Genomic DNA, 223217 nt, shown 5'->3' on the forward strand with positions numbered 1-223217 from the left:
CCCGGGGATCGGCGAAGTGAGCCTGCGTGCCACCAGCATGGAACTGACCGACCACCCCGGCGTCCGCCTCGTCGTCCAGACCCCCACCGACGAAAGCAGCCGCGAGAACGTCGACCGTCTGCTGCGCCGGGCGACGCACGTGTGACTGATGGACCATCCCTGACACCGACCCGGTGGCGCGGTGCGGGTGGGAACCAGGCGAACGCGAGGTCGCCCTGACATCAACGGCTGACATCAACGGCTGACATCAAGGGCGCCGGACTCCAGCGACTCCGGACGGTTGAGGGCGTCAGCTCGAGTCTCGCACCAGCCAGCCGCTGAAGGCGCGGGAGCGAACCCCTGAAGCCGGGTGTCGCAGGCTCGAATGCGCCGCGCGCAGCAGGAGGGCCGACGTCATGTGCTGCCGCCGCCTCGGGAATCAGTCCGAGATGATCAGTGCCCAACTCCAGGCCGAAGGCGCCACGTTGTCGGGTGTGTTCGCATCACCGGCACGGCACTAGGGTGAGGCTGTGAGCCATCCGTCAGAGGACTTGCCGTCACGGATCACCGAAGAGGACCGCGACACGGCCGTGCGGCGCTTGCAGGACGCGTACGCCGGCGGGGACATCTCGCACGAGGAGATGGACGAAGGCCTCCACCAGGTCCTCACCGCCGAGATGCGCAGCGAGCTCATGTCGGCAGTGGCCTCGCTTCCGGAGGAGAGTGCGGGCAGCACGTCCACGATTGCCGCCGCCGGCGGACGGATCCGGCGGCGCGGCGCATGGCGGGTACCTCGGAGTCTCAAGGTCGAGTCCGCATTCGGAAAGGTGCGCTTGGATCTCTCCCGAGCCGTCATCGAGCATGCGGTGGTCGACATCGAGTTGCGACTCGGCACCGGCGGAGCCAAGATCACGGTCCCTCGAGACGCGATCGTCGACGTCGAGAACCTGCGGACCGGGTGGAAGGACTTGCTCTACAAGCCCCAGCGCCGTCCCCGTCCAGGTGGGCCGAAGATCCGGATCTCCGGTGCCATGGGGTACGGGCGCTTGAGGATCCGCCACGCGCGGCGTTGATGCCCCTGTGCGGCACCAGGACGAGCGCCTGCAGGTGCGGCCGGCCGTCCGAGTTGGAGCAGCTTTCGGGGCAGTGGCGGGCCAGATGGGTCCACTCTCGGTGCCATGTTCAACGCCATCACGCACTCGCAGATATTCGTCCTCGACCAGGACGAGGCCCTCGACTTCTCCGTCGGCAAGCTCGGCCTTGAGGTCACCGCGGACGTCGACATGGGGTTCATGCGCCAGCTGACCGTGAGCGTCCCCGGCCGCCCCGAGCGGCAGATCCTCCTGGAGAAGCCGGGCGTGCCGGCGATGTCGGAGGAGACCGCGGAGCAGGTGCGCGAACCGGTGTCCAAGGGGGCCATGGGCGGTTGGTTCATCCTCACGACGGACGACTGCCGCAGAGCCTACGAGACGCTCCTCGGGAAAGGGGTGGAGTTCACCGAGAAACCCACCGAGCGTCCGTACGGGATCGACTGTGCTCTGCGTGATCCCTTCGGGAATCCTATTCGCTTCACCCAGCTGAAGGTCTGAGGGCTGCCTGGGGGGAGCCGGCAGAAGGGCCGGTCCGGGAGGGTTTTCCTCCCGGACCGGCCCTTCCCTGTGTCCCGGACCGGCCCTTCCCTGTGTCCCGGACCGGCCCTTCCCTGTGTCCCGGACCGGCCCTTCCCTGTGTCCCGGACCGGCCCTTCTCTGTGTCCGGGGCCGTGCCGTCTCGTTGCTGGCGCTGGGTCGGCGGTCGGGCGAGCGTAAGAACGGGGGGCTCTCTCAGTACCTGTATCACCAGGATCTCCCCCGTGATCGGGACGCCTGCCAATCTGTTTCGAGTCGGTTCCGGGACGACGCTGGAGTGCCTTCGCCGCATTTCTTCATTGCGCGCATTCCACCGCACCGGACGCACGTACAAGAAAGGGAACGAGAATTCATGGCGGACGACCGGTTCACCACTCACGCAGAGCTTTTCGATCTGCGGGGGAAATACGCACTCGTCACCGGTGGCACCAGGGGCATCGGGATGATGATCGCGCGCGGCCTTCTGCGGGCGGGTGCCCGCGTAGTCATCAGTTCGCGGGACGCGGACGCGTGCGCGGAGGCAGAGCGTCAACTGTCGGAGTTCGGTGAGGTGCAGGCGATCCCCGCCGACCTTTCCCGGTACGAGGAGTGCCGGCGCCTCGCCGATCTCGTCACGGCCGACTCGGGACGCCTGGACATCCTCGTCAACAACGCGGGGGCGATGTGGCGCGAGCCGCTGGAGACGTTCCCGGTCGAGGCCTGGGACTCGGTGGTCGACCTCAACCTCAAGTCGCCGTTCTGGCTGGTGCAGGCGCTGCTGCCCGCGCTGCGCGCGGCGGGTACCGCCGACGATCCCGCGCGGGTCATCAACATCGGCAGTATCGCGGCGATTCACGTCGCCGCGTCGCCCAACTACTCGTACGCCGGCAGCAAGGCGGGGCTTCACCAGCTCACCCGAGTGCTCGCCCGGGAGCTGGGACCGCAGCACGTCACGGTGAACGCCGTGGCGCCGGGGCCGTTCCCCTCGCAGATGATGGCGTCCACGCTCGAGACCCACGGTGACGCGATCGCGGCGAAGGCCCCGCTGCGCCGGGTCGGCCGCGAGGACGACATGGCGGGTGTCGCCGTGTTCCTCGCCAGCCGGGCCGGGTCCTACCTCACGGGCGCCGTCGTCCCGGTCGACGGCGGTATCGCGACGACCGCGACGGGCACGTGAGCGTTCGTCGGCGCGAGGCTGCGCCGGCGCCTGACGTGCGTCGGCCGGAGCGGGTCCGTCTCCGGTTCGGTGGCGGGGCTGCGGTGCTCCAGCGGGCGGCCCGCCCGCCCTCGGCCGAGCAGGCCGGAAGTCTCAGGTCGGCGCCCGGCCGGTCGGGGTACTGGCAGGGCCTCCCTCCGCCGGCGAGGCCGTCCTACGGTGGAGGGGTGGTCACGATCGATCTGCGTTCCGAGATCAAGGAATTCCTGCGCTCGCGTCGCGCGCGGCTCGCGCCGGAGCGGGCCGGGCTGCCCGCCTACGGTGGCAACCGCCGGGTCGAGGGACTGCGTCGCGAAGAGGTGGCCATGCTGGCGGGGGTCTCGGTCGACTACTACGTGCGTATGGAGCGCGGCAGCCTCACCGGCGCCTCCGACGGGGTGCTCGAGGCCCTGGCCTCCGCCCTGCAGCTCGACGAGGCCGAGCGCGCTCACCTGTTCCATCTTGCGCGGCGCTCCAGGGCGTCCGGTGGCCCGGGCCCACGTCGTCGGCGGGCCGCGGTGACCGTGCGGCCCGCGCTTCAGCGGATGCTCGACGCGATCACCGACGCGCCCGCGTGGATCTGCAACGGCCGTTACGACGTGCTGGCCACGAATCACCTGGCCCGGGCGCTGTACGCACCGGTGTTCGCCGACCCGCGACGGCCGGCGAACACCGCGCGGTTCGTGTATCTGGAGCCCGAGGCGGCGGAGGGGTTCTTCGTCGACTACGACCGGGTCGTCCGCGACGTGGCCGCGAAACTGCGCATGGAGGCCGGCCGCAATCCGCACGACGAGGAACTGATCGCGCTGGTCGGCGAGTTGTCGACGCGCAGTGAGCTCTTCCGGCAGCGGTGGGCCTCTCGGGACGTCCGGTTCCACCGGTCGGGGCGCAAGCGCCTGCACCATCCGGTGGTGGGGCGGCTCGACCTGGACGTCGAGTCGATGGAGATGTCCGCCGAGCCCGGCCTGCTCCTCAACGTCTACACCGCACCCGCGGGCACGGCGACCGCGGAGAGGCTGGCCCTGCTGGCCTCGTGGGCGGCCGACCGGGACGGTCCGGCGCCCGAGAGCCGGGCACTCGGCCGAGATGCCCGGGGCGGACGCGACTCGTAGGAGTACGGCGCTCCGTGATCCGCTTCTGCCCAGGGGCGCCGCGAGGCCACCGGCGACGGGACGGGGTCGGCGTCGTCCTCACCGGCGCGCTGAAAGCCGTCGAGCCCGGACCCGCCATGGCTCTACCCTTCCCGCATGGCACATGGAAGGACCTCGTACGTCTGTCTGCCCTGCCGGGCCTCGTACAAGCAGTTCCACCCGGGGTACCACGAGCGCGGCCGGGTCTGTCCGCGCTGCGCCGGGGCGCTGATCTACGTCGGTTCCGCCTTCGCCGCGCCCAGGAGGCGGGACACCGAGGCCTGGCGTGTGCTCTCCGTGCTGCTGCATGCCGGTGTGCGGTTCCACAAGAGCTGCTGCGGCGGCCCCGGTTACCGTCCGCGCTCGCTCAGGGAGGTGCGCGAGCGGATGGACTACGCCCGGGCCACCGGTGAGCCGTTCGCCCGGGCACTGGTGCGCGGCGCGCTGCCCCGGTAGGCGGCACCCCGACCCGCTGCACCGGTGGGCGGCACCCGACCCGCTGCCCGTCCACGCGCCCGCGCCGGCACCACCGGCCACCGGACCCTCGCCCGCACCACCGGCCACCGGACCCTCGCCCGCGCCCGCACCCGCACCCGCGCCCGCGCCCGCGCCCGCGCCCGCACCACCATCCGCCGGTTCCCACGGCACCACCGTCCGCCGGTCCCCACGGCACCACCGTCCGCCGGTCCCCACGGCACCACCGTCCGCCGGCCCCCTCCCCGGCCGGCACTCCCGTCCCTCTAGACCCGCGCCAGCACCACCGCCCGTGACCGGCTCAGTACCACCCCGGCCAGGGCCACCCCCCAGCACACCAGTACCAGGACGGGGCGCAGTACGGGTCCGTCGCCGGCGTTCGGGGTGACGAGGGTGGCGAGTTGGTCGAGGGCGCGGGTCGGGAGGTAGTCGGCGAAGTGGCGGAGGGCGGAGGGGAAGTCGTCGAGGGGGAACCAGAGGCCGCCGAGCATGGCGAGGGGGAAGAAGACGCCCAGGCTGATGTACTGCGCCGACTCGCCGACGGCGACGAGGCCCACGACCAGCCCGGCCAGGACGAAGACGAGGCCGGCGCCCCAGATGACGGCGAGGGCGGCGATCCAGTCGGCGGCCGGCATGGAGACGTCGTTGGCGAAGGCGCCGAGGGCGAAGACGACCACGGCGGCGGGCAGGGTCGCCAGCCAGGCGGTGAGCGCCTTGGCGGCCAGGTAGGCCGCGCCGGAGAGCGGGGTCAGCAGGACCTGGCGGGCCCAGCCCTCGCCGCGCTCGGTGCCAAGGCGGATGCCCGCGCCGTTGAGTGCGCCGAAGAACGCGCCGGAGACGGACATGGAGAGCATGTAGTCGCGGGCGAAGAGGGGGCTGTCGGAGATCGCGTCCTGGGCGACCATCGTGAACATGACGTAGAAGCCCGCGGAGAACAGGACGGAGAAGGTGAGGAAGTAGGCGCTGCGGATGAGGCAGAGGGTGTCCAGCTTGGCGTAGCGCAGCATGTCAGTCATGTGTTCCGCCTCCCTCGGCCGGGACCGGCCTGTCGGCGCCGGCGCCGACACCACCGCCCCCGCCACCACCGTTGTCACCGCCCCCGCCCCCGCCCCCGTCGTCCTCGGTGAGGAGTTCGCTCAGCGCGTCCTCCAGGGAGGCCGAGGTGAGGGAGACGTTCCGCAGGACGACGTCCTCGCGGGCGCCGGCCTTCGCGTAGAGCGCGGCGAGGGTCGCGTCGCTGTCGGTGGTGGTGAGGGTGCGGGTGGGGCCGTCCTCCTCGACCGCGCGTACGCCGGGCAGGCCGCGCAGCATGCCCTCGGCGAGGGGTTCCTCGGTGCGGAACGATATGCGGCTCTCGGTGAAGGTGGACCGCAGTCGGGCGACCGTGCCGTCGGCGACGATGCCCCCGCCCCGTAACACCACGACGCGATCGGCGAACTGTTCGGCCTCGTGCAGGTAGTGGGTGGTGAACAGGACCGTGGCGCCGTTCTCGACCCGCTCGTTGAGGACCTGCCAGAAGCGGGCGCGGGCCGACACGTCGAGGGCGACGGTGGGTTCGTCGAGGAAGAGCAGGCGGGGCAGTCCGGCGAGGGCGAGGGCGAGTTTGAGGCGTTGGCGCTCCCCTCCGGAGAGCTGGGTGACCTGCCGGGTGCGCAGGTCCTCGAGGCCGGTCTCGGCGAGGACCTGGGCGCTGGTGCGGCGGCCGTACAAGTCGGTCACGAGGGCTACGAGTTCACCGACCCGGGCGCCTCGCATGAGGCCCGTCTCCTGGAGCATCGCGCCGAGCTCGCCGGCCGCGAGCGCCGGTTCGGGGCGGCCGCCGAGTACCTCGACGCTGCCGCTCTCGGGTCTGAGCAGACCGAGCAGGACGTAGGTCAGGGTGGTCTTGCCCGCGCCGTTCGCGCCGAGCAGTGCCACCCGCTCGCCCTGTCGCACCTGAAGGCTCACCCCCGACAGCACGCGCACCCGTGTGCCGCCGCGTCGCCGCACGACGTCCACGTCCCGAATGCGTACCAGGGGCTGGGCATCCGCTGCGATCATCTCGCCTCATTCCGGCCGCTTCTGAGCTGCGTCACCCTAGCATGGGATCTTCACCGCAAACAGCCCTCCTTCCTTTCACCCGCACCTCTTTCTCGCACTCTTTTTGTCATCGCTCCGGAATGACATATGTAACCGGCAACCGATGACATTTCTCCCGGAATTCGAACGTTGACATTCCGGTAATCACGTTCGGATACTTGCCCCCATTGGGCGGGTCGTTCAGCATTCCGCCCGAATCCGTCGACCGATATGAAGTCAGGGGGTGAAATTGACATGAAGATCGAGAGTGTGGTCGTTGTCGAGCACCGTAGTTCCGCGCTTCAGCCGGGGCTCGTCATGGGTGGCGACAGCGGCGCGTTCGGCGTCGTCGTGCCTGGTGCTTCGTCCTGCTGCGCCGGCTGTACGTCCTCGTCCTGCGGTGCCGTAGTGCGTCCCACCGCCTGATCGACGGGGTGCCGGGCCGTTCGCGTGCCCGGCACCTCCAGGAGCGCGGCCGACCTGGCCCACGGAGGAGAGAGATGATTCCCAAGCCCGTCATCATCAATGTGCCGGTCGACGACGTGGACGCCGGAATAGAGTTCTACGAGCATTTCCTCGGGCTGCGCCTCGCCCGATCGCTCTCACCCGAGCAGATATCTTTCCACGCCCCCGTCTCGAGCGACGGAATCCTGCTCACCGTCAATAAGCGGCACTTCGCGGGCGAGGGCGTGACCGTGATGTTCGCGGTCGAGGACCTCGACCGGACGCTCGAGGAATGGAAGGCGGCGGGCGGCACCGTCGTGGCCGGTCCCTATGGCCTTCCGCTGCCCAAGCGGATCCGTGAAGAGTTCCGTGATCAATTCCGCGACAGCCCCTTCTACCGGGGTGAGGCGGGTGACTCCATGGGCCGCGGCGCCAGCCTCCACGACCCCGAGGGGAACCGCCTCGGCATCGTCGAGTTCAGCGAGTGGGCCCATGCGACCTTCGCCCTCGGCGCCTACGCGAAGCCGGTCAGCGCCGAGCAGCTCGCCGATCAGTCCATCGCGCTCTCGCGCCGCGTGCCCGCCACCACCCAGATGTTCGACGACCCGTCGGACGGCTGAGGTCACCGAGGCTCAGGGAGGGCCGCAGCATGCAACAGGAATCCGGGTTCGACGAGTTCAGCGTCGGCATCAACGCCTACCGCGTGATGGCGCCCGAGGCGCGGGCCGTGGGCGTGCGCACCCACCAGCTCCGGTTCGACAACCTCGGGGCCGAGAGCGCGGGCGCCGTGAGCAGCAGGGTCGCCGAGGACTTCCTCACCGCGAGCCGGCTGCGGGCCCCCGACCGGGAGGGCGTGCTGTCCGCCTCGGACTACTTCGGCGACACGATGGTGACCACGCTCGCCCAGCTCGACGACGACCCGGTGCCCGCACACCAGCGGGTCGAGCTGCCCCCCTCGGTGCCCGCGACGATGGAACTCGGCGAGGCCCTGATGCGGCGCCGCAGCGTCCGCGGCTACAGCGGTGACCCCGTCGCCGCGGCGGAGCTGGCGACGGTGCTGCGCCTGGCCGACGGTGTGACGGCGGAGGCCGACATCGAGCTGCTGCGCGGCGGCCGGGAGACGTACCGCTTCCGCACGGCGCCGAGCGGCGGCGGGCTCTTCCCGGTGGCCCTGCACGTGGTGGCGCTCGACGTCGGCGGCCTGGACATGGGCGTGTACCGCTATCAGCCGGTGCGGGACGTGCTGGTACGGGAGGGCGGCCAGGCGGACGTCGACCGTGTGCTCGACGCCTTCACGACCCCCGGCACGGCGATCTCCTTCGACACCGCCGCGGCGCTGGTGGTCATGGTCGCGAGCCCCTGGCGGAGCATGCGCAAGTACGGGCCGCGGGGCCTGCGGTTCGTGCTGCACGAGACGGGGTGCATCACGCAGAACCTGCATCTGGCGGTGACGTCCCTCGGCCTCGGCTCCACGGACTGCGCGAGCTTCGTGGACGACCGGCTCCACGCGGCGCTCGGCATCGACGGGGTGCTGCGGGCGGCCGTGCACGCGGTGGTCCTGGGGAGGCTGGAGTGAGCACGTCCCCGCAGACCGCGGGCCAGGCATCCCCGCACCCCGCCGGGCAGACAGTCCCGGGTCCCGCCGGGCAGACAGTCCCGGGTCCCGCCGGGCAGGCACTCCCTCGTCCCGCCGGGCAGGCACCCCCGCCTCCCGCCGGGCAGGCATCCGGGCAGGCGGCCCCGCACCCCGCCGCGCGGGCGGCCGGCTCTCCGGACCGGGCCCCGGGCCGGACCCCCGACCGGGACCTCCTCGTCTACGTCCACATCCCCTTCTGCCGCTCGAAGTGCCACTTCTGCGACTGGGTCACCGAGATCCCCACCTCCGAGCTGCTGCTCACCGAGACCGACCAGCCGCGCCGCCGCTACGTGGACGCGCTGTGCCACGAGATCACCGAACGCGGCAGCCGCCTGACCGAGGCCGGTTACCGCCCGACGATCCTCTACTGGGGCGGCGGCACGGCCTCCATCCTGTCCCTCGACGAGATCTCCCGCGTCGGCGCGGCCCTGCGCCGGGCGTTCCCCGCCCTGGGCGGCGAGCTGCTGGAGTCGACGATCGAGTGCAGCCCGGAGACCCTGGAGCCGGAGAAGCTCGCGGCCTTCCGCGAGATCGGCTTCCGCCGGCTGAGCAGCGGCGTGCAGTCCTTCGACGACGCACGGCTGCGCACCCTCGGCCGCAGCCATGACGCCCACCAGGCCCGCACGATCGTCCAGCAGGCACGCGAGGCCGGGTTCGAGGACATCAGCATCGACCTGATCTGCGGCTTCCCCGGGCAGCCCAGTGCCGAGACGCGGGAGGCCGTACGGGTCGCCCTCGATCTGCCCCTCACCCATGTCGCGCTCTACCCCTACCGGCCCGCGCACGGCACCGTCATGCGCCGCCAGCTCGGACGCGGCAACCGGCGTCTGGACCGCCAGGAGCAGAAGCGCGGCTACGCGGAGGGCGCCGAGCTGCTGACCGGGGCGGGCTTCGAGGAGTACGCGATGAGTCACTTCGGCACCGGCGGCCTGCGGTGCCACAGTGATCTCGCCTACTTCCAACTGCGGTGCGACTGGGCGGGATTCGGCTCGGGGGCGACGTCCGTGCTCGACGGCCGCTATCTCTCGCACGGCCGCGGCAGGCTCCTCGACTACAACCGCGATCCCCTCGCCTTCGACGAGGACTACGCGCTCGCCTCGGCCGCCATCGCGCCCCGCATGCTCTACCAGTCCCTGACGACGTACGAGGGCGCCCGGCGCGAGTGGTGGGAGCGGCGCACCGGACAGCCCTTCGAGGACGTGACGGGGCAGCGGGCCTGCCGCACCCTCCTGGAGTTCTTCGACTCCGTGAGCGAGGTGACCCGCGACGAGGACGGGCTCCGGCTGCCCCGCCCGGACATCGCCGACGCGTTCATCGAGCTGCAGTACCTCAACTCGCCCCAGCAGGGGCGCACCGACCTGTCCGTCACAGCCGCCACGCTCATGGGCTGACCCGAACGAGAGGAGACGTCCGTGTCCACGCGACGCACCAGCCGCACCGTGCGCATCAAGTCCGTCTATTCCGTGGTACCGCACGACCAGAACACGGTCGAGCTGCGCTCGGGAGTGTGGAGCCCGCAGTCGATCACGCTCGTCGACCACAGCGGCGGGGGCCGTCTCAGCACGCTCGTCACGGGGCTCGACGGCACCAGGGACCGGGCGCAGCTCGCCAAGGAGGCCGGGGTCACCCGTACCGAGCTGGAGGCGCTGATCGACCACCTGGACCAGCTCGCCGTGCTGGAGCACGGCCCCTCCACGGCGCTGGACGCCTTCCTGGACCGCGTGGCGAGCGGGCGGGTCGAGCGGGCCGCCCACCGGCACGTGCGCCTCCTCGGCGGCGGGCCCGCCTCGGCGCAGGTGGCGCGACTGCTCGGGGCGCACGAGGAGTTGACGGTGAGCGGGCCGGACGAGGAGGACCGGCTGGTCGCGCTGCTGGACGACTGCCCGCTGGACCTCCTGGAGGACGGCCTGGCCTTCGAACGGTTCGTGGAGAACTTCGAGGACTGGCGGGGCTGTCTGCTCGTCCATGTCGCCGACGCCGTCCATCCGCTGCGGCTGGCCGTGCTCAACCGGGTGGCCCTGGCGCTGGACACGCCGTGGATCCAGGCGGCCGTCGACGGGCCGCTGCTTCTGGTGGGCCCGACGTTCGTGCCCGACAGCACGTGCTGCTTCACCTGTTTCGAGACCCGTGTGGTGATGAACCTCCGCGAGGGCGCCGCCTACCAGCGCTACAAGCAGGCACTCGCCGCCGCCGGCGCCCGGGCCGACGGACGAGCCGACGACGGTGCCGCCGGGAACGGGCACGCCGCCGGGCCCGTGGCGGACGAGGGCTGCGCCGGGGTCCTCTCCTCGCTCCTCGCCTCGCACGCCGCGCTGGAGGCCGTGAACATGGCGGTCACCGGCACGACCAGCACCGTCGGCAAGGTGCTCGGGATCTACCTCCCGTCGATGGAGATGGTCTACTCCGACGTGCTCAGGCTGCCGGGCTGCCCCTCGTGCGGCACCGTGCCCGAACGGGACGGCACGGAGATCTACTTCGACGTCAGGCGGTGGATCGATGCCTGAGCTGCGCACCGACTCGGGGCTGCGCCTCGTCGAGCCGCCCGACGGCCAGACCGCCCGGCTGCGCCGCCGGATGCACTCCCCGCTCTGCGGGCTCATGCCCCAGCTCGGTTTCCTCTCCCGGCCCCGGTACGCCCCGCGCCTGCTGGTCTCCGGGGGCGACCTCACCGGCGTCCACGTCCTGCGCGACCAGCCCCGCCCCAAGCTGGGCAGCTACCACATCGGCGGATACGGGGTGCGCCCCTACGAGTCGCACATCCGCACCCTGGGCGAGGTGGTGGAACGGTACGCCGGGTACGTCGCGGCCGTCAGCGGCGCGTACCCCGTCCGGTTCGCCACCGAGGCCGAACTGGGCGAACTCACCGACGGGGAACCGTACTTCCCGATCGGTTCCTACCGTCCCTTCACCGAGGAGCAGACGGCGAGTGGGGGCTTCCCCTTCCGCAGCCCGGGACCCGAGGACCGCTTCGGCTGGAGCCGCTTCACCCGCCTGCGCGACGGCCGGCCGACCTGGCTCCCGGCCCAGCTCACCACCGTCGGCTACGTGGTGCGGGACCGGGAGGGCGAACCGTGGGTGCAGCCCGCCGTCACCACCGGCACGGCGGCGCACACCGACCCCGACAAGGCCGCGCTCGGCGCGCTCCAGGAGATGGCGCAGATCGACGCGGCGGTCGGCCACTGGTACGGCGCCACCCGGTCGGTGCGCATCCGGCCCGGCCGGCGCACCGCCGCCCTCCTGCGGCTGGTGGCCCGGCACTGTCATCCCCTGGGCGGGAAGCCGGAGTTCCACCTGCTGCCGAGCGCCGACCTGCCGGGCTTCACCGTCGCCTGCCTGCTGCGCGAACCGGGCGGCCAGGTGCCCGCCGTCGTCGTGGGCCTGGGCATCGACGACCGTCTGGAGTCCGCGATGTACAAGTCGTTCCTGGAGGGCGTGGGCGTGCGCGCGCTCGCCACCTGGACGAGCGTGCAGGAGCGGACGTCCGGGACGGGCCCGGGCGAGGAGGCCATCTTCGACCTGGAGAGCAACGTCGTCCTGGCCGCCTCCCCGGAGGGTGCCCGGGTCGTCGAGGAGCGCTACGGGGACTGCGAGGAGGCCGGCGCCGACGACCTCCCCCCGGACCCCGAGGACCGCGGGGCCGCGCACGCCGTCCGCCGTCTCGTCCGGGCCTTCCACGACACCGGCAAGCGCCTGTACGCCGGGGACCTGACCACCGTGGACGCGGCGGCGCTCGGCTTCGTCGTGGCCCGCTTCTGGAGCCCCGACCTGCTCACCCTGCCGCTGCCGAGCGCACCCACGGCGGCTCATCCCCGGTTCGCGGCCTACGGAGGGTTCCGGCGGCATGTCCCCCATCCCTTCCCCTGAGCCGCTCCACCTCGTCCCCGCAGACACGCGCCCTTTGCTGACGGCGACGGTGGTGGTCCTCGGCCTGGCGTCGATGACCGTCGCCTCCCACCTCCACACACGCTGGTCCGGGCTGCGACGGCTGCCGATGCTGGCCCTGCACACCGGCGTCTGCGCGCTCGCCCTGCTGGGAGGCGGGGCGCTGCTCGGCACCGGGGTGCTGCGGCCGGTCGGCGGCGCCTGGGTGCCCGGGCTCGGCTCCCTCGCCGCCGGCCTGCTCGCGGGGCTGCTGCTCGGCCCGCTCGTGGCGTACGCGGCCACCCGCGCCGACCGGTCGCTGACCCGGTGGTGGGGCAGCAGGGCCGGACACGCGGTGCGCGACGACCGTTCGGTGACACTGCGTTCCGGGCGGGCGCGGCCGGCCGGGGTCGCCGTGTCGGCCTCGACCACCCGGCGCACCGGTCTGATCGAGGCCCGCAACAACTTCGCGCCGACCTCCGCCGACCTCCGCGTCCGGTTGTCCCTGCTGCTCACCGTCGCGGTGGCCGAGGAGCTCGTCTACCGGGGCGTCCTGACGGGGCTCGCGCTGCGCGCGGGCTCGACGGCCGCGGTGGTGGCCGCGCTGCTCGGGGTGCAGCTCGTCTTCGCCGTGTCCCACGTGTTCTTCGGCTGGGGGCAGGTGCTGTCCAAGCTGCCGCTCGCGGGGCTGTGCGCGGGCGCCGTGCTGCTGACCGGGACGGTGCTGCCCGCCGTCCTCGGCCATGCCCTGTTCAACCTGTGGGTCTGGCGCTACCACCGGGCCCGCCCCAGCACCGCCGGACGGGTACGGACCGGCGCCCCGATGTGGGGGGCGGCCCGGTGAGCACGGCATGGCGTGTGGCGACGCTGGCCGCCGTGGTCGTCGTCTACTACTGGTTCGGCAAGACCCTGCTGTTCCGGGGCGCGCGCCGGCTCGCGGCGGCGACGCGGATCGGCCCGTCCCACTGGGGCACCGCTCAGCGGGCCGACGTCTTCGAGCTGGCGGCGGCCGGCGCGAGTCACGTCCTCGTGGTGGCCGCGCTGCTCGCCGTGACGGGCATCGGGCCCGGCATGCTGGTGAGCGGCCTCGCCCGGCCCGACCTCCTCGCGCTGGGTGTCCTGCTGGGCGTGGGGGAACTGGCGCTGGGGTCGCTGCTGTGCCGAGCGCTGATCGAGCTGAGCCTGGCACGCGGGGCGCGGGCACGGACGCGACCGGCCCGGCGGACGGCGGGCGCTGCGGGGGCCGGGGACCGGCGTGCGGCGGACCCGGCGAACCGGCGTGCGGCGGGCGCGGGAGTCCGGGGCGCGCTGCTCGGCGCGCGGATCCGGGGCGTGGTGGGCCGCGGTGACCGGGGCGCGCTGGGACCGGTGGGCGCACCCGCACCGCCCGGGTCCGCCCGCAGGTCCCGCACCGCCGCGGACCCGGCGGACCAGGGGCAGAGCCTGCGCTCCTGGCTCGGACGCTCGCGCGGCGGCTGGATCCGCCACCATCTGACCTCCCTCAAGGTCCTGCCCCTGTGGGCCGCCCTCGGCCTGACCGGCGTGCAGGTCGCCTCCGAGGAGCTCGTGTTCCGCGGGGTCGCCCTGACCTGGCTGCGCGAGGCGGGCCCGCTCGTGGCGCTCACCACCTCCGTCGTCCTGTTCGTCCTCATGCAGGCGTTCTTCATGTCCTCCTGGCAGGGGGCGATGTTCCCCGTGGTGGGCGGGATCGTCATGGGGGTCGTGCACGGCCTGGTGTTCTGGACGACCCCCCTCGTCGTGCCGCTGGTCGTGGCGCATGTCGTGTTCTTCGTCTTCGCCGTCATCTAGTCACCGTCATCTGGTCGCCGTCATCTGGTCGCCGTCATCTAGAGCGAGAAGAGGTCGCTTACGTCATGGAGCACGGTCTGTCGTTCCTCCCCGATGCCGAGCACTCCGCGCTGCCCGCGCAGGAGTACTTCCGCATGGCCCTCGACCTCAGCCGGTACGCCGACCAGGCCGGGCTCAGCCATGTGAAGATCACCGAGCACTATCTGCGCCCGTACGGCGGCTACTGCCCGAGCCCGCTCGCCTTCCTGTCGGCCGTCGCGGCGGTGACGACGCGGGTGCGGCTGATGACCGGCTGCGTGCTGCCGGTCTTCCACCACCCCCTCGCGCTCGCCTCGGAGGCGGCGATGGTGGACGCGCTCAGCGGGGGCCGCCTCGACGTCGGCTTCGCCCGGGCGTATCTGCCCTACGAGTTCGAGGCGTTCGAGGTGCCCATGGACGGCAGCCGGGAGCGGTTCGTGGCGACGGTGGACGCCGTGCGCCGGCTGTGGACGGAGGAGAAGACGGCCGTCGACACCCCGTTCTTCCGGTTCGCCGAGGCGACGGCGCTCCCCCGCCCCGTGCAGGACCCGCACCCCCCGACCTGGATCGCCGCCGTCCGCTCCCGCTCCAGCTTCGCCTGGGCGGGCGAGCAGGGTCACGGGCTCCTGGTGACGCCGGCGCTCACGCCACTGGAGGAGATGGCGGACCACATCGCCGTGTACCGCGAGAGCTTCGAGCTGAGCGGGCACACCACGCACGGGGGGCACCGCACGACGCGGGGCCGCGTGCTGGCGAGCCTCCCGCTGTACGTCGGCGCCGACGACCGCGCGGCGTACGCGGACGCGGACCCGCTGCTCGCCCACTACCTGCGGGTCTGGGCCGAGTCGACGGACGCGTGGACCAGTACGGTCAGCGCCGACTACCGGGGCTACACCGGCATGAGCCGGGCCATCCGCGCGATGACCCCCGAGTCCTTCCGCACCCTCGGGGGCGCCGTGGTGGGCGGTCCCGGCCGGGTGGCCGACCGCGTCCACGCCATCGCGGAGATCCTCGGCGTGGACGGCTTCCTGTGGCAGGTCGACTTCGGCGCGGTGGACGGCGGGCGGGCCCGCGCGAGCGTGGACCTCTTCTGCACCGAGGTACTCCCTCAACTGGCTGTCTCATAACGGCCGTTGCACCGTCACGTCAGGAAGCTGTCACCCGGGCCCGCCGGCTTCCCGCGCGCTCAGATCCAGCCCCGCCGCTCGGCCTCCTCGGCCGCCTCGTGGCGGTTGCGGGCGCCGGTCTTGCCGATGGCCCGCGACAGGTAGTTGCGCACGGTGCCCGGAGACAGCGAGACGGTGGCCGCGATGTCGGCCACCGTCGTGCACTCCCGGGACACCCGCAGGATGTCGCCCTCTCTCAGGGTCAGCGGACATCGCTCGGAGAGCAGCGCCTGCACGGACAGCTCCGGATCGAGGACGCGCTCCCCGCCCACCACCCGCAGCATGACCTCGCGCAGTTCCGCGACGGACACGCTCTTCGTGACGAACCCGCTGGTCCCCGCGGCCACCGCCCGGCGCAGCTGCGCCACGTCCCCCGCCGTGGTCAGGATGACGCTGTGGACGCGCGGGCACCGCCGACGCAGTTCCGCGACCGTCCCGAGGGCGTCCTCGCTCCGCTCCAGGTCCACCAGCACCACGTCCGGATCGAGCCGGACGGCCTGACTCACCGCGTCCTTCCTGGTGTTGGCGGCGCCCAGCAGGCGCAGGCCGGCGGTGTGCTGAAGCAGGTGGACGAAGGCCCGGCGGTCGAGATCGTCGCTTTCGGCCACCAGGACGGTGATCTCTTGCTGGACGGTTCTGAGCACCTCGCCGCTCTCCACCACGCGCCTCCCCCGTTCCCTCCTTCCCAGATTGCCACGATCCCGGACATGCCCATGGGATTCCAGCCACACGGAACACGCCACTCCCGCCCCACCCAACCCAAGTTCGCCCCCGCCACCCTCCGGCCGGAACGTCCGGCGCTCACGAGGACGGGCGCCACACTCCGAACCACTGCTCCGCGCCGAACTCCTCGAACCGTTCCACCTCGGTGAAGCCCAGCGTGGTGGCCAGGCGCAGGGAGCGGCTGTTGGCCGTCTGGGTGCAGAGCACCACCGGCTCGCCGGGGAACGCGTCGGTGAACCGGCCAAGGGCCGCCGCGCACGCCTCCGTGGCGAAGCCGTGTCCCCAGGCCCTCGGTAGGAGCATGTAGCCGAGTTCGGCCTCCTCGCCACCGGGTCGGAGGTGACCCGGGCGGTCCGCCCCGCGCCGGTCCAGGGTGAGCGTGCCGAGCGCCGCTCCCTCGTGTTCGATCACGAAGAGGCCAGGGCGCCGTCCGGGCGCGGCGGGCACCTCGCGTTCGAGTTCGGCACGCGGGCGGGGACCGCCGAGATGGGCGCGCACCTCCGGCGAGGCGAACAGTTCGATGAACAACTCGCGGTCCCCGGGCTCGGCTTCGCGGAGGAGAAGCCGTGCGGTCCGTATCGGAGGAGGCGGCCAGGCCACGGGGCCGAGGGCGGTCATGACCGGCAACCTAGCAAGACCCGCCGGGCGCCCACCGGCCGTTACGGCAGGACGTTCGGTGACCCCGGTGAGGTTCTCCGGGGCGTGAGGTCCTCAGGGCGCGAGGTTCCCCCTATCTCGTACAACCCTTTGGTCTGACCGTTGGTCAACTCTGTCGTACACGTGTTCTACGAGAGGGATTCATGTCATACCGCGTCCTCCAGCGTTCCCGGCGTTCCTCCGTTCTCGGTGCCGCCGCTGTCGTGGCCGCTCTTGCCGGTGGTCTGCTCATCGCCGTGCCCGGTGCCGCGAGTGCCGCGCCCTCCGGGTTCGGCGACGACTTCGACGGTGACGGCTATCACGACCTGGCGACCGCCGCCCCCGGTGCCGTCGCGAGCGGGGAGGGGAAGGCGGGGGCCGTGGTCGTCCACTACGGCTCCTCGAGCGGCATCAAGGCCTCGAACCGCACGATCACCACGCAGAGCTCCTCCGGTGTGCCCGGCACCCCGGAGGCGAACGACCGCTTCGGCACCGAGCTCGCCCACGGCGACCTCAACAACGACGGCTACGGCGACCTCGTCGTCGGCACCCCGCTGGAGGACGTCGACGGCGACACCGACGGCGGCACGGTGACCATCCTGTGGGGCGGCTCCTCCGGACTGTCCGGCGGCACGACGATCAGCGATCCGAACGTCTCGGGCCACGACCGGTTCGGCCAGTCGCTCGCCGTGGGCGACTTCACCGGGGACGGCAGGACCGACCTCGCCGTCGGCTCCACCGGCAAGGACGTGTGGATCTTCAAGGGCGGCTTCACCAAGTCCGGCGGCGCGGCCGGCACGCTGCGCCTCGACACGGAGATCGAGTCCGGCGCGTACCCCGACGGCGCCGTACAGCTCGCCGCCGGTGACTTCGACGGCGACCGGACCGACGACCTCGTCGTGGCCTCCGCCGGGGGCAACTACGTCTACCTGGGCGCCTCCTCCGGGCCCACGCCGCAGACCGAGGTGGGCAACGGCTTCGCGGGCGCGCTCACCGTGGCCGACTTCGATCTCGACGGCCACGACGACCTGGTCGTCGGCAACGACTTCGTCGGCGTGCTGGACGGCACCGCGAAGGGGGGATACGTCACCGTCTTCCCCGGCGGCCCGGCGGGCGTCGACACCACACGCGGCGCCGTCTTCAGCCAGGCCACCGAGGGCGTACCGGGCGCCGACGAGTCCAACGACTCCTTCGGCGGCGCGCTCGCCGCGGGCGACGTGAACGGCGACGACTTCCCGGACCTGGCGGTGGGCGCCAACTTCGAGACCATCGGCGAGGCGGAGCAGGCCGGCAACGTATGGGTGCTGCGCGGCGGGCCCTCCGGACTGACGGCGAACGGTGCCGTCTCCCTCAACCAGGGCACCCCGGACGTCCCCGGCGCCAACGAGTCCTCGGACCTGTTCGGCAGTACCGTCCACCTCGCCGACCACAACGGCGACGACCGCGCCGACCTGTCGGTGGGCGCGCCCGGCGAGAACAGCGACGACGGTTCGGTGTGGGCCCTGCGCGGCTCCGCCTCCGGCATCGCGGCCTCCGGTTCGGTGAGCTTCACCGGGCCCACCGTCGGCATCGGCGACTCCGGCAAGGACCCCGTCTACGGGAAGACCATGTCGGGCTCCTGAGGACACCGGCGGACGGAATTATCTGCAGGCGCGGGATGAGAATTACGCGAAACGCGTGCGCAGGTTTTTTCGTGAGGAAATCGGAGTGGAATCGCTCGATCCGCGCGGAGCGCCCCGACGTGCTAGTGTCGTTCTCAGTTGCAGTTGTGGTTCCCGAATGTCCGAGCCCTTCTCGGCCGGCTCACGCCGCCGGAGGTGCTCGTGTATCACCGGTCATTTCCGGACGGGCTGATCATCACGGCGACACGGAGTCCGCGCAGTGCGGATTTCGACGCACCCCCCGAAGGAGATTGACATGGCTACCGGCACCGTGAAGTGGTTCAACTCGGAAAAGGGCTTCGGCTTCATCGAGCAGGACGGCGGCGGCCCCGACGTGTTCGCCCACTACTCGAACATCGCCGCTCAGGGCTTCCGTGAGCTGCTCGAGGGCCAGAAGGTCAGCTTCGACATCGCGCAGGGCCAGAAGGGCCCGACGGCGGAGAACATCGTTCCCGCCTAAAGTCCGGCGCGTCACACACGTAGCTGGGGCCCGCATCCCTTGGGGTGCGGGCCCCAGCTGCATTTTTTTTCGCGAGATCCGCGAGGTCCGCGGCGGGGTCCGCCGGCCCGCGTTCGCATTTTCGTTCCACCGGTCCCGTATCGCGATTCGCCGCGTCGTCGTCACTGCGGGAATTCCTTGATACGTGCCTGATACATGCCGCATCGAGGAAGGTTCCGCATGAACCGTACGCGCCAGACCGACCATTTCACCCGCACTCGCAGCGGCGGCTCCGCCGGGAAGACCGGCGGCCGCTTCGGCGGCTCGTTCTCCGGCCGCTCCGGCTCCCCCGCCCGTTCCGGCGGCCCGGCCCGCTCCGGCGGTCGCGGCCGTCGCCCGGCGGCCTCCGGGGGCGAATTCGCCCTCCCCGAGACGCTCACGCCGGCGCTGCCCGCCGTGGAGGAGTTCGCCGCCCTCGACATGCCGGATGCGCTGCTGGCCGAGCTCGGCCGGAACGGTCTGACCGTGCCGTTCCCGATCCAGGGCGCGACGCTGCCGAACTCCCTCGCGGGCCGCGACGTCCTCGGCCGGGGGCGCACCGGCTCCGGCAAGACCCTCGCCTTCGGGCTGGCGCTGCTGGCCCGTACGGCCGGACGGCGCGCCGAGCCCCGGCAGCCCCTCGGCCTGGTGCTCGTGCCGACGCGCGAGCTGGCCCAGCAGGTCACCGAGGCGCTCACCCCGTACGCCCGTGCCGTGCGGCTGCGCCTGGCCACGGTGGTGGGCGGGGTCTCGATCGGCGGGCAGATGCGCGCGCTGCGCGGCGGTGCCGAGATCGTCGTCGCGACTCCGGGGCGCCTGAAGGATCTCATCGACCGCGGCGGCTGCGTCCTGGACCAGGTGTCCGTCACCGTCCTCGACGAGGCCGACCAGATGGCCGACATGGGCTTCATGCCGCAGGTCACCGCCCTGCTCGACCAGGTCGACGCGCAGGGGCAGCGGATGCTGTTCTCCGCCACCCTCGACCGCAATGTCGACGCCCTGGTGCGCCGGTACCTGCACGACCCGGTCGTGCACTCCGTGGACCCCTCGGCGGGCGCGGTCACGACGATGGAGCACCACGTGCTGCACGTCCACGGGGCCGACAAGCACGAGGCCACCACCCGCATCGCCGCCCGCGAGGGTCGGGTGATCATGTTCCTGGACACCAAGCACGCCGTCGACCGCCTCACCGCGCACCTCCTCGGCAGCGGGGTACGGGCCGCCGCCCTGCACGGGGGCAAGTCGCAGCCGCAGCGCACCCGCACCCTGGCGCAGTTCAGGACCGGGCACGTCGGCGTCCTGGTGGCGACCAACGTCGCGGCGCGCGGCATCCACGTCGACAGCCTCGACCTCGTCGTCAACGTCGATCCGCCGTCCGACCACAAGGACTACCTCCACCGCGGCGGCAGGACCGCCCGGGCCGGGGAGTCCGGCAGCGTCGTGACACTGGTCACGCCGGACCAGCGCCGTGCCATGACCCGGCTCATGGCGGCGGCCGGCATCGTCCCGACGACCACGGAGGTGCGCTCCGGCGGGGAGGCACTGCACCGCATCACCGGTGCCCAGGCCCCGTCCGGCGTCCCCGTCGTCATCACCGCGCCGGTCGCCGAGCGTCCCCCGCGCGGCGGCGCCCCGCGTGGCCGGCGCCGCCCCGTCCCGGCCGCCCGGCGCGCCCGTGAGCAGCGGCCCGCCACCGGGGCCGCGGCCTCCTAGAGCCTCTCGGGCAGGCCCCGGGGCCTGCCACCGCAACTGTTCCGCACACAGGACCACCGCCACAGGAGGCCGCTTTGACGTCGACCGGGACGCACACCCGCCGGGCGGGCACCGATGCCGCCGCGAGGACGGCCGGGCCCCAGGTGTGGGACGACATGACGGTCGAGGTGGCGCTGTCCCTGATGGCCGCGGCTCGCACGCGTCACCTCGTGATCTGCGACGCGGACGGCAGGCGCACCGGCCGGGTCACCCTGGCCCGGCTCACCGCCGTGCGGAACGGTTCCGGTTACACGGACCAGGTCCGGCTGCGCGACCTCGTCGCGGGTCGCGTCGCCCTCACCGCGCCGCCGGCCGCGCCGGCCGAGGCCGGGCCCGCGCCACGGCATCGCCCGCTCGGCATCCTGTCCGGCTCCCGCTGACCGTCCTGCCGCCGTCCTCCCGCCCGTCTTGCCCACCGGCCGTCCGAACCCGGCGGGCGCGTACCGGCGGGCGACGGCGCCGGCGCGCACGAACGGCCGGTCCGCGCAACGGCGGACCGGCCGAGGGGTCGGTGGGACAGGGGTGCGGTGGTGCGGTGTGTTCGGGGGAGTCGGGCGGGCCGGCGGCCGGCGCGACTCAGTGGTCGGAGTAGCTGAAGTCGCCCACGGTCCAGGCGCTGACGTCCTCGATCGCGACGCGGTACATCCCGCCCGTCTCCGGGATTCCCATCGTGCCCTGGAGGATCCGGGCCATGTGGAAGTGCAGGTGGGTGGGTGGTCCGTCCCGCTTCGTATCGGTGTCGAAGACGGCGGCGAACTCGTTCAGCTGGGCGGATCCCGTCAGCACCTCGGCCACCCGCTGCCGCCACACGGCTTCGGGAGCCAGGCGCCCCGTGAGAACGGCACCGCCGGTGACCACGGTCAGGGACATCCGGCTGCTCTGCCCCGTTTCCACGAGGGCGGCGATGCCAGTGATCAGCTCGTCAGGCTTCGGCATGAGACCGCATTCTATGTACTGGCCCGAGCGAGCGGGTCGGGAGAGGGTCCTCCCGGTCGGAAACGCCGGAAAAGCACGGTCAGGCGTCCGCCTTGCGGTCGGCGCCGGTGCCGCCCCTGCGCAGTTCCTCGTTGATGCGCCGGGCCTCTTCGAGTTGGTCCTCCAGGATGATGATGCGGCAGGCCGCCTCGATCGAGGTGCCCTGGTCGACCATCTCCCGGGCGCGGGCCGCGATGCGCAACTGGTAGCGGGAGTAGCGGCGGTGGCCGCCCTCGGAGCGCAGCGGCGTGATCAGCCGGGCTTCGCCGAGTGCGCGCAGGAAGGCGGGCGTGCTGCCGAGCATCTCGGCCGCCCGTCCCATCGTGTAGGCGGGATAGTCGTCGTCGTCGATTCTGTCGAGCGGATTGTCTGCGGTCATCTGCACCTCTGATCGGATAACGCGTCGAGGGGCCTTGGTGCCGTACGGCACCAAGGCCCCGAGGGATTTGTAACACCATCGACCGGCCTACTGCGAAACCGGCCTTCTGTTTCCGCACGCGCCCCCGAGAGGGGACCCGGCGTGCGGGGATCGCGGATGCGTGACCGTGTGACCACCTTCCGTTCCGGGGCCTGCGGTACCCGGGCCGACCTTTCCCGCCCGGGCGATCCTGATGGCGTTCGCCTCCTTTTCTCCTTCTTCCGATGTCTTTCCTGCCACTGCGGACCTGCGTACCACTGGCGGCCCTGGAGCGACCGCCGGGCCCGGCAGCCAGTGGCGGGACCACGATCGACCTTCGGCCCCGCGACTCCACTGCCGTGCCACATCTCCGTCCGCGTGCGGGCAGTTCGTGTCTGCCGCGCCTTGTGGACTTCCTGGCTACGAGCGAAACAATAACCCTGGCGATCTCGGATGTCTACATCGGCCATGACAGATTTTCGTCCACCCGGGTGAGAGGTTCCCGTCGCCCCGGGCGGTGTGGTCCGCCGGGCCGTACGCGGGATGACCGTGGCGTGGGCCGGAGGCGCGTGGCGTGGGCGGGGATGCCGTGGGGCAGGCCGTCGGCCGCTGTCAGCGGGGCCGCGTACGCTGAACGCCGCAATGTGGGGTGTCGGACGGGGAAGGGCCACAACATGATCATTTTCGGGACCAGGGGTTATCTGTACCAGCTCGCGATACTGACGCTGGTGTGCGGACGGTGCGGCAACCCCTCCGCGCACACGCTGCGCAAGCGCGTCACGAAGTTCACCCTGTTCTTCATCCCGCTCTTCCCCGTCTCGGTGAAGTACGCGACGCAGTGCACCTTCTGCGGCGCCGAGACGAAGATCATCAAGGAGCAGGCCGACCCGCTCCTCGCGCAGGCCGCCGCCGGCCAGGCCCCCGCACAGCAGCCCTACGGTCAGCCGCAGCCGCCCCAGCAGCAGCCGTACCAGCCCTGAGCCCGGCGGGCGGAACAGCCCCCGGGGTACGTGGGCGCGGTACGGGCGGGCGGAACCGCGGGGCCGCGCACCGGGTGGGAGTTAGCATCCGGTCATGACGACCGTAGAGAGTTCCGGATCCGCAGCGTCCCCCCAGTCCTCCGTCCTCGACGTCGAGATCGGCGCCCTCCAGGGCGGTTCCGCCGATCTGGCGCAGTACGCCGGCCGGGCCGTCCTCGTCGTGAACGTCGCCTCCAAGTGCGGGCTGACCCCGCAGTACGAGGGGCTGGAGCGACTGCACGAGCGCTACGCCGAGAAGGGCTTCACGGTGCTGGGCGTGCCCTGCAACCAGTTCATGGGGCAGGAGCCGGACAGCGCGGAGGAGATCGCCGAGTTCTGCTCCGCGACGTACGGGGTGACCTTCCCGATGACCGAGAAGGTCGAGGTGAACGGCGAGGGCCGGCACCCCCTGTACACCCGGCTGACCGGGACCGCGGACGCCGAGGGGCACAGCGGCGACGTGCGCTGGAACTTCGAGAAGTTCCTCGTGGGCAGGGACGGGACCGTCCTGGCCCGGTTCTCCCCGCAGACCGAGCCGGAGTCCCCGGAGGTCGTGGCCGCGGTGGAGGGGGCGCTGGGCTAGGACCCCGGCCGCCGCCCTCCTCGCGGCTCCGCCAGGCGTTCCCTCAGCGCAGTTCCTCGGGGCACGGGGTGCCCCGGGGGAGCTGGTAGGGGGCGCCCAGGCGGTAGACGCCCGGCTTCGGGGCGAGGAGTTCGGTCCACTTGTCGCCGGCCGCGTCCTCCTCCGTCTCCATCAGGCAGCCGTTGACGTTGTCGAACGACTTCGGCTCACCCTCCGTCCGGTGCTTGGAGCGCTCCGTCTCCTGCGGCGGCTTGACGCCCTTGCCGTCGGCGTCGACCAGGCCCAGCCAGGGCGAGTACGGGATGCGGATGAGGACCCGGCCCGCCTTCCTCACCTCGATGGTCAGCTCGCCCTGGTCCGCGCGGTCCACGACGGCCGGGGGATCGGCGAGCGGCATCGGGTCGGTGACGGCGAAGAGCTGCCAGTTGGTGTCGCCCCACACCTGCTTCAGATACGGCATCCCGCGCTGCACGAGCTGCCGCTCCCGCTGCCCGCCGTCGCCGTCCGGCTCGTCCTTGGGCACGACGACGAAGTGGACGGCCCAGCGGCGCAGCCACTCGTGGTAGTTGGCCGAGTTGAGGGTGTCGTCGTAGAAGAGCGGGTTGCGCTCCATGTCTGCCTGGCGGTTCCAGCCACGCGCGAGGTTGACGTACGGCGCCAGCGCGGACGCCTCACGGTGCGAGGCGGCCGGGACGACCTCCACCCGGCCCTTGTCGGCGCCGGCCTTCTGCAGCTCGTTGACCAGCGGCGCCAGCTCGCGCGCCCAGGAGGCCGCGGGCGTGGTGTGCACGACGTCGTCGACCGACTTGAAGCCGATCCACGTCGCGAAGCCCGCGCAGGCCACCACGATCGCGTACCACTTGCGGCTGCGCGGCACCGCGAAGGGCAGCGCGGCCAGCAGCACGGCACCGCCGAACAGCATCGCGAGCCGCGTGATGTTCGAGCCGATCTGCGAGCTGACCACCCAGACCAGCAGGATCGACAGCCCGTACACCGCGGCCGTGATCCGTACCGTCTTCCACTCCTTCGGCACCAGCGCGTAGACCAGCGCCGAGTACACGAACGGCAGGACGACCGAGCCGAAGGACATCGGCTGGGTGCCGGAGAACGGGAACAGCCACGCCGACAGCGCCACGACCACGCTCGGCGCCAGCCCCAGCGCCCAGGCGCCCGGCCGGCGCTTCTGCAGGAACAGCGCGACCGCCACCAGGCCGACGAACAGCCCGGCCACCGGTGAGGCCATCGTCGCGAGCGCGGCCAGCGGGGCGGCGCACAGCGCCTTCGCCCACCGCTTGTAGCGCCAGCGGTACGGCCAGCAGAAGACCACGGCGGTCGCGCCCAGGCCGAACAGCGTGCCGAGGCCGAAGGTCACCCGGCCCGAGGCCGCGTTGCACAGCAGCGCGAAGACGCCCGCGAGCGCGGGCCCCAGCGGGTCGCGGACCGAGCGGCTGCGGATCAGCATCATGGTCAGCAGCCCGGCCGAGAGCGTCCCCGCGATCATCATCGTCGTACGGACGCCGAGCACGGACATCAGGTACGGCGAGACGACGCTGTACGAGACCGGGTGCATGCCGCCGTACCAGGCGAGGTTGTACGCCGAGTCCGGGTGGCGGCCGACGAACTCGGCCCACGCGTCCTGCGCGGCCAGGTCGCCGCCACTGTTCGCGAACGTGAAGAACCAGACGAGGTGCAGCACCCCGGAGAGGACGGTGACGGCGAGCACGGGGCGCTGCCGGAAGACCCGGGCGACGGGGGCGAAGGCGCCGGCGAGGCGCCCGTCGCGGGCACGGCGGGCCGGGCCGTCCAGGTCGTCCCGGCCGTCCCGGCCTTCCGGACCGTCCGCCGGGTCGGCTGGGTGCCCGGCGGCGGGCGTGCCCTGGGCGTCCGGTGCTTCGCCGGTGTGCGCCCCGGCCGTCGTGGACGTCGTGGACGTCGTGGACGTCGCGCCGGGACCGTCCTCGGCCGCCGCCTCGCCCTGCGGTGCGGCGGTGTCGTCCGCCGCGTCCGGTGCCGAGTGGGGGCGGGGGGTGGTGGGGGTGGCCGGACCGTCGGCGGGCAGCACTATTCGCCGGGGCGGCTCGCTCCCCGGACGGGAGTCGTCGGCATGTGTCGGCTCCGCTGCGGCCACGTCAAGGCACTCCCCGTGTCCCGTCTTCCTGTGTTCCGTCGGGCCCCACCGCCCGTCCGCTCCCCCGGTCTCGCGACGCTAGCACGCACGGCCCCCGGCACCCCCACCGGACGGGACCCCCGCCCGCCCCCCGCGGGCCGGCCGCCGAAACTCGGGGACCCGCCGTGCCACCCTCCGTGAACAGGTCTTCCCCGCCCCCGTCCGCACCACACGGCGGTGGCCCGGACCGGGACGGGGAAGGACGGGTGCGAGGGATCAGCCCAGACGCGTCAGCTTCGAGGTGAAGCCGGGCTCCTCCAGGTCCTGCCGCAAGGTGACCGGCACCTTCACCGCGCTGCCCGTGCCGTCACCGACCGTGAGCGAACCGACCTTGGCGCCGGCCTTCGCGGTGTGCGGCAGCTCGTCCGCGGCGAACTTCAGCTTCACGGTGAGGCCCGCCCAGCCGACCGCCTTGACGTCCTTGGTGATCACCACGGGCGTCCGGCCGCCGAGACCGTCGTCCACGGCTCCGACGACGGTGCCCTTCTTCAGGATCGTCGCCGACTCCAGCGAGGCCTGCGCGGCCCGGATCAGCTTGTCGCTCGCGTCGAGGGCCCCGCTGAGGATGGTGTTGTCCTCGCCGCCCGGCCCCTGGCCCACCACCGCGCCGACGATCGTGCGGGTCTGGCCGCCGACCTTCTTGACCGCCGCGAAGACCAGGTTGCCGCCCGCGGCCGTGGTGGTGCCGGTCTTGATGCCGACGACACCGTTGTAGCCGACCAGGCGGTTCCAGTTGCTGTGCTTGTCGCCCTTGTAGTCGGTGTACTCCATCATCGCCGCGATCTGCCGGAAGGAGCTGTCCTTCATCGCGGCCTTGGCGAGCTTGACCTGGTCGACGGCGGTGCTGACGGTCGTCTTCTCCAGGCCCGAGGGGTCGGTGTACGTCGTGTTGGTCATGCCGAGCTGCTTGGCGGTGGTGTTCATCTTGGCGACGAACGCCTTCTCCGAACCGGCGTCCCAGCGGGCCACCAGTCGCGCCACGTTGTTCGCCGAGGCGATGAGAAGGGCCTGCAGGGCCTCCTTCTCCGTGATGGAGTCGCCGGCGTGGACCTTGACCGTCGACTCGCCGTCCGCGGTCGCCTGGTCCTCGGCCGGCTGGTCCACCTTGATCTTCTCGCCCTCGCCGCCCTTGAGCGGGTGGTTCTTGAGGATCAGGTAGGCCGTCATGACCTTGGTGACACTGGCGATCGGCGCGGGCTTCTGCTCGCCGGAGGACCCGTACGAGCCGATGCCGAGGACGTCCAGCGCCGCCTGGCCCCCGGACGGCCAGGGGATGTCCGTGTCGCTGCCCTTGAAGGCGTAGCTCGACTGCGCGGTGAGGTCGAGTGCCGGGTCGGGGAGCGGACGCATGCTCTGTGCGACCGCGAAGACGATCGCGAGGAGCACGACCAGCGGCGTCCAGATCTTGACCCGCCGCACGAGCGTGCGCGCCGGGGTCTCCGGGGGCGGCGGGGTGTTGGTCAGCTCCGCGAGGAGGTCGAGCGGCGGCTTCGGCGGCAGCGGCTGCTGGGTGGTGCGCTCGGGGCCGACCCGCGGGAGCGCGGCGGTCGGGGCGGCGGGCGGCACGGGAGCGGCGGGCGCCTTGGCGTCCTCGGGGCCCTTCGGGCTCTTGTCGCTCTCGGGGCTCTTGGGGGCGGCGGGCTTCGCGGTGTCCGTCCGGACGCCTCGACCGGCCGTGGGCGTCGGGCGCGGCTTACCGGCCTCCGGGTCGTCGAACGACTTGAGCGGGACGAACCGGCTCGTGCGCTCGGCCTCCCGCTCGGCGGCGGAGCCCGCGGTGTCGGAGGGCTTCGGAGCGTCGGACGACGCGGCCGTGCCCGTGCCCGTGCCGGAGCCGGAGTCCTTGGGTCTCCGCAGGGAGGTGGTCCTGGTGTCCTTGCGGGCGGCCTCGTCCGTGGACGTGCCCGCGCCCGTGCCTGTGTCCTTCGCCCCGTCCTTGCCGGTCGCGTCCTTGCCGGAACCGGTGTCCCGGCGCTTCAGCGTGGCGGTGGGCCGGTCCACGGCGGGACGCGGCGCCTTGAAGACGGCGGTGGCCTGGTCGACGGCGGGCTTCGGGTCGTCCTTGGCGTCCTTGTCGTCCTTGTCGCCCTTGGCGTCCTTGCCGCTCTTGCCGCTCTTGCCGCTCTCGTCGGCCTCTGCGGTCGTGGCGGTCCCGTCGGCCCCCGCCGGCTTCGCGGAACCCGCCGCGTCCGGCTTCGACCCGGGCTCCGGCTCGGGCTCCGCCTTCCGCTCGGGCGCGGACGTCGACCCGCCCGACTCGCGCTCGGCCCTCGCGGGGACCGCGTCCGCCGGCTCGGCCGGTCCGTCCTCCGCCGCACCGTCACCGTCGCCACCGGACGCGGGGTCCTCGGCGGCGTCCGCCGTGCCGGCCTCGTCGGACTCATCGGCCTCGTCGGACTCCCGGTCCGCGCTGCGCACCCACGAGGCCACCGCGGCCCTGCGGTCCTCCTCGCCGGTCCCCGCGGGCTTCACGGCCCCCTCGGGGGCCTCGGCGGCCTCCGTGGACTCCGTGCCACCGCCGTCCGCCGCGGAGGGCCGTACGGCCTCCTTGAGCGCGCGGGTCGAGAACACAGCCGTCGCCTGGTCGACGCGCACCCGCTCCCGGGCCACCGTCAGACGGGGATCGGCCGGGGCGGAGGACGCCCCGCTCTCCGACGGCCGGGCCGGGCCCGGAACCGCCGACCCACTCCCCGACGTCGGCTCCTTCGACGACTCGTGCTGCTTCGACCTGTCGGGGGACTCGCCCGCCACCGATGCCTCCTCCGTCGCGCACGGCCATCCGTGCGCCCTGACCCGAAACCGTGAACCGCCGCCCGGACACCGCTGTCCGAACCATGTACCAGTGTCCTGTGTGGGGGCTTGCCCCCTGGTGTAGACGAGAACGACATACCTACCGGTTCCACTACGAACCGGTCACGCACCCTCGACAGACCAATGTGAGAGGGGTCACCCTGTCATTCATCCACGCGGGGAGGCATGGATGGGCAGGAGCCGCAGAACACTTCCGGAGGAGCTTCTGTTGCTCGCACTGGACCCGGCCACGGGTACCACTGCGCAGCCGCAGTCGCTCGACCTGGGTCTGGCCGGGGCACAGCTAGTGGAGCTGGCGCTGGCCGGACGGATAGCCCCAGACGGGGATCGTATCGCCGTGGTGGTACCACGGCCGACAGGAGATCCGACACTGGACTGCGCACTGGAGTTGCTGCGAAGGCGCGGCGCCCCGGTACGCGCGGTCCACTGGATAGGCGGGCCCCGGCTGGGGCTGCGTCAGACGTATCTCTCGCACCTGGAGCGGTGCGGCATGGTGCATGCCGTGGCGGGCCAGATGTGCGGGGTGCTGCCGACGACGCGCTACCAGGCGACGGACAACGCGATCAGCCGGGAGATCAGGGCCCGGCTGGACTCCGCGATCCGCACCGGCGTACCGCCGGACCCGCGGACCGCGGCGCTCGCGGCGCTGGCCCACGCGGTCGGCCTCGGCAAGCACCTGTATCCGGGCAACGAGGGACGCTCGTCCCGTTCCCGGCTGCGGGACCTGATCCGGCACGACCCGATGGGCGGACTCGTGGCGCACGCCGTGATGGACGTCCAGAACGGCGCCGCCGGACAGCCGCGCCGGGGCCAGCCGAACGGGCGGCCGGCGGCCGGCCCCGCCAGGCCGGCGGAGCCCGCACGCGGGGTGCCGATGCAGCCGCACCGCGGTTCCACCATGGCACGCGCGGTGGCGCACTGACACCGAAGACGCCACCGGGCGCGGCACACGGACCACAGGACACCGCAGGGACCCGCCGCACCGACGTCCCCACGACCCGTACGCGGGAACGCGTACGGGCCGTGGGCGTGCCCACCCGGGCGTGTGGGGTCCCGAACTGGCGTGTACGTGCCGCACATCCACCGTTTGCCAGCGGTGAGGAGCACCTTGGTGGCAATCTGCTCAACAGCAGATACGCATAGTCAGCCTTGCAGGCAGCCGGAGGTGCACGTCCCGTGGCGTCCAATGTCAATCCCACCGTCCGGCGGCGCCGGCTGGGCCAGGAGCTGCGCCGGCTCCGCGAGTTGAAGGGCATGACGGCCGAGGAGGTGGCCGAGCGGCTCCTGGTCTCGCAGTCGAAGATCAGCCGTCTGGAGAACGGACGGCGCAGCATCAGCCAGCGCGACGTGCGGGACCTGTGCGGGGTGTACGAGGTGGAGGACGTCCGTATCGTCGACTCGCTGATGCAGATGGCCAAGGACTCCCGCCAGCAGGGCTGGTGGCACTCCTTCGGCGACATCCCGTACAGCGTCTACATCGGTCTGGAGACGGACGCGGCCTCGCTGCGCATCTACGATCCCCAGGTCGTCCCCGGGCTGTTGCAGACCCGCCCGTACGCCGAGGCGCTGATCGCGGGCGCGTTGCCCGAGACCGCCTCGGCGGACATCGACAAACGGGTGCAGGTGCGGATGCGCAGGCAGGAACGAATCTCCGCGCCGGAGAACCCGCTTCGCCTGTGGACCGTGCTGGACGAGGCCGCGCTGCGCCGGGTGGTCGGCAGCCGGCTGGTGATGCGGGAGCAGTTGGAGCACCTGGTCGAGCAGTCCCAACTGCCGCACGTCACCGTGCAGGTGATCCCCTTCGAGATGGGCGCGCACCCCGGCCTCAACGGGCAGTACGCGATCCTGGAGTTCCCGGACACGGCCGATTCCAGCGTCGTCTACATCGAGGGCGTCACCAGCGACCTGTATCTGGAGAAGGCCGCGGACGTGCAGAAGTACAGCGTCATGTACGAGCACTTGAGGGCGCAGGCGCTGAACGTGGAGCAGTCCCGCGAGGTCATCTCGCGCATCGCCAAGGAGTACGCACGGGAGTACTCGGGCTGAGCCCCGCCCCGCCGATCGACCGGGCGAGCCGGTCGGTCGGCCGGGCGAATCGGCGGCCGGGCGAATCGGCGGCCGGGCGAATCGGTCGGCCGGGCGAATCGGTCGGTCGGCGCGAGGAAAGGCCGCACGGTACACCCCGGGCGGTATCGACGGAAGTCCCTCTGGAATATGCCATCCGGTCGAGTGAACGGCCGCACCGCCCGCCGAGCGTGACGAGTAGCGTCGATCACGCCAATGGAGCAGCAATGTTGGCGTGAACCGTGCCGTGGGCCCGCGAGGCGGCCCCGCGGTACGGGAACAGCCCATCACGACCGGCCGAACAGCAGTAGCGGAGCGAACATGGCAATTCAGCAGGGCGCCACCGAGACCTGGACCAAGTCCTCGTACTCCACGGGAAACGGTGCGTGCGTCGAGGTCAAGTCCCCGGTTCCGGCGGCGATGGCCGTACGGGACTCCAAGGTCCCCCAGGGTCCCGCCCTGGCCTTCCCGGCGGGCGTGTGGAACGCCTTCGTGGCGGAGGTGGGCCGGCGCGCCACGGACCTCGGCTGAGCGCACCTCACCGACGTCGCTTCACCCTTTTCAGGTTCCACCGCTGACGCCCTCTCGACTGGCCGCCGTCCCAGCCGAGGGGGCTTCATGCTGCCCGGCCGCCCCGTGCCGGCGGCCCTGTCCCGGCCTCGCCCCGGGGGCTCGCCCCGCACGGCGGTCACGCCCGGGGGTAGCGGGCCAGCCATCCCGGTGTCGCGGCCGTCGGGGTGTGCAGGGAGGCGCCCTGGGTCATCTCCATCGCGAAGTCGTCGGCCAGCACGAGCATCGTCGCCCGTCCCTCCAGTTCCGCCAGCCACGCCGGCGGCAGCGCCGTCTCCCCGTACAGCGCCCCCAGCATCCCGCCCACCAGCGCCCCGGCCGCCCCCGAGGGGCCCCCGTGGCTCACCGCGAGCCGCAGGCCGTGCCGCACGTCCTCCCCCACCAGCGCGCAGTACACCGCCGCCGAGAGCACCCGCTCCGCCGAGCCGCCGTCCACCAGCTCCGCCACCCGCGCCGCCGAGGGCAGCCCCTGCCGCACCGCTCCCAGCGCCCGCTGCAGTGCCTCGGCGACCGGTTCCTGCCCCGGCCGCGGCGACAGCAGGTGCAGCGCCCGCTGCACCCCGTCGTCCACGTCCCCGCCACGTGCCAGCGCGTGCACGACGACGGCGTACGCGCCGGCCGCGAGGTACGCCGTGGGGTGCCCGTGGGTCTGGGTGGCGCACTCCAGGGCGAGTTGCATCACGAGGTGCGGCTCCCAGCCCACCAGCAGTCCGAACGGCGCCGACCTGACCACCGCCTCGGGGCCCACGGCGGCGGGGTTCTTGGGTGCGGCCGGGGTGCCCATCACGGCGTCGCCGAGGCCGAGCAGACAGGCGCGGGTCGGGGCGCGGCGCGCGTACAGCCACTCCTCGCGCGCCAGCCAGCCGTCCTCCGTGCGCCGCTCGTCCGGGCCCCAGTCGTGCTGGGTGGCCGCCCAGCGGCGATAGGCGCGATGCAGGTCGGTCGGCGGGTGCCAGGCGCCGGTGTCCCTGCGGACCTGGGCCCGGATCAGGCCGTCCAGGGTGAACAGGGTGAGCTGGGTGAGGTGCGAGACGGTGCCGCGGCGGCCGTGGTGGACGAGGAGGTCGGCGGGACCCCGCTCGCCGCGCTCCTCGCGGACGCGGTCCGCGGACAGGCCGTCGAGCGGGGTGCCCAGCGCGTCGCCGATCGCCGCGCCCAGCAGCGTTCCGCGCACCCGGCTGCGGAAGTCCTGCTGTTCGGTACGGCCCCAGACGGCACCGGCTGTCGCACCCACCCAGGCCTCCTCACGGCCGCCGTCCGCGCGTGTCCGCATGTCCATGTCCGCATGTTCCGTATGTTCGGCGTGCGGCACTGTAATCGAACGGAGACGCTGCGCTGCGAACCACGGGCCCACATGCGCCACACCCCCACATCCGCGGGGGCGCGGCGCGTCCCGGCCCCTACTGCTCCAGTACCGGCAGCAGTTCCGGCAGGTGGCCGTCCGAGGCGGTGGCCGCGTGCCGGCGCTCCTCGGGGACCTCTCCGTACAGGGTGGTGCGGGGCCTGGCGGGGCGGCCCGCGGCCTCGGCGACGGCGACCAGGTCGCGTACGGACTTGTAGGAGCCGTAGGAGGAGCCCGCCATGCGGGAGATGGTCTCCTCCATCAGGGTGCCGCCGAGGTCGTTGGCGCCGGAGCGGAGCATCTCGGCGGCGCCCTCGGTGCCCAGCTTGACCCAGCTCGTCTGGATGTTCGGGATGTGCGGGTGCAGCAGGAGGCGGGCCATCGCGGTCACCGCCCGGTTGTCGCGGACGGTGGGGCCGGGGCGGGCGATCCCGGCCAGGTAGACGGGGGCGTTGGTGTGGATGAAGGGCAGTGTGACGAACTCCGTGAAGCCGCCGGTGCGTTGCTGGATGCCGGCCAGGGTGCGCAGGTGGCCGAGCCAGTGCCGGGGCTGGTCGACGTGGCCGTACATCATCGTCGAGCTGGACCTGATGCCGAGGGAGTGCGCGGTCTCGATCACCTCGATCCAGGTGGCCGCGGGCAGCTTGCCCTTGGTGAGGATCCAGCGGACCTCGTCGTCGAGGATCTCGGCGGCCGTGCCGGGAACGGAGTCCAGGCCCGCCTCCTTCGCGGCGATGAGCCATTCGCGGATCGAGAGCCCGGTGCGGCTCGCGCCGTTGACGACCTCCATCGGGGAGAAGGCGTGCACGTGCATGCCGGGGACGCGCTCCTTGACGGCCCGCGCGATGTCGAAATAGGCGGTGCCGGGCAGGTCGGGGTGGATGCCGCCCTGCATGCAGACCTCCACCGCGCCCACGTCCCAGGCCTGCTGGGCGCGGTCGGCGACCTGGTCGAGGGAGAGGGTGTAGGCGTCGGCGTCGGTGCGGCGCTGGGCGAAGGCGCAGAACCGGCAGCCGGTGTAGCAGACGTTGGTGAAGTTGATGTTGCGGGTGACGATGTAGGTGACGTCGTCACCGACGGCCGCGCGGCGCACGTCGTCCGCGATGCGGGTGAGGGCGTCGAGGGCCGGGCCGTCCGCGTGGAGCAGGGCGAGGGCCTCCTCGTCGCTCAGCCGGGTCGGGTCGTCGGCGGCCGTGGCGAGGGCGGCCCGCACGTCGGTGTCGAGGCGTTCGGGGGCCATGCCGGGGGCGGCGGCCTCGCGCAGGGCGCCCCAGTCGCCGTACACCTCGTCGAAGTCCTCGCGGCGGTCGGCGGTGCGGCCCTCGGTGTCGATGGTGCGGTGCAGTTCGGTGCGGCCGGTGGCGGTGAAGGCCTCCTCGGGCTCCTGCCAGGGCAGTCCGCGCGGCAGGGCGCCCTCGCGGGCGAGCCCGGTCTCCGGGTCGGCGAGGGCGGCCACGTGCGGGCGCAGCCGGGGGTCGAGCCAGGGTTCGCCCCGGCGCACGAACTCCGGGTAGACGCAGAGGCGTTCCCGCAGGGTGAATCCGGCGCCGGCGGAGCGCTCGCGCAGCAGGTCGATGCGGGGCCAGGGGCGTTCGGGGTTGACGTGGTCGACGGTGAGCGGGGAGACGCCGCCCCAGTCGTCGATGCCGGCCGCGATGAGCCGCTCGTACTCCTCGTCGACGAGGTTGGGCGGGGCCTGGAGGCAGGCGGAGGGGCCCATGATGTGCCGGGCGACGGCGACCGTGGCGACGAGTTCGTCCAGCTCCGCGTCCGGCATGCCGCGCATCGCGGTGTCGGGCTTGGCGCGGAAGTTCTGGATGATCAGTTCCTGGACGCCGTGGTAGGCGCGGGAGACGCGGCGCAGCGCGAACAGCGACTCGGCGCGCTCCTCGTGGGTCTCCCCGATGCCGATGAGCAGTCCGGAGGTGAAGGGCACGGAGGAGCGTCCGGCGTCCTCCAGGACCCGCAGCCGGACGGCGGGCTCCTTGTCGGGGGAGCCGTGGTGGGGGCCGCCGGGTTCGGACCACAGGCGGGTGGCGGTGGTCTCCAGCATCATGCCCATCGAGGGCGCGACCGGCTTGAGCCGCTGGAAGTCGGTCCAGCTCAGGACGCCCGGATTGAGGTGCGGGAGGAGCCCGGTCTCCTCCAGGATGCGCACGGAGATGGCGCGGACGTAGGCGATCGTGTCGTCGTAGCCGTGCGCGTCGAGCCATTCGCGGGCCTCGGGCCAGCGGTCCTCGGGCTTGTCGCCGAGGGTGATCAGGGCTTCCTTGCAGCCGGCGGCGGCACCCTTGCGGGCGATGTCGAGGACCTCGTCCGGCGACATGAACATCCCGTGCCCGGCCCGGCGGAGCTTGCCGGGCACGGTGACGAAGGTGCAGTAGTGGCACTTGTCCCGGCAGAGCCGGGTGAGCGGGATGAAGACGCTCTTGGAGTAGGTGATGACACCGGGCCGGCCGGCGGCCTCGAGCCCCGCGTCGCGCACGCGGCCGGCGGAGGCGACGAGGTCGTCGAGCGCGGCGCCGCGCGCCCGCAGCAGCACGGCGGCCTCGGCGACGTCGAGGGCGACGCCGTCCCGGGCGCGTTTGAGGGCGCGACGCATGGAGTTCTCGGTGGGGTGTCCGGTTCCGGAGGTCGCGGAAGTCGTCATCCTTCGAGCATACGGAGCCGGTGATCAGCGGCTTCGCTCCCGCCCGGCCCGGCGGCCGGGTCCGGCCGGCGCGGGCGCGGCGGGGCGGTTCAGTCGCCGGTGGTGCCGTCCAGGAGCTCCCGCAGGATGTCCAGGTGGCCGTTGTGGCGGGCCGTCTCCTCGGTGAGGTGGAGCAGGATCCAGCGCAGGTCGACGTGGCGGCCGTCGCGGACGGGGCGCTTCGCCCGGTTGCCGAGGGCGTTGCGGGCCACCAGCTCGCGGTACCGGGCGCACTGTGCCGCGTACTCCTCGAGCAGCTGCGGCAGGGGGAAGTCGACGGCGATGCGCATCTCGCGGTCGGGGTCCTCGTCGGTCCACGGGCCCTCGTCCTCCTCGCCGAGGAAGACCACCTGGAACCAGTAGTACTCGACCCAGCGGAGATGGTTGATCACCCCGCTCATCGTCATGAGGGGGGAGCCGGGCAGGGGCGCCTCGCGCGCGTGCTCGGCGGAGACCCCCTCGCACTTGAAGCGGGCGGTGTCCCGCGCGTAGTCGAGGAATCTGGTGAGCTGGGTGCGCTCGTCCCAGGCGGAGGGCGTGTCGTCGATTCGGGTCATCGCGCGAGCATCCTGGAACGCCGCCCCGGTGTCGACCCAATTTGCCCGGCGCGCGGGGCCGGGAACCCGCCGCCGGACCCGCCGCCGGGGGCGTGAAGGTGTGGCGAGGGCGTGCGGGTTGTGTGGTGTGCCGCGTGGCGCCCTGTGATCGCGGTCTCCCACGGCTGACGCATTCGCCAAGGACAAGGCAGACTTGCCCCGTTGACGTGATGTCGGTGCGCAGGGGGGCGGAGGCGGCGATGGACGGTGGACCGCGGGTGCCGGAGCAGGGGCGGGCCCGGGAGACGGCGGCACTGCGCTTCGGTGTGCTCGGCCCGGTGCGGGCCTGGCGCGGTGACGAACCGCTGCCCACCGGCTCGCCCCAGCAGCGCGCCCAGCTCGCCGCGCTGCTGCTGCGCGAGGGCCGCACGGCGACCGCCTCCGAACTGATCGACGCCCTGTGGGGCGAGGAACCGCCCTCCCGCGCCCTGGCCACCGTCCGCACCTACGCCTCCCGGCTGCGCAAGGCCCTCGGCGCCGAGGTGCTGCACAGCGAGTCCGGCGGTTACGCGCTGCGGCTGTCCGAGGGCGACGAGCTGGACCTGCTGCGCGCCCAGGAACTCGTCGCCGACGCCGAGAAGGCGCGGAGTTCCGGGGACCTGGGGCGGGCCCGCGCGCTGCTCGACGAGGCGCTGGCGCTGTGGGACGGCGAGTCCCTCGCGCACGTGCCCGGCCCCTACGCCGAGACCCAGCGCACCCGGCTGGAGGAGTGGCGGCTGCAGCACCTGGAGTCCCGTCTCGACATGGACCTGGAGCAGGGCCGCCACGGCGAGGCCGTCTCCGAGCTCACCGCGCTGACCGCCACGCACCCGCTGCGCGAGCGGCTGCGCGAACTGCTCATGCTGGCGCTGTACCGCAGCGGCCGGCAGGCCGAGGCGCTCGCGGTCTACGCGGACACCCGCCGGCTGCTCACCGAGGAGCTCGGCGTCGAGCCGCGCCCCGGACTGCGCGAGCTCCAGCAGCGCATCCTGCGCGCCGACCCCGCCCTCGCCGAACCCCCCGCGGCCGAGCCGGAACCGGCCGCCGCCCCCGTGCGCCCGGCCCAGCTCCCGGCGACCGTGCCCGACTTCACCGGCCGCTCGGCCTTCGTCACCGAACTGGGCGAGGTGCTCGCCTCGGCCGACGCGAGCGGCCGGGTGATGGCCGTCTCGGCGCTGGCCGGCATCGGCGGCGTCGGCAAGACCACCCTCGCCGTGCACGTGGCGCACCAGGCGCGGGGCGCGTTCCCGGACGGGCAGCTCTACGTCGACCTCCAGGGCGCCGGCCCCCGCGCCGCCGAGCCGGAGACCGTCCTCGGCTCCTTCCTGCGGGCGCTGGGCACCGCCGACTCCGCGATCCCCGACTCCCTCGACGAACGGGCGGCGCTGTACCGCTCGCTGCTCGACGGCCGCCGCGTCCTCGTCCTGCTCGACAACGCCCGCGACGCCGCCCAGATCCGCCCGCTGCTGCCCGGCACCGAGGGCTGCGCGGCGCTGATCACCTCGCGCATCCGCATGGTGGACCTGGCCGGGGCGCACCTGGTCGACCTGGACGTGATGTCGCCGGAGGAGGCCCTGGAGCTGTTCACCCGGATCATCGGCGTGGAGCGGGCGGCCGGGGAGCGGGAGGCCGCGCTCGACGTGGTCGCCGCCTGCGGCTTCCTGCCGCTGGCCATCCGCATCGCCGCCTCCCGGCTGGCCGCCCGCCGCACCTGGACGGTGTCGGTCCTCGCGGCCAAGCTCGCCGACGAGCGCCGCCGGCTGGACGAGTTGCGGGCCGGGGACCTCGCGGTCAAGGCCACCTTCGAACTCGGCTACGGCGCCCTGGAGCCCGCACAGGCCCGCGCCTTCCGGCTGCTCGGCCTCGCCGACGGCCCCGACATCTCGCTCGCGGCGGCGGCCGCCGTCCTGGACCTGCCGGTGGACGGGACGGAGGACCTGCTGGAGTCCCTCGTCGACATGTCCCTGCTGGAATCGGCGGCGCCCGGCCGCTACCGCTACCACGACCTCGTACGGCTCTACGCGCGTGCATGCGCCGAGCGGGACGAGCGCGAGCCGGGCGAGCGGGCGGCGGCGCTGTCCCGGCTGCTCGACTTCTACCTGGCCACGGTCGCGGGCGTGTACGCGATCGAGCGGCCGGGCGACCGGCTCATGGACCACCTGGAGCGGGCCTCGTACCCGGGGCTGTCCTTCTCCGACCGGCACGCCGCCCAGGACTGGCTGTACGCGGAGGCCGTCTGCCTGCTGGCCTGCGTACGGCAGTCCGCCCGCCCGGGCACACTGCGCCGGGCCGTGGACGTGCTGTGGGCGGCGGTGGACCTGGCCGAGTCGGGCGCCAACTCCCGCGAGTACAAGGCGGTCGCGGCGCTGCTGCGGGACGTGGCGCGGGAGATCCAGGACGCCCGCACCCAGGCCCGGGCGCTGACCGCGCTGGCCTTCGTGCACCACATCTCCGGCAGCCGTTTCGACGTGGCGGTGGAGGAGGCCCGGCGGGCCACCGAGCTGGCCGAGGCCGCCGGGGACCCGCTCACCGCCTGCTGGTCCTCGAACATCAGCGGCGTCGTCGCGCTCTACCAGAACCGCCACGACGAGGGCGAGGCGCACTTCACCCGCGCCATCGAGAACTTCCGGGCGCTGGGCGACCGGCCGGGCGAGGCGAGCGCGCTGTGCAACCTCTCCCGCATCCACCTGGCCACCGGCCGCACCGCCGGCGCGGTCACGCTGGCCCGCCGGGGCGCGGCGATGTACGACGACATGGGCCACGCCCTCAAGGGCGCCAACGGCCGCTACGCGCTGGGCCTCGCGCTGACCGCGAGCGGCAAGCTGACCGAGGCCACGGACTGCCTCCAGCAGGCGCTGCTGGTGTTCCGGGACAGCCGGCAGCGGCTGTGGGAGGGCATGACCCTGTTCCGGCTCGCCGAACTCGATCTGACCGCCCGGCGGCCCGCGCAGGCCGCCTCGAACGCGGAGATGGCGCTGACGCTGCTGCGGGGCATCGGCGGGGACTGGCGGCGCGGCAACGTGCTGACGGTGCTGGGGCGGGCGCTGCACGGCATAGGGCAGCATGGCCGGGCACAGGTGTGCTGGCGCGAGGCGCTCGACCTGTTCGAGGCGCTGGGGGCGCCGGAGGCGGACGAGGTGCGGGGCCTGCTGAAACCGGTGTCGGTCGCCTGAACCGGCGGGGTCGGGACGGTCGTCGAGCCGGGTCGGGAGAGCACTCGGGCCGGGGTGGGGGCCGTCGAAGGGGACGTTCATCGTTCGTTTATCGCCGTACGGCATCCTCGACTCGTCGAGCCGCCGCGTCGGGGGGCAGGCGGACCGGCGAAAGGCCGGGCACTCATGGTGAACCGGCCGGGCGGGGCCGTCCGGCAGCCCACGGGGGAGTTGCCGGGCGGACCCCGCCCCCACGCAAGGTTGTTCCGCAACATCCAGGGGAGGAACTCGGAATGAGCGACGAGAACACCACGGACAACGTCCACGCCACCGACGAGCCGGACGGCAACGTGCACGCGACGGGCGAGCCCGTCGCCGCGAAGAACGTCCACGCCACCAGCGAGCCGGCGAAGCTCGGCGACACGGGCGAGGCGTCGACGGACAACGTGCACGCCACGGACGAGCCCGTCTGACCCGACCGGACCTCTCCCGACGGGGGAGAACCGGCCGCGGCGCCGCTTGGGGGAGCGCGCCGCGGCCGGGCACGACCGGGTCCCGCAACGGGGGCGGGGCCCGCACGGGGATCGGCCCCGGCGTCTGGGGAGACGCCGGGGCCGACGTGTGTCCGCGGGGCGGTGCGCCCTGCGGACGGGCGTTCAGCGGGCCTGCGGAGCCCTCGGTTCGGGCGCGCACTCCTCGACCTCGGCGGCGAGGGAACGGTCGGTCGGTCTCACCTTCGCCGTCACCGCGCCGTCGGCCGGCACCTCGACCTTCGTGCGCACGGTGTCGAGTGTCCGGTCCCGGTCGGCCCTGAGGACGACGGTGACCGTGAACGTGGCCTTCCTGGCGTTGGGGTTGGTCACCAGGACCTTGGTGTACGGCCTGCTCCCGTTCGCGCAGTCGAGCAGTTCCACGGTGGCGTCGTCCAGGGACTTCGCCTTCCCGCCGCCGCCGCGGTTGTCGTCGTCATCGTCGTGGTAGCGGTCCCGGTAGCGGTATCCGCCCGAGCCGCCGCCGTACGAGCCGCTGCCGTAACTGTCGTCGTCGCCGCTGTCGTAGTCGTCCTTGGACACGCCGCCGGACGAGGACGACGAGGACGACGAGGAGCTGTCGTGGTCCTGGCTGGAGCTGCTGCAGCCGCCGCCGCTTCCGCCGCTGTGTCCGTGGCCGTGGCCGCCGTGCCGGCTGGAGAAGCCGGTCAGGGCGAGGACGACGAGTGTCGAGACAGCGGTGAGCCTGAGTGTGGTCCCCCGTATACGCATGCCGTCACTTTAGGGCCCTGCCCGGCAGCCCGTCAGGGGCGCCTGCGCCGAGGTGACTTCGGGCCGGACTTCGGGCCGGCGGGCACGTCACGTCGTGCGGGCCGTGCCCGTGCCCTTCTCCGCGTCCAGCGCGTACACGCAGCGGTCCTTGCTGCACGCGTACACCACGCCGTCGCGCACCACCGGGGAGCCGGTGATCTCGCCGCCCGTCGCCAGCTTCCAGCGCAGCCGGCCGTCGTCCGCCTTCAACGTGTAGAGCAGGTGGTCCGTGGAGCCGAAGTGGATGCGGCCCTCCGCGACCACCGGCGCGCCCACGAGGTCGCCGCCCGCCTGGAACCGCCACTTCGGGGTGCCGGTCACCGCGTCCAACGTGTAGAGGCCCTTGCCGCTGCCGACGTGGACATGGCCGTCGGCCACCAGCACCGGTTCGATCGAGGCGCGCGCCTCCGTGGCGATCCGCCAGCGGTCGCGGCCGTCGGTGGCGTCGAGGGCGTAGACCGTGCCGAGGTAGTCGGCGAGGTAGACGCCGCCGCCGGTGACCGCGGGGCCGGGGACGAACACGGGCGGGCACAGGAAGACCGCCGGCGCCTCGAAGTGCCAGCGCACATGGCCGCCGGCCACGTCGACGGCCATCACCCGCGTGCCGGCCGAGACGTACACGCAGCCGTCGGAGCCGTGCGCGAGGCGCACCGGCACTCCCCCGCAGGACGCGGCGTCGCCGACCGGGTACGACCAGCGTTCCTCGCCGGTGCGGGCCTCCAGGGCGCGCAGCCGGGCGTCCTTCCAGACGTACACGGTGCCCTCGTGCACGGCGGGGCCCGCCTCGGGGGCCTCGAAGTCGGTCTGGGCGCCGGTCACTTCCCACAGCTTCTGCCCGGTCGAGGCCTCCCATGCCTGGACGCCACCGCCACGGGTGCCGGTGACGACCGTGCCCCGGTCGGCCTGCAGGGAGTAGACCCAGGCATCGGTGTTGATCCGCCACAGGTCGCCGCCCTCGCGGGCGTCGAGCGCGACCAGGGTCGGCCCGTCGGAGGCGTGGATACGGCCGTCGGCGACCGCCATGGACCAGGCGACGTCGCGCGTCTTGAAGCGGCGGCGGCCGGTGGCGACGTCGAGCGCGTGCACCTCGAAGGAGGTGACGTAGACGAGGTCGCCCGCCACGGAGGGGGTGCCCCACACGTCGTTGGACATGCGGAAGCGCCAGGGCCGCCAGCCGGCGGGCGCGGCCTCCGGCGGGGCGGGCGGGGCGGCCGTCGGGGCCGGGTCGGCGCCGTTGACGCCGGGGCGCGGCCTGGACCAGCTCGCGGTCAGCGCCGACTCGGGCGGCAGCGGCTTTATGGCCGTGGCCCGCATGTCCGCGACGCGTGGCCCGGGACCGATGGGCACCGGGGCGCCGGCGAGCCGGACCGGACCGGTGTCGGGCGCGCCGCCCGGCCCCGGGGCGGTGGCCGGCACGGGCAGCGGGTCGTGGGAGGGCGGGGGCGGCACCACCGGGGCGACCGGTCCGCCGCGGGGGGCGGGCGGGGCCGGGGGCCGCACGGTGGTCCGTCCGCCGCGCCGGGTCTCTATCAGGCCGACGGCCGATTCCGGCAGCCAGGCCGATGCGGTGCCGCTGTCGTCGGAGCCGGCGCCGAAGAGGTGGGGGGCGAGCTGGGCCTGGAGGTCGGCCGGGTTGGGGCGGGCGGTGGGCTCCATCCGCATGCAGGACTCGATGAGGGGACGCAGCTCCTCCGGGAGCCCGGACAGGTCCGGGCCCTCGCGCAGCAGCATGAAGACCGTCTCGACCGGGTTGGCGCCGTGGAAGGGCGGGTGGCCGGTGGCGGCGAAGACCAGCATCGAGCCGAGCGAGAAGACGTCGCTCGCGCCGGTGACGCTGCGTGAGTCCTTGGCCTGCTCGGGCGACATGTACGCGGGGGTGCCGACGGCGACGTTCGTCATCGTCAAACGTGTGTTCGAAACACCGGAGGCGATGCCGAAGTCGATGACTCGCGGCCCGTCCTCGACCACCAGCACGTTCGAGGGCTTCAGGTCGCGGTGCACCAGCCCCGCGCCGTGGATCGACTGGAGCGCCTCGGCGACACCGGCGGCCAGCCAGCGCACGGCCTGGGCCGGCAGCGGCCCGCAGTCGTTCACTATCTCCTCGAGCGAGGGCGCCGGGACGTAGGCGGTGGCCAGCCAGGGCACCGCCGCGCGCGGGTCCGCGTCGACCACGGCGGCCGTGTAGAAGCCGGAGACCGCGCGGGCGGCCTCCACCTCACGCGTGAAGCGCACACGGAAGAGCTGGTCCTCGGCCAGCTCCGTGCGCACCGTCTTGATCGCCACGCGGCGCCCTGACGCCGAGCGCGCGAGATAGACCAGCCCCATGCCGCCCGCGCCCAGCCGTCCGAGTACCTCGAACGGACCGATACGCCGCGGATCGTGCTGCGTCAGCTGATCCACCACTTGCCTGCCACCTCCCCGTACGGCCCGCGTCACCCTCGTCCAGTACGCGACCCCGTGCAGCGTCTCACCACCGCACCGCCATGGCGGCACGCACCCCGATTCTTCCTGTCCGGAGCCCCTGAGGCGAACCCACGGGCGGAACGGGGTGTTGTCGGACAAAAAGGCCGGGTGCCGCTTCGCCCGCGCCTCGAGTCAACGTCGGGGGCCGTTCCGCCGTTCCTGGACAGGGCTCCCGGCACTCCTTCGAAGGGCTCCCGGCGGCCGTCAGCGCTCCAGGAGGGCGAAGGACGCGCCCTGGTTGTCGGTGGCCACCGCCACCGTGCCGTACGAGGTCGTGAAGGGGTTCACCTGGGTGCGGCCGCCCAGGCGGTGCACGGTGGCGAGCGCCTTCGCCACGTCAGCGACCCCGAAGTGGACGAGGAAGTGCGGCGGCATCTCGGGCGGGAACACCTCGTCGACCGCCGCACGGCCGAAGTCCGGTGCGGCGCCGGGCCCGAACAGGGCGTCGTGGAAGAGGTGCGCGTAGAAGTCGTTCGCGGCGCCGGTGTCCCGGGTGTACAGCTCGGCCCAGGTGAAGGTGCCCGGCTCGTGCCGGCGCGCGAACCCGGCGTGCGTACCGGCCTGCCAGAGCCCGAAGACCGCCCCCTCGGGGTCGGCGGCGAGCGCCATGACGCCGAGCGGGCGGCCGGTTCCGGAACCGGGGCCGACGGGGCTCGGCCCGGTGATCACCTGCCCGCCGGAGCCGCGGATGCGGCCGAGGAGGGCGCCGAGGTCGGGGGCGGCGAAGTACACGGTCCAGACGGTCGGCATCCGCCCGTCGCCCTTGGGCGCGAGCGCGGCCACGGAGGCGCCCTTGCGGCTGGCCCACAGCACGCCCTCGCGGGCGGGCTCGAAACTCCAGCCGAAGAGTTCGCCGTAGAAGCGCCGGCCGGCCTCCACGTCGGAGAGCTGCACCTCGATCCAGCAGGGCACGCCCTCGGCGAACGCGGGGGCCTCGGTGGGGGGCGGGGTGGCGGTGGCGGGTGCGGGGCGGGCGGCCTCGGACGGGGCGGGCGCGGGCGGGGCGGCCTCGCGTGCGCCCGTGTCCGGCGCGGCCGGGGCGGGCGCGGCGGGCCCCGGCTCCTCCGCGCCCGGAGGGCCCGGCGTGCCCGGCTCACCCCGCGTGCCCGGCTCACCCGGCGTGCCGGGCGGGCGCGCGCCGGTTCCGGGGGCGTGCGGGCCGTGCGCGTCCTCGCCGGGTTCCCCCGTGCCCGGCGCACCGGCACCGGTGTCGTCCTCGGAGGTGGGGGGCGGGTTTTCGGCCATGCCGTCAACCTAACCGCGCGGGCCGCGCACCGCGCGCGGGGCTGCTCCGCACCCTCTCCGCACCCTCTTCCCGGACGCCCCGGAAGCGCCGGGGAAGGGGCCCACAGGAGCCGCACTCCCCATTTGCAGTCGGCCGAATAGCGCTCCCCTCCCCCCTCGGTAAGCTGACGACATGACAGGACAAGTGCGTACCGTCGACGGCCGCGTGGCCGGTCGGCGCGGGCAGGCGACGCGGCAGAAACTGCTCGACTGCCTCGGTGAGATGCTCAGTTCCTCGCCCTACCGGGACGTCAAGGTCATCGACGTCGCGCGGAAGGCGGGCACGTCACCCGCGACCTTCTACCAGTACTTTCCGGACGTCGAGGGAGCCGTCCTGGAGATCGCCGAGCGCATGGCCGGCGAGAGCGCCGTGCTCGGCGAACTGGTGGAGGGGCGCTCCTGGACCGGCCGTTCCGGCTGGTCGACGGCCCAGGAGTTCGTCGATGGCTTCCTCGACTTCTGGCGCAAAAACGACGCCATCCTCCGCGTGGTCGAACTCGGTGCCGCGGAAGGGGATAAACGTTTCCACAAGATCAGAACGAAGACCCTCAACTCGCTGCACGGCTCGCTCTCGGAAGCGATCGCCGAACTCCAGTCCAAGGGCCGCGTCGACAAGGACGTCAGCCCGGCGGCGATGGCCGGCTCGATCGTGACGATGCTCGCCGCCGTCGCCTCGCACCAGAAGGGCCCCCAGTCCTGGGGCGTCAAGGCGGCCGAACTCAAGCCCAATCTGGCCCTGCTGGTGTACCTGGGCATCACCGGCAGGAAGCCGACGAAGTAGCCGGCGCGACCGTCCGGACGTCCGAGTCCTGTCAAGCGGACGCCCGGACGGCCGCCGGCCCGTGGTGACCCCGCCGGGGCCACCACCCCACCGCTCAGGGCGCCACGACGACCTTGGCGCTGTCGTTCGCCGGCCTCGGGTCGTGCCGGTCGACCGACGGGTCCCTCTCCTTCACCGCCACCCTGCCCTCTCCGGCCCGGTCCAGGTCCAGCGTGAAGTCGAAGGTGCGGCTCCTGCCCGGCGGCAGATTGCCCACGTCGCACATGTAGTCGGCGCCGTCCCGCCGGCAGTGGGGGTCGAAGGCGTCCTCGTCGATCTCGTCCATGGGCTGCTCGGTGACCACCGCTCCGGGCGGCGGGGTGAACACCAGCCACCGGCTGTGGCCCGGATCGCCGGGTCCGTCGTCGTGCACCGTCAGATGGACCACCCGCCCCTTGCCGACCCTCGTCCGCACCTCCTCGACCCGGAAGTCGGAGGTCGTGTCCAGGAGCACCGTCGTCGCGACCGAACCCGCCGCGAACGTCCCCCCGCCCTTCCTGGAGGTGCTCACGACCTCCAGCGGGGGTCCCTCGCCCTTCTCGCCGCCCTCCGGCACCGTGGCGTACTTGTCCGGCCCGATGTCGAGGGGCCAGACCGCGCGGGTGAACGAGCCGTCCATCCTGGTCCTCGAGGCGCGCAGCCGGAGTTCGGGGCCGAGCGTCACCGTCTCGCCGGGTTCGATCCGCACGTCGGGGAGCTCGCAGACGGCCACCTGGCCCTTGTACGGCTCCGGGTAGCGGCAGTTGGAGTACGCGCGCCGCAGTTCCAGCTCGCCCCCGCTCAGTTGCACCCCGAGTCCGCGCACGGGGAGCTGGCCGGTGTTGCGGACGACGAGGTCGGAGGTGATCTCCGCGCCGGGTGCGACCTTCTCGTAGGGCCCGGCCTTCCGCAGTCGCACCGCCGGTCCGCCGACGACGACCCTGCTGCGGGCGGTGTGCTTCTCGCCGTCCTCGGTGGTGAAGGTGAAGCGGACGACGCCGCCCTCCCCCGGCTCGCTGCCCTTGGCGGCGACGGGGTAGACACGGTCGAGCGCCGACCAGCTGTCGTACTCGCCCTCCACCTCGCACACCACCCGGCGGTCGGTCCCGGAACAGCGCGGGCCGCTGTGGCTCATCCCGACGATCTTCAGCCGCACGGCGCCGCCGGCGTCGCTCGCGTCCACGGTGAGCCGGTGGTCGTACCTGCCGTGGGGGCTCGGGGTCGTGGCGTCCCTGGCCCGCACGTGGAAGGGCGTCGTCCGGGCGTCCGAGGCCGCCTTGACCCCGTACGGCCGCAGATAGAACAGGTCCGGGACGCTCACGTAGGAGCGGGTCTCGGACTTTCCCGTGTCGCAGGCACTCGCCCCGGCCGCCAGGAGCAGTGATCCGCCCAGCGCCGCTCCCACCCCGCGCCACGGGCGCGCCGCCGTCCTCGTCACCACATCGTCCTCGCTGCCGCCACGTCGTCCTCTTGCTCGCCGCGCCCGTCGCCGGGCGGTTCCGCGCTTCCGGTCCAGTGATACTCGACGCATGGACCATGACCTCGAGTCGTTGCTGAGATCGTTGCGGGTGTGGGACCCGGAGGTCACCGAACTGAGGCGCTTCGACCCGGCGGACGCGCCCGGCGAACCCCTCGCCCTGTTCACCGACTGGTTCGCCGAGGCGGTGTCGGCGGGTCAGGCGGAGCCGCACACGGTCTCGTTGGCCACGGTGGACGCGGAGGGCCTGCCGGACGTCCGCACCGTGATGCTGCACGGCGCGGACGCGGCCGGCTGGTCCTTCGCCACGCACGACACCAGCCGCAAGGGCCGCCAGCTCGCCGTCCGCCCGGCCGCGGCCCTCGGCTTCTACTGGCCCGTGCTGGGCCGTCAGGTCCGGTTGCGCGGCCCGGTGACGCGGGCCTCGGCCGCCGAGGGCGCCGCCGATCTGCACGCCCGCTCGACGGGGGCCCTGGCGGCCGCGCTGGTGGGCCGGCAGAGCGAGGTGCTGGGCTCGGCGGAGGAGCTGGCAAAGCGGTCGGAGGCGGCCTGGGAGCGGGCCGCCGCGGAGCCGGAGGCTCCCGCCCCCACCTGGACGCTGTACCGGCTTGACCCGGTGGAGGCCGAGTTCTTCCAGGGCGACCCGCGCCGTCGCCACGTCCGCCTGCGCTACCGGCGCGAGCCGGACACCTGGGTGCGCGAGCTGCTGTGGCCGTGAACCGGGGCGCGGGCGCTCAGCCGAGGGCGGGTTCCGGGTCGGTGGCGAGACGGGCGTGCAGGTGGGCGTCGCGGAAGGCGTCCTGCCGCCCTTCGGCGAACATGGCGCCCCGCAGCGTCCCCTCGTAGCGGAAGCCGCACCGTTCGGCGATCCGGCAGGACGCCTCGTGCCGCAGTGCGTGGTCCAGCTCCAGCCGGTGCAGCTCGAGTTCGGAGAACGCCCACCTCGAGGTGAGCGCGAGCGCCCGGGTGGCGACCCCGCGGCCCCGCGCCCCGGGCAGTACCCAGTAGCCCAACGAGGCACGGCTCATGACGGGGTCCATGGCGTTGAGGCCGATGTGCCCCAGCACCGCGCCCCCGTCCGCCTCGGTGACGCAGTACGCGACGCTGGTCCCCCGGGCCACGCTCTCCGCCCGGGCCGCCATCGACTCCCGGGCGCTGTCGATGTCGTGGACCGTGCGCAGAGGGGTGTTCCAGCGCCGGAACACCGGATCGGTGTGCCCGTGCAGCCATGCCTCGACGTCCACGTCGGAGTCCGGGTCCCAGGGCCGCAGGCGCAGACCGTGCCCGTACAGGTCGGGAACCGACGGGGCGGGGTGGGCGGGAGCGGACGGGGCGGGGTGGGCGGGAGCGGACGGGGCGGGGTGGGCGGGAGCGGACGGGGCCGGGTGGGCGGGGGGTTTCGGTGGATGTGCGTCGACAGGGGGCATCCGTCCATTGAAACCCGTACGGAACGGGGCTTCACCTTCGGAGCGGGGCCCCGGGCCCGCCCGTTCACCACCCCTCCCCACACGTGATCATTTCGCAACCGATTCAGGTCTTGACCGATACCCATCAAGCCGGGGCGTCGTTACGCTCGCGCTCATGGCCGACTCGACTGCTTCCTCCGCCTCTTCCGGGCCGCGCGCCGTGCCGAGCCAGGAGGACCGTCCCGTCTACGTGATCGGCGGCGGCCCGGGCGGTCTCGCCGCGGCGCAGGCGCTGCGCGCCAAGGGCGTACGGGCCGTGGTGCTGGAGCGCTCCGACCAGGTCGGTTCCTCCTGGCGGGGCCACTACGAGCGGCTCCGGCTGCACACCACCCGGGGCCTGTCCTCCCTGCCGGGGCTTGCGATGCCGCGCTCCTTCGGCCGCTGGGTGAGCCGCGAGAACGTGGTGCGCTACCTGGAGAAGTACGCGGAGCACCACGAGCTGGAGATCGTCACCGGGGTCGAGGTCTCCCGGGTGGAGCGCGCGCCCGACGGCGAGGGCTGGCTGCTGCGCGCCTCCGGCGGCCGGGAGCTGACCGGGCGTGCGGTGGTTCTCGCGACCGGCTTCAACCACACGCCGTACGTGCCGCAGTGGCCCGGACGCGAGGACTGGAGCGGCGAGTTCCTGCACGCCGGGAGCTACCGCTCGCCCGCGCCGTTCGCGGGGCGGGACGTCCTCGTCGTCGGGGCCGGGAACACCGGGGCGGAGATCGCGGTGGACCTGGTCGAGGGGGGCGCGCGGCGGGTGCGGCTGGCGGTGCGCACCGTGCCGCACATCGTGCGCCGCTCCACCGCCGGGTGGGCCGCCCAGTACAGCGCGGTCCTGGTGCGCCGGCTGCCGGTGCGGCTGGTGGACCGGCTGGCCCGGACGATGTGCCGGATCAGCGTGCCCGACCTGACCGCGCAGGGGCTGCCGCGCCCCGAAACGGGCCTGTACAGCAGGGTCCGGGAAGGGGCGATCCCGGTGCAGGACGCCGGGATCGTCGAGGCGGTGCGCACGGGCCGGGTCGAGGTCGTCGCCGCGGTCGAGGGCTTCGAGGGCGACGCGGTCCTGCTCACCGACGGCAGCCGCGTCGAGCCGGAGGCGGTCATCGCGGCCACGGGGTACGCACGGGGCCTGGAACCGCTGGTGGGCCACCTCGACGTGCTGGACGCCCGGGGGCGCCCGGTGACGAGCGGCGGCCGCACCCCCGAGAACGCCCCCGGCCTGTACTTCACCGGCTTCACCAACCCGATCAGCGGCATGCTCCGCGAGATGGCCCGTGACGCGGAGCGCATCGCCCGCGCGGTGGCCCGGGGGGTCCGGGCGGGGGCCTGAGCGCGCCGCGTCAGCAGAGGGCCTCCGCGATCCGGCCATCGGTGGTCGATGCCGGGAACACCGCGTCCGCTTCGCCGCCTCCCGCGAACGACCGCTCCGATCCCAGAACTCGCCGGACGCCCTCCGGCGCAGTCATGCCGAATCCCGACGGCTCTCCCGTCTCTCCCGTGCGTCCGGCTTCGGCCCAGTCGACCGGGACGGCGGAGTGCAGTCCTCCAGCCTCACCGGCGAGCGGGCACGAATGCTTTCGATCAGGGTCGAAAAGATGGCTGAGCCATGGCATCGAGGACACAGTGGCGACTGCGACCGTGCAACCCCGCCACAGGTCGAGCAGTGCACCACCGGCGTGACCGCCGACAGCAATCATGGAGGCTCCATGACGAACACCGCGCATTCGCAACGCGGTTGGACGATCAAGCTCGGATTGGCTCTCGCTTCGTCGCTGGCACTTCTTACTTCAGCAGCGCTCTCGGCGCAGGCGTCGCCCAATCCGGAGCTGCCCTTCGCCCACCAGGCGGACGAGGCCGGGCTGACGCACCAGCAGGCGCTGACCATGCAGAAAAGCGTCGACTCCTACCTCAAGCAGGTGGGAGGATCCCAAGTCGCCGTCAACGAGATCCGACTGGACGACCGAGGCAGCAGTCTCCTGCTGCCGCTTCCCGGAGAGAAGAAGGTCCGGGATCTTGAAGCATCTCCGTCGACGATCCAGGATTCGGGGTGCTCGTACACGTATTTCTGCGTCTACTCGGGAATCAATTGGTCGGGTGCCCTGTGGCGCTGGTCGGACTGCAACAACCACCTCATGCCTACTCGCGGCACCGGTTCCTGGATCAACTACCAGACGACAGGAACGCGAGTGAAATTCCTGGACGCCTATGGTGTTCGCTGGATGGACGCCGGCGCACCGAGCGCGGACGATGTCGCCGACTTCTCCTGGGTGTTGTCGACCAAACCCTGCTGACGTACCGGCCGGCCCGACGCCGCGTGCTTCAGTCGTGACGGCCCCGGGCCCCTGTACGCACTGTCCGCGCGGCCCTCAGCCCGCGGACGCCCTTGTGCGTGCCGTCGCTCTTCTCGCCTGTCGGCGCGGATTGTCGCTGGGCGGACAGGGCCCGTCACGGACGCCGCGAGGGGCCGGAGGGGGAAGTGCGTCCCCTCCGGCCCCTCGCCACCGTGCTCGAGTGGGTCACTTCCCTGCGGCGTCGGTGCAGTAGAGGTCCTTGTGCGGCAGGCGGCCGGTGGTCAGGAAGGTGACGGTGGTCTTGTCGGCGCAGGAGGAACCGGCGTCGTAGACGTAGTGGCCGCCGTTGTCGACGCCGACGAACGCGGAGCCGCGTCCCAGGGCCTTGTGCAGTCCGAGTCCGCCCTCCCAGGGGGTGGCGTTGTCCCGGCGGTTCTGCAGGATCAGGGTGTCGCGGGCGCCGCCCTTGGTGATCTTGACGGTCGGCTCGGCCGGCTTGTCCCAGAAGGCGCACGTCCAGATGTTGGCGGGCATGCCCGCGGTGAGCGGCCACTTGGCGCGCTCAGCGGCGGTGCGGGCGGCGTAGCCGTCGACGTCCTTGGGCCACTGGGCGTCGCCGCAGGTGAGGGCGAGGAACATGGTGGCCTGGTTGTCCGCGGGGACGCCCGGGGTCGTCGGCGTGTCGGCGAACACCTGCTTGAGGACCTCGGCGTCGGCGGCGGTGGTGCTGCCCTCGGCCAGGTCCTGGGCGGCCTTCCAGAACTGGGTGAGCACGGGAAGCGTGTCGTTGTGCAGCAGCAGGGAGTAGGTCACCGACCGCAGCATCGCCCCGTCCAGCGACACGGGGGCGCCGGGGATCGCCGCGGGCTCGCGGTCGAGCCGGTCGGCCAGCGCGAGGTAGGTGCGGGTCACCTCCGCCACGCTCCCGCCGAGGCCGAGGGTGCCGTTCTGGGCGGCGGCGACGCGGGCGGCGTCGGGGAACCGGTCGGCCATGCCCTTGCCCCAGGTGTCCGCGACCAGGTCGGCCCACACCTTGGTGGGGTCGACGTTGCCCTCCAGGATCATCCGGTCGGTCCGCTTCTGGAACAGGGAGCGGTAGACGGCGCCGAGGTAGGTGCCGTAGGACTGACCCCAGTAGGAGACCTTCTTCTCCCCGAGCGCCTGGCGGATGCGGTCGATGTCACGCGCGGTGTTGGCGGTGGTGTAGTACCGCAGGTTCCTGCCCGCCGTGTCGGCGCACTTCTTGGCGTTGGCCTTCGCCAGGGCGACGTTCTTCGTGATCGAGCCGTCCGCCGCGGGGAAGGGGAAGAGCCCGGCCACGCTGGGGTCGTTGAGACCGCAGCTCTGCGGGGTGCTGTGGTCGACGCCGCGCGGGTCGAAGCCGATGAGGTCGTAGCGCTCCCGCACGGACTTCGGCAGGGTGGGCGCCATCGTCCCGGGCATGTCCAGGCCGCCGAGGGCCGGTCCGCCGGGGTTGAGCACCAGCACCCCGCGCCGCTTCCCGGGCTTGGCGGTGGACAGCCGGGAGACCGCGACCTCGATCTTCGTGCCGCCCGGACGCGTGTAGTCCAGCGGGACCTTCAGCGTGCCGCAGGTCAGGTGGGGGTCGCGGGTCTGTCCCTCGGCCAGGGGCGGGCACGTGCCCCAGGTGATCCGCGCGGCCCCCGCGGACCGACCGGCGTCCTTGCCGACGCTCTTGGCGACGGTCCCGGACACCTCCACGCCCTGCGCCGAGCCGCCGCAGGCGGTCAGCGCGCCCCCCACCACCGTGGAGGCCAGCAGAACCGCGGCGAACCGGCGTCCCCGGGGCGGGACGGGTGTCGCCGCACTGCGCTTCGTGGTCATGGTGTCGTCCTCACTGCTCGGCCGGCCGGCCGGCCCGCTCAGCCAGGCCGTCGTGTTGATGACCTGAGTCAACAAGAACCCACCCCCTGTACGCGTCACCCCGCGGAGCGCACCTCTGGGTAGCTCTCGTGGGGGACACGGCCCGAGCCCGGGGGACGACAAGTGACCCGAACGACTCATCGGGGCCCCAACCGGCCACGCCAGGACGGTGGTTCGGGCTTCGCGCGCGGGGTCACGCCGGCGCCGCCACTCCCCCGCGCGAGGTGCGGCGGATGGTCAGGGACATCAGGGCAGCCGTCGCGCACAGCGCGCCCGCCGCGTACCAGACCACGTCGTAGGAGCCGGTCGCGTCCCGCACCACGCCGCCCGCGTACGCCACCGCCGCCGCGCCCACCTGGTGGGAGGCGAGGACCCAGCCGAAGACGATCGCGCTGTCCTCCCCGAACCACTCCCGGCACAGCGCCAGCGTCGGCGGCACCGTGGCGACCCAGTCCAGGCCGTAGAAGACGATGAAGAACACCATCGGCGGGTGCACCGACGGGCCGAGCAGCACCGGCAGGAACATCAGGGACACGCCCCGCAGCGCGTAGTAGACCGCCAGCAGGCGGCGCGGCTCGAAGCGGTCGGTGAACCAGCCCGAGGCGATCGTGCCGAGCACGTCGAAGACCCCGACGACCGCGAGCAGCGAGGCCGCCGCCGTGATCGGCATGCCGTGGTCGTGCGCGGCGGGCACGAAGTGGGTCTGGACCAGGCCGTTGGTCGTGGCGCCGCAGATCGCGAAGGTCCCGGCCAGCAGCCAGAACGGCCCGGAGCGGACGGCGGAGGCGAGCACCGTCACCGTGCGACGGGCGGCGCCCCGCACGGGTTCCGGCTTCGGCACGAACTCGGTTGCTCCGTACGGCGCCTGGCCGACGTCGGCCGGGTGGTCGCGCAGCAGCAGCCAGACGAAGGGGACCACCGCGAGGGCGGCGAGGGCGACCGTCACGGCGGCCGGCCGCCAGTCGTGCCTCTCGACGATCCAGGACAACAGCGGCAGGAACACGAGCTGCCCGGAGGCGGACGCGGCGGTCAGGATGCCGGTGACCAGCCCGCGCCGGGCGGTGAACCAGCGGTTGGTGACGGTCGCCGCGAAGGCCAGGGCCATCGAGCCGCTGCCGAGCCCGACCAGCAGGCCCCAGCAGAGGAGCAGTTGCCAGGCGGCGGTCATCCACACGGTTGTGCCCGAGCCGAGGGCGATGACCACGAGCGCCCCCGCGACGACCCGCCGGATGCCGAAGCGGTCCATGAGGGCGGCGGCGAAGGGCGCGGTGAGCCCGTAGAGCGCGAGGTTGAGGGAGACGGCGGCCCCGATCGTGCCCCGGGACCAGTGGAACTCCTCGTGCAGCGGGTCGATGAGGAGGCCCGGCAGCGAGCGGAAGGCGGCGGCGCCGACGATGGTGACGAAGGTGACGGCGGCCACGAACCAGGCACGGTGCACGCGTGCGCGCCGCACCGGGGGCGGCGTCTTGCCGGGGGCGGGCCCGGGGCGGGCGGTGGACGTGGTGGCGGCTTCGGCGGCGGCCCCGCCGGCCTTGTCGGCTGTCTGACTCACGACACAGAGCCTCCGTGAGACGGCCGGAGCGAACGAGTGGCCCGAAAGACAGCATTCGCTAGGATCGGGCCATGACCCTCGAAGGCCCGTCCCCGCGCCCCCACCGTGTCGCCGTCCTCGCCCTCGACGGGCTGCTCCCCTTCGAACTGGGCATCCCGCAGCGCATCTTCCGGCGCGCCCGGGATAGCGAGGGCCGCCCCCTGTACGAGGTGCTGACCTGCGCGGTCCGGGAGCCGGGCCCGGTGGCCACCGACGCCGACTACGCCGTGGTCGTCCCGCACGGCCCCGAGGCGCTGGCCACCGCCGACACCGTGATCGTGCCGTCCTCCTACGCACTCGGCCCGGTGTACGAGGAGGGCAGGCTGACCCCCGAACTGGCCGCCGCCCTGGCCCACATCCGGCCCGGCACCCGGCTCGTCGCCATCTGCACCGGCGGCTACGTGCTGGCCGCCGCCGGCTACCTCGACGGCCGGCCGGCGACCACGCACTGGGCCTCGGCCGAGAACTTCCAGCGCCTCTTCCCCCGGGTCCGCGTCGACGCCGACGTGCTGTTCGTGGACGACGGCGACGTGCTCACCTCGGCCGGGGTCGCGGCCGGCATCGACCTGTGCCTGCACCTGCTGCGGCGCGACCACGGCACGGCCGTCGCCAACGACGTGGCACGGCACACGGTCGTACCGCCCTACCGGGACGGCGGGCAGGCGCAGTACATCGAGCGGCCGCTCCCCCAGCCGCAGCGGGCGGGCACGGCGGCGGCGCGGGAATGGGCGCTGGCCCGGCTGCACGAGCCGATCCAGTTGCGGGACATGGCCGAGCGGGAGTCGATGTCCGTACGGACCTTCACGCGGCGGTTCCGCGAGGAGGTCGGGGTGAGCCCGGGACAGTGGCTGACGCGGCAGCGGGTGGAGCGGGCGCGGTATCTCCTGGAATCCAGCGATCTGTCCATCGACCAGGTCGCCCGGGACGCGGGCTTCGGCACGGCCCAGTCGATGCGCCAGCACCTGCAGGCGGTGCTGGGGGTGACGCCGACGGCGTACCGCCGGACGTTCAGGGCGGGGGGAGCGGAGGGGGCGGCCGAGGCGCGCGGGACGGTCGGGACGGACATGGCGGACGAGGTGGGCGAGGCGGGCGACCCGGTCCAGGCGGGCCCCGGCAAGACGGAGGCCGCGGCCTAGGGCCTCTCGTTTGGATCAGGCCGGCTGGGGGGCGCGGTACGTCCTCGGCCGACCCGAGCGGGGTCCGGTGCGTGCGGCTGCAAGGCGGAGGAGGGCGCCAGGGCGGAGCCCTGGCAACCGACGACAACGCCGCAGAGGCGCGTGCCGGACCCCGCGACGCCGGGATGATCCAAACGAGAGGCCCTAGACCTCGCCCTGGGCCCGTGCGGCATCCCGCATGTTTGTCCACAGGGTGTGGACAAGTTCGGCGCAGCGGCTGGCGGCGCGCCACCGCCCGCCCCGGGCACGGGACCGCGCGCCGCCATCCGGCTCCGGCGTGCCCGCCCGCTCCTCGCCGGATCCCTCGCCCGCGAGGACTCCCGCGCCCCGTCGGAGCCCGACCGCCGAACGCGACCCGCACTCGCCGAGGCCCTCCGTCACCGGCACCCTCGCCGTCCCCTCACCGCGAATCGCTCACCACAAGCGTGATCAAACGGACACCGTACGTCAACACCCGTTCGGCGATTGGTCCGTTATGCCCTTTTTCCTCTTTCGCGCACGGGGGCACACCCCGGCGCACGCCCCGCACGCCCGCATCCGGGAAGGGCGCCCGTGCGACCGCACGCCCGGGCGCGCGTCCCCGCCGGGCCCCGGGGCACCCGCCGTACGACGGTCCCGGACCCGTGAGGCCCGGGCCCGACGGTCCTAGACCGCCTCGAAGGCGAAGTCCCCGTGGGCCGCGGCCGTCCTCGTACCGACGCGGGGTTCGGGGCTCCCCGCCGCGCCGCGGTCCATCTCGCACCAGATGCGCTTGCCGGAGCCCTCGCGGGTCCAGCCCCAGCGGTCGGCGAGGCCGTCGACGAGGGCGAGGCCGCGGCCGCCGGTGGCGTCGCCGTCGGCGCATCTCGGCGCCGGCGCCCGGTCGCAGGAGTCGGCCACCTCCAGCCGTACCGTCCCGGCGGGGCCGCCGGCGGCGTCCTCGCACACGCCCGTCAGCAGCAGCCGCAGCACGGCCGGACACCCGGTGTGCACCACGGCGTTGGTGACGAGTTCGGAGACGAGCAGCACCAGCGTCTCGGCCACGGGCTCGTCGGCGCTTATGCCCGACCCCGCGAGCCGCGAGCGGGCCCACTTCCGGGCCCGCCCCACCTCAGCGGGGTCGGGCCGGATCTCCAGCTGCACTTGAAGCACCTGCACCGCTCACACCATCCGAACCGGCGGACACATCGCCTCGCGCCCCACGGGCGCCACGGTCGTGGTCATCCTCTGCACGCACTGAACCGGGATCACGGAACGTGATTCCCTTGCAGGGCAGCATGGTTGACGTACAGTCACCTCAACAAGCGCTTCGGGCATATTCCAGCGCGAAGGAGTACGCGTACGGCATACTGTGCGACGCCTGCTCCGGTGAGTCGAACAAGCAGTGGCGACGGTCCGCCCTGCCCTGCGAGCGGCGCACATCGCGGCGCACGGCGCCCTTCGCGGCGCCGCACCACCCGGGCCCGGCCTCTGCACCACTCGCATCCACCACAAGGTACCGGAGACATCCGGCGGCGACGGTCCGTGACGAGTCGGCGGCGGGACGCGGCCCCGCCCTGACTCTCCGTCACCGACCGTCGATCACTCGGGGCGCTCGCTCCGGGACGCCGCCCGCGGGGCGCTCACTCCGGGACGGTGAAGTAGCGGGCGAAGGCCGCCACGACCTCCTGTTCGGCGATCCGGCCGTCCGCGTCGGCGTCCAGGGCCCCCGCGGACGCCGCGGCGACGTCCTCCGGGACGCCGAGCACCCGCAGCGCCCGTGCGGTCTCCTCGACCGTGACCGCTCCGTCCCCGTCGCCGTCCACCACGGCGAAGGCCGCGTGGAGGAAGGGGCGGGCGATCTCCGCGAACCGGTCGGGGTTGTCCCGCAGCCGCTTGACCGCGCCGCCGACGAACTCCTCCCGCGTGATGCGCTGGTCGCCGTCCCGGTCGGCCATCGCGGCCATGCCCTGCCAGAAGGCCTCTGCCCCCACGTAGAGGGCCTGGCCCTTGTCGCAGCGGGCCGTGGTACCGAACTCGGCGAGCAGCGCCTTGGCCGCCGCGCTGAAGTCCTCGCGGTCGATCCGGCCGTTGCCGTCCTGGTCGAAGCCGGCGAACCGGGCCGCGATCCTGCGTTCGTACTCGGTGCTGACCATGTGTCCTCGCGCCGCCTCACATGACGTCGGGTTCTCCCGCCCGGAGCGTACGACGCCGGAGCGCCGCGCGGAGCGGGAGAACCGCTCTTGTGCCAGGACCGGGGGGTTTCCGCGACAGGTCTGGGGAAAACCCGCACACACGTGTGACATACACCCCGGGGCGCGTCGCGCGGGTGTCACGCCGGCCCTCGGCCCGCCTCCGGCCCGTCTCCGGCCCGTCTGCGGGCCCGTCTGCGGGCTCGCCTCCGGCCCGTCTTCGGCCGCCTCAGGCCGAGAGCGGGTCGGCGTCGTCCATGAGCGCGACCGTGACGTCCGGGTAGACGTCGAACAGACGGCGCACGCCGAGCGCGGCGAGCACCCGGTTGACGTGCGAGCCCTCCTCGGTGCCGTGCGCGGGCAGGATCAGCCGCAGCCGCCCCCGGCAGGAGCGGATCAGACGGCGCGCGGCGATGAGGACGCCGACGCCGCTGGAATCGCAGAAGAACACCCCGGAGAGGTCGAGGACGAGCCGGTGTCGGCCCTCCGCCACCACGTCGTGCACGCGCCCGCGCAGCGTCGGCGCGGTCACCAGATCCAGTTCCCCCGACACACGGAGCACGGCCCAATCACCGTGCCCGGTCTCCGTCACCGTGAGCGCCACCGCCAACGCCTCTCACTCGCCCGCCCGTCCACTGACCGCCGGAACCACCGCCCCGGCCCGAACCCCCAACCGGAACTCGTCCCTACGCTTTTCGTCGGCGCGCCTTCCCCACCGCACCACCATGAAACACCTGTTCTCTTCCCATTGCCTGTGGTATATGAGCCATTCCAAACAAGTTCGGTCGACTCCAGTCGCTTTCGCGCAATGTTGATCTCGCCTTGTCACGCTGTGTCGTGCGGGGTCCCGCCCTGTCCCGGAGGCCCGGATGATCTCCTCTACCATCCGCGGCCGGGCGGGGCGCGCATTGTCACAAAGGGGCGTACGCCCCCGAGCATGCCGACTACATTCGAGAAGGCCCTGGGCACAGGCTGGGACGGGGAACGCGGGCAGCGCCGGGAGGGGAGGCACCGGATGGTGAGGAAGGACGCACCGCCCCGCTGGGACCGGCGGATGCAGCAGCGGCTGGCCCACGGCGAGGCCGCGGCGCTCGGCGAGCTCTACGACCGGTACGCCACCCTCGTGCACGGGCTGGCCCACCGCGTCCTCGGCGAGGACAGCGCCGCCGACGCCCTCACCCGCGAGGTGTTCGTCCACCTCTGGGAACACCCGGACACCTACGACCCCGAACAGGGCCCCCTGCGCTCCTGGGTCGCGGAGGTCACCCACCGGCTCGCGGTACGGCGGCTGCGGGCGGCCGGCGGCCACGGACGGGCGGCGACCGGCATCGACGCCGGCACCGGCACCGGGGAGCCGGACGCGGAACCCGACCCGGAGCGGGAGCTGGAGCGCACCGTGCGGCGCGCGTCCGTCGCCGCCCGCGCCGACTACATCGCCACCTCCCTGCCGGCCCCGCTGAAGGCGGCCCTGGAGCGGGCCTACTTCCAGCGCCGGGACTACCGCCAGACCGCCGCAGACCTCGGCATCACCGAGGACGAGGCACGCCGCCGGCTGCGGCTCGGCCTGCAACTGCTCGCCACGGCCCACGACACCGTCCCGGAACCGGGGGGTCCGGTGTGAACGACGGCCCCGGGAACCCCGAGGAGTCGCGGAAGCACGGCGGGCAGGACCGCGCGCCGCGCGTCCCGCCGCCGCGCGCCTCCGCGGAGGACGGCGGCCGGACGCCGCCGCCCGCCCCGCGCCCGCCCGCCGGGCCCGCGCTGGAGCACCGGGTGCTGATGTCGCTGCTCGGCGCCTGGGCGCTGGCCGCCTGCTCCGCCGAGGAGACGGCGGCCGTGGAGGAGCACCTCGGCGAGTGCGGCCCCTGCGCCGAGGAGGCGCTGCGGCTGCGCGACGCCGTCGGACTGCTGCACCCGCCCGAGAGCCTCGACCTCGACCCCGGGCTGCGCACCCGCGTCCTGGACACCTGCCTCGAACGCCGCAGCCCGCGCATCCCGGTGCCCTCCTGGGTGGCGCCGTACGACGCGGAGACGGCCCGTCTGGACGCCCTGCTGCAGGACTTCGGCGACGCGGAGTGGCACGCGCCGGTGCGGCTGCGCTGGTTCGACGGACGGGAACCGGCCGCCCGCCGTACGACGGTCGCCGGCGTCCTGACCCACCTGTGGTGCGTGGACGGGCTGGTGGCCTCCGCGCTCGGCCTGGACGACCCGCTCGCTGAGGCGGGCGCCGACAAGGACGCGCAGGACTCCCCCGGTGTCGTCGAGGGCTCCCCCACCGCGCGCACCGAGGCGTACTGGCGTGCCGCGCGGGTGCCGCCCACCCGGGCGGTCCGCGGGCCCTGGCGGGAGCAGAGCCACGCCGTCGTCCGGACGGCCGCGTTCGCGGGCGGCAGCGGCGGGGAGCCGGCCGTGTCGTACGGCGAGCACACGCTGCCCCTCCGCGACGCCCTCCTGGACCGGGCCTTCGAGTGCTGGGTGCACGCGGACGACATCGCGGAGGCGGTCGACTACCCCTACGAGCCGCCCGCGCCGCGCCATCTGCACGGGATGATCGACCTCGCGGCGCGGACGCTGCCGCAGTCGCTCGCCGCGCGGCGCCGGGCGGGCCTGGCCGAACCCGCGCTCCGGGGACGGCACCTGGTGGCGGCGGGCGCGCCGGGCCGGAGCCTGCGGCTGGAGATCGAGGGGACGGGCGGCGGCGAGTGGCTGATCCCCCTCGACTCGCCCGGGGCCGCGGCCTCGCCGGAGCACGAGGTGGCCCACCTCGCCCTGGACGGCGTCGAGTTCTGCCGGCTGGCCGCGGGCCACGTCCCCCCGGCCGAGGCGGCCGCCGGGCACTCGGGCGACCGGACGGCGGTCCGGGAGGTCCTGCTGGCCACGGCGTCCCTGAGCCGTCTGTGACCGCGCGCCGCGCGGAGGCCGAACCGCGCGGGAAGCCGAACCGCGCGGGAAGGGTCCCGGCGGACCGGCCGCCGGGGCCACCGTCGAAAGCCGTACCGCGCGGGAAGCGGCCTACGCGAAGATGACCGTGCGGTGGCCGTTGAGCAGGATGCGGCGTTCCGCGTGCCACTTGACCGCGCGGGCCAGCGCCTGGCACTCCACGTCCCGGCCCACCGCGACCAGCTGGTCCGGCGTCACGTCGTGGCCCACCCGCTCGACCTCCTGCTCGATGATCGGCCCCTCGTCGAGGTCCGCGGTGACGTAGTGCGCCGTCGCCCCGATCAGCTTCACGCCCCGGGCGTGCGCCTGGTGGTACGGCTTCGCGCCCTTGAAGCTCGGCAGGAACGAGTGGTGGATGTTGATGATCCGCCCGTTCAGCTTCTTGCACAGGTCGTCGGAGAGCACCTGCATGTAGCGGGCGAGCACGACCAGCTCGACCTCCGCCTCCCGCACGATCCCGAGCAGTCGCGCCTCCGCGTCCGCCTTCGTCTCCCGTGTCACCGGCACGTGGTGGAAGGGGATCCCGTACGAGGCCACGAGCTCGGCGAAGTCGGTGTGGTTGGAGACGACGGCCGCGATCTCGACCGGGAGCGCCCCGGTCCGCGCCCGGAACAGCAGATCGTTCAGGCAGTGCCCGAACCTGCTGACCATCAGGACGACGCGCATCTTCTCGTCGGCCCGATGGATCTGCCAGTCCATGTGGAAGGAGTCCCCGATGGCCGCGAAGCTCGCCCGCAGCTTCTCCGACGTCACCGACGGCTCCGCCGAGAAGTGGACCCGCATGAAGAACAGTCCCGTGTCCTGGTCCCCGAACTGCTGGCTGTCCACGATGTTGCAGCCGGTCATGAACAGGTAGCTGGACACCGCGTGCACGATGCCCTGCTTGTCCGGGCAGGAGAGGGTGAGGACGTACTGCTCACCGGTCTCGGCGGCGCCGTCCCGTGGGGGCTGCTCAGTCATGCAGCACAGGGTCCCACACCGCCCACGAGGGCGGACGGGCCGTCCCACAGTCCGGAACCGGCTGAGGGATCCGGCCGGGGGGATCGGCCGGAAGAGTCAGCCGGGGGGATCGGCCCGAGGAGTCAGCCGGGGGAATCGGCCTGAGCGGTACCGCTCAGGCCGAGCGCGTGAGGATGCGCAGCACCTCCAGGGAGCGCGGCGGCGCGTCCGGGTCCTCCTCGTCGGCCGTCACCAGCCGGACGTGGGCCTCCCGGGCGGCCCGGACCGCGTCCGGCCAGGACGGGTGTTCGAGGTACGTGGCGACCGGCGCGTCGGGGCCGACCTGGTGCATGATCCGCAGCACCCGGAGCACCGCGGTGTCCACCAGCGCCGCCTCCTGGGCGTCGCGGAAGATCGTGCCGACGTACTTCTCGGCCGACCAGTTGTCCAGCCAGGTGTCCTCCACCAGCCGGTACACGGCGTCGGTCACGTCTCCGTACCCTTCGGTACCCGCGAGCCAGACGTCCCGCTGGAACACCGGGTCGGAAAGCATGTGCAGCGCGGAACGCACGTTGCTGCGCCAGCGCCACCACGGCATGTCGTTGAGGGGCATGGCGCCCATGGTGGACGAGCGACGCCCGCGACGGGAAGGGTTCTCCGGAGCTTGCACGGTCATCGATCGTACGTTCCACCCGCCGGGGTGATCGTCGTACCCCCCACGTCCCGCCCTCCCGCACCCGCCCGGAGCGGGACGGACCGCCTGCTCGGAGCCGACGGAGCCGACGGAGCCGTCAGAGCTGGGTGGGCTGGCGCTGGGTGAGCCCGTACTTGCCCGCGATGGCGTTCCACAGCGCCGCCGCCTTCTTCTTCTGCTCGGTGGCCGTACCGCTGGCGGCATTGCCCGCGGCGGTCTGGCCGGTGTTCCGGGCGTGGCCCTTCTTGCAGACCTTGCGGCTCTTGGCCTGGTCGGCCCAGGCCGCGTAGTGGTTGTCGGCGGAGGCGGAGGCCTGCCAGGCGGCGGTGAGCGAGGACGTCAGCGAGGCGTGGTCGGGCAACTTGTCCACGGAGAGCCCGGACAGCTTCGTCACCAGGCCGTTGCGCTGCTTCGCCGCGTCCCGCAGGTCGGTGGCCGCCTGGTCGAGGTTCTTGCACGACCGCACGTTCGCCACGGCGCCGATCACGCTCTGCCGGCTGCTGCCGCTCTGGGCGAGCAGCTTGTCCAGGGCCTCGGCCTGCGCCTTCGCCGGGTCGACGGTGGGCTCGGAGGAGCCGGAGGTGGCGGGACCGGTCGCCGACACGGTCTTGCTGTCGTCCTTCTCGGCACCGCCGCCCCCGCCGCCGAGCAGCGCGCCGGCGCCGATCCCGAGGACGACGATGCCGACGCCGACGGCGGCGATCAGCGGCACCCGGGACCCGGAACGGCCGCCGCGGCCGCGGCCACCGCCCTCGTCGCCGCCACGCCGGGCGCCCGCGCGGCCGCCGCCCGGGGGCGGCACGGAGACGGCCTCACCGATCTGCGGGAGGTGCTGGGTGGCGGGCGCGGGGGCGCCCTCGGTGCGGAACAGGTTGTCGAACTCGGCCGGCGGGGCGGGCTGCGCGGGAGCCCCGCCCGGGACCGGCGGAAGGTACTGGGTGGCCTGGGCGTCCGGGCCCGCGGCGGGCGGCATCGGCCCCGCGCCGGAACCCACCGGCGGGATGTACTGGGTGGCGCCCTCGTCCGCGACCGGCGGAATGTACTGGGTGGCCCCCTCGTCCATGACGGGGGGTATGTACTGCGTCGCCCCCTCGTCCGCGGGCGGGAGCGGCGCGGAGGGGAACGCTCCCGGGGAACCCGGGGCGCCCGAGCCGTAGGAGCCCTGCGGGGCGGCCGGGGGCAGCGGGGCGGAGTAGCCGCCCGCGGTGCCCTGGTGGGCGTGGCCGCCGTGCCCGCCCTGCGCGGGTGCGCCCCCCGGGGCCTCCTGTGCGCTCTCCGGGGGGAGTTGTGCGCCGCCCCACCGCGGGCCGGGGTCCTCGCCCCAGCCGGGGGCCGGGGGCGGTGCGGGGGCGGCCTGCTGCTCGGGGCCCCAGGGCCCGCCCCAGGACTGGCCGGCCGCGGGGGCCGGCGGCTCGCCCTGACTGCCCGGCAGCAGGGGGGCACCACCGTCGGAGGGCAGCACGATGCCTTCCCGCGCGGGTCGTGCCGAGGGCTCCCCGCCCTGTCCACTCTGCGTCACCGGGACTCCTCCGACTGGGCGACCACGTAAACCAGCGGCTCACGCTACCGGTTCTCAGCGAGGCCATGCCATGCGGAGTCCCCCCGCCGGTCCCACGGGCCCCGTGCGCACCGTGCCGAGGGCTTTCGCCCCGGGACCCCGGCGGCCTCCGCGCGGCCCCCGGCCGGTGCGGGCCGCCCACCCGGTCGCCGTCCCGCCCCGGCGGCGGGCCGGGACGGCGGAACCCGCGTGACCAGCCACGACGAACCCCCGCCCGCCGGTGGGTCCACTCCCCGCGCCCTCCCGGCCGCCCCCTCCCCGCGCCTCGCCAACTCCCCTCCCCCCACAGGCCCGAGGCCGGTGGCGGGCGGGGAGCAGGAAGCGACCAACCTCACGCCGCGCGCAGCTCCAGCCGGGCTCCGAACTCCCGCACCACCGCCTCCTCCCCGAACGGCTCGAGCCGCTGCTGGAAGTCCTCCAGGTACTCCGCACCCCGGTTCGACCGCAGTCCCCCGAGCAGCTCCACCGCCTTCATCCCGGTGTGCACGGCCTGTTCGACCTCCCGTTTCTGCACCTGCGCGGTCGCCAGCAGCACGAAGCCGATCGCCCGCCGCCGCACCCGCCCCTCCGGATGCCCCGCCAGCGCCTCGCGCGCGCACCGCTCCGCCGCCTCGGCCTGCCCCAGGTCCCGGTGGCAGTGCGCCAACTCGTCAGCGAGATACGCCTCGTCGAAGTGCGCAATCCACACCGGGTCGTCCCCGGAGCCGCCGTCGGAGCCGGAAGCGGAACCGGCCTCCTCCATCGCGGCCACGGCCCGCCCCGCCGCGGTCTGCGCCGCCCGCGCGTCCCCCATCAGCGCGTGCCCCCGCGCCTCGGCCGCGCAGAACATGGACTGCGCCCGCGGCGTCACCTGCCCCCGCGCACCCTCCTGCGCCGCCCGCGCCAACTGGGCGATCTCCCGCGGGTTCCCGAGCTGCGCCGCGAGGTGGCTCATGGACGCGGCCAGCACGTACCCCCCGTAGCCGCGGTCCCCGGCGGCCTGCGCGAGCCGCAGCGCCTGGATGTAGTACCGCTGCGCCAGACCCGGTTGCCCGGTGTCCACCGCCATGTACCCGGCGAGTTCGGTCAGTCGGGCCACCGCCGCGAACAACTCCCGTCCCACGGGCTCCCGGTAGGAGCCGGCGAGCAGGCCGGAGACGACGCTGTTGAGGTAGTGCACGACGACCGGACGCACATGCCCGCTGCCGTAGGTGTGGTCGAGGTCGACCAGCGCCTGCGTCATCGCCCGCACCGCCGCCACGTCCGAGGCACCGACCCGCGGCCCGCCGGTACGCCCCACCTGGGCGTCCGGTGCCGAGATCAGCCAGTCCCGGCTGGGCTCGACCAGCGCGGAGGCGGCGACGGAGGACCCGGACAGGAAGTCCCGCCGGCCCACGTCGCTGCGCCACAGCTCGCAGACCTGCTCGATGGCGCCGAGCACCGTCGGCGAGAACCGCAGCCCCACGCCGGAGGCCAGGTTCTTGCCGTTGGCCATGCCGATCTCGTCGATCGTGACCGTACGGCCCAGCTTGCGTCCGAGGGCCTCGGCGATGATCGCCGGGGCACGTCCGCGCGGCTGCTGTCCCCGCAGCCAACGGGCCACCGACGTCTTGTCGTAGCGCAGGTCGAGCCCGTGTTCCGCCCCGCACATGTTGACCCGGCGGGCCAGACCGGCGTTGGAACAGCCCGCTTCCTGGATGAGCGCCTGGAGCCGTTCGTTCGGCTGCCTGGCGACGAGAGGCCTTGCGGCCATGGCGAAACCCCCTGTGTCTGGCGGTTTGCGGTGCCTGCCCACGCACCGGTTGACGAGCCTTCGGCAGCCGGCGCCTTCCGTCGGGCACCGCAAGGATCCGGCCTCGAAGATCAATGCCCCGTCCGTCGGCACTACATGCCGACAATGCGGGACATGCCAGGATTGCCGGGTTCTGGCGACGGTCCGGGCCGCCGCCCCTCCCCACCCGGCCTGTGTCTGCCTGTGAGGGCTACCCGTTCGACGGTGTCCTTCCTCGTACGCGCCCCCGTACATGCATCCGTGCGCCCCGCCGCCGGAGGGGGTGCCCCTCCCCCGCGCACGGGTGGGCGTAACCCCCGGTGACGGCGGGAGTTGTGCTCACCGTGGAAGAGACCATCGCGGGCGCCGACACCGCGCCCATCAAAGCTGCCCAGATCCCGCAGCAGCGCGGCGAAACGCTGCGGGAGGCCGCCGTGCGCTACGCCGAGGAACGCCACTGGGACGTGGTCCCCGGCACCTGGCTCGACGTCGTCGACGGGGTGCAGCGCTGCTCCTGCGAGGACCCCGCGTGCCCGGAACCGGGCGCGCATCCGGCGCGCGAGGACTGGGCGGCGCAGGCCACGGGCAGCGCGACCGTCGCGCGCCGACTGTGGTCCCGGCAGCCGACGGCCTCGATCCTGCTGCCCACCGGCCGCACCTTCGACGCGGTCGAAGTCCCCGAGTCCGCCGGGTTCCTGGCGCTCGCGCGCATGGAACGCATGGAACTGACGCTCGGACCGGTCACCTTGTCCCCCGACCGCCGGATGCGGTTCTTCGTGCTGCCGGGCGGCGCGGCCAAACTCCCCGAGCTGGTACGGAAGCTGGGCTGGTCACCCGCGGCGCTGGACCTGACCGGGCTCGGCGAGGGCGCCTACGTGGCCGCGCCGCCCTCGCGGCTGGGCTCCCGCGGGGCGGTGCAGTGGGCCTGCCGGCCGACCGCGGTGAACCGGTGGCTGCCGGACGCGGAGGAGATGGTCCCCTCCCTGGCGTACGCGTGCGGAAGGGACCGGTAGCGGCGGGGACGGAAGGCGCCGGGGGCCGGTGGGCGGGGACCGACAGCGGTCCCGAGCTGGGCGGGGACCGACAGCGGTCCCGAGCTGGGCGGGGACCGACAGCGGTCCCGAGCTGGGCGGGGACCGACAGCGGTAGGGGGCAACGATCCGGACACGGGACGAACGCCGCCCCATGTCCCCGGCCCAGCCCGGCCCCTAGGGTGTCGGTATGAGCGAGGGAGAGCGAGAAGGCGAGGCAGGACGCCCGGCGGTGCGCGTCCACGGGCTGTGGAAGCGGTTCGGGGAGCAGATCGCGGTGAGCGGGATCGACCTCGTCCTGCCCGCGGGCAGGTTCGTCGGGCTCGTCGGCCCCAACGGCGCCGGCAAGACCACCACGCTCTCCATGATCACCGGGCTGCTCCGCCCGGATCAGGGCACCGTCGAGATCGCCGGACACGACGTCTGGCGGGACCCGGCGGCCGTCAAGGCCCGCATCGGCGTGCTCCCCGAGGGGCTGCGGCTCTTCGAGCGGCTGTCCGGGCGCGAACTCCTCTCCTACACCGGCCGGTTGCGCGGGGTCCCGGGCGCCGAGGTCGACAAGCGGGCCACCCAGCTCCTCGACGTCCTCGACCTCGCGGGCGCCCAGCACAAGCTCGTCGTCGACTACTCGACCGGCATGCGCAAGAAGATCGGCCTCGCCGCCGCCCTCCTCCACAACCCCGAGGTCCTCTTCCTCGACGAACCCTTCGAGGGCGTCGACCCGGTCTCCGCGCAGACAATCCGCGGCGTCCTGGAGCGCTACACCGCCTCCGGCGCCACCGTCGTCTTCTCCTCCCACGTCATGGAACTCGTCGAGTCCCTGTGCGACTGGGTCGCGGTGATGGCGGCCGGACGGATCCGTGCCGACGGCCCGCTCGCCGAGGTGCGCGGCGAGGCGCCCTCGCTGCAGGAGGCCTTCCTCCAGCTCGTCGGCGCCGGCGGCCGGTCCGCCGGGACCGACCTGGACTGGCTCGGCGGGGGCGGCCGATGACCACCGTCCCCACCACCGACGCCCCCGCCGCGCCCGCCGGACCCGGGGGCCCCGGCACGGTACGGCTCACCCCCCTCGTCGTCCGGCTCAAGCTGTCCCTGCTGCGCAACGGGCTGCGGCAGTCCGCGGGCCGACGGGCCGTGTACCTCACCTCCCTCGTCCTCGTCTCGCTCTTCGCGGTGCTCCAGCTCCTCGGGCTGATCGCGCTGCGCGGCAACGCGCACGCCGACTCCGTCACCGTGCTGCTGCTCGCCCTCATGGGCCTCGGGTGGGCGGTGATGCCGCTGTTCTTCCCCGGCGGCGACGAGACCCTCGACCCGACCCGGCTGGTGATGCTGCCGCTGCGGCCCCGCCCGCTGGTCCGCGCCCTGCTGGCGGCCTCGCTCGTGGGCATCGGCCCGCTGTTCACGCTGTGCCTGCTGGTGGGCTCGGTGATCTCCGTGGCGCACGGGGCGGCGGCGTTCGCCGTCGGCGTCCTCGCGGTCGTCCTCGGGCTGCTGGTGTGCGTGGCCCTCGCCCGCGCGGTGGCCGCCGCCAACACCCGGCTGCTGACCAGCCGCAAGGGCCGCGACCTCGCGGTGCTCAGCGGCCTCGTGATCGCGGTGGGCGCGCAGTTCGTCAACTTCGGGGCGCAGCGGCTCGGCGCGGCGGGCGGCCTCGACCCGCTCGACCCGGTGGCCGCCGTCCTGCGCTGGGTGCCGCCCGCCGCCGCGATCGGCGCGGTGGACGCGGTGAGCGAGGGCTCCTACGGCCGCGCGGCGGCCCAGCTCCTGCTGTCGGCGGCGGCGCTCGCGGGGCTGCTGGCGCTGTGGACGCGGACGCTGACCCGGCTGATGACCGCCCCCGACGCCTCCACACTGAACGCCGCCGAACCGGCCGCCCGCGAGAAGGCCGGGCGCGCGGGCGGCCCCGCCCGGCTGCTGCCCGCCGGGCGCATCGGCACGGTCGTGGAGCGCAGCCTGCGCTATGTGTGGCGGGACCCCAAGACGAAGTCGGCCTGGGCCACCTCCCTGGCCATCGGCGTGATCGTGCCCGTCTTCAACGCGCTCCAGGGCACCGGCTCGGTCTACTTCGCCTGCTTCGCCTCCGGGATGCTCGGCATCCAGATGTACAACCAGTTCGGGCAGGACACCTCCGCGTTCTGGACGGTGGCCATGACGATCTCCTCGCCCCGCGACGCCCTCGCCGAACTGCGCGGCCGGGCCCTGGCCCTGCTGCTGATCACCCTCCCGTACGCCACCCTCGTCACCGTCCTGACCACGGCCCTGCTGGACGCCTGGGCGAAGCTGCCCGAGGTGCTGGGGCTGTCGTTCGCGCTGCTCGGGGCGATGCTGGCGACGGGGGCGTGGTCCTCCGCGCGGTTCCCGTACTCGATCCCGCAGGAGGGCTACAAGAACGTGGTGCCCGCGCAGGTCGGCGTCGCCTGGATCTCGATCTTCGGCGGCATGATCGCCGCGGCACTGCTGTCCGCGCCGGCCATCGCGGCCGCGATCTGGCTGAACGTGTCGGCCGGCGGCGAGGACCGGGCCTGGCTCCTGCTCCCCGCGGGCGCCGCCTACGGCACCGCCCTGACCGTCCTCGGCCTGCGCCTGGCGGCCCCGCGCACGGCCGCCCGGCTCCCGGAGATCCTCCTGGCCGTCAGCAAGGGCTGACCGGCCGCCGCCCTTCGCGCACTCTCGGGCCGCCCCGCAGGGCGCACACCGGTGGCACGGCCGCTTCGCATGAGACCCCTCGTGCAACGATTGCCTCCCACATTGCGGGAACCCGCTGTGTGCTGAGTCACGTTCACGTTGAATGATTGCGAGCAACGAACCAACGCGCCCGCGAACGCGGGCGCGGCCGGCAGGGGGTCCAGGTGAGTGCTTCCCGGCATAGTGGGACCACCGACGAGCTGGGGCCCGACGAGCCCGAGCCCACCGGTCACGGCGGTGGCCCCCGCCCTCCCGATCACGAAGGCCCGGACGACGCGTCCGAACCCGCGGGCCCGGACGGCTCCGACCTGCTCGCCGCCCTCCTGGACGGCATGGACGCCGCCCTGTGCGCCTTCGACGCGGACGGCGTCGTCACCCACTGGAACCGCGAGGCCGAACGCATCCTCGGCTGGACGGCGGCCGAGGCCGTCGGCCGGCAGGGCTTCGCCGGCTGGGCCGCCCGCAGCGCCGACGCCGAGGAGGTCGAACGGCGCCTGATGTCCGCGATGCGCGCGCCCGGCCGCCAGGTGCACGAGTTCGCGCTGGTCACCAAGGACGGCGGCCGGGTCCTCGTCCGCACCCAGTCCGCCGCCGTGCGCGGCCCGGACGGCACCCCCGCCGGGGTGTACTGCGCCTTCAGCGAGGTGCACACGCAGATCGACCTGGAGCGGTCCATCGCGCTGAGCGAGGCCCTGCTGGAGGACGCCGGCTGGGGCGTGGTCCTCGTCGACGCCGACCTGCGGCCCGCCGTCGTCAACACGCACGCCGCCCGGTTGCTGGGCGTGGGCCGTACCTCGGTGCTCGGCCGGCCGCTCGGCGAACTGCTCGCGCAGGGCGTGGAGGAACTGGAGAGCGCGCTCGCGCACGTGCTCGGCGAGGGCGCGCCGCCCGCGCCCGCCGAGATGTGGGTGAGCGTACGGACCCCCGAGGGCGAGCAGCGGCGCTGCTGGCGCAACGGCTTCCTGCGGCTGGCCTCGCCGCTCGCCGAGGAGCCGGTGCCGCTCGGCGTGGGCTGGCTCTTCCAGGACGTCACCGAGGCGCGGCAGCGCGAGCAGGAGGCCTCCCAGACCCGGTTCCGGGCCAATCAGTCGCACCGCGCGGCACGGACCGCCGCGGAGTGCGAGGACCCGTGGGAGGCGGCCACCGTCCACCTGGACTTCGCCCTCGCCGGCTTCGCCGACCACGCGCTGATCGACCGCGTCTCCGGCCCCCCGGCGGCCGACGACCCCGAGGTGCCCGTACGGCTGGTCCGGGCCGCCTCGACCCCCTCGGGCACCCCGGGGCCCAGCGTCCTCGCGGGCGCGGCCGGGCTGCCGATGCACTACGGGGAGACGCACCCGGCGGTGCAGTGCGCCGAGCGCAACGGCTCGGTGCGGGCGAGCGCCGGGCGGGCCGACACGGAACGGGCCCGCGAATGGGCCCGCTCCCGGCAGTGGCCCCCGGACACCGTGCACGCGCTGTGCGCGGTGCTGCGCAACCGGGGGCGCACCCTCGGCGTGGTGACGTTCCTGCGCTCCGGCGCCCGCGCCCCCTTCGAGCGCCCCGACGCCCTCTACGCGGAGGACGTGGCGGCCCGCATCGCGCTCTGCGTCGACCTGGCCACGGCGACCACCCGCACACCGGACTGACCGGCCGGCCGGAGGACGGAAGGGGGAACGGGCCGGAGGACGGGCCGCCCTGGCGGGCCTACCGCGCCTCCGCCCGGACGACCGAGATGTCCTCGTATCCCGGCACCTCGTGCGGGCTCCGCGAGGCCGGTCCCACATAGCGGGCCGAGGGCCGGACCAGACGTCCGGTGCGCTTCTGCTCCAGGATGTGCGCCGACCAGCCCGCCGTGCGGGCACAGGTGAACATCGACGTGAACATGTGCGCCGGGACCTCCGCGAAGTCCAGCATGATCGCGGCCCAGAACTCCACGTTCGTGGCGAGCACCCGGTCCGGGCGGCGGTTGTGCAGCTCCTCCAGGGCCGCCTTCTCCAGCGCCTCGGCGACCTCGAACCGGGGCGCCCCCAGCTCCCGCGCCGTCCGCCGCAGCACCCGGGCACGCGGGTCCTCCGCCCGGTACACCCGGTGCCCGAAGCCCATCAGCCGCTCGCCGCGGTCGAGGGCGCGCTTGACGTACCCGACCGCGTCGCCCGTCCGCTCGATCTCCTCGATCATGCCGAGCACCCGCGAGGGCGCCCCGCCGTGCAGCGGACCCGACATGGCCCCGACCGCGCCGGACAGCGCGGCGGCCACGTCCGCGCCGGTGGAGGCGATGACGCGGGCGGTGAACGTGGAGGCGTTCATGCCGTGCTCGGCGGCCGAGCTCCAGTAGGCGTCGACGGCGGCCACGTGCTTGGGGTCCGGCTCACCGCGCCAGCGGATCATGAACCGCTCGGTGACCGAGTGCGCCTTGTCGATCTCCCGCTGCGGCACCATCGGCAGGCCCTGGCCGCGCGCGGACTGGGCCACGTACGACAGCGCCATCACGGCGGCGCGGGCCAGGTCGGCGCGCGCCTGCTCGGCGTCGATGTCGAGCAGCGGCCGCAGCCCCCACACCGGCGCCAGCATGGCCAGCGCGGACTGCACGTCCACCCGGATGTCACCGGAGTGCACGGGGATCGGGAACGGCTCGGCGGGCGGCAGACCGGGGTTGAAGGCGCCGTCGACGAGCAGTCCCCAGACGTTGCCGAAGGACACCTGGCCGACCAGTTCCTCGATGTCGACACCGCGGTACCGGAGCGCCCCGCCCTCCTTGTCCGGCTCGGCGATCTCCGTCTCGAACGCGACGACTCCTTCGAGCCCGGGTACGAAGTCGGACATGAGGCGGCTCCTCGGTCTGTGCGGACAGGAAGGCAGCACGATAGTCCCAGAGTGCCACCTTTGGGGAGTAGTCGCGGCACTGCGTGCCAAGGAGCGGAGGGAACCCGCCACACCCCGCCGCCGACGGCCGCCATGCGGCAGGATGACCGCGTGAGCGAGCACATCCCGGACGAACCCGCCGGCGAACCCCTGGTCGAACGCGCCGCCGCCCGGGCGGAACGGGCGGCCGGGAGCGGCGAGCCGGCCGTCGTCCCCACCGATCCCGCCGCGATGCGGGCCCACTACCGCGCCGAGGGCCTCGACGAGGAGGAACTCGCCGCCCATCCCATGGACCAGTTCGACCGCTGGTTCGGGGAGGCGGCCCGTGCCGCCGTGCGGGGCCTGCTCTACGAGCCCAACGCCATGGTCGTCTCCACCGCCGACACCGAGGGCCGCCCCAGCTCCCGCACGGTCCTGATGAAGGGCTACGACACCCGCGGCTTCGTCTTCTACACCAACTACGACTCCCGCAAGGGCCGGGAGCTGGCCGCGAACCCGCACGTCTCGCTGCTCTTCCCCTGGCACCCGGTGGCCCGCCAGGTGCTCGTCACCGGCACCGCCCGGCGCACCGGCCGCGAGGAGACCGCCGCCTACTTCCGCACCCGCCCGCACGGCTCCCGCCTGGGTGCCTGGGCGAGCGCCCAGTCCACGGTGATCCCCTCCCGCGAGGTCCTGGAGACGGCGTACGAGGACCTCGGCGCCCGCTACCCGGAGGGCGAGCAGGTCCCCGTGCCGCCCCACTGGGGCGGCTTCCGCGTCACCCCGCACACGGTCGAGTTCTGGCAGGGGCGCGCCAACCGCCTCCACGACCGCCTGCGGTACACGGCCGCACCGGACGGCACCTGGCGGGTCGATCGCCTGAGCCCCTGAGGGCACGCAGACGGCCCGCGGGCTCAGGTCCTCGTCCGAAGACGAGGAGCCGGCCGGACGTACCGGCGAGCCCACGGGCCGGGTGACTGCGTTGGATTGGCCGGTCGCGCGTGACGCACACGCGCTGGTCCGGCGCCGAACCGAGTACGACGGCGGGCTACTGGCCCGCAGCCACCTCACGCGTCCGGTATGCATACATCTGCCGAACCACCTCCCTTCAGTGTGCTCATCACACTAGGAACTGTCCGACACGCCTTCAACCCTTTTTTTCCGGCGCCCTCAGTCCCGGTAGAAGATCCGGTCCGCGTACTCCTCGAAGACGCGGTCGTTCCATTCGAGGCCGCCGTCGATGTTGCCGGAGCGGAGCATGGGTGGGGTGTGGCCGCGGGTGGCGAGGGTGACGGCGGCGGTGGCGATCACGGCCTGCATCAGGGCGCTGGTGACGACCGTGGAGGCGGGGGCGAAGGGGGCGTCGATCCCGTCCTGGGTCAGCACGGTGTCGCCGAGCGGGATGCGGGAGTCGAGGACGACGTCGCAGTGGTCCTTGAGGAAGGTGCCGGAGGAGTGGCGGGGAGTCGTCTTCTCCGCGTAGGCCACCGAGGTCACGCCGATGACCTTGACGCCGCGCGCGCGGGCGTGGGTCGCCATCTCGACCGGAAGGGCGTTGCGGCCGGAGAGGGAGATGATCACCAGCAGGTCGCCGGCGCGCAGGGGGCCGACGTCGAGGACGGCCGCGGCGAGGCCGTCGACGCGTTCCAGTGCGGAGCCCAGTGTCGCGGGCCGCACGTCGACACCCGTGAGCCCCGGGACGGTGAGCAGGTTCATCAGGGCGAGTCCGCCGGCGCGGTAGACGACGTCCTGGGCGGCCAGCGCGGAGTGTCCGGCGCCGAAGGCGAAGAGGCGGCCGCCGGCGGCGACGGTGTCGGCGATCAGTTCGCCGGCGGCGGTGATCCACTCGGACTCCTCGTCCCGCACCTGTCGCAGCAGCGCGATCGCGGCGTCGAGGAACCGCTCGCCCGGCGCCTTCGCGCCCCCCGTCCCCTGGCTCATCGGCGACGCCCCTCACCTTCGTGACGCTTAGTTGCGCGGCCGGTGCCCGCGGGAGTCCGGCCATGTCGCGGATCACGGTGCGGTCCGGACCAGGGCCGTGTCAATACGGGGTGCGCGAGGGGTCCGCGATGACCGTTCTTCCGGCGCGGCACGGTTGTCGGTGCGATGCGTCAGAATTGAGTCCAGGGCCAGCGCACACGCCGTGAGGCCGCCAGCCTCCGGCAGATCTCAATCGAGGGGCACGTATGTCCGGACTGATCGACACCACGGAGATGTATCTCCGCACCATCCTCGAGCTCGAGGAAGAAGGCGTCGTGCCGATGCGCGCCCGTATCGCCGAACGGCTCGACCAGAGCGGGCCGACGGTCAGCCAGACGGTGGCGCGGATGGAGCGCGACGGACTGGTGTCCGTGGCGCCCGACCGGCACCTGGAGTTCACCGACGAGGGCCGGCGCCTGGCCACGCGGGTCATGCGCAAGCACCGGCTCGCGGAGTGCCTGCTCGTCGACGTGATCGGGCTGGAGTGGGAGCAGGTGCACGCGGAGGCCTGCCGCTGGGAGCACGTGATGAGCGAGGCGGTGGAGCGGCGCGTGCTGGAGCTGCTGCGGCACCCGACCGAATCGCCCTACGGCAATCCGATCCCGGGTCTTGAGGAGCTGGGCGAGAAGGACGGCACGGTTCCGTTCCTGGACGAGGGCATGGTCTCGCTGGCCGACCTGGACCCTGGTCTGGAGGGCAAGACCGTGGTCGTGCGGCGCATCGGGGAGCCGATCCAGACGGACGCGCAGCTCATGTACACGCTGCGCCGGGCGGGTGTGCAGCCGGGCTCGGTGGTCAGCGTGACGGAGTCCGCCGGGGGCGTCCTGGTGGGCAGCAGCGGGGAGGCGGCCGAGCTGGAGTCGGAGGTCGCCTCGCACGTCTTCGTGGCCAAGCGCTGACGCGGGTCGTCCCCGGGGCGGTGTCCGGGCGCGTGGGCGGCCCGGGCGGGTCGCGCTCACGCGCCGGGTGACCGATTGCCCGCCCCGCGCACTTTCTGTGTGCCGAATGGCAGCGCGAACCCCGTTCCCGTGCCACGCTGTCGGGTGAGGCATATGACCTGAGGAGCTCTGGGGCCGGCTCGGACGACGGGGCCGTGCGGCCGGGGAAGGGAGCGGGACGATGTGCCGGGTATCCCGCGGGCACGGAGAGGGCCCCGGCGCTCTGTGGCGCCGGGGCCTGTCCTCCCCTGTGCTGACCCGGAGCCCCGAGCTCCCAGGGTCATCCCCCTCGGACCGTTTTTCCCCGAGCGGTCCGCCCGCTGAAGATCTCCCCCCGGTGGCGGCGGCCAATCCCCGACCGGTGTCACTCGAAGGAGGGGTGTTGACGAGCGAAAGCCCATTTTCGAATGCGCTTTCGATAGCGTGAGCACCTGCGGAGAACGAACCAGCAGGACCGAGCAGCAGGACGAACCAGCACGGCGGCAACAGCACGAGGAGCGTCCGGACCGGCCACGCGGAGCGTGGGTCGGCCCGGGGGGGAGCCAGGGGGTGCCAGAACGATGGTGCGGCGCATCGACGTGACGGGGAGCGGCGGCGTACGCCTCGCGGCCTGGGAGTTCGGCGACCCGCCCAAGGACGAGGATCCGGCCGGTGCGCACCGGCCCGGTGTGCTCTTACTGCACGGCCTCATGGGGCGCGCCTCGCACTGGACGGCCACCGCGCGCTGGCTCGCCGAGCGGTACCGCCCCGTGGCCCTGGACCAGCGCGGTCACGGGCAGAGCGAGAAGCCGCCGGCGGCCGCCCACACCCGTGAGGCCTACGTCGAGGACGCGGCGGCCGCGCTGGAGCAGCTCGGGCTCGCCCCGGTCGTGGTGATCGGTCACGCGATGGGTGCCCTCACCGCCTGGCAGCTCGCCGCCGCCCGCCCCGACCTGGTGCGCGGTCTGGTGATCTGCGACATGCGGGCCTCGGCGCTGGGCGCCGCCTCGCAGCGGGAGTGGGAGGACTGGTTCCGCACCTGGCCGCTGCCGTTCGCCACGCTCGCCGACGTCCGCAAGTGGTTCGGCGAGGACGACCCGTGGGTGGAGCGTCCCAGTCCGGCACGCGGCGAGTTCTACGCCGAGGTGATGCACGAGTCGCCGGACGGCTGGCGTCCCGTCTTCACGCCCGCGCAGATGCTGAGGTCGCGCGAGACGTGGGTGTACGACGCGCACTGGGAGGAGCTGGCGCAGGTGCGCTGCCCGGCACTCGTGGTCCGGGGCCTGGACGGCCAGCTGGGGCGGGCGGAGTCGCAGGAGATGGTCCGGGTCCTGCCGCGCGGCCGGTACGCGGAGGTCGCCGACGCCGGTCATCTCGTGCACTACGACCAGCCGGAGGCCTGGCGCGCGGCGGTCGAGCCGTTCCTGGAGGAGGTCCTGACGGGGGCCGACGCCTGAGGGGCGCGCCGGGGCGGCGCCCGTCAGCCCAGCACGCCCTCGATCACCCCCGCCCACTGCTCGACGACCCGTTCCCGCCGGGCGGTGTCGTCCGTCAGGAGGCGGGCGAGGCCGAGGCCGCGGGCCATGTCGAGGAGGCCCTGGACGGTTTCGCGGACGCCGGGGCGGGACTCGTCGACGCCGAGGAGTTCGACGGCGACACGGTGGGTCTCGCGGCCCACCCGGGCCTCCAGTTCGGTGACGCGGCCGCGCAGCTGCTCCTCGGCGGAGGCGGCCATCCACAGGTGCAGGGCGGCCCGGAAGAGGGGGCCGGTGCAGCCCTCGACGAGGGCGGCGACGACCGCGCGCCGGTCGCCGGCGGCGCCCTCGGGGAAGAGGGCGCGCAGGGCCTGGCAGCGTTCCTCGGCGACGTACTCGACGGCGGCGGTGAACAGGTCCTCGCGGGTCGGGAAGTGGTGCTGGGCGGCGCCCCGGGAGACGCCGGCGCGTTCGGCGACGGCGCTGACGGTGGAGCCGGCCCAGCCGCGTTCGGCGAGGCAGGCGACGGCGGCGGCCAGCAGCCGCTGCCGGGTGGCCCGGCTGCGGTCCTGCTTGGGGGCGCGGTCCGGCGCGGTCACCATGCCGCGCGCGTCCCGGCGGTGCCCGTCGCCCCTGCCTCGGGGCGTCCCGTCCCGTTCATGCGAGTTCCGTCCACACGGGGTCCCGTCGTTCGAGGAAGGCGGTCATCCCCTCGCGTGCCTGCGGGGAGGAGAACAGCCGTGCGGTGAGTGCGGTCAGGGCCTCGGCGTCCCGGTCGAAGGCCTTCCGTACGCGGGCGGTGAGGAGCCGCTTGGTCTCCGCGAGCCCTTGCGGGGAGGCGCGGCGCAGTCCGTCGAGGACGGGGGCGAGGACGGTGTCGACGTCCTCGCCGGCGAGGGTGAGCAGTCCGGTGCGGACGGCCTCGGCGGCGTCGAAGCGGTCCCCGGTGAGGCAGTGCAGGGCGAGGGCGCGGGGGTCGGCGCGGGGCAGCAGGGGCAGGGAGACGACGGCGGGGGCGACGCCGACGCGGACCTCGGTGAAGGCGAAGTCGGCGGTGGTGGCGGCGGCCGCGATGTCGCAGGCGCCGAGGAGTCCGAGGCCGCCGGCGCGGACGTGTCCGGTGACCCGGGCGATCACGGGCCGGGGCAGTTCGACGATGCGGCGCAGCAGGGCGGTGAGCGCCTCGGGCGGCGGTGGCTCGCGCAGGTCGGCGCCCGCGCTGAAGGTGGTGCCGGTGTGGGTGAGGACGACGGCCCGTACGCCGGGGTCGGCGCCGCACTCCGCGAGCGCGGTGTCGAGGGCGGCGACGAGGCCGGCGGACAGGGCGTTGCGGTTGGCCGGGGAGTCGAGGGTGAGGGTGGTGATGCCCCGGTCCCGGGAGCGGGTCACGGGCACGGCGGTGGTCACGGGTGCTCCCTGAGTTCGCGGCGGAGGATCTTCCCGGAGGCGGCGCGCGGCACCCGGTCGACGAAGGTGACACGGCGGACGCGTTTGTAGGGGGCGACGCGTTCGGCGACGTGCAGCATGACCTCCGTCTCGGTGAGTTGCTCCGCGCCGGGCTGCCGGACGACGTGGGCGTGCGGGATCTCGTTGCCCTCGGCGTCGGGGGTGCCGGTGACGGCGGCGTCGGCGATGCCGGGGTGGATGAGCAGCAGGGCCTCCAGTTCGGCGGGGGCGACCTGGAAGCCCTTGTACTTGATGAGTTCCTTGACCCGGTCGACGACGTACAGCCAGCCCTCGGGGTCCACGTGGCCGACGTCGCCGGTGTGCAGCCAACCCTGGGCGTCGACGAGGGCGGCGGTGTCCTCGGGGCGGCCGAGGTAGCCCTTCATCACCTGGGGTCCGCGGATGAGGATCTCGCCGCGCTCGCCGGGGCCGAGGTCCTTGCCGGGGTCGTCGAGGGAGACGATCCGCATCTCGGTGCTGGGGATGAGCTTGCCGACGGTGCCGGGGGGCGGGTCGGTGGCGTCGAGGGGGACGAGGTGGGTGCCCGGGGAGAGTTCCGTCATGCCGTAGGCCTGGCCGACCGGGGGCAGGCCGAGCCGCCGGGAGCAGGCGGCGGCGGTGACGGCGTCCAGCGGGGCGGCGGCGCTGATGACGTGCCGGAGGGAGGAGAGGTCGTACTGGGCGACCGCCGGGTGCTTGGCGAGCGCGAGGACGATCGGCGGGGCCACGTAGAGGCTGGTGATGCGGTGCTTCTCGATCGCGGCGAGGAAGGTGTCGAGCGTGAAGCGGGGCAGGACGACGACGGTGGCGCCCCGCCGCAGCGGGGCGTTCATCAGCGCGGTCAGACCGTAGATGTGAAAAAAGGGCAGAACGGCCAGGATGCGTTCGCCGGGGCCGGTCGGCACCAGGGGTTCGAGCTGCACGAGGTTGGTGGCGATCGACCGGTGGGTGAGCATCACGCCCTTGGGGGTGCCGGTGGTGCCGGAGGAGTACGGCAGCGCGGCGAGGTCCTCGGCGGGGTCGAGGTCGACCACGGGTTCGGGCGCGGTGCCGGCCAGCATGTCGATGAGCGAACGGTGGCCGGGCGCGCTGTCGCAGACGAAGATCTCCCGTACGCCGCCCGCGCGTTCGGCGGCGGCGCGGGCGGTGTCGAGCAGGGGGGAGACGGTGACGATCCAGCGGGCGCCGGAGTCGCGCAGTTGTGTGGCGAACTCCTCGGCGGTGGCGAGCGGGTGCACGGTGGTGACGGCGGCGCCGGCCCGGGTGGCGGCGTAGAACGCGGTGGGGAAGGCGACGGTGTTGGGGCTGTGCAGGGCGAGGACGTCGCCCTTGCGGACCCCGGCCTCGGCGAGGGCGGCGGCGAGCCGCCGGTGGAAGCGGTCGACCTGCTCGTAGCTGAGGGTGGTGCCGTCGAGGCCGTCGATCAGTGCGGGCGCCTCGCCGAACTCCGCGGCCCGGCCCAGGACGGCCTCGTGGATGGGGAGTTCGAGGGCGGGTACGTCTGCGTACTGGCTGCGGTACACGGTTCCTCCTCGTGCCGTCGCCGGTCCTCAGTAGGACTTCGGCAGGCCCAGTGTCCGGTGGGAGACGTAGTTGAGGATCATTTCCCGGCTGACCGGCGCGATCCGGGCGACACGGGCCGCGTTGACGAGGGAGGCGAGCCCGAACTCGCTGGTGAGGCCGTTGCCGCCGAGGGTGTGCACGGCCTGGTCGACGGCCTTCACGCAGGCCTCGGCGGCGGCGTACTTGGCCATGTTGGCGGCCTCCCCGGCGCCGGCGTCGTCCCCGGCGTCGTACAGATGGGCGGCCTTGCGCGTCATCAGCCCGGCGAGTTCGAGTTCGATGTGGGCCACGGCGAGGGGGTGCGCGATGGCCTGGTGGGCGCCGATCGGCTGCTGCCACACGGAGCGTTCGCGGGCGTAGGCGACGGCGCGGTCGAGGGCGTAGCGGCCCATGCCGATCGCGAAGGCGGCGGTCATGATGCGCTCGGGGTTGAGTCCGGCGAAGAGCTGCAGCAGGCCCGCGTCCTCGTCGCCGACGAGGGCGTCGGCGGGCAGCCGGACCTCGTCGAGGGTCAGCTCGAACTGCTTCTCGGGGGCGCTGAGTTCCATGTCGATGCGGCGGCGGGTGAAGCCCTCCGCCTCGCGCGGGACGAGGAACAGGCAGGGCTTGAGGCGGCCGGTGCGGGCGTCGGCGGTGCGGCCGACGATGAGGGTGGCGTCGGCGAGGTCGACGCCGGAGACGAAGACCTTGCGGCCGGTGAGTATCCAGTCGGTGCCCTCGCGGCGGGCGGTGGTGGTGAGGCGGTGGGAGTTGGAGCCGGCGTCGGGCTCGGTGATGCCGAAGGCCATGACGCGGCTGCCGTCGGCGAGGCCGGGCAGCCAGTCCCGCTTCTGCTCCTCGGTGCCGAAGCGGGCGATCACGGTGCCGCAGATCGCCGGGGAGACGATCAGCATGAGCAGGGGGCAGCCGGCGGTGCCGAGTTCCTCCAGGACGAGGGAGAGTTCGGTGATCCCGGCCCCTCCGCCGCCGTACGCCTCCGGCAGGTTGACCCCGAGGTAGCCGAGGCCGGCGGCCTCCTTCCACAGTGCGGTGGGGTGGGCGCCCTCGGCGACGGTGCGGGTGAAGTACTCCCGCCCGTAGCGTCGGCCGAGCGCGCCGACGGCGGCGCGCAGGGCCTTGTGGTCGTCGGTCTCGATGACGGGAGGCATGTGGCTCCTCGGGGGATGCGGGTGCGAGTGTGCGTCGGGTGCGGGACCTCGGGGTGCGTGCGGGCGGCGCGAGAGGGGGTGGGGGACCTTGTCGCTCGGCGGCCGCGGGTCGTTCGTGGTTGCTCGCGCAGTGCCCCGCACCCCTGGTAGCCCGATTCAGGGGCGCGGGGAACTGCGCGAACGGCCCCCACGGACCCGGGGCCGCCAAGGGGCCGTGCGCTACTCCTCCTTGACCACCGCCAGCAGGGAGCCCGGCGCGACCTGGTCGCCGGGGGCGGCGGGCAGGGCGGTCAGCGTGCCCGCGGCCGGGGCGGTGATCCTGTGTTCCATCTTCATCGCCTCCAGCCACAGCAGCGGCTGCCCCGCCACCACCCGCGCCCCCTCGCGCACGCCCTCCGCGAGCCGGGCCACCGTGCCGGGCATCGGGGCGAGCAGGGAGCCGGGGACGCGCTCGACGGCGGCCTCGGGGAACCGGGACACGGGGTGCAGGAGCGTGTTGCCGACGTAGACGCCGTCCTCCCCGTACCGGGCGACGGGGTAGGTGCGCCGGACCCCGTCCACCTCCAGAACCACCTCGTGCGCGGCGATCCGGAGGACCCGCACCTCGCCGGCCCCGCCGGTCGCGCCGCTCTCCACGGCCACCCCGTCGCGGCGGTACCAGTAGCGGACCTCGTGCTCCTCGCCCGCCGTGCGGTACCGCTTGACCTGGGGGTGCGAGGGCACGTTGCGCCAGGCGCCGCCGAACCGGGAGCGGCCGGCGCCCTCGGCGAGGGCGGCGGCCAGCGGTGCCCACGGGTCCGGGGCGGGGACGGTGAGGGCGGCGGCGTGCCGCTCGTAGAACCCGGTGTCCATGCGGGCCTCGGCGAACTCCTCGTGCCGCAGCGAGCGGACGAGGACCTCGCGGTTGGTCACCGGCCCGTGGACCTCCGCCCGTTCCAGCGCGCCCGCGAGCCGGCGCACCGCCTCCGCGCGGGTCTCGCCGTGGGCGACGACCTTGGCGAGCAGGGCGTCGTAGTGCACGCCGATCTCGTCCCCGTCGGCGTATCCGGTGTCCAGCCGGACGCCGTCCGGGACGGCGAGCCGGTGCAGGGTACCGGTGGCGGGCGCCCAGTCCCGTGCGGGGTCCTCGGCGTAGAGGCGGGCCTCGACGGCGTGGCCGCGGGGGCGGGGCGGGAACCTGTCGAGCGCCCGGCCCTCGGCGATCCGCAGTTGCAGGGCGACGAGGTCGAGGCCGAACACCGCCTCGGTGACGGGGTGTTCGACCTGGAGTCGGGTGTTCATCTCCAGGAAGTGCGCGCGTCCGTCGGCGACGAGGAACTCGACGGTCCCGGCGCCGGTGTAGCCGACGGCGCGGGCGGCCCGTTCGGCCAGCGCGTACAGCTCCTCGGTGAGGTCCTCGGTCAGTCCGGGTGCCGGGGCCTCCTCGACGACCTTCTGGTGGCGGCGCTGCAGCGAGCAGTCGCGGGTGCCCAGCGTCCAGACGGTGCCGTGGGTGTCGGCGAGGATCTGCACCTCGACGTGCCGGCCGCTCGCCAGATAGGGCTCGACGAAGACCTCGTCCTCGCCGAAGGCGGCGCGCGCCTCCGCGCGTGCGGCGGCCTTCTCGGCCTCGAGGTCGGCGAGCCGGCGGACGATCCGCATGCCGCGCCCGCCGCCGCCCGCGGCGGCCTTGACCAGCACCGGCAGGTCCGCCTCGATGACCTCGGTGAGCGGGTCGATCCCCATGAGCCGCTTGGCGCGCGTCTTGGAGGCCATCGCCTCGATCGCCTCCGGGGGCGGCCCGACCCAGGTCAGCCCCGCCTCGCCCACGGCCCGCGCGAAGTCCGCGTTCTCGGAGAGGAAGCCGTAGCCGGGGTGGACGGCCCCGGCCCCGGCGGCGCGGGCGGCCGCGAGGAGCAGGTCGCCGCGCAGATAGGTGTCGGCGGGTGCCGCGCCCGGGAGCCGTACCGCGGTGTCGGCCGTGCGGACGTGGAGGGCGTCCTCGTCGGCGTCGGAGTACACGGCGACGGTGCGGATGCCGAGCGCGTGGCAGGTGCGGAGGATCCGGCAGGCGATCTCGCCCCGGTTGGCCACGAGCAGCGAAGTGATCACTGGTCCCTCCCCTTCACATCCGGAAGACGCCGAAGCCGCCCCGCGCGCCCTCGAAGGGGGCGGTGCGGATCGCGGACAGGCACAGGCCGAGGACGGTGCGGGTGTCCCGCGGGTCGATGACGCCGTCGTCGTAGAGGCGCCCCGAGAGGAACAGGGGCAGCGACTCGGACTCGATCTGCTGCTCCACCATCGCGCGCAGCCCGGCGTCGGCCTCGTCGTCGTAGGGGCGGCCCTTGGCGGCGGCGGACTGGCGGGCGACGAGGGAGAGGACGCCGGCGAGCTGCTGGGGTCCCATGACGGCGGACTTGGCGCTGGGCCAGGCGAACAGGAAGCGGGGGTCGAAGGCGCGCCCGCACATGCCGTAGTGGCCGGCGCCGTAGGAGGCGCCCATGAGGACGGAGAGGTGCGGGACCTTCGAGTTGGCGACGGCGTTGATCATCATGGCGCCGTGCTTGATGATGCCGCCCTGCTCGTACTCGGCGCCGACCATGTAGCCGGTGGTGTTGTGCAGGAACAGCAGCGGGATGTCGCGCTGGTTGGCGAGCTGGATGAACTGGGCGGCCTTCTGCGACTCGGCGCTGAACAGCACACCCCGGGCGTTGGCGAGGATGCCGACGGGGCAGCCGTGCAGGGCGGCCCAGCCGGTGACCAGGCTGGGCCCGTACAGCGGTTTGAACTCGTCGAAGTCGGAGCCGTCGACGAGGCGGGCGATGACCTCGCGCGGGTCGAAGGGCGTCCTGAGGTCCTCGGGGACGATCCCGAGGAGCTCCTCCTCGTCGTGTTTCGGCGGTTCGGCGGGGCCCGGATCGCCGTACGCCTTGCGGTGGTCGAGGCGGGCGATCACCCGCCGGGCCTGGCGCAGGGCGTCCGGCTCGTCGAGGGCGAAGTGGTCCGCGAGGCCCGAGACCCGCGCGTGCATGTCGGCGCCGCCGAGGGACTCGTCGTCGCTCTCCTCGCCGGTGGCCATCTTGACCAGGGGCGGGCCGCCGAGGAAGACCTTGGCGCGGTCCTTGACCATGATCACGTGGTCGGACATGCCGGGGATGTACGCGCCCCCGGCGGTCGAGTTGCCGAAGACGACGGCGATCGTGGGGATTCCGGCGGCGGAGAGCCGGGTCAGGTCGCGGAAGACGGCCCCGCCCGGGATGAAGATCTCCTTCTGCGAGGGGAGGTCGGCGCCGCCGGACTCCACGAGGCTGACGCAGGGCAGCCGGTTGGCGAGCGCGATGTCGTTGGCGCGCAGGGCCTTCCTCAGCGACCAGGGGTTGCTGGCGCCGCCGCGCACGGTGGGGTCGTTGGCGGTGATCAGGCACTCCACGCCCTCCACCACCCCGATCCCGGTGACGAGGGAGGCGCCGACGGTGTACTCGCTGCCCCACGCGGCGAGCGGGGACAGTTCGAGGAACGGGGTGTCGGGGTCCAGGAGCAGTTCGATGCGCTCCCGGGCGAGCAGCTTGCCGCGCGCGCGATGCCGCTCGACGTACTTCTCGCCGCCGCCCGCGAGCGCCTTGGCGTGCTCGGCCTCCAGCGCGGCGAGCTTCTCCCGCATGGCGGCGCGGTTCTCGGCGTACTCGGGGGCGCCGGTGTCCAGGGACGAGGCGAGGACGGTCATGGGGCGGCCTCCGGGTTCTCGGTGGTCGGCGGCGCTGAGGTGGTCGTCGGTGCTTCGGTGGTCGTCGGTGCTTGGGCGCGCGGCGGCGGCGCGGGCGGGGCGTCGGCCGGGAGGGCTTCCGCGGTGTGGGCCGGCGGAGCGTCCGGGCTGCCGGTGAGCAGGGCTTCCGGGATGTCCAGGTGGCGGGAGCGCAGCCATTCGCCGAGTGCCTTGGCCTGGGGGTCGAAGCGGGCCCGGGCGGCGACGCCCTCGCCGAGGATTCCGGCGACGACGAAGTTCAGCGCGCGCAGGTTGGGCAGGACGTGCCGGGTGACGGCGAGGTCCGCGGTCTCGGGGAGCAGTCGCCGCAGCCGGTCGACGGTCAGCGTGTGCGCGAGCCAGCGCCAGGCCTCCTCGGTGGGCGCCCAGACGCCGATGTTGGCATCGCCGCCCTTGTCTCCGCTGCGGGCCCCGGCGACCAGGCCGAGCGGCGCCCGCCGCACCGGGCCGGGCGGCAGGGGCTCGGGCAGCCCGGGCGTGGGCACCACCTCCAGCGGGCGGCTGCCGGGCGGCGGGGGCACGGTCAGGCGGCGGCCGTCGGGCAGGACGGCGAGGTGGGGCACGGTGTCCCGGTCGGCGTAGGCGGCCTCGAAGACGCCGTAGGGGGTGGCCCTGCCGGGGGGCGCGAGGACGTGGAAGCCGGGGTAGCTGGCGAGGGCGAGTTCGACGGCGGCGCCGCTGAACGCCCGGCCGACGGTGTCGGCGTCCGGGTCGCGGACGACGAGCCGGAGCAGCGCGCTCGCGGTCTCCTCCGTGCCGGCGTCGGGCCGGTCGGTGCGGACGAGGTCCCAGCGCACCTCGCGGGGCCGGGTGCCGGCGGCGAAGGCGTCCTCCATCTGCTCCCTGACCAGGGCGGCCTTCTCGGCCACGTCGAGCCCGGTGAGGACGAGGACGACCTCGTTGCGGAAGCCGCCGAGGCGGTTGAGGCCGACCTTGAGGGTGGGCGGTGGCGGCTCCCCGCGCACTCCCTCGACACGGACCCGGTCGGGCCCCTCCTGGCTGAGGCGCGCGGTGTCGAGGCGGGCGGTGACGTCGGGGCCGGGGTAGCGGGCGCCCGCCGTCTCGTAGAGGAGCTGCGCGGTGACGGTGCCGAGGTCGACGACGCCGCCGGTGCCCTCGTGCTTGGTGAGGACGGCGCTGCCGTCGGCGTGGAGTTCGGCGAGCGGGAAGCCGGGGTGGCGCAGCCGGGCGCGCGGGTGGGCGGTGAAGAAGGCGTAGTTGCCGCCGGTGGCCTGGGCGCCGCACTCCAGGACGTGGCCCGCGACGACCGCGCCCGCGAGGGCGTCGTAGTCGTCCGGCGCCCAGCCGAAGTGGGCGAGGGCGGGCCCGGTGACGAGGGCGGCGTCGGTGACCCGCCCGGTGACGACGACGTCGGCGCCCTCGCGCAGGCAGGCCGCGATGCCGTGCCCGCCGAGGTAGGCGTGGGCGGCGAGGGTGCCGGGGTGGGCGGCGGTGAGGTCCTCGCCCTCGACGTGGGCGACGCGGACGGGGATGCCGAGCCGTCCGGCGAGCGCGCGGACGGCCTCGGCGAGCCCGGCGGGGTTGAGTCCCCCGGCGTTGCTGACGATCCTCACGCCCCGCTCGTGCGCGAGGCCGAGGCATTCCTCCAGTTGGCGCAGGAAGGTGCGGGCGTACCCGGCGGTGGGGTCCTTCAGCCGGTCGCGGCCCAGGATCAGCATGGTCAGTTCGGCGAGGTAGTCGCCGGTGAGGACGTCGAGGGGACCGTCGATGAGCATCTCGCGCAGGGCGGAGAAGCGGTCGCCGTAGAAGCCGGAGGCGTTGCCTATGCGCAGCGGGGCGGGCGGCGGGGTGCCGGGCGCCGGGGCCCTCGCCGGGCCGGTGGCACGGGCGGTGCTCGGGTCCGTTCCCCGGGCGCCGGTCACGGGCGGGCTCCCCCGGGGCGGCCGCTCCCGGGGGCGCGTCCGGCGCCCGGTGGGCCCGCGAAGGCCTGGGCGATGTCCAGCCACCGGTCGGCCTCCGGCCCCTCGGCCCGGACCGCGAGGTCGGCGCGGTGGGCGCGCTGGGTGACCAGGAGGCAGAAGTCGAGCGCCGGGCCGGTGACCCGCTGGGCGGCGTCCTCGGGCCCGTACGCCCAGAGCGTGCCGTCCGGCGCGGTCACCTCGACGCGGAACTCCTCGGCCGGCGGGGCGAGCTGGTGCGTCAGGAAGGCGAAGTCGCGGGCCCGCACGCCGATCCGCACGATGTGCCGCAGCCGGAGGGCGGGGGTGCGGGTGACACCCAGCGCGTCGGCGACGTCCTGGCCGTGGGCCCAGGTCTCCATGAGCCGTCCGGTGGCCATGGAGGCGGTCGACATGGGCGGCCCGTACCAGGGGAAGCGGGCGCCGGGGGGCGCGGCGCACAGCGCCTTCCGCAGGGCCGCGCGCCCCTCGCGCCAGTCGGCGAGCAGCACGTCCGGCGGGTGTGCGGCGCCCTCCTCCGCGCCCCGGTCCACGAAGGTGCCGGGCGCGGCGACCGCCTGCTCGACGAGGGCGCCGAAGCCGTCCGGATCGGTGACGGCGACGAGCGCGGAGCGGTCGGTCCAGGCCAGGTGCGCGATCTGGTGGGCGATGCTCCAGCCGGGCGCGGGGGTGGGCCGGCGCCACCGCTCCGCCGGGAGGTCGGCGACGAGCCGGTCCAGCTCCTCGCTCTCCTCGTACAGGTCGTCCAGCACGGGCGTCGGATCGGACACGGGGCGCTCCCCTTCCGGCACGGACACGGCACGAGCTCGGCGGTGCGCCGCCGGCCCGGGGGCGCGGCGGTGTGCGAGGGAGCATGGCAGCGGCCCGGAAAACAAGCAAGCGTGCTTGCATGCTTTCCGGCCGGTTGTTTCCCGGGCCCCGCGCCGGCACGCGGGCACCCCGGCCGTTCCGCCGCACGGACCGGTGCGGGCGCCGCGCGGGCGGTGCCGACCCCGTGCGGCCGGTACGGGGGCCGTGCGGAGGGCTCAGGCGTTGACGCCGGACTCCGGGGTCACCCGCCGGTCCCGGCGGCCCCGCCGCTCGCCCCGGCCGACCTGGGTGCGGACCGCGCCCATGCTCGCCGCGATGACGAGGGCGATGGCCAGCACCTCGGGGAGCCTGAGGGACTGGTGCAGGATCAGGAAGCCCGCGAGGGCGGCGAGGGCGGGTTCCAGGCTCATCAGGATCGCGAACGTCGAGGCGGGCAGCCGGCGCAGCGCGAGCAGTTCCAGGGTGTACGGCAGCACGGAGGACAGGCACGCCACCGCCGCCCCCAGCCCCAGCGTCGTCGGCACCAGCAGCTTGGAACCGGACTCGGCGATCCCCAGCGGCGTGATCAGCACCGCCGCGACGACCAGCGCCAGCGCCAGCCCGTCGGCCTGCGGGAAACGGCGCCCGGTACGCGCGCTGAAGACGATGTACGCCGCCCACATCGCGCCGGCGCCGAGCGCGAAGGCGACCCCGGCGGGGTCGAGACCCTCGAAGCCCCCGCCGCCGAGGAGGAAGACGCCCGCGAGGGCGAGCGCGGCCCAGACGAGGTTGACCGCCCGGCGCGAGGCGAGGACGGACAGGGCGAGCGGGCCGAGCACCTCCAGGGTGACGGCGGGGCCGAGCGGGATACGGGAGACGGCCTGGTAGAACATGCCGTTCATCGCGCCCATGGCGAGGCCGAACGCCAGGACCGTGCCCCAGTCGGCGCGCGAGTGGCCCCGCAGCCGGGGGCGGCAGACGACGATCATCAGCACCGCGGCCATCGCCAGCCGCAGCGTGACCACGCCGAGCGCGCCGGCACGTGGCATCAGGTTGACCGCGAGGGCGGCCCCGAACTGCACGGAGATCCCGCCGGCGAGCACCAGTCCGACGGGGCCCAGGGAGCCCCGTCGGCCCGGGGCCGCCGCGGGGCCGGCATCGGCCGCCGTCCCGGAGGCGGCGGGCGGGGTGGCGGCGCTGGGGGTGGTCACGGGGCCTTCCAGGGACGTCGGAACGGAACCGGGGCGGGGCTGCGGGCGCAGCGACGGCTCGGAAGCGCATGCGTCGCCATAGTGCACCCTGATGGACTTCGCAGTCCAGGAGAATGCACTACGTCAGCACCGTACGCCTCCGCACCCCTGACCATGCGACCGCGGCCCCGCTCCGGTCAACTCGTTACTCGCCTCTTCACGCGTCTCCCGCCGTGCTCGCCCGGCGGGTCCGGGGCGGGCTCGGGGCGGGACGGCGGGCCGGGAAGTCCAGGTCCGGGTGGGCGATGCCCAGCACCGACAGCCGCGCGGCCACCTCCGCCGGGCTCCTGCCCGTCCGGCTCGCGACGCCGAGCACCTCCCCGGTGTCCCGGACGTGCCCGTCGTAGCGGCTCGGCAGGGCCCGCAGCACCTCGATGTCGTCCACCTCGATCCCGGCCGGGACCCTGACCCGGTGGCCCAGCCGCCGCAGCCGGTCCCCGACCTCCTCGGGGGTGCGGCCGGTGACCCGCGCGGCCCGCAGCACGTGCTCCAGCGACGGGGACGCCCCCCACGGCAGCCAGGGTCCGCGGCCGTCCAGGTTCTCGCCGAGCAGGACGACGTCCTCGTCCTCGAAGCCCTCGGCGTCGGGCAGCGGCTGCCGTTCCCGGCCCAGTTCCGTGCTGCGCTCGTTGATCTCCTCCGGGCTGCGGCCGAGTGCCCTCGCCGCGAGGAGGACGTGCCCGAGGCCCGCTCCCCAGCCCTGCCAGGGCGCGCGTCCGTCGGCGTCCCGGCTGACGATCACCTCGTCGCCGGGCTCCGGCCGGACGTCCGGCTCCCAGCCGAGGGCGAGCAGCCGGTCCGCGACCTCGTGGACGCCGATGCCCAGGACGTCGGCGGCGTGCCGGACGTGTCCCGCCGCGACCCCTGTGGGCGGCAGGGGCTCGCCGCCCGGCCGGGCGTCCTCGCTGATCATCGCGAGGTCGCCGCGGTGCACCGTCTCCGGCAGCCCCCCGGGCACCTCGCGGAAGCCCAGCTCGCCCAGTCGGCGCGCGACCGCGGCGGGGGCGATCCCGAGGGCGTCGGCCCGCCGCACCACGTACGGGACGCGGAAGGCGTGGTCCGAGGACGGCCACGCCTCGTCGCTCTCGATCAGACGGGCGTCCCGCTCGTCGACGCGCTCGGGGAGCGGGCCCGGCGGGAGGTCGACATCGGTGTAGCCGAGGGCCCGGTAGCGCTCGGCCGCCTCACGCAGGCCGATGCCCTCGTCGGCCGCGGCCCGCACGAGCCGGCCGAGGCGGACGGTGTCGGCCGGCACCCGCAGGCCGTACTCCACGTCGTCACGGATCAGCCGCACGTCCTCGTCGGTGAGGCAGCGGTCGGGGACCGCGGGGACGTGGGTGTAGCCCAGTTCCCGCAGCCGGGCGGCGACCGAGGCGGCGGACACGCCCCGGTCGTGCGCCCCGGACAGCACGTGGCCCACCGGCACGGGCCGCGTGCGCGCCAGGTCGAAGGGCTTCCCGGCGACCCGCCCACGCCACAGGAGACCGGTGTCGCCCTCGCGGACCTCGGCGGGGAGGTACTCGTGGGGGACGGCGAAGCCGAGCGCGCGCAGGTGGTCCGCGAGTTCGGCGGGTGCCCGCCCGGTGCGGGCCGCGACCTCGACGAGGTGGGGGAACCACTCGGGGTCCTCGTCGGCGAGCCGCTCGCCGTCGCCGCGGACGAGGGCCTCCGCCGTCTCGCGGGTCACGGCGGCGGGCAGCGGGCCCGCGGGCAGCCGGTGGTGTCCGAAGAGGCGCAGCCGGTCCGCGAGGTCCTGGGGGGAGCGGTCCAGTGCGTGGGCGGCGCGCAGGAGGTGGGTGAGCGGCACGGGCCGGGCGGGGTCGAGCGCGGGGCGGCGCCCGTCCTGGTCCTCGGTGAGCAGGACCAGGTCCTCGGCCGTGAGTTCCATGACGGCGGGGTCGACCAGGTAGCCGAAGGCCAGGAGGCGCTCGCGCACCGCGACCACCTCCGCCAGGCGCTGTCCCAGGTCCTCCCCCTTCGAACCGAAGGGCGCGATCGCCAGCAGGTGGGACAGGGGCACGGGCACGTCGTCGGGGATGAGCCGGTCCTTGGAGCGGGTCATGTCCAGGTCGCCGTACTCCACGGTCTCCGGGAGGCTCTCGGGCGCGGGTGCGGGCTGCCCGAGCTCGGCGAGCCGGACCGCGACCTCGGCGGGTGACTTCTTCAGGCCTTCGGCGACCCACAGCACATGGCCCCGCACGTACGGGGCGTCCTCGGGACCGAGCCAGTGCCGGACGGTGTCACTGCGCCGGAGCAGGCTGACGTCGTCCCTGGTCAGCGTGGCGGTTCGGGCGGCGGAGGGGACCTGGTACCCGAGTTCCGCGAGGCGGGAGCGGACCTCGGCGGGTTCCGTGCGGCACACCTCCGCCGCGCGCACGAGGTGCCCCAGGGGCACGGGGGCGGCCGGGTCGAGCCAGGGGGCCTCGGCGTCCACCCCGACGCTGGTGAGGCGCCGGTCGTGGTCGGTGGCGGGGGGCTGGGCGTCGTGCGGCATGTCGGCCTCTCGGGGAAGGGCGCGGGTACGGCTCGTGGGCGCGGGGCGGGTGCCGGAGGGACGGGTGCGGGGGCGGGGCGGGTGCCGGAGGGACGGGTGCGGGGGCGGGGCGGGTCACTCCGCCACGGTGATGTAGCGCTCCTCGGGGTCACGGCGGCGCGGCTTCTTCTGCGGGGAGAGGTCCACCCGCACACCCGCCGGTTCCAGCGACTCCCAGAGGCGCAGCAGCATGGCGTCCGGGAGGAAGTTGTCCCGCAGGTCCAGGTAGCGCAGATGGGTCAACGGCTGTCCGCCGAGCAGGGCCTCGGCGCCCGTCTCGTCCAGGACGCCCATCGACAGCCGCAGGGACTCCAACTGGGCCACCACGGGCGCGTGGGCCACGGCGGCGGCGATCTCGTTCTGCAGTTCACTGTTCTGCAGCCCCAGATGCCGCAGCGCGGGCAGCCGCCCGCCGGACAGCAGCGGCTGGAGGTCCGCCACGCTCACGTCGCCCTCGTACCACTGGCTCCCGAGCCACAACTCCAGGCACTCCAGCGAGGGCAGGTCGCCGGCCAGTACGTCGCGCAGGACCGAGGAGGGCAGCCCGCCGGTCTCGAAGCGCAGGGTCCGCAGCCCCTCGTGACCGGCCGCCGGGAACACCAGTCCCTGGGCGCCCCGCACGCCGAGTTCGCGCAGCCGGGGGTGGGCCGCGAGGAACGGGGTGAGGTCGACGTGCTCGATCCAGGAGATCTCACTCTCCTCGGCGACGACGTCACCGAGGAACACCGCCTCCAGGGAGGTCAGCCGGGGGGCGGCCTCGACCAGCGGGGTGATCGCGCCGTCCTCCGTGTCGTCGATCCCGTACCAGGGGTATCCGAAGACGAGCGCGCGCACCGACTCCGGCGGCACGGTGGCGAGGAAGCGGTCCCAGTACTCCTCGTCGGTCTCCCCGTCGTCGAAGCTGAGGCGCCACGCGACGGAGCCCGGGTCCTCCGGCAGCGGCCGGGCGTCGTCGAGCCCGGGGAAGGTGTGGACGGGCAGTCCGTGGAACGTGCTGAGGTGGTCCACCGAGATCGGGTGGCACGGCACATCGGCGAGGAACTCCATTGCGGTCCTTGCGTGTTGGGGTGTCGGTATCGGATGCGCATGTCTAGCAGTGCCCACCGACATCGGTCCCGCCGCGCCGGACGACGCACGCCCCGGCGCACGACTCGGCGCACCGCCGGCCCGGTCGGCCGCGCGGCCCGGGGCTCGGGCGGAGGCGTACCGTTCCTCCTGGTGGCTCGCCGTGCGCCGCCACCGGTGACCGCGCCCGCCCCTACCCCCTTCGAGGTCCCGTGCGACGACTCCTTGCCCGGCTCTGGCGACTGCTGCGTCCCGTGCAGAGCCGCGTCATGTGGCTCCTGAACGCCAAGTTCGTGGTCGGCGTGACCGGTGTCGTGCGCGACGAGGAGGGGCGGGTGCTGATGCTGCGGCACCGCATGTGGTCGCCGTCCCGCCCCTGGGGCATGCCGAGCGGATTCGCCCGCAGGGGCGAGGACTTCCGTGCGACCGTGGTGCGCGAGGTGAAGGAGGAGACCGGCCTCGACGTGGCGGCGGGCCGCCTGGTGATGCTGAACAGCGGCCTGCGCCACCGTCTCGAAGTGGCCTACGAGGCCCGGCTCCTGGGCGGCGAGCTGCGGCTCGACCCCACGGAGATCCTGGAGGCCCGCTGGTGCCCGCCGGACGAACTGCCCGAGCGGGTCCAGCCGGTGTGCCACGCGCTGGCGCGGGGCGCGACGACCCCCTGAGCGGCGGAGGGCTTCTGAGCGGCGGTGGGTGCGAGAACGGCGGCGGGCGCGGGCGCACCCGGGGCCTCGCTCACTCGCCGTCCGGAGCGTCCTCCACGGTGTCCTCCACGGCCTTCTCCACGGCGTCCTTCCCGGCAGCCTTCCCGGCGTCCTGCCCGGCGCCCCTCCCGGCATCGTCCAGCGCGGCCGCCAGCACCTCCGCCAGATGCCGTCCCCGCACTCCCGCGAGCTGTTCGAGCTGCGTCCGGCACGAGAAGCCGTCCGCCAGGATCACCGTCCCCGGGGCCGCCTCCCGGACCGCCGGGAGCAGTTGCTCCTCGGCGCAGGCGGCGGAGACCTCGTAGTGGCCCTCCTCGAAGCCGAAGTTGCCCGCGAGGCCGCAGCAGCCGCCGCTCAGTTCGCCGGTGAGCCCGGCGGCTTCGCGCAGCCGGCGCTCGGCCGCGTCGCCGAGGACCGCGTGCTGGTGGCAGTGGGTCTGGCCGGTGACCGGGCGGTCCACGGCGGGTGGCGTCCAGTGCGGGGCGTACTCCTCCAGGGTCTCGGCGAAGGTGCGCACCCGGGCGGCCAGGAGCGCCGCCCGGGGGTCCTCGTGCAGCAGTTCCGGCAGGTCGGTGCGGAGTGCGGCCGCGCAGCTCGGCTCCAGCACGAGGACCGGCGCGGACGTCTCCAGCACCGGCGCCATCAGGTCCAGGGTGCGGCGCAGTACCGTCCGGGCCCGGTCGAGCTGCCCGGTGGACACGTAGGTCAGGCCGCAGCAGACCCGGGCGCGGCGGGCGGTGAGGAGTGCGGCGGCCGACCGTGACCTGCCGTCCCCGACGCGCCGCGCGGGCAGCCTCAGCGTGGGCGGCGGCAGCACCCGCAGACCCGCCGCCTCCAGCACCCGTACGGCCGCCCGGCCCACCGAGGGCGACAGGTGCTCGGTGAAGGTGTCCGGCCACAGCACCACCGTCGGCCCGCCACCGGCACCGCCTCCCGGTCCGGCCGTTCCCCGCGCGCGTATGCGGCGCTTCCACCAGCGGGTGAACGGCTCCCGGGCCACCCGGGGCAGCTCCCGTTCCCGTGCGATCCCGCCGAGCCGCTCGGCCAGCCGTGCCAGGGGGCCGACCGCCGCCAGCGCGTTGAGCGGCCCCGCCGTCCGGGTGCGTGCCACCCAGCGCAGCCACACCGGCAGCCACCCCATCGCGTAGTGCGCGGCGGGGCGGCGGCGCCCCTCGTAGTGGTGGTGCAGGAACTCCGCCTTGTACGTGGCCATGTCGACGCCGACGGGGCAGTCGCTGCGGCAGCCCTTGCAGGACAGGCACAGGTCGAGTGCCTCGCGGACCTCGGGGGAGCGCCAGCCCTCGGTGACCACCTCGCCCGCCAGCATCTCGTGCAGCAGCCGGGCCCGGCCGCGCGTGGAGTGCTCCTCCTCCCCCGTGGCCCGGAAGGAGGGGCACATGACGCCCGTACCGGCCTCGGTGGTGCGGCACTTGGCGACGCCGACGCACCGGCGCACCGCCGCCGAGAAGTCCCCGCCGTCCGCCGGGTAGCCGAAGGCGACGTCCACCGGGCGGCGCGGCAGCACCGCGAACCGCAGGTTCTCGTCGAGCCGGTGGGGGCGGACCAGCATGCCGGGGTTGAGCAGGTCGTCCGGGTCCCAGACGGCCTTGGCGCGGGCGAACAGCTCCACCAGTTCCGGTCCGTACATGGCGGGCAGCAGCTCGGCGCGGGCCTGTCCGTCGCCGTGCTCCCCCGACAGCGAGCCGCCGTGCGCCACGACGAGTGCGGCCAGTTCCTCGGAGAAGCGCCGGAAGCGCGCGATGCCGTCCGGTGTGAGCAGGTCGAAGTCGATGCGGACGTGGATGCAGCCGTCGCCGAAGTGCCCGTAGGGCGTGCCGCGCAGGCCGTGGGCGGTGAGCAGCCGCCGGAAGTCCTTCAGGTACTCCCCCAGCCGCGCGGGCGGCACCGCGCAGTCCTCCCAGCCGGGCCAGGCCTCTCCCCCGCCGTCGGGCATCCGGGTGGCCGTGCCGGAGGCGTCCTCGCGGATCCGCCACAGCGTGCGCTGCCCCGCCGGGTCGGTGACGACGACGGCGTCGGTGACGTCGGCGGCGCGCACGAGGGCCCGCGCCCGCGCGTCCGCCTCCGCCGTGCTGTCGCCTCCGGTCTCCACGAACAGCCAGGCGCCGCCCCGGGGGAGCCCCGCCGTGCCGGGCACGAGGTCGGCGGCCATGCCCTCCACGGTGAGCGGCCCGTACGGCAGCAGCCCGGCCGCCGCGTGGGCGGCCGCGCTCTCGTCGGCGTACCCGAGCACGGCCAGCGCCCGCGCCCGGGGCGCCTCGACCAGCCGTACCACCGCCTCGGTGAGCACCCCGAGGGTGCCTTCCGAGCCGCACAGCGAGCGGGCCACGTCGGCGCCCTTCTCGGGCAGCAGCGCGTCGAGCGCGTATCCGGAGATGCGGCGCGGCAGCTCGGGGAAGCCGGTGCGCAGCCGCGCCGACTCGCCCTCCACCAGGGCCCGCAGGCCCTCCGGCGCGCCCCGCCAGTCCCGGCCCGCCGTCAGCCGCGCGCCGCGCGCGGTGAGGACGGACAGCTCTCCCACGTTGTCGGCGGTGGTGCCCCAGGCGACCGAGTGGGAGCCGCAGGAGTTGTTCCCGATCATGCCGCCGAGGGTGCAGCGGCCGTGCGTGGAGGGGTCGGGGCCGAAGCGCAGGCCGTGCGGGGCGGCGGCCTCCTGGAGCCGGTCGAGGACCAGTCCGGGCTGGACGACGGCCGTGCGGGCGGCCGGGTCCAGGTCGAGGAGGCGGTTCATGTGGCGGGTGAAGTCCAGGACGACGCCGGTGCCGGTGGCCTGCCCGGCGATGGACGTGCCCCCGCCGCGCGGCACGACCGGCACCCCCAGTTCCCGGCACACCGCCAGCGCCGCCGCCACGTCCTCGGCGTCGCGCGGGGCGACGACGCCGAGGGGGACGCGCCGGTAGTTGGACGCGTCCATGGTGTGCAGCGCGCGTGCGGTCGTGCCGAAGGCGACCTCGCCGCGCACCGCCCCGCGCAGCGCCTCCCGCACGGCCTCGGAGGGCGGCCCCGCCGCCCCGGACTCCCCGTGATCCCTCATGCCCCCACCATGCCATCAACCACTGACAGTGACGCCTCCATCACTTTCCGGGCTCACCGTCGGGCGGGCTCACCGGTAGTGGGCGGTGTGGTCCCGGACGAACTCGGCGAAGGTGCGGGGCGGGCGGCCGGTCAGGTCCAGCACGGCGGTGCTCACCCGGTCGTCGCGGCCGATGCGGATGTTGGCGTCCACGGCGGCGAGGGAGGCCGCGAACGTGTCGGGCAGACCGGCCGCCCGGTAGATGTCCGCCACGTCCTCCGGCTCCACGGGCACGACCCGGACCGTGCGGCCGGTGTGCCGGGTGAGGGTTGCGGCCGCGTCCCGGTAGCTCAGGGCCGCCGGCCCGGTGAGCAGGTGGTCGCTGCGCTCCTCGCCGTGTCCGTGGGCGTCCTCCTCGGGCGCGGTCAGGACCGCGGCGGCGGCCGCCGCGATGTCCCGCGCGTCGATCCAGCCGACCCGGCCGTCCCCCGAGGCGGTGCGGATGTCGCCGTGCCGCAGGATGCGTTCCCCCATCGGGTGCGGGGCGAGGAAGTTCTGCATGAACCCGGAGGCGCGCAGCACCACCCCGCCGGGCCTGGCCCGTATCCGCTCGGCCAGTTCCAGGGCGCCCTCGGAGCCGGGGAAGACGAGGGCCGAGGCGAGCAGCACCACCCGGCGCACGCCGGTCCGGTCGGCCTCGGCCAGGAACGGTTCGACCAGCGGCAGCGGGTCCAGGGCGTTCACGGGCGGCACCAGGTAGACCCGGTCGGCGCCGTGCAGCGCGGCCGCGTGGGTGGCCGGGTCGGCCCAGTCGAAGCGGACGGCCTCCGGGTCCCCGGCGGCCGGGGTGCGGCTCGCCACCCGGACCGGCTCGCCGCGCTCCCGCAGGAGGGCGGTGAGCGCGCCGCCGGTCTTGCCGGTGCCTCCGGTGATCAGTACGGCGTTCATCGGGCGTCCTCCGTGCGCAGCGCGCCGAGCAGTGCGGGCAGGGTGCCGGCCGCCGAGGCGGCGGCCAGCGGGCTCCAGTAGTCCCGGTAGTGCGTGATCAGGCCCTCGTGGGTGGTGACCACGGTGATGTAGTCGAGCCGGTAGGGCTCGCCGGTGGCGACCGTGCGGCCGGTGGCGGTGAACTCCACGACGACGGTGTCCGGGTCGTCCGTGCGGAGCACGGTGACGGCCGGGATCTCCCGCACGTCCACGAGGTCCGGGTAGCCGGCCAGGTACTTCCGGACGGCCTCGCGCCCCTGAAGCCGGCGCGGCGAGTCGCCCGCGGCGAAGGGGAAGTCGGCGGTGCCGTCCTCGGCCCACAGGTCGGCGAGGGCGTCCATGTCCTTCGCCCGCAGCAGGTCGAGCAGCCGGCGGAAGGTCTCTTCGGGTGTGCGTGAGGGCACGTGGGTCTCCAGCGTTCGGTGGTCCCGGTGGTCCCGGTGGTCCACGGGGTCGTTCCGTGTTCGGCGGAACGGGGTCGACCACCTCAGCGTGGGCGACCGGCGCCGCCCGGGGAACGTCGTGCTCTGCCCCGGACCAGCGGTCCGTGGCAGAGCGGGAGGCCGCTGTGCGAGGGTGACGGCATGAGCGGTCCGAACAGCCCGAACGGCCCGAACAGCCCGAGCGGCCCCAGTGGCCCCGGCGGCCTGAGCGGCCCGGGCGGAGGCACCCGGGTGAGCAGGAGAGAACTCGCCGACTTCCTGCGCCGACGGCGCGAGGCCCTGCACCCGGACCGGATGCCGGCCGGCGCCGTCCACCCGCACGGCCGGCACGCCCGGCGCACTCCCGGGCTGCGCCGGGAGGAGGTGGCCGCCCTCGCGGGGATGTCCACCAGCTACTACGAGCGGCTGGAGCAGGCCCGCGCCCCGCGCCCCTCGCCGCAGGTGCTGACCGCGCTGGGCACGGCGCTGCGGCTCACCGCCGCCGAGCGCGAGCACCTGGCGCGGCTGGCCGGGCAGATCCCGCCCCGCACGGACGAGGAGGCGGTGCGCCCGCCCGTGCCCGAGGCCGCCCTCCGGCTGCTGCACCGGCTCGGTCCGCTGCCCGCCTACCTGGTCGACGAACGCGAGAACATCCTCGCCTGGAACACCGCCGCGACCGCGCTGATCACCGACTTCGGACGGCTCCCCGTCCCCGAGCGCAACGTCGTGCGCCTCGCCGTACGGCTGGGCGGCACCCTCTGCTCGGCCGCCGAGGGCGCCGAGGGCGACTTCGCCCGGCAGTCCGCCGCCCATCTGCGGGCTGCCAGTGCCAGGCTGCCGGGCGACCGCGCGCTGGGGGAACTCGTCAACGAGTACGCCGCGCACGACGCGGACTTCCTCACCGGCTGGCGCAGCCACGCGGTGGACCCCGTGCCGGCCCTGCGCAAGCGCCTGCGCCACCCGGAGCTGGGCGAGCTGGACCTGGAGGTCCAGACCCTGCTGGTGCCGGGCACCGAGCTGCGCCTCGTGCTGTACAGCGCCGAGCCGGGCAGCGCGAGCGCGGCCGCGCTGGACCGGCTGTGCGCGGCCGCCGCCCCGGCGCCGTGAGCGCGCCCCGTACCGCTGCCCACCACCCCTGCGCCGTGAGCGCACCCCCTACCGCCGCCCGCGCCCTCGTACGTCACGAGCGCACCCCCCACCGCCGCCCGCCACCCCGACACCACGAGCGCACCCCCGCCGCCGCCCGCGCCCCCGTACGCCACGACGCCACGAGAGCGCGCCTCGCGCACCACGTGACCGCGCCCCCCGGAGCCCGCCTGCGCCCCCCGCATGCGGGCCCGGACCCCGCGCGGAACCCCCGCCTCCGCACACCCGTACGAAGCCCTCGGCGCACGCCCGGGTGAATCCCCGGGGCGCCCGTCTCACCCGACGGAACACGTTTCGCCCCCGTTTCCCCGACGGGCTAACCTCCCCCCGTGGCCGATATCGAGATTCCCGCAGACATCAAGCCCACCGACGGACGCTTCGGCGCCGGTCCCTCCAAGGTGCGGGTCGAGGCGCTCGACGCCCTCGCCGCCACCGGCACCTCCCTGCTCGGCACCTCCCACCGCCAGGCCCCGGTCAAGAACCTGGTCGGCCAGGTCCGTGAGGGCGTCCGCGAGCTGTTCTCCCTGCCCGAGGGCTACGAGGTGATCCTGGGCAACGGCGGCTCCACGGCCTTCTGGGACATCGCGACCCACGGCCTGATCGAGAACAAGTCGCAGCACCTCAACTTCGGCGAGTTCAGCTCCAAGTTCGCCAAGGCGGCCAAGCTCGCCCCCTGGCTCGCCGAGCCCACCGTGATCGCCTCCGACCCGGGCACCCACCCGGAGCCGAAGGCGGAGGAGGGCGTGGACGTGTACGCGTTCACGCACAACGAGACCTCCACCGGTGTCGCGATGCCGATCAAGCGGGTCGCGGGCGCGGACGAGGGCGCGCTGGTCCTGGTGGACGCCACGAGCGGCGCCGGCGGCCTCCCGGTGGACGTGTCCGAGACGGACGTCTACTACTTCGCCCCGCAGAAGTCCTTCGCCTCCGACGGCGGCCTGTGGATCGGTGTGTTCTCCCCCGCCGCGCTGGAGCGCGCGGCGCGTGTCCACGCCTCGGGCCGCCACGTCCCGGAGTTCTTCTCGCTGCCCACGGCGATCGACAACTCGCTGAAGAACCAGACGTACAACACCCCCGCGCTGGCCACGCTGTTCCTGCTCAACCAGCAGCTCGAGTGGATCAACGGCCAGGGCGGCCTGGACTGGGCCACGGCCCGCACGAAGGACTCCTCGAGCCGCCTCTACGGCTGGGCCGAGGACGCCAAGTACGCGACCCCGTTCGTCACCGACCCGGCCAAGCGCTCGCAGGTCATCGGCACGATCGACTTCGATGAGGACATCGACGCGGCGGCCGTCGCCAAGGCCCTGCGCGCCAACGGCATCGTCGACACCGAGCCCTACCGCAAGCTGGGCCGCAACCAGCTCCGCGTCGCGATGTTCCCGGCGATCGACCCGACGGACGTCGAGGCGCTCACGAAGTGCGTCGACTACGTGATCGAGAAGCTCTAGTCACCTCCGGGGCCCGCACGGGCCCGCGCGAGGACGACATCGAAGGGCGCCCGGTACCCACCGGGCGCCCTTCGCCGTACGCGGGCCGCGCACCCCGCGTGCGCCGTGCGGCCACCACCCCCGGCGGGTTCCGGCGTCGACGGGTCAGGCGTCCCGCCCGGTAGAGGAAGGGCTCCGCCTCGCGGGCCGGGGCAGGACCGCCAGCGCGGTGTCGGCGACGGTCCGCACCGTCTCCGGGGCAAGTCCCGCCTTGCCCACCGCCTCGATGCCGCGCACCACCGTCAGCAGCAGCGCGGCCAGCCGCTCCGGGTCCGCTCCGGGGTCGATGTCGCCGTGGCGCTGGGCGGCGGCGATCTCGGTGCGCAGCAGGGCCAGCAGGGCGGACATGGTCGTGGCGGCCCGTGCGGCGACCGCCGGGTCCTGCTCGGCCAGCTCCGCCGTGCCCTTGGCCATCAGGCACCCGCGGCGCTCGGTGTCGGCGGCGGTGTTCTCCGCCATCAGCCGGACGTACGCCGCGATCCGGTCCAGGGCCTCCGCGTCCGGGCCGCCCGCCAGGAACCGTTCGGCCACCTCGACGACGGTGGCGCACCAGTCGCCGAAGACCCGCTGGAAGAGCGCGCCCTTGTCGCCGAAGGCTCCGTAGAGGCTGCCCTTGCCCAGGCCGGTGGCCCGCGCGATGTCGTCCATCCGCGTGCCCGCGTAGCCGGAGGCCCAGAACTGCTCCCGGGCCCGCTCCAGGACTTCGCGTTCGTCGAACGAGCGTGGTCTCGCCATGTCGCCAGGATACCCATTCTTGACTCGACCGTCCAGAACGGCCTAGGTTGTGGACGATCCATTCCACAACCGAAGGGGTTCGCCATGCCTGGCGTACTGCAGGACAAGGTCGCCGTGATCACCGGAGGGACCAGCGGGATCGGGCTCGCCGTCGCCCACCGCTTCGCCCAGGAGGGCGCCCGCGTCTTCGTGACCGGCCGGGACACCGACCGCCTCGAGGTCGCGGTCAAGGAGATCGGCCCCGCCGCCACCGGCGTACGGGCCGACGTCGCGGACCTCGCCGACCTGGACGCGCTCTACGCGCGGGTCCGCGAGGAGGCCGGCCGGGTCGACGTCCTGGTGGCCAACGCGGGAGTCGGCGTGCCCGCCTCGCTCGGCGACCACACCGAGGCGGACGTCGACCTGATGCTCTCCGTCAACGTCAAGGGCACCCTGTTCACGGTCCAGAAGGCGCTCCCGTTGCTGACCGAGAACGCCTCCGTCCTCGTCGTCGGCTCCAGCAACAGCGCGCGGCCCAACGGGGACCTGGAGATCTACAGCGCGTCCAAGGCGGCGCTGACCAACCTCGTGCACAGCTGGGCCCGGCAGTCACGCGAGCGCCGCTTCCGCGTCAACCTCCTCAGCCCCGGCCCCACCCGCACCCCCGCCCTCCTGGGCGCCGTCGGCCCCGAGGCCGCCGACGGCTTCGCCGAGGCCACGGTCCCCCTCGGCCGCCTCGCCGACCCCGCCGAGATCGCCGACGCCGCCCTCTTCCTCGCCTCCGACGCCTCCTCCTTCGTCACCGGCGCCGAACTCTTCGCGGACGGCGGCTACACGCGGGCCTGACTCGGAAAGATGCCTCGATCGGCGGGGTATCGCTCACATTGCGGATGGTGGCTTGCGGCCACGTCGCGGCTTTTTCTCCTCCTGGCGGCGGCAGCGATCTCGTTCTGCCTGGGGTGCTTCGACGTATTCGCATGACCTTCGGGTCGCCGGCCGGGGCAGCCCCTCGGCCGGACCCCGCTCAGTGAGCTTCTTCAGCGGTGCGGCTCCAGGGTGAGGACGGCCTTGGCGATTGACGTCATGCGGGTGGGGCTGCAGCGGGACCTGCGGAAGATCCGGACTTCAGGCAGGCCACTCCGCGCTCGACCGGCGCTCGTGCGGTGCTTTGTCGTCAACGCTCAGCAATACACTTGCACTTCCGTGACCACATTGCCGCCGTCCAGGGTCCGCTCGCTCCATGCCGTGACCACGTCCCACGTCCAGTCCTGATACCACACCCTGAAGCTGTTGCCATGGGCCTTGGCATAGTTGTAGACGCCGTTGACAGGGTTCACTCCACATTGGTCCGCATTCCAGACCTGTCCGGAGATCGAGTATATGCAGGCCCGTCCGTAATCACATTTGTAGTTCCAGTACTGGGGATGGACGTCGGCAGCTGAAGCAGTGCCGGAGCCGCCGATGAGCGTGCCGGTACCGAGGGCGAGGGCCACAGCAATACGGGTCACGTGCTTCTTGAGCAACTGCATCCAGAAGCCTCCTTGTTCGGGGCCCACTGTGACGTCAGTCCGAGCAGACGCCCGTGAGAACCTGCTACGTGGTCGACCGATGCCACGCGCTGTGGTCGACCTCTTCGCGTCGTACCGTAGCGCCGCCCGTGAACACCAGCCATCCTTTCGAACACCATCGAAACGAGCAGTCGGACCCTCACCCGTCGTGGCTGCGAGGGCGTTGAGCCGGCATCGCCCTACTGGAGCAAAAAGGCCTTGACGGCCAGGACGCAGCAAAGCCCGTCTTCGCGGGCCGGTGGGGCCGGGTACGCCCACCCGGCGGCCGCCACGACGCACGCACCCGAACGCCGAGCACGACGCACTTTCCCGGGAACGCCGAGGGGGACTCGACCGTCAGGAAGCCGGCCCCCTGCCCAGGATTGGAGGGGGCTTCTTCTGTCGCCAGTGCTCAGCAATACACGTCTACTTGCGTGACCATGTTTCCGCCGTCCAGGCTGCGCTCAGTCCAAGCCGAGACGAAATCCCAAGTGTTGTTCTGGTACCACACCCTGAAGGTGTTGCCGTGGGCCTTGGCATAGTTGAAGCGGCCGTAGATCGGGTTGTTTCCACAGTGTTCCATGTTCCAGACCTGCCCCAAAGTGTCGTACACGCAGGCCCGCCCGTCATCGCACTTGTAGCTCAAGTACGCGGCTGAAGCACTGCTGGAGCTGCCGATGAGAATTCCAGTGCCAAGGGCGAGAACCAGAGCTGTCCGAGTCACATGCTTTTTGAGAAACTGCATTCAGAAGTCCCCCTGTCCGGGGCCCCACTGCGACGCCAGTTCGAGCAGACACCCGTGGGAACCTGCCACTCGGTCGACCGATGCCGCCTGCTGTGGTCGACCCCTTTGCGTCGTACCGTAGGTGCCGGCCGCAGATACCAGCCATCCTTTCGAACACCGTCGAAACGTGTTCTTCGTTGTGTCACGAGGCATGCCTGCGCGACTGCCGACATGATGTCTGCTTTCCCAGGTCACGCACTGCTCTCCGGTGGTGCCGAGATTCGACGCGGACCGTGTACGTGCGAGCGGGATCCACTGAGCTCCTTCGAGCGGGCTACCGATCGGGGACGGTCGGTGAAGCATCAGCCGCAGTCCTCTGCGGGAACTCACCCCTACCGAGAAGATCGTCAACCGGGCTCTGGCCGCGGCACGGGCACCGGTTGAGCGCGGAGCGGCCCGCCTGAAGTCCTGGCGGATCTTCCGCAGGTCCCGCTGCAGCACCACCCGCATGACGTCAATCGCCAAAGCCGTCCTCACCCTGGAGCGCCAACGCTGAAGAGGCTCAGTGCTCCCGCAGGTGGGCGGTCAGGCGGGTGAGCAGGGGGACGGCCTCGCGCAGGAGTTGCCGCTCCTCGGGGGTGAGTGCTTCGCCGAGGGCGGCGCCCATGCGGTCGGAGCGCTGGGCGCGCGCGGCGTGCAGCCGGGTGCGGCCGGCCTCGGTGAGGTGGACCAGGAGCTTGCGCCGGTCGGTGGGGTGGGGCTCGGTACGGACGAGGCCCTCGGCGCGCAGGTCCTTGACGGTCTTGGCGGACGACTGGTGGGTGACCCCCCGGCGCTGCGCCAGCTCGGCCGTGGTCTGCGGACCGGTGCGTGCGAGGTGGCCCAGGACGGCGGCCTCGCCGAAGGGCATGGTGTCCGCGACCCGTACGGTGCGGACCAGCTCTCCGATGGCCTGCCGCAGGTCCTCCGCCAGGGTGTCCTCGTCCATGGGCCGCATCCTAGGCATGTCGTGCGGGGGTGTGGTGTGCGAGGGGTCGCGGGTGATGCGGTGCCGGCCCCCCCCCCCCCGCGACCCGGGGTTCACGGCGCATTGCCCCGGGGTTCACGGGGTCTCGTCCGCCGGGGTGCCGGGCCCGGACGCGAGGCGTTCCCGCCACAGGTCGCGGGTGTCGGGCAGGGGATCGGCCGTGGTGGGGTTGATCGCCGCTCCGATGCCTTCCACCGCCGTGACCAGTGTCCGGCCGGGGGTGAGGGGGGTGTCGGCCGCGGACGTCCGGCCGGGGGCGCCGGTGAGGAGGACGTCCCCGGGTTCCAGGGTGAGGAAGGTGCTGCAGTAGGCGAGCAGTTCGGCCGGGCCGAACAGCAGCTCGCTGGTGCGGCCGCGCTGCCGTTCCTCGCCGTCGACGGTGAAGGTGACGGCGAGGTCCCGGGCGTCGTCGAGTTCCTCGGGGGTGACGAGGACGGGGCCCAGCGGGGTCGAGCGGTCGAAGACCTTGCCCTGGAGCGCCTCGGTGGTGCGGTGCTGCCAGTCCCGCAAGGACATGTCGTTGGCCACCGTGTACCCGGCGATGCCCTCCCGCGCCTCGCGCACGTCGGCCCGGCGCAGGCGCCGCCCGACGACGACCGCCAGTTCCGCCTCCCCGTCGATGTGGTCGCTGACCCGCGGCAGGGCGATCACGTCGCGGGGACCGGTGAGCGTGGAGGCGAACTTGGCGAAGAGGGTCGGGAAGGTGGGCGCGGGGCGCTTCAGCTCCTCCAGGTGGCCGCGGTGGTTGAGCCCGGCGCACAGGATGTGCGCCGGGGACGGGGAGACGCGGGCGTAGTGGGCGCTGCCCGCGTCGACCTCCCCGGTCTCCTTCAGCCGCCCGCGCCGCAGGTAGGCCTCGACGGCGTGCTCGGCGTCGAGGAGGACGGCGCGGTCCCCCTCGATGCGTGCGGCGGTGAGGGTTCCGTCTATGCGGAGGGTCGCGAAGCGCATGACCGTTCCTCCAGGTGTCCGGGTCTCACAGCTCGATGGTGGTGCCGGGGGCCGGCCGCTCGAGGGCGAGGCCGGTCAGGCCCTGCTCGCCGAGGAGGTTGGCGGCGGACTGCTGCCCGAGGTCGCTGAGCATGAGTTCGTGGATCTGGACGATCCGCTCGGGCTTGACGGCCCGGACGAAGTCGGCGGCCTCGCCGAGCTTGGTCCAGGGGCCGCTCGTCGGCAGCAGGAGCGTGCGCACGGGCGCGTCGGGGACGAAGTAGGCGTCGCCCGGGTGGTAGAGGACGCCCTCGTCGACGAGGTAGCCGACGTTGTCGGGACGCGGGATGTCCTCGTGGATCGGCGCGTGGCGGTGGCCGTGGACGGACACGGTGAAGGAGCCGACGGTGAAGGTGTCGCCCGCGGTGACGGCCCGCACGCGGCCGCCGTGGCTGCCGAAGGCACCCACGACGTCGGCCGGCGCGTGGACGAGGAGTTCGGGCCGTGCCGCGAGGGCGGCGGCCACCAGCTTCTCGTCGAAGTGGTCGAAGTGCCCGTGGGTGATCAGCACGGCATCGGCCCGGTCCACGGCCTCGGCCGCTTCGGGGGTGAACGTGCCGGGGTCGACGACCAGGCGGGTGCCGTCCTTCTCCAGGGCGACGCAGGCGTGGGCGTACTTGGTGAAGTGCACAGGAGTTCCTTCCTCGCGCTCGTCAGTGCATGACTGAACTGTACAGTAAAACTGTACAACCAGCCTGTACATTGCCTCCGGCTGCGGGGAGGGACGACCCGAAGCCCCTCGTCAGCGGGGGCGCGAGGCCGTGACGCCGGCGAGGATCAGGTCGACGCCGGCGAGGAACTGCGCGCGGTCCTCGTGCGCGCGCATCTGGTCGGCGATGTCGTGGAGGAACGGATACTCCTCCGGGTCGAGGTCCCGCCACGCCCGGGAGGCGGTGTCGAGGAACGCGGCACGCACCTCCTCCGTGTCCGGCGGCGCGCCGCCGGGGACGTCGTCCGCGGCCTGGGCGTTCTGGCTGGTGGCGCCGAGGACGTAGTGGACCAGCGTCGACGTCGTGGTGAACCAGTCACCCCGCGGCACACCCAGGTCGCGCAGCGGCCGGCCCATGCTCTCGAAGATCCGCGGCGTCACCGCCCCCCAGGGCTCGCGGGTGAGCTGCGCGGCGAGCCGGCTCGCGAGCCAGGGGTGCTCGGTGGCCGCGTCGTACAGGCCGAGCGCCACCACCCGGATCCGGTCCTCCGGGCGCTCCCGGGGCCCCCTGGATCCGCCGACCTCCCCGGCCCTCCCGGGCTCTCCGGCCTTCCCGGCCTTCCCGGACCCTCCGGTCTCCCCCGCCTCCTCAGCCCCTCCCGACTCCCCCGCGCCTCCGCCCGACGCCACCGGCCAAGGCAGGGCGTCGGCGATCACCGTCTCGGTGGCCGCCTGCCCCAACTCGTTCATGTTGCCCACGTGGTGGTAGATCGCCCCGGCCCCGGTGGACAGGCGTTCGGTCAGCGCCCGCACGGTCAGGGCGCCCTCCCCGCCCGCGTCGAGCAGCTCGATCGCCGTCTCGACGATGCGCTCGCGGGAGAGCACCTGCCTGCGCCTCTGTGACTGGCGTGTCCGCATGACCATGTCCGCCATTCTGCCACGCTTGGAACAACGCTCCATCTTGGAGTACCGTTCCAATATTGGAGCGTCGCTCCAAGCTATGGCCCCGGCCTGCCCGGGCACGAGGGGCCGGCCGAACAGAGCCCCGGAACGACAAGGGGTTCGGACTCGAAGAGGTGCGACATGTACGACGTGGTGATCGTGGGGGCCGGCCCGGTGGGCCTGTTCCTCGCCGCCGAGCTCGCGCTGGCCGACTGCTCCGTCCTTGTGCTGGAACGGGACCCGGAGCCGTCCTCGCCGTGGAAGACGCTTCCGCTGGGGCTGCGGGGCCTCAACTCCGGGTCGGTGGAGACGTTCCACCGCCGGGGCCTGCTGCCCGCGCTGCTGAACGCCTCGGGCGTGGACCCGGCGCGGGTCGGGCCGGACCCCGAGGCGCCCGGCTCCCCCGCCCCCCGCGCCCTGAGCCACTTCGCGGGCATACCCCTCGACGCGGCCGACGTCGACCCCTCCGCCCTCGAGTTCCGGCTGGCCGGCCCGGCCATGGAACCCTTCATGACCAGCCTCGACGCGGTGTGTTCGGTCCTGGAGGAGCGGGCGGCCGGGCTCGGCGTGCGGATCGAGCGCGGCGCCGGCCTCGAGGCCCTCACCCAGGACGGCGAGGGCGTCGTGGCCCGAGCGGGAGGCGCCGACCACCGGGGGCGCTGGCTGGTCGGCTGCGACGGCGGACGCAGCACGGTGCGCCCGCTGGCGGGCTTCGACTTCACCGGCACCCCGCCGCTGTTCACCGGCTATGTCGCCCAGGTCGCCCTCGAGGACCCCGGCACACTGGGCTTCGGCTTCCGCCAGACGCCGACCGGCATGTATCTGCGCACCCCCTTCGAGGGCCACGTCGGCATGATGGACTTCGACGGCGGCGCCTTCGACCGCTCGCTGCCGCTGACCCGCGAGCACCTCCAGACGGTCCTGCGCCGTGTCTCGGGCACCGAGGTGACACTGACCGAGGTGCACCGCGCCTCCAGCTTCACCGACCGGGCCATGCAGGCCACGACCTACCGCCGGGGCCGCGTCCTGCTCGCCGGCGACGCCGCCCACATCCACTCCCCGCTCGGCGGCCAGGGACTCAACCTCGGCATCGGCGACGCCGTGAACCTGGGCTGGAAGCTGGCCGCCACCGTCCGCGGCACGGCACCGGAGGGACTGCTCGACACCTACGCCGCCGAACGCCACCCCGTCGGCGCCGCGGTCCTCGACTGGTCGCGCGCCCAGGTGGCCGCGATGAGCCCCGGGCCCAACGCTCCCGCCCTGCGGGGCCTGTTGACGGACCTGCTCGGCACCCGCGAGGGGGCCACGCACGTGTTCCGCCACACCTCGGGGCTGTCCCACCGCTACGACCTGGGCGGCGAGCACCCCCTCGTCGGCCGCACCGCCCCGGACTTCCGCCTCACCGACGGCACCCGCCTCGGCGATCTGCTGCACGGCGGGCAGGGGATCGCCCTCGACTTCACCCCCGGCCGGCCTCTGCACGACGCGGCCGCGCCCTTCAAGGGCCCGGTCCACTACGTGCCCGGCGCGGTGGAGGACACCCTCGGGCTCGGCGCGCTGCTCGTGCGGCCCGACGGTGTCGTCGCCTGGGCGGACGGCGACAGCCCGGACCCCGCGGCCTTCCGGCGTTCCGCCACCCGCTGGTTCGGCCGACCCGCCGCCTCCGCCTGAATCCGGGCCCGACTCCCCCCGACAGCCCCGACGCTCCCCCGACACCACCCAGGAGACCGGCGATGCCCGGCACGCACCCCGCTCAGGCCGAACGGAACACGCACCCCACCCGGGCCGACCGGAACAAGGACGTGGTCCGCCGCTTCTACGAGGCCGTCCTCCGCGAACCCGGCGGCCCGGACTTCGCGACCATCCGCGAGCTGACCGACGAACAGGAGGTGGAACTCAACTGGGGGCACCCCGACAGCGGCGTCCACCGGGGCGCCGCCATCGGCCCGGCACGACACCGGATGCACCTGCTCACCGGCATGGACCCGAGCGCCCTGGTCGTGGAGGAACTCCTCGCGGAGGGCCCGACCCGTGTGGTGGTCGTGGCCACGAACAGCGGCACCGACGTCCACGGCGTCCCGTGGACCATGACCGTCCTGGAACTGGTCGACGTCGTGGACGGCAGGATCACCAGGAAGCGCTCGTTCTACCAGGACACCGCGCTGCTGCGGGACATCGCCCTGGAACGCGAGGCGGCGCTCGGACGCGAGGCGGCGCTCGCGGACGGCAGCGGGCCCGCCGCCCCCGCTCCCCCGGCGCCGTGAAGGGGCGCCCGGCTCCCGGGCGCCCCTCATCGGCCCTTCCTACGAACCCGTGCAGCTCACGGTCGGCGCCGTCGCGCCGCCCGGGGCCCCGCCGAAGCCGAAGCTCGCCGAACCGCCCGCCGCCACCGTGCCGTTGTGCGCGGCGTTCGCCGCGGTGACCTTGGCGCCGGACTGTGTGAACGACGCGTTCCACATGTTGGAGATCTTCTGTGAGCCCGGCCAGGTCCACGTGACCTGCCAGGACTTCCACGCCGTGGTGCCGGTGTTCTTCACCGTCACCTCGGCGTTGAAGCCACCGCCCCAGTCGTTGGTCACGGTGTACGTGGCGGCGCAGGACGTGGCGGGGTCGCCGCCCCCGTCGTCACCGCCGTCGTCGCCGTCTCCCGTGGACGGGAAGCCCGGCGCCTTCACGCTCGCCAGGTAGCCGTCCTTCACGGTGTCGACGGTGCTCCAGTCGTCCTTGAGGATGCCGCCGGTGTCACCGGAGTTGGGGTTCCACGACCAGAACGTCCACTGGAAGCTGTCGCCGCCGTAGGCCGCCGTCGGGCGCAGGTAGTCCACGAGGGCGGCGAGCCACTTCTGGTCCGTCGTCGACTGGAGCGTGGTGCCGAACTCGCCCACCCAGACGGGGGCGATGTTCTGCTTGAAGAGGTAGCCCCAGTACTTGTCCCAGATGCCCGGCATGTTGTCCGGGAAGGACGCGTCCTCGAACCAGCTCTGCTGGGCGACGCTCGTGGCGTAGTCGTGGGCCGAGTACACGAGCCGGTTGGGCACGTCGAGCCGTACGGGGTACTGGCCGGCGCCCATCAGGTTGCCGCCCCACCAGCCGGAGACGCCGTTCACGGTCTGCACGCCCTCGACGAAGACGAGCAGGTCCGGGTTGACGGACAGCACCGCGTTGCCGGCGCGTTCGGCGGCCAGCCGCCAGTCGGTGGCCTGGTCGCCGCAGCCCCAGCAGGCGGGATCGTGCGGCTCGTTGTGCAGGTCGATGCCGATGACGGTGTCCTGGCCCGCGTACCGCGAGGCGATCGACTTCAGGTCGGCGATCCACGTCGACTCGGGGACGGAGGAGGTGTACCAGAGCGCCGACTGGCCCGCCGAGTCCGGGCGGTGCCGGTCGAGGATGACCTTCAGACCGTCCTGCCCCGCGTACGCCACGATCTTGTCCAGCACCTGGAGGGAGTTCAGGCCCCGCAGGTCGGTGTTCTTGCCCTCGAAGTCGATGCTGAGGGGCGTGGCGCCGCTCTTGAAGATGTCGTCGCTGTAGGGGATGCGGAGGGTGTTGTAACCCAGCGACTTCATCTGGTCGATCATGCTCTTGTAGTCGCGGGACCACAGGCCGTGGACGACGAGGTTGGTGGTCTCGAAGCCGAACCAGTTGATCCCGGCGATCCGGACGGGGCTGCCCGAGGCGTCCAGGATCTGCCGCCCGCTGGTGTGCCAGTAGCCCGCTCCGGCGGCGGCCGCCGTGGGGGCGGCGGCCGTGTCCTCGGCCGCGTGCGCCGCGGTCGTCGCCGTCAGACCGAGGGCCATCGGCAACAGGAGCACCGTCGCGGCGGTGCGGAGCGCTCTTCGCAAGCTGCGGAACATCTCGCTGCTTCCTCTCGGGGAGGCACGGGGCCCGGAACGTGTGGGAGCGCTCCCACACCCCTGCGTCCCTCATGGAAACCAGGAACGCCTCCCCCGTCAAGACACCCGGCACACCCGCCTCGCGGGCGGCGGCCCGTCACCGCCGTCCGCGCAGCCTCCGCAGCCCGAGGAAGCCGGCCGCCAGGACGATCAGGGCACCGGCGCCGACCTTCAGATTCTGTCCGCTCACCGGTCCGTCCTCGTCCCCCGAAGCCCGCCCGCCGCCCCCGCCGGAGGACGAGGAGGACGAGGAGGAGCCCTTCCCCGGCGCGTCCTGCGCCGTGACCGGGCTGTCGGAGCCCTCCGAGCCGAACATCAGTTTCGTGCCGTCGGCGCTGTACGTGACGGACTCGCCCTGGCCCTGGAGCGGCACGTTCAGCCTGCCGACCCGCTTGATCCTTCCGCCCTTCCAGTCGTAGAGGACGCCGCCGAAGTACCCGCGGACGGCGAGCTGCCTGCCGTCCGGGGAGAGGGCGGCGTCGGTGGCCCACAGGTCCACGTCCGCGACCGGCTCGAAGACGTTGCTGCCCCCGGTGGACAACCGGGCCGGGCCCTCGTACAGATGGCCGCCGTCCTCCTTCTTGTCGATGATGTAGACGCGCCCGCTCTTCGGGTCCACCACCATCGACTCGGCGTTCCGCGCCCCGTCGGAGTACTTCACGACGTACTGCGTGGCCCGCACAGTCCGGTCGACGAGCTTCTTCGGCTCGGGCAGCGCGTAGATCCACACGTACGGCCAGGAGCCGTCGAGGTTGTCCCCGATGTCACCGACGTAGATCCGGCCGTCCGGCCCGATCGAGATCGCCTCGACGTCGCGCGGGGTGCCGATGCCGCTGAGCGTGATCCGGGCGAGGGTCTTCCCCGTCGCGCTGTCGACGGCGTAGAGGTACGGCCCGTCGTCGCTGTCGTTGTGCGTCCAGTAGACGCCCTTGTGCAGGTGCGAGGCGGCCAGCCCGCTGGACTCGGTGATGCGCGGGTCCTTGATGCGGAAGCTCGCGTCGCCGTCCCCGGCGGGCGAGGCGGAGGCGGCGGGCGCGGCGAGGGCACCCGCGAGCAGGGCCCCGGCGAGGAGGGCGAACGGTCGGCGCATACCGCCAAGCCTGCCATCCCGCCCGGCACTTCACGCCGGGTGGTCGCCCCGGCCCTCACCGCCCGCACCGGCGGCACGTCCCCGGCCCCCGCCGAGGAGAGCCGCGGGTGGCCGGTCTCACATGGTCCGCCGGACCACCCGGCGTTCCCCGCGACGGCCCCCGTCGGCCAAAATGAGCGCATGCTCAGGTTCATGCCCGTCGGCGACTCCATGACCATCGGCAGCGCGGGCGAGCACACCTGGCGCTATCGGCTGTGGCAGCACCTGCGGGACACCTTCGAGGGCCCCTGCGCGCTGGTCGGACCGCGCGAGGCGCTGTACGACAAGACGCGGGACGCGCCCGTCTCCCACGCGTACGCCGAGCCCGCCTTCCCCCGCGCCCACCTGGCCGGCTGGGGCGAGGGCTGGCAGCACCTGGCCCCGCTGATAGGCGAGGCGGTCCGCGAGAGCGAAGCCGACGTGCTCCTCGTCTCCCTCGGCCTGATCGACCTCGGCTTCTACACCAACGCCGAGCAGACCGCCGAGAACGCGGTCCGCTTCGTGACCCGGGCGCGGGAGGCCCGGCCGGGGGTGCGGATGGTGCTGCTCCCGGTGATACCCAACGTCCGCGCCGAGAACGACGCCGCCTTCGCCGCGGAGGTCGCGCGTTTCAACGAGCTGCTCGCGAAGACCGTCGCCGACCTCGACGAGCCCGCCTCACCGCTGCTCCTCGCCTCCGTCCCCGAGTCCTACGACCTCGCCCTCGACACCTACGACGGCACCCACCCCAACGCCTCCGGCGAGCACAAACTGGCGGCGGCCTTCGCGGAGGCGATGCACCAGGCCTGGGGCTGGGGCGGCGAGTACACCGCCGGGGCCTGAGCGCGGGCGGCGCTCGCACATTCGCGGGGCATATGCGCTCCCCCCGTGCCCCCGGTGCCGTGCGTATCGTTGGACCGCGCGGCCGTGTCCGTCCGGGGACGGCCGGGGAGGAGCGCCACGATGACCGTCCTGAAAGACAGGATCATGATGGCCGAGAGCGACAACACCACGCGCCTGGACGAACTGTTCGGGCGCCTGGCGCGTATGCCCGTCCCCGAGGAGTTCAGGGTCGAGATCGTCGGGGGCAACGTCCACATGACACCGCAGCGGGACACGCACTGGCACATCATCCGGCGGATCGTCCGGGCCGTTGAGGACAGGTTCGGCATGGACGTCAAGGTCTTCTCCGACGTCCGTATCGACTTTCCCGGCCACGGGAACGGCTTCTGTCCCGACGTGGCCAAACTGAGTGAGGACGCGCGGAAGGACGAGACCGGACACTGGCGGCACGAGGACGTCGAGTTCGTCGCCGAAGTCATCTCCCAGGGCACGGCGGCGAACGACTACGGACCGAAGAAGACCGCGTACGCGGTCGCCGGGGTCCCCGTCTATCTCATCGCCGACCCCTATCAGGGCAAGTGCCACCTCTACACCGACCCGAAGGACGGCGAGTACCTCACGGAGACCACGGTCCGCTTCGGTCGCGTCCTCGATCTCACCGGCACACCCCTCGGTCTCACTCTCGAGACAGACGGCTTCCCCCGCGACTGACCCCTCCGCCCTCCGTCCCTCCGTGGACGCCTCCCCCTTGCTTGGAGCGCACTCCAGCACGTTGGCTTGTCCCATGGAGTACACGCAGCTCGGACGCACGGGACTCAAGGTCGCTCGGCTGGTCCTCGGGACCATGAACTTCGGTCCGCAGACCGGTGAGGCCGAGAGTCACGCGATCATGGACGCGGCGCTGGACGCCGGTATCAACCTCTTCGACACCGCCAACGTCTACGGCTGGGGCGCCAACAAGGGCCAGACGGAGACGATCATCGGCAACTGGTTCGCCAAGGGCGGCGGCCGGCGCGAGAAGACCGTCCTCGCCACCAAGGTCTACGGCGACATGACGCTCGACGACCGCCCGGTCTGGCCCAATCACGACAAGCTCTCCGCGGTGAGCATCCGGCGGGCCGTGGAGGCCTCGCTGAAGCGGCTGCAGACGGACCACATCGACCTCTACCAGTTCCACCACCTCGACCGGGACACCCCGTTCGACGAGATCTGGCAGGCGCTGGACGTCCTGGTGCAGCAGGGCAAGGTCCTCTACGTCGGGTCGAGCAACTTCGCCGGTTACAAGATCGCCCAGGCCAACGAGACCGCCGCCCGCCGCGGGTCCTACGGTCTGGTCAGCGAGCAGTGCCTGTACAACCTCGCCGAGCGGCGGGCCGAGATGGAGGTCATCCCGGCCGCGCGGGACTACGGGCTCGGTGTCATCCCCTGGTCGCCGCTGCACGGCGGGCTGCTGGGCGGGGTGCTGAAGAAGCAGGCGGAGGGCGGGCGCCGGGCGAGCGGCCGGGCCGCCGAGACCCTCGCCGACCCCGCCGGGCGGGCGCAGATCCAGGCCTACGAGGACCTGCTCGACAAGCACGGTCTCGCCCCGGGCGAGGTCGCGCTGGCCTGGCTGCTGACCCGGCCGGGGGTGACGGGCCCGATCGTCGGACCGCGCACGGCCGAGCAGCTCGAGTCCGCGCTGCGGGCGGTGGAGCTGGAGCTGAGCGAGGAGCTGCTGGCCTCGCTGGACGAGATCTTCCCGGGCCCGGGGCCCTCGCCGGAGGCCTTCGCCTGGTGAGGCGTCCCCCGCGGGGGACGTGCCCCGGGGGCCCGCGCCCTACTGGTTCAGGGCGGCCGCCAGGGCCACGACGAGGAACATCACCACGAGTACGACGGCCATGATGCGGTTGCGGGTCTTCGGGTCCACGTGGTCGAGGGTATCGGGGGGCGGACGGCGGAGCTGTTCCGCCCCCGCTCCCGCCTCGTTCCCGACTCCTTGCTCCCCGCTCCCCGCTCCCGCCCGTGTCCCCGCTCCCGGGGTCAGCGCGAGAGCTCCCAGTGGGCCACCGTCTCGTAGCGGGGGCGTTCACCGGCGACACCCGAGGCGGGAAGCCGGCTGCGCACCAGGCTGAGGGCGCGCACCTCCCAGGCGCGCCCCTCGAAGCTGCCCAGCGCCTCCGCGTACGGGCGCAGATCGGTGGCCCGCCGACCGCTCCGCGCCAGCGTGAGATGCGGCCGGTAGCTCCGCGCCGCGTCCCCGGGGGCACCGGGCACCCCCGCCCTGCGGCCCGCCGCCTCCGCCCGCCCGGCCAGCAGCCGCAGCGCGGCCACGTCGCCGGAGGCGCCCGCCCACAGGGCCCGGTCGCCGAAGCGGCCGCCGCCGTGCAGGGCGAGCGGGAAGGGCGCGGCGCGGCCGGCCGCGCGGGCCAGCCGGGCCGAGAGGCCGGGCAGCGTCTCCTCCTCGACCTCCCCGTAGAACGCGAGCGTGAAGTGCCACCCGGACCGCTCGGTCCAGCGCAGTGCCTCCGCGCCCGGCAGGCTCCGCAGGTCCGTCGCCCGCGCCGCCAGTTCCTCGACCGCCTCCTGTGGCGGCAGCACCGCCGCGAACAGTCTCATGCCGACGCCGCCTCTCCTCGGGACCGCCTTCCGGGGCGGACCGCTCAGACCGCCGCGCCCCTCGGGCACAGCCGTACCCGGGGCCCGCCCTGCCAGGTCAGGCGTACCCGCTGGTTGCCGACCCGGAGCAGCAGCAGGGCGACCGTGGCCGCCGCGGCCAGCGAGACGGCCCCGCCGGCCGCGAAGCCGACGCGTGCGCCGTAGGCGTCGGTGACCCAGCCGACCAGGGGCGCGCCCACCGGCGTGCCGCCCATGAAGACCATCATGAACAGGGCCATGACCCGGCCGCGCATCTCGGGGTCGGTGGCCATCTGCACGGAGGTGTTGGCGGTGACGTTGACCGTCATGCCGAAGATGCCGATCGGCACCATGAACAGGGCGAAGAGCCACAGTTGCGGGGCGACGGAGGCGAGGACCTCCAGGACGCCGAAGCCGAGGGCGGCCGCGATCAGCACCCGCAGGCGGGCCGTGCCGCGCCGGGCCGCGAGCAGCGCGCCGACCAGCGAGCCGACCGCCATCAGCGTGTTGAAGAGGCTGTACTCGCCGGCGCCCGCGTGGAAGACGTCGTCGGCGTAGGCGGAGAGCCACACCGGGAAGTTGAAGCCGAAGGTGCCGATGAAGCCGACCAGCACGATGGGCCAGACCAGCTCGGGCCGTACGGCGACGTAGCGCAGCCCCTCGCGGAGCTGGCCCTTGCCGCGCGGCGCGCGCCGGATCTCGTGCAGCTCGCGGGAGCGCATGAGGAGCAGGCCGGCGATCGGCGCGAGGAAGGAGACGCCGTTGAGCAGGAACGCCCAGCCGGTGCCGACCCCGGTGATCAGCACGCCGGCGACGGCCGGGCCGACCAGCCGGGCGGACTGGAAGTTGGCGGAGTTGAGGCTGATGGCGTTCTGGAGCTGGTGCGGGCCGACCATCTCGGGCACGAAGGTCTGCCGGGCCGGGTTGTCCATCACCGTGGCGAGTCCGACGGCGAAGGCGGCCAGGTACACGTGCCACACCTGGACGTGCCCGGAGAGGGTGAGCACGGCGAGGGCCAGTCCGGCGAGGCCCATCGCGGACTGGGTGAGCAGCAGGGTGGGCCGCTTGGGCAGCCGGTCGACGAGGACGCCGCCGTACAGGCCGAAGAGCAGCATCGGCAGGAACTGCAGGGCGGAGGTCACGCCGACGGCGGTGGAGGAGCCGGTGAGGCTGAGCACCAGCCAGTCCTGGGCGATGCGCTGCATCCAGGTGCCGGTGTTGGAGACGACCTGGCCCAGGAAGAACAGGCGGTAGTTGCGGATGCGCAGCGAGCTGAACATGGACGCCTTGCGGGGCGCGGCGGCGTTGTGCGAGGGGGGCGGGGTGGTGTCGTGGGCGGCTGGTGCGGGGGCGGAGTCTGCTCCGGGTCCCGAACTCAAATGGGCTCGCCTCCTCGGGCGCGGCGACGGTTACTGGGGGCACGGGGGTGGGGCGCGGATCGGGGACGGTGCGGGGGGCGGGGGCCGGTCGCCGCTCGGGGAGGCTCACAGATGGGCGAGCTTCTCCAGGACGGGGGCGGCCGCGCGGAGTCTCGCCCATTCCTCCTCGTCGAGGCCCTCGATCAGGTGGGCGAGGAAGGCGTTCCGCTTGCGCCGGCTCTCCTCGAGCATGACGGTGGCCCGTTCGGTCTGCCTGACGACCTTCTGGCGGCGGTCCTCGGGGTGCGGCTCCAGGCTGACCAGCCCCTTCGTCTCCAGCAGGGCGACGATGCGGGTCATCGACGGCGGCTGCACGTGCTCCTTGCGGGCCAGTTCGCCGGGGGTGGCCGAACCGCACAGTGCGAGGGTGCCGAGCACCGACATCTCGGTGGGGCTCAGCGACTCGTCGACCCGCTGGTGCTTGAGTCGGCGCGAGAGGCGCATCACGGAAGAGCGCAGGGCGCTCACGGCGGCGGCGTCGTCGCCCTGGGTGAGGTCAGGCATGCTCGTTAGCGTAACTCATTACTTTCGCTAAAGACCACCCTCGCGCACCCCCGGCGGGGTGACTCCGGCCACTGTCGGCCCGAGGGCGCGCACGCACACCCTCCCCGCGCCAAAACAACAGAACGAGACGAATCACCCGTACGAGTGACATGGGAGCAAAAAACCTTCCACCACCCCCACGGATCCGGCCACCCTCGTGGCCATGGGGACCAGCGTGCTCAGCCTGCGCATCGACGGGGAACTGCTCGATCGGCTCCGGCGCCGGGCGGCCAAAAGAGGAATGAGCGTCCAGGACTACGTGGTCCGGACGCTCGTTCGCGACGACTTCGACGAGCGGTTCCAGGCCGCTGTCGAGAGGACGGAGGAGTTCTACGGGGAGGAGGGGGACCCCGGCGTGGCCGGGCCCCGCGAGACGGCGGGCGAGCCGCCGGGCGATCAGGTCAGACCCAGCGCCGGCATCAGGTAGTAGAAGCCGAAGACCGCCGCGACCACGTACAGCGCCACCGGCACCTCACGGCCCCGGCCCGCGGCCAGGCGCAGCACCACGAAGGTGAGGAAGCCCATGCCGATGCCGTTGGTGATGGAGTACGTGAACGGCATCATCAGCATCGTCACGAAGGCCGGAATGGCGATCGTGTAGTCCGCCCAGTCGATGTCCCGGATCGAGTGGGACAGGATCAGGAAGCCCACCGCGACCAGCGCGGGGGTGGCCGCCTGGGACGGCACCATCGTGGCGACCGGGGTGAGGAAGAGCGCGGCCGCGAAGAGCAGGCCGGTGACGACGTTGGCGAAGCCGGTGCGCGCGCCCTCGCCGACGCCCGCCGTGGACTCCACGAAGCAGGTGGTGGCCGAGGAGGAGCTGGCGCCGCCCGCGGCGACCGCGATGCCGTCCACGAAGAGGACCTTGTTGATGCCGGGCATCTGGCCCTCGGCGTCGGTCAGTTTGGCCTCGTCGCCGATGCCCATGATCGTGCCCATCGCGTCGAAGAAGCACGACAGCAGCACGGTGAAGACGAACAGGACGCCGGTCAGCACGCCGACCTTGTCGAAGCCGCCGAACAGGCTGACCTTGCCGAGCAGCCCGAAGTCGGGGGTGGCCACCGGGTTGCCGGGCCACTTCGGGGTGGTCAGGCCCCAGGAGGGGATCGTGGCGGTGGCGTTGACGATCAGCGCGAGCACGGTCATCGCGACGATCGAGATCAGGATCGCGCCGGGCACCTTGCGCACGATCAGCGCGAGGGTGAGCAGCGCCCCGAGGACGAAGATCAGCACCGGCCAGCCGTTGAGGTGACCGTCCGCCCCGAGCTGGAGCGGCACGGTGGTGTGGGCCGCGTCCGGGATGCGGCTGACGAAGCCGGAGTCGACCAGGCCGATGATCATGATGAACAGGCCGATGCCGATCGAGATGCCCTTGCGCAGCCCGAGCGGCACGGCGTTCATCACGCGTTCCCGCAGCCCCGTGGCGACCAGCAGCATCACCACGAAACCGGCCAGCACCACCATGCCCATCGCGTCCGGCCAGGACATGCGGGGGGCGAGCTGGAGGGCGACGACGGTGTTGACGCCGAGGCCGGCCGCCAGCGCGATCGGGACGTTGCCGATGACGCCCATGAGCAGCGTGGTGAACGCGGCGGTGACGGCGGTGGCGGTGACGAGCTGCCCGTAGTCGAGCTGGTGCCCGTACATGTCCTTCGCGCCGCTCAGGATGATCGGGTTCAGCACGATGATGTAGGCCATCGCGAAGAAGGTGGCGACGCCGCCGCGGATCTCGCGGGGCAGCGTGCTGCCGCGCTCGGAGATCCGGAAGTAGCGGTCGAGGGCGCCGCCGGCGGGGGGCTGCCCGGGGGCGGGGACCTTGGCGGGAGCCGAGGTGGACATGCGGACCTCAGGGGATGCGGGTTCGGGGAGGGGGAGCGTGCGGTTCGCGCCGGACTGCGCCGCCCCGGGTTCCCCGGGAACGGTGTACGTCACCCCGGGCGGAGCCGCCCCGGGGGAAGCCCCGGGAGTCTCTTTGGAGGTTCGTACGAGCAGATACAGCCAAGCGTCAACAGTTTCAGTATGAACATATGAAGGGTAAAAGGCTATCTCCGCGCGTAGACCGTGCCCCGGCTCCCGCCTCCGCTCCGGGCCGATCCCCGCCCTCCCGGCCTCGTAAGCTGTGCGCATGGCGAAGTGGACTCCCCAGCACGAGGCGCCCGAGCCCCTGGAGGGGCCCGTGGTCGCCACCATCACCGGCGGCACGATCCTCTGGTTCGTCCTCTTCCTGGTGCAGCTCCCGTTCTACGGCTGGTTCGACGACCACGGGCACACCTGGTGGGTGTGGACGTGCCTGGCCGGGGGCGGTCTCGGGCTGATCGGCGTCTGGTACGTGCGCCGGCGGGACGCAGCGATCAAGCGCGACGCGGCCCGCAGGGCGGAAGCCGCCCCCACGGAGGCCGGCGCCGACACGGACTGAGCCCGCGGTACCGGGCGGGGCGGCCCCGTCTGCAACCACCGCACGAGAGCGCCCGCCCCCGCACTCCTTCCCAGGTCGGATTTGTCACCCGGTGCGGAGGTGAACACACCGGCCCGCACGTACCGTCGAAGACATGACCGACATCGAGGCGGGCGCCGAACTCGACCCCGGGCACCCCGTACCGCCGCCCGGAGACGCCCGGGGGCTGACGGCCGCCGAGGTCGCGGAACGCCTCGCGCGCGGTGCGGTCAACGACGTCCCGGTGCGCAGCAGCCGGACCCTCGGCGAGATCGTCCGCGCCAACGTCCTCACCCGGTTCAACGCGATCATCGGTCTGCTCTGGCTGATCATGCTGTTCGTCGCGCCCGTGCAGGACAGCCTGTTCGGCTATGTGATCCTCGCCAACACCGGCATCGGGATCGTCCAGGAGTGGCGGGCCAAGAAGACCCTGGACTCGCTCGCGGTGATCGGCGAGGCCCGCCCGGTGGTGCGCCGCGAGGGACGGACCACCGAGGTCGCCACCTCGGAGATCGTGCTGGACGACGTGCTGGAGATCGGCCCCGGCGACAAGGTCGTGGTCGACGGCGTCTGCGTGGAGACCGACGGTCTGGAGATCGACGAGTCGCTGCTGACCGGCGAGGCCGACCCCGTCGTCAAAAGGCCCGGCGACCCGGTGATGTCGGGCAGCTTCGTCGTCGCGGGCGGCGGCGCGTTCCGCGCCACCCGGGTCGGCCGGGAGGCGTACGCCGCCCAGCTCGCCGAGGAGGCCTCCCGGTTCACGCTGGTCCACTCCGAGCTGCGCAGCGGCATCTCGACGATCCTCAAGTACGTGACCTGGATGATGGTGCCGACCGCGCTCGGCCTGGTCGTCAGCCAGCTCGTGGTCAAGGAGCACGGCTTCAAGGACTCCGTCGCCCGCACGGTCGGCGGGATCGTGCCGATGGTCCCCGAGGGCCTGGTGCTGCTCACCTCCGTCGCCTTCGCGATCGGCGTGATCCGGCTCGGCCGCAAGCAGGTCCTCGTGCAGGAGCTGCCCGCGATCGAGGGGCTGGCCCGCGTGGACACCGTCTGCCTGGACAAGACCGGCACCCTCACCGAGGGCGGCATGGACGTCACCGAGCTGCGGCCGCTGCAGGGCGCCGACGAGACGTACCTGCGCACGGTGCTGGGCGCGCTCGGCGCCTCCGACCCGCGCCCCAACGCCTCGCTCCAGGCGATCATCGACGCCTACCCGGACAGCGCCGGATGGCGCGGCACCGCCGCCCTGCCCTTCTCCTCCGCCCGCAAGTACAGCGGCGCCGGCTTCGAGGAGCCGGACGGTGCCACCGGCACCTGGCTCCTCGGCGCCCCCGACGTGCTGCTCGGTCCCGACGACCCGGCCCTCGCCGAGACCGTCCGGCTCAACGAGCAGGGGCTGCGGGTACTGCTGCTGGCCCGCACCGACCGCGCGCTCGACGACCCGGAGGTGGCGGCGGGCGTGCGGCCGGCCGCGCTGGTCGTACTGGAGCAGCGGCTGCGCCCGGACGCCGCCGACACCCTGCGCTACTTCGCCCGGCAGGACGTGCACGCCAAGGTGATCTCCGGCGACAACGCGGTCTCGGTGGGCGCGGTGGCCGGAAAGCTCGGCATCACCGGGGAGGCGCTGGACGCCCGCGAGCTGCCCGAGGACCGGGCGGAGATGGCGAAGGCGCTCGACGGCGCCACCGTCTTCGGGCGGGTCACCCCCCGGCAGAAGCGGGACATGGTCGGCGCCCTGCAGTCCGAGGGGCACACCGTCGCCATGACGGGCGACGGCGTCAACGACGTGCTGGCGCTCAAGGACGCCGACATCGGCGTCTCGATGGGCTCGGGCTCGGAGGCCACCCGGGCGGTCGCGCAGATCGTGCTGCTCGACAACAGCTTCGCGACCCTGCCCTCGGTGGTCGCCGAGGGCCGCCGGGTCATCGGCAACATCACCCGCGTCGCCACGCTGTTCCTGGTCAAGACCGTCTACTCGGTGCTGCTCGCGGTGCTCGTGGTGTGCGCGCGGGTGGAGTACCCCTTCCTGCCCCGGCACCTGACGCTGCTGTCCACCCTCACGATCGGCGTGCCGGCGTTCTTCCTGGCGCTGGCCCCCAACACGGAACGGGCCCGGCCGCACTTCGTGCGGCGCGTGATGCGGTACGCGGTCCCGGGCGGGGTGGTGGCAGCGCTCGCCACCTTCGCCACGTATCTGCTCGCCCGGGAGCACTACAGCGGGGCCGGCGCCCTGGAGGCGGAGACCAGCGCGGCCACGCTCACGCTGTTCCTGGTCTCGCTCTGGGTGCTCGCGATCATCGCCCGCCCCTACACCTGGTGGCGCGTGCTGCTGGTGGCCACGATGGGGGCGGCGTTCCTGGTGGTGCTGGCGGTGCCGTGGCTGCAGGACTTCTTCGCGCTGCGACTGGTCGGCCTGGAGATGCCGTGGACGGCGGTCGGCATCGCGGTCCTCGCCTCGGCCGTGCTGGAGCTGGGCTGGCGGCGGGTGGACCGCGCGGGGCCCCCGCGCGGTCCCGGGGAGGGAACGCACGGGGGCCCCGTGTCACGGCTGCCCGCCGGCGTGCGTCAGTCGCTCATGGCACGTGCGGCTGCCGCACGCGCCGTCACTTCACGTCGACGAAGTCGCCCGAGGAGCTGACCGCGGGGGTCGTCGAGGTGCCGGCGAAGCTGTAGCGGAAGGTGCCGTCGGCGGAGGCCTTGACGGTGGTCTTCAGGGCGCCCTTGCTGCCGGACTTGATGGTCTTCAGGGTGCTGTAGGAGCTGCTGCCCTTCTTCTTGAACTGGAGCTTCACGGACTGGACCGTGTAGCCCGCGTACGTCCCGGTGTCCCAGTTGGCACGGCTCAGGGTGCCGGTGACCGTGATGGTCTTGCCCTTCTTCACCGGCTCCGGCGAGGCGTTGACGGTGAGCTTGGAGTAGCGCTGGAGGTTCGGGGCGGCGAAGCCGTCCTTCACCGCGACGCCGATCTTGCTCTCGTCCAGGTTCTCGTCGAAGGGGTCCTGGCCGTTGTACGCGACGGCGAAGGCGGCCGCCTTCCACTTGCCGGCGTCCTCGTTGAGCAGGTCCTCGGCCGGGGCGATGACGATCGTCTGGCTGCACTTGGCGACCGTGGCCGAGGAGACCTTGCAGACCGCCGGCTCGTCGCCGGAGAGGTCGTAGTCGGAGTCGGCGTAGCTGGTGCCGCGGTACAGGTCGACACCGGCGAAGAAGTCCTCGGCGGTGACGTCGACGTTCGTGCCGTGGGTGAGGGTGAACGTGACCGGCACGCTGACCTTCTTGGAGGTGCCGGCGACGATCGCCTTGCCCTTGTTGACGACCACGCTGGAGAAGGTGGCGTTCAGGGCGTACGGGTTGCCGGAGGTACCCGTACGCACGGAGACCTTGCCCTGCCCGGCCTTGAGGACCTTCGCGGCGGCCGCGTGGTCGGGCGTGGCCGGGTGGCCGTCGGCGTGCGCGGCCGGAACGGCGAAGGCGGAGAGAGCCAGGGCGCCGGAGACGGCGGCCACGGTGGCACGTATGCGCATGCTGTTTCCCCAAGTGGAGAAAGGGGGCCCCACGGTGGCGTCACATGGGGGCCCGGAGTTGACGTGAGCCTGTTGACTCGCTGATCAGATTCACCAGCGGGTCGAACGGTTGCACGCCGGGTGAAGATTTTGCGCACGCATTGCAAAGATCGCCGTGAGACGCCCACTCCCAGGGGCGTTCCCGCCCGGCCCGCTCAGTCGAACCAGCGGTCGCGGGCCAGCTCTTCCGTACGGGAGGGGTCCTCGAGGAGCGCGGCCACCTCGAAGCGCCGGGGCCACTGCCCCGCCGCCCAGGCCAGCCCCGCCGCGACGCCCTCCAGCGTCGCCGCGTGCACCACCCCGTCCCGCGTCCGGCGCCAGTCGAGGGCGAGGCCGTCCACGACGAGTTCCTCGTGCTCGACGTACGTCCCGGGCGTCCCCACGCCCAGCAGCACCCGCACGGAGGCGGGCACCTCGTGCTCCGTGCCCTCGGACCCGACCTCGCCCGTCACGGACTCGCTCAGGCGCCGCACCTGGAACAGCTCCGCCAGCTCGGCGGCCAGGGCCGGCCGCACCGGCAGCAGCGGCACCCCGGCGGTGAAGGGCAGCAGGTCGGGCGAGTCGACGACCACGGCCTCGGCCGCGTCGACCACGACCACCTCGCCGTCCACCACCGCCCGCAGCTCGTCCGGCAGCGTCACCCGCTCGGGGTCCAGCTCGGCCAGCGCCCCGTACAGCCCGTGGAGCTGCCCGGCGGTGACCGGGCGGTCCGGGTCGGCGAGGCGGTCCAGCAGCTCGGCGGCGCCGCCCGGCTCGTCCAGCAGCGCGGCCACGGAGGTGCGCACGCCCAGTGCCCGCAGCACCTGCTCGTCCTCGAAGCCGCTCGCGTCGGCCTCGTCGTACAGGCCGTGCAGCAGCGGGTCGCCGCCGGCCGCGCGCAGCCCGGCGGGGCGGCGGCCGGCGAGCACCGGGTGCCCGCGCAGCCACCACGCGGTGTACGGCCGGACGAGTTCGTGGGTGCCGTCGGGGAGCAGGACCCGCACGGGCTGGGTGAGCGCGTCCCGCAGCGGCGGCCGGGCGAGCAGGGCGAGCGCCTCGGGCCAGTGGTCGTCCTCGACGAGGTCGAGGTCGCGCACGGCGACGATCTCGGTGGCGACCGGCGGCACGGGTCCCTCGGGCAGCCGGTCGAGGACGTCCTCGCACCACACGTCGACGGCGTCGAGCAGCCCCGCGTCGTCGGGTTCGGCGAAGTCGCCCTCGCGCGGTTCGAGTTCGTCGGGGTCGAGGACGACGTCGGTGGCGCGCACGAGCTGGAAGCCGGCCAGCACCCCGCAGGCGGCGAGCGGGCGTTCGCCCCAGCGCTCCGCCAGCTCGGCGTCCACCAGGGCGAGTTCGTCCTCGCGCATGACGGCGGCGAAGTCGCTGCCGGGCAGCACGAGTTCACCGGCGGGCGCGAGTTCGCCCTCCTCGTCGGGCAGGGCGAGCGCGCCGAGCCAGGGCTCCTCGCCCGGCTCCAGACCCGCGTCGCGGACGAGGGCGAGGACGGTGTCGGCGAGTTCCTCGGCGTCGAGCGCGTCCTCGTCCCAGCCGGGGGCCTCCTCGTCCAGGGAGGCGGCGACGGCGGCCCGCACCTGGGGGGTGGTGAGCACGGCGCGCGGGGTGGCGGGGAGCGCCCCGAGCTTCTCCAGGAGCGGGTGGGCGGCCTCGGGGTGCGCGACCTTGAGGCCGAGCCGGGCCAGGGACTCCGGGTCGACCGCCGGGCCGTCCGCGGTGGGCAGCAGCACCTGGCGGGGGCCGATCACCGTGCGGCCGTCGGCGAGCGGGACGGGCAGCCCGGTCAGCCGGTCGGGATCGACGCCGGCCAGGCTGTCGTAGAGCCGCCGCCACCAGCCGGGGTCCTTCTCCAGACCGGCGAGCCGGTCCACGGCCTCGGTCAACGGCACCCGCGCCACGCCGAGCGTGCGCAGTTCCACCCGTCGCTCCAGACCGGCGGGCAGCAGCCCGGTCAGCACCTCGGCGAGCACGCGCACGGTGTCCGCGCCGGCGCCCTCGACGACCTCGGCCTCGCGCGGCCGCAGCGCCTCGGGCAGCGTGTCGCTCTCCTCCTCGGACGCGCCGGACGCGTCGGTCCGGGGCGGATGGGCGGGCGGCAGGAAGGCGGTGCGGGGCAGCCGGTCGAGGATCGCCCGGCGCAGCGCTCCGTCCAGTTCGCCCTTGCCGAGTGGGCCGGGGACCAGGCCGAGGACGCCCTCGCCCACCGGCCGCCAGCCGGCGAGGAGTTCGGTGTAGGCCTCGGCGGCGCGCTCCACGAGGAAGTCGGTGAGCGGTCCCGGCGCGGCGTGCCGGCGGGTGCTGTCCAGCGGGAGGGAGGCGATGAGCAGCGCGGGCACGCCGAGCGGCTCCTCGCTGGGGGTGGGGGCGTGCACGACGGGGCTGGTGCGGGGCCGGGCGGGGCCGCCCCCGGCGTCGACGGGCACGGCCCAGGTGACCGACCAGTGCGGCCGCAGCCGTTCCTCGACGGGCCGGTCGGCGAGCAGGGCGGGGTCCAGGGGGCCGTGGGCGGTGGCGGTGCGCCACCGGGTGACGCCGGGCCCGCTGCCCTCCGCGCCGGGCCGGGAGTCCTCGATGAGGGTGTGGGCGCCCTCGCCCCCTTCGGTGGTCCGCCGCAGGGTCCGGGGCGCGGTTTCGCCGACCTCGACCACGACCTCCTCCAGGCCGGGCAGGGCGAGCAGCAGCGCGTCGTCCACGGCGTCGAGCAGCCGCTCGGCGAGGCCCTCGGCGGCGGGGTCGCGCAGCGGGAGGACGACGACGGTGTCGTACGGCTCGGGGGCGCGGCCCTCCGCGGCGAACGGCAGCCGCAGCAGCGGGACGTGGCCGTCCCGGCGGCGGATCTCGTCGCCGAGCCCCGGGCTGTGCCGGGCGGTGTCGCCGGCGAGGTCACGGGCCTCGGCGAGGGACCAGCGCACCCCGCCGTGCCGCCCGAGGACGGCCGGCTCGTCGCTGACGGCGAGCACGGCGGCGAAGCCGACACCGAAGCGGCCGACGGCGCCGGGGGCCCCGTCCCGCTTGGCGGAGGCGCGCAGGGTGGCGAGGGACTCGACGCCGGCGGCGTCCAGGGGGGCACCGGTGTTGGCGGCGGCGAGGACGCCGTCGCGCAGGGTGAGGCGGAGCCGGCCGGGGACGCCGGCGCGGGCGGCGGCGTCGGCGGCGTTCTGCGCGAGTTCGACGACGAGGCGGTCGCGGTAGCCGCCGAGGACGAGGTCCTCCTCGGCGTTGGCGTCCTCGCGGAACCGGGCGGGGCTGGTGGCCCACGCGTCCAGCACGCCGCGCCGCAGGCGGGCGGTGCCGAACGGGTCCGCGCCCTCCGGCGCCGGCCGCACGAAGTTGCTCACGCTTCATCTCCCTCTCGAGCGGTGCGGCCCGACGCTACCGGACCGGGGGCCGGGGTGCCCGGCCCCCCGGGGGGGGCCTCGCGGCCCGGGGAGGGGCGAACCCGGGCGAGGCCCGCTGGGGCCCGTGTTCGGATCGTTCCGGCGCCGCGGGGCGGCCGAGGACGCACCCGCCTCCCGGTCGGCCCGGTCCGAGCGACAGGCCGTAGTCCTTCTAGGAGTGGCCGAGTTCCGCGTCCGGGGGGGCCGTGTCCGGCACCGAGCCCGCGTGGGCGCCCGCGCGCAGCGGGAACGGGTCGAGCAGCGTCTCGTCGACGACGGGGGCGGCCGGCACCGGGGCCTTCGGCATGACCGCCGCCTCGGAGTGCCCGCCGCAGCCGTAGGCGAGGGAGACGACCCGCCCGTCCGCCGGGGAGAACTCGTTGGCGCACACGCCGAACGCCTGCCCGAGGGAGCCGCCGATCGGGGCGAGGAAGCCGCAGCTCGCGCACGAGGCCGGCGCGGCCTGTGCCATCGGGGTCTTGGCCCCGTAGGCCTCCTCCCAGCGGTCGGCCGCGATGTGCAGCCCGTACCGGGAGAGCACCCGGGCCCGCCGCAGCCCGAGTTCCTCGGCGATCGCGGCGACGGAGCCCCGCAGCGGCGCGGAGGGCAGGTGCGCCGGGGTGCCCGCGGTGACCTCGGCGTCCTCCGCCTCGACGAGTTCGGCCATGCCCGCGGAGACGGCGGAGTTCGGGGCCGGCTCGTCCTCGCCGGTGTACCCGGGCTCGAGGCGGAGGTCGTCGGCGTCGGTGGGGAGCAGGTCGCCGGGGCCCATGTCGCCGGGACGCAGCCGTTCGCTCCACGGCACCCACTCGGGGGCGAGCACCGCGTCGGGGCCGGGCAGCAGGACCGCCTCGTCGACGGTGACGACCTTGGCGCGGGAGGCGCGGGCGACGGTCACCGCCCAGCGCCAGCCCCGGTAGCCGAGCTCCTGGCACTCGAAGTGGTGGGTGACCACGCGGTCGCCCTCGGAGACGGTTCCGGTGTGCGCGCCGACGATGCCGGGGGCGGCGACCTCCTCGGCTGCGGCGCGGGCGAGGTCGACGGCCTCGGCGCACAGACGGTCGGGGGTGCGGCTTCGCGTGCTCGCTGCGCTCACAGGTATCGCTTCTCTCCTACGCCGTCTCACGGGTGCGCCGGCCATGGCGGGGGTGCGGACGGAGCGGACCGAAGGGCCGCGTCGACGTCCGCGCCCGATCGCGCTCGGGCGCACCTTCAGTCATCCATTCTGCGGGATGGCGAGGAGGCGCGCGGCCGAGAACAACCGCCGGGGCGCGCAAGGCACGCTACCTGTTCTCGGCCGCTGGGCCCACACCGGCGCCTCCGGCGAGGGCCGAAGGCCCCTTGCGTTCCGGGCCGGGGCGGTGACCGGACGCCGCGCCGCGGCGGGTGCGTCGCGCGTGCCCGCGCCCCCTCACGGGCACGGGGAACCGTACGAAAGCGGGGCGAAGCGCCGCGCCGGGGCCTCGCGCGTGAGAGGGAGGGACCGGGGCGGCCGGGGCCGGGAAGGGCGACGGCGGACCCGCCGCACGCCACTCTCACCGATACGGCCGGTAACCGCACTACCTCCGCCCATCCCGGGGCACTATGACGGGGTGGCAGCCGCGAGGCCGTCCCGGGGCACTCCCGCACAGGGCCCGTCCCCGGCCGGCGAGGACCGATGCGGCGGGCCGGGTCGCGTGCGCGGCTCCGCCCGCAGGATCGGCCGCGCCCTCCACTTCCCCGTGACCGGCACCTACCGCGGCATCCGCCGCGTCACCCACGCCCAGGGCGCCGGCGAGTCCGGTCTCGCCAAGCTGATCGAACTGCACGCGGTGAACGGCGCCGGCGACGTCATGGTCACCGTCGCCCTCGCCTCCACCGTGTTCTTCTCCGTCCCCACCGACGAGGCCCGCGGCCGCGTCGCCCTCTACCTCGCGATCACGATGGCCCCCTTCACGGTCCTCGCCCCCGTGATCGGCCCCCTCCTGGACCGCCTTCCGCACGGCCGCCGGGCCGCGATGGCGGCGGCCATGCTCGCCCGGGCGCTGCTCGCCCTGCTGCTGTCCGGCGCGGTCGCCACCGGCAGCCTGGAGCTGTACCCGGCGGCCCTCGGCGTGCTCGTCGCCTCCAAGGCCTACGGCGTGGTCCGCAGCGCGGTCGTGCCCCGGCTGCTGCCGCCCGCGTTCTCGCTGGTCAAGGCCAATTCGCGGGTGACCCTCGGCGGGCTCCTGGCCACCGGTGCGGCCGCGCCCCTCGGCGCCGGGCTGCAGGCGCTGGGGCCCCGCTATCCCCTCTACGGGGCCTTCCTGATCTTCGTCGGCGGCACGTTCCTGTCCTTCTCGCTGCCCCGCAAGGTCGACTCGGCGAAGGGGGAGCGCCCCGCCCTGCTCGCCTCGGGCAACCACCGGCACCACGGACACCACGGACCCCACGGACACCAGGAGGCGCTCGGGACGGAGCCGACGCTCGCCGACGCGCCCGGCAGTTGCGCCGGCCCGTGCCCCGGGGCGGACACCGGGTCCACGGCCGCCCCGGCCGGGAAGGCCGCCCGGCGGCGTCCCGGGCTGCGCTCGGTCGGCAGCACCGTGATCCACGCGCTCACCGCCAACGCGTCCCTGCGCTGCCTGTCCGGCTTCCTGATCTTCTTCCTGGCGTTCCTGCTCCGCGAGCACCCGCTGGCCGGATCGAGCGCGGCCGTCTCCCTCGGCATCGTCGGTGTCGCGGCCGGCACCGGGAACGCGCTGGGCACCATGGTCGGGGCCTGGCTCAAGTCACGGGCGCCCGAGGTCATCATCGTCACCGTGGTGGCCGCCGTGCTCGCCGTCGCCATCACGGCCGCCGTCTTCTTCGGCGCGGTCCTCGTCGCCTGCCTGGCCGCGTCCGCCGGCTGCGCGCAGGCGCTGGGCAAGCTGTCGCTGGACGCGCTGATCCAGCGGGACGTGCCGGAGGAGGTGCGGACCTCCGCGTTCGCGCGCTCCGAGACCTCCCTGCAGATGGGGTGGGTGCTGGGCGGCGCCATCGGCATCGTGCTGCCGCTCAGCGGCGTGCTCGGCATGTCGGTGGGCGCGGCGATCGTCGCGACCGGCCTGCTGGCGACCATCCACCCGCTGTGGACGGCGGCACGCCGTGGACCCCACGTGGGACCCGCTTCGCGCGTGCCAGATAGCCTTCGGCCATGACCTCGATGCAATCCGCTGTGCGACGCCGCCGCGCCGTCGCCGCCGCCGGCGCCGTTTCCGCCGGACTGCTCCTGCTGTCCGCCTGCGACAAGCCCACGCCGAGGGCGACCATCACCGTCGGCGACGACTCGGTCAGCTCGGAGGCCTCCTGCTTCAACGAGGACGACAAGACCCTGTCGACGTCCGAGCGCGAGTCCTGCATCAAGGACACGGACATCGAGTCGATCAAGGTGGACCCGGACGAGACGGTCCGCTTCGGTGTCGACCCGGAGATCGCCGACAGGGGCTGGACCATCCTGATGAACGGCCGGCCCCTGACCGAGTCCAGCACCAAGACCTACCGGACGATCCCCGGCAGCGTGTTCTTCAACGCCCAGTACGGCGCCAGCGGCAACTCGACGAAGGTGTCGGTCCAGGAGGGCGAGGACGCCAAGGTCACCGGCCTGTGGAACTTCACGCTCAAGAAGGACTCCTGACCACGTCCCCCTCCGGCACCGCGCCGCCGCGCGTCCTGGTCGCCACCGCCGTCCCCGTCGAGCGGGACGCGGTGGCGCGGGCCTTCGACGGCACCCCGAGCCGGGTGCCGCTCCCCGCGGCGACCCTTGCCCGGCTTCTGCCCCACCCGGGCGGAGCGGAGTACGACCTGCTCGCCGCCGGCGTGGGCCCCGGCCTCGCCGCCGCCTCCACCGCCGGCGCGCTGACCGCCGCCGCCCTGCGCGGCACCCCGTACGACCTGGTCGTCTCGGCCGGCATCGGCGGCGGCTTCCTGCCCGACGCGCCCCCGGCCTCCCTCGTCCTCGCCGAGGAGATCACCGCCGCCGACCTCGGCGCCGAGACCGACGGGGCGGGCGGTCCCGGGGCGGACGGCACGCCCGGCTTCCTGCCCGTCACCGACCTCGGCTTCGGCACCGTCACCCATCTGCCGCCCGCCGCCCTGGTACGCCGGGCCGCCGAGGCGACCGGCGCCCGCACCGGCACCGTCCTGACCGTCTCCACCGTCACCGGCACCGCCCGCCGGGCCGCCGAGCTGCGCGCCCGGCACCCGAGGGCGCTCGCCGAGGCGATGGAGGGGTTCGGGGTCGCCGAGGCGGCCGCCGCGCACCGTACGCCCGTCCTGGAGATCCGCGCCGTCTCCAACCCGGTGGGCCCCCGCGACCGCGCCGCCTGGCGGATCGGCGACGCCCTCGCCGCGCTCACCGTGGCCTTCGGGAAGCTGGCGCCCGTCCTGGAGAGTTGGAACCCGCATGACGACCGCACCGACCGCGACTGAGCCCCTGTCCACCCCGGGCACCCTGCAGATCGCGTACTCCCCCTGCCCGAACGACACCTTCGTCTTCGACGCCCTCGCCCACGGCCGCGTCCCCGGCGCCCCCGCGCTCGACGTCACCTTCGCCGACATCGACCTCACCAACGGCATGGCCGAGCGCGGCGAGTTCGACGTGCTGAAGGTGTCCTACGCCGTGCTGCCCTACGTCCTCGACGAGTACGCCCTGCTGCCCTGCGGCGGCGCGCTCGGCCGGGGCTGCGGCCCGCTGGTCCTCACCCGGGAGCCGGAGGCGGACCTCGCCGGGCGCACGGTCGCCGTGCCGAGCGAGCGGTCCACCGCCTACCTGCTGTTCCGGCTGTGGGCGGCGGACACCGTGCCCGGGGGCGTCGGCGAGATCGTCGTGATGCCCTTCCACGAGATCATGCCCGCCGTGCGCGACGGGCGGGTCGACGCGGGGCTCGTCATCCACGAGGCCCGGTTCACCTACCAGAACTACGGGCTGCACAAGCTCGCCGACATGGGCGAGCACTGGGAGCGCACCACCGGGCTGCCGATCCCGCTCGGCGCGATCATCGCCAAGCGTTCGCTGGGCGCGGAGACCCTGCACCGGCTGGCCGATTCCGTGCGCACGTCCGTGCGGGCCGCGTGGGAGGACCCCGAGGTCTCCCGGCCCTACGTGCTGGAGCACGCCCAGGAGATGGACCCGGCCGTCGCCGACCAGCACATCGGGCTGTACGTGAACGAGTTCACCGCGGACCTCGGCGAGGACGGCTACGCGGCGATCCGTGGCCTGCTGGACCGCGCGGCGGCCGAGGGACTGCTCCCGCCCCTCGGCCCGGACGCGCTCGCCTTCCCCTGAGCCGTCCTCTCCGTCTCCCCCGTCTCCCCCGTCTCCCGGACGCCCTAGACGTCCAACTGGTCGGCGACGGCGCGCAGCAGGCCGGCGATCTTCTTGCCGGAGACCTTGTCGGGGTAGCGGCCCTTCTCGAGCATCGGGGTGAGGTTCTCGAGGAGGGTCGTCAGGTCCTGCACGATGGAGGCCAGTTCGTCCGGCTTCTTGCGCTGGGCCGCCGCGACGGACGGTGCGGGCTCCAGCAGGACGACGGAGAGTGCCTGGTCGCCGCGCTGTCCGGCGACCACGCCGAACTCCACCCGCTGGCCGGGCTTGAGGGCGTCGACTCCGGCGGGGAGGACCGAGGAGTGCACGAAGACGTCACCGCCGTCGTCGCGGGAGAGAAAACCGAAGCCCTTCTCCCCGTTGAACCACTTGACCTTGCCGGTAGGCATGCCTGTCCTCGTCCTCGTACTCGTCGGAAACCGCTTCGAAAGTGCCCGCGATAGCACTGGGGCGGGTCCTGTGACCCGCCGGTACCCAGGCTAGTGGTCCGTGAGCCGGAGACAAGACGTCACCGGACGTGTTCCCCTCGCGCTGGAACTACCCTGGTCGGGTGCGTGACAAAACCCAAACGAATTCCGACGGAGCCGGTGAGCGGCTGATCCGGGCCGGGGCGATCGTGTTCTTCCTCGGGGCGGTGGCCACGATGGTCACGGTGGCTCCGCTGCTGCTCGGCACGGAGGTGCTGCCCTCGTACATGTACGGCCTGAGCATGCTGATGGGTGTCGGTTTCCTGCTGGCCGCGGCGGGGGTGCTGCGGTCGGTGACGGAGGGGCGGCGTCGGGCGCGGGCGGCGGTCGAGGCGCTGCAGGAGCGGTAGCCCTCCGGGCGGGGCGGGTTCTCCGGGTGCGGGGGCCCGTTCTCCGGGTGCGGGTACGTCGTGGCCGGTCGCGCAGTTCCCCGCGCCCCTGAACAGGCCGAGGCCGACCGGGAGCTACGGACGCGAGCCCGACGTTCAGCGCGCGTTCTCCAGGCGCGGGGCCCGTATCCGGGTGCGGGTACGTCGTGGCCGGTCGCGCAGTTCCCCGCGCCCCTGAGTAGGCCGGGGCCGGCCGGGGGCCGCGGACGCGAGCCCGACGTTCAGGGCGGGTTCTCCGGGTGCGGGGGCCCGTTCTCCGGGTGCGGGTGCGTCGTGGCCGGTCGCGCGGTTCCCCGCGCCCCTGAGCAGGCCGAGGCCGACCGAGGGCTACGGACGCGAGCCCGGCGTTCAGCGCGCGTTCTCCAGGTGCAGGGCCCGTTCTCCGGGTGCGGGTACGTCGTGGCCGGTCGCGCGGTTCCCCGCGCCCCTGAGCAGGCCGGGGCCGACCGAGGGCTACGGACGCGAGCCCGACGTTCAGCGCGCGTTCGCCGGGCGACCGCAGCTGACGGGCGCCGCGGTCGCCGGACTGTCACTCAGCGGGGCCTGAGCCCGTCGACGACGATGTCCAGCATCCGGTGCAGCTGGGGGCGCTGCTCGGGTGCGCCGGCCACGGAGAGCAGACCGGCGAGGATGCCGCCCACCTCGACCGGGTCGAGGTCGTCGCGCAGTTCTCCTGCCGCGGCACCGGCCTCGAGCACCATCGCCAGGACCTGCTGGACCTCGTCGCACACCGGCCCGGTGCCGAAGCGGCCGGAAGCGCTCATGGCGACCAGGGCCTCGCAGATGCCGCGCCGTTCACCGGCCCAGTCGGCGAATCGGAGCATCCACGCGTGAAGGGCCCGCGCGGGCGGCTCGGTGGCCAGCAGGGTGCGCGCGTCTTCACGCAGGGGACGTATCTGGTCCCGGTAGACCTCTTCGACCAGATCCTCCCGGGTGGGGAAGTGCCGGTACAGGGTGGCGTTCCCCACTCCCGCGCGTCTGGCGATCGCGTCCAGCGAGACGGCGCGTCCGGACCTGAAGGCTTCGGCGGCCGTGGCGATCAACTGCTCGCGGTTGCGTTGCGCGTCGGCGCGCAGAGTGCTGCGTGGAGGTGTCATGACCCTCGCGATCGTAGGAGGCGGATGCGGCTCGGACCGAATCGGGGAACTCCCCGTTTCAGTGTACGGTGGAGACAACCGGGGAGGTCCCCGGTTACACACACCTCGTAGGAGAACACCGATGGCACTCACTCTCGACACCTACCGGCTGCTGGGCCGTTCCGGGCTCCGGGTCTCACCGCTGGCGCTGGGCGCGGCGACCTTCGGAACCGAGTGGGGCTGGGGCGCCGAGCGCGACGAGGCGCGCAAGCTCTTCGACCGCTACACCGAGCTCGGCGGCAACTTCTTCGACACCGCCAGCACCTACACCAACGGCAGCTCGGAGCGGCTGCTCGGCGAGTTCGCCCGCGGCGACCGCGACAAGCTGGTGCTGGCGACGAAGTACTCGACGCTGCGCCGGCCCGGTGACCCGAACTCCGGGGGCACCCACCGCAAGAGCATGCTGGCGTCGGTGGAAGGCAGTCTGCGGCAGCTGAACACCGACCACATAGATCTGCTCTACCTGAACATCTGGGACTTCAGGACGCCGGTGGAGGAGATCCTGCGGGGCCTGGACGACCTGGTGAGGCTGGGCAAGGTGCTGTACGTGGCGATCTCCAGCGCCCCGGCCTGGCAGGTGTCGCGCATGCAGGCGATCGCCGACCTGCGCGGCTGGTCGCCGCTGATCGCGGTGGAGACCGAGTACAGCCTGATCGAGCGCACCGCGGAGCGCGACCTGATCCCGATGGCAGGCGAGATGGGACTCGGCGTGGTCCCCTTCTCCCCGTTGGGCGGCGGGGTGCTCACCGGCAAGTACCGCCGGGAGGACCGGGACCGGGCGGGCTCCGTGGCCGGCGAGACCGCCAACGACCGGAAGAGCCTGAACGTCGCCCTGGGGTGGGTCACCGACCGCAACCTCGCGATCGCCGACGTGGTGAAGGAGGTGGCCTCGGAGCTGGGCCGCACGCCCGCCCAGGTCGCACTGGCCTGGGCCCTGAACGCCCCCGGCGTGACGGCGCCCATCATCGGCGCCCGCACCCCCGCGCAGCTGGAGGACAACCTGGGTGCCCTGGAGGTCGACCTCACTCCCTCCCAACTGGCCCGTCTCGACGAGGTCAGCGCCATCGAGCTCGGCAACCCGCACGCCACGCTCGCCAGCGATCACATCCGCACGGTCACCTCGGGCGACATGAGGATCGAGATCCGCGGATGACCCGGTTCCTGAACAGCGGCATCCGGATCGATCGATGCGTCTTCGAGGGAATGGAGCCACCTCGGTATGGCTGAGTACCGTGACAAACACGTGGTGATCACGGGCGGCAGCAGCGGCATGGGACTCGGGCTGGCGGAGCTGCTGGTGCGAGGCGGAGCCCGCGTGCTGGTCACCGGCCGTTCCCGGGCCAAGCTCGACGCGGCACGCGAGCGGCTCGGTGAGAATGCCGTGGCCGTCCGGGCGGATGCGTCCTCGCTGTCCGACCTGGATGTGCTCGTCGACCGTGTGCGAGGCGAGTTCGGCTCGATCGAGGCCCTGTTCGTCAACGCCGGTATCTCACCGCTCACACCCCTCGAGTCGACGACCGAGGACGTGTATGACGAGCTGTTCGCGATCAACGTCAAGGGCGCCTTCTTCACTGTGCAGAAGCTCGCTCCGCTGCTGAGCGCGAACGCCGGTGTCGTCCTCACCACCTCGATCGCGAACGTCATCGGCATGGTGGACACCAGCGTCTACGCGGCCGGCAAGGCAGCGCTGCGCTCGATGGCCCGCACCTTCTCCGGGGAGCTGCTTCCGCGGGGGATCCGTGTCAATGCGATCAGCCCGGGTCCCATCGACTCGGGGATCCTGGAAACGATGAACCTGTCCGAAGAGGCCGCTGACCGGTTCAGGGCGGAGCGGACCGCGAGCAACCCCATGAAGCGGTACGGGACCGTCGAGGAGTTCGCCGCGGCGGCCGCGTTCCTCGCCTTCGATGCGACGTACACCACCGGCATCGAGCTGTCCGTGGACGGGGGTGAGACCCAGCTGTGAGCCAGGGCTGCCTCGCCGTGGAGCGAGGTCAGGCCGCCGGGTCCGACGCCTCGGTGTGGTCGCGCAGCCAGGCCGGGAACGCGGTCAGGTCGGGGAGGACGACGTCGGCGCCGGCCGTGCGGAGTTCCTCGGCCGTGCAGGGGCCGGTGGCGACCGCGACGGAGAGGGCGCGGGCGGCGCGGGCGCCGCGTATGTCGCCGAGGTGGTCGCCCACGTACACGCCGGCGCCGTGCGCGAGCAGCGCCTCGGCCTTCCGCTCGGCCCACAGTCCGCCGATCAGCTCGTCGGGCTCGATGCCGAGGTGCTCCAGGTGCAGCCGGGCGCTGGGCTCGTACTTGGCGGTGACGACGAGCGTGCGTCCGCCGGCGGCGCGCACGGCCGCGATCGCCTCCCTGGCGCCGGGCAGCGCGCGCGTCGGCGTGATGGCGTACGCCGGGTACATGTCCCGGTAGAGCGCGGCGGCGGCGTCGATCCGCTCCGCCGGGAACCAGTTCGCCAGCTCCTCCTCCAGCGGCGGCCCGAGCCGCGAGACCACGAGGTCGGCGTCGATGGGCGTCCCCGTGCGGGCGGACAGCTCCAGGTAGCAGGCGTGGATGCCCGGCCGGGAGTCGATCAGCGTCATGTCCAGGTCGAAACCGACGGTCGGTGCGGAGGAGGTCATGCCGCCATCCTCGCAGACGCTTTTCGGCCACCCTTTTCTGAGTACCGCACCCGCCCCGGATGAGTACCCGCACCCGTGCCCCGCGCCCGCCCCGGGCGGTTTCCTGAGGCCATGACGCCCACCGGCTTCGGCCCCGCCCCCGTTCCGTACCTCCCCGCGCAGCACCCGGGCACCGACCGCGGCGGGCACGACGCGTACGCGTGGATCGTCCCGGTCGTCGTGTCCGCGCTGCTGGCGCTGCTCGTGCCGCCCGCGCTGCTGTTCGGCGCGCTGTCCCCGATGGCCACCGACGCGTGCGGCCCGGACCACTGTTCGGCAGGGCTCACCCGGTCGCTGGCGACCGTCGAGGCGTTGCTCCGTTACGGCGGGCTCGTCACCGTCCCCGCCTATGTCGCCTCCTGGGTGCTGCCCTGGCGGCGGAGCTGGACGCCGGTTCGGGTCGTCCTGGGGGCGGCGGCCCTGCTGCCGCCGGTGGCCGTGCTGGGGCTCGTCCTCACCCTCCCGGCGGGCTGAACGAGCTGAACGACCGCTCCCGGCCCGCCCCGCCCCCCGTTCAGTCCTCCGCGAGTTCCGCGACACCCGTCACCCGGTGCAGGGCGTAGGTGCGGACCTCCTCGGCCGTGTGGTCGTAGGCCGTGACGAAGCCGCCCTCCACCTTGACCGGGGCGATGACGCGCTGGCTGGCGGTGCCCTCGGCGTTGACGTAGCCGATCCACAGGGATTCGCCGGTGAGGACGGCCGCCTGCATCGTGGCGAGGGTCTCCGCGGCGGAGGTGCGGGGCAGCGCGCCGGGAGGCCCTTCGGCGGAGCCGGAGGGGTCCGCCGCGTCGGTGCGGCGGGCTGCCGTGGAGGCGCGGTCGCCGGCGCGGATCGCGCGGACCGCCGCCGCGAGCAGGGTGGCGTCGGGCACGGGCGGGCCCTCCGGCACCGGCGCGGGCGGGGTGCGCGGGGGTGTGCGGTGGGCGTCGGCGCGGGTGATGAGCACATCGCCCTCGGCGGACTCGGCGGCGGGCGCGTAGCCCATCGCGCGCAGCCCCTCCAAGAGGGCCGCCGGGTCGGCCCCGGAGGCGAGCACGGTCGGGGCGAGCGCGCGCAGCCGCAGTCCCGCCGAGCGCTTGTCGGCGAGGATCTCGCGCAGCAGCGCGTCGTCGTCGCAGCGCACGTACGCCGAGGCCGCGCCCACCCGCAGGTGGCCGTGGCGGCGGGCCACGTCGTCGATGAGGTAGGCGAGCGGCTGCGGTACGGGGGTGCGGGAGTGCTGGGCGAGGAAGGCGTGCAGGTCGGAGGCGGTGCGGCCGGCGTCGAGCGCGCGGCGCACGGAGGCGGGGGTGAAGCGGTAGACGGTGGCGCCGCCCTTGGACTCGACGTCGGCGAGGACGCCGAGCACCTCGGCGAGCGGGCGATGCAGCGGCCCGGGGGCGACGGCGGTCAGGTCCGCCTGGAGCAGCACGTGGTCGAGGGGTTCGGGCAGCAGCGGGGCGAGCAGCCGGGCGGGGTCGGCGGGCGGCTCCCCGGGGGCGGGCGGCAGCAGGGCGCGGCCGTGGGCGGAGAGCGCGCCCCGGCCGGTGACGCCGAGCTGTTCGGCCTCGGTGAGCGTCCACCGGGCGAGGCGGGCGCGGAGGTCCTCGGCGCCGGCGCGGTCGCCGCGCGAGGGGCGTTCCCAGGCGAGGCGGGCGAGCAGCGAGTCGGGCTCGGGGGCGGCGCCCTCCGGGAGCCCGGCCAGCAGGGCCAGCACGCGCAGGCGCACCTCGGGGGCGGTGGAGCGGTCCAGGCCGGGGCCGAGCGCGGCGAGCGTCCGGTCCTTGGTGTCGCGCCCGCCGACCAGTCCGGCGGTGCGGGTCGCCGACAGCCAGGCTGTGGCCAGGAGGGTCCAGCGTTCGGCGGCGGGCAGCCGCAGCCACTCGTCGGAGGCGGGGGTGGGCGCGTACCGTTCCTCGGCCTCGCCGTCGGAGGCGAGCAGCCCGGCCGCGTAGGCGAGTTCGAGCCAGAAGGCGGCGACGGGTTCGGACACGTCGAGGGTGACGGCGGTCCGCTTGAGGTCGCGCACGCTGAGGCCGCCCGCGCGCAGCACGGCGGGGCCGCCGCCGTCCCAGGCCTTGAGGAGTTCCTCGACGGTGGCCAGGGCGGTGTACGCCTGCCCGGCGGCCGTGGCGTCCACCACCTGGGGGCGGTGGGTGGCGGCCGCGACGGGTGCGGGCGGCAGCGGCCGGGGCTCCCGGTGGGCGCGGCCGGCCCGCAGGTGGAGGGCGACCTCGCGGGGCAGGACGACGGTGCCGGGCGCGGTGGGCAGCAGCAGGCCCCGGTCGAGCAGGGCGCGCAGCCGGGGCGCGGGGTCGGCGGTGACCTGGCCGTAGGGGGGTCCCCACAGGAGTCGGGAGAGGACGTCGAGGGAGTCGGCGGGGACCTCGTCGAGCAGGGCGGACATGCGGGCGCGGTCGGTGAACAGGGCGGTGAGCGCGGCGATCGCGGAGACCGTGTCGGCGGTCGTGGGCAGTCCGGCGCCGGTGAGGATCTCCTGCATCCGGGCCGAGGACATCCCGGCGGCGGCCTCGGCGACGGTGGGCCCGAGGCCGGTGGGCGAGGGGTGCTGCGGGGAGGGGGCGAGGAGTTCGCGGGCGGTGCGGACGAGGCGGAGGCGGTCCTCGGGGCCCCAGAGGAGGGCCTGTTCGCGGAGGGTGGTGACGGCGGCGGGCAGGGCGCGCGCGACGGCGGGGTCGCGGTCGCCGCCCTCGCCCTCGCCCGCCATCAGCGTGAGGAGGGCCTCGTACGGCGCCGGGTCGGGGGCGACGGCCAGGGCCTGCGCGGTCTGGAGGGCGAACCGGTCCAGTCGTTCCAGGGCGCGTACGACGCTGGCCCGGGTGGCCGCGCGGGTGGCGAGCTGGGTGAGGTCGGCGGGGACGGGGGTGACCAGGTCGGGGCGGGTGCGCAGGAGGGCGGAGAGGGTGTCGTCGGGGCGGCTCCGGAGATCCTCGGCGAGGGAGCGGGGCGGTGCGGGGGCGGTCCCCGGCTCCGCCGGGTGGTCCTCGGTGCTCATCCGGCCAACGGTAGCGGGTGGGGGCGGAAGCGAGGGAGTGCTCGCCCCGCCGCCCCCGTCCCGGCCGGGACCGGTGTGCGGCTCACCACGGCCCCGAGGGGGCCCGATGCTGCACACTGGAGGATTGGCCGGTGCGGGAGTGGCGTGGGATGGAGATGTACAGGTGAACGGACCCCTGATCGTGCAGTCGGACAAGACACTGCTGCTGGAGGTCGATCACGAGCGGGCGGACGACTGCCGCCGGGTGATCGCCCCCTTCGCCGAGCTGGAGCGCGCGCCGGAGCACATCCACACCTACCGGGTCACCCCGCTCGGCCTGTGGAACGCGCGGGCCGCCGGGCACGACGCCGAGCAGGTCGTCGACGCGCTGGTCGAGTTCAGCCGCTACCCCGTGCCGCACGCCCTGCTCGTGGACATCGCCGAGACGATGGACCGCTACGGCCGGCTGACCCTCAGCAAGCACCCCGCGCACGGCCTGGTCCTGACCAGCACCGACCGGCCGGTCCTCGAGGAGGTGCTGAAGTCGAAGCGGATCGCGCCCCTGGTGGGCGCGCGCATCGACGCGGACACCGTGGCCGTGCACCCCTCCGAGCGCGGCCAGATCAAGCAGACGCTGCTCAAGCTGGGCTGGCCCGCCGAGGACCTCGCCGGGTACGTGGACGGCGAGGCGCACCCCATCGACCTGGTGGAGGACGGCTGGGCGCTGCGCCCGTACCAGAAGCAGGCGGTGGAGAACTTCTGGCACGGCGGCAGCGGGGTCGTCGTGCTGCCCTGCGGCGCCGGGAAGACACTGGTGGGCGCCGGGTCGATGGCGCAGGCGAAGTCGACGACGCTGATCCTGGTCACCAACACCGTCTCCGCGCGGCAGTGGAAGCACGAGCTGGTGAAGCGGACCTCGCTGACCGAGGACGAGATCGGCGAGTACAGCGGGACGCGCAAGGAGATCCGGCCCGTCACCATCGCCACCTACCAGGTGCTGACGACGAAGCGGAAGGGCGTCTACCCGCACCTCGAGCTGTTCGACTCCCGGGACTGGGGCCTGATCCTCTACGACGAGGTCCACCTCCTCCCGGCCCCGGTCTTCAAGTTCACCGCCGACCTCCAGGCCCGGCGCCGGCTCGGCCTGACCGCGACGCTGGTCCGGGAGGACGGCCGCGAGTCGGACGTGTTCTCGCTCATCGGCCCCAAGCGGTTCGACGCGCCCTGGAAGGAGATCGAGGCGCAGGGCTACATCGCCCCCGCCGACTGCGTGGAGGTGCGGGTCAACCTGACCGACGCCGAGCGGCTCGCCTACGCCACCGCCGAGGCGGAGGAGAAGTACCGCTTCTGCGCCACCACCGCGACCAAGCGGAAGGTGACCGAGGCGATCGTGCGCCGCTTCGCCGGCCAGCAGATCCTCGTCATCGGCCAGTACATCGACCAGCTCGACGAGTTGGGCGAGCACCTGGACGCGCCCGTCATCAAGGGCGAGACGACCAACGCCCAGCGCGAGAAGCTCTTCGACGCCTTCCGCACGGGCGAGATCAGCGTGCTCGTGGTCTCCAAGGTGGCGAACTTCTCCATCGACCTGCCGGAGGCCACCGTCGCCGTCCAGGTCTCGGGCACCTTCGGCTCCCGCCAGGAGGAGGCCCAGCGACTCGGCCGGGTGCTGCGCCCGAAGGCCGACGGTCACCAGGCGCACTTCTACTCCGTCGTCGCCCGCGACACCCTCGACCAGGACTTCGCCGCCCACCGCCAGCGGTTCCTGGCCGAGCAGGGCTACGCCTACCGCATCGTCGACGCCGACGAGTTGCTCACGGAGGAGGGGCGCTGAGGGGGGCGGTACTGTCGTGGGGCGAGGGTTTCGGCACCTGCCCCCGGAGGGGTTCGTGGGGATTGAGAGCGATCAGGTCGTCTACGAGTATCTGAGCCGGGTCGCGGACCTGGCGCAGCGGCAGTTGCCCTCGGCGGACCGGATGCGGCTGGTGGCCGGGCTGCGGGACGAGATCGACCGGCGGCGCGGCCGGACCGCCGTGGACAGTCCGGCCGCCGTCCGCCGCATCATCGACCGGCTGGGCAGCCCGGACGAGGTCGTGGCGGCGGCGGGCGGCACACCGGGGTCGGCGGCCGAGCCGCCCGCCTCGGTGCCCCTGCAGCGGGCGGAGGAGACGGCACCTCAGCCGCCCCCGGCCGGGAAGCGGCCGCGGCGGGTGCTGCCGCGGCCCCGGCCCGGCAAGGACGCGGGCGGCTCCGCGCAGTCGCCGTCCCCGGCGCCCGCCGTCGACCCGAGCGCGCCCTCGCCGCCGCACCTGGCGGGCACGCACGAGCTGGGCGACACGCGGGGGACGCCGCCGGACTGGTGGCGCAAGGAGGTCAGCGCCTTCGACCTGGGCGACAGCGTGCCGGGCTTCGTGGGCGGGGTGGAGATCCCGGAGCTGCTGAGCGCCCCCGGGGCCGCCGGGGGGCCCTCGAAACCGGCGGCGCCCCCGGCGACGGAGGCGGCTCCCGCCGCGCCCGAGGCCGTCGCGGCGCCCGCCGGAAAGGGCGCGCGGCGCCGGATGCCGCTGCCGCGGGTCTCCGCCCGGCAGAACCCGCTGCTGCTGTTCGCCGCCGTGGCGCTCGTCGTCGGCGCGGTGCTGGGGAGCTGGATCGCGCTGGGGCTCGGCTGGGTCATCGCCTACGCCTCACGGCGGCTGACGCCGGCGGAGGTGAAGTGGGCGGTCATGGTGCTGCCGGGCGCGGCCCTCGCGGGCGGCGCGGTGTGGTTGTGGGGGCGGTCGGAGGGCCGCTGGGGCGAGCCGATCGCCACGGGCCACATGGGCGACGCCGTAGCGGAGACCTGGCCGTGGGTCGTCCGGGGCGCGGCGGTCGCCTCGGCGCTGTACCTGGCTTGGCGGTCGCAGCGGCGACGGTGAGAAGCGGCGCGGGGCGCCGGGGGCGGTGAGGGAGGAGCCGGTGCCGCGCGGCGCGAGGCGCCGGGGCCGTGAGAAACGAGTCGGTGCCGGGGGCCCGTGAGGGCGGAAGCGGTGCCGGGCCCGTGAGGGCGGAAGCGGTGCCGGGCGCGCGGGACGCCGGGCGGTGAAAGACGAGTCGGTGCCGCGCGGCGCGGGGCGCCGGGGCCGTGAGGGACGAGTCGATGCCGGGGGCCCGTGAGGACGGGAGCGGTGCCGGGCCCGTGAGGGCGGAAGCGGTGCCGGGCCCGTGAGGGCGGAAGCGGTGCCGGGCGCGCGGGACGCCGGGGCGGTGAAAGACGAGCCGGTGCCGCGCGGCGCGGGGCGCCGGGGCCGTGAGGGACGAGTCGATGCCGGGGGCCCGTGAGGGCGGAGGCGGTGCCCAGGGCGCGGTGGGGGGCCGTGCCGGTCAGCGCCGGCGCACGCCCGCCTCCTCCGCGTACTCGCCGAGGATCACCACGTCGAGGGCCGCCCCGGCGAAGGCCGTGACCGCCCGCACCGCGTCACCGAACCGGTGCCTCGAGGCCGTACCGTTCCGCAGGGTCGTCGTTCCCGCCGGGGGCGTCCGCCGCCCGGGGGCCGGAGAGAAGGATGCTGCGCTCATGTATCCAGGGTGCGGCGCCACGCCCCCAGAAGCGTCGGTCTGCGGTCGTATCCCGCCCCTCCCCCTCGCACCAGCGGAACGCCTTCCGCCTACGCCTGTGGGTGTACGGGCCCCCTAGGGCCCCTGAGGGACCGACCCCGACCCGCGACCACCCGCCGCATTAATCATTCGCCCCTCCTCACCCCCGTCACCTACAATCCCCTCTCTTGCCCGCCTCCCTCCGCGGAGCGCCGTCGTCCGGACGGAAACCGGACGGCAGACCGCGATGCCCGGGCGCCGTGCGCGCCGGGGGCACCGCCTCACCCGTACGCGACAGCCGGCCGAGCGCACCCCGGGCCGGCCCACCGTCATGCCCCGGAGGCAAACCGCCCGTGTCCAGCCCTTCCGGCCCTTCCGGCCCTTCCGTACCGCCGGCCGCGCCCGGCACCCCCGGCACCCCCGGCACCCCCGGCTCCGACCCGCTCACCCGCGAGCGCGCCCACCTCGCCGCCTCCCGCTCCGCCCTGCGCGCGATGCGCGAGGACGTCCAGGCACTGGACATCAAGGACGTCACCGCGAACTGGGTCAACGCCGCCGCCCTCACCCACCAGATCGAGGAGCGCATCAAGGCGCTCGCCGACCTCAGCGACACCCCCCTGTTCTTCGGCCGCCTCGACTACCTGCACTCCCCCGGCGCCGAGCAGGCCGAGGAGGCGGAGGGGGAGCGCCCGCAGCCGGAGGCTGCTTATCAGACACTGCACATCGGCCGGCGGCACGTCCACGACACGGACGGCGACCCGATGGTGATCGACTGGCGAGCCCCCGTGTCCCAGCCGTTCTACCGCGCCTCGAAGCAGGACCCGCAGGACATCGCCCTGCGCCGCCGCTTCGGTTACACCGGCGGCGACCTCACCGCCTACGAGGACGAGCACCTGTCCGACCCGGCCGAGGCGGCCGGCACCAGCAGGCTGCTCCAGCAGGAGATCGAGCGCCCGCGCGTCGGCCCGATGCGCGACATCGTCGCGACGATCCAGCCCGAGCAGGACGAGATCGTCCGCTCCGGCCTGGCCGCCAGTCTGTGCGTGCAGGGCGGTCCCGGCACCGGAAAGACCGCCGTCGGCCTGCACCGCGTCGCCTTCCTCCTCTACGCCCACCGCGACCGCCTGGCCCGCACCGGCACCCTCGTCATCGGCCCGAACCGCTCCTTCCTGCGGTACATCGAGCAGGTGCTCCCCGCGCTGGGCGAGCTGGAGGTGCGGCAGGCGACGGTCGACGACCTGGTCGCCCACGTCGAGGTGCGCGGCGCCGACGGCGCCGCCGCGGCCGTGGTCAAGGGCGACGCCCGGATGGCGGAGGTGCTGCGCCGGGCCGTGTACTCCCACGTGAGGATGCCCACCGAGCCGGTGGTCGTGGTGCGCGGCTCTCGCCGCTGGCGCGTCCCGGCGTACGAACTGGAGGAGCTGGTCCGGGAGTTGCTGGACCGGGACATCCGCTACGGCGCGGCCGCCGAGGCGCTTCCGCAGCGCATCGCGCACGCCGTGCTGGTGCAGATGGAGCGTTCCGGGGAGGCCCCGGACGACCGGGTGCAGGACTCGGTGGCCCGCAACGCGGCGGTGAAGGCGGCGGTGAAGACGCTGTGGCCGCCGGTCGACCCGGCCAAGCTCGTCCTGCGGCTGCTCTCCGACCCGGACTTCCTCGCCGCGCACGCCGAGGGCCTCCTCGACGAGGCGGAGCAGAAGGAGATCCTCTGGTCCCGTCCGGCGCGGTCGGTGAAGTCGGCCAAGTGGTCGGCGGCGGACGCGGTGCTGATCGACGAGGCGACGGACCTGGTCCGGCGCACGCACTCGCTCGGCCATGTCGTCCTCGACGAGGCGCAGGACCTCTCCCCGATGCAGTACCGGGCGGTGGGCCGCCGCTGCACGACCGGTTCGGCCACGGTCCTCGGCGACCTGGCCCAGGGCACCACCCCCTGGGCGACGAGGAGCTGGCAGGAGGCCCTGACCCACCTCGGCAAGCCGGAGGCGCTGGTCGAGGAGCTGACGGCGGGCTTCCGCGTCCCCACCGACGTCATCGGCTACGCCTCCCGTCTCCTCCCGCACATCGCGCCGGGCCTGACGCCGGTCGCCTCGGTGCGGGAGAACCCGGGCACCTTCGAGATCCGGCGGGCGACGGGCGACGCGGACGTGCTCGCGGCCTGCCGGGACGCGCTGGCCCACGAGGGCTCGACGGGCCTGATCGCCGCCGACACCCGCGTCCCGGCCCTCACCGAGGCCCTGGACGCGGCGGGATTGCCGTACCTCTCCCCCGGCGAGGAGACCACCCCCGACGTCCGCCTCACCCTGGTCCCGGCCTCGCTGGCCAAGGGCCTGGAGTACGACTACGTGGTCCTGGACGAGCCCACGGCGATCGTCGACGCCGAGCCCGACGACCGCACGGGCCTGCGCCGCCTCTACGTCTGCCTGACCCGTGCGGTCTCGGGCCTGACGATCACCCACGCGACGGAGCTGCCGCCGCAGCTGGGGTAAACGCGCGGACGGGCCGGACGTGCCGGACGGGCCGGGCGGGAGCGGGGCTCAGGGGCTCAGTCCTCCTCCCGCTCCCCGGCGCCGGGCCCCCGCGCCGCCCGGCTGCGCAGCCGTTCCAGCACGGCCCCGCCGAGGAGCACGAGTCCGACGCAGACGGCCTTGCCCGCCCCGTAACCGGCCCCGGCGTCGTCCTCCGCGCCGGAGGACCAGACGTACAGCCACAGCAGCCAGCCGACACCGACGAGGACGAGCACGCCGGCTCCCAGCGGCCCGATCCCCCACCACCACGGCTCCTGCGGATGCCAGTCGTCCCCACCGTGCTTGCCGTCCCGGCCGTGCTCGTCGTCCCGACCGTGCTTGCCGTCCCGACCGTGCTCGTCGTCCCGACCGTGCTCCTCGTGCCGCTCGTGTGTGTCCTGCTCGGCCTCGGCCATCGCCGCCCTCCCGGAGCGTCCGCCGGGTGTCCGGAGGGGCACCCGCTGGATCAACAGGACGTGCGCCCCGCGCCCTACGGTTCCTGGGGGCGGGGTGTCTCCCGCTCGTCCACGGCGGTCCGCCAGCGTCGTACCGCCTCCGCCGAGACCGGGCCGGTCCAGCCCTCGGGGCGGGCGGCGCCGCCGATGTGGAAGGCGTCGATTCCGGCGGCACGCAGGGCGGGGACGTGGGCGAGGGTGAGGCCGCCGCCGGCCATGAGGCGCTGGGTGTAGCCGGGCTCGCCGTGCCGGGCGGCCTCGGCGCACAGGGTCGGCAGGCCGTGGGCGACGCCGGAGGCCGAGCCGGCGCTGAGGTAGGTGTCGAGGCCGGGCAGGTCGGCGAGGAGCTTGCGCAGCCCGGCGCGGTCGGCGGCGCGGTCGATCGCGCGGTGGAAGGTCCAGCGGCAGCCGGCCAGTTCGGCCGTGAGCAGGTCGAGGACGGCGAGGTCGGGGCCGCCGTCGCGGTCGAGGAAGCCGAGGACGAACTCGTCGGCGCCCGCCTCCCGCAGGGACCGCGTGGCGGCCACGAGCGGTGCCGGGTCGCCGGCGGTGAAGCCGTCCGCGAGGCGCAGCATCACGCGCAGCGGGAGGTCGACGGCGGCGCGGACGGCGGCGAAGGTCGCGACCGGCGGGGTGAGTCCGTCCGCGGCCATGTCGGCGACCAGTTCGAGGCGGTCGGCGCCTCCGGCCCGGGCGGCGACCGCGTCCTCGGCGTCGAGTGCGATCACCTCCAGGACTGCACGCTTGCTCATGAACCCTCGATTCCCGAAGACGGTGGCCACAGGCCCGCAGACCGCAAGATCTACCGGCTTCACCCCTGACAGGTCTAGTCCAATTACAGCCTATAGTCCTCCCGGTGTCCCCCGGCGCCCCCGCCGCACCGCCGTTGTGGCACAGCTCACGGGAACCCCGCGGGAGGTGCGGAGAGGCCACGGGTGTGAGGTGCCACGAGATGCGAGACGACCCGAGTGACCCCGGTGATCCGGGCGGCCCGCCCTGCCCGGCCGACCCGGACGGACGACGATGCGGGCCCGCGGCGGCGACGGCCCGGCGCACGACGACATGAGTGAGGACCTGCGGGCACGCCTGCGCGCGGGCGACCGGGACGCCTTCGCCGAGCTCTACGAGCAGCACGCCCGCGCCGTCCACCTGCACGCCCACCGGCTGACCGGGGACTGGTCGGCGGCGGAGGAGGTGATGGCGGACACCTTCCTCGACGCCTGGCGCCACCGCGCCCGGCTGGAACCCGAGGGGGGCGCGGTCCTGCCCTGGCTGCTGGGCATGGCCACCAACAAGGCCCGCAACGCCCGCCGCGGCACCGGCCGCCGGCTCGCCTTCCTCTCCCGCCGCCCCGCCCCCGAACCCGTGCCGGACTTCGCCGAGGAGACCGCCGGACGGCTCGACGACGCCCGCACCCTCGACGCCGTGCGCGAGGTGTACGGACGGCTGCGGCGCGCGGAGCGGGAGGTGCTGGCCCTGTGCGTGTGGTCCGGCCTGGACTACGCGGAGGCCGCGCAGGCGCTGGGGGTGCCGGTCGGCACCGTGCGCTCCCGGCTGTCCCGCGCCCGCGCCCGGCTGCGCCGCCTCGTGGAGGAGCGGCTCGTGGAGGAGCGGCTCGCGGACGAGTCGGAGGGCCGGGCGGAAGGCCGTGGGGAACCCTCCCCGGGCCGCGGAGAGGTACGGCGTGGGGACGCGTTCGCGGCCCTGACACTCACCGACTTTCAGGAGGGCACATCCCGATGAACGCCTCAGGCCACGGGCCCGGGCGGGCCGGCGGTGACGACACGGCACGCGCGTCACGCGAACTGCGTGAGACCCGCGCCGAACTGGCCCGGCTGCTGCCGGCCCCACCGGAGCGGGAGTTGTCTCCTGACCGTCACCTCCACCACAAGGAACGGTTGATGCGACTCATCGACGACGACCGGGCCGCCCGGTCCGCCGGCGGCACCGCCGCCGGCGCCGGAAAGGCCCCCGCGGCCCGCCGCCCGCTTCTCGCGCGCCCCGCGCTGTGGCTGCCCGCCACCGCCCTGGCGCTGGCCGGGGCTCTGACCTTCACCCGGGTCACGGACGACGCCACCGGCACCCGCGCGGACACCGCCGCCTCCTCCGCCACCGGCTCCAAGGGGTCCACCGGTTCCGCCACGGTGCTGCTGGACCGGATCGCCACCGTGGCCGCCCGCACCGACGCCGCCCCGGTCCGTGCCGACCAGTTCACCTACGTCAAGAGCCTGACCGCCGGGGCCGCGGGGCAGGAGGACGGCTCCTTCGTCCCGGGCGCACTGCACGAGCGCGAGATGTGGCTCTCGCAGCGGCCGGGCCCGGTCGAGCAGACCGGGCTGATCCACGAGGACGGCGGGTACGCCCCGCTGCGCGAGCTGCTGCCCTCCGGCTCCCCCGGCATGTACCCGGGCATCGACCGGCCCACCTACTCCTGGCTGGCCTCCCTGCCCACCGACCCGGCGGCCCTGCTGAAGAAGCTGTACGAGCTGACCCCGCCGCTGGAGGGCCAGGAGGCGGACCAGGCCGTCTTCGACCGGATCGGCCAGCTCCTGCGCGAGACGGTCATGCCGGCCGGGAACACCGCCGCCTTCTACAGGGCCGCCGCCCGCATCCCCGGCGTCACGCGGATCGAGGACGTCAAGGACCCGGCGGGCCGGCACGGTGTCGCCGTCGCCCGCGTGGACAAGCGCGCCTCCACGGCCACCCAGTGGATCTTCGACCGGAAGACGCTCGCCTTCCTCGGTGACCGCAGCTACCTCACGAAGGACGTGACGGAGGGGAAGAAGGGCACGGTCATGTCGGAGACGGCGGTGCTGCGCCGGGCCGTCGTGGACGGATACCGGGAGCGGCCCTCGGGTTCCTGACCTGCCGAGGTGGTTATGGAGACGTGATCCGGCCACCCATCCGATCGGGGCCCCAACTGACGCTCAAGTGCGCGAAGTTGGGGCCTCTTCCGCGTGACGTCCCCTCCCCCTGTCCCCCGTGCGAGCTACAGGAGAGTGTCCACTGCACGGTGACGATTCCCCGACATCGAATCCCTAGTGTTCAGTTCACCGCGGAACGCCGGGCCGCGGGCCGGAGAAGGAACCGGAGTCGGAACCGGCAGAGGGAGCCCACGTCATGAAAGCCCTGAAGATCATCCTGCAGATAGTCGTCGTGTTCGCGGTCTACGCGGTCTGCGGCGGCGTCATCAACGGGGTGAAGGACAACCCCTGGCTGTCGCTCCTGGCCGGCGCCTTCACCGTCGCGGCGATGGTGTTCGTCTACCGGTGGATCGTGGGACGCACCGAGAACCGCGAGGTCACCGAACTCCAGTCGAAGGGCGCGACGAACGCCACGTTCTGGGGCCTGGTCTTCGGCTCGCTGATGTTCCTCTGCGTCATCAGCAACATCTACTTCCTCGGTGACTACAAGGTCGACGGCATCGACTCGGTGTCCGGAGCCATCGGCCTGATCGGCTTCATGGCCGGCGCCGCCTGCACGGAGGAACTCGTCTTCCGCGGCCTGCTGTTCCGCCTCGTGGAACGGGGCCTGGGCACCTACGTCGCCCTGGTACTGTCCGGTCTCGTGTTCGGCGGCATGCACCTCCTCAACGACGACGCCACCCTCGCCGGTGCCGCGGCCATCTCCATCGAGGCCGGCGCCATGCTCGCCGCCGGGTACGCCGCCACCCGCAACCTGTGGCTGCCGATGGGCGTGCACTTCGCCTGGAACTTCATGGAGTCCGGCATCTTCAGCACCCAGGTCTCCGGCAACGGCGACACCCACGGCCTGCTGAAGTCCAGCCTCTCGGGCAAGGAGATCATCACCGGCGGCGAGTTCGGCCCCGAGGCGAGCATCTACGCGGTGGTCTTCGGCACGCTGCTGACGGTCATCTTCCTGATCGTGGCCCACCGCCGCGGCCACATCGTCCCGCTGCGCCGCGCCGAGCGCGTCGACACCCTCGCCGCCCTGGCCCGGTGATGGGACAGCAGCGATCCGCCGGTTCGCCGGAGTACGGGAGGGACGGAGCCGGACACCGCGAGAGCGGTGCCGGGCACCGGCCGACCGGGCTCCGGCTCCGGCCGTTGGTGAAGCGGGACCGCCTGGACGGCATCCGACACCGTCTGGGCAGGATCCGGAAGAAGCTGGGCGCCGTCTGGTACCGGCTGGACGTCGTCGTCCGGGACCTCCCCTTCGGACTGGCCCTCCTGATCGGTTCCTTCCTCCCGGCGCTCCGCAGCAACGGAACGGTCATCGGGGGTGTCCCCGACCGCCCGCACGACGCGCTGGCCGTCGTGGTGATCCTCCTCGAGACCCTGCCCCTGGCGGTGCGCCGGCGGTGGCCGGCCCTCTCCCTGGCCCTGGTGTCCGCCGGGTTCGCCACCGACCAGCTCCTCGGCTACCACACCTTCGCGGCCTCCGCGCTGGGCGTCGTGCTGCTGAGTACCGGCTCGCACCTGGAACGGTTCCGCCGGAGCGTCGTGGTCGGCCTCACCGTGGCGTACGTGGCGCTGGCGGTGGCCCTCAGCCACCTCGGCACGGGCGAGACCCCCACGGAGTTCGTGACCTTCTTCATGGCGCTGGGCCTGGCCTGGGGCGCCGGTGGCTGGCTGCGCACCACCCGCCGGGCGGAGGCCGAGCGCCGCATGCGGGTCGCGGTGGAGACGCGCACCGCAGAACGCACCCGGATAGCGCGTGAGCTGCACGACGTCGTGACCCACCACGTGACGGCGATGGTGGTGCAGGCGGAGGCCGCCCGCTATCTGACCGCCGCCCCGGAACGGCTGGAGCAGTCCCTGAGCGCGGTCTCCGACACCGGGCGCCGGGCGATCACCGATCTGCGGCACCTTCTGGACCTGCTCAACCCCGATCACGGCACGGGCAACGGCGGCGATGCCCCGGCCGAGCCGAGGACACCCGCCGTCGGCCGCGTCCTGACCCTCGTGGAGCAGACCCGCCGGGCGGGCCAGCCGGTGGAGTTCACCGAGGAGGGCACCCCGCCGGAGACCACCGGCAGCCCCGATCTCGTGGCCTACCGGGTGGTGCAGGAAGCGCTGACCAACGCCCTCAAGTACGCTCACGGCAGCCGCACTTGGGTCACCGTGCGGCACGGCGAGAGGGAGATCAGCGTGGAGGTCAGTACGGACGGCACCGGCTCGCGGGCTGCCGCCGTCGGCGGCAGCGGGCGAGGGCTGGTCGGCCTGCGCGAGCGGGTCGACATGCTGGGCGGGGACTTCAGCGCGGGCGCCGCCGAGGGCGGCGGCTTCGTCGTCCGGGCGCGCATCCCGGCCGGGAGCCGCTCGTGAACACACCTCCGCCGTCGGGGACCGCGCCGACCCGGGTGCTCGTCTGCGACGACCAGGCACTGATCCGCATGGGCCTGGTCACCATCATCGACGCCCAGCCCGACATGGAGGTGGTGGGCGAGTGCGGCGACGGGCGGACCGGCGTCGACCTCGCCCGCAAACTCGACCCTGACGTCGTGGTCATGGACATCCGCATGCCCGTCCTGGACGGCCTGGAGGCCACCCGCCTGCTGGCGGGGGCCGGGGTCGCCCACCCCGTCAAGGTCCTCGTGGTCACCACGTTCAACCTGGACGAGTACGTCTACGAGGCGCTGCGCGCCGGGGCGAGCGGCTTCCTCCTCAAGGACGCCCCGCCCGACCGCCTGCTGCACGGCATCCGCACGGTCGCGATGGGCGCGGCGCTCCTCGACCCCGACGTCACCCGCCAGCTCGTCGGCCGGTACGCGACCCGGATCCGGCCCACCGACGGCGCCCCCGAGGACATCCCGCTCACCCCCCGCGAGCTGGAGGTGCTGCGGCTGATCGCGGACGGCCTGTCCAACAGCGAGATCGCCGCCACCCTCGTCATCAGTCAGGAGACGGTGAAGACGTTCGTCTCCCGCATCCTCACCAAGCTGAACCTGCGCGACCGTGTCCAGGCGGTCGTCTACGCCTTCCGTCACGGCCTGGCGAGCTGAGCCCGGGCGGGCCGGGCGCGGCGGGGGCAGGGGGTCAGCCGGTGCCCGCCGCCCTGAGCGAGGCGCGCAGGTGCCCTCCGTTCTCCGCCAGCAGGCGCGCGGCCCGCGCGGCGCCGACACCGGCGAGGAGCATCAGGATCGCGTTCTTGACCTCGCCGTCGCTCGCCCTCAGGGCGGCCTCGATCTCCTCGTCCGGCGCGTCCGTGGCGAGGGAGACGATGCGGTGGGAGCGGGCGCGCAGCTTCTCGTTGGAGGCGCGCACGTCGACCATCAGGTTCCCGTAGGTCTTGCCGAGCCGGATCATCGTGATCGTCGACAGCATGTTGAGGACCAGCTTCTGCGCCGTGCCCGCCTTCAGGCGCGTGGAGCCGGTGAGGAGTTCGGGGCCGACGACGACCTCGATGCCGTGCTCCGCCGCGGCGGCGAGCGCGCTGCCCGCGTTGCAGGCCAGCCCGATCGTCAACGCCCCCCGCGCGCGGGCGTGTTCGACGGCGCCGATGGCGTACGGGGTGCGGCCGGAGGCGGAGATGCCGACCACCGTGTCCTCGGGGGTGAGGTCCAGCGCCCGCAGGTCGTCCTCGGCGAGCGCCCGGGAGTCCTCGGCGCCCTCCACGGAGGTGACGACGGCGCCGGGGCCGCCCGCGATCAGGCCCACCACCCGCGAGGGCTCGGTGTTGAAGGTGGGCGGGCACTCGGAGGCGTCGAGCACGCCGAGCCGCCCTGCGGTGCCGGCGCCCGCGTAGAGGAGCCGGCCGCCCCGGGCCATGCGGGCGGCGACGGCGTCGATCGCGGCGGCGATCTCGGGCAGCCGGGCGGCGACGGCGGCCGGGACGGTGGCGTCCTCGCCGTTCATCAGGGTGGCGATCTCCAGCGTGGAGAGCTGGTCGATGCCGGCCAGCTCCGGGCGGAACGCCTCTGTCGTCAGGGTCTCCAACTGGGCGCGCAGCGCGCGGGGGGCGTCTTCGGACGCGGGAGAGGTCATGGTGGTGCGGCTCTTTCCGGGGAGGGTGCGGGACCGGGCCGGGCGTGCGGGACCTTTGTGCGGAGCCTGCGGGCGGGGCGCCGGGTCAGCGGGAGGTGCCGCCGCGGGGCGCGTGTCGGTGTGCGAGCGCCTCGTAGGAGGCGGCGAGGGCGGGCGCCGCCGTCTCGTACGTGCGCTGGGCGACCCCTATGAACAGGCAGTCCACGACGAGGAGCTGGCTCGTGCGCGAGGACATCGCGGCCGGCCGCAGCTCGCTCTCCCGGGCGGTGGACGTGGTCAGTATGTGATCGGCGTACTGCGCGACCGGGCCGCCCGGCCGGCCGGTGATCGCGATCGTGGTGGCACCGCGCTCGAAGGCGACCCGCAGCGGCTCGATCACGTCCCCGGTGGAACCCGAATGGGTGATCGCGACCGCCACGTCCTTCGCCCGCAGCAGCACCGCGTTGGTGACGGCGAGGTGGGGGTCGCTGTGGGCCTGCGCCATGAGCCCTATGCGCAGCAGCTTCTGGGTGAGGTCCTGGGCGACGAGCCCGGAGGCGCCCACCCCGTACACGTCGATCCGGCGGGCCGCCGCGAGCGCGGCGACGGCCGCGCCGAGCTGGGCGGTGTCCAGTCCTGCGGCGGTGTCGGCGAGGGTCTGCCGCTCGTCGTGGGCGAGTTTGGCGACGACGTCGGCGAGCGGGTCGTCCACCGCGATGTCGGCGGTGACGGCGGGGGCCCGGCCGGACTCCTGGTGGGCGGCGAGCCCGGCGAGCGCGAGCCGCAGGTCACGGTAGCCGGGGTAGCCGAGCAGCCGGGCGGTGCGCACGACGGTGGCCTCGCTGGTGCCGGTGCGGGCGGCGAGGCCGGTGACGGTGAGCGCGGCGCAGCCGGCCGGGTCGGCGGCGACGGTCTCGGCGACGCGCTGCATCGAACGGGTCATCGACGGCGCGAGCGTGCGCACCTTGGCCGCGAGCGCGGCGGGGGCGGGCGGCGCGGGCGCGGCGGCCGGAGGGGCGGGCGCGGTCGGTGCGGCGGGCCTCGCGAAAGTTTCCTTCACCTCATACCTCACACGCTGAAAGATATTTTCGATGCGGTGGCGCGGTCAAGAGTGCGCACAATGGGTGCATGAATCCCACAGGCCCGTCCCCCTCCATCGGCCCGTTGGAGCAGGTGCTCCACACGGCCCGCGCGCGCGTGCTCGCCGACCTGGTCGCGGGGGACGTCGCCCAGGCCGACGTCGTCTCGCTCGTCGAGGACTCCGTCACCCAGCGCCGCTGGTGGGTGGAGCAGTGGCCCGACGGGTCCAGTTTCGTGGCGGGCCTGGTCGCGCAGGACGTGCAGGACGCGCTGCTGGAGAAGTACGGCCGCTGGCCGCTGTGCCCGGTCTGCCCCACCGGCGACCCGCACGCGCTGGAGGTGGAGCCGGAGTTGGGCCCCGACCCGCACTGGGTGTGCCACAAGGCGGGCGTGAAGGTCGCGTCGGTGGGCTCGCTCGCGGCGGTGACGGGCGGGAAGCGCCGCTCGTGACGATCTACGTCGACCCGCCCACCTGGCCCGGCCACGGCCGTCTGTGGTCGCACCTGGTCAGCGACGTCTCCTACGAGGAACTGCACGCGTTCGCCGAGGCGATGGGCGTCCCCCGGCGCGCCTTCGAGCGCGACCACTACGACCTCCCCTCCCACCGGTACGCGGACGCGGTGGGCGCGGGCGCGGTGCAGGTGAGCAGCCGGGAGGTGGTGCGGCTGCTGACGCTCGCGGGGCTGCGGCGGCGCAAGGGCGCCGTCCCGCACGCCCGGCCGCACCCGGCGCACCCGACGCCTCACCCGAGCAGTTCGTAGAGGCGCAGCACGCCCTCGGCCGGGACGCGGGTGAAGCCCGCGCGGGTCAGTACCGCCTGGGAGGCGGTGTTGGCGGGGGCCGTCTTCGCGAAGACCGTCCGCACGTCCTCGCGGGCGGCCGCCCAGGAGGCCAGCGCGCGCAGCGCCTCCGTGGCGTAGCCGTGGCCGCGGGCGGAGGGGGCCAGGTCGTAGCCGACTTCGACGCGTCCCTCCTCGTCCGGCGGCCCGTGGAAGCCCATCGCCCCCACCGCGCGGCCGTCCTCCCTGCGGACCAGCGCGAACATCCCCCATTCCGGCCGGTGCGTCCCCGCCTCGTACGTCTGCCGCAGCATCCCGGCGGCGGTCCGGGTGCCGGCCTCCTCCGCGCCCTCCCCCTCGTACGGTCCGTCCCCGACCCAGGCGAAGCCGCCGGGGCCGCCCACGGCCAGGTCGGCGGCGGCCGCCGGAGTGATGCCCTGGAGGGTGAGGCGGGCGGCGGGGATCACCAGGTTGTTGCGCCATTCCCACTCGGTGACCGGGGCGCGTCCGGGCAGGTCGCCCCGGCCGGTCGCCCAGCGCAGGGTGGGCCAGGGGGCGTGACCGGGGCGCACGTGCGGGAAGATCCGCTCCAGTACGCCCCGGCAGAGCGCTTCCGGCGGCTCGTAGGGCAGGCCGAGGCCGGTGGCGATGTCGTGGGTGTGCAGCAGGACTTCGGTGACGCCCATCGCGGCGAAGCCCTCGCGGTTCGCGCTGCCGTACGGGAACCCGTGGTAGGCGCGCGCCTCGCGGGGCGCGGTGGCGATCGCGGCGGAGAGCAGGGCGCCGGTGGTGCGCAGCACGTCCAGTACGGCGGCGTTGTCGGCCTCGTCGAGGAGGACGGTGTCGAAGGGGACCCGCCGGCGCGCCCCGGTCGCGAGCCGCCCCGCGTAGGCGATCAGCGTGTCGGCGACGTGCTGCGCAGTGTACCGGCAACTCCAGTCCAGCGCGCCGGCCTTGGTCCCCGCCCAGTCCCGTCCGGTGCCCGCCTCCAGCACGGACACCGCGTGCGCGAGTGCCTCGGTCACCTGTTCCCCACCCATGGTCTGCATAGGGCCGAGGGTAGGACGCGGGCAGGAGCGGTACGACCGGTTTGTTCGACCGGGTCGACGAGGCCGACCGCTTCGCCCGTTCCGCGAGTCTCGCCTGTTTCACCTGTCTCGACCAGGAGTTGCGGGATGGGCCGGCACGACCAGCTCGATCCGGTGGTTTTTCCCCATTTTTCAGGTCCATGCGGTGGCGTTCGGGGATCCTGCCGAGGTACCTCCCGACACCACCGCAAGGAGACCACCAGTGCGCCGATCGCCCCGGAAAGCCCTCACCGCCCTCATCGCCGCAGCCGGCCTCGCCCTCCCCCTTCTCACCTCCACACCCGCCTCGGCCTCCACCACCGCATCCACCACCGCCACCACCACGAGCCGCTTCGCGAACTACCGCTACGGTGCCTGCCTGCGCGAGAGCGACGAGACCCACCTCAAGGCCGACCGCTGCACCACCGGACGCGGCAGCCTCCGGTGGCAGTGGAACGGCCGCCTCAACACCGGCACCACTCTCAAGAACAGCTTCTGGGGGCGCTGTCTCGACAGCAACGACCGGGGCGACGTCTACCCCCTGCGCTGCAACGGCGGCTCGTACCAGAAGTGGCGCACCGTCCAGCCCGCCGCCCGCAGCGCCGTCATGCTCCAGAGCGTCGGCACGGGCCGCTGCCTCTACCAGCAGGACGACGGCTACTACCGCACCGCCCGGTGCGACCGAGGCGCCCAGAACCAGCGCTTCACCATCGGCTGACACCCGGGAACGGGCCGACCCGGCGAGGACGACTCCTAGGACGTCAACAGGTCGAGTTCCGCGCGGAGGTTGCGGCGGGCCAGGTCCTCCCATGCCTCGCTGCCGTGCGGCGTGCTGAACAGGCGTGGCAGCGCGAGGAGTTGCCGCAGGATGTCGGCGCGCCCGGCACGGAAGGCCTCGTCCGGCACGAAGGCGTACTCCTCGCGCACCCGGGCCGCGTACTCCGTGTACGCCTCGGGCGGGGCGGCGAGGATCGCGAGGTCCGCGTCGCACAGGACGGCGCCGTCGCGGTCGTCCGGCCCGGGCGCGTGCGTCACGGTGAGCCGGACAAGGCGGGCCACCTCGGCGGTACGGGCCTCGGGAACACCGGCCTCCGTGAGCGCCCGGACCGCCAGCCGCGCCGACCGCTCCTCGTTCTCCGAGCGCTCGGGCAGATAGACGGCGTCGTGGAACCATGCGGCGAGACGGACGGCGGCCAGGTCCCCGGCGTGCGCGCGGAGGGCGTCGACGTGGTCGAGCACGGCGGCGAGGTGGGCGGTGGTGTGATACCGCCGCCGGGGCTCCGACCAGCGGCGCAGCAGATCCTCGGCGTACGGGTCCGGGTCCGGGCCCGGGGCCCCCTCACGGGCGGCGAGCAGGGCCTCGCGCCAGCGAGCGCGGAGGGCGGCGGGATCGGGGGCGGGAGCGGGGTGAGCCATACGGCCCATTGTTCCGCCCGCCCGGCACGCGCAATAGGACGGGATCAGACCTCTATGCCTCCTAGCGTGGTCCCAGACGCCGCACCGGACACCCGGAAGTCCCCGGGAACCGGCGCACCCGAACGCCCGGAAGGACCCGACCGTCATGAGCGACACCATGAACCCCACCGAGCAGAGCCTCACCGGCGAGCGCGCCGACCTCCTGGAGTCCCTGCGCAAGGCCCGGCACTTCCTCACCTTCACCGTCCGCGACCTCGACGACGAGCAGGCGGGCCGCCGCACCACCGAGAGCGAGCTGTGCCCGGGCGGCCTGATCAAGCACGTCACGTCCGTCGAGCGGAGCTGGGCGGAGTTCATCGTCAAGGGCACCTCGGCGATGCCGGACTTCACCACGTTCACCGAGGAGGACTTCGCCCGCCGGGCCGACGACTTCCGCATGCTGCCCGGCGACACCCTCGACGGCGTCCTCGCCGAGTACACGAAGGTCGCCGAGCGCACCGACGAGCTGGTCGCCTCCCTGCCCGACCTGGACGTCTCGCACCCGCTCCCCAAGGCCCCCTGGTTCGAGGCGAACGCGAGCTGGTCCGCCCGCCGCACCCTGCTGCACATCATCGCCGAGACCGCCCAGCACGCCGGCCACGCCGACATCCTCCGCGAACACATCGACGGCGCGAAGTCCATGGGCTGACCCCCCGACCCCCGGAGCACACCCGCCGCCGGTCACGGCAGGCGGGCCTCCGCCTTGTGGTCCTATCTCTCCGCGTCACCCCGTGGCACGACCCACCGAACCGACTGCCCGGTCACGGCGGCGATGGTGTCGAAGTCGGCGTCGTAGTGAAGAACGGTCGCGCCGTACCGCTCGGCGGTGGCAGCGATCAACAGGTCCGGCACCGAGGCCGAGCGGTGATGACCCTTCTTCGCGAGAAGCGCCTGTACCTCGATGGCGCGCGAGCCGATCTCGTCCGTCATAGGCAGCCACTCGAAGCCCTGCCGGACCGAGCGGCCCAGCGCGTGGCTCTCCCCGTTCCGCGTGCTGTACAGGATTTCCAGGTCGATCACGGCACAGGTGGCGACCAAGCCCCTCTCGACAAGAGGGGAGAGGACCTCCCGGACGACAGGATGCCGGGCCCTGGCCCAGGCGCTCTTGTCCACCAGATACCGCTCTACCGGCCCCATGCGCGCGCCATCACATCCGGGTCGGCCAAGTCGTCGAATGCGCCACTGTCGAGCAGCTCCATGAAACGCCGCCGCTTCGCCGCCGCCACGAACTCCCCCAGGGCCCCATTGATGGTGGCCCGCTTGGTCTTCGTGCCCAGTATTTCGGCCGCCTCGGCAACGAGTGCATCATCCAGGTCGATCATGGTACGCGTCATCGTTGCCTCCATGCATATCAATCGTCCCTTCAAGTATGCCTCACTGCCCGCATCGGATGCACAACAATGGGAATGACGGTGACACCGGTCACGGCAGGCGGGCCTCCTGGTTGATGCAGCGGACCCGTTCGCGCAGCACGGCGTCGGGCGGCGCCTGCCGCAGCCCGTCCGACGGGCACTCCCACTCCCGCCCGCCGCCCAGCGGACGCAGGCGCACCCGGGCGCCCACGTGCCCGCACACCTCGCCCATCCGACCGTCCCGCACGTCCACCGCGTAACTCCCCACCGGCGGCCGCTCCCCGCGCAGCACCGCCGTCAGCCGCTCGGCCGTCCGCACGTTGCAGCGCCCCAGCGCGACCAGGGCGAAGGGCTCGCCACTCGCCCCCGTCACCGGGTCCACCCCCAGCGAGGGCAGCACGACCCCCGCCTCCGCCAGCGCCTCCCGCAACGACTCCACGACCTCTTCCGTCGACCGCACCGTGCGTGCCACCTTCCTTACACAGAGTTTGCAATACGCCACCCAGCGTGTATGCCCGCGGTTTAACCTGGCCAGACGTTCCGCCCCAACAAGAGGGAACGTGGGACGAAAAGGGCAGGGGGAGATTCGTGCCGGGACCGAAGGACTTGGACCCGTCCTCGTCACCCCGCGCGCTGCTCGGCGCGGAGTTGCGCCACGCGCGGGAGAAGGCGGGCCTGAGCCAGGAGGAGTTGGGCGGCCGTCTCTTCGTCAGCGGCTCGTACATCGGCCAGTTGGAGGCCGGCACTCGCCGCATGCAACCGGAGTACGCCCGGATGCTGGACGAGGTCCTGGGCGTCGACTTCTTCCTCCGCAACTGCCGCGCGGCGGCGAAGTCGGAGTACCCGGAACACTTCGCGGAGGCGGCGGAGGCGGAGGCACGGGCGACGGCGATCAGGGAGTACGCGCCGCTGCTCATCCCGGGGTTGCTGCAAACCCCCGGGTACGCCCGGGCGGTATTCCGCGCGTACCGGCCGACGGCACCGGAGGAGGAGATCGACAAGTTGGTGGCGGCGCGGATCGAGCGCGCTCAGCTTCTCCACGGTCCAACAGAACTGCTGTTGTGGGCGGTCATCGACGAAGCGGCGCTGCGCCGGGTGACGGGCGGACCGGTGATCATGGCGGAGGCCCTACGCCACATCGTCGGGATCACCGAGGCCCACCAGGCGATCGTGCAGGTGCTGCCTTTCTCCGCAGGAGCGCACGCGGCCATGGAGGGCGCCATGAAGTTGATGGACTTCGAGGCCGCTCCCCCACTGGTCTTCTTCGAGGGCGTCGGTACGGGGCGCCTGGAGGACGCCCCGAGCGTCGTACGCCTTCAACGCCTCACCTACGAGCACCTCGTGGCCTCCGCGTTATCGCCTCAGAACTCCTTGGCCTTGCTGACGGAGATGGCACAGGATTACGCACATGAGGAGCATCCATGAGTACGAGATGACCGGCGCCGTCTGGCAGAAGTCGAGCTACAGCGGCGGCAGTGGGGGCAACTGCCTGGAGGTCGCCCGCTGGCGGAAGTCCACGCACAGCGGCGGCAGCGGCGGCGACTGCCTGGAGGTCGCCGACGGGCACCCCGCCGTCGTCCCCGTACGCGACTCCAAGAACCCCCACGGCCCGAAGCTCGTGTTCCGGGCCTCGGCCTGGACCCCGTTCGTCGAAGACCTCAAGCGGCGCTGAGCCTCCACCCCGCCGCACCCCGCCCGGGGCTCAAGTACCGAGCCGCGAGCCCTCTTTGCAGTGAAGGGGAGGTGGGTTCCACCCACCCACCCTCCCCGCCGTCAACGCCAAGTGACCGGTTTGCCACGCACCGTCATGAGCCTCTAGGTTGCCCGCAGACGTAACGACCCCCGTCAGGTGCTGCGAACACCTGCGGGGGTCTCACCTACGAGATCGCCCAATCCGAAAGGAACTCGATCCCATGGCTACCGCCAACTGTAGTGACGACCACCGCTTCCCGCACAGCACCCCGCACCCGATGGCGAACCGGGGTTACGGCAAACGCTCCGCGCCGGGACAACTCCCGCGCTCGCGGGACGACTTCACACACCTGCCACGCCGCGAGGCCTCCGTCGCCGCCTACCTCGACCGGCTCGGCGAGAACGCCGACATGTCCGTGAAGACGCTGGCCAAGGTGCTGCCGTACGGCCAGTGCGCGCTCCGTACCGCGCTCAACACCCTGCAACGCGCCGGGCACCTGCGCCGCGGCCGGGAGCAGATCACGGCCACGGACGGCGGCCGACGCTGGATCACCCGATCGTGGTTCTCGCGCACCGCGCGGGACGACGACTGGTGGGCCCGCTTCGTACGCGGCGACGTGCCGGACGCGTACCCGCGACCGCAACCGGACACGGAACCCGAGCAGGCACAGGTACCCGCGCCCGAACAGGGACCGGCACCGGCACGGACGGGAGCTGGGCCCCGCCCGCATCCCACCCACTACCGCGCCCTTCTCCTCCTCGCCTCCCTCGGCCGCACCGCCCCCGCGCTCACGCTCTCGCAGGCGGAGTGCGCGAACCTGGCGCCGCTGCTGGACGACTGGTTCGCGAGGGGGGCCACCGAGGAGGGCGTCACGCATGCCCTGACGGGGGGACTGCCCAGCCCGGTGCACCACCCGGCGGCCCTGGTCCGCTCCCGCCTGCTCGCCAAGCTGCCGCCGGACCCGGTGCGCGAGGAGCCGCGTACACCGCGCCGCCTGTTGGAATGCGCGGAGTGCGGCGTCCCCGGCCGCCCCGAGGCGCTGCCCGGGGGAGTGTGCCGCGCGTGTCGGGACACTCCTCCTCCCCCGCGCCCGCGCGCGCCCCTTCCCGCCCCCTCGGTTCATGCCCGCGCCGCCGCCATCCGGGCCAAAATGCCTCAACGACGACAGGAACGGACACCCGCATGACGGCACCCGCGATCCGACGGCACCATCCCGGGGCACGATGGAGGGAAGGAGGCGAGACCATGACCCGCAGCACCGCCGCGCACCCGCAGATGTCCGTCGAGGACTTCGAGGAACTCGCCAAGGCCGCTCCGGAGGGGGTACGGCTCGAATTCATCAACGGCCGGGTCCACGCCAAGGACGGCCTCAGCGTCGAGGACTTCGAAGAACTGGAACGCCGGGCGCCGGAGACCGTCCGACTCGAATACGCACACGGGAAACTAGAGGTCAAGCCGATGCCGGACGGCAACCACCGCTCCATCCTCATGTGGTTGCTGCGCCAGTGCATGCAGCACCGGCCCGACCTGGACCTCGTTCCCGAGTCCGGCATCAAGGCGGAGGCCTACCGCAAGGGGCGGGCACGGGCGGACGCCACTCTGACGCCGGTGGATCATTTCGTCGGGCACGGAGAGTGGTCGGCGACGGACGGTGTCCTGATGGCCGTCGAGATCACCTCCCACGACCGCGACACCGACCGGCGCGACCGCGTCGACAAGCCTGTCGGCTACGCGGAGGCCGAGATCCCCGTCTACCTCCTCATCGACCGCGACCACCACACCGTCGTCGTGCACAGCGAACCGAAGGACGGCCGCTACCGGCAGACGCCCTCCTACCCCTGGGGAGCAACCGTCGAGCTTCCGCCCCCGGTGGGCATCACGCTGGAAACGGAGCAGCTCAAGAAATACGCCGACTGACTTCTGTCGGCAGCGACGACAATGCCCCCATGACGAACCCCGCAGCCTGGCCCCTCGCCGTCCCCCTCGAAGGGCCGCGGCTGGTGCTGGAGCCCTTGCGGGTGGCGCACGCGGAGGAGGCGGTGGCCTTCCTCGGGGACGCGCGGCTGCACACGTACATCGGCGGGGAGCCGCCGAGCCGGGGTGAGGTGGAGGAGCGGTACCGGCGGCAGAGTGCCGGGCACTCGCCCGACGGTTCGCAGGGCTGGCTGAACTGGATGGTGCGGGCCCGCGCCGGCGGACTGCTGGTCGGCACGGTGCAGGCGACCCTGACGAGGCCGCGCCCCGGCCTGCTCGAGGCGGAACTCGCCTGGGTGGTCGGCCACGACTTCCAGGGGCACGGCTACGCCAAGGAGAGCGCCGAGGTCATGGCCCACTGGCTGCGGGACCAGGGCGTCTCCGCCTTCGCCGCCCACATCCACCCCCACCACCACGCCTCCGCCGCCGTCGCGAAGACCCTCGGCCTCCACCCCACCGGCACCCTCCACGAGGGCGAGCAGCTGTGGACCGACGCCGTCCCGCCCGCCCCCGTCACCGGGGAAACTCCTCCGTCGGGAGCGTCGTGAGGAACGGCGCGGGCAGGGTGAGGGAGCCGCCGAACGGTACGCGGTCGGTGCGCTTGTAGGCGCCGCTCTCCGGCTCGGTGAACAGCGTGACCGACGGGCCCTGTGCGTCGTAGCGGTCGATCAGCAGGTATGCGGGGACGGGCGCGTGCGCGTAGGCCCACAGCTTCTTCATGCGGTCGTCACGGGCGTTGCCCTTGGAGGCGATCTCGACGACCAGCAGGGCGTCGGCGGCGTCCACAGGCAGCGCGTCCTCCCCCGCGTCGGCGGCCCGCTGGGCGAGTTCGGCCCGCTGGAAGACGACGAGGTCGGGAACGTACACCTTGTCGAACGGCGCGATGTGCACACCGAGCGTCTGGAACAGGCCGTACCCCGTGGGCAGGCAGCCGTACAGCCGTTGCGAGACGATGTCGGCGATGAGGTTGTGCCCACTGGCCGGGGGTGGAACCACGATGATCCGTCCCTCGTCGATCTCGGCCCGCCATCCGTCGGGCACGTCCAAGTGCTGCCAGGCCCGCAGCAGACGGCCCCACTGGGAGCCGCTCCCCCACATCTCGGCGGTCATCGGGGACCTCCCGTCTCCGACCTCACAGAACTGAACGTACGGGCACATCCTCGTCGCCGTGCCCGTGTCCCTCAGCGTCCCACGATCGAGTGAGCGCCGCAGCGACCCTCGTCCCCGCCGTGCTGTCAGCGGTGTGTGCGACCCTGGCGGACATGAACCACGCACAGCTCACCGCGCTCGGCCGCGCCCTGCGCGTGCTCGGGGAGCACGGGGAGGCGCTGAGCGCCGACACCCCGGACGCCAAGCTGCACGAGGCGAAGGACGACCTGAAGCGGGCGCTGGACCTGCTGGAGGACAGCCTCGGCGGGGACCGGCCCACCACGCGGTGCGCCGAGCACCCGACCGGCCCCGTCGACAAGGACGCGCCCGATCTGTGCCTGCTGTGCGAGACGCGGCGCCGGGCCGCCCGGCGTACGGAGTACGACGGCGGCGGGCCGCGCCGGGCGGCCACCGACGCCGGGGAGCGCGTCCCCTCCCGGTACGGCACGCGGGAGGAGCGTCCGCAGCCGCAGCAGCGCTGGCTGCCCGAGGCGTGGAACGGCCAGGAGTGGCAGCTCTGCGGCACCCCGCGCCGGGACCGGCGGGAGGCGGAGCTGTACCTGACGGCGCAGCGCCGCGGGCCCCGCCCGGCGATGGCGTACCGGCTGGTGCACGAGTTCACCGACTACGAGGTGCTGCGGGTGTGGGGCCACCCGGTGCGGGTGGACATCGAGCCGATGAGCGGGGGCCTGTGACCGGTCCCGGACCGGCCGCCCGCCCCCGTCGTCCCGGACCGGTCGCCGTCGCCCGCCCCCGTCGTCCCGGCCCCCGCAGCATCGCTCACCGCATCGCTCGCCGAGTCGCCCGCCGTCAGAGCAGCTTCTTCGCCGAGGCCGCGTCGTAGGGGGCCAGTTCCCCGAAGCGGCCCTCCAGCACCTTCCGCGCCCACTCGGGGTCCTGGAGCAGCGCGCGGCCGACGGCGACGAGGTCGAACTCCTCGCGCTCCATGCGGTCGAGGAGTTCGTCGATGTTCCGCACGGGCGCGCCCTCGCCGCTGAAGGAGCGGTTGAAGTCGCCGTCGAGGCCGACCGAGCCGACGGTGAGGGCCGGGCGGCCGGTGAGCTTCTTCGACCAGCCTGCGAGGTTGAGGTCCGAGCCCTCGAACTCGGGCAGCCAGTAGCGCCGGGTGGAGGCGTGGAAGGCGTCCACCCCGGCCTCGGCGAGCGGCGTGAGGATCGCCTCCAGCTCCTGGGGGGTCTCGGCGAGCCGCGCGTCGTACCTGTCGCCCTTCCACTGCGAGAAGCGGAAGATCACCGGGAACTCGGGCGAGACCCGTGCCCGTACCGCCTCGACGATCTCCACCGCGAACCTCGCGCGGGCCACCGCGTCGCCGCCGTAGGCGTCGGTGCGGCGGTTGGTGCCCGCCCACAGGAACTGGTCGATGAGGTAGCCGTGCGCGCCGTGCAGCTCGACACCGTCGAAGCCGATGCGCTCCGCGGCGGCGGCCGCCTCGGCGAAGGCGCCGATGACGTCGTCCAGGTCCTGCCGGGTCATCGCCCGGCCGGTGGCCTCCTCCTCGCCGACGCGCAGACCGGAGGGGCCGACGGCGGGGGCCTCGGGGAAGGGCGGCCGGCCCTGCTCGCGGACCATGCCGACGTGCCAGAGCTGCGGCACGATCGTGCCGCCCGCCGCGTGCACCGCCTCGGCGACCTTCGCCCAGCCCGCGAGCTGCTCCTCGCCGTGGAACCGGGGGACGCGGTCGCTGAGTCCGGCCGAGGCGTGGCCGACGTAGGTGCCCTCGGTCACGATCAGCCCGACGCCCGCGGCGGCCCGGCGCGCGTAGTACGAGAGCACGTCCTCGCCGGGGACGCCGCCCGGGGAGAACATGCGGGTCATCGGCGCCATCGCGATGCGGTTGGGGACGGTCAGGCCGTTCAGCGCGACGGGCCGGGAGAGGATGCTCGCGGCACGGGAGGCGGGGGCGTCCGCACCGGTGGGGAGGTCGGCGGGGGCGGTCATACGGGCTCCAGGGGGGCGTGGGAACAACCGGTCAGTATGTGCACGCGCATGCAACGCGTCCCCCAGATCAATGCCCTGTACAGCGATCGCATTCCCGTCCGCCCCGGGAATGTGACCCCCGCCTCCCGAAGGCTGTGAGCGGTGACTCCCCGCGTGCCGGGCACGCCGAAGGGCGGCACCCCCCGTACGGGGAGTGCCGCCCTCTGTCGCACTCGTGCGTCGGCGTGCGCCGGCGCGTCACGGACTCGCGTCCGATCCTCGGTGGGCCCGGCGGGAGGCCGGGCCCGGGGAGGATCAGAAGTCCATGTCACCGCCCGGCATGCCGCCCGGAGCGCCCGCCGGGGCGGCCTTCTCCGGCTTGTCGGCGATGACGGCCTCGGTGGTCAGGAACAGCGCGGCGATGGAGGCGGCGTTCTGCAGCGCGGAACGGGTCACCTTCGCCGGGTCGATGATGCCTTCCTTGACCAGGTCGACGTACTCGCCGGTCGCGGCGTTCAGGCCGTGGCCCGGGGTCAGGTTGCGCACCTTCTCCACCACGACGCCGCCCTCGAGGCCGGCGTTGACGGCGATCTGCTTCAGCGGGGCCTCGAGCGCCAGCTTGACGGCGGCGGCACCGGTGGCCTCGTCGCCCTCGAGCTCCAGCTTCTCGAACACCTGGGAGGCCTGGAGCAGGGCCACGCCACCACCGGCGACGATGCCCTCCTCGACGGCCGCCTTCGCGTTGCGAACGGCGTCCTCGATGCGGTGCTTGCGCTCCTTGAGCTCCACCTCGGTGGCGGCACCGGCCTTGATGACCGCGACACCGCCGGCGAGCTTCGCCAGGCGCTCCTGCAGCTTCTCGCGGTCGTAGTCGGAGTCGCTGTTCTCGATCTCGGCACGGATCTGGTTGACCCGGCCGGCGACCTGGTCGGCGGAGCCGGCGCCGTCGACGATGGTGGTCTCGTCCTTGGTGATGACGACCTTGCGGGCGCGGCCCAGGAGCTCCAGACCGGCGTTCTCCAGCTTGAGGCCGACCTCCTCGGAGATGACCTCGCCGCCCGTGAGGATGGCGATGTCGCCGAGCATGGCCTTGCGGCGGTCACCGAAGCCCGGGGCCTTGACGGCGACGGACTTGAAGGTGCCGCGGATCTTGTTGACGACCAGGGTCGACAGGGCCTCGCCCTCGACGTCCTCGGCGATGATCAGCAGCGGCTTGCCCGACTGCATGACCTTCTCCAGGAGCGGGAGCAGGTCCTTGACCGCGGAGATCTTGGAGTTGGCGATGAGGATGTAGGGGTCCTCGAGCGAGGCCTCCATACGCTCCATGTCGGTCGCGAAGTACGCCGAGATGTAGCCCTTGTCGAAGCGCATGCCCTCGGTGAGCTCGAGCTCGAGCCCGAAGGTCTGCGACTCCTCGACGGTGATGACGCCTTCCTTGCCGACCTTGTCCATCGCCTCGGCGATGAGCTCGCCGATCTGGGTGTCGGCGGCGGAGATGGAGGCCGTGGAGGCGATCTGCTCCTTGGTCTCGACCTCCTTGGCCTGGTCGAGCAGGGCGGCGGAGACGGCCTCGACGGCCTTCTCGATACCGCGCTTCAGCGCCATCGGGTTCGCGCCGGCCGCCACGTTGCGCAGGCCCTCGCGGACCAGCGCCTGGGCGAGGACGGTCGCGGTGGTCGTACCGTCACCGGCGACGTCGTCCGTCTTCTTGGCGACTTCCTTGACCAGCTCGGCGCCGATCTTCTCGTACGGGTCCTCGAGCTCGATCTCCTTGGCGATGGAGACACCGTCGTTGGTGATCGTGGGGGCGCCCCACTTCTTCTCGAGGACGACGTTGCGGCCCTTGGGGCCGAGCGTCACCTTCACGGCGTCCGCGAGCTGGTTCATGCCGCGCTCGAGGCCGCGCCGCGCCTCCTCGTCGAACGCGATGATCTTGGCCATGTGAAGTGGTCCTCCCGGACTGGGGTGGATTGCTCCGGACCGCGCCCGCGCCCGCGACGGACGGCACCGGCTGGTGGTTCCTTGCCCCACCTCGCCAGGGCCTCACCGACCCGGTCCTTCGTTGTCACTCTCACCTTGTGAGTGCTAACGCCAATGATTAGCACTCACCCCCCGAGAGTGCAAGCGCCATCCCGCCGAACCCGGACAGACCGAAGGGCCCGCGGGCACCCGACGGTGCCCACGAGCCCTTCGTTCACGTCGAACTTTCAGTCGGCGCGCGCGTCAGCCGGCAACGCGGACCATGTCCGCCTGCGGCCCCTTCTGACCCTGCGAGATCTCGAACTCGACCCGCTGGCCCTCTTCCAGAGTGCGGTAACCGTCCATCTGGATCGCGCTGTAGTGGACGAACACATCCGCACCACCGTCGACCGCGATGAAGCCGTACCCCTTCTCCGCGTTGAACCACTTGACGGTGCCCTGAGCCATGCCTAACTCCCCTATTACTGGCCCTTGCACGGATCCGCACTTCGCGAATCCGGGTCAGACCTCACCCCCCAACGGTTGGGGGCGTGCGCCGGAACGCGTCGACCGCGGCTGAATGTATCTGTCCAACTGCCGTCTGCAACAGGTCAATCGGACGAGAAATCTGGGCACGACCGGTCGGGAATGTACGGAGAATTCGCTCGAATTCAGGGCAAGTCGGGCCGCACAAAAGGCGCATTAGTCACAAAAGCCCTGCGCACTTTGGCTACTTCTTGTCGGAAGCGCGGCATGATCGCCTTCGCCCGGTCTCAGAAATCCGGGGCGCGTTCCCCAACTGTACCGCGTTCAACCCTGCAGAATTGCCCCCTCCGCTTCTCTCACGGAGGGGGCAATTCGATATACGCGCGGTGATCGGCATTACCGAAGGTAAGCGGAAGCCGTCCGGTGCCGGACTCAGCCGCCGGCGACCGCGGGAATGATCGAGACGCCGGCACCCTCGGGCGTCGCCGTGTCGAGCCCCTGCTCGAAGCGGACGTCGTCGTCGTTGACGTACACGTTGACGAAGCGGCGCAGCTTGCCCTGGTCGTCCAGGACCCGGGCGGCGATCCCGGTGTGGTTCTTCTCCAGGTCCGCGATGACCTCGCCGAGGGTCGTGCCCTCGGCGCTGACCTCGGCCTTGCCGCCGGTGTAGGTGCGCAGGATGGTGGGGATGCGAACGGTGACGCTCATGGGGGTGATGACCTCCGGTCGGGTGCGAGGTGCTCAGGTGCTCGGTAGGGGCGCGTGCGCGGGAGAAGCGGGGGCGGGAGGTGCCGGGGCCGGGCGGGGCCGCCCGGGACCGGCTGCCCGAGCCGCCTCCCGGAAGGAGGCCGGGCTACGCGAGCCCCGCCTCCCGGAAGGAGTCCAGGGACGGCCGGATCGTCGCGGTCAGCCCGGTGCCCGCCACCGCGTCCAGCGTCTTGAGGCCGTCACCGGTGTTCAGGACGACGGTCGTCAGCGAGGGGTCGAGCACCCCGGCCTCGATGAGCTTGCGGGTGACGCCCACCGTCACCCCGCCCGCGGTCTCCGCGAAGATGCCCTCGGTCCGGGCGAGCAGCTTGATCGCGTCGACGATCTGCTCGTCGTTCACGTCCTCCACGACGCCGCCCGTGCGGCGCGCGATGTCCAGGACGTAGGGGCCGTCGGCCGGGTTGCCGATCGCGAGGGACTTGGCGATCGTGTCCGGCTTCTGCGGCCGCACGACGTCGTGGCCCGCCTTGAACGCGGTCGACACCGGCGAGCAGCCCTCGGCCTGGGCACCGAAGATCTTGTACGGCTTGTCCTCCACCAGACCCAGTTCGATCAGCTCCCGCAGCCCCTTGTCGATCTTCGTGAGCTGGGAGCCGGAGGCGATCGGCACCACGAGCTGGTCGGGCAGTCGCCAGCCGAGCTGCTCGCAGATCTCGTACGCCAGCGTCTTGGAGCCCTCGGCGTAGTACGGCCGCAGGTTGACGTTGACGAAGCCCCAGCCCTCGCCCGCCGGGTCGCCGATCAGCTCGGAGCAGAAACGGTTCACGTCGTCGTAGTTGCCCTCGATGCCGACGAGTTCGCCGCCGTAGACGGCCGCCATGACGACCTTGCCCTGCTCCAGGTCGTGCGGGATGAACACGCAGGAGCGGAAGCCGGCCCGGGCGGCGGCGGCACCCACCGCGCCGGCCAGGTTGCCGGTGGAGGAGCAGGACAGGGTCGTGAAGCCGAAGGCGCGGGCGGCCTCGATGGCCTGGGCGACGACGCGGTCCTTGAAGGAGTGCGTCGGGTTGCCGGAGTCGTCCTTCACGTACAGCCCGCCGGTGACGCCGAGTTCACGGGCGAGGTTGTCGGCCTTGACGAGCTTGGTCCAGCCGGGATTGATGTTCGGCTTGGTCGCCACGTCCGCCGGGACGGGCAGCAGCGGGGCGTACCGCCAGATGTTCGCGGGGCCGGACTCGATGCTCCGGCGCAGTTCCTCGGTGTCGTGGCCCGAGAAGTCGTAGGCGATCTCGAGCGGCCCGAAACACTCCTCGCAGGCGAATACCGGACCGAGCGGCACCCGGTGGCCGCATTCGCGACAGCTCAGCGCGGTGGCGGGGCCGAGATCGACGGAACCCGCGGCAGAGGGGGTGGAGTCGGTGGTGTCTGCGACAGTCTGCACAGCCATGTGAGGCGAGGCCCTTTCTCCTCATCTTCCTCACGACGCATCTCGCCGTGAGACGGATTTGGCACCTTCCCTAGCCGGGAGCCTCGCGGAGTGATCGACGATGACCAGCGATCTACGAGTGCCGGCTGGAGGGTTGCCGGGGCTTCATCGGGCCGTTTCCCTCTGCCCCTCTGGATGAGCGGTATTCGGTTGTGACGCCCGTGACCCCCGGCATGCGACGGTCACCTGCGTTGTTCAAGACTGTAACCGAAGGCCAGGACACTTGAGAGAGTCGTCCGTACCGCGAGATGGATCACAAAGGAGCCGCCGACCGTGCTGAGGGAAGTCGAGCATTGGCTGAAGGCACGCTCGTGGTCCCTGTCGGATCGCCCGTTGCAGCAGGTCATGGCCGCCAAGCGGGCCACCGGTCAGTCGGTCAGCGTGGTGCTCCCGGCGTTGAACGAGGAGGCGACCGTCGGCGCCATCGTCACGGCCATCCGCCGGGACCTCGTCCGGCGGGTGCCGCTCGTCGACGAGATCGTGGTCGTCGACTCCGGTTCCACCGACCGCACCGCCGAGGTGGCGGCGGCGGCGGGCGCCCGGGTCGAGCACCGCGACGCGATACTGCCGCGCATCCCGGCGCTGCCCGGCAAGGGCGAGGTGCTGTGGCGCTCGCTGATGGTCACGCGGGGCGACCTGGTGTGCTTCGTCGACGCCGACCTGCGCGAGTTCTCCTCCGACTTCGTCACCGGCATCGTCGGCCCGCTCCTCACCGACCCCGAGGTGCACCTGGTCAAGGCGATGTACGACCGCCCGCTGGCCGGCGCCGCCGGGCAGGGCGGCCGGGTCACCGAGCTGATGGCCCGGCCGCTGCTCAACATGCACTGGCCGCTGCTGGCCGGCTTCGTCCAGCCGCTCGGCGGCGAGTACGCGGCCCGCCGCTCCCTGCTCGAACGGCTCCCCTTCCCGGTCGGCTACGGCGTCGAGCTCGGCATGCTGGTGGACGCGCTGCACACCGTCGGCCTGGACGCGCTCGCCCAGGTCGACGTCGGCGTGCGCCACCACCGCCACCAGGACGGCCAGGCGCTGGGCCGCATGGCCGCCGCGATCTACCGCACCGCCCAGCTCCGCCTGGCCCGGGGCCACCTCCTGCGCCCCGCCCTCACCCAGTTCGAGCGCGGCCCGCAGGGCTTCGAGCCGCACACCCACCCGGTGGACACGGAGGAACGCCCCCCGATGACCGAGATCGCGGAGTACACGGCCCGCAGGGTGGCGTGACCGCGGCCCGCGCAGTCGTGGCCGTCGCGCGCCACGGTGAACGCCACGCGGGTGCCGCCGTCCTCCTCCTCCTGGGCGCAGACCCTCTCGCCCGGCGCCCAGGAGGATGCCTCGCGGCCGCCGGTGCCCCGGAGCCGTACGACGTGGTCGGCTCCGGCCTTCCTGGCCACACGTCGTGTGACGAAATCGATGCGGAGTGGTGTCCGGGCACGTTTGAGGGTTCGGGGGCCGGGCTAGGTTGAGGCGTATGGCTTCAAGGTTCGGTGCTGCTCAGGTGCTGCTCGCCTCCAATCGGGGGCCCGTCTCGTACACCGCGGGGGAGGACGGCGCGCTGCACGCCAAACGCGGCGGTGGCGGAATGGTCTCCGGACTCTCGGCCATCGGGCCGGACGCGGGCGCGCTGTGGGTCTGCTCGGCGCTGAACGAGGGCGACCGCGAGGCGGTGCGGCGCGGGGTCGGCGAGGACGGCGTACGGATGCTGGACGTGCCGGCCGAGGTGCACTCGGACGCGTACAACGGGATCGCCAACTCCGTACTCTGGTTCGTGCACCACATGCTGTACCAGACCCCGCTCGAACCCGTCTTCGACCAGGAGTTCCGGCGGCAGTGGGCCTCCTACGAGACCTACAACCGGGCCTTCGCCGAGGCGCTCGCCGAGGAGGCGGCCGAGGGCGCGGCCGTGATGGTCCAGGACTACCACCTGACCCTGGTCCCGGGGATGCTCCGGGAACTCCGCCCCGACCTGCGCATCGCGCACTTCTCGCACACCCCCTGGGCGCCGGTCGACTACTTCCGGATGCTGCCCGACGACATCGCCGAGAAGGTGCTGCGCGGCATGCTCGGCGCCGACCGGCTCGGCTTCCTCACCCACCGCTGGGCGGACGCCTTCACCGCGTGCGCCGAGGCGCTGGTCGGCGGGCTCGGCGAGACCCGGATCGGGGTGCACGGGCTCGGCGCGGACGCCGACTTCCTGCGCGCGCGCTCCCACGAGGACGACGTCGCCGAGCGGATGGCGGTGCTGCGCGAGGAGATCGGCCCGGACCGGAAGACGATCGTCCGGGTCGACCGGACGGAACTGTCGAAGAACATCGTGCGCGGACTCCTCGCCTACGAGGAACTGCTCGCCTCACGCCCGGAATGGCGGGAGCGGGTGGTGCACGTGGCCTTCGCCTACCCCTCCCGGCAGGACCTCGCCGTCTACCGGGAGTACACCGACGAGGTGCGGCGGGTGGCCGAGGCGATCAACGCCCGGTTCGGCACGGACGGCTGGACGCCGGTGCTGATGCACGTCGAGGACGACTTCGCCCGCTCCCTCGCGGCCTACCGGCTGGCCGACGTGGCGCTCGTCAATCCCGTGCGTGACGGGATGAACCTGGTCGCCAAGGAGGTGCCGCTCGTCTCCGACGAAGGGTGCGCGCTGGTGCTCTCGCGGGAGGCGGGGGCCTACGAGGAGCTGGGCGAGGACGCGATCGTGGTCAACCCCTACGACGTGGTCGGCACGGCCGAGGCACTGCACGAGGCCCTGTCCCTGCCGCCGGACGAGCGCGCCGAACGCGCGAAGCGCCTCGCCGCCGCCGGCACGGCCCTCCCCCCGTCCCGCTGGTTCCTGGACCAGCTCGACGCCCTGCGGGGCTGAGCACCGGTCCCCGCGCCCCTGAAGGGCGCGGGGACCCGCGCACCGGGCCCGCGGACCACCCGCACCCCTACCCCAGCCGCGCCGCCATCGCCCGCAGCAACCGGACGACGCCCGCCGGACCGTCGACCACGAGGTCCGCCCGCTTCGCCAGCTCCGCGACCTCCTCGCTGCCACTGCACACCAGCAGTCCCGGCACCCCCTGCGCCCGCAGACCCTCCACCGCCGCGAACGCGGGCAGGTCCCCCAGGTCGTCGCCGGCGTACAGCACCGCCCCGGCGTCCACCTCCCGCACGTACTCCGACAGCGCGACCCCCTTGTCCATCCCCGGCGGTCGCAGCTCCAGGACCATGCGCCCCGGTTCGACGATCAGTCCGTGCCGTGCCGCGAGCTCGGCCAGCGGGGCGCGCAGCGCCTCGAACGCGGCCTGCGGGTCGGCCGCCCGGCGGGTGTGGACCGCGACGGCCCGGCCGCCCTTCTCCTCCACCCAGGTCCCCCGCCACGCCCCGACGGCGTCCAGCACCCCCGGCAGCTCCGCCCGCACGGCGGCGATCCCCGGGGGCGGGGCGGGCGCGGTGACCGTCCCGGTCACCGCCTCCCACCGCTCGGCGCCGTAGTGCCCGAGCACCACGAGGTGTTCGAGCCCGGCGACCCCCGCGAATCCTCCGTGGGCGACGGCGACCCCCGCCGGGCGCCCGGTGACGACGGCCACCGAGGCCACCTTCGGCGCGAGGGCGGCGAGGGCGGGCACCGCGTCGGGGTGGGGCCTGGCCTGTTCGGGGTCGGCGACGATCGGTGCGAGCGTCCCGTCGAAGTCGAAGGCGAGGACGGCCCGCCCGGGGCCGGCGAGGATCGCCTCCAGCCCTTCGCGTCCGGCCGCGGTGGTGGGAGTCGGGACGGGGAGGGCGTCACCGTTGCGGTGCGAGGCGTCCCCGGGGTCCGTGAAGTCCGTGTGGCTGCCCATGAGGTCGACCCTATCCGCGCGACCCCGTCCTCACGCCTGCCCGGCGCCCCGCCGCTCGGCGTGGCCTACCGTTCGGCGCGGCGGGCCTCGCGCACACGGCGGAGCCGGTTGACGGTCACCGGGTCGTGGGCGAGGGCACGGGGATCGTCGAGCAGGGCGTTGAGCAGTTGGTAGTAGCGGACGGGCGCGAGCCCGAGCCGCTCCCGTATCTCGCGCTCCTTCGCGCCGGGTCCGGCGGAGCCGCGCCGCTCCAGGGCGAGCACGGCCCGCTCCCGCGTCCCCAGCCCGCGCGGCTCCGGGGGCGGTGAGGGCTGCGTGGGCTCGGCCGACTCGGCGGGCTCCGCCTCCACTGGCTGCCCGGTCCGCGCCGTCCGCTCGGTCTCCTCCATGCGTTCCACAGTAAGACCCGGCACTGACATCGGGACCCGGCACCGGCCTCACCACCACGCGCCGGCTGCCGCACGGCGCGCCCTGCCCGGCCGTGCCCCACCCGGCCGTGTCCTACCCGGCCGTGTCCTCCCGCGTCGCCGCCCGCTGGAGCTGCCCCAGCACCGCCACCGGGCTGCCCTGCCCGGACACCGCCGTCCCGATCCGCTTCTTGAGGTCCGCGCTCACCGACGCCCAGGAGGTCTTGCTCACCGGGTACAGCTCGGCGCCCGGGAGCTGCTCCAGGAAGGGCGCGAGGTCGGCGTCCTTCGGGGAGGACGCCATGTCCGCCGAGGCGGAGGCCGTCACCGGCAGCAGGTCGTACTCGCGGGAGAACGCCAGCACGTTCTTCTCGCTGTAGACGAAGTCGAGGAAGTCCCCGATCTGCTCGCGGTGGCCGTTCTGACGGAAGGCCATCATCCAGTCGGCGACGCCCAGCGACGCCCGGCCCCCGTCGCCGCTTCCGCTCCCGTCGCCGTTCCCGGGCATCGGCACCATGCCGAAGTCCAGGCCCTTGGCGCGGGCCGTCTTCATCAGCGTGGGATGTCCGTCGAGCATGCCGACCTCGCCGCGCGCGAACGCGGCGAACGCGTCCGCGCGGTTCAGCCGGGCCGGCGGGACGGGCCCGGTGAGGCCCTTGCCGACCAGTTCGTCCCTGAGCCAGCCGAACGTGGCGATGTTCTCCACCGAGTCCAGGTCGTAGTTGCCGATGCTGTCGGTGTAGCCGCCCCCGCCGCTGAGCAGCCACTGCAGGGTCTCGGCCTGCGCCTCCTCGGGGCCCAGCGGCAGCGCGTACGGCGTCTTCACTCCGGCGTCCTTCAACGCGCGGGCGTCGGCGGCCAGTTGCTTCCACGTCGTGGGCGGCCGGCTGATCCCGGCCTCGGCGAAGAGCTTCTTGTTGTAGAAGAGCAGCCGGGTGGAGGCGGCGAAGGGCATCCCGTATTGCACCCGGTTCACCTCGCCCGCCCGGCTCAGTTCCGGCACGAAGTCGGCCTGGACGGGGATGGAGAGCAGGTCGGAGGCACGGTAGAGGTCGCCGGCGGCCGCGTGGTCGGCGTACGCGCCGATCTGCGCGAGGTCGGGGGCCTCGCCCCGGTCGACCATCTGCCGCACCTCGCGGTCGACGTCGTTCCACGAGTAGACGCTGACGTCGACCCGCACGCCGGGGTGTTCGCCCTCGTAGGCGGTGACCAGCCGGTTCCAGTACTTCTTGGAGGAGTTGGCCGCGGAGTCCCCGTAGTCGGCCGCCACCAGCTTGAGAGTGACGTCCCCGGAACCGCCCGGTCCCCCACAGCCCGCGAGGGCCGCCGTCATTCCGAGTGCGGTGACCGCCGCGCCCAGTACCCTCGTCCTCCGCGCCCCGCGCCGCCGCACCGACCCACTCCTGTTTCCGCTGGTTGCGTGTGGTCACCGTCTCGTATGACGAAACGGCTCGGCCATAAGGTCTACACCACTCTAGTGGACTAGACCTCTCCGGGTCGGAGCGTCACACTGTTCCACGTGAAACACGTCATCGCCCTTGATGTGGGCGGCACCGGGATGAAGGCCGCCCTGGTAGGGGCGGAAGGCGAGTTGCTCCACCGGGCACGCCGGCCCACCGGCCGCGAACGGGGCCCCGAGGCGGTGACGGCGGCGGTCCTCGACTTCGCCGCCGAGCTGCGCGCCCACGGCCTCTCCGCGTTCGGCGAACCGGCCCTGGCGGCCGGTGTCGCCGTCCCCGGCATCGTCGACGACGCCCGGGGCGTGGCCGCCTACTCGGCCAACCTCGGCTGGCGCGACGTACCCCTGCGCGCCCTGCTGAGCGAGCGGCTCGGCGGTGTCCCCGTCGCCCTCGGCCACGATGTGCGCACCGGCGGCCTCGCCGAGGGCCGCATCGGGGCGGGCCGGGGCGCCGACCGCTTCCTCTTCGTGCCGCTGGGCACCGGCATCGCGGGCGCCATCGGCATCGACGGCCGGGTCGAGGCGGGCGCGCACGGCTTCGCGGGCGAGATCGGCCATGTCGTCGTACGGCCCGGCGGCGTCGACTGCCCGTGCGGGCAGCGCGGTTGCCTGGAGCGGTACGCCTCCGCCTCCGCCGTCGGCCATGCCTGGGCCGCCGCCCTCGGGGACCCGGAGGCGGACGCGGCGGACTGCGCCCGGGCCGTGGCCGCCGGGGACACGCGCGCGCGTGAGGTGTGGCAGGCGGCCGTCGACGCGCTCGCCGACGGCCTCGTCACCGCCCTCACCCTGCTCGATCCGCGCACCCTGATCATCGGCGGCGGGCTCGCCGAGGCCGGGCCCACGCTGTTCGACCCGCTGCACGAGGCGCTGCGCGCCCGGGTCACCTTCCAGAAGCTGCCGGAGGTCGTCCCCGCCGGTCTCGGCGACAACGCCGGATGTCTCGGCGCGGGACTGCTCGCCTGGGACCTGCACGCCGCCGCCGTCCGGCCCCCGGCGGACCCACCGAGCCCCGCGCTCACCGCTTCCGGCATGTCCGCCGCTTCCGCCGCTCCCCCCGTCCGCGACACCACTGACTCCTCGGAGGTAACCACCTGATGGCCCCTAGCAAGGTTCTCGCCGGTGCCCGGACGGTGCTGCCCACCGGGATCGTGGACGACGGCCGCGTGCTCGTCGAGGGCACGCGCATCACCGCCACCGGCGACGCCACCCGCCCGCCGCACAGCCCGACCGGGCCCGCCGGAGCCGGCGCGCCCACCGTCGACCTCACCGGGCACTGGCTGGTCCCCGGCTTCGTCGACCTGCACAACCACGGCGGCGGCGGCGCCTCCTTCACCTCCGGCTCGGCCGAGGACGTCCTGACGGGCATCCGCACCCACCGGGAGCACGGCACCACCACGCTCCTCGCCTCCACCGTCACCGAGGAGACGGACGAACTCGTCCAGCGCGCCGGGCTGCTGTCCGAACTGGCCGAACAGGGCGACCTGGCCGGCATCCACTTCGAAGGCCCCTTCATCTCCCCCTGCCGCAAGGGCGCCCACTCCGCCGCCCTGCTGCGTGACCCCGACCCGGCCGAGGTCCGCAAGCTGGTCGACGCGGCCCGCGGGCAGGCCCGCATGGTCACCCTCGCCACCGAACTCCCCGGCGGCCTGGACTCCGTACGGCTGCTCGCCGAGCAGGGCGTGATCGCCGCGGTCGGGCACACGGACGCCACCTACGAGCAGACCCTCGCCGCCATCGACGCGGGCGCCACCGTGGCCACCCACCTCTTCAACGCGATGCCCACCCTGGGACACCGGGCCCCCGGACCCGTCACCGCGCTCCTGGAGGACGAGCGGGTGACCGTCGAGCTGATCAACGACGGCACCCACCTCCACCCCGCCGCGCTGCGACTCGCCTTCCACCACGCGGGCGCCTCCCGGGTCGCGTTCATCACCGACGCCATGGACGCGGCCGGCTTCGGCGACGGCCGCTATCTGCTCGGCCCACTGGAGGTCGAGGTCAGCGAGGGCGTGGCCCGGCTGGTGGAGGGCGGCTCGATCGCCGGGTCCACGCTCACCCTGGACCGGGCGTTCCAGCGGGCGGTCACGGTCGACGGGCTCCCGGTCGAGGACGTCGTCGCGGCCCTCTCGGCCAATCCCGCCCGCCTGCTCGGCCTGTCCGACCAGGTGGGCTCGCTGGCCCCCGGCACCTATGCCGACCTGGTCGTTCTCGACGAGGACTTCGCGCTGAAGGGCGTGATGCGCCGGGGCGAGTGGGTGATCGATCCCCAACTGGGCTGATTGGTCCCGGTGCTGACGGGCCCTCGGGCCTCGGTGGTGGCCCCGGGGGGCTGGGCCCACCACCGACTCGTTTGGCATGATCGAGCACCGACAACCAGCACCGGTGCGCGCACCGCGGAGACGGCACGCGCGCCGTACGCACACGTACGCGTCACCGCACGATCCGAGGGAGGCCGGTCCGGGTGATCCTCACGGTCACACTGAACACCGCTCTCGACCTCACCTACCGCGTTCCCGCGCTGCGCCCGCACGCCTCGCACCGCGTGGGCGAGGTGACCGAGCGGCCCGGCGGCAAGGGGCTGAACGTGGCCCGGGTGCTCGCCGCGCTCGGCCACCGGGCGACCGTCACCGGCTTCGCGGGCGGCCGCACCGGCGACGCCCTGCGGGAGGCGCTGGACGGGGACCCCGACGTGGTGGACGCGCTGACACCCGTGGCCGGCGCGACCCGCCGGACCATCGCCGTGGTGGACGCCGCCACCGGCGACACCACCCAGCTCAACGAGCCGGGTCCGCTGATCTCCCCCGCCGAGTGGTCCGCCTTCCAGCGCGGGTACGAGGAACTGCTCGGCTCGGCCGCCGCGGTCGCCCTGTGCGGGAGCCTGCCGCCGGGCGTGCCGGTGGGCGCGTACGCGGGCCTGATCCGCACCGCGCGGGCGCACCGGGTGCCGGTGCTCCTCGACACAAGCGGCGAGCCGCTGCGCCGAGGGGTCGCGGCCCGCCCCGACATCGTCAAGCCGAACGCGGAGGAACTGGCCGAGCTCACCGGCTCGCACGAGCCCGGGCAGGCCACCCGGGACGCCCGGCGCCGTGGCGCGCACACCGTGGTCGCCTCACTGGGCGCGAAGGGGCTGCTCGCGGTGAACGCCGAGGGGCGCTGGCGGGCGGTGCCGCCGCGCGGGCTGCGCGGCAATCCGACGGGCGCGGGCGACTCGGCGGTGGCGGGCCTGCTGTCGGCCCTGGTGGAGCGGCTGCCGTGGCCGGAGCGGCTGGCACGTGCCACCGCCCTGTCGGCGGCGACGGTCCTGGCACCGGCGGCGGGCGAGTTCGACCGGGAGGTCTACGAGGACCTGCTCACCCGGGTCACGGTCACCCCGGAGACGACGGCGGCGTGAGCCTTCAGGCCACGTGAGCCCGCCCGCCTCCGCGCGGCGAAGGACGCCGGGCCCGGTCCACTGCCGGCCCTCGCCCTCCGGGCCGCCGCTTCCGGACCGTTGCTCCCGTTTACTTCCAGCCCTCCAGGAGCCAGAGCTGGTCCAGGTTGGCATCGCAGGAATTGCCCTGCTCGCAGGAGATCCTGATGGTGTTCGTGCCCTTGTTGAGCTGGATGTTCGCCCAGGTCGACGTCCAGCCCTTCTCGTAGTCGCCCTCGGGCGCCTTCGCGAAGTTCGACATGTTGATCGGCCGGGACTGCGCCTCACCGTTGAGCGTGAGCGTGGCGTTGGCGTCCTTGCCGGGCACGCCGTAGCCGACGTACAGCGTGTACTTGCCGGACTTGGCGATGCCGTTGACCGTCCAGGTCACGGCCGCGCCCTCGTGGTTGAAGTTCGTGACGTAGGACCCGCCGTCGGCCTTCGCGCCCTTGACGTCGGACGCCGTGGTGGCGCCGCCGTCCAGCTTCAGCGTCTTGGCGTCCGTGGTGGGCAGCTTCCCGGAGTCCCCGGAGCCGTCCTCGCCCGACTTGCTGGGCGTGGGGCTGGAGCTCGCCGTCGGCGTGGTGTCTCCGCCCGCGCTGTCCTTCTTGTCGTCGTCGCCGCCGAGCATCGCGATGCCGATGCCGATCACCACGGCCGCGACCACCGCTATCGCGCCGATCAGCAGGCCTTTGGTGTTCGGGCCCCGGCCGCGCCCGCCGCCGTTGCCGCCCGCCTGCTCGCGCCGCCCGGGCGGCTGCCCGCCGGGGACCGTCTCGGGGGCCGCGTAGTGCGGGTTCGGCTGTCCGGGAGGCCCGTAGGTGCCGTACGCCTGCTGCTGCGGGACCTGGCCGTACGCCGCGGTCTGCCCCGGCGCCCCCGCCGACCCGTACTGACCGGTCTGCTGGGGCTGCTGCGCACCGCCGTACTGCCGCTGACCGACCGCCCGCACCCTGTTGACCGAATTCGGGTAGCCGTAACCACCGCTCGGCGGCTGGGCTCCGTTGGCCTGGCCGTCGGCGTAGAGGTAGCCGAACGGGTCGTCGTCCTCGGGCGTGCTCGCGCCGTTGTTGCCGGGCGTCATCCCTTGGTGCTCCTAGCGGGTGGGGGTGCGGATGCGTGCTGGGCTGAACTGCGAGCGTACCCGCTCCCGGCGGGCCGTATGGGTGTCTTCCTGCTCACCCCGGCCGTGAACTGCGGCTATCCCGCGCGCCTGTGCTGTTTGGGACGGGATCGTTTCTCGACGTACATCCGTTCGTCAGCGGATTTCAACACCTCGTCCGCCGTCATGCCGCAGTGCGCCCAGCCGATGCCGAAGCTGGCGCCGACCCGCACCACCCTGCTGTCGACCCGGATCGGCTGGATGATCTCGTTCCGCAGCCGCACGGCGAGGTCCTGGGCGTCGGCCCGGCCGAGGCCGTCCGCCAGCACCACGAACTCGTCACCGCCGAGCCGCGCGACGGTGTCGCCGTCCCGCACTCCCCGGGTGAGCCGGCCGGCCACCTCGACGAGGACCGCGTCACCGGCGTTGTGCCCGAACCGGTCGTTGATCGTCTTGAAGCCGTCGAGGTCGCAGAACAGGACCGCGAGTCCCTTGGTTCCGTCGTCGGTCCCGTCGGCCGGGGCGACGGTGTGCACATGGTGGTCGAAGCCGTCGTACGGTCCCCGGGCCGCGAGGCTGCCGAAGCCGTGCCCGCCGGTGTCGTACACCGCGGGGTGACCGCCCGGAGGCGTGTCGGTGAGGCCCGGCCCGCCGAAGCCGCCGAACGCCGTGTGCTCGCCGTATTCGCCGAACCCGCCGTACTGCCCGTGGGCCGCGTCCGCCGACTCCGCCGCCTCGGCGGCCACGGCGTGCGGACGCTGGCAGAGACGGGAGGAGAGCCGGGACCGCAGCTCGGCGGAGTTGGGCAGGCCGGTGAGCGAGTCGTGGGAGGCCCGGTGCGCGAGCTGCAGCTCGCGCCGCTTGCGCTCCTCTATGTCCTCGACGTGCGTGAGCAGGAAGCGGGGCCCGTCGGCGGCGTCCGCGACCACGGAGTTGCGCAGCGACACCCAGACGTACGTGCCGTCCCGGCGGCCCAGGCGCAGCTCGGCGCGGCCGCCCTCGGCGGAGGTGCGCAGCAGGGTGCTGATGTCCTCGGGGTGGACCAGGTCGGAGAAGGAGTAGCGGCGCATGGAGGCGGCGGGCCGGCCGAGCAGCCTGCACAGCGCGTCGTTGCAGCGCAGGATGCGCCCGTGCTGGTCGCCGCCCATCTCGGCGATGGCCATGCCGGAGGGGGCGTACTCGAAGGCCTGCCGGAAGGACTCCTCGCTGGCGCGCAGCGCCTGCTGGTCCCGTTCCAGCCGCACCAGCGCGCGCTGCATGTTGGCGCGCAGCCGGGCGTTGCTGATCGCGGTGGCCGCCTGGAAGGCGTACATCTGGAGCGCCTCGCGGCCCCAGGCGCCGGGCCGGCGGCCGTTGCGCGGCCGGTCCACGGAGATCACGCCGATCAGCTCACCGGAGGAGCCGCTCCCGCCCGGCCCGTACAGGGGGGCGAAGAGGCGGTCGGCGGGGTGCCACTCGTCCTCGAAGCGGGGTTCGGGGCCGTCTGCCCGCCACTTGGGCACGTCGTCGTCCTCGAGGAGCCAGCCCTCGGCGGCGGATATGAAACGCAGGTCGCCCCAGGCCTCGCCCATGTTCAGCCGACGGTTCCAGGCGGCCCGGGAGCCGACCCGCCCCGCCAGGATCGACTCGACGGTGGGGTCCCCGGCCAGGGCCGCGACCACGAGGTCGCCGTCGGGGCGCACGAGGTTGACGGCGGCCAGCTCGTACCCGAGGCCGTTGACCACGCCGTCGGCGACCGTCTGCAGCGTGTCCGCCAGGCTGCGGGCGGTGTGTATGTCCGCCATGACCTCGTGGAGCTTCCGCAGAGTCGCAAGACGGACGTACGGTTCCGAGTCGGTCTCCATGCGCCCTCCCCTCGAGATCTCGCGGTAACTCCGTAACCCCAGGGTTGTCTTCGGCGTACGCCCTGCATCCTCACCGCTACTGAATCACAGCGCGCTGCTCACTCGGCACACAGGGTCAACAAATTACGCATCTTGTGACTCAAGTCACAGCAAGAGATGAGCATTTGAGAGGGGTTTCTGCGTTTTCCCGAACGGCCACCCGCGCTTTCCCCTGCTTTCCCGTGATTTCGCCGTGCTTTGACGAAACACAGGGAACACAATGCACCGCCTCGCGAAACCCCGCGAACGCCTGCGAGCATACGACGCCGGGAGCGGGCGCGCGGGCGGTTGCCGATCATCGCGGCGGGGGCACGCGGAACGATCCGTGGGGCGCCTTCCTCGGCACCCCGCAGGACCGGCGACCGATGGCGGCCTCGGCGCTCCTGGTGACCGGCGACCGATGGCGGCCTCGGCGGTTGGACCCGCCGGGGACCGGTCCCGGCCGTCGCCGGTCCGCCGGTCACCGGTTCGCCGGGCGCCGGTCCCGGTCGTCGCCGATCCGCCGGTCCGCCGGTCCGCCGGGCACCGGTTCGCCGGGCACCGATCCCGGCCGTCGCCGGTCCACCGGTCACCGGTCCGCCGGGCACCGGTCCGGGCCGTCGCCGGTCCGCCGGTCCGCCGGTCACCGGTTCGCCGGGCACCGATCCCGGCCGTCGCCGGTCCGCCGGGCGCCGGTCCGCCGGCACCGTTCGGACTGCGGCCCCGGTCCTAGGACCCGTCTGGGCCCCTGGCCCGATGCGCCCTCGCGAACACGGCAACTACCGTCGTGACCGTGCTCGAAACCACGCAGATCCCCACGCAGCCCCTCCCCTCCACCCGGCCTTCCGGCACCGGCCTCCCCGCCGGCGGGCATGCTGAAGGGGTGAGCGATGACGAGTTCCGTGCCGCCATGTCCCGCCTCGCCGCGGGCGTGGTCCTGGTGACCGCGCACGAACCGGCGCTGGACGCCGAGGGACCGCGCGGCGAGGACGTGGGCATGACGGCCACCGCCTTCCTGTCGGTCTCCCTCGACCCGCCGCTGGTCCTGATCAGCCTGCGCGAGGGCTCCCGCATGGACGACCTGCTCGCCGAACAACCGCTGTGGGCGGTCTCCGTGCTCTCCGAGAACCAGCGGCACATCGCCGGGCGGTTCGCGATGAAGGGCCGCATCAGCGACCGGCTGCTGTTCGAGGACATCGACTACGCGCGCGGGACGGTCTCCGGGGCGCCGCTGGTGGGCGGGGCGCTGGCGACCGTGGAGTGCCGCACCGAGCAGCGGGTGCCCTCCGGCGACCACACCCTCGTCATCGGCCGCGTCCTGAGCGCCACCGCGCCCGAATCGGGCGCCGGGCCCCTGACCTATTTCCGGGGCCGCTACCGGCCCCTCGGGTGACGACCGCCCGCCCCCGGGCCCGCCGGCTCCGGCGAAAGGGGACGGCGAGAGGGCACGGCGAAAAGGCCGGGGATTGGTACGGACATGACCGCCCCCGGAGCACGGTCGAGAACGGCGGTCTCTCGCCCCGCACCGGCCGGCGTTGCATTCGCATCCGTTCGCACTCGACGGAATGACGGGCGCTGCGCGCGAATTCACTGCCAGCCGCGGCCGGAACGCCCCCGCTTGGTCTCGGAACGCTGCTTCTTCTCCCGCAACCGTCTTTCGTTGATTCCCCGCGGAATGCGCGTGGGCCGCCGCGGCTTGGGCGGCGGCGCGGTCGCCTCGGCGAGCAGCGCCGCCAGCCGCACGGCCGCCGCCTCGCGATTGCGCCATTGCGAACGGTGCTCGGAGGCGCGCACGCTGAGCACCCCGTCGACCAGTCGCCCGCCCAGCCGCTCCAGTGCGCGCCGCTTCCACACCTCGGGAAGCGCCTCGGTCGCGGCCAGGTCGAACCGCACCTCGACCTGGGTGTCGGTGGTGTTCACGTGCTGCCCACCGGGCCCCGAGGAGCGCGAGAACCGCCACACGAGCTCGGCCTCGGGCAGCGAGACGGAACCACGGACGACATAGGGACCGGACATGCCCTCCATGTTCCCGGTCGGTACCGGCCCACGTCACCAGGTTTTCGCCACTCCCGGCCGGGGAGCACTCCCGGAGGGCATGGCAAGGTAAAAAAGGTAAAGGCCCCGGAACCATCCGGGGCCCGCAGGGCGTTCAAGGGGTTAGCTGTCGCTTCGCCCCTCGAAGCGCCCACACGTACGCACGCGAACGAACCAAGGGAAGGGACTCCCAACAATGGCTGTAAGCCTGTCCAAGGGTGGCAACGTCTCGCTCACCAAGGAGGCTCCGGGCCTGACCGCCGTCACCGTGGGCCTCGGCTGGGACGTCCGCACCACCACGGGCACGGACTTCGACCTGGACGCCTCCGCCATCGCGGTCAACACCCAGGGCAAGGTCTACTCCGACCAGCACTTCGTCTTCTTCAACAACAAGCAGACGCCGGACCAGAGCATCGTCCACACCGGTGACAACCGCACCGGCGAGGGCGCGGGCGACGACGAGTCGATCAACGTCAACCTGGCCGCCCTCCCGGCGGACATCGACAAGATCGTCTTCCCGGTCTCCATCTACGACGCCGAGTCCCGTTCGCAGAACTTCGGGCAGGTCCGCAACGCGTACATCCGCATCATCAACCAGGCCGGCGGCGCCGAGATCGCCCGCTACGACCTGTCGGAGGACGCGGCCACGGAGACGGCCATGGTCTTCGGCGAGCTGTACCGCAACGGCGCGGAGTGGAAGTTCCGCGCGGTCGGCCAGGGCTACGCCTCGGGTCTGACGGGCATCGCCCAGGACTTCGGCGTCAACGTCTGAGTCCCGCCGCAGTCCGGGGCCCCCGACACCGGGGGTTCCGGACCCGGCCGGCGGCGGCCCGCCCCGGCCGCCGTGACACCATCAGCCCCGTGCTCGACATCGGCTACGCCCTCTCCAACCGCTTCCCCGATCCCCCGCAGACGGACTACCGCCGTGCCGACGTCCACGCCCTGCGGCACGATCTGTTCTGCGGCGACGTCTACCTCGCCGACACCCGCGCGGACCGGGAAGTATCCACAGCCTGGGGATGGGTGCCCGTGCTCGACTTCGCCTGGGCCCTGTGCGACATCGTCGAGCAGCTCGACCGCGACCCCCTCGGCAGCCGCTCCGCCCGTCGGCAGCAGGCCGAGATCGACTTCACCGAGTCCACCGACCGCATGCTCTTCGAGCGCCGCTTCGGCTGGGTGGACGTCGAGGCCGACTGGATGCCCGGCGACGAGGACCCCCTCACCTTCTCCTTCACCGAACTGCGCCGCGAGGCCCGGGACTTCCTGCACGACCTGCTCGCCGACCTGACGGACATGCACGAGTCGCTCCGGGACAACCCGGCGATCTGGACGCTGGAGGCCCGCTTCCCCCGCATCGGCTGACGGCCCGTCGGCACTCCCCAGCCATCGGGCCCGCGGACCGACGGCCCCCTGGCCCCCGGTGTTCAGTCCCTCGGTCCCCCTAGCCCCTCGGCCCCCGCTCAGTCCCCCCTGAGGCCTCTCGTCCGGATCATCCCTGCGTCGCGGGGTCCGGCACACGCCTCTGCGGCGTTGTCGTCGGTTGCCAGGGCTCCGCCCTGGCGTCCTCCTCCGCCTTGCGGCCGCACGCACCGGACGCCGCTCGGGTCGGTGCGAAGACGTACCGCGCCTCCCAGCCGGCCTGATCCGAACGAAAGACCCTAGTCGTCAGCCCCCGCCACCTTCACCCCCAGTTCCGCCGCGAGCACCGGCGCCAGTTCCATGAGCTGGGCCGGGCTGATGACCGCCCCCGACAGCCGCTCCACCCCCCGGGCGATGCCCAGCTCGGCCGCCCGGCGCAGGTCGACGTCCTTCATCCGGGCCGCGCCGAAATCCGCCTCCTTCAGCACGCAGTCCACGAACTCGACCCGCTCCAGCCGCGCCCCCGCGAAGTCCGGCTCGACCAGGACACAGCCCTCGAAGACGACGTCCCGGAGCCGGGCGCCCCGCAGATTGAGGTAGTCGATCTTGCCGCCGCGCACCAGGACACGCTCCAGCACCGCCCCGTGCATGCGCGTCCCGCCCAGCCGCGCGTCCACGAGTTCCACGTCCCTCAGGGTGGCGTCGGCCAGGTTCGTCCCGACCCCGCGTATCCCGCTCAGCCGGCTGTCGTACACCCGGGCGTGCGCCAGCCGCGTCTCGTCCAGCGCGCAGCCCGTCAGCGCGCAGTCCATGAAGCGGGAGCCCGTGCCGTCCTGCGCCGCCAGGTCGGTGCCCGGGAACTCCAGCCCGTCGTAGTCCCCCTCCGGCTCCAGCGGCCCGTCCCCGTAGGGCTCGAGCGGGGGCAGCCGCACCCCGGGCCGACGCGCCGCCACGACCACACGCGCCCGCTTCGCCTGTCCCCTCACCTCTCCCCGCCTCCCCTCATTCCGCATGTCCCCGCACCTCCGCCGCCGTCCGTACCGCGCCCACGTCACCCACGTCGATCACGTCCCTCATGCTGCCCCACCCCACTGACAACGCCCTGGCGCGCGGCGCGCGCTCCCCACCACCGGAGATGCGACATGTCCGCATTCGTGATGTTCTGAACCCCATGAGCGCCACCCGAATGGGCGAAGCGACGGAGGCAGACCCTCGCCGCTGGTGGGTCTTGGTGATCATCGCCCTGGCCCAACTGATGGTGGTCCTGGACGCGACGATCGTGAACATCGCCCTGCCCTCCGCGCAGCACGCCCTGCACATGTCCGACGCGAACCGGCAGTGGGTGATCACCGCCTACACCCTGGCCTTCGGCGGTCTGCTGCTGCTCGGCGGGCGGATCGCCGACCTCGCCGGCCGCAAGCGCACCTTCCTCATCGGGCTGATCGGCTTCGCCCTCGCCTCCGGGCTCGGCGGCGCCGCGAACGGCTCCGGCATGCTGTTCGGCGCCCGTGCCCTGCAGGGCGTCTTCGCCGCCGTTCTCGCCCCCTCCGCGCTGAGCCTGCTCACCACCACGTTCACCGACCCCAGGGAACGCGGGAAGGCCTTCGGCATCTACGGCGCCCTGGCCGGCAGCGGCGCGGCGATCGGGTTCATCGTGGGCGGGCTGCTGACCGAGTACCTGAGCTGGCGCTGGTGCCTGTACGTCAACATCCCGATCGCCGCCGTCGCCGTCCTCGGCGGAATCGCCCTGCTCCACGACCGACCAGAACGCGGCGACGCCCGCCTCGACGTGCCCGGCGTCCTGCTGGGCTGCGGCGGCCTCGTCGCCCTCGTCTACGGCTTCAGCGAGGCGCAGCCCCGCGGCTGGACCGACCCCTTCGTGCTCGCCCTGTTCGCGGTGGCCGTCGTGCTGCTCGCCGTGTTCGTGTGGTGGCAGGCCAGGGCCCCCGATCCGTTGCTGCCGCTGCACATCATCCGCGAGCGCAACCGGGCGGGTTGCTTCCTGACCATGGCCCTGGCGGTCATCGGCATGTTCGGCATGTTCCTGTTCATGACCTACTACCTCCAGGTCATCCTCGGTTACTCGCCGGTCCGCGCCGGACTCGCCTTCCTGCCGCTCACCGTCGCGATCATCGTCGGCGCCACCCAGATCTCCGCCCGGCTCCTGAACCACGTGCCGCCTCGCGTCCTGATGGTGCCGGGCATGCTCCTCTCCGCGGCCGCCATGGTGATCCTCACCCGGATGACCGTGAACTCCGGGTACACCGGCGAGATCCTCCCCCCGCTGCTGATGATGGGCCTCGGCATGGGGCTGACGTTCATGCCGGTCTTCGCCACCGCCACCGCCGGGGTCGCCCCCCGCGACGCGGGCGTGACCTCGGCGACCGTCAACACCTCGCAGCAGGTCGGCGGCTCCATCGGCACGGCCCTGCTGAACACGATCGCGACGAGCAGCGCGACCGCGTTCGTCGCCGCGCACCTGACCGATCCCTCCCGCCGGAACCTGGTGATCCGCGAGGGCATCGTGCACGGCTACACGGTCGCCCTGTGGTGGGCGGCGGCCGTGTTCCTGCTGGCCGCCGTGGTCGCCGGGACCATGGTCACCGCCCGGGCACCCAAGCACGGCACACCCGCGCAGACCCCGGTCCCCGAGTCGGTTCGCTGACGAGCCGGCCCGCGAAGGAATCGGCCCGCCGTCGACTCGGCCCGCTGCCGACTCGGTCCGCTGCCGCGAGTCAATTCGTTGTCGCCGTCGAGTCAGTCCTCCGGCCCGGTGCCCGTCCCGCCGAGCGCCGCCAGGGCGCCGTCCGTCAGCCGGTACGTCGTCCACTCGTCCTGCGGGCGGGCGCCCAGGGACTCGTAGAACCCGATCGAGGGGGCGTTCCAGTTCAGCACCGCCCACTCCAGGCGCTCGTAGCCGCGCGCCACGCAGATCCTGGCCAGCTCGGTCAGCAGCGCCCGGCCGTGACCGCCGCCGCGCGCGTGCGGGCGCACGTACAGGTCCTCCAGGTAGATGCCGTGGACTCCGCGCCAGGTGGAGAAGTTCAGGAACCACAGCGCGAACCCGACCGGCTCCCCGTCCGCCTCGGCGACATGCGCGAAGACCGCCGGGCGCTCCCCGAAGAGCGCCTCGCGCAACTGCTCCTCCGTCGCCCGTGCCTGCTCGGGCTCCTTCTCGTAAGCGGCCAGCTCACGGATCATCGCGTGCAGCACGGGGACGTCGTCGGGGGTCGCGGTGCGGATCATGCGGGCAGTGTCACACACGGCGCAGGGGCGGGACGCTGCGGGATCACGGCGCCCCTGTCACCCTGAACGCATGGCTGAGCGCGCGACGACGGCCACGCGCGCGTGGCGCGCGGGCCGGCTGTGGGACCACGTACGAAGCGCCCCCGGCACGTACCTCTGGCTGCTCGCCCTCCTGGGGACCACCCTCGCGCTCCACCGCATGTCCCCCGAGTTCGCACACAAGTTCTTGCTGCACCGGTCCACCAACATCCACGAACTGTCCGAGCACCCCGTACGGGTCCTGGTCTCCAGCGCCCTGTGGACGGACGACGGCCACTGGCTCCCCTATGCCGCCCTCTACGCCCTCTTCCACGCCCGCGCCGAGCACTGGCTCGGCACCGCCCGCTGGCTCACCGTCTGCGCCGCCGCCCACGTACTGGCCACCCTCGCCAGCGAGGGCGCCCTCCGCTGGGCCATACACCTCGGCCGGGCGCCGCACTCCGCCGTCGACACCCTCGACACGGGCGTGAGCTACGCCCTCGCCGGAGTCATGGGCATCCTCACCTACCGCGTCCCACGCCCCTGGCGCCACGCCTACGCCGCCGTCCTGCTCACCGCCCTCACCGTCCCCCTCCTCACCCACCACACGGTCACCGACCTGGGCCACCTCCTCGCCCTCCTGACCGGCCTCGCCTGCCACCCCCTGATCCGCACCCGACCGCATACGCACACAAAAAAGACCCGGATCGACTGACCCGGGCCTGCCCCGTACCGCTGTTTCCTGGAGCCCCCTGTCGGATTCGAACCGACGACCTACGCATTACAAGTTGTCCGATCTTGGTCCGGGGGCGTCCGGCAGCATCCGCCAATCGCGCTCCCTGCCTGTTCAGGTGGGTTGGCGAACCTCAGTGGACGACTGCGGACGGACGTGGAACCGAAGACCGTTGAGACCAGGACTGAGACCACCGCCGTATGAGTCGGCAGATACAAAGACCGCGCACGTGCCATGCCGCCGGCAGGACCAACTCCAGCTCAGGCTCTGTCCGCGCACAGTTGCCCCACGTGCAGGTTCGAGGCACATCATAAGTTGCCGCATGCACTGATCAATCCGAGCTTCAGGCGATAGCATCACCTCTCAACCTGTGCAGCGCGAGGGGGGCTTCGTGACGACAAGACGCGTCAGGACCGTTTACTTCTACGAAGTGGTACGCGCAAAGGACGACTACAACCCACGCATGGACGACGTGCCCTGGCAACGGGCACTGGAAGAGATGTCCGCTAAGCCGTACGAAGAGCGAAGGTTCGTCACACCCGACGGGGATCGCTACATTGGGGAAGCGGTCTTTTTCTCGGACGCGATGCATCTACTCGTGGGGCGGATCGGGTCCGGTGAGATGCAAACCGTAGATCTAAACGATGGCCACATCGAAGATCTGCGACTAGACGGAAACCGCGGATTCGTCGACATCACGACAATCTGCTTCCTGGAACACCGCAACATCATCGGGGTGATGGGAAGCAGTCAGGCTTCTCCGCGCGCCACAGCCATTCAACGATGGATGAACGCCTGCGGATTAGCCGCAGAAGAGATCGCCCTTTGGCCGGTAATCAGCCAGGACGTCTGGACAAAACTGCAAAATGCCAAGGCAGTACATAATTTCGAGTTCACCTTTCGCCCCAACCCGGCCTTCATGCCACCGGATAGCTCGTCTATTTTTGGATTCAAGCAGGCCGGCGACCGCTATCCAGATCACCGCATCACCTGGAAGGTCGAAGTACCCAAGCGGGGGCAAGCCACCTCCCGCGCCCGAGGGCATAGACGTCTCCAGGAAGACGCCATGCATTTCATGTCCGAACTGGGCTACCTAATTGGCCCCAGCGGCATCGAGCGCGCGAGGGCCTTAGTCAGTCTCCCCACCGAGGATGGCCATATCAAGGAAGAGCCGCTTGACTTCCTCAAGCACCATGTGACCGCAAAGAAGCGTGTTGAGGTGAGAAGCAGCGAAGACGCGCGCCCGAGGTACACAGCAGCAGTCGAAGCAATCATGGAAGCCGCCCAAGAGCACATGAACGATCTTCGAGGCGCTGTCAGTGGCTAGGTCTACAGTGACAAGCCTCAGTCCAGGGGGGTAGTCACATGGCATCTTTGGGTGTTCTGGCACGGCGCCTACGCAACCTGTGGGGGGAACGGCCCGGGGTCGACTGGCTCGCGACCGTAGCGTTACTTTTCACCCACCTTGCGTATTGCCACTTCACTAACAGCGATGCCCTCTTTGCGTCACTCAGCACTGACCGCAGGAAGGACTTCTATACAACAGCCGCATCCGCGTCCGCCCTAATTGGCGGGTTTGGCACAGCTGCAATCAGTCAATATGCCACGGCGAGCGGCAGGAGGATGCTTGAGATTCGCCGTCGATTTGGCACCAGCCTGCGAAGTAATTGGAGCAGCATCCTCTCTTCCATGTTGGTAGTCACCGCGATCTGTTTGCTCGCCTTGATCGCTGACACCGGCAAAAAGCCTGGCCTCACAGGCTGGTTAGTCGAGGGAGCATTCCTGTTGGGTGCACTGCGCGCCATCCGCCTGCTTTGGCTTTTCGGTATGCTTATCGACGTAGCAGATCAGGATGTGACAGAGCCGCGTCGGTCCCCAGCTGTCGCGATCCCCCGCACCAGGCGTTCGAATGAAGGGAATCGAAGAAATTCGCCGGACTAATATTGAGGTGCTTGCACATCCACTTCCCGGAGCAGCCGCTTCCCTTCCATTTCACCGACTGGCGCGCGCCCCAACCACAAGCTGGCAAGCGGCGAGCAGCCCGGTCGAAATTGGAGCGCGGGCTTAGATCGTGTCCTACGTGGTGAGGCGGACAAGTCGCTTGTAGCAGCAGAGGGCGGCGGCGAGGCCGAGAAAGGCCAGGTAGTTGCGGGGATCGCGTTCGTAGCGGGGGCTGAGCCGGCGGTAGCCGGACAGCCACGACATGGTGCGCTCGATCACCCAGCGGCGTCGCCCTAATCGCTCGCTGGACTCGATGCCCTTGCGGGCGATGCGCACGCCGATGCGCTTCCCGCGGAGCCATCTGCGCAGATCGGCGTGGTCGTAGGCTTTGTCCGCATGTAGACGCTGGGGCTTGAAGTAGCGGCCGCGGTGGGGGTCGTGTCTCGTTTGGTGACCCTCCACCATCGGCTTCAGCCCTTCGCTGTCGTGGGTGTTGCCGGCCGAGACGCCGACGAGAAGGGGCAGTCCGTTCGCGTCCGACAGGACGTGCATCTTGGAACCCGGCTTGCCCCGGTCCACGGGGCTCGGACCTGTGTGTTCGCCCCTTTTTTAGCCCTCACGTGGGCGGTGTCGAGGACGACGCGGGTGACGTCGAGGAGGCCGGCGTCGTCGAGCCGGTGCAGCACGGCCTCGTGTAGCCGGCCCCAGACACCGGCTCTCGACCAGATGAGGAACCGCCGGTGGGCGGTCGACTTCGATATCCCGAAGCACGGCGGCAGGGCCCGCCAGGCGCAGCCGGACACCAGCACGTAGATGATCGCCGCGAACAACGTCTCATCAGGGATGTCCTGCGTTCCGCCGCCCTGCGGCCGCACCTTCGACGGCGGGATCAGCGGCCTCGCGATCTCCCATAACCCGTCCGGAACAATCCAACTCCACGTACCCCGCCCCATGAACGGGCCAACGAGCCACCGCCACGTAGGACACGGTCTAAGGTAACAGTCAGCTGCGGATCAGATACGGTTTCACTGAACCGCCACTGCGGCTACTGGCTCACAGCACTTGGGAGAACGATGGGAACGTCCACAATTCATGAAGCGTTCAAAGGAAGGTACGAGGATCAATACTGTCTCCTGTTCGTCCGTGGAATCAGTGATGATTCACTCTTTGTCCGCCTTGGCATCGATTCGGTGAAGAGCTCTTTTTGGACCCTCAATGAAGCGCTGCAGCACTATGCCTCTGAGCCGGGCAACAAGGCCTTACGTGTCCTGCATGCGGGCGAGTGGACGGTACTTTTGGAGCTCTACCCCAGCGGTGACCTCTTTGCGCCGGAAGTCGTCTCCGCTTTGTCTGAGGCGGGTGAGGTGGTCGGCGCATGGCATCTTCTCGACAGCACCACAAAAGTGGTGCATGCGGAAGATGGGAGGGTACTGGGGTACTTCGACGACTGGCTTTCCCTTGTCAAAGGTGCGGCACCTGAACGACTGGTTCGTGCGTTGGGGCATGCAGGTGTTCTCGAAGAGGATTTGGACGACGAAGAAACGGACGAAGAACTCTCTGTACCGGTGGCGGTGCTTCTGGCTATTGAAGAAGAATTCGGGTTGCGTGTTTCCCGTGATTCCTTGGACCGTTCATCAGTGACGGTCGAGCTGCCCTGAAGGACACGACAACTCGACCGTCACCGAGGTCAACTCACGACGTTGAGCCAAAAAGGATCACCATCAGCGAGTCGAGCCGCCTTCACGAAATTCCCGTACCCCCCGCCGGCATCCGAGTTCAGGCTACTCGGTATGTGGCCGCGAACGCAGGCTTCCGTTCCCGAGTGAGCGCCGATCGGGATGATGGTGGCCCAGTCGGCGGGCAAGTAGCCCGAACTTCCAGTGTTCACCGCTGTCGTCTGGGCGCAGTTGCGACCGTCGTCGACGCCGTTGAGGGCAGCACTCTCATACGTGCCTGCGAAAGGGAACTCGTCGCAGCTGTCGTCCGGGATGCCGGGATCCGGGACGAACTTCGATGCACCGCATATGGCCGTGCGGTTCTTCCGTTGCTCGGTGCTTTTTTGTAGGCGGTGCAGGGGCTGCCCGGAACCGGGAAGTCCCCAGTGTCGGGCCAAGTTGATCTGAGCCCAGGAAATCATGTCAGCCGATGACCCGTAGAGCAGGCGTGACATGTCGAAAGTCGGCGTGTGCCCCGGGATGATGCAGCCCGCCGAGTTAGTTATGGCTATGCTGTCGTCGCAGCGTATGTCTACTCCTCCCCAGTTGGCAGACGTCAGGATGGTGGAGTTCGGCTGCGATACGCTCAGGGAGTAGCTCTGGTCCAGATAGTCGTAGACGGTAGTGGGTACATCCGACAGGCTGTAGGTGCTTTTCAAAGTCTGTCCGACTGTGATAGGGGTTCCCATCGGCCAGGGCTCGACAGTGGGTGAAGAGCACGTTCCGGCACACTGGGTGGTCCAGTTCACTCGCAGCCCCTGCGCGAGGTTTGTGGCCTCCAGTAGGGCAACTTGATCAGTTTCTGTCCACGTCAGGCTCGTGACTGAAAGGTCAATCTCCTGGGCCACCGCAAACACTGCGGTGCCGACAATCTTGCCATCGTCCCACAGCGTGTAATCAAGGGCAGGGGCGATGAGGCACTGACTCGTTCGGTTCGCATACCACTTACCGTCTTCTCGACCCTTGCAGGCATTGGTCGGGATGCCGGCAGTAATGGTGGAGCGCGCGGTGTCTGTTTTCTCAGGTGACATCGAGAAGCAGCCAAAAGCCCCTTTTTTTTCGTTCTCGCGGAGCTTCATAACATCATTTTTGATGTCGTCGCACGACGCGGAATCGACGACACTCGGTACACCTCTGAGCGGCGTCAACTCGGCATCCTCATGCCTTTGCGTCGAGGTGCCTGAAGTTGGATTGGGTAGGCTCGGCGCCGCGAAAGAAGTGTTTGTTGTGCTGAATAGTAAGGCGAGCGAGAGCAGGGCGGCGTACGCTAACTTACGCATATGGTTCCTCTCGGGGTTACCTGTCCAATCGATGCCTGAGCGCGAGGCGGATGCGGGCCTCTTCGGCATGTGTGCTCAACCTGTGCATGATGCAAACGCCGAGGGTGAAAACGTTATGGCGAGTCACGTTGACCACTCGCCAGTCATCACTTTCGTCCTGTATCGCGGCCCTACTGGCCTTAGTGAGCGTTTGGTTCGCTGGTGTCCGTTTGGTTCGGGGTTAGGTGTCGCGCCAGTTGGTGGTGCTTTCCTGGGTGACTCGGCGGCTCATGAGGTCGATGGCGGCGATGCGGATCATGGCGGCTGATCGGTGTGGGTGGGTTTCGTAGTCGCGGGCCAGGCGGCGGTGGTGCATGAGCCAGCCGAGGGTTCGTTCGATGACCCAGCGGCGCGGTTGGACGGTGAAGGTGTGGCTGCCGGGGGTGCGGTGGACGACTTCGAGGTCGATGCCGCGGGTGGCGGCGTGTTCGACGGCGGCGTTCTTGTATCCGGAGTCGGCCCAGGCTTTGGTGACGCGGGGGTGGCGGGCGGCGATCTGGTCCAGGAGGTGGGTGTCGGCGGTGGAGTCGTGGACGGCCGCGGAGGTAACCAGGACAGTGAGGAGTAGGCCGAGGGTGTCGGTGACGATGTGTCGTTTGCGGCCGGCGATCTTCTTGGCGGCGTCGTAGCCCTGGTCGGCGAGGTGGACGTTGGCGGAGGTCTTGACCGACTGCGAGTCGAGTACGCAGGCGCTGGGGTGGGCGTCGCGCCCCTCGCGTTCTCGGACGAGCCGGCGGAGGAGGCCGGTGAGCTGGTCGAAGATGCCGTCGGTCTCCCATTTGGCGAAGTATCCGTAGACGGTCTGGTGAGGTGGGAAGTCGTGCGGGAGGTAGCGCCAGGGGATGCCGGTGCGGTCGACGTAGAGGATCGCGTCCATGAGGTCGCGCAGGTCGTGGGTGGGGCGGCGGATGCCGGCTCGGGCGTCCCGCCAGGCTTGGAGGGTGGGGCGGATGAGTTCCCATCGCGCGTCGGACAGGTCGCTGGGGTAGCGGCGCCTGGGCTGCATACTGCCGGAGTACGGGACCGTGGCAAGCGTAGGGAGAGTGCGCGGGTCGCCGATGGAAGCATCGGGGCAAGCCGGGGCACTGCTAAATGAGGCGGTGCATTACTGGGCGAAAACATGCGCCGTTCAGACTCCCCAACTGGGCCATTGAGGGCTTATCCCCGTATACGGGGTCGTCGTACAGCAACCACGCCGGGGCGCAATCTGCCAAGAACTACCGCGAAAGCGAACCATACGCTCACTTAGCCTTGGTTTCGTCCGTTGCCCAACAACTCCGGGAGACACTGTGGCGGGTTTGTCTGTTCTTCCTCCGGCCATCGCGCGCGCCTACGTCCGGCACGTTCCCGGTTCCGTAGGCAAGTCGCGCGTCGTCGGCGCCTACCTCAACGATGCCTTGCGAGAGGCGCCTCGGCGTCGACGGTGCCGTACTCGCTTCGGGGCGCGCTTCAACGTCGATACGCAGGACCTCATCCAGCGGTACATCTACATGTTCGGCGTGTGGGAGCCGAATCTCACGGGGTGGCTGAGCAGTCGTCTCAAGCCCGGGGACGTGTTCGTAGACGTGGGGGCGAACGTTGGGTACTACTCCGTGCTCGGGGCGCGGCTGGTCGGACCGAGCGGCGGGGTTGTCGCGGTTGAGGCGTCACCGCCCTTTGCGGAGCTGCTGCGGGAGAACCTGCGGCTGAACGGCGCGGGGAACGTACGCGTGGTCAATCAGGCCGTGTCTGACCGCGAGGAGACGGTCAGTCTCGTGCTTGCCAGTTCCGCCAACATGGGGGCGAACAGCATCGTCCCGTACGAGGGCCCGATTGAGGCCCGGTACGAGGTGCCCGCCTCTCCGTTGCATCAGTTGCTGTCCGACGACGAGGTTCAGCGTGCCCGCGTCATCAAGATCGACGTGGAAGGCGCGGAGGGGAAGGCCGTGCGGGGTCTCGCTCCCCTGCTGGGCCGGCTCCGGCCCGATGCTGAGATCACCGTGGAAGTCACGCCGTCCCGGATGGCAGAGCTGGGGGACTCGGCCGCTGAGTTGCTGGGCACCTTCGCATCCGCCGGCTTCCACCCGTATCGTCTCGCGAACGACTACTCGCCGGCCTCCTACCCGGCCGCGATACACGCGCCGCTGTCCCCGCTGCCGCGCCTGGAGGGCGACGTGACCGGGGAATCAGATCTCGTCTTCTCCCGGGTGGATGCCGACCGCCTGCCCTGAGATCATGTCCGCGGTCGCGGACACAGGGGGAGCCGGGGTGGACCTTGTCGGTCAGGTCGTCACAATCGCAGCCGTCGTGATCGGTGCGTTGACGACGCACCTCACGAACCACCTGTTGGAGCGGCAGCGCGTCCGGCACGTTCTGCTCACCCGTTGGGACGAACGGAAGCTGGAGACGTACGCGCAGTACGTCGACGCCGTGCGTACGTGCATCTACAGCGCCGTGGCGCTGTACGAAGCGCGTACCGGTCTGGCCCGGCCGATCCGCCCGAACGATCGCCTCACGGAGGACTTAACGGATGCGGAGGCCGCGCGGAGCAGGGCTTTCGAGCGGGTGATGCTCCTCGCCCACGAGGACGTGATTGAGGCCGCGCACGAGGTGAACACCGCGACGAAGGCTGTGGACTGGCGAGCACGCGGGACAACGGACGGGCCGCTGTCGGAGTGGCGAGACCTCAACCGTGAGGCGTTCCGTGCCATCAACGCGTTCCACGAGGCCGCGCGCGCAGACCTGGGTGTGCTGGGCACGTTCCAGAGCGCGGACCATTCGGCCCGCGCTCTGATTCTTCCGGAGAGCCGGCGGGAGAGTCAGCCGCCGGCCGCCGGGGAGTAGGACCAGTTCGTGGCCGCCAACGCCGCGGCTCGCGCTTGGATCACCGTCATACGGGCCTCCCGCTCGGCCGGCGCGGTATGTGCGGCGTCACTCGTGACCTGGCCGGGCCACTTCCGGTAGAAGAGGCCGGTTTCCGCGTGGAACCACCCTGTGCTCACGGCGCTGAGCGCGAGGAGCAATCCGGTGTCCTCGCTCGCAGGGAGAGCCATCCAGCCGCCGAGCGCCAAGAGCAGGTCCCTGCGCACAGCCAAGGTCGCGGGATGCACAGGGGCGCGGAAGTCGTGCGTCTGCCAGTACTCGAGGACGCTGCCCCGAGCCAGTTCCCCCTCGGGCGGGTCCCCCTCGAATCCCACCGTGCTGCCGTCCGGAAGCAGGTCGAGCACGCGGGACGTGGCCCAACCGATGTCCGGTCGCCGCTGGAGAGTGTCAATGTCTCGGGCGAGCGTGCCGGGCGGGAGCTGATCGTCGGCGTCCAGCACCTTTACGATCTCGCCGCGCGCGCGGGCCAGGCCAAGCATGCGCGCCATCGCGGCTCGCCCCGAACGGCCCTGCCCGAACGACACCCGGGCATCGTCCGGCACGTGCGGCTCGACGTCTGTGCTCTCGCCGTCCTCCTGCACGATCCACTCCCATGCCCACCCGGGCGGAAGTTCCTGTGCGAGCAGGGACTTGTACGCGTCCGGGAGGTAGTGCGCGCCGGGAGCGTGCACCGCCGTAAGGACAGAGATCGTCTGTGTGGGAGCCACCGTCACCACTTCCGCAGAGGGGTCACAAAGGTCAGTTCGGTCCGGTCGCCGGGGAGGATGACCCGCGAGTACTCCACGACTCGGCCGTCTGTCGCTCTCGACGTCTTACGGAGAACGAGGACGGAGACACCCGGAGAGACTGCCAGTTCCTCGGCTTCTTCGACCGTAGGCGGCCGGGCAGTGACCTGCTCCTCGATGGAGCCGAGTTCAATACCAACGGTGTAGAGCTGGTTCTGTGTACCGCCCGGCCACGGCTCCTTGTCGGCGTCCAGGAGCTCCGGGTTCGCCGCGACCATGTCGTGTACGAGGTACGAGGAGACGAGCGAGAAGGGTGCGTCTTCATCCCGCTGCCGCGTCCGGTAACGCCGTTCGAGCAGCCGCGTCCCTACCTCGACCCCGAAGACGCCGGCTAGTTCGTCGTCCGCCGCGATCTCGGCGTACTCCGCATGAAAGACGAGGTCGGAGAGGGTGAGACCGGTGTCGTGCTCCGTCGATCCCGTCTCGGCACGCTCCTCCAGAGGGTTGCGAGCGCGGTCCTTCTCCCACTGGTGTCGTTCGTTCGACCGCAGGTTGCGGGTCCGCTCCTTGCGCACGAAGGTGCCGCGGCCGTGGACGCGCTCAACAAGCCCTTCGGCCTGAAGCACGCTCATCGCCTGCCGCATCGTCGGCACGCTCACCCGGTACTTCTCCGCGAGCGCGGTTTCCGCGGGCAGCCGTTCCCCAGGGGCCGGCCGCCCGCTTCGGATCTCTTCGCGCAGTTCATCCGCGATCTTCTCGTACCGCTTCGCCATGCGATCTCTCCTCGCTTCGTAGCCCCCACAGCCTAAGTCCTCATGAGGTCTTGACGACTGACTGCGACACAGGCCATAGTCGTGGCCAACTCCTAAAGAGGACTTCTCCTCAATAGGAGTTGAGGTCTTGCTATTCCTGTGTCCTTGCGGCGCGAGAAAGCGAGCGAACGGCAGAGAGCGGGGACGCTGCAACTCCGCTAAAGGCCAGGTGGAACAGGGCTTCGGCCCGTACTGGCGAGGTGGCCCGGTGACCGCGAGCAACGGCCGGAGGGTGGGGACGTGGTCCCCCTTGCAGTGCTTTTTCGTGCCCCTTCGACCGACGGGAGATCCGATGCACCAACGACAACTTCGGGCGTCGCCGTGATGGACCAACCGGCGGCGCCTGTGCAGCACTTCGGTCCGCCTCTGGCTTCGCAGCGTTGACGCTGCGGCCGGCTGCCTCTCCCACCCGTCCGGCTCGCGCTTTGAGCGTGGGGCCGTACGGGTGGGAGCGCGGGGAGCCGGAAGCACCGCTCCACAACAGGAGCGGTCCCCGGGATGCACCCCGGGGACCGCGTACAGGCACCTGTATAGGAGGCACCTGTGGTCACCAGTCTGACAGACGCGGAGCGGGCGGAACTCGCCCGTAAGGCGGCTGAGGCGAACAAGCGCAGCGAGGACAACGCCCGGGCTCGGGGTGGTCGTTGATGGCCAGCGCTGAGCACGAGCGGACCAAGCCGCCGCTCCCCGTTCGTCCGCCCCGACCCCATCCGCACGCGGCCTGAACGGCCGCCGCTTTCACCGCCCCGATGGTCGCAGGCCGGGTTCGACTCCCGGCCGGGGCACCACCCCCGCCGCACACGCGGCAGGGCCCACCCACAACGGCGAGCACCCCCGGAGCGGCTACTCCGGGGGTGCGGTTCGGGCCGTTGCCACCTGCAAGGGAGAACACGACCCAATGGAACACATCGTTACTGTTCGGGACGCTGTTACCGCGTTCGCCGACTACTTGGAGCCGACGAACGCGGAGCTGGACGCGATCGAGCAGGAGATGCCCGTCATCCTGGCGGACGTCGACCTTCTTGACGCGCACATCGCCACCCTGGACCGCGCCCCGAGCGAGTTGGACGAGCGCCGTATCCGCCGGGCCCGGCGTCGGGCGTTGGCCGCGCGGGTCACGCTGGTCAACCGCGCGGCCGGTGCGAGCGTGTCCGGGGGTGCCGCGTGAGCACGACCAAGCTGACCAAGGTGCAGACCGGCGTGCTCGCGGCGGCTTTCGTGCCGATGCTGGCCACCGGCGTGGTCGGTGGGATCGGCACCTACAGCAACATCGGCCACGCCTACGGCGCCGGTACCGCTCTGGGGGCGCTTGCCGCCGGCGAGGGTGCGACGGCCGTCCTCGCGCTGGTCCTGCTCGGTCTGACCATGCTGGGCCAGTCCTCGCCGCGGATCGTGCGGGCGGGGCTGTGGGCGCTGCCGGCGGGGGCCGCCGTCATGGGCGCGATGGCTGCGCCCGACCTCGGCCGCACGGTCATCTACGCCCTGACTCCTATGGGCATGTCCGTCTCGGCCGAGGGCATGGCGTTCCTGGCCCGGCGGATCGTGGTGCACACCGACGGCCGCGACGCCGAGAACGAGCGGCGCACCGCCGACCTGGTGCAGGCGCTCGCCTACCACCGGGCCCGCGCCGCCCACCACCCCAGCGACCGGGTCAAGAAGTGGTCCGAACGCAAGTCGTGGCGGCTGGCCCGCAGGGTCGGGATCGGTGATGTGGCGCTCGGATCGAGGCTGCTGGACGTCCAGCGCGATCGGATTACCGACGGCGCGGACGCCGCTCTCGCGTCGATGTTCGTCGGCGTGAGCGCCGTGCCCGCCCTCGATCCGACGCCGGACGCGAATGCGGAGGAATCTACCGACACCATGAGGAAACGGTCTATGGCTGACCTGCCCGGATCGACCCCGGCGCCGGTGGTCACTCTCGCCCGGTTGACCGTGCCGGAACCGGTCGCGGTCGACGCGGGCAAGTCGATTCCCCCCAACAAGCCGCTGCCCGCCATCCCCGCCCCGACTTCCGCCCCGATCGAGACGCCGAAGCGGCGGAGCGTGCCGGCGGAATCGACCCGGCCGCGAGGGACGACCGGCCGTGTCCCCGACGCGGCGAAGTCGCCCCGTCCCAAACGCACCTACGCGCAGTTGCTGAGCGAGGCACGCACCGCTATGGAGGGTCTGCCGGATGGGAAGGTGACTGCCGAGGGCATCCGCCGTGCCGTCCGCACCTCGCCGGCGAACGCCCGCAAGCTGCGTGACGCCCTGCGCGCCGAGCGGGCGGGAGCGAGCGCATGAGCCCCATCACCCTCGCCGCCGCCGCGCTGCCCGCCGTCGCGTGGGTCGTGCACATCATGTGGATGGTGCGCCGCCTGCACACCGCGCGCCGTGACCCGCTTACCGGGCTGTGGACGCGGGAGGGCTTCACCCGCCGGGCCCGCCGTCTGCTGCGCGACAAGCGAGCGGTCGTGGTGCTGGCGGACGTCGACCGGTTCAAGCAGGTCAACGACACCCACGGCCACGCCGCTGGTGACGCCCTGCTCGCCGCCGTCGCCGGCCACCTCGCCCACAGCGTCGGCCGTGACGGGGTGGTCGGCCGACTGGGCGGGGATGAGTTCGCCGCTGTCCTGGTCGACCGCGACCACACGGCACCGGAACGTCTCGCCACCCTGGCCCGCGTCCTCGCCCGTCCGGTCGACGGGGCCCCCGAAGTGCACACCACCGTGTCACTGGGTTGGGTGCGCCGATCCGATCACCCCGGCGAAGACCTGTCCGCCCTGCTCGGGCGGGCCGATGAGGCGATGTACGCGGCCAAGCGCACCCCGCGCGGGCTGCGCCGGGCGCGGATCGGCCGTCTCCTCGCCTCTGTTGCCGGGCGCCGGTCCGGCCGGCGAGGTGCGGCATGAACACAGCGCCGGTGAAGTCGTTCAGCTTCGGCGGGGGTGTGCAGTCCACGGCCGCCCTGGTCCTCGCTGCGCGGGGTGAGCTGGACTACCGCACGTTCCTGATGGCGAACGTCGGGGACGACTCCGAACACCCCGGCACCCTGCGCTATCTGCGTCAGTACGCCATCCCCTACGCCGACAAGCACGGCATAGAGCTGGTCGTGCTGGACCGGGTGATGAAGCGGTCGGGGGAGGTCCGCACCCTGTTTCAGGACCTCACCCGGGAAGGCTCGCGGTCGCTGAAGATCCCGGTGCGGATGTCGAACGGGGCCCCTGGCACCCGCTCGTGCACGGCCCAGTTCAAGATCAAGGTCATCGCCGACGAACTCAAACGGCGCGGTGCCACCAAGGACGCCCCGGCCACCGTCGGCATCGGGATCAGCCTGGACGAGATCCAGCGTGCCAACAACCGGCGGTGCGAGCCTCACGAGCGGATCGAATACCCGCTGCTGGAACGCGGTATCCGCCGTATCGACTGCGCTCGCATCATCCGCAGCGCGGGCCTGCCGGTGCCGCCGAAGTCGTCGTGCTGGTTTTGCCCGTTCCACCGCCCGGAGACGTGGCACGACATGCGCCGCGACGAGCCGGAGCTGTTCGAGAAGGCGTGCCAGCTCGAAGAACTCCTCAACCGGCGCCGCGACGAACTCGGCAAAGACCACGTCTGGCTCACCCGGTTCAACCGGCCCCTGCGGGCCGCGATCCCCGACGGAGTCGACACCCTCCCCTTCGACGAATGGGACTCCGGGTGTGACTCCGGCTGGTGCATGACCTGACACACACATTCATCTGCGGGCCCGGCCGCTCACCTCTCACAGCGCCGGCCGGGCCCGCCCGTACCTCCCCTGTTCAGGAAGGAACCCTCAGTGAAGCACCCCGACGACGACGAACTGTTCAACCGACTCGAAGCCGAGATGGCCGGCACCCGGGCCGACGTGGTCGACCTCGACAAGGCCCGTGCCGCCCGCGAAACCGACCCCGCCGATGTCGAGTCGGAGGACCCGACCGTGCCCGTCATGGTCGACCGCCCCGCCCCGGCCGTGACCGGTCCGGGCTACCTCGGTCGGCTGGCCGGCGCCAAGCGGCGGGACGTGGTCCCGCTGTGGCTGCGCTCGGTCGCCGAACTCAAGACCGCTTCCGCGTGGGTGGCCCGGCACTACGCCCACGCCACCGGCTACCACGCGCTGCGCACCCCGGTCTACGCCGCCCGCCTCGCCCTGCAGGCCCCCACCGGTCTGGCCCGCTTCGTCGGCGGCACGATGCGGTGGATGGCCGACCGCGAGGGCGAGCCCGTCCGCCTCGCCGCGGTGCGCCGCGAGGACGCCGCCGAATACCTCAAGCTCTCCCGCCAACGCGACGGCCGCGTCAGGCTGCGCACCCTGGTGGCCGTGCTCGGCATGTTCGTCGGCCTCGCTCTCGCGCTCGCCCTGTACGTGCTCGCCCCCGGCTGGCTGCAAGCCGTCTCGGTCAGCGCCCTGGTCCTCGCGCTCGGGGCCCACGGCCGCAAGGCGGACGCACCCGTCATCCACCGCGCGGTGGAGCTGCCCAAGGCCAGCAAGCTCACCAGCGACATCGTGCTGCGCGCGCTGGGAGCGATCGGCATTCCGGCGATCAATCAGGCGCAGTCCAAGGGCCGGGACGGGTTCGAGTTCACCGCCCCCATCACCCGCGACGGCCCCGGCTGGCGCGCGGAGGGAAACCTCCCCTTCGGCGTGACCGTCACCGACGTCATCGAGAAGCGCGAACGCCTCGCCTCCGGCCTGCGCCGCCCGCTGGGCTGCGTGTGGCCGGAAGCGGAGTCCGAGGAACACCCCGGACACCTGGTGCTGTGGGTCGGTGACCAGACCCTGAAGGCGGCGCCCAAGCCCGCATGGCCGCTGCTGAAGTCCGGCACGGTCGACCTGTTCAAGCCCGTCGCCTACGGCACCGACCAGCGCGGACGCTGGGTCGCGGTCACGCTCATGTTCATCGCCGGCATCATCGGCGCCATCCCCCGCATGGGCAAGACGTTCCTCCTGCGTCTGCTGCTGCTCATCGCCGCCCTCGACCCGCGCGCGGAGCTGCACACCTACGACATGAAGGGCACCGGCGACCTCGACCCGGTCGGCGAGGCCGTCTCCCACCGCCACGGCGTCGGCGAGGAAGACGAAACCCTTCAGTACGCGCTGGCCGACTTCCGCGCGCTGCGCGAGGAGCTGCGCCGCCGCACGAAGGTGATCCGCTCCCTGCCCCGGGACATCTGCCCCGAGTCCAAGGTGACCAGCCAGCTTGCCGACAAGCGCTCCCTCGGTCTGCACCCGATCGTTGTCGGGGTGGACGAGTGCCAGGTGATGTTCGAACACCCCGAGTACGGCAAGGAGTTCGAGGAGATCGCCACCGACCTGGTCAAGCGCGGCCCCGCCACCGGGATCGTGCTGCTGCTCGCCACCCAGCGCCCGGACGCCAAGTCGCTGCCCACCGGCATCAGCGCCAACGCCAGCACACGGTTCTGCCTCAAGGTCATGGGCCAGACCGAGAACGACATGGTCCTCGGCACGAGCAGCTACAAGCGCGGGGTACGGGCCACGATGTTCGCGTGGGGCGACAAGGGCCTGCACTACTTCGTGGGCGAAGGCTCCGACGCCCGCATCGTCTCCAGCACGTTCCTTGACGCGCCCCTCGCCGAACGCGTCGCCGCCCGCGCCCGCAAGGTGCGGGACAAGGCGGGGATGCTGTCCGGCTACGCGCTGGGGGAGGCACCGGAGGCGGTCACCGGCCCCACCTACGACCTGCTCGCCGACGTCGCCGCCGTCGTCCCCGAGGGCGAGGAGCGAGTGTGGAACGAGCGGATCGCCGCCCGCCTCGCCGAACTGCGCCCCGAGGTCTACGGCGGCTGGAAGGGCGAGAACGTCACCAGCGCCCTCAAGCCGCACGGCATCCGCACCCGCGATGTCGCCGGCACCACCGAGGACGGCACCCGCACCACCCGACGCGGCATCGTCCGCGCCGACCTCCTCAAGACGATCGCGGAGCGTAACGAAAAGCCGGGCGCCGCGTAGGGCCGAACCGGTGCTACCGGTAGCACCCACACCTGCTACCGGTAGCACCCCCGCTAGCACCCCAAACCCGCACCCATCTGCGATCTAGTGCATAGCACCCCACCAGCGAAAACCCCAGGAAACCCGCCCGGAGGGCCCCCGATGACCCCCGTCCTCACTGCTATCGCCTGCCTGATAGTCGTCACGCTCGGTTACAGCGGACTGTGTGTGGCCTCGCCGTTCGGCAACTGCCGCCGCTGCCGTGGCATGGGCCACCAGCTCACCACCGACCGCAAGGGCCGCATGAAGCGCGGCAAGGACTGCCGCCGCTGCCACGCCACCGGCAAGCGCATCCGTACCGGCCGCTGGCTCTACAACCGCTGGGCGCGCATCTACCGCGCCGGCACCGACACCCCGGGAGCGTCCCGATGATCCTGAACATCTCCGCCGTGCTGCTGTTCGGCGCCGCCTCCGCCCTCGCCGTCCGCACCCGCTCCGCCGGCGGCGGCGCCGCCCTCGTGCTGTTCCTATTCGGGTTCTTCACCGCCGGAACCGGCGCCTACGAGCCCATCCACAACCTCGTACAGGCATCCGCCGACGCCCTGACCGCCCTCGGCAACTGAAAGAGAGACCCGACCGTGAACGACCCGACACTGCCCGCCCTCACCCACCACACACCGGCCCAGACCTACGCGCCCGCCCCGGCCGCCGTCGAACTGGCCGCCGAACGCGCCCCCGTGGTGTGGGTGCCCGACGCCTACGGACGCATGGTCCCCATGCCCAAGCACCTCGCCCCCGCCCCCGTCGTCCGCCCCGAGCCGCGCGACCTCACCCCGCTGCCCCTGCTCGACCCCGTCGCACAGCGCTTCGTCGGCGCCGGAATCGGCGGCGGCGCCCTGGCCGCCGGCACCGGCTACGGCGTGGGCGAGATCGTCAACGCCGCCGCCGGCATCGGCTCCGGGGCACTGATGTGGGCCGCGCTCGCCGTCCTCGCCTGGCGCCTCCCCGTCCGAGGGATCACCGGCGGACGCGGCAGCACCGTCAACATCCGCAAGGCCGTCATCAAGCGCAGCACCTTCAACGGCTGACCGGGGACAGGACATGAACCGCCCCTCTGCCCTCGCCGGTGCCGTGGCCCTCGCGGTCAGTGCCGCGTTGCTCGCCGGATGCGCACCGCCCGACGGGCCGCCCGGAGTCGTCATCGACAAGACGAACCCCTGGTCGCCGGCGACCAAGACCCGCCGCTACTTCCTCACCGTGACCACCGCCGACGGCCGCCGTACGCATTTCCGGGTCTCGCTCGGCGACTACCGCCACTGCGTACGCGGCGCCCACTACCCCACCTGCACGAAAGGCTGAACGTGTTCGAGATCCGCATCATCTGTGAGCCGGACGACACCGACCGCGTCACCGCCGGACTCAGCGGCGCGTTCGCCGCCGGCGCCGTCCGCCAGTACCCGGCCCGCGACAACGACCGCGTCCGCCTCTACATGACGGCCGACCACCGCCCCGAACCGGGACCGTGGCCCACCCCGGAAAACGCGTACGCGCACGCCCCCAGCATGGTCCGCGAAATCGGATGGACCGCGCAGACGGCCGCCGACAAGCCGTTCGGCACAGAGCTGGGCCGTGAGTTCTGGCTCCGCAAAGCCGCGCTGCTCGACCGCATCGCCCTGAGCGACGAACACGACGGCTCCCCCGGCGACGCATCCGAGGTGGCCACCGAAGCGGCCCGCCGCCTCATCGCGCACGACCAGAACGGCCCCGGTAACTACCACGGCGCCCCGTACTGGCCCGAACACCCGGCCACGACCGCCGACCCCCGCGGCTACGTCCGCCAGGAATACGCCCACTGGGCTGCGAACCACTAACCACGCCACGGGCGGCCCCCACCTCTCGCCAAAGAACGAGGGGCCGCCCGTGCCAACCAGTCCACAACAGACCTGTTGGAGGCACCCAGCATGACCCAACCCTCCCCCATCCAGCGAGCACCCGGCCGTCCCCCGCTGGCCGTCGCGCTCGCACTGGCCGCCGTCGGCGTGCCAGTGCTGCCCCTACGCGAGGGCAAGGTGCCCTTCGGTAACTGCCGCCGGTGCGCGGACAACGCGTGCGGCGGCCGGCCGAACATGAAAACCCCCGGCCCCTGCCAGTGCCCCGGTGTCTGCCATGCGTGGGCCGCCGCCACCACCGACCCGCACGTCATCACCTCGCCCAAGTGGGCGGCGGCATGGCGGCACGCGGTGTGCGTCGGCTACCACCCCGGCGGCGCCGGGCTGACCGTCGTCGACCTGGACGACGCGGCGGCCGTCGACTGGGCCCGCCAGACTCTGCCCGCTACGCGGACGGTAGAGACGACGCGCGGTGAGCACTGGATCTACCGGGGCGCCATGCCCTCCCGCAACGCCGTCCGGCCCGGTGTCGACATCAAGTCGACCATGTCCTACGCCCGCTACCTCGGCCCCGGCACCGGCCCCCTGACCGCCCTCCCGGAGACCGTGCGCGCACTGGCCGTGAAGACGCCGGCGCCCGCCCGTCCGGCACCGGCCGTCGCCCTGCCCGCGAGCATCGGCGGCGCGTGCCCGCACCGCACGCCCGCCTACCTAGAACGCGGCATCCTCATGGCCGAGCAGCAGATCACGGAAGCATCCGGCGCTGTGCACGCGACGGTGTACCGGACGTTCCTGGCGGTGCTGTCGCGGCATGGCCGGTGCGGCTGCCTCACCGACGCCCACGTCACCCGGTTGTTCACCGCCGCGCAGGCCAAGGGCGAGAGGGCCCGGCACTGCGCGGATGCGTGGACCAACGCCCGCACCACGTTGGGACTGTGACCATGTCCGACGACGACAAGACCCCGGCACGCGAGATCATCACCGACTACGCGCAATCGCACTTCCGGTACTTCCGCACCGCCGACGGCACCGTCTACGCACAGCGCAACGGCCACCCCGTGGCCCGCCCGATCCGCTCTCAGGGCACCACCGGAAGTCACCGCCAGGAACTCATGGTCGGACTGTTCCGCGACGGCGTCGGCGTCTTCAACGGCACCGCCATGAAGGAAGCACTCGACCTGATCGAAGCACTCGCGCTGACCGAGGACGTCCAGCCCGTACACATCCGCGTCGCCCCCGGATTCGACGGGGCCACGTGGCTGGACCTCGGACGGGCCGACGGGCAGTCGGTGCGCATCCACCCCGCCGGGTGGGACATCCGGACCCCGGACCCGCGGGAAGTGTGCTGGCGACGTACCCAGCTCACCGGGGAACTCCCGTTGCCGGTGAAGGACACGAACGGCAAGGGCATCGATCTGTTGATGCGGCTGTGCAACTTCGCCACCGCCGAAACCGAGTGCCTGGCCATCGCCTGGCTCGTCGGCTGCCTCGCCCCGAACGTGCCCGTCCCCGCTCCCTTCCTCACGGGCCCGCAGGGCGCGGGAAAGTCGACGGGCGGGCGGATGCTGGTGCGGATCATCGAGGGCATGACCGGCGACCTGCGCCGCGCGCCGAAGGACGAGGAGAACCTCATCACCGCCGTGGCCGCCGGATGGGTGACCGCGCTCGACAACCTCTCCCACATGACCCCGGAACTCTCCGACGCGATGTGCTGCATCGTGACGGGGGCGGAGAACGTCAAGCGGGCGTTGTTCACCGACGGGGACGTCTTCCGCATCGGCTACCGCCGCCCCCTGCTGCTGACCGGTATCGACGTCGGTGTCATCCGGCCCGACCTCGCGGAACGACTCCTGCCCCTGCGGCTGGAGCGGCCCCGGGTGCGGCGCACGGAGGCGGAACTGTGGTCCGACTTCGCCGAGGTCCTGCCCGTCATCCTCGGCTCGCTCCTGGACCTCACCGTTCAGGTGCGAGCAGCGAACGCGGACATCCCCACGGATCTGCGGATGGCGGACTTCGCGCACCTGTGCGCGCAGCTCGACGCCGCCACCGGGCTCGGGGCGCTGGCCGCCTACCGGGCCAGCCTGGATGACCTCAATGACGACGTCATCGAGGGCGACCTGTTGGCACAGACGGTCCTCAAGCACGCGGCCGGCGCCATCGCGCCGGGGGCCGAGCAGCGGATGACGTCCGCCGAATGGCTGCACGCCCTCACGGGCCTCTACAGCGGCGAGGAATGCCGCCCTCTGCCCAAAGGGTGGCCGACGACCGGGAAGGTGCTCTCGGACCGTCTCAAGCGGCTACAGCCCACCCTCGCGGCCCGGGGTGTCCTCATCGACTGGGGACGCACGAAAACGTCCCGCTACATCGAGATCACCCGGCCCGCCGCGTCGGCGGCGTCGGAGCAGGAAGCGGCGTTCTGACCGCCCGGCACCCCGGACCGCCGGGGACAAGCAAGAGGAGCACCCGGCGACGCGTGCTCCTCTTGCTGTTCGGCGGCACCGCCGCCCTGCAACAGACGCGCCGCGAAGCGGCCCCTTCTTCACGCTCCAAGCCGCGCACCACAACAGGCACCACCCCCCTTCGTCCTAAGTAGGAAGATCCTGCGTCACCTGCGTCACCCACGTCCCGTAAACCGGCGCTGACCTGCCGGAAGACGGGTGACGCAGACCCCCGAATCCTGCGTCACCTCGCGTCACCCGCGTCACCCGGTGACGGACGCCCGCGTCACCGATGACACACCCCCGTTCCGCTGCGTCACCGCGAAACCGCAGGTCAACGCAGCGAATGACGCAGATGACGCGGGTGACGCAGAAATCCACACCTCGGACAGGCGCAAGCCCTGGGAACGCCAAGCCTTTAGGAGACACCCGGATGAGCACCGTGATTGCGGCTCACGTCGACCGTCTGCTCTACACCCCCGAGGAAGCCGCCGAAATTCTCAGCTTCGGCCGCTCCACCGTCTACGAACTCATGGCCGCCGGCCAGTTGAAGTTCGTCAAGCGAGGGCGCTCTCGCCGCATCAAGCGGAGCCACCTCGAAGAGTTCGTCAACACCCTCGAACCACAGTCCAACTGATCGCGCAGCGCGAAAGGGACCCCGGGCCGCCCGCCCGGGGTCCCTTCGCGTGTTCGGAGGAGTACATGAGCCCCCGCAAGCCCAACATGGAATCGTCCGTCTACTTCGGCGCTGACGGATGGTGGCACGGCCGCGTCACGATGGGCGTCAAGAACGACGGAAGTCCCGACCGGCGTCATCGCCGCGGTAAGACCGAGGCGGAAGTGCGCCGCAAGGTGCGCGCGCTGGAAGCGCTGCGCGACAAGGGGCGCGCCCCGAAAGCCGGCCGCAAGCCCACCGTGGCGCAGTGGATGGAGACGTACCTGACCGAGATCGCGAGTCTCAAGCTGAAACCGCGATCGCTGGACGACTACTGGTCCAAGACGCGCAACGACATCATCCCCGGGGTTGGACAGCACCGGCTCGACAAGCTCGCCCCGGAGCATCTGGAACGGATGTACCGCGCGATGCTGGACGAGGGACACGCCCCGTCGCACGTCCTCAAAGTGCACCGCATCCTGTCCCGCGCGCTCAAGATTGCCCACCGCCGCCGGATTATCAGCGAGAACGTGGCCACGCTGGTGGACCCGCCGACCGTGGACGAGACGGAAGCGAACCCCTTCACCACCGAGGAAGCCAAAGCCTTCCTCGAAGCAGCGGCCAAGCGGCCCACTTTCATGCGGTGGTGCGTCGGCGTCGGCATGGGATTCCGGCAGGGCGAAACGCTCGGGCTGCGGTGGGCGTACGTCGACCTCGACAACGAGCTGTTCCACCCGCAATGGCAGCTCCAGCGGCTCACCTGGCGCCACGGCTGCACGGACCCGCACGGCTGCGGGGCCCGGCTGCACCGCTTCGAGCCGTGCCCGCCGGACTGCGCGACGCACAAGGGCTACACGCGCGGGTGCCCGAAGCCGTGCCCGAAGGGCTGCACCCGCCACGCGAGCACGTGCCCGGAGCGCAAAGGCGGCGGGCTGGTCTTCACCCGGCCCAAAACCAAGAAGAGCAGGAATCCGGTACCGATCCCGCCCCCGTTCCTCCCCTACCTGCTCGCGCACAAGGAGCGGCAGGACGCCATGCGCGCGGCGGCCGGCGAGGACTGGCAGGAGTCCGGGGCCGTATTCACCCGGCCCGACGGCCGGCCGATCGACCCCCGTCACGACTGGCAGGAATTCAAAGAGCTGCTGGCCGAAGCGGGCATTGATGACCGCCGCCTGTACGACGGCAGCCGTCACACCGCCGGGACGATCCTCAATGAGCTGGGCGTCGACATGCCCACCATCATGGAGATCCTCCGGCACACCCAGATCAGCCAGACACGGCGCTACGTCAAGGGCCGCTCCCACCTCTCCAAGGACGCCATGCAGCGCATGGGAGACGCCTTCATGCCACGCCAGGAACCCCCCACTGAGACCACAACTGAGACCGGGGACCGCCGAGCCGAGCGCGCGCGGCGCCGCCGTCGCGTCCGCTGAACACGAAACCCCAGCTCAGAGCACGTCTGAGCTGGGGTTTCAGTGGAGCCCCCTGTCGGATTCGAACCGACGACCTACGCATTACAAGTGCGTTGCTCTGGCCGGACTGAGCTAAGGAGGCGTGCGCGTCCCGGCGCGCGGGCGTGCGTGTGCAGTGTACCCATCGGGCGTACGGGGGCCGCCGGGTATTGCCGCGAAGTTCACAGGCCCGGAACTACTGACAGATCAGGTGAACTCCAGGTAGCGTCCTGTGCCAGTTCACTCGTGTGGACCACACCACAACGGAATCAGCCGTAGTGGCGCACCACCTTCCACAACGGATCGTCCGGCACGTTCCTGCCGGTAGAAGGGGGCCCATTCACCATGGCCACTGTTCAGTTCGACAAGGCGACCCGTGTCTACCCGGGTTCGACCAAGCCCGCCGTCGACGCGCTCGACATCGACATCGAGGACGGCGAGTTCCTCGTCCTGGTCGGTCCGTCCGGTTGCGGCAAGTCCACCTCGCTCCGCATGCTCGCGGGCCTGGAGGACGTCAACGGAGGCACCATCCGCATCGGTGACCGCGACGTCACCCACCTTCCGCCGAAGGACCGGGACATCGCCATGGTGTTCCAGAACTACGCGCTGTACCCGCACATGACCGTCGCCGACAACATGGGCTTCGCGCTCAAGATCGCCGGCGTCAACAAGGCGGAGATCCGGCAGAAGGTCGAGGAGGCCGCCAAGATCCTCGACCTGACGGACTACCTGGACCGCAAGCCGAAGGCCCTCTCCGGTGGTCAGCGCCAGCGTGTCGCGATGGGCCGCGCCATCGTGCGTGAGCCGCAGGTCTTCCTCATGGACGAGCCGCTGTCCAACCTGGACGCCAAGCTCCGTGTCTCCACCCGTACGCAGATCGCCTCGCTGCAGCGCCGTCTCGGCATCACCACCGTCTACGTCACCCACGACCAGGTCGAGGCCATGACGATGGGCGACCGTGTGGCCGTGCTCAAGGACGGTCTGCTCCAGCAGGTCGACTCGCCGCGCAACATGTACGACCGGCCGGCCAACCTCTTCGTCGCGGGCTTCATCGGCTCCCCGGCGATGAACCTGGTCGAGGTCCCGATCACCGACGGCGGCGTCAAGTTCGGCAACAGCGTCGTCCCGGTCAACCGTGACGCCCTGAAGGCCGCCGCCGACCGGGGCGACCGCACGGTCACCGTCGGCGTCCGCCCCGAGCACTTCGACATCGTCGAGCAGAACGGCGCCGCCGCCACCGCGCTGTCCAAGGAGTCCAAGGACGCGCCCGCCGGTCTGGCCGTCTCCGTCAACGTCGTGGAGGAGCTCGGCGCCGACGGTTACGTCTACGGCGCCGCCGAGGTCGGCGGCGAGACGAAGGACCTCGTGGTCCGCGTCAACGGCCGCCAGGTGCCGGACAAGGGTGCCCAGCTGCACGTCGTGCCGCGGCCGGGCGAGACCCACGTGTTCTCCACCTCGACGGGCGAGCGCCTGTCGGACTGATCCGGGCGCCCGCACCGCCGTGAAACCGGCGGCCGCGAGGATTCACCCGAGATGACGAAAGAGGGCCCCGCAACGTGTTGCGGGGCCCTCTTCGTTGCCCTCGAAAGCCCCGGAAAGACCCCGGCAGACCGGACGTTTCGAGCGGTGTGCGTCAACCTCGTACCCCGAATCCGGGGGTTCGACATCCCCCGAACCGGTGACGGAATGTCCCCTTGTCATCACCGCACGCTACGCTCACTCGCGTGAAGCACTCCACTACCTCGCGGACACGGCGCGGTCCGGGCCCCGCCCGCCGGATCGGCCGTTCCCTCGCCCTCGTCCTGCCCGTCGTCATGGTGCTCTCCGGAACACTCGCGGTCACCCGGGTCAACTGGTCCGGCAGTTCCGCCGACTCGGTGCTGGCCGCGTCCGACGCCGAGGTGTCGGGCCCCGCCGGTCACGCCAAGACCCGCGCGCCACAGGACGTGCTGCGGGACAAGCTCCTGCTCGAGATGCAGGAGAAGGACCCGGCCGTCGCGCTGACCCACCTCCAGCAGGCGGTCGACGAGCGCCCCTCACTGGCCAGGCACTGCGCGTCCATCGCCCGCTCCCTCGGCCGCGCGGCGGTGCGCGTCTACGGCCCCACCCGGGCCCAGTCCTACGCCCGCCCGGTCTGCGACACGGCGTTCGCCACAGGCGTGGCGGCCTTCGCGGGCTGACCCCCGGGCATGGGCTGACCTCCGGGCACGGGCTGAGCGACGCGCTCGACCACAGCGCGCTCAACCACGGTGCGCTCAACCGCAGCGCGCTCAACCAGAGTGGGCTCGCCCGAGACGCGCGGCCTCGTGCGCCCATGACGGCAACGGCCCCGCACCCGTGAGGGACGCGGGGCCGTCGGGCGCGAGCACAGGGAAGGGCCCCGCCTAACCTAGGGGCATGACCGATCCGACCACCGCCTCCCGTCCCCGCCAAGCCGTCATCCTGGCCGGCGGCCAGGGCAGTCGGCTGCGCCCGTACACCGACGACCGTCCCAAGCCGATGGTCGAGATCCCCGGCACGGGCACGCCGATCATCGGCCACCAGCTCACCTGGCTCGCCGAGGCGGGGGTGAGCGATGTCGTCGTCTCCTGCGGACATCTCGCCGAGGTCCTCCAGGAGTGGCTGGACTCCGCCGACCTTCCCGTCGCGGTCACCACCGTCGTCGAGACGGAGCCGCTCGGCCGCGGTGGCGGCCTGAAGTACGCCGCCGCGCACCTTCCCCGGCCCGACCGCCCCTGGTACGCCACCAACGGCGACATCTGGACCCGTTTCCCGCTGCGCGACATGGCGGACTTCCACACCGAGCGGGACGCCGCGGCGACCCTCGCGCTGGCCCGCCCCCGCATCCCCTGGGGCGCCGTACAGACGGACGGCTTCGGCCACATCACGGACTTCATCGAGGCCCCGCCGTCCCCGTTCGAGGTCAACGCGGGCGTCTATGTCTTCTCCCCCGGGTTCGCCGACCTGCTGCCCGAGCGGGGCGACCACGAGCGCACCACCTTCCCCCGGCTGGCCCGGGAACGGCGTCTGGCCGGTTTTCCGCTGCCGCAGGGTGCGTACTGGCGTGCCATCGACACGGCGAAGGACCTGCGGGAGGCGGCGAAGGAGCTGGCGGGTCTCGCTCGCTGAGCCCGCCCACGATCAGGTCTCCTCCCTGCCGCCGCGCCGCCACGCCTCAGCCCCGCCCCTCACTCCCACGGGCACAGCCACGAGCACGGGCGCGCGAGCTCACGCGGGCGAAGGTCCACACGACGGGCGGGGCCCCGCGCGAAGTCCGCGCGAGGCCCCGCCCGTGTCATGGCCGACGGAGGGCGTACGGGCCCTACCCCAGCAGCCCGCCCACCAGCCGGCCCGAGCCGCCGGACCCGTTGGAACCGCCGGACCCGGATCCGCCGGTACTGCCGGCGCCGCCACTCGTGGTGCTCTCGGCCCCACCCGCACCGCCCGCGGTGGACGGCCCGGCGCTGGTGCTCGGCGCCTGCTGGGCCGGTGCCTGGTTCCGTGGCGGCGCCTGGCCGGCCGTGCCCTGGGTCTGGCTGGGCCGGCCGCCGTTCACGGTGCCGGCGGTCCGGCTCGCGTCCGACGCCGTGGCGGAGTGCGAGGGCGAGGAGGTGGCGCCCTGGGTCGGCGCCCCGGCGGAGGCCGAAGGGTCGGCCTTCCGCTGCCGCTTGCCCGGCGTCTCCGGCAGCGGGGAGCCGGGCTGCTCGTTGTGCGGTGCCTCGCCGGGCCCCGGCACGACGACCCGGTCGGCGTCCCGCACCGCACCACCGAGCAGCGAGCCGATGAGCAGCGTCAGACCGGTGACGACGGCGGTGATCAGTGCGCCCCGGCGCAGCACGTACCGGCGCAGGTCCCAGATGTCGGAGCGCGGGCCGAGCCGGCGCCAGGCCCCGGCGGCGAGCCGCCCGTCGATCGAGTAGACGGGCGCCCCGGCGATGACCAGCGGGGACCAGGCGGCGAGGTAGATGATGTCGGGCGCGTCGTAGACCGGGACGGTCTTCCAGCTCACGGTGACGATGAGGGCCGCCGAGAGACCGACGCCGACGACCGCGGCGACCCGCTGCCACAGCCCCAGCACGGTCAGGACGCCCACGAGCACCTGCAGGAACGCGATGACGAGCCCGGCGCCCACCGGGTGCGCCAGCGCGAACTGCCGCAGCGGTTCGGCCGCTTCCCAGGGGTGCAGGGAGTTGAGCCACTTGACCATGGAGCCGCGCTCGCCGCCGTCGAAGTAGACGGGGTCGCACAGCTTGCCCATGCCGGCGTAGATGGAGATGAAGCCGAGGAAGACGCGCAGCGGCAGCAGCACCACGCCGAGGTTCATCCGGCGGCCGGGGTAGTAGGCGTGGCGCACGTCGGCCCCCGAGGGGCCGGTGCGGTCGGCCGCCTCGTCCTCGGCGTCCTCGGCGGTTCCGTCGCCGTAGCCGTCGTGGTCCTCGTGCTCGTCGTAACCGCCGTAGCCGCCGTGACCGTCGGTGCGGGACGCGTCGTGTCCGGAGGCACCGTACGAGCCGTCCTCGTACGCGTCCTCCTCGTACGCGCTGCCCACGCGCCGCATCTGCGGCAGCAGGCGGGTCCCGGCGGCGGAGTCGGGGGTGCGCTGGCCGCCGACGACGGGGGTGCGCACCGTGGCGCCCGCGTCCTCGTGCCCGCCGTCCCCGTCCCCGGAGAAGGCGTCGACGCGGGGGATGACCTGGGTGGCCCCGGCGTCGCCCGCCGGTTCCTCGCCGTGGCGCACGCCCCCTGCCCGCACGGCCTGGAGCAGCCGGTGGGCACCGGTGTCGTCGGGGGCCGACCGGCCGCTCCAGACGACGGGGCGACGCCGGGCCTCTCCGGGCCGGCCCGCCGGGCGCGCGGCGCCCTGCATGGCGCTCACGTGCCGTGCGACGGCGGCCGAACGGGCGCGCCGGGTCGAGGCGCCCAGTTCCACGCGGAAGCTCGCGTGGTTGACGACGACCTGCGCCGGATCGCTCGGCACCTTCACCATGCTCAGCGCGGGAGTGTCGTCCGGGGCCGGCGTACCGAAGCCCGACGCTCGGTCACCCGAGGGTGTGCGGGGTGTTCTGGTGTCCACACTCATCTAACCGAGTGACGTGTCGTTAGGACACTGCTTTGACCCCGCCGATGTGTCCGGACCGCGTCAAGGTGGGCCGCCCCGCCCGCTTCGACCGGATCAGGTGACCGGTCGTGCGGGCGTTCGAGGCGTTCAGGCCCGGCGGCGCGCCGTCTCGTAGAGCACGACCCCCGCCGCGACACCGGCGTTGAGGGACTCGGCGCCACCCGGCATCGGAATGCGGACGCGCACGTCGCAGGTCTCGCCGACCAGCCGCGACAGGCCCTTGCCCTCGCTGCCGACGACGATGACGACCGGCCCGTCCAGCGCCTTCAGGTCGCCGACGGCGGCCTCCCCGTCGGCGGCGAGCCCCACGACCGTGATCCCGGCCTTCTTGTAGGCCTCGAGGGCGCGCGTCAGGTTGGTGGCGCGCGCGACCGGCGTACGGGCGGCCGTACCGGCGGACGTCTTCCACGCACCCGCCGTCATACCCGCCGCGCGCCGCTCGGGCACGACCACGCCGTGCCCGCCGAAGGCGGAGACCGAGCGGACCACGGCACCGAGGTTGCGCGGGTCGGTGACCCCGTCGAGCGCCACGATCAGCGGGTCCTCACCCGCGTCGTGGGCGGCCGAGACCAGGTCCTCGGGGTGCGCATATTCGTAGGGCGGCACCTGGAGCACGAGGCCCTGGTGGTTGAGCCCGTTCGTCATCCGGTCGAGTTCGGGACGGGGCGCCTCCATGAGGTTGATCCCGCCGCGCTCGGCCGCGAGCTGGAGCGCCTCGCGCACCCGCTCGTCGTTGTCGATGAACTGCTGCACGTACAGCGTGTTCGCGGGCACGCCCTCGCGCAGCGCCTCGACGACCGGGTTGCGGCCGACGACCAGCTCGGAGGTGGACCGGCCGCCGCGGCCCCGGGGCGCGGGACGGCGCGTGGCCTGCTTCGCCCGGGAGGTGGCGAGGCGGTTCTTCTTGTGCCCCTTGCGCATCTCGGCGGGCGGGGTCGGGCCCTTGCCCTCCAGGCTCTTGCGTCGCTGGCCGCCACTGCCGACCTGCGCGCCCTTCTTGCCGGACATGCGGCGGTTGTTGGCTGCCATGACCTGCCTGTCTTTCCTGAGCGGGGTGCGATGAACTTCGTACGTCTGTGCAGTGTGCCGCCCGAAGGCCCGGAGGGCACAATCGATCTTGCGGGGACCGGAGCGGGCGTGCGCGGAGCGCGCCCCCGCGCGGGAGCGCTGCCCGCCCCGGTGACGCGCGCCTAGCGCGGGCCGATGCTCCAGCGCGGCCCCTGCGGGCTGTCCTCGATGATCAGCCCGGACTGGCCGAGCTGGTCCCGGATGGCGTCCGCGGTGGTCCAGTCCTTGCGGGCGCGGGCGGCCTCCCGCTGGTCGAGGACCATGCGGACGAGGGTGTCGACCACGCCGTGCAGGTCCTCGCCCCCGTCGTTCGCGGCGGCCCACTGCTCGTCCAGCGGGTCGAGACCGAGCACGCCGAGCATGGCCCGCACCTCGGCGAGCCGGGCGACGGCGGCCTCCTTGTCGTCGGCGGCCAGCGCGCTGTTGCCCTGCCGGACCGTGGTGTGCACGACGGCGAGCGCCTGCGGGACGCCCAGGTCGTCGTCCATCGCCTCGGCGAACGCCGGCGGCACCTCGGCGGACGGCTCGACGACGCCCCCCGCCAGCTCCACCACGCGCTGCACGAAGCCCTCGATCCGCGCGAACGCCGACTCGGCCTCGCGCAGCGACTCCTCGCTGTACTCGATCATCGAGCGGTAGTGCGGGGTGCCGAGGTAGTAGCGCAGGACGATCGGACGCCAGCGCTTGACCATCTCGGAGACGAGCACCGAGTTGCCGAGCGACTTGGACATCTTCTCGCCGCTCATCGTCACCCAGGCGTTGTGCAGCCAGTACCGCGCGAACTCGTCGCCATAGGCCTTGGCCTGCGCGATCTCGTTCTCGTGGTGCGGGAAGATCAGGTCGAGCCCGCCGCCGTGGATGTCGAACGCGGAACCGAGGTACTTGTGCGCCATCGCCGAGCACTCCAGGTGCCAGCCGGGGCGCCCGGGGCCCCACGGCGTCTCCCAGGTCGGCTCGCCGGGCTTGGCCGCCTTCCACAGCGCGAAGTCGCGCGGGTCGCGCTTGCCGGTCTCCCCGCCGCTCGAGGGCTGCTGGAGGTTGTCCAGCTCCTGGTTGGACAGCTCCAGGTAGCCGGGGAAGGAGCGGACGTCGAAGTAGACGTTGCCGTCGGCCTCGTAGGCGTGCCCACGCTCGATGAGCGTGCGCATCATCTCGACCATCTCGGTGATGTGGCCGGTCGCGCGCGGCTCGTAGGTGGGCGGCAGGCAGCCGAGGGCGGTGTAGCCCTCGTTGAAGGCGCGCTCGTTCTCGTAGCCGATGGCCCACCAGGGGCGGCCCTGGTCGGCGGACTTGGTGATGATCTTGTCGTCGATGTCCGTGACGTTGCGGACGAACGTCACGTCGTACCCGCGGTACGCGAACCACCGGCGCAGGATGTCGAAGTTGAGCCCGGAGCGGATGTGCCCGATGTGCGGGGCCGCCTGCACGGTGGCACCGCACAGGTAGATCGAGACACAACCCGGTGTGAGCGGGACGAAGTCACGGATCTGCCGGGCGCTGGTGTCGTACAGACGAATGGTCACCCCACCAGGGTAGTGGGCCGTGGGGAGTGCCCCGCGACCGTTCTGCCCAAGCTGTGCGTTTTCGTGACCGGGCGGCGTGGATCCCGCGTGACCGGCGGAATCGATCCCGACCGCGGGGCGCGCCCCGGGGACACGCTCGCGCGCACGCCGTGGGCGCCCCCGCCCCCTCCGGCGCTCCCCGCCCCACCCTCGCTCCCCGCCGACGCCCCGCGTGCCGGCGCTCCCCGCCGACGCCGCGCGCCGCCGCCCCGCGCTCACGGCACGCGCGCCACCAACGCCGTCGCCACCGCCATCAGCCCCTCGCCCCGGCCGGGGAAGCCGAGGCCGTCCGTCGTCGCGCCGGAGACGCTGACCGGCGCCCCCACCACCTCGCCCAGCACCCGCTGGGCCTCCTCGCGCCGCTTGCCCACCTTCGGCCGGTCCCCGACGACCTGCACCGCCACGTTGCCGATCACGAAGCCCGCGGCCCGCACGATCCGTGCCGCCTCGGCCAGCAGCGTCACCCCGGACGCCCCGGCCCACTCGGGCCGCCCCGTGCCGAAGTGCTGCCCGAGGTCACCGAGCCCCGCCGCCGAGAACAGCGCGTTGCACGCGGCGTGCGCGACGACGTCCGCGTCGGAGTGGCCGGCGAGCCCGGGCCCGGCCCCCTCCCACTTCAGACCGGCGCACCACAGCTCGCGCCCGTCCTCGAAGGCGTGGATGTCGGTGCCGATGCCGACCTGGGGCAGCACGAACTCAGAACCCATCGTTGAGCCTCCTGCGGGCCAGGACCGCCTCGGCGAGGACGAGGTCCAGGGGCCGTGTCACCTTGAACGCCTCCTCGTGCCCGGGCACGGTCACGACCGTGAGTCCGAGCCGCTCGACCATGCTCGCGTCGTCGGTGACCTCGCCGGTCACCGTCTCGTGCGCGCGCACCAGCGTGGCGCGGTCGAAGCCCTGCGGCGTCTGGACCGCGCGCAGCCGGGAGCGCTCGGGCGTGGCGACGACGGGCTCGGGCTCCCCCGGTCCGCCCGCAGGCGCCACCTCCTTGACGGTGTCGGCGAGCGGCAGCGCCGGTACGACGGCGGGGGCGCCGTCCCGCACGGCCTCGATGACGGCGTCGACCGTGTCCACGGGCACCAGCGGCCGGGCCGCGTCGTGCACCAGGACGATGTCGTGGCCGGGCGGCAGCGCGTCCAGACCCCGGCGCACCGACTCCTGCCTGCTCTCCCCGCCGGGGACGACGAGGAAATCGGTGCGCTCGGGCAGGGCGTGCGCGTCGAGCAGCGCCTTGACCTCGGCGGCACCGTCGGGCGGGGCGACCACGACGACGAGCTGGACGGCGCGGGAGGCGGCCATCGCCCGTACGGCGTGGATCAGCATGGGCGTGCCGCTCAGCGCGCGAAGCGCCTTGGGGGCGCCCGGGCCGAGGCGTACACCCCGGCCGGCGGCCGGGATCACCGCTGCCACCCGGGGAGCGGGACGGCCGGCGCCCGGTGTCCGCGAGGCCGGATCGGCCGTGCGCGCGGCGGGGTCGGAGGCGTGCGAGGAGGCGCCCGAGGACGAGGCGCGCGATTCGTCGGACATCGGTTCCTGTCAGGTTTGTGTGCTCCGCAGGGGTGGGTATGGCCCTGGGGGTACCCCCTGCTCGAGCAGAGCCGCGGGCTGGGGGAGTGCCGGGTGCGCGCCTCGACCGGACCCTTCCGTGACATTCGGTCGAGCGGGCTGCCCGCCCGGCACGCTCAGTATCGGGGGGAAGCCGCCCCTCCCGAAGCACCGGGGTCCGGGACCGCCCCCGACGGCGTACGACAGCCGCCCCGCGCCACACCCACCGCACGCCTGTCGGCGAAGCGCTGCCCTTCGGCGACCTGCGGGGAACGCGTTCTCGCCGCGCAGCGAATCCGTGTGGCGGGGCCCGCATGGGCACGCGGCGGGTGGGTACGCACAGGGCAGCGGGGCACTCGGGCGGAGTCCGGGTACGAACATGCCGCAGCGCCCGGCGACAGCTGTTGCGTCATCGGGCACCGCGGCATTCACATGTACGGTCCGCCGGGCCGTTCGTCCCGCCTGGCCGGCGGCACGGATGTGCGTTGTTGCGTCAGGACGCGGGCGGCGTCGGGACGCGAGGACCGTGCGTCAGGACGCGAGGACCTCGTCGAGCAGGGCCTCGGCCTTGTCCTCGTTGGTGTTCTCCGCGAGGGCGAGCTCACTGACCAGGATCTGCCGGGCCTTGGCGAGCATGCGCTTCTCACCTGCGGAGAGTCCGCGCTCACGCTCGCGGCGCCACAGGTCGCGCACCACTTCGGCGACCTTGATGACGTCGCCGGACGCGAGCTTCTCCAGATTTGCCTTGTAACGACGCGACCAGTTCGTGGGCTCCTCGGCGTACGGCGCGCGCAGCACCTCGAAGACCCGGTCCAGCCCGTCCTGACCGACCACATCACGCACGCCGACGAACTCCGCATTGTCCGCTGGCACACGCACCGTCAGGTCGCCCTGGGCGACCTTGAGCACCAAGTAGGTCTTGTCCACGCCTTTGATCTGGCGAGTTTCGATAGCCTCGATCAGCGCGGCCCCGTGATGGGGATAGACCACGGTGTCGCCAACCTTGAACGTCATGTGACAGGTACCCCTTCCGTGGCTATCCAGGGTAACACGGAAACGACGTCTTCTGAATGGCGTTTTCGCAGGTCAGGGCATATCTCGGGGCTTGACAAGCGCAACAGGAACGTGCTGCGGGGGCCGAACGGAACGAGGTATTCGCAGGTCGGAGCGGCTGTGCGGGCAGGGCGAAACAGACCCGTCACACCCCTCGGAACCCGGCACGCCGGAGCGAAACATCCATATATGTCCGTCTCCAGGTGATCGACATTCGCTACTCCGTTCGGTGATGTGCGCCCGGATACGACACGAATCCGGAATTGATCAAGAGAGGCCGAACGGGTGATCACGCGCCGATCAACTGGCACTCGACTGCCACTCGAGGAGTACGCGGGAGTACGTCGGCGAGTACATCGGTGAGTACGGGCCGAAGGGCGACAGGAGTCGCCGGGCCCGTGTTACGGAATTGGCGCGGCGCATAGCGGCGGTTAAGTGTGACGGATGTGGTTCTCGGGATTTCCGAATGCGCGCCGGGACCGGAACGACCGCACCCGCGAGGGCTCCCCCGGCCCCCTGGGAGACTCCCCGAGGACTCCCCCGGCGCGTCGCCGGTCCGCCGGACGGGGTGGACGGAGGGGGCCCGGGAACGGGCGGCGGACGCGCAGGGGCGGGTCGGGTGCGGCGCCTCGGGAAGCGCTCGGTAACCTAAGGCCCGCTGACAGATGCTTAGGGCGGCTTTACAAGGCAGCCGTCCTGTTCCGCCCACGTTCAAGGAGTTGCCGCCGCCGTGAGCAGCAGCCTTCGACGCGGCGCCCTCGCCGCCGCCGCCATCGCGTTCTCGATCGCCTCGCTCGCCGCGTGCGGTGCCGGCAACAACGCCCAGACGCTGGAGGTCAAGCCGGACAACGCGGCGATCAGCGTCGGTCCCATCAAGGTGCAGAACGCGCTGGTCATCACCCAGCCCGACCCCAAGGACAGCGGGCCGGCCGTGATCTCCGCGACCGTGTTCAACGGGAGCAAGGACCCCCAGACGCTGGACTCCGTCACGCTGGACGGCGGCGCCTCCGCCACCCTCTCGCCCGCCAAGGGCAAGGGCAAGGTCACCGTTCCCGCGCACGGATCGCTCATCCTCGGTGGCGAGGGGAACGCCGCGGCGGTCCTGAGCGGCGGCCGCGAGGCCGTACGGGACGGCGACGTGCAGAAGGTGACCTTCACGTTCAGCGAGACCGGGGACGTGAGCCTCGACGCCTTCGTCGTGCCGGCCGAGAGCTACTTCAGCGGATGGGGACCGAGCAGCGTCCCCGCCGCGCCGGGCGCCACGGCATCCTCCTCGGCCTCGGCCGAGGGTGCGGCCGGGACCACGTCGAAGACGCCGAAGACCCCGAAGACCCCTGCGAACTCGTCCTCGGCGTCCTCCTCCGCCTCGTCCTCCTCGAGCGCCTCGGCCCAGTAGCCCTCGGCCCGGACCCGGCCAGGGATTCACCCCGAACAACGCGGTTCCCCGCGCCCCTCTCAGGGACGCGGGGAACTCGTGCGTCGGGCGCCGGGCGCCGGGCACACGGACCCGCGGCGGCGGGACGACGGCTGCCGGACCGACGAGGTGCGGCCTACGGCTCGAACTTGTAGCCGAGACCCCGGACGGTCACCAGGTACCGCGGGGCGCCCGGGTCCGGCTCGATCTTGGCGCGCAGGCGCTTCACGTGGACGTCGAGCGTCTTGGTGTCGCCCACATAGTCCGCTCCCCACACCCGGTCGATGAGCTGCATCCGCGTGAGCACGCGCCCCGCGTTGCGCAGCAGCATCTCCAGCAGGTCGAACTCCTTGAGCGGCAGGTCGACCTTGGCACCGGAGACCGTGACCACGTGCCGGTCGACGTCCATGCGCACCGGCCCGGCCTCCAGCGCCACCGGAGCGGCCTCCTCCGGCTCACCCCGGCGCCGCAGCACCGCGCGGATGCGCGCGACCAGTTCGCGCGAGGAGAACGGCTTGGTGACGTAGTCGTCGGCGCCTATCTCCAGGCCGACCACCTTGTCGATCTCGCTGTCCTTGGCGGTCACCATGATCACGGGGACGTTGGAGCGCCCGCGCAGCTGACGGCAGACCTCGGTGCCGGGCAGCCCCGGCAGCATCAGGTCGAGCAGCACGAGGTCGGCGCCGTTGCGCTCGAACTCGTCCAGGCCGTCGGGCCCGGTGGCCGCGACGGCGACCTCGAAGCCCTCCTTGCGGAGCATGTAGGACAGGGCGTCGGAGAAGGACTCCTCGTCCTCGACGACGAGCACTCGGGTCACGGAAGGACCTCCGGGGCGATGAGCGGTGCGTACGGGGGTGGTGCGGGGGACCGCCGGGCCTCTCCGTCGAGGCCGCGAAGGTCGTCGGGACGATCGTGGGGGGCGGCGTCGCCGCCGGTGCCCTCGTGGGCGGCCGGGAGCGGCGGGCCCGCCCGGTCGGGGATGCGGGAGCGCCCCGGCGTGCGGTCGAGGCTCGCGCCCGCCCGCGGGAGCCTCAGGGTGAAGGTGGAGCCCTGTCCCTCGGAGCTCCACACCGTGACCTCCCCGCCGTGCGAGGCGGCCACGTGCTTGACGATCGCGAGGCCCAGGCCGGTTCCCCCGGTGGCCCGGGAGCGGGCCGGGTCGACGCGGTAGAAGCGCTCGAACACGCGCTCCTTGTCCTTCTCGGAGATGCCGATGCCCTGGTCGGTGACGGCGATCTCGATGAGGTCGCCGCCGGCCGCCTGCACCCGGCGCGCGGCGATCCCGACGCGCGTGCGGGAGGGCGAGTAGTTGACGGCGTTCTCGACGAGGTTGCCGAGGGCCGCGGCGAGCTGGCCGCGGTGCCCCCAGACGCGCAGGTCGGCGGCGCCCCCGGCGGCCATGGTGATCTGCTTCGTCCCGGCGGCGTGCCGGCAGCGGTCCATCGCCTCGGCGACGAGTTCGTCCACGCGGACCGGCTCGGCGTC

General features: G+C 72.8%; 208 protein-coding genes, 2 tRNA genes, 2 pseudogenes and 1 riboswitch (2 of these 213 only partly in view). Of the genes and pseudogenes, 110 read left to right on the forward strand and 102 right to left on the reverse strand.

Annotated features, from left to right (window positions below):
* The 6 genes from OHB09_RS13805 to OHB09_RS13830 all read left to right on the forward strand — a co-directional run.
* A protein-coding gene (locus OHB09_RS13805) for a helix-turn-helix transcriptional regulator (RefSeq protein ID WP_328922044.1) crosses the window boundary here: on the forward strand, window positions 1-145 show its 3' end. It extends 695 nt beyond the left edge of the window; 145 of the gene's 840 nt are visible here — the last part of the coding sequence; the start codon falls outside the window, past its left edge; the stop codon is at window positions 143-145.
* Window positions 146-509: 364 nt separating this feature from the next.
* Window positions 510-1052: a DUF1707 SHOCT-like domain-containing protein gene (locus tag OHB09_RS13810; protein ID WP_040897039.1), complete on the forward strand. Its 543-nt coding sequence runs from the start codon at window positions 510-512 to the stop codon at window positions 1050-1052.
* Window positions 1053-1157: 105 nt separating this feature from the next.
* Window positions 1158-1568 carry a VOC family protein gene (locus tag OHB09_RS13815; protein WP_328922045.1) on the forward strand — a complete coding sequence of 137 codons (411 nt, stop codon included), beginning with the start codon at window positions 1158-1160 and terminating at the stop codon, window positions 1566-1568.
* A gap of 391 nt (window positions 1569-1959) precedes the next feature.
* A complete protein-coding gene (locus OHB09_RS13820) occupies window positions 1960-2763 on the forward strand; it encodes an SDR family oxidoreductase (protein ID WP_328922046.1) in 804 nt (267 codons plus the stop codon).
* A 206-nt stretch (window positions 2764-2969) separates the two neighbouring features.
* Complete coding sequence (locus tag OHB09_RS13825; RefSeq protein ID WP_234527931.1) at window positions 2970-3893, forward strand: helix-turn-helix transcriptional regulator; 924 nt, start codon at window positions 2970-2972, stop codon at window positions 3891-3893.
* Between the two features lie 135 nt (window positions 3894-4028).
* Window positions 4029-4367, forward strand: coding sequence for a deoxyxylulose-5-phosphate synthase (locus OHB09_RS13830; protein ID WP_328922047.1), 339 nt, complete (start codon window positions 4029-4031; stop codon window positions 4365-4367).
* A gap of 284 nt (window positions 4368-4651) precedes the next feature.
* On the opposite strand, the gene OHB09_RS13835 is transcribed toward OHB09_RS13830, so the two are convergent.
* Together OHB09_RS13835 and OHB09_RS13840 are read right to left on the reverse strand one after the other, a co-directional pair.
* The gene (locus OHB09_RS13835) at window positions 4652-5401 is read right to left on the reverse strand and encodes an ABC transporter permease (RefSeq protein WP_093595311.1); all 750 of its coding nucleotides are present in this window, start codon (window positions 5399-5401) and stop codon (window positions 4652-4654) included.
* Window positions 5394-6425: an ABC transporter ATP-binding protein gene (locus OHB09_RS13840; RefSeq protein WP_328922048.1), complete on the reverse strand. Its 1032-nt coding sequence runs from the start codon at window positions 6423-6425 to the stop codon at window positions 5394-5396. Before OHB09_RS13840 ends, OHB09_RS13835 begins: the two co-directional genes overlap by 8 nt.
* A gap of 518 nt (window positions 6426-6943) precedes the next feature.
* On the opposite strand from OHB09_RS13840, the gene OHB09_RS13845 reads away from it, so the two are divergent.
* The 8 genes from OHB09_RS13845 (at window position 6944) to OHB09_RS13880 (ending at window position 15338) form a co-directional block, all read left to right on the forward strand.
* Window positions 6944-7507 (forward strand): VOC family protein, encoded by a 564-nt coding sequence (locus tag OHB09_RS13845; RefSeq protein WP_328922049.1) that lies wholly within the window; start codon window positions 6944-6946, stop codon window positions 7505-7507.
* 29 nt (window positions 7508-7536) lie between these two features.
* Window positions 7537-8463 (forward strand): SagB/ThcOx family dehydrogenase, encoded by a 927-nt coding sequence (locus OHB09_RS13850; protein ID WP_006143937.1) that lies wholly within the window; start codon window positions 7537-7539, stop codon window positions 8461-8463.
* Window positions 8460-9914 (forward strand): coproporphyrinogen-III oxidase family protein, encoded by a 1455-nt coding sequence (locus OHB09_RS13855; protein ID WP_328922050.1) that lies wholly within the window; start codon window positions 8460-8462, stop codon window positions 9912-9914. The genes OHB09_RS13850 and OHB09_RS13855 overlap by 4 nt, the downstream gene beginning before the upstream one ends.
* A gap of 21 nt (window positions 9915-9935) precedes the next feature.
* On the forward strand, window positions 9936-11027 hold the full coding sequence (locus tag OHB09_RS13860) for a TOMM precursor leader peptide-binding protein (protein ID WP_093595320.1): 1092 nt from the start codon (window positions 9936-9938) through the stop codon (window positions 11025-11027).
* A complete protein-coding gene (locus tag OHB09_RS13865; RefSeq protein WP_319119192.1) occupies window positions 11020-12387 on the forward strand; it encodes a YcaO-like family protein in 1368 nt (455 codons plus the stop codon). The genes OHB09_RS13860 and OHB09_RS13865 overlap by 8 nt, the downstream gene beginning before the upstream one ends.
* Complete coding sequence (locus OHB09_RS13870) at window positions 12365-13228, forward strand: CPBP family intramembrane glutamic endopeptidase (RefSeq protein ID WP_191854760.1); 864 nt, start codon at window positions 12365-12367, stop codon at window positions 13226-13228. The genes OHB09_RS13865 and OHB09_RS13870 overlap by 23 nt, the downstream gene beginning before the upstream one ends.
* Window positions 13225-14193 carry a CPBP family glutamic-type intramembrane protease gene (locus OHB09_RS13875; protein WP_328922051.1) on the forward strand — a complete coding sequence of 323 codons (969 nt, stop codon included), beginning with the start codon at window positions 13225-13227 and terminating at the stop codon, window positions 14191-14193. The genes OHB09_RS13870 and OHB09_RS13875 overlap by 4 nt, the downstream gene beginning before the upstream one ends.
* Before the next feature lie 65 nt (window positions 14194-14258).
* Window positions 14259-15338, forward strand: coding sequence for an LLM class flavin-dependent oxidoreductase (locus OHB09_RS13880; RefSeq protein ID WP_006143943.1), 1080 nt, complete (start codon window positions 14259-14261; stop codon window positions 15336-15338).
* Between the two features lie 59 nt (window positions 15339-15397).
* Here the strand turns inward: OHB09_RS13880 and OHB09_RS13885 are convergent, their stop codons facing one another.
* Together OHB09_RS13885 and OHB09_RS13890 are read right to left on the reverse strand one after the other, a co-directional pair.
* Entirely contained in the window at window positions 15398-16039 is a 642-nt protein-coding gene (locus OHB09_RS13885) for a response regulator transcription factor (protein WP_319351284.1), read from the reverse strand.
* A gap of 139 nt (window positions 16040-16178) precedes the next feature.
* Window positions 16179-16718, reverse strand: a complete 540-nt coding sequence (locus OHB09_RS13890; protein ID WP_191854763.1) for a GNAT family N-acetyltransferase — start codon at window positions 16716-16718, stop codon at window positions 16179-16181.
* Window positions 16719-16900: 182 nt separating this feature from the next.
* On the opposite strand from OHB09_RS13890, the gene OHB09_RS13895 reads away from it, so the two are divergent.
* The 4 genes from OHB09_RS13895 (at window position 16901) to OHB09_RS13910 (ending at window position 21007) form a co-directional block, all read left to right on the forward strand.
* Window positions 16901-18358 (forward strand): FG-GAP-like repeat-containing protein, encoded by a 1458-nt coding sequence (locus OHB09_RS13895; RefSeq protein ID WP_191891580.1) that lies wholly within the window; start codon window positions 16901-16903, stop codon window positions 18356-18358.
* Window positions 18359-18653: 295 nt separating this feature from the next.
* The gene (locus OHB09_RS13900) at window positions 18654-18857 is read left to right on the forward strand and encodes a cold-shock protein (protein WP_006143946.1); all 204 of its coding nucleotides are present in this window, start codon (window positions 18654-18656) and stop codon (window positions 18855-18857) included.
* Window positions 18858-19076: 219 nt separating this feature from the next.
* Entirely contained in the window at window positions 19077-20588 is a 1512-nt protein-coding gene (locus OHB09_RS13905; RefSeq protein ID WP_191854764.1) for a DEAD/DEAH box helicase, read from the forward strand.
* Window positions 20589-20662: 74 nt separating this feature from the next.
* Window positions 20663-21007: a CBS domain-containing protein gene (locus OHB09_RS13910; RefSeq protein ID WP_191854765.1), complete on the forward strand. Its 345-nt coding sequence runs from the start codon at window positions 20663-20665 to the stop codon at window positions 21005-21007.
* Between the two features lie 196 nt (window positions 21008-21203).
* On the opposite strand, the gene OHB09_RS13915 is transcribed toward OHB09_RS13910, so the two are convergent.
* Window positions 21204-21563 (reverse strand): hypothetical protein, encoded by a 360-nt coding sequence (locus tag OHB09_RS13915; RefSeq protein WP_006143949.1) that lies wholly within the window; start codon window positions 21561-21563, stop codon window positions 21204-21206.
* 79 nt (window positions 21564-21642) lie between these two features.
* The gene (locus OHB09_RS13920) at window positions 21643-21981 is read right to left on the reverse strand and encodes a MerR family transcriptional regulator (protein ID WP_006143950.1); all 339 of its coding nucleotides are present in this window, start codon (window positions 21979-21981) and stop codon (window positions 21643-21645) included.
* Window positions 21982-22673: 692 nt separating this feature from the next.
* On the opposite strand from OHB09_RS13920, the gene OHB09_RS13925 reads away from it, so the two are divergent.
* Window positions 22674-22979 carry a zinc-ribbon domain-containing protein gene (locus OHB09_RS13925; protein ID WP_006143951.1) on the forward strand — a complete coding sequence of 102 codons (306 nt, stop codon included), beginning with the start codon at window positions 22674-22676 and terminating at the stop codon, window positions 22977-22979.
* A gap of 94 nt (window positions 22980-23073) precedes the next feature.
* The gene (locus OHB09_RS13930; protein ID WP_328918831.1) at window positions 23074-23601 is read left to right on the forward strand and encodes a glutathione peroxidase; all 528 of its coding nucleotides are present in this window, start codon (window positions 23074-23076) and stop codon (window positions 23599-23601) included.
* Window positions 23602-23644: 43 nt separating this feature from the next.
* Here the strand turns inward: OHB09_RS13930 and OHB09_RS13935 are convergent, their stop codons facing one another.
* A complete protein-coding gene (locus tag OHB09_RS13935) occupies window positions 23645-25729 on the reverse strand; it encodes an MFS transporter (protein ID WP_328922052.1) in 2085 nt (694 codons plus the stop codon).
* 255 nt (window positions 25730-25984) lie between these two features.
* Entirely contained in the window at window positions 25985-28519 is a 2535-nt protein-coding gene (locus OHB09_RS13940; protein ID WP_328922053.1) for a D-alanyl-D-alanine carboxypeptidase, read from the reverse strand.
* 229 nt (window positions 28520-28748) lie between these two features.
* Here OHB09_RS13940 and OHB09_RS13945 point away from each other — a divergent pair, with 229 nt between their 5' ends.
* The 3 genes from OHB09_RS13945 to OHB09_RS13955 all read left to right on the forward strand — a co-directional run bounded on the left by OHB09_RS13945 (window position 28749) and on the right by OHB09_RS13955 (window position 31174).
* Window positions 28749-29501: a GOLPH3/VPS74 family protein gene (locus OHB09_RS13945; protein WP_040897048.1), complete on the forward strand. Its 753-nt coding sequence runs from the start codon at window positions 28749-28751 to the stop codon at window positions 29499-29501.
* Between the two features lie 254 nt (window positions 29502-29755).
* Window positions 29756-30625, forward strand: a complete 870-nt coding sequence (locus OHB09_RS13950; protein WP_006143956.1) for a helix-turn-helix domain-containing protein — start codon at window positions 29756-29758, stop codon at window positions 30623-30625.
* 339 nt (window positions 30626-30964) lie between these two features.
* Window positions 30965-31174 carry a DUF397 domain-containing protein gene (locus OHB09_RS13955; RefSeq protein WP_006143957.1) on the forward strand — a complete coding sequence of 70 codons (210 nt, stop codon included), beginning with the start codon at window positions 30965-30967 and terminating at the stop codon, window positions 31172-31174.
* A 157-nt stretch (window positions 31175-31331) separates the two neighbouring features.
* Here OHB09_RS13955 and OHB09_RS13960 read toward each other — a convergent pair whose 3' ends face one another.
* From OHB09_RS13960 to OHB09_RS13970, 3 genes are all read right to left on the reverse strand, one after another.
* The gene (locus tag OHB09_RS13960) at window positions 31332-32492 is read right to left on the reverse strand and encodes an ADP-ribosylglycohydrolase family protein (RefSeq protein WP_406308010.1); all 1161 of its coding nucleotides are present in this window, start codon (window positions 32490-32492) and stop codon (window positions 31332-31334) included.
* Between the two features lie 121 nt (window positions 32493-32613).
* Window positions 32614-35205, reverse strand: coding sequence for a bifunctional FO biosynthesis protein CofGH (locus OHB09_RS13965; RefSeq protein ID WP_006143959.1), 2592 nt, complete (start codon window positions 35203-35205; stop codon window positions 32614-32616).
* An 89-nt stretch (window positions 35206-35294) separates the two neighbouring features.
* Entirely contained in the window at window positions 35295-35801 is a 507-nt protein-coding gene (locus OHB09_RS13970; RefSeq protein ID WP_093595350.1) for a DinB family protein, read from the reverse strand.
* 239 nt (window positions 35802-36040) lie between these two features.
* On the opposite strand from OHB09_RS13970, the gene OHB09_RS13975 reads away from it, so the two are divergent.
* Both OHB09_RS13975 and OHB09_RS13980 read left to right on the forward strand, forming a co-directional pair.
* Window positions 36041-38992 (forward strand): AfsR/SARP family transcriptional regulator, encoded by a 2952-nt coding sequence (locus tag OHB09_RS13975; protein ID WP_093595353.1) that lies wholly within the window; start codon window positions 36041-36043, stop codon window positions 38990-38992.
* A 272-nt stretch (window positions 38993-39264) separates the two neighbouring features.
* Window positions 39265-39444, forward strand: a complete 180-nt coding sequence (locus OHB09_RS13980) for a hypothetical protein (RefSeq protein WP_006143963.1) — start codon at window positions 39265-39267, stop codon at window positions 39442-39444.
* Window positions 39445-39627: 183 nt separating this feature from the next.
* Here the strand turns inward: OHB09_RS13980 and OHB09_RS13985 are convergent, their stop codons facing one another.
* From OHB09_RS13985 to OHB09_RS13995, 3 genes are all read right to left on the reverse strand, one after another.
* A complete protein-coding gene (locus tag OHB09_RS13985; protein ID WP_328922054.1) occupies window positions 39628-40233 on the reverse strand; it encodes a hypothetical protein in 606 nt (201 codons plus the stop codon).
* Between the two features lie 87 nt (window positions 40234-40320).
* The gene (locus tag OHB09_RS13990; protein WP_006143965.1) at window positions 40321-42675 is read right to left on the reverse strand and encodes an outer membrane protein assembly factor BamB family protein; all 2355 of its coding nucleotides are present in this window, start codon (window positions 42673-42675) and stop codon (window positions 40321-40323) included.
* 264 nt (window positions 42676-42939) lie between these two features.
* Window positions 42940-43980 carry a VOC family protein gene (locus OHB09_RS13995; protein ID WP_328922055.1) on the reverse strand — a complete coding sequence of 347 codons (1041 nt, stop codon included), beginning with the start codon at window positions 43978-43980 and terminating at the stop codon, window positions 42940-42942.
* A gap of 184 nt (window positions 43981-44164) precedes the next feature.
* Here OHB09_RS13995 and OHB09_RS14000 point away from each other — a divergent pair, with 184 nt between their 5' ends.
* On the forward strand, window positions 44165-44800 hold the full coding sequence (locus OHB09_RS14000) for a TetR family transcriptional regulator (RefSeq protein WP_167792920.1): 636 nt from the start codon (window positions 44165-44167) through the stop codon (window positions 44798-44800).
* Window positions 44801-44894: 94 nt separating this feature from the next.
* On the opposite strand, the gene OHB09_RS14005 is transcribed toward OHB09_RS14000, so the two are convergent.
* Window positions 44895-46256 carry a COG1361 family protein gene (locus OHB09_RS14005; protein WP_234526580.1) on the reverse strand — a complete coding sequence of 454 codons (1362 nt, stop codon included), beginning with the start codon at window positions 46254-46256 and terminating at the stop codon, window positions 44895-44897.
* A gap of 91 nt (window positions 46257-46347) precedes the next feature.
* Here OHB09_RS14005 and OHB09_RS14010 point away from each other — a divergent pair, with 91 nt between their 5' ends.
* Window positions 46348-47013, forward strand: a complete 666-nt coding sequence (locus OHB09_RS14010) for a pyridoxine/pyridoxamine 5'-phosphate oxidase (protein WP_328922056.1) — start codon at window positions 46348-46350, stop codon at window positions 47011-47013.
* Between the two features lie 16 nt (window positions 47014-47029).
* Here the strand turns inward: OHB09_RS14010 and OHB09_RS14015 are convergent, their stop codons facing one another.
* Window positions 47030-47722 carry a GNAT family N-acetyltransferase gene (locus tag OHB09_RS14015; protein WP_252307090.1) on the reverse strand — a complete coding sequence of 231 codons (693 nt, stop codon included), beginning with the start codon at window positions 47720-47722 and terminating at the stop codon, window positions 47030-47032.
* Window positions 47723-47876: 154 nt separating this feature from the next.
* Here OHB09_RS14015 and OHB09_RS14020 point away from each other — a divergent pair, with 154 nt between their 5' ends.
* Entirely contained in the window at window positions 47877-49076 is a 1200-nt protein-coding gene (locus tag OHB09_RS14020; protein WP_191854771.1) for a flavin-containing monooxygenase, read from the forward strand.
* A 10-nt stretch (window positions 49077-49086) separates the two neighbouring features.
* Here the strand turns inward: OHB09_RS14020 and OHB09_RS14025 are convergent, their stop codons facing one another.
* Window positions 49087-49443 carry a hypothetical protein gene (locus OHB09_RS14025; protein ID WP_328922057.1) on the reverse strand — a complete coding sequence of 119 codons (357 nt, stop codon included), beginning with the start codon at window positions 49441-49443 and terminating at the stop codon, window positions 49087-49089.
* A 9-nt stretch (window positions 49444-49452) separates the two neighbouring features.
* Between OHB09_RS14025 and OHB09_RS14030 the strand changes: the two genes are divergently transcribed.
* On the forward strand, window positions 49453-50037 hold the full coding sequence (locus OHB09_RS14030) for a peptidase inhibitor family I36 protein (protein ID WP_093595365.1): 585 nt from the start codon (window positions 49453-49455) through the stop codon (window positions 50035-50037).
* Window positions 50038-50262: 225 nt separating this feature from the next.
* Here OHB09_RS14030 and OHB09_RS14035 read toward each other — a convergent pair whose 3' ends face one another.
* Both OHB09_RS14035 and OHB09_RS14040 read right to left on the reverse strand, forming a co-directional pair.
* Window positions 50263-51957 carry an alpha/beta hydrolase gene (locus tag OHB09_RS14035; protein ID WP_328922058.1) on the reverse strand — a complete coding sequence of 565 codons (1695 nt, stop codon included), beginning with the start codon at window positions 51955-51957 and terminating at the stop codon, window positions 50263-50265.
* Window positions 51958-52114: 157 nt separating this feature from the next.
* Window positions 52115-53473 (reverse strand): MFS transporter, encoded by a 1359-nt coding sequence (locus OHB09_RS14040; protein ID WP_381190043.1) that lies wholly within the window; start codon window positions 53471-53473, stop codon window positions 52115-52117.
* A gap of 71 nt (window positions 53474-53544) precedes the next feature.
* Between OHB09_RS14040 and OHB09_RS14045 the strand changes: the two genes are divergently transcribed.
* Window positions 53545-54648 carry a GlxA family transcriptional regulator gene (locus OHB09_RS14045; RefSeq protein WP_328922059.1) on the forward strand — a complete coding sequence of 368 codons (1104 nt, stop codon included), beginning with the start codon at window positions 53545-53547 and terminating at the stop codon, window positions 54646-54648.
* Window positions 54649-55332: 684 nt separating this feature from the next.
* Here OHB09_RS14045 and OHB09_RS14050 read toward each other — a convergent pair.
* The 3 genes from OHB09_RS14050 to OHB09_RS14060 all read right to left on the reverse strand — a co-directional run bounded on the left by OHB09_RS14050 (window position 55333) and on the right by OHB09_RS14060 (window position 57441).
* Window positions 55333-55824 (reverse strand): ATP-binding protein, encoded by a 492-nt coding sequence (locus OHB09_RS14050; RefSeq protein ID WP_078631285.1) that lies wholly within the window; start codon window positions 55822-55824, stop codon window positions 55333-55335.
* Between the two features lie 464 nt (window positions 55825-56288).
* Window positions 56289-56801 carry an EF-hand domain-containing protein gene (locus OHB09_RS14055; protein WP_006143977.1) on the reverse strand — a complete coding sequence of 171 codons (513 nt, stop codon included), beginning with the start codon at window positions 56799-56801 and terminating at the stop codon, window positions 56289-56291.
* Between the two features lie 265 nt (window positions 56802-57066).
* Window positions 57067-57441: an STAS domain-containing protein gene (locus OHB09_RS14060; protein ID WP_006143978.1), complete on the reverse strand. Its 375-nt coding sequence runs from the start codon at window positions 57439-57441 to the stop codon at window positions 57067-57069.
* A 411-nt stretch (window positions 57442-57852) separates the two neighbouring features.
* Between OHB09_RS14060 and OHB09_RS14065 the strand changes: the two genes are divergently transcribed.
* Together OHB09_RS14065 and OHB09_RS14070 are read left to right on the forward strand one after the other, a co-directional pair.
* A complete protein-coding gene (locus tag OHB09_RS14065; RefSeq protein ID WP_234526585.1) occupies window positions 57853-58458 on the forward strand; it encodes a sigma-70 family RNA polymerase sigma factor in 606 nt (201 codons plus the stop codon).
* On the forward strand, window positions 58455-59738 hold the full coding sequence (locus OHB09_RS14070; RefSeq protein WP_328922060.1) for a zf-HC2 domain-containing protein: 1284 nt from the start codon (window positions 58455-58457) through the stop codon (window positions 59736-59738). The genes OHB09_RS14065 and OHB09_RS14070 overlap by 4 nt, the downstream gene beginning before the upstream one ends.
* 111 nt (window positions 59739-59849) lie before the next feature.
* Here OHB09_RS14070 and purU read toward each other — a convergent pair whose 3' ends face one another.
* From purU to OHB09_RS14090, 4 genes are all read right to left on the reverse strand, one after another.
* On the reverse strand, window positions 59850-60737 hold the full coding sequence (gene purU, locus OHB09_RS14075; protein ID WP_093595383.1) for a formyltetrahydrofolate deformylase: 888 nt from the start codon (window positions 60735-60737) through the stop codon (window positions 59850-59852).
* Window positions 60738-60891: 154 nt separating this feature from the next.
* Window positions 60892-61392 (reverse strand): SCO4402 family protein, encoded by a 501-nt coding sequence (locus OHB09_RS14080; RefSeq protein WP_006143982.1) that lies wholly within the window; start codon window positions 61390-61392, stop codon window positions 60892-60894.
* Window positions 61393-61507: 115 nt separating this feature from the next.
* Window positions 61508-62929, reverse strand: coding sequence for a hypothetical protein (locus tag OHB09_RS14085; RefSeq protein ID WP_328922061.1), 1422 nt, complete (start codon window positions 62927-62929; stop codon window positions 61508-61510).
* A gap of 370 nt (window positions 62930-63299) precedes the next feature.
* A complete protein-coding gene (locus OHB09_RS14090) occupies window positions 63300-64700 on the reverse strand; it encodes a transcriptional regulator (protein ID WP_328922062.1) in 1401 nt (466 codons plus the stop codon).
* A gap of 362 nt (window positions 64701-65062) precedes the next feature.
* Between OHB09_RS14090 and OHB09_RS14095 the strand changes: the two genes are divergently transcribed.
* From OHB09_RS14095 to OHB09_RS14110, 4 genes are all read left to right on the forward strand, one after another.
* Complete coding sequence (locus OHB09_RS14095; RefSeq protein WP_328922063.1) at window positions 65063-65731, forward strand: bifunctional DNA primase/polymerase; 669 nt, start codon at window positions 65063-65065, stop codon at window positions 65729-65731.
* A gap of 208 nt (window positions 65732-65939) precedes the next feature.
* A complete protein-coding gene (locus tag OHB09_RS14100; RefSeq protein WP_093595392.1) occupies window positions 65940-66740 on the forward strand; it encodes an ABC transporter ATP-binding protein in 801 nt (266 codons plus the stop codon).
* On the forward strand, window positions 66737-68392 hold the full coding sequence (locus tag OHB09_RS14105; RefSeq protein WP_328922064.1) for a transporter: 1656 nt from the start codon (window positions 66737-66739) through the stop codon (window positions 68390-68392). The genes OHB09_RS14100 and OHB09_RS14105 overlap by 4 nt, the downstream gene beginning before the upstream one ends.
* Before the next feature lie 203 nt (window positions 68393-68595).
* The gene (locus tag OHB09_RS14110; RefSeq protein WP_006143989.1) at window positions 68596-70059 is read left to right on the forward strand and encodes a PAS domain-containing protein; all 1464 of its coding nucleotides are present in this window, start codon (window positions 68596-68598) and stop codon (window positions 70057-70059) included.
* A 58-nt stretch (window positions 70060-70117) separates the two neighbouring features.
* Here OHB09_RS14110 and OHB09_RS14115 read toward each other — a convergent pair whose 3' ends face one another.
* Complete coding sequence (locus OHB09_RS14115) at window positions 70118-71236, reverse strand: citrate synthase 2 (protein ID WP_093595401.1); 1119 nt, start codon at window positions 71234-71236, stop codon at window positions 70118-70120.
* 270 nt (window positions 71237-71506) lie between these two features.
* Here OHB09_RS14115 and pdxH point away from each other — a divergent pair, with 270 nt between their 5' ends.
* Complete coding sequence (gene pdxH / locus OHB09_RS14120; protein WP_040897147.1) at window positions 71507-72145, forward strand: pyridoxamine 5'-phosphate oxidase; 639 nt, start codon at window positions 71507-71509, stop codon at window positions 72143-72145.
* Window positions 72146-72424: 279 nt separating this feature from the next.
* Here pdxH and OHB09_RS14125 read toward each other — a convergent pair whose 3' ends face one another.
* Entirely contained in the window at window positions 72425-73195 is a 771-nt protein-coding gene (locus tag OHB09_RS14125) for an SIS domain-containing protein (RefSeq protein WP_006143992.1), read from the reverse strand.
* A 245-nt stretch (window positions 73196-73440) separates the two neighbouring features.
* Here OHB09_RS14125 and OHB09_RS14130 point away from each other — a divergent pair, with 245 nt between their 5' ends.
* Together OHB09_RS14130 and OHB09_RS14135 are read left to right on the forward strand one after the other, a co-directional pair.
* Window positions 73441-74133, forward strand: a complete 693-nt coding sequence (locus OHB09_RS14130; protein ID WP_006143993.1) for a metal-dependent transcriptional regulator — start codon at window positions 73441-73443, stop codon at window positions 74131-74133.
* Window positions 74134-74732: 599 nt separating this feature from the next.
* Window positions 74733-75608, forward strand: coding sequence for an alpha/beta fold hydrolase (locus OHB09_RS14135; RefSeq protein ID WP_006143994.1), 876 nt, complete (start codon window positions 74733-74735; stop codon window positions 75606-75608).
* Between the two features lie 23 nt (window positions 75609-75631).
* Here OHB09_RS14135 and OHB09_RS14140 read toward each other — a convergent pair whose 3' ends face one another.
* The 11 genes from OHB09_RS14140 to OHB09_RS14190 all read right to left on the reverse strand — a co-directional run bounded on the left by OHB09_RS14140 (window position 75632) and on the right by OHB09_RS14190 (window position 91063).
* Window positions 75632-76228, reverse strand: coding sequence for a TetR/AcrR family transcriptional regulator (locus OHB09_RS14140; protein WP_234526563.1), 597 nt, complete (start codon window positions 76226-76228; stop codon window positions 75632-75634).
* A gap of 55 nt (window positions 76229-76283) precedes the next feature.
* The gene (locus tag OHB09_RS14145; protein WP_319116726.1) at window positions 76284-77033 is read right to left on the reverse strand and encodes an enoyl-CoA hydratase family protein; all 750 of its coding nucleotides are present in this window, start codon (window positions 77031-77033) and stop codon (window positions 76284-76286) included.
* Window positions 77030-78595: a 4-coumarate--CoA ligase family protein gene (locus tag OHB09_RS14150; RefSeq protein ID WP_328918820.1), complete on the reverse strand. Its 1566-nt coding sequence runs from the start codon at window positions 78593-78595 to the stop codon at window positions 77030-77032. The genes OHB09_RS14145 and OHB09_RS14150 overlap by 4 nt, the downstream gene beginning before the upstream one ends.
* A gap of 27 nt (window positions 78596-78622) precedes the next feature.
* A complete protein-coding gene (locus tag OHB09_RS14155; RefSeq protein WP_006143998.1) occupies window positions 78623-79783 on the reverse strand; it encodes an acyl-CoA dehydrogenase family protein in 1161 nt (386 codons plus the stop codon).
* A 219-nt stretch (window positions 79784-80002) separates the two neighbouring features.
* Window positions 80003-81874, reverse strand: coding sequence for an ATP-binding protein (locus OHB09_RS14160; protein WP_328922065.1), 1872 nt, complete (start codon window positions 81872-81874; stop codon window positions 80003-80005).
* A gap of 13 nt (window positions 81875-81887) precedes the next feature.
* Window positions 81888-83486, reverse strand: a complete 1599-nt coding sequence (locus OHB09_RS14165; RefSeq protein WP_191854788.1) for an acyl-CoA carboxylase subunit beta — start codon at window positions 83484-83486, stop codon at window positions 81888-81890.
* Entirely contained in the window at window positions 83483-85318 is a 1836-nt protein-coding gene (locus OHB09_RS14170) for an acyclic terpene utilization AtuA family protein (protein WP_213088818.1), read from the reverse strand. Before OHB09_RS14170 ends, OHB09_RS14165 begins: the two co-directional genes overlap by 4 nt.
* Window positions 85319-85404: 86 nt before the next feature.
* Complete coding sequence (locus OHB09_RS14175; RefSeq protein WP_006144002.1) at window positions 85405-86214, reverse strand: TIGR03084 family metal-binding protein; 810 nt, start codon at window positions 86212-86214, stop codon at window positions 85405-85407.
* 255 nt (window positions 86215-86469) lie between these two features.
* Window positions 86470-87444, reverse strand: coding sequence for an EamA family transporter (locus tag OHB09_RS14180; protein ID WP_328918817.1), 975 nt, complete (start codon window positions 87442-87444; stop codon window positions 86470-86472).
* A gap of 196 nt (window positions 87445-87640) precedes the next feature.
* Complete coding sequence (locus OHB09_RS14185; protein WP_328922066.1) at window positions 87641-89977, reverse strand: wHTH domain-containing protein; 2337 nt, start codon at window positions 89975-89977, stop codon at window positions 87641-87643.
* A gap of 114 nt (window positions 89978-90091) precedes the next feature.
* A complete protein-coding gene (locus OHB09_RS14190) occupies window positions 90092-91063 on the reverse strand; it encodes an STM4015 family protein (RefSeq protein ID WP_167794940.1) in 972 nt (323 codons plus the stop codon).
* A 230-nt stretch (window positions 91064-91293) separates the two neighbouring features.
* Between OHB09_RS14190 and OHB09_RS14195 the strand changes: the two genes are divergently transcribed.
* Window positions 91294-91746 (forward strand): NUDIX hydrolase, encoded by a 453-nt coding sequence (locus OHB09_RS14195; protein WP_006144007.1) that lies wholly within the window; start codon window positions 91294-91296, stop codon window positions 91744-91746.
* Window positions 91747-91816: 70 nt separating this feature from the next.
* Here OHB09_RS14195 and OHB09_RS14200 read toward each other — a convergent pair whose 3' ends face one another.
* The 3 genes from OHB09_RS14200 to OHB09_RS14210 all read right to left on the reverse strand — a co-directional run bounded on the left by OHB09_RS14200 (window position 91817) and on the right by OHB09_RS14210 (window position 96207).
* Complete coding sequence (locus OHB09_RS14200) at window positions 91817-94837, reverse strand: FAD-binding and (Fe-S)-binding domain-containing protein (protein ID WP_328922067.1); 3021 nt, start codon at window positions 94835-94837, stop codon at window positions 91817-91819.
* Window positions 94838-94906: 69 nt separating this feature from the next.
* Entirely contained in the window at window positions 94907-95764 is an 858-nt protein-coding gene (locus tag OHB09_RS14205) for an NAD-dependent epimerase/dehydratase family protein (protein ID WP_191854795.1), read from the reverse strand.
* Complete coding sequence (locus tag OHB09_RS14210) at window positions 95761-96207, reverse strand: nuclear transport factor 2 family protein (RefSeq protein WP_100086058.1); 447 nt, start codon at window positions 96205-96207, stop codon at window positions 95761-95763. The genes OHB09_RS14205 and OHB09_RS14210 overlap by 4 nt, the downstream gene beginning before the upstream one ends.
* 270 nt (window positions 96208-96477) lie before the next feature.
* On the opposite strand from OHB09_RS14210, the gene OHB09_RS14215 reads away from it, so the two are divergent.
* Both OHB09_RS14215 and serC read left to right on the forward strand, forming a co-directional pair.
* On the forward strand, window positions 96478-97332 hold the full coding sequence (locus OHB09_RS14215) for a helix-turn-helix transcriptional regulator (protein ID WP_328729129.1): 855 nt from the start codon (window positions 96478-96480) through the stop codon (window positions 97330-97332).
* Window positions 97333-97700: 368 nt separating this feature from the next.
* A complete protein-coding gene (serC, locus tag OHB09_RS14220; RefSeq protein WP_328922068.1) occupies window positions 97701-98819 on the forward strand; it encodes a phosphoserine transaminase in 1119 nt (372 codons plus the stop codon).
* A gap of 144 nt (window positions 98820-98963) precedes the next feature.
* Here the strand turns inward: serC and OHB09_RS14225 are convergent, their stop codons facing one another.
* Window positions 98964-99593, reverse strand: coding sequence for a TetR/AcrR family transcriptional regulator (locus tag OHB09_RS14225; protein WP_191889869.1), 630 nt, complete (start codon window positions 99591-99593; stop codon window positions 98964-98966).
* A gap of 84 nt (window positions 99594-99677) precedes the next feature.
* Between OHB09_RS14225 and OHB09_RS14230 the strand changes: the two genes are divergently transcribed.
* Window positions 99678-100418 (forward strand): SDR family NAD(P)-dependent oxidoreductase, encoded by a 741-nt coding sequence (locus tag OHB09_RS14230; RefSeq protein ID WP_328918813.1) that lies wholly within the window; start codon window positions 99678-99680, stop codon window positions 100416-100418.
* A 191-nt stretch (window positions 100419-100609) separates the two neighbouring features.
* Here OHB09_RS14230 and OHB09_RS14235 read toward each other — a convergent pair.
* The 3 genes and pseudogenes from OHB09_RS14235 to OHB09_RS14245 form a co-directional block, all read right to left on the reverse strand.
* Window positions 100610-100740 (reverse strand): annotated as a pseudogene (locus OHB09_RS14235) (IS5/IS1182 family transposase); the annotation flags it as partial.
* Between the two features lie 13 nt (window positions 100741-100753).
* Window positions 100754-101101 carry a hypothetical protein gene (locus OHB09_RS14240; protein ID WP_050811350.1) on the reverse strand — a complete coding sequence of 116 codons (348 nt, stop codon included), beginning with the start codon at window positions 101099-101101 and terminating at the stop codon, window positions 100754-100756.
* Window positions 101102-101531: 430 nt separating this feature from the next.
* Window positions 101532-101864, reverse strand: coding sequence for a hypothetical protein (locus OHB09_RS14245; protein WP_040897056.1), 333 nt, complete (start codon window positions 101862-101864; stop codon window positions 101532-101534).
* A gap of 340 nt (window positions 101865-102204) precedes the next feature.
* Between OHB09_RS14245 and OHB09_RS14250 the strand changes: the two are divergent.
* Window positions 102205-102399, forward strand: a pseudogene (locus tag OHB09_RS14250) (transposase family protein); the annotation flags it as partial.
* A 6-nt stretch (window positions 102400-102405) separates the two neighbouring features.
* Here the strand turns inward: OHB09_RS14250 and OHB09_RS14255 are convergent.
* From OHB09_RS14255 to OHB09_RS14270, 4 genes are all read right to left on the reverse strand, one after another.
* Complete coding sequence (locus tag OHB09_RS14255; RefSeq protein WP_006144016.1) at window positions 102406-102831, reverse strand: MarR family winged helix-turn-helix transcriptional regulator; 426 nt, start codon at window positions 102829-102831, stop codon at window positions 102406-102408.
* 114 nt (window positions 102832-102945) lie between these two features.
* Window positions 102946-103821 (reverse strand): fumarylacetoacetate hydrolase family protein, encoded by an 876-nt coding sequence (locus tag OHB09_RS14260; protein WP_328918812.1) that lies wholly within the window; start codon window positions 103819-103821, stop codon window positions 102946-102948.
* A 25-nt stretch (window positions 103822-103846) separates the two neighbouring features.
* Entirely contained in the window at window positions 103847-104491 is a 645-nt protein-coding gene (locus OHB09_RS14265; protein WP_093595455.1) for an MBL fold metallo-hydrolase, read from the reverse strand.
* Between the two features lie 111 nt (window positions 104492-104602).
* Window positions 104603-105433: a TetR/AcrR family transcriptional regulator gene (locus OHB09_RS14270; RefSeq protein WP_328922069.1), complete on the reverse strand. Its 831-nt coding sequence runs from the start codon at window positions 105431-105433 to the stop codon at window positions 104603-104605.
* A 159-nt stretch (window positions 105434-105592) separates the two neighbouring features.
* Here OHB09_RS14270 and OHB09_RS14275 point away from each other — a divergent pair, with 159 nt between their 5' ends.
* Window positions 105593-107122, forward strand: coding sequence for an FAD-dependent oxidoreductase (locus tag OHB09_RS14275; protein WP_328922070.1), 1530 nt, complete (start codon window positions 105593-105595; stop codon window positions 107120-107122).
* A 62-nt stretch (window positions 107123-107184) separates the two neighbouring features.
* Window positions 107185-107715, forward strand: coding sequence for a nuclear transport factor 2 family protein (locus OHB09_RS14280; RefSeq protein WP_093595461.1), 531 nt, complete (start codon window positions 107185-107187; stop codon window positions 107713-107715).
* 39 nt (window positions 107716-107754) lie between these two features.
* Here the strand turns inward: OHB09_RS14280 and OHB09_RS14285 are convergent, their stop codons facing one another.
* Both OHB09_RS14285 and OHB09_RS14290 read right to left on the reverse strand, forming a co-directional pair.
* On the reverse strand, window positions 107755-109305 hold the full coding sequence (locus tag OHB09_RS14285) for a cellulase family glycosylhydrolase (protein ID WP_191854804.1): 1551 nt from the start codon (window positions 109303-109305) through the stop codon (window positions 107755-107757).
* Between the two features lie 136 nt (window positions 109306-109441).
* Window positions 109442-110434, reverse strand: coding sequence for a TolB-like translocation protein (locus OHB09_RS14290; RefSeq protein WP_328922071.1), 993 nt, complete (start codon window positions 110432-110434; stop codon window positions 109442-109444).
* Between the two features lie 180 nt (window positions 110435-110614).
* On the opposite strand from OHB09_RS14290, the gene OHB09_RS14295 reads away from it, so the two are divergent.
* The 3 genes from OHB09_RS14295 (at window position 110615) to OHB09_RS14305 (ending at window position 113072) form a co-directional block, all read left to right on the forward strand.
* On the forward strand, window positions 110615-111295 hold the full coding sequence (locus OHB09_RS14295) for an SGNH/GDSL hydrolase family protein (protein ID WP_328918808.1): 681 nt from the start codon (window positions 110615-110617) through the stop codon (window positions 111293-111295).
* Between the two features lie 120 nt (window positions 111296-111415).
* A complete protein-coding gene (locus OHB09_RS14300) occupies window positions 111416-112006 on the forward strand; it encodes a Uma2 family endonuclease (RefSeq protein ID WP_328918807.1) in 591 nt (196 codons plus the stop codon).
* A gap of 73 nt (window positions 112007-112079) precedes the next feature.
* Window positions 112080-113072 (forward strand): aldo/keto reductase, encoded by a 993-nt coding sequence (locus OHB09_RS14305; RefSeq protein ID WP_006144026.1) that lies wholly within the window; start codon window positions 112080-112082, stop codon window positions 113070-113072.
* A gap of 242 nt (window positions 113073-113314) precedes the next feature.
* On the opposite strand, the gene thpR is transcribed toward OHB09_RS14305, so the two are convergent.
* The 3 genes from thpR to OHB09_RS14320 all read right to left on the reverse strand — a co-directional run bounded on the left by thpR (window position 113315) and on the right by OHB09_RS14320 (window position 115830).
* Window positions 113315-113890: an RNA 2',3'-cyclic phosphodiesterase gene (gene thpR, locus OHB09_RS14310; protein WP_328918806.1), complete on the reverse strand. Its 576-nt coding sequence runs from the start codon at window positions 113888-113890 to the stop codon at window positions 113315-113317.
* 44 nt (window positions 113891-113934) lie between these two features.
* Window positions 113935-115287, reverse strand: coding sequence for an MFS transporter (locus OHB09_RS14315; RefSeq protein ID WP_191889860.1), 1353 nt, complete (start codon window positions 115285-115287; stop codon window positions 113935-113937).
* Window positions 115288-115392: 105 nt separating this feature from the next.
* Entirely contained in the window at window positions 115393-115830 is a 438-nt protein-coding gene (locus tag OHB09_RS14320; RefSeq protein ID WP_006144029.1) for a MarR family winged helix-turn-helix transcriptional regulator, read from the reverse strand.
* Window positions 115831-116032: 202 nt separating this feature from the next.
* Here OHB09_RS14320 and OHB09_RS14325 point away from each other — a divergent pair, with 202 nt between their 5' ends.
* On the forward strand, window positions 116033-116296 hold the full coding sequence (locus tag OHB09_RS14325) for a hypothetical protein (protein WP_078631310.1): 264 nt from the start codon (window positions 116033-116035) through the stop codon (window positions 116294-116296).
* Here the strand turns inward: OHB09_RS14325 and OHB09_RS14330 are convergent.
* Window positions 116266-117708, reverse strand: a complete 1443-nt coding sequence (locus OHB09_RS14330) for an NCS2 family permease (protein ID WP_093595671.1) — start codon at window positions 117706-117708, stop codon at window positions 116266-116268. The two genes, OHB09_RS14325 and OHB09_RS14330, sit on opposite strands and share 31 nt — an antisense overlap.
* A 286-nt stretch (window positions 117709-117994) precedes the next feature.
* Between OHB09_RS14330 and OHB09_RS14335 the strand changes: the two genes are divergently transcribed.
* Window positions 117995-118285 carry a DUF2530 domain-containing protein gene (locus OHB09_RS14335; protein WP_040897061.1) on the forward strand — a complete coding sequence of 97 codons (291 nt, stop codon included), beginning with the start codon at window positions 117995-117997 and terminating at the stop codon, window positions 118283-118285.
* Between the two features lie 133 nt (window positions 118286-118418).
* Window positions 118419-120941 carry a cation-translocating P-type ATPase gene (locus tag OHB09_RS14340; RefSeq protein WP_328922072.1) on the forward strand — a complete coding sequence of 841 codons (2523 nt, stop codon included), beginning with the start codon at window positions 118419-118421 and terminating at the stop codon, window positions 120939-120941.
* Here the strand turns inward: OHB09_RS14340 and OHB09_RS14345 are convergent.
* From OHB09_RS14345 to OHB09_RS14355, 3 genes are all read right to left on the reverse strand, one after another.
* Window positions 120907-121827 (reverse strand): hypothetical protein, encoded by a 921-nt coding sequence (locus tag OHB09_RS14345; RefSeq protein WP_093595482.1) that lies wholly within the window; start codon window positions 121825-121827, stop codon window positions 120907-120909. The two genes, OHB09_RS14340 and OHB09_RS14345, sit on opposite strands and share 35 nt — an antisense overlap.
* Window positions 121828-122021: 194 nt before the next feature.
* Window positions 122022-125198, reverse strand: a complete 3177-nt coding sequence (locus OHB09_RS14350; protein ID WP_328918804.1) for a sacsin N-terminal ATP-binding-like domain-containing protein — start codon at window positions 125196-125198, stop codon at window positions 122022-122024.
* Window positions 125199-125409: 211 nt separating this feature from the next.
* Window positions 125410-126333 carry a DUF3027 domain-containing protein gene (locus OHB09_RS14355; RefSeq protein ID WP_006144037.1) on the reverse strand — a complete coding sequence of 308 codons (924 nt, stop codon included), beginning with the start codon at window positions 126331-126333 and terminating at the stop codon, window positions 125410-125412.
* 496 nt (window positions 126334-126829) lie between these two features.
* On the opposite strand from OHB09_RS14355, the gene OHB09_RS14360 reads away from it, so the two are divergent.
* The 4 genes from OHB09_RS14360 to OHB09_RS14375 are packed head-to-tail and all read left to right on the forward strand — an operon-like array spanning window position 126830 to window position 130521.
* Complete coding sequence (locus OHB09_RS14360) at window positions 126830-128395, forward strand: MFS transporter (protein ID WP_374192369.1); 1566 nt, start codon at window positions 126830-126832, stop codon at window positions 128393-128395.
* A 5-nt stretch (window positions 128396-128400) separates the two neighbouring features.
* Window positions 128401-128871: a DUF2771 domain-containing protein gene (locus tag OHB09_RS14365; RefSeq protein WP_328923019.1), complete on the forward strand. Its 471-nt coding sequence runs from the start codon at window positions 128401-128403 to the stop codon at window positions 128869-128871.
* Window positions 128841-129665, forward strand: a complete 825-nt coding sequence (locus OHB09_RS14370; RefSeq protein WP_006144040.1) for a futalosine hydrolase — start codon at window positions 128841-128843, stop codon at window positions 129663-129665. The genes OHB09_RS14365 and OHB09_RS14370 overlap by 31 nt, the downstream gene beginning before the upstream one ends.
* Window positions 129640-130521 carry a 1,4-dihydroxy-6-naphthoate synthase gene (locus OHB09_RS14375; protein ID WP_167793619.1) on the forward strand — a complete coding sequence of 294 codons (882 nt, stop codon included), beginning with the start codon at window positions 129640-129642 and terminating at the stop codon, window positions 130519-130521. The genes OHB09_RS14370 and OHB09_RS14375 overlap by 26 nt, the downstream gene beginning before the upstream one ends.
* Before the next feature lie 44 nt (window positions 130522-130565).
* Here OHB09_RS14375 and OHB09_RS14380 read toward each other — a convergent pair whose 3' ends face one another.
* Window positions 130566-130949, reverse strand: a complete 384-nt coding sequence (locus tag OHB09_RS14380) for a cold-shock protein (protein WP_006144042.1) — start codon at window positions 130947-130949, stop codon at window positions 130566-130568.
* 161 nt (window positions 130950-131110) lie between these two features.
* Here OHB09_RS14380 and OHB09_RS14385 point away from each other — a divergent pair, with 161 nt between their 5' ends.
* Window positions 131111-131377 (forward strand): hypothetical protein, encoded by a 267-nt coding sequence (locus OHB09_RS14385; RefSeq protein WP_006144043.1) that lies wholly within the window; start codon window positions 131111-131113, stop codon window positions 131375-131377.
* Window positions 131378-131949: 572 nt separating this feature from the next.
* Here OHB09_RS14385 and OHB09_RS14390 read toward each other — a convergent pair.
* Entirely contained in the window at window positions 131950-132513 is a 564-nt protein-coding gene (locus tag OHB09_RS14390) for a TetR/AcrR family transcriptional regulator (RefSeq protein ID WP_093595494.1), read from the reverse strand.
* Between the two features lie 121 nt (window positions 132514-132634).
* Between OHB09_RS14390 and OHB09_RS14395 the strand changes: the two genes are divergently transcribed.
* Window positions 132635-133705 (forward strand): aldo/keto reductase, encoded by a 1071-nt coding sequence (locus tag OHB09_RS14395; RefSeq protein WP_319116764.1) that lies wholly within the window; start codon window positions 132635-132637, stop codon window positions 133703-133705.
* 66 nt (window positions 133706-133771) lie between these two features.
* Window positions 133772-134518 carry an SDR family oxidoreductase gene (locus tag OHB09_RS14400; protein ID WP_328922073.1) on the forward strand — a complete coding sequence of 249 codons (747 nt, stop codon included), beginning with the start codon at window positions 133772-133774 and terminating at the stop codon, window positions 134516-134518.
* A gap of 28 nt (window positions 134519-134546) precedes the next feature.
* On the opposite strand, the gene OHB09_RS14405 is transcribed toward OHB09_RS14400, so the two are convergent.
* On the reverse strand, window positions 134547-135179 hold the full coding sequence (locus tag OHB09_RS14405) for an HAD family hydrolase (RefSeq protein ID WP_006144047.1): 633 nt from the start codon (window positions 135177-135179) through the stop codon (window positions 134547-134549).
* A gap of 111 nt (window positions 135180-135290) precedes the next feature.
* Here OHB09_RS14405 and OHB09_RS14410 point away from each other — a divergent pair, with 111 nt between their 5' ends.
* The gene (locus OHB09_RS14410) at window positions 135291-135692 is read left to right on the forward strand and encodes a hypothetical protein (protein ID WP_213088804.1); all 402 of its coding nucleotides are present in this window, start codon (window positions 135291-135293) and stop codon (window positions 135690-135692) included.
* A gap of 40 nt (window positions 135693-135732) precedes the next feature.
* Here OHB09_RS14410 and OHB09_RS14415 read toward each other — a convergent pair whose 3' ends face one another.
* Window positions 135733-138213, reverse strand: a complete 2481-nt coding sequence (locus OHB09_RS14415) for a helicase-associated domain-containing protein (protein ID WP_328922074.1) — start codon at window positions 138211-138213, stop codon at window positions 135733-135735.
* A 163-nt stretch (window positions 138214-138376) separates the two neighbouring features.
* On the opposite strand from OHB09_RS14415, the gene OHB09_RS14420 reads away from it, so the two are divergent.
* Entirely contained in the window at window positions 138377-140026 is a 1650-nt protein-coding gene (locus tag OHB09_RS14420; protein ID WP_040897064.1) for a DNA repair helicase XPB, read from the forward strand.
* A gap of 55 nt (window positions 140027-140081) precedes the next feature.
* On the forward strand, window positions 140082-141107 hold the full coding sequence (locus tag OHB09_RS14425; protein ID WP_328922075.1) for an HAAS signaling domain-containing protein: 1026 nt from the start codon (window positions 140082-140084) through the stop codon (window positions 141105-141107).
* 445 nt (window positions 141108-141552) lie between these two features.
* Here the strand turns inward: OHB09_RS14425 and OHB09_RS14430 are convergent, their stop codons facing one another.
* Entirely contained in the window at window positions 141553-141747 is a 195-nt protein-coding gene (locus tag OHB09_RS14430) for a hypothetical protein (RefSeq protein WP_040897066.1), read from the reverse strand.
* A gap of 371 nt (window positions 141748-142118) precedes the next feature.
* On the opposite strand from OHB09_RS14430, the gene OHB09_RS14435 reads away from it, so the two are divergent.
* Window positions 142119-144251, forward strand: coding sequence for a HelD family protein (locus OHB09_RS14435; RefSeq protein WP_328922076.1), 2133 nt, complete (start codon window positions 142119-142121; stop codon window positions 144249-144251).
* A gap of 56 nt (window positions 144252-144307) precedes the next feature.
* Here the strand turns inward: OHB09_RS14435 and OHB09_RS14440 are convergent, their stop codons facing one another.
* Window positions 144308-144685: a hypothetical protein gene (locus tag OHB09_RS14440; RefSeq protein WP_328922077.1), complete on the reverse strand. Its 378-nt coding sequence runs from the start codon at window positions 144683-144685 to the stop codon at window positions 144308-144310.
* 74 nt (window positions 144686-144759) lie between these two features.
* Window positions 144760-145476, reverse strand: coding sequence for a copper homeostasis protein CutC (locus OHB09_RS14445; RefSeq protein WP_191854816.1), 717 nt, complete (start codon window positions 145474-145476; stop codon window positions 144760-144762).
* A 310-nt stretch (window positions 145477-145786) separates the two neighbouring features.
* Here OHB09_RS14445 and OHB09_RS14450 point away from each other — a divergent pair, with 310 nt between their 5' ends.
* The 5 genes from OHB09_RS14450 (at window position 145787) to OHB09_RS14470 (ending at window position 150689) form a co-directional block, all read left to right on the forward strand.
* Window positions 145787-146467, forward strand: coding sequence for an RNA polymerase sigma factor (locus OHB09_RS14450; RefSeq protein ID WP_191854817.1), 681 nt, complete (start codon window positions 145787-145789; stop codon window positions 146465-146467).
* A complete protein-coding gene (locus OHB09_RS14455; RefSeq protein ID WP_328922078.1) occupies window positions 146464-147588 on the forward strand; it encodes a CU044_5270 family protein in 1125 nt (374 codons plus the stop codon). The genes OHB09_RS14450 and OHB09_RS14455 overlap by 4 nt, the downstream gene beginning before the upstream one ends.
* A 265-nt stretch (window positions 147589-147853) precedes the next feature.
* On the forward strand, window positions 147854-148687 hold the full coding sequence (locus OHB09_RS14460) for a CPBP family intramembrane glutamic endopeptidase (protein WP_308117179.1): 834 nt from the start codon (window positions 147854-147856) through the stop codon (window positions 148685-148687).
* Window positions 148687-150012 (forward strand): sensor histidine kinase, encoded by a 1326-nt coding sequence (locus tag OHB09_RS14465; RefSeq protein ID WP_328922079.1) that lies wholly within the window; start codon window positions 148687-148689, stop codon window positions 150010-150012. Before OHB09_RS14460 ends, OHB09_RS14465 begins: the two co-directional genes overlap by 1 nt.
* On the forward strand, window positions 150009-150689 hold the full coding sequence (locus OHB09_RS14470; RefSeq protein ID WP_191889847.1) for a response regulator: 681 nt from the start codon (window positions 150009-150011) through the stop codon (window positions 150687-150689). Before OHB09_RS14465 ends, OHB09_RS14470 begins: the two co-directional genes overlap by 4 nt.
* 34 nt (window positions 150690-150723) lie before the next feature.
* Here the strand turns inward: OHB09_RS14470 and murQ are convergent, their stop codons facing one another.
* Entirely contained in the window at window positions 150724-151671 is a 948-nt protein-coding gene (murQ, locus tag OHB09_RS14475) for an N-acetylmuramic acid 6-phosphate etherase (protein WP_040897176.1), read from the reverse strand.
* A gap of 85 nt (window positions 151672-151756) precedes the next feature.
* Window positions 151757-152722, reverse strand: a complete 966-nt coding sequence (locus tag OHB09_RS14480) for a MurR/RpiR family transcriptional regulator (protein WP_100086053.1) — start codon at window positions 152720-152722, stop codon at window positions 151757-151759.
* 56 nt (window positions 152723-152778) lie between these two features.
* Here OHB09_RS14480 and OHB09_RS14485 point away from each other — a divergent pair, with 56 nt between their 5' ends.
* Window positions 152779-153180: a hypothetical protein gene (locus OHB09_RS14485; RefSeq protein WP_040897068.1), complete on the forward strand. Its 402-nt coding sequence runs from the start codon at window positions 152779-152781 to the stop codon at window positions 153178-153180.
* The gene (locus OHB09_RS14490) at window positions 153177-153491 is read left to right on the forward strand and encodes a DUF4031 domain-containing protein (protein ID WP_191854821.1); all 315 of its coding nucleotides are present in this window, start codon (window positions 153177-153179) and stop codon (window positions 153489-153491) included. The genes OHB09_RS14485 and OHB09_RS14490 overlap by 4 nt, the downstream gene beginning before the upstream one ends.
* Here the strand turns inward: OHB09_RS14490 and OHB09_RS14495 are convergent.
* Window positions 153473-154558, reverse strand: a complete 1086-nt coding sequence (locus OHB09_RS14495) for a GNAT family N-acetyltransferase (RefSeq protein ID WP_318295075.1) — start codon at window positions 154556-154558, stop codon at window positions 153473-153475. The two genes, OHB09_RS14490 and OHB09_RS14495, sit on opposite strands and share 19 nt — an antisense overlap.
* A 241-nt stretch (window positions 154559-154799) precedes the next feature.
* Between OHB09_RS14495 and OHB09_RS14500 the strand changes: the two genes are divergently transcribed.
* Entirely contained in the window at window positions 154800-155294 is a 495-nt protein-coding gene (locus OHB09_RS14500; RefSeq protein WP_006144068.1) for an RICIN domain-containing protein, read from the forward strand.
* Window positions 155295-155329: 35 nt separating this feature from the next.
* Here OHB09_RS14500 and OHB09_RS14505 read toward each other — a convergent pair whose 3' ends face one another.
* Window positions 155330-155992, reverse strand: a complete 663-nt coding sequence (locus tag OHB09_RS14505; RefSeq protein WP_328922080.1) for an HD domain-containing protein — start codon at window positions 155990-155992, stop codon at window positions 155330-155332.
* Between the two features lie 145 nt (window positions 155993-156137).
* Between OHB09_RS14505 and OHB09_RS14510 the strand changes: the two genes are divergently transcribed.
* Window positions 156138-156680: a DinB family protein gene (locus OHB09_RS14510; protein ID WP_328922081.1), complete on the forward strand. Its 543-nt coding sequence runs from the start codon at window positions 156138-156140 to the stop codon at window positions 156678-156680.
* A gap of 62 nt (window positions 156681-156742) precedes the next feature.
* Here the strand turns inward: OHB09_RS14510 and OHB09_RS14515 are convergent, their stop codons facing one another.
* The 3 genes from OHB09_RS14515 to OHB09_RS14525 all read right to left on the reverse strand — a co-directional run bounded on the left by OHB09_RS14515 (window position 156743) and on the right by OHB09_RS14525 (window position 157843).
* Window positions 156743-157168: a PIN domain nuclease gene (locus tag OHB09_RS14515; protein WP_319116778.1), complete on the reverse strand. Its 426-nt coding sequence runs from the start codon at window positions 157166-157168 to the stop codon at window positions 156743-156745.
* Entirely contained in the window at window positions 157156-157365 is a 210-nt protein-coding gene (locus OHB09_RS14520) for a type II toxin-antitoxin system VapB family antitoxin (protein ID WP_191889841.1), read from the reverse strand. Before OHB09_RS14520 ends, OHB09_RS14515 begins: the two co-directional genes overlap by 13 nt.
* 88 nt (window positions 157366-157453) lie before the next feature.
* Complete coding sequence (locus tag OHB09_RS14525) at window positions 157454-157843, reverse strand: hypothetical protein (RefSeq protein ID WP_191889840.1); 390 nt, start codon at window positions 157841-157843, stop codon at window positions 157454-157456.
* 128 nt (window positions 157844-157971) lie between these two features.
* On the opposite strand from OHB09_RS14525, the gene OHB09_RS14530 reads away from it, so the two are divergent.
* The 5 genes from OHB09_RS14530 (at window position 157972) to OHB09_RS14550 (ending at window position 161598) form a co-directional block, all read left to right on the forward strand.
* On the forward strand, window positions 157972-158808 hold the full coding sequence (locus OHB09_RS14530) for a helix-turn-helix domain-containing protein (protein WP_191889839.1): 837 nt from the start codon (window positions 157972-157974) through the stop codon (window positions 158806-158808).
* Window positions 158792-159055 (forward strand): DUF397 domain-containing protein, encoded by a 264-nt coding sequence (locus tag OHB09_RS14535; RefSeq protein ID WP_191889838.1) that lies wholly within the window; start codon window positions 158792-158794, stop codon window positions 159053-159055. Before OHB09_RS14530 ends, OHB09_RS14535 begins: the two co-directional genes overlap by 17 nt.
* A gap of 241 nt (window positions 159056-159296) precedes the next feature.
* Window positions 159297-160262 carry a hypothetical protein gene (locus tag OHB09_RS14540; RefSeq protein WP_318295074.1) on the forward strand — a complete coding sequence of 322 codons (966 nt, stop codon included), beginning with the start codon at window positions 159297-159299 and terminating at the stop codon, window positions 160260-160262.
* A gap of 59 nt (window positions 160263-160321) precedes the next feature.
* Entirely contained in the window at window positions 160322-160993 is a 672-nt protein-coding gene (locus OHB09_RS14545) for a Uma2 family endonuclease (protein ID WP_252307099.1), read from the forward strand.
* 29 nt (window positions 160994-161022) lie between these two features.
* Complete coding sequence (locus OHB09_RS14550; protein WP_328922082.1) at window positions 161023-161598, forward strand: GNAT family N-acetyltransferase; 576 nt, start codon at window positions 161023-161025, stop codon at window positions 161596-161598.
* Here the strand turns inward: OHB09_RS14550 and OHB09_RS14555 are convergent.
* On the reverse strand, window positions 161564-162160 hold the full coding sequence (locus OHB09_RS14555) for a Uma2 family endonuclease (protein WP_328922083.1): 597 nt from the start codon (window positions 162158-162160) through the stop codon (window positions 161564-161566). The genes OHB09_RS14550 and OHB09_RS14555 overlap by 35 nt on opposite strands.
* Before the next feature lie 152 nt (window positions 162161-162312).
* Between OHB09_RS14555 and OHB09_RS14560 the strand changes: the two genes are divergently transcribed.
* Window positions 162313-162894: a hypothetical protein gene (locus OHB09_RS14560; protein WP_319350798.1), complete on the forward strand. Its 582-nt coding sequence runs from the start codon at window positions 162313-162315 to the stop codon at window positions 162892-162894.
* Window positions 162895-163009: 115 nt separating this feature from the next.
* Here the strand turns inward: OHB09_RS14560 and OHB09_RS14565 are convergent, their stop codons facing one another.
* The 5 genes from OHB09_RS14565 to thrC all read right to left on the reverse strand — a co-directional run bounded on the left by OHB09_RS14565 (window position 163010) and on the right by thrC (window position 168737).
* On the reverse strand, window positions 163010-164158 hold the full coding sequence (locus tag OHB09_RS14565; protein ID WP_006144078.1) for an NADH:flavin oxidoreductase: 1149 nt from the start codon (window positions 164156-164158) through the stop codon (window positions 163010-163012).
* Window positions 164159-164452: 294 nt separating this feature from the next.
* On the reverse strand, window positions 164453-166078 hold the full coding sequence (groL, locus tag OHB09_RS14570; protein WP_191854828.1) for a chaperonin GroEL: 1626 nt from the start codon (window positions 166076-166078) through the stop codon (window positions 164453-164455).
* A 282-nt stretch (window positions 166079-166360) separates the two neighbouring features.
* Window positions 166361-166564, reverse strand: a complete 204-nt coding sequence (locus OHB09_RS14575) for a cold-shock protein (RefSeq protein ID WP_003986833.1) — start codon at window positions 166562-166564, stop codon at window positions 166361-166363.
* A gap of 450 nt (window positions 166565-167014) precedes the next feature.
* Complete coding sequence (locus OHB09_RS14580) at window positions 167015-167290, reverse strand: MoaD/ThiS family protein (protein ID WP_006144080.1); 276 nt, start codon at window positions 167288-167290, stop codon at window positions 167015-167017.
* 145 nt (window positions 167291-167435) lie between these two features.
* Window positions 167436-168737, reverse strand: a complete 1302-nt coding sequence (gene thrC / locus OHB09_RS14585; RefSeq protein ID WP_167794913.1) for a threonine synthase — start codon at window positions 168735-168737, stop codon at window positions 167436-167438.
* Window positions 168738-168755: 18 nt separating this feature from the next.
* Window positions 168756-168918: riboswitch (SAM riboswitch) on the reverse strand.
* 131 nt (window positions 168919-169049) lie between these two features.
* Here thrC and OHB09_RS14590 point away from each other — a divergent pair.
* Together OHB09_RS14590 and OHB09_RS14595 are read left to right on the forward strand one after the other, a co-directional pair.
* Window positions 169050-169994 carry a glucosyl-3-phosphoglycerate synthase gene (locus OHB09_RS14590; RefSeq protein ID WP_093595537.1) on the forward strand — a complete coding sequence of 315 codons (945 nt, stop codon included), beginning with the start codon at window positions 169050-169052 and terminating at the stop codon, window positions 169992-169994.
* Window positions 169995-170241: 247 nt separating this feature from the next.
* Window positions 170242-171630: an alpha,alpha-trehalose-phosphate synthase (UDP-forming) gene (locus tag OHB09_RS14595; RefSeq protein ID WP_167794912.1), complete on the forward strand. Its 1389-nt coding sequence runs from the start codon at window positions 170242-170244 to the stop codon at window positions 171628-171630.
* Between the two features lie 67 nt (window positions 171631-171697).
* On the opposite strand, the gene otsB is transcribed toward OHB09_RS14595, so the two are convergent.
* From otsB to OHB09_RS14610, 3 genes are all read right to left on the reverse strand, one after another.
* A complete protein-coding gene (gene otsB, locus OHB09_RS14600; RefSeq protein WP_006144084.1) occupies window positions 171698-172591 on the reverse strand; it encodes a trehalose-phosphatase in 894 nt (297 codons plus the stop codon).
* Between the two features lie 65 nt (window positions 172592-172656).
* A complete protein-coding gene (locus OHB09_RS14605; RefSeq protein WP_381019194.1) occupies window positions 172657-172980 on the reverse strand; it encodes a DUF3263 domain-containing protein in 324 nt (107 codons plus the stop codon).
* A 112-nt stretch (window positions 172981-173092) separates the two neighbouring features.
* Window positions 173093-174331, reverse strand: coding sequence for an extracellular solute-binding protein (locus OHB09_RS14610; RefSeq protein WP_234525623.1), 1239 nt, complete (start codon window positions 174329-174331; stop codon window positions 173093-173095).
* A 225-nt stretch (window positions 174332-174556) separates the two neighbouring features.
* On the opposite strand from OHB09_RS14610, the gene OHB09_RS14615 reads away from it, so the two are divergent.
* The 3 genes from OHB09_RS14615 to OHB09_RS14625 all read left to right on the forward strand — a co-directional run bounded on the left by OHB09_RS14615 (window position 174557) and on the right by OHB09_RS14625 (window position 177848).
* Entirely contained in the window at window positions 174557-175552 is a 996-nt protein-coding gene (locus OHB09_RS14615) for an ROK family protein (RefSeq protein ID WP_407077362.1), read from the forward strand.
* Window positions 175552-176736, forward strand: a complete 1185-nt coding sequence (gene nagA, locus OHB09_RS14620) for an N-acetylglucosamine-6-phosphate deacetylase (protein WP_006144088.1) — start codon at window positions 175552-175554, stop codon at window positions 176734-176736. The genes OHB09_RS14615 and nagA overlap by 1 nt, the downstream gene beginning before the upstream one ends.
* Window positions 176737-176918: 182 nt before the next feature.
* Complete coding sequence (locus tag OHB09_RS14625) at window positions 176919-177848, forward strand: 1-phosphofructokinase family hexose kinase (protein WP_093595549.1); 930 nt, start codon at window positions 176919-176921, stop codon at window positions 177846-177848.
* 109 nt (window positions 177849-177957) lie between these two features.
* On the opposite strand, the gene OHB09_RS14630 is transcribed toward OHB09_RS14625, so the two are convergent.
* Both OHB09_RS14630 and cdgB read right to left on the reverse strand, forming a co-directional pair.
* Window positions 177958-178950 (reverse strand): CBM35 domain-containing protein, encoded by a 993-nt coding sequence (locus OHB09_RS14630; RefSeq protein WP_093595552.1) that lies wholly within the window; start codon window positions 178948-178950, stop codon window positions 177958-177960.
* A 116-nt stretch (window positions 178951-179066) separates the two neighbouring features.
* On the reverse strand, window positions 179067-180812 hold the full coding sequence (cdgB, locus tag OHB09_RS14635; protein ID WP_093595555.1) for a diguanylate cyclase CdgB: 1746 nt from the start codon (window positions 180810-180812) through the stop codon (window positions 179067-179069).
* A gap of 928 nt (window positions 180813-181740) precedes the next feature.
* Here cdgB and OHB09_RS14640 point away from each other — a divergent pair.
* Window positions 181741-182223, forward strand: coding sequence for a flavin reductase family protein (locus OHB09_RS14640; protein ID WP_086011036.1), 483 nt, complete (start codon window positions 181741-181743; stop codon window positions 182221-182223).
* 194 nt (window positions 182224-182417) lie between these two features.
* Here OHB09_RS14640 and arfB read toward each other — a convergent pair whose 3' ends face one another.
* Window positions 182418-182855, reverse strand: a complete 438-nt coding sequence (arfB, locus tag OHB09_RS14645) for an alternative ribosome rescue aminoacyl-tRNA hydrolase ArfB (protein ID WP_040897076.1) — start codon at window positions 182853-182855, stop codon at window positions 182418-182420.
* Window positions 182856-183060: 205 nt separating this feature from the next.
* On the opposite strand from arfB, the gene OHB09_RS14650 reads away from it, so the two are divergent.
* Together OHB09_RS14650 and OHB09_RS14655 are read left to right on the forward strand one after the other, a co-directional pair.
* The gene (locus tag OHB09_RS14650; RefSeq protein ID WP_006144097.1) at window positions 183061-183636 is read left to right on the forward strand and encodes a TerD family protein; all 576 of its coding nucleotides are present in this window, start codon (window positions 183061-183063) and stop codon (window positions 183634-183636) included.
* Window positions 183637-183725: 89 nt separating this feature from the next.
* Window positions 183726-184226, forward strand: a complete 501-nt coding sequence (locus OHB09_RS14655) for a hypothetical protein (RefSeq protein ID WP_006144098.1) — start codon at window positions 183726-183728, stop codon at window positions 184224-184226.
* 296 nt (window positions 184227-184522) lie between these two features.
* Here the strand turns inward: OHB09_RS14655 and OHB09_RS14660 are convergent, their stop codons facing one another.
* A complete protein-coding gene (locus tag OHB09_RS14660; protein WP_050811356.1) occupies window positions 184523-185236 on the reverse strand; it encodes a pentapeptide repeat-containing protein in 714 nt (237 codons plus the stop codon).
* Between the two features lie 158 nt (window positions 185237-185394).
* On the opposite strand from OHB09_RS14660, the gene OHB09_RS14665 reads away from it, so the two are divergent.
* Window positions 185395-186888, forward strand: a complete 1494-nt coding sequence (locus OHB09_RS14665) for an MFS transporter (RefSeq protein WP_093595558.1) — start codon at window positions 185395-185397, stop codon at window positions 186886-186888.
* A gap of 92 nt (window positions 186889-186980) precedes the next feature.
* Here OHB09_RS14665 and OHB09_RS14670 read toward each other — a convergent pair whose 3' ends face one another.
* Window positions 186981-187469, reverse strand: a complete 489-nt coding sequence (locus OHB09_RS14670) for a GNAT family N-acetyltransferase (protein WP_328922085.1) — start codon at window positions 187467-187469, stop codon at window positions 186981-186983.
* Between the two features lie 70 nt (window positions 187470-187539).
* On the opposite strand from OHB09_RS14670, the gene OHB09_RS14675 reads away from it, so the two are divergent.
* Complete coding sequence (locus tag OHB09_RS14675; protein WP_328922086.1) at window positions 187540-188202, forward strand: rhomboid-like protein; 663 nt, start codon at window positions 187540-187542, stop codon at window positions 188200-188202.
* Window positions 188203-188230: 28 nt separating this feature from the next.
* On the opposite strand, the gene OHB09_RS14680 is transcribed toward OHB09_RS14675, so the two are convergent.
* Window positions 188231-188298: transfer RNA gene (locus OHB09_RS14680), tRNA-Thr, on the reverse strand.
* Between the two features lie 385 nt (window positions 188299-188683).
* Between OHB09_RS14680 and OHB09_RS14685 the strand changes: the two genes are divergently transcribed.
* A complete protein-coding gene (locus OHB09_RS14685; RefSeq protein WP_191854834.1) occupies window positions 188684-189547 on the forward strand; it encodes a hypothetical protein in 864 nt (287 codons plus the stop codon).
* A gap of 749 nt (window positions 189548-190296) precedes the next feature.
* Here the strand turns inward: OHB09_RS14685 and OHB09_RS14690 are convergent.
* A protein-coding gene (locus tag OHB09_RS14690; protein WP_086010925.1) for an IS5 family transposase occupies window positions 190297-191114 on the reverse strand; the annotation gives its coding sequence in 2 pieces (ribosomal slippage) (window positions 190297-190766 and window positions 190766-191114; 819 coding nt in all).
* A gap of 120 nt (window positions 191115-191234) precedes the next feature.
* Between OHB09_RS14690 and OHB09_RS14695 the strand changes: the two genes are divergently transcribed.
* Complete coding sequence (locus OHB09_RS14695) at window positions 191235-191819, forward strand: DUF6461 domain-containing protein (RefSeq protein ID WP_139062962.1); 585 nt, start codon at window positions 191235-191237, stop codon at window positions 191817-191819.
* A 29-nt stretch (window positions 191820-191848) separates the two neighbouring features.
* Here OHB09_RS14695 and OHB09_RS14700 read toward each other — a convergent pair whose 3' ends face one another.
* Both OHB09_RS14700 and OHB09_RS14705 read right to left on the reverse strand, forming a co-directional pair.
* Window positions 191849-193156, reverse strand: coding sequence for a hypothetical protein (locus OHB09_RS14700; protein ID WP_245766035.1), 1308 nt, complete (start codon window positions 193154-193156; stop codon window positions 191849-191851).
* A 220-nt stretch (window positions 193157-193376) separates the two neighbouring features.
* Window positions 193377-194201, reverse strand: coding sequence for an IS5 family transposase (locus tag OHB09_RS14705; protein WP_006139034.1), 825 nt, complete (start codon window positions 194199-194201; stop codon window positions 193377-193379).
* A gap of 283 nt (window positions 194202-194484) precedes the next feature.
* Between OHB09_RS14705 and OHB09_RS14710 the strand changes: the two genes are divergently transcribed.
* Both OHB09_RS14710 and OHB09_RS14715 read left to right on the forward strand, forming a co-directional pair.
* Complete coding sequence (locus OHB09_RS14710; protein WP_006139035.1) at window positions 194485-195405, forward strand: FkbM family methyltransferase; 921 nt, start codon at window positions 194485-194487, stop codon at window positions 195403-195405.
* Between the two features lie 37 nt (window positions 195406-195442).
* Entirely contained in the window at window positions 195443-196018 is a 576-nt protein-coding gene (locus OHB09_RS14715) for a hypothetical protein (RefSeq protein ID WP_191854836.1), read from the forward strand.
* Here the strand turns inward: OHB09_RS14715 and OHB09_RS14720 are convergent.
* Both OHB09_RS14720 and OHB09_RS14725 read right to left on the reverse strand, forming a co-directional pair.
* A complete protein-coding gene (locus tag OHB09_RS14720; RefSeq protein ID WP_191854837.1) occupies window positions 195994-196764 on the reverse strand; it encodes a glycosyltransferase family 2 protein in 771 nt (256 codons plus the stop codon). The genes OHB09_RS14715 and OHB09_RS14720 overlap by 25 nt on opposite strands.
* Before the next feature lie 2 nt (window positions 196765-196766).
* Window positions 196767-197555 carry a GntR family transcriptional regulator gene (locus OHB09_RS14725; RefSeq protein ID WP_319350792.1) on the reverse strand — a complete coding sequence of 263 codons (789 nt, stop codon included), beginning with the start codon at window positions 197553-197555 and terminating at the stop codon, window positions 196767-196769.
* 937 nt (window positions 197556-198492) lie between these two features.
* Here OHB09_RS14725 and OHB09_RS14730 point away from each other — a divergent pair.
* The 14 genes from OHB09_RS14730 (at window position 198493) to OHB09_RS14795 (ending at window position 209953) form a co-directional block, all read left to right on the forward strand.
* Window positions 198493-198762 carry a DUF6284 family protein gene (locus OHB09_RS14730; RefSeq protein ID WP_191854839.1) on the forward strand — a complete coding sequence of 90 codons (270 nt, stop codon included), beginning with the start codon at window positions 198493-198495 and terminating at the stop codon, window positions 198760-198762.
* Complete coding sequence (locus OHB09_RS14735; RefSeq protein ID WP_191854840.1) at window positions 198759-199877, forward strand: conjugal transfer protein; 1119 nt, start codon at window positions 198759-198761, stop codon at window positions 199875-199877. Before OHB09_RS14730 ends, OHB09_RS14735 begins: the two co-directional genes overlap by 4 nt.
* The gene (locus OHB09_RS14740; protein ID WP_191854841.1) at window positions 199874-200485 is read left to right on the forward strand and encodes a GGDEF domain-containing protein; all 612 of its coding nucleotides are present in this window, start codon (window positions 199874-199876) and stop codon (window positions 200483-200485) included. Before OHB09_RS14735 ends, OHB09_RS14740 begins: the two co-directional genes overlap by 4 nt.
* Window positions 200482-201297, forward strand: a complete 816-nt coding sequence (locus tag OHB09_RS14745; RefSeq protein WP_213088808.1) for a phosphoadenosine phosphosulfate reductase — start codon at window positions 200482-200484, stop codon at window positions 201295-201297. Before OHB09_RS14740 ends, OHB09_RS14745 begins: the two co-directional genes overlap by 4 nt.
* Window positions 201298-201387: 90 nt before the next feature.
* Window positions 201388-203559 (forward strand): cell division protein FtsK, encoded by a 2172-nt coding sequence (locus tag OHB09_RS14750; RefSeq protein ID WP_191854842.1) that lies wholly within the window; start codon window positions 201388-201390, stop codon window positions 203557-203559.
* Window positions 203560-203700: 141 nt separating this feature from the next.
* The gene (locus OHB09_RS14755; protein WP_191854843.1) at window positions 203701-203970 is read left to right on the forward strand and encodes a hypothetical protein; all 270 of its coding nucleotides are present in this window, start codon (window positions 203701-203703) and stop codon (window positions 203968-203970) included.
* Window positions 203967-204161: a hypothetical protein gene (locus tag OHB09_RS14760; protein WP_191854844.1), complete on the forward strand. Its 195-nt coding sequence runs from the start codon at window positions 203967-203969 to the stop codon at window positions 204159-204161. The genes OHB09_RS14755 and OHB09_RS14760 overlap by 4 nt, the downstream gene beginning before the upstream one ends.
* A gap of 15 nt (window positions 204162-204176) precedes the next feature.
* Window positions 204177-204626 carry a hypothetical protein gene (locus OHB09_RS14765; protein WP_191854845.1) on the forward strand — a complete coding sequence of 150 codons (450 nt, stop codon included), beginning with the start codon at window positions 204177-204179 and terminating at the stop codon, window positions 204624-204626.
* 13 nt (window positions 204627-204639) lie between these two features.
* A complete protein-coding gene (locus tag OHB09_RS14770) occupies window positions 204640-204897 on the forward strand; it encodes a hypothetical protein (RefSeq protein WP_191854846.1) in 258 nt (85 codons plus the stop codon).
* Window positions 204898-204899: 2 nt separating this feature from the next.
* Window positions 204900-205409, forward strand: coding sequence for a hypothetical protein (locus OHB09_RS14775; RefSeq protein WP_191854847.1), 510 nt, complete (start codon window positions 204900-204902; stop codon window positions 205407-205409).
* A gap of 90 nt (window positions 205410-205499) precedes the next feature.
* A complete protein-coding gene (locus tag OHB09_RS14780) occupies window positions 205500-206366 on the forward strand; it encodes a bifunctional DNA primase/polymerase (RefSeq protein WP_191854848.1) in 867 nt (288 codons plus the stop codon).
* 2 nt (window positions 206367-206368) lie between these two features.
* Window positions 206369-207847 carry an ATP-binding protein gene (locus OHB09_RS14785; protein ID WP_191854911.1) on the forward strand — a complete coding sequence of 493 codons (1479 nt, stop codon included), beginning with the start codon at window positions 206369-206371 and terminating at the stop codon, window positions 207845-207847.
* 451 nt (window positions 207848-208298) lie between these two features.
* Entirely contained in the window at window positions 208299-208502 is a 204-nt protein-coding gene (locus tag OHB09_RS14790) for a helix-turn-helix domain-containing protein (RefSeq protein WP_191854849.1), read from the forward strand.
* Between the two features lie 65 nt (window positions 208503-208567).
* On the forward strand, window positions 208568-209953 hold the full coding sequence (locus OHB09_RS14795) for a tyrosine-type recombinase/integrase (protein ID WP_191854850.1): 1386 nt from the start codon (window positions 208568-208570) through the stop codon (window positions 209951-209953).
* Between the two features lie 43 nt (window positions 209954-209996).
* Here OHB09_RS14795 and OHB09_RS14800 read toward each other — a convergent pair.
* Window positions 209997-210074: transfer RNA gene (locus tag OHB09_RS14800), tRNA-Thr, on the reverse strand.
* 242 nt (window positions 210075-210316) lie between these two features.
* On the opposite strand from OHB09_RS14800, the gene OHB09_RS14805 reads away from it, so the two are divergent.
* The 3 genes from OHB09_RS14805 (at window position 210317) to OHB09_RS14815 (ending at window position 213100) form a co-directional block, all read left to right on the forward strand.
* Complete coding sequence (locus OHB09_RS14805; protein WP_006139055.1) at window positions 210317-211453, forward strand: ABC transporter ATP-binding protein; 1137 nt, start codon at window positions 210317-210319, stop codon at window positions 211451-211453.
* Between the two features lie 242 nt (window positions 211454-211695).
* Window positions 211696-212151, forward strand: coding sequence for a hypothetical protein (locus OHB09_RS14810; RefSeq protein ID WP_040894516.1), 456 nt, complete (start codon window positions 211696-211698; stop codon window positions 212149-212151).
* 217 nt (window positions 212152-212368) lie between these two features.
* On the forward strand, window positions 212369-213100 hold the full coding sequence (locus tag OHB09_RS14815) for a nucleotidyltransferase family protein (RefSeq protein ID WP_006139057.1): 732 nt from the start codon (window positions 212369-212371) through the stop codon (window positions 213098-213100).
* A 193-nt stretch (window positions 213101-213293) separates the two neighbouring features.
* Here OHB09_RS14815 and OHB09_RS14820 read toward each other — a convergent pair whose 3' ends face one another.
* The 6 genes from OHB09_RS14820 to OHB09_RS14845 all read right to left on the reverse strand — a co-directional run bounded on the left by OHB09_RS14820 (window position 213294) and on the right by OHB09_RS14845 (window position 220279).
* Window positions 213294-215051 (reverse strand): DoxX family protein, encoded by a 1758-nt coding sequence (locus OHB09_RS14820; RefSeq protein ID WP_328922087.1) that lies wholly within the window; start codon window positions 215049-215051, stop codon window positions 213294-213296.
* A gap of 126 nt (window positions 215052-215177) precedes the next feature.
* Window positions 215178-216119: a 23S rRNA (guanosine(2251)-2'-O)-methyltransferase RlmB gene (rlmB, locus tag OHB09_RS14825; RefSeq protein ID WP_234525614.1), complete on the reverse strand. Its 942-nt coding sequence runs from the start codon at window positions 216117-216119 to the stop codon at window positions 215178-215180.
* Window positions 216120-216280: 161 nt separating this feature from the next.
* Entirely contained in the window at window positions 216281-217681 is a 1401-nt protein-coding gene (gene cysS, locus OHB09_RS14830; RefSeq protein WP_006139060.1) for a cysteine--tRNA ligase, read from the reverse strand.
* Between the two features lie 254 nt (window positions 217682-217935).
* The gene (gene ispF / locus OHB09_RS14835) at window positions 217936-218427 is read right to left on the reverse strand and encodes a 2-C-methyl-D-erythritol 2,4-cyclodiphosphate synthase (RefSeq protein WP_006139061.1); all 492 of its coding nucleotides are present in this window, start codon (window positions 218425-218427) and stop codon (window positions 217936-217938) included.
* Complete coding sequence (ispD, locus tag OHB09_RS14840) at window positions 218417-219247, reverse strand: 2-C-methyl-D-erythritol 4-phosphate cytidylyltransferase (protein ID WP_006139062.1); 831 nt, start codon at window positions 219245-219247, stop codon at window positions 218417-218419. The genes ispF and ispD overlap by 11 nt, the downstream gene beginning before the upstream one ends.
* A gap of 549 nt (window positions 219248-219796) precedes the next feature.
* Complete coding sequence (locus OHB09_RS14845; protein ID WP_003953493.1) at window positions 219797-220279, reverse strand: CarD family transcriptional regulator; 483 nt, start codon at window positions 220277-220279, stop codon at window positions 219797-219799.
* Between the two features lie 769 nt (window positions 220280-221048).
* Between OHB09_RS14845 and OHB09_RS14850 the strand changes: the two genes are divergently transcribed.
* A complete protein-coding gene (locus OHB09_RS14850; RefSeq protein WP_191854853.1) occupies window positions 221049-221714 on the forward strand; it encodes a copper chaperone PCu(A)C in 666 nt (221 codons plus the stop codon).
* A 154-nt stretch (window positions 221715-221868) separates the two neighbouring features.
* Here the strand turns inward: OHB09_RS14850 and OHB09_RS14855 are convergent, their stop codons facing one another.
* A complete protein-coding gene (locus OHB09_RS14855) occupies window positions 221869-222549 on the reverse strand; it encodes a response regulator transcription factor (protein WP_006139065.1) in 681 nt (226 codons plus the stop codon).
* On the reverse strand, window positions 222546-223217 hold the 3' end of the coding sequence (locus OHB09_RS14860; protein WP_006139066.1) for a sensor histidine kinase. Its footprint extends 675 nt past the window's final position; 672 of the gene's 1347 nt are visible here — the last part of the coding sequence; its start codon lies off the right edge, out of view; its stop codon occupies window positions 222546-222548. Before OHB09_RS14860 ends, OHB09_RS14855 begins: the two co-directional genes overlap by 4 nt.

The organism is Streptomyces griseoaurantiacus, from assembly GCF_036189845.1.
Classification (GTDB): Bacteria; Actinomycetota; Actinomycetes; order Streptomycetales; family Streptomycetaceae; genus Streptomyces; species Streptomyces griseoaurantiacus.

Excerpts from the sequence above, each read along its gene's own strand:
- OHB09_RS14695 (WP_139062962.1), top strand. The coding sequence starts at position 191,235 with ATGGGAACGTCCACAATTCATGAAGCGTTCAAAGGAAGGTACGAGGAT.
- OHB09_RS14400 (WP_328922073.1), top strand. The coding sequence starts at position 133,772 with ATGGCTGAGTACCGTGACAAACACGTGGTGATCACGGGCGGCAGCAGC.
- OHB09_RS14700 (WP_245766035.1), bottom strand. The coding sequence starts at position 193,156 with ATGCGTAAGTTAGCGTACGCCGCCCTGCTCTCGCTCGCCTTACTATTC.
- OHB09_RS14730 (WP_191854839.1), top strand. The coding sequence starts at position 198,493 with ATGGAACACATCGTTACTGTTCGGGACGCTGTTACCGCGTTCGCCGAC.
- OHB09_RS14515 (WP_319116778.1), bottom strand. The coding sequence starts at position 157,168 with ATGGGGCCGGTAGAGCGGTATCTGGTGGACAAGAGCGCCTGGGCCAGG.
- OHB09_RS14405 (WP_006144047.1), bottom strand. The coding sequence starts at position 135,179 with ATGACCTCCTCCGCACCGACCGTCGGTTTCGACCTGGACATGACGCTG.
- OHB09_RS14595 (WP_167794912.1), top strand. The coding sequence starts at position 170,242 with ATGGCTTCAAGGTTCGGTGCTGCTCAGGTGCTGCTCGCCTCCAATCGG.
- rlmB (WP_234525614.1), bottom strand. The coding sequence starts at position 216,119 with ATGGCAGCCAACAACCGCCGCATGTCCGGCAAGAAGGGCGCGCAGGTC.
- OHB09_RS14845 (WP_003953493.1), bottom strand. The coding sequence starts at position 220,279 with ATGACGTTCAAGGTTGGCGACACCGTGGTCTATCCCCATCACGGGGCC.
- OHB09_RS14660 (WP_050811356.1), bottom strand. The coding sequence starts at position 185,236 with ATGCGGAATGAGGGGAGGCGGGGAGAGGTGAGGGGACAGGCGAAGCGG.
- OHB09_RS14155 (WP_006143998.1), bottom strand. The coding sequence starts at position 79,783 with ATGCCTCCCGTCATCGAGACCGACGACCACAAGGCCCTGCGCGCCGCC.
- OHB09_RS14510 (WP_328922081.1), top strand. The coding sequence starts at position 156,138 with ATGAGCGACACCATGAACCCCACCGAGCAGAGCCTCACCGGCGAGCGC.
- OHB09_RS14025 (WP_328922057.1), bottom strand. The coding sequence starts at position 49,443 with ATGATTGCTGTCGGCGGTCACGCCGGTGGTGCACTGCTCGACCTGTGG.
- OHB09_RS14615 (WP_407077362.1), top strand. The coding sequence starts at position 174,557 with ATGAAGGCCGCCCTGGTAGGGGCGGAAGGCGAGTTGCTCCACCGGGCA.
- OHB09_RS14390 (WP_093595494.1), bottom strand. The coding sequence starts at position 132,513 with ATGACACCTCCACGCAGCACTCTGCGCGCCGACGCGCAACGCAACCGC.
- OHB09_RS13830 (WP_328922047.1), top strand. The coding sequence starts at position 4,029 with ATGGCACATGGAAGGACCTCGTACGTCTGTCTGCCCTGCCGGGCCTCG.
- OHB09_RS14375 (WP_167793619.1), top strand. The coding sequence starts at position 129,640 with ATGACGACCGCACCGACCGCGACTGAGCCCCTGTCCACCCCGGGCACC.
- OHB09_RS14575 (WP_003986833.1), bottom strand. The coding sequence starts at position 166,564 with ATGGCTCAGGGCACCGTCAAGTGGTTCAACGCGGAGAAGGGGTACGGC.
- OHB09_RS14740 (WP_191854841.1), top strand. The coding sequence starts at position 199,874 with ATGAGCCCCATCACCCTCGCCGCCGCCGCGCTGCCCGCCGTCGCGTGG.
- OHB09_RS14415 (WP_328922074.1), bottom strand. The coding sequence starts at position 138,213 with ATGAGCACCGAGGACCACCCGGCGGAGCCGGGGACCGCCCCCGCACCG.
- OHB09_RS14745 (WP_213088808.1), top strand. The coding sequence starts at position 200,482 with ATGAACACAGCGCCGGTGAAGTCGTTCAGCTTCGGCGGGGGTGTGCAG.
- OHB09_RS14240 (WP_050811350.1), bottom strand. The coding sequence starts at position 101,101 with ATGCAGTTGCTCAAGAAGCACGTGACCCGTATTGCTGTGGCCCTCGCC.
- OHB09_RS14185 (WP_328922066.1), bottom strand. The coding sequence starts at position 89,977 with ATGCCGCACGACGCCCAGCCCCCCGCCACCGACCACGACCGGCGCCTC.
- OHB09_RS14770 (WP_191854846.1), top strand. The coding sequence starts at position 204,640 with ATGAACCGCCCCTCTGCCCTCGCCGGTGCCGTGGCCCTCGCGGTCAGT.
- OHB09_RS14805 (WP_006139055.1), top strand. The coding sequence starts at position 210,317 with ATGGCCACTGTTCAGTTCGACAAGGCGACCCGTGTCTACCCGGGTTCG.
- OHB09_RS14565 (WP_006144078.1), bottom strand. The coding sequence starts at position 164,158 with ATGACCGCCCCCGCCGACCTCCCCACCGGTGCGGACGCCCCCGCCTCC.
- OHB09_RS14125 (WP_006143992.1), bottom strand. The coding sequence starts at position 73,195 with ATGAGCCAGGGGACGGGGGGCGCGAAGGCGCCGGGCGAGCGGTTCCTC.
- OHB09_RS14705 (WP_006139034.1), bottom strand. The coding sequence starts at position 194,201 with ATGCAGCCCAGGCGCCGCTACCCCAGCGACCTGTCCGACGCGCGATGG.
- OHB09_RS14650 (WP_006144097.1), top strand. The coding sequence starts at position 183,061 with ATGGCTGTAAGCCTGTCCAAGGGTGGCAACGTCTCGCTCACCAAGGAG.
- OHB09_RS13865 (WP_319119192.1), top strand. The coding sequence starts at position 11,020 with ATGCCTGAGCTGCGCACCGACTCGGGGCTGCGCCTCGTCGAGCCGCCC.
- OHB09_RS13945 (WP_040897048.1), top strand. The coding sequence starts at position 28,749 with ATGGGCAGGAGCCGCAGAACACTTCCGGAGGAGCTTCTGTTGCTCGCA.
- OHB09_RS14665 (WP_093595558.1), top strand. The coding sequence starts at position 185,395 with ATGAGCGCCACCCGAATGGGCGAAGCGACGGAGGCAGACCCTCGCCGC.
- OHB09_RS13970 (WP_093595350.1), bottom strand. The coding sequence starts at position 35,801 with ATGACCCGAATCGACGACACGCCCTCCGCCTGGGACGAGCGCACCCAG.
- ispD (WP_006139062.1), bottom strand. The coding sequence starts at position 219,247 with ATGTCCGACGAATCGCGCGCCTCGTCCTCGGGCGCCTCCTCGCACGCC.
- OHB09_RS13980 (WP_006143963.1), top strand. The coding sequence starts at position 39,265 with ATGAGCGACGAGAACACCACGGACAACGTCCACGCCACCGACGAGCCG.
- nagA (WP_006144088.1), top strand. The coding sequence starts at position 175,552 with ATGGCCCCTAGCAAGGTTCTCGCCGGTGCCCGGACGGTGCTGCCCACC.
- OHB09_RS14245 (WP_040897056.1), bottom strand. The coding sequence starts at position 101,864 with ATGCAGTTTCTCAAAAAGCATGTGACTCGGACAGCTCTGGTTCTCGCC.
- OHB09_RS14365 (WP_328923019.1), top strand. The coding sequence starts at position 128,401 with ATGCAATCCGCTGTGCGACGCCGCCGCGCCGTCGCCGCCGCCGGCGCC.
- OHB09_RS14545 (WP_252307099.1), top strand. The coding sequence starts at position 160,322 with ATGACCCGCAGCACCGCCGCGCACCCGCAGATGTCCGTCGAGGACTTC.
- OHB09_RS14795 (WP_191854850.1), top strand. The coding sequence starts at position 208,568 with ATGAGCCCCCGCAAGCCCAACATGGAATCGTCCGTCTACTTCGGCGCT.
- OHB09_RS14345 (WP_093595482.1), bottom strand. The coding sequence starts at position 121,827 with ATGCGCATACGTGCCACCGTGGCCGCCGTCTCCGGCGCCCTGGCTCTC.
- OHB09_RS14285 (WP_191854804.1), bottom strand. The coding sequence starts at position 109,305 with ATGTTCCGCAGCTTGCGAAGAGCGCTCCGCACCGCCGCGACGGTGCTC.
- OHB09_RS14725 (WP_319350792.1), bottom strand. The coding sequence starts at position 197,555 with ATGGCGAAGCGGTACGAGAAGATCGCGGATGAACTGCGCGAAGAGATC.
- OHB09_RS14010 (WP_328922056.1), top strand. The coding sequence starts at position 46,348 with ATGGACCATGACCTCGAGTCGTTGCTGAGATCGTTGCGGGTGTGGGAC.
- OHB09_RS14080 (WP_006143982.1), bottom strand. The coding sequence starts at position 61,392 with ATGACCGTGCAAGCTCCGGAGAACCCTTCCCGTCGCGGGCGTCGCTCG.
- OHB09_RS14455 (WP_328922078.1), top strand. The coding sequence starts at position 146,464 with ATGAACGCCTCAGGCCACGGGCCCGGGCGGGCCGGCGGTGACGACACG.
- OHB09_RS14335 (WP_040897061.1), top strand. The coding sequence starts at position 117,995 with ATGGCGAAGTGGACTCCCCAGCACGAGGCGCCCGAGCCCCTGGAGGGG.
- OHB09_RS14685 (WP_191854834.1), top strand. The coding sequence starts at position 188,684 with ATGGACGACGTGCCCTGGCAACGGGCACTGGAAGAGATGTCCGCTAAG.
- OHB09_RS14815 (WP_006139057.1), top strand. The coding sequence starts at position 212,369 with ATGACCGATCCGACCACCGCCTCCCGTCCCCGCCAAGCCGTCATCCTG.
- OHB09_RS14465 (WP_328922079.1), top strand. The coding sequence starts at position 148,687 with ATGGGACAGCAGCGATCCGCCGGTTCGCCGGAGTACGGGAGGGACGGA.
- OHB09_RS13905 (WP_191854764.1), top strand. The coding sequence starts at position 19,077 with ATGAACCGTACGCGCCAGACCGACCATTTCACCCGCACTCGCAGCGGC.
- OHB09_RS13930 (WP_328918831.1), top strand. The coding sequence starts at position 23,074 with ATGACGACCGTAGAGAGTTCCGGATCCGCAGCGTCCCCCCAGTCCTCC.
- OHB09_RS14780 (WP_191854848.1), top strand. The coding sequence starts at position 205,500 with ATGACCCAACCCTCCCCCATCCAGCGAGCACCCGGCCGTCCCCCGCTG.
- groL (WP_191854828.1), bottom strand. The coding sequence starts at position 166,078 with ATGGCCAAGATCATCGCGTTCGACGAGGAGGCGCGGCGCGGCCTCGAG.
- OHB09_RS14300 (WP_328918807.1), top strand. The coding sequence starts at position 111,416 with ATGACCGTCCTGAAAGACAGGATCATGATGGCCGAGAGCGACAACACC.
- OHB09_RS14030 (WP_093595365.1), top strand. The coding sequence starts at position 49,453 with ATGACGAACACCGCGCATTCGCAACGCGGTTGGACGATCAAGCTCGGA.
- OHB09_RS13920 (WP_006143950.1), bottom strand. The coding sequence starts at position 21,981 with ATGACCGCAGACAATCCGCTCGACAGAATCGACGACGACGACTATCCC.
- OHB09_RS13925 (WP_006143951.1), top strand. The coding sequence starts at position 22,674 with ATGATCATTTTCGGGACCAGGGGTTATCTGTACCAGCTCGCGATACTG.
- OHB09_RS14555 (WP_328922083.1), bottom strand. The coding sequence starts at position 162,160 with ATGACCGCCGAGATGTGGGGGAGCGGCTCCCAGTGGGGCCGTCTGCTG.
- OHB09_RS13840 (WP_328922048.1), bottom strand. The coding sequence starts at position 6,425 with ATGATCGCAGCGGATGCCCAGCCCCTGGTACGCATTCGGGACGTGGAC.
- OHB09_RS13890 (WP_191854763.1), bottom strand. The coding sequence starts at position 16,718 with ATGACCGCCCTCGGCCCCGTGGCCTGGCCGCCTCCTCCGATACGGACC.
- OHB09_RS14020 (WP_191854771.1), top strand. The coding sequence starts at position 47,877 with ATGGCCGACTCGACTGCTTCCTCCGCCTCTTCCGGGCCGCGCGCCGTG.
- OHB09_RS13975 (WP_093595353.1), top strand. The coding sequence starts at position 36,041 with ATGGACGGTGGACCGCGGGTGCCGGAGCAGGGGCGGGCCCGGGAGACG.
- ispF (WP_006139061.1), bottom strand. The coding sequence starts at position 218,427 with ATGGGTTCTGAGTTCGTGCTGCCCCAGGTCGGCATCGGCACCGACATC.
- OHB09_RS14255 (WP_006144016.1), bottom strand. The coding sequence starts at position 102,831 with ATGGACGAGGACACCCTGGCGGAGGACCTGCGGCAGGCCATCGGAGAG.
- OHB09_RS14630 (WP_093595552.1), bottom strand. The coding sequence starts at position 178,950 with ATGACGCCCGGCAACAACGGCGCGAGCACGCCCGAGGACGACGACCCG.
- OHB09_RS13915 (WP_006143949.1), bottom strand. The coding sequence starts at position 21,563 with ATGCCGAAGCCTGACGAGCTGATCACTGGCATCGCCGCCCTCGTGGAA.
- OHB09_RS14790 (WP_191854849.1), top strand. The coding sequence starts at position 208,299 with ATGAGCACCGTGATTGCGGCTCACGTCGACCGTCTGCTCTACACCCCC.
- OHB09_RS14200 (WP_328922067.1), bottom strand. The coding sequence starts at position 94,837 with ATGAGGGATCACGGGGAGTCCGGGGCGGCGGGGCCGCCCTCCGAGGCC.
- OHB09_RS14330 (WP_093595671.1), bottom strand. The coding sequence starts at position 117,708 with ATGTCCACCTCGGCTCCCGCCAAGGTCCCCGCCCCCGGGCAGCCCCCC.
- OHB09_RS14100 (WP_093595392.1), top strand. The coding sequence starts at position 65,940 with ATGAGCGAGGGAGAGCGAGAAGGCGAGGCAGGACGCCCGGCGGTGCGC.
- OHB09_RS13965 (WP_006143959.1), bottom strand. The coding sequence starts at position 35,205 with ATGACGACTTCCGCGACCTCCGGAACCGGACACCCCACCGAGAACTCC.
- OHB09_RS14410 (WP_213088804.1), top strand. The coding sequence starts at position 135,291 with ATGACGCCCACCGGCTTCGGCCCCGCCCCCGTTCCGTACCTCCCCGCG.
- OHB09_RS14785 (WP_191854911.1), top strand. The coding sequence starts at position 206,369 with ATGTCCGACGACGACAAGACCCCGGCACGCGAGATCATCACCGACTAC.
- OHB09_RS14280 (WP_093595461.1), top strand. The coding sequence starts at position 107,185 with ATGCCCGGCACGCACCCCGCTCAGGCCGAACGGAACACGCACCCCACC.
- OHB09_RS13845 (WP_328922049.1), top strand. The coding sequence starts at position 6,944 with ATGATTCCCAAGCCCGTCATCATCAATGTGCCGGTCGACGACGTGGAC.
- OHB09_RS14440 (WP_328922077.1), bottom strand. The coding sequence starts at position 144,685 with ATGGCCGAGGCCGAGCAGGACACACACGAGCGGCACGAGGAGCACGGT.
- OHB09_RS14505 (WP_328922080.1), bottom strand. The coding sequence starts at position 155,992 with ATGGCTCACCCCGCTCCCGCCCCCGATCCCGCCGCCCTCCGCGCTCGC.
- OHB09_RS14135 (WP_006143994.1), top strand. The coding sequence starts at position 74,733 with ATGGTGCGGCGCATCGACGTGACGGGGAGCGGCGGCGTACGCCTCGCG.
- OHB09_RS14540 (WP_318295074.1), top strand. The coding sequence starts at position 159,297 with ATGGCTACCGCCAACTGTAGTGACGACCACCGCTTCCCGCACAGCACC.
- OHB09_RS14190 (WP_167794940.1), bottom strand. The coding sequence starts at position 91,063 with ATGGAGTTCCTCGCCGATGTGCCGTGCCACCCGATCTCGGTGGACCAC.
- OHB09_RS14275 (WP_328922070.1), top strand. The coding sequence starts at position 105,593 with ATGTACGACGTGGTGATCGTGGGGGCCGGCCCGGTGGGCCTGTTCCTC.
- OHB09_RS14430 (WP_040897066.1), bottom strand. The coding sequence starts at position 141,747 with ATGAGCGCAGCATCCTTCTCTCCGGCCCCCGGGCGGCGGACGCCCCCG.
- OHB09_RS13955 (WP_006143957.1), top strand. The coding sequence starts at position 30,965 with ATGGCAATTCAGCAGGGCGCCACCGAGACCTGGACCAAGTCCTCGTAC.
- OHB09_RS13995 (WP_328922055.1), bottom strand. The coding sequence starts at position 43,980 with ATGGCCGAAAACCCGCCCCCCACCTCCGAGGACGACACCGGTGCCGGT.
- OHB09_RS13820 (WP_328922046.1), top strand. The coding sequence starts at position 1,960 with ATGGCGGACGACCGGTTCACCACTCACGCAGAGCTTTTCGATCTGCGG.
- OHB09_RS14130 (WP_006143993.1), top strand. The coding sequence starts at position 73,441 with ATGTCCGGACTGATCGACACCACGGAGATGTATCTCCGCACCATCCTC.
- OHB09_RS14670 (WP_328922085.1), bottom strand. The coding sequence starts at position 187,469 with ATGATCCGCACCGCGACCCCCGACGACGTCCCCGTGCTGCACGCGATG.
- OHB09_RS14230 (WP_328918813.1), top strand. The coding sequence starts at position 99,678 with ATGCCTGGCGTACTGCAGGACAAGGTCGCCGTGATCACCGGAGGGACC.
- OHB09_RS14675 (WP_328922086.1), top strand. The coding sequence starts at position 187,540 with ATGGCTGAGCGCGCGACGACGGCCACGCGCGCGTGGCGCGCGGGCCGG.
- OHB09_RS14610 (WP_234525623.1), bottom strand. The coding sequence starts at position 174,331 with ATGACGGCGGCCCTCGCGGGCTGTGGGGGACCGGGCGGTTCCGGGGAC.
- OHB09_RS14395 (WP_319116764.1), top strand. The coding sequence starts at position 132,635 with ATGGCACTCACTCTCGACACCTACCGGCTGCTGGGCCGTTCCGGGCTC.
- OHB09_RS14065 (WP_234526585.1), top strand. The coding sequence starts at position 57,853 with ATGGTGAGGAAGGACGCACCGCCCCGCTGGGACCGGCGGATGCAGCAG.
- murQ (WP_040897176.1), bottom strand. The coding sequence starts at position 151,671 with ATGACCTCTCCCGCGTCCGAAGACGCCCCCCGCGCGCTGCGCGCCCAG.
- pdxH (WP_040897147.1), top strand. The coding sequence starts at position 71,507 with ATGCGGGCCCACTACCGCGCCGAGGGCCTCGACGAGGAGGAACTCGCC.
- purU (WP_093595383.1), bottom strand. The coding sequence starts at position 60,737 with ATGACTGAGCAGCCCCCACGGGACGGCGCCGCCGAGACCGGTGAGCAG.
- OHB09_RS14205 (WP_191854795.1), bottom strand. The coding sequence starts at position 95,764 with ATGAACGCCGTACTGATCACCGGAGGCACCGGCAAGACCGGCGGCGCG.
- OHB09_RS14165 (WP_191854788.1), bottom strand. The coding sequence starts at position 83,486 with ATGACCGTCCTCGCCTCGTCCCTGGACACCGGCGCCCCCGAGTACGCC.
- OHB09_RS13870 (WP_191854760.1), top strand. The coding sequence starts at position 12,365 with ATGTCCCCCATCCCTTCCCCTGAGCCGCTCCACCTCGTCCCCGCAGAC.
- OHB09_RS14225 (WP_191889869.1), bottom strand. The coding sequence starts at position 99,593 with ATGGCGAGACCACGCTCGTTCGACGAACGCGAAGTCCTGGAGCGGGCC.
- OHB09_RS13985 (WP_328922054.1), bottom strand. The coding sequence starts at position 40,233 with ATGCGTATACGGGGGACCACACTCAGGCTCACCGCTGTCTCGACACTC.
- OHB09_RS13880 (WP_006143943.1), top strand. The coding sequence starts at position 14,259 with ATGGAGCACGGTCTGTCGTTCCTCCCCGATGCCGAGCACTCCGCGCTG.
- OHB09_RS14495 (WP_318295075.1), bottom strand. The coding sequence starts at position 154,558 with ATGCAGACCATGGGTGGGGAACAGGTGACCGAGGCACTCGCGCACGCG.
- OHB09_RS14605 (WP_381019194.1), bottom strand. The coding sequence starts at position 172,980 with ATGGAGGAGACCGAGCGGACGGCGCGGACCGGGCAGCCAGTGGAGGCG.
- OHB09_RS14320 (WP_006144029.1), bottom strand. The coding sequence starts at position 115,830 with ATGCCTGACCTCACCCAGGGCGACGACGCCGCCGCCGTGAGCGCCCTG.
- OHB09_RS14055 (WP_006143977.1), bottom strand. The coding sequence starts at position 56,801 with ATGGTCAGCACCGAGTACGAACGCAGGATCGCGGCCCGGTTCGCCGGC.
- arfB (WP_040897076.1), bottom strand. The coding sequence starts at position 182,855 with ATGGAGGGCATGTCCGGTCCCTATGTCGTCCGTGGTTCCGTCTCGCTG.
- OHB09_RS13815 (WP_328922045.1), top strand. The coding sequence starts at position 1,158 with ATGTTCAACGCCATCACGCACTCGCAGATATTCGTCCTCGACCAGGAC.
- OHB09_RS14325 (WP_078631310.1), top strand. The coding sequence starts at position 116,033 with ATGGGGACCAGCGTGCTCAGCCTGCGCATCGACGGGGAACTGCTCGAT.
- OHB09_RS14340 (WP_328922072.1), top strand. The coding sequence starts at position 118,419 with ATGACCGACATCGAGGCGGGCGCCGAACTCGACCCCGGGCACCCCGTA.
- OHB09_RS14760 (WP_191854844.1), top strand. The coding sequence starts at position 203,967 with ATGATCCTGAACATCTCCGCCGTGCTGCTGTTCGGCGCCGCCTCCGCC.
- cdgB (WP_093595555.1), bottom strand. The coding sequence starts at position 180,812 with ATGGAGACCGACTCGGAACCGTACGTCCGTCTTGCGACTCTGCGGAAG.
- OHB09_RS14485 (WP_040897068.1), top strand. The coding sequence starts at position 152,779 with ATGAATCCCACAGGCCCGTCCCCCTCCATCGGCCCGTTGGAGCAGGTG.
- OHB09_RS14270 (WP_328922069.1), bottom strand. The coding sequence starts at position 105,433 with ATGGTCATGCGGACACGCCAGTCACAGAGGCGCAGGCAGGTGCTCTCC.
- OHB09_RS14445 (WP_191854816.1), bottom strand. The coding sequence starts at position 145,476 with ATGAGCAAGCGTGCAGTCCTGGAGGTGATCGCACTCGACGCCGAGGAC.
- thrC (WP_167794913.1), bottom strand. The coding sequence starts at position 168,737 with ATGGCTGTGCAGACTGTCGCAGACACCACCGACTCCACCCCCTCTGCC.
- OHB09_RS14560 (WP_319350798.1), top strand. The coding sequence starts at position 162,313 with ATGAACCACGCACAGCTCACCGCGCTCGGCCGCGCCCTGCGCGTGCTC.
- OHB09_RS13835 (WP_093595311.1), bottom strand. The coding sequence starts at position 5,401 with ATGACTGACATGCTGCGCTACGCCAAGCTGGACACCCTCTGCCTCATC.
- OHB09_RS13900 (WP_006143946.1), top strand. The coding sequence starts at position 18,654 with ATGGCTACCGGCACCGTGAAGTGGTTCAACTCGGAAAAGGGCTTCGGC.
- OHB09_RS13960 (WP_406308010.1), bottom strand. The coding sequence starts at position 32,492 with ATGGACATGCGGACACGCGCGGACGGCGGCCGTGAGGAGGCCTGGGTG.
- OHB09_RS14380 (WP_006144042.1), bottom strand. The coding sequence starts at position 130,949 with ATGCCTACCGGCAAGGTCAAGTGGTTCAACGGGGAGAAGGGCTTCGGT.
- OHB09_RS13895 (WP_191891580.1), top strand. The coding sequence starts at position 16,901 with ATGTCATACCGCGTCCTCCAGCGTTCCCGGCGTTCCTCCGTTCTCGGT.
- OHB09_RS14045 (WP_328922059.1), top strand. The coding sequence starts at position 53,545 with ATGACCCTCGAAGGCCCGTCCCCGCGCCCCCACCGTGTCGCCGTCCTC.
- OHB09_RS14520 (WP_191889841.1), bottom strand. The coding sequence starts at position 157,365 with ATGACGCGTACCATGATCGACCTGGATGATGCACTCGTTGCCGAGGCG.
- OHB09_RS14580 (WP_006144080.1), bottom strand. The coding sequence starts at position 167,290 with ATGAGCGTCACCGTTCGCATCCCCACCATCCTGCGCACCTACACCGGC.
- OHB09_RS13850 (WP_006143937.1), top strand. The coding sequence starts at position 7,537 with ATGCAACAGGAATCCGGGTTCGACGAGTTCAGCGTCGGCATCAACGCC.
- otsB (WP_006144084.1), bottom strand. The coding sequence starts at position 172,591 with ATGGGCAGCCACACGGACTTCACGGACCCCGGGGACGCCTCGCACCGC.
- OHB09_RS14260 (WP_328918812.1), bottom strand. The coding sequence starts at position 103,821 with ATGCGCTTCGCGACCCTCCGCATAGACGGAACCCTCACCGCCGCACGC.
- OHB09_RS14290 (WP_328922071.1), bottom strand. The coding sequence starts at position 110,434 with ATGCGCCGACCGTTCGCCCTCCTCGCCGGGGCCCTGCTCGCGGGTGCC.
- OHB09_RS14090 (WP_328922062.1), bottom strand. The coding sequence starts at position 64,700 with ATGGCCGCAAGGCCTCTCGTCGCCAGGCAGCCGAACGAACGGCTCCAG.
- OHB09_RS14105 (WP_328922064.1), top strand. The coding sequence starts at position 66,737 with ATGACCACCGTCCCCACCACCGACGCCCCCGCCGCGCCCGCCGGACCC.
- OHB09_RS14450 (WP_191854817.1), top strand. The coding sequence starts at position 145,787 with ATGAGTGAGGACCTGCGGGCACGCCTGCGCGCGGGCGACCGGGACGCC.
- OHB09_RS14295 (WP_328918808.1), top strand. The coding sequence starts at position 110,615 with ATGCTCAGGTTCATGCCCGTCGGCGACTCCATGACCATCGGCAGCGCG.
- OHB09_RS14820 (WP_328922087.1), bottom strand. The coding sequence starts at position 215,051 with ATGAGTGTGGACACCAGAACACCCCGCACACCCTCGGGTGACCGAGCG.
- OHB09_RS14115 (WP_093595401.1), bottom strand. The coding sequence starts at position 71,236 with ATGTCCGACTTCGTACCCGGGCTCGAAGGAGTCGTCGCGTTCGAGACG.
- OHB09_RS14755 (WP_191854843.1), top strand. The coding sequence starts at position 203,701 with ATGACCCCCGTCCTCACTGCTATCGCCTGCCTGATAGTCGTCACGCTC.
- thpR (WP_328918806.1), bottom strand. The coding sequence starts at position 113,890 with ATGAGACTGTTCGCGGCGGTGCTGCCGCCACAGGAGGCGGTCGAGGAA.
- OHB09_RS14305 (WP_006144026.1), top strand. The coding sequence starts at position 112,080 with ATGGAGTACACGCAGCTCGGACGCACGGGACTCAAGGTCGCTCGGCTG.
- OHB09_RS14640 (WP_086011036.1), top strand. The coding sequence starts at position 181,741 with ATGTCCCGCCTCGCCGCGGGCGTGGTCCTGGTGACCGCGCACGAACCG.
- OHB09_RS14535 (WP_191889838.1), top strand. The coding sequence starts at position 158,792 with ATGAGGAGCATCCATGAGTACGAGATGACCGGCGCCGTCTGGCAGAAG.
- OHB09_RS14140 (WP_234526563.1), bottom strand. The coding sequence starts at position 76,228 with ATGGTGACCGCGCCGGACCGCGCCCCCAAGCAGGACCGCAGCCGGGCC.
- OHB09_RS14015 (WP_252307090.1), bottom strand. The coding sequence starts at position 47,722 with ATGCCCCCTGTCGACGCACATCCACCGAAACCCCCCGCCCACCCGGCC.
- OHB09_RS14550 (WP_328922082.1), top strand. The coding sequence starts at position 161,023 with ATGACGAACCCCGCAGCCTGGCCCCTCGCCGTCCCCCTCGAAGGGCCG.